Consider the following 213887-nt stretch of genomic DNA (forward strand, 5'->3'; position numbering starts at 1 on the left):
CAAAACATCATTCACCTGTAGTCTATAAGGTTTAGACATTACTTCGGAAATGGGCAGGTCTGTTGAACTTCCGTTTTTGTTTTGAAGATAGATAAGATCTTTAGTAGGAATACAAGAAGTAAAGAGAATACTAATTCCAAACAAGAGGTAGAATATGTTTTTGTTCATTTTTAAATATATAGGTAACAAATATAGTTTTTCATTTAATAATTTGAAAGTATCCTTTTCTATTAATATTTTAATTATTCTTAAATGACTTTTCAAAAGGCACACGATGCAAAATACTTCTTCCTAAAGTTACTTCATCGGCATATTCTAATTCATCTCCAACAGAAATCCCTCGGGCAATGGTAGAGCTAATCACTTCATAATCTTGTATTTGCTTATAAATATAAAAGTTAGTGGTATCTCCTTCTATAGTAGAACTTAAGGCAAAAATAATTTCGACAACCTCACCCGACTTAACTTTTTCGACCAGCGAACTAATATTCAATTGATTGGGACCAACACCGTCAATAGGAGAGATTTTACCTCCTAAAACGTGATAAATCCCTCTAAATTGTCCTGTGTTTTCAATAGCCATAACATCACGTATGTCTTCTACAACGCAAATAATTTGATGGTCTCTCTTTTCATTTGAACAAATAGCACAAAGATCTACATCCGAGATATTATGACAACTCACACAAAACCGCACTTCCTCTCGCATGCTTGTCAAAGCTTGCGACAAAAAACTGGTTTGTTCCTTAGGTTGTTTTAGCAAATGCAAAACCAATCGCAAGGCCGTACGCTTACCGATACCTGGCAACTGTGACATTTCATTAACGGCAGTCTCTAAAAGTTTTGATGAAAATTCCATAGTTGCAAAAGTACTGATTTGTTTGAGAAAAAGTAGAATCGGTTAGAAAAGGTTTAATGGTTTAAATGCTTAAAAAAAGTTGAATTGTTTCATTGTTTTTGGTCAGGTTGACCGCAATAGAAACCTTTTTACGGCACGCATTATCTCAACTTAAATTTATTTCAAATCAAATTCCAAACCAACAAAACGACCATGGATTAAACAAAAAAAAGAGGCTTTCGCCTCTCTTCTTCTTATTTCATAAAAATCCTTTTATACCAAGGCTTTTTCGCTACAACATTCCCATAACCGTAGCCATAGCCATAACCGCCATAACCATAGCCTTTGGTAACATCAGTATCATTAAGCAAGAAGGCCATATTGGGTAATTTCTTTTCTCTGTGCATACCATTTGGAACAACTAACATTCTTTTATCCAAATGATTTGCTCTAACTACATATACAAAAGTATCCGCATGTTTAGCAACTATCAACGTATCCGAAACTAAACTTACCGGAGCGGTATCTACCAATATATAATCATACTCTGTTTTCAATTGGCTAAACAATGCATCCAATTTTTTACTCATCAACATTTCTGTTGGATTTGGTGGAATACTTCCAGCCAACAACACATCAAAAGCTTCAAAATTATTCAATCGATTAATATAATCACCTATGGCAGCATTCTTAGTTGACAAATAATCTGTCAATCCTTTAAGACTAGGCAAACCTATATATTCATTGAGTTTTGGACTTCTGATATCCATTCCTATCAATAAAACTTTTTTTCCAGATAGGGCAAAAATACCCGCTAAATTAACCGAGATAAAAGTTTTCCCTTCTCCAGGAATAGTCGAAGTCATAAAGATGGTTTTAGCACTTCCATCAGGAACTTGATTCAACATAAAATCAAGATTCGTACGCACAATACGCAGAGCTTCGGCAGCACTGGTTCTACTAGTAGTGCTAATTATTTCATTTGGAGTATCTGAGCGAGGTACATCTCCCAAAAATGGAATGTTAAATTTATCAGTGATATCCAAACGATTTTTCACTTTCGTATCCAATAATTCTATAACATATAGAATCCCTAATGGAATTAACAACCCCAATAATAAGGCAGCCAAATAGATAATTCTTTTTTTAGGAGAAACAGGAACTTTAGCGGCTTTAGCGGCGTCAATCACTCTGGCATTGGGCTCTGTAGCTGCCAATGATATGGCGGTTTCTTCTCGTTTTTGTAATAAATACAAATACAATTCTTCTTTTACTTTTTGTTGGCGAGCAATCACTCTAAACTGACGCTCTTGTACTGGAATTGCACCTATTTTTCCATCAAGCAATCCTTCCTGACCCTTTAAATCTCTTTTTTGAATGTTAAGATTGGATTGCAATCGACCTAGGCTTTCGACAATATTCGATTTCAAAGAAGCTAATTGCTGATCCAATTTAATAACCGTTGGATTCGCCACAGTAGCTGATTTCAAGATTCGGTTGCGCTCTAATACCAATTCGTTATAAGAATCCATCAGTTTAGGAGCATCACCTTGGGCTGAAATCATATTGGTAGGCAATAAATCTGAATTCGTGCTCTTTTTTATAAAATCCAACATCGAAGCCACCATATTGAGTTGAATCTCAATTTCAACCCTTTTTTTATTGTACTCAGTCGAACCTTCTATAAAAAGTTTGGCTTCGGTTTCAATGTCTGTAAGTTTATTGTTAGTTTTAAAATGCTGCACATCTTGCTCAACACCATCCAACTCTTGAGTAATCAACAACAAACGATTGGCTACAAATTTAGAGGTGTTTTCCGAGATATAACTCTTATCAGCTGCCGCTTCTTCATTGTAGATTCTTATCAAATTATCTAGAAAAACTTCAGCCTTAGCAATTACAGGATCCACTACTGAAATCTCAACCACACTACTAGTTTTACTAATGGGATTTATATTCAAACGAGCCTGAAAACTTGCAACAACATTTTCAAGAGGAGTTACAATAATATTTATTGACCTTTCGGTATATCTGTTTAATGCTTTTTCTGTAATTCCTTTAGTAATAATTAAATCTCCGTTTTTAGTAGGAATAACTTCTCCATAGCGAAATTCTTTTTTAGAACTTAAGAGTTTCGAAGTCTCACCCTCAGTTTTGTTGGTCAATTCAAAACTATTGGCAGTCAATTTCACAAACTCAAATTGCATCAATTCAGTGTAGAAAGAGGGCTTTGTGTTCAAAAAATATACTCGAATAGGAGCCTCTTGATATAGTTCAGCATCAACAACATTCCCTTTTCTAGTCAAAGAAACGTTCAATTTCAGCTCCCTGACTGTTCTTTCAATCAAAGTACGAGATTTCAATATTTCGACTTCATTGTCCAAATTACTCTTCATGCCACCGCCCAATCCCATATCGGCAAAGGCAGACAATTCAGAAAGCATACCGCCTTTTTTATCATCTTTGACCAGTATAGTAGTGCTAGCCTGATATTGAGGAATGGTATATCTCAAATAAACATAAGCAACACTTAAACATAGTAAAGCCCCAAGCACAAACCAGTACCAATGAATCAGATATTTTTCTAATATAGCTCTTAAATGAATATCATCTTCTTGATATTCCTCGGACATAAAATGATCTTTCATAGAAAAATTTATTTGGTAGTAGTAACAATTAAAGTAATAACAGTAATCAATAAGGAAGTGATAGAAATAATTACCCCAGTATTGGCACCTACAGCAGCACCATTAATTCTCGTTTTATTGGGTTCAACATAAACCACATCATTTTGTGCCAAATAATAAAATGGGGAATTAATAAAATCAGCCTTAGTGATATCAACTCTAGTATAGCTTTTCACACCATTAACCTCTCTAATAACCAAAATATTGTCTCTTTTCCCGTAAATAGTCAAGTCTTTAGCCATACTAATGGCTTCTATTAAGGTCACTCGATCTGAATTTATAGAATAAGTACCTGGCACAGTTACCTCTCCTTGAACCGAAATCTTAAAATTAGTCAAACGAATATTGATAATTGGATTTTTGATGTAGCTAGAAATCTTGGTTTCCAACAATTTCATTAATTCCGATCGCGACAATCCTCCCACTTTCAATTTTCCTAAAACTGGAAAATCAATTGTACCACTGGCATCTACCAAATAAGACTGCATAGATTCCTCACCTCTGGCGTTCATCACATTGTTATTAGTTACTGAAGGAACGCTAATGGTACTCAAATTAAAAGGAATTGCTGTTTCAGGATCATCAGCCGAAACGATAATCATCAACAAATCATCGGGTTGAATCTTAATTTCATACGAATTTAATTGCTCTGACGATTTTAATGCATCAATATTTTGATAATAAACAAGCTCCTTTCGAGGTTTACACGAAAAAGCAAGTAGAACAAAAAGAAACAGAATTGTTTTTTTTAATAAAGAAATAATTTTCATCGAGATACTATTAGTTAGTAATGGATTCCATACTCCAAATAACAATCAAATACAAGGAGCAAATGGTTATAAAAAAAATCAGGAGTCTCCAAGAAACCTAATTGTAATAAATACTTTAAATATGAATTGACATTAAAACGCTTACCGCAAAGCAAATACTTTACATCAAACAAAAACTATAATTTTAAGTTGCAAATATAAGAATTATTGCTCAAAAAGAAAGGTTTAATTGTTTAACTTTTGAATCGTTTTTCGTCTACCGATATTCGTTTTTCGTCAATCGTACATCGTACATCGTACATCGATCAACGAACATTGATCAAAAAGCATTCTTCTCACCCTGGAAAATATTCATCACGGTCTTCCAAATAATTTTAATATCCAACAGAAAACTCCAGTTTTCTATATACCAGATATCGTGTTCAACCCTGCCTTCCATATCCGAAAGCTCTTTGGTTTCCCCTCGATAGCCGTTGACTTGTGCCCATCCAGTTATCCCAGGTTTTGCATAATGGCGCACCAAAAAATTATTGATTAATTCTGAATATTGTTCTGTATGCGACAACATATGAGGTCTTGGCCCTACTACTGACATATTTCCCAACAAGACATTGAAGAATTGAGGGAACTCATCCATACTGGTGCGTCTCAAAAAGGCACCTACTTTAGTAATTCGTGAATCGCCCTTAGTCGCTTGTACAGAATTGGCCTCATCATTCACATACATGGTCCTGAATTTAAAACAAGGAAACGATTGATTGTCTCTACCAGAACGATCTTGCACAAAAAATACAGGCCCTTTAGAATTTAATTTAATTAATATAATTAAGATTGGAAACAACCAAGAAAACACCAATACAATAACCAGTAACGAAAAGCAAAAATCAAAAACTTGTTTGATGATGCGGTTAAAATTAATTTCCAAAGGCTCTTTGCGCAACATCAAAACAGGGATATTGCCATTGCCATAAAAAACAACATGAACTCTATTGGTCTTGGTATATTGCTGAAAATCGGGAACGTATCGAATCCTGACCATATAGCGCTCGCAAAGCGAAGTCATCTGGTCGATGATTTCAATTTTGTCAATAGACAAAGCCACATACATCTCATCGACTGGATGGGAATCCAAATACTTTTCAACATCTGCAAACTGTCCCAAAACAGGTGCTTTCAACTCGGTTCCATCAGGTTCATCATCAAAAAAACCCAAAATCTTATACCCATAAGTAAGGTCTTTCGACAAAATTCTATTCATGCGCTCTCCTTTGGCATTAGCACCAACAATAAGCACTCTTCGGAAATTATACCCTTGTTTCCGAACGTATTTCAACATTTTCATGAATAGAATCCGAAAACCAACCAATAAAACAAAAAAAGTAAAATAAAAATAAATCATTCGACCACGAGAGACTTCATCATAATTCAAGGTCGCTATAAACAAAGCTATTATTGCTGTATGAATCATTAGCAATCGAATGGTTCTATAGAGTATCGATTCTATTCGTTCCGTTCGAACAATCCGAAACGAATCTTTATACAGCAAAAGCATAATCCAAAACACATTACACAATAAAGCCACAGCCTTATCGCCTTTTACAATAACTAAGTTATAATCTCCATATCGAAAGAAAAAAGAAAGAATTACAGCAACATTCAATAGCACTATGTCCCAAACTAGGAATCCAATCTTGTAATAACGCGAAAAATGATAATTAGAGAGAAATTTTAATATTGGCATAAAAAATTAAGATATATTACTAATAAACAAAGCGGTATGCGAATCAAAAACCAAAAAACTAAGTTTCTTTTTCTATCTAAATTTAAACAAAAATATTTTTTTAACAGTTGGGTGTAATTATTTAAAAACGTCAGTTCGAGTGTTTTTTGTGTAGAGAAACGGAACAAAAAATGTATCGAGAACCGTTTTTAATACTAATTTTTCTGCTCTCGATACGATTTTGTTCCCGAAGCGTCGGGAAAAAATCACTCGAACTGACGAAAAATTATCATCAAAAACTAATTACACCCAATGGTTTTTTTTTAATACAATTATGATAATTGCAACTCAAAATTTCTTCCCGCTATCACAACAGCATAGAAATTTTCTTTTTCAAAACGATTCCTACATACACGAAACCATAATACAAATAGCGTTTCCACATCCTTTTGGGTTCTTTGAGCAAACGAATAAACCATTCTAGTTTCAAATCTATCCAAAATGAACTAGGACGCTCAACGGTGCCGGCATAAAAATCGAAAACCGCACCAATAGAACAAATAATTTTAACATCCAAATACTCTTTATGAGAGTAAGCCCATTTTTCCTGTTTGGGAGCAGTCATCCCCACAAACAAAACATCGGGCTGAAAAGCATTAACAGCTTCTACTTTTTTAGACATTTTATCGTGTGGAAATTCAGGTCGATAGGGCGGAGAATAGGTCCCTACTCGTATATTAGGATATTCAATACTCACACGTTCCTTGATTTTCAACAAAGTACTTTCAGAAGAACCTAGATAAAAGCAACTTCCTCCTTTTTGATTGAGTTCCTTTAACAAATGAAGATGGATATCAGCTCCAGCTATTTTTTTAATTTTTTTATTATCTAACAATCGAATAGCCGCCACAACAGCCATTCCATCCGGCAATAAAACATCTGACCCTTGTAAGGCCGTTTTAAAGGCTGAATCCTTTTCGGCTATGCAAAAAGAATATTGGTTAATCGTATTGATTAGGGTTTTGTTATCAAAAGGCAAATCCTTTAAATGTCCGCTAAATACGGAATAGTCTAATAAAGGAACTGAGGGTAATGTTTTATTCATTCGTTACTATATGGGGCAAATTAATGTCATAAAAATATAAAATAAATTTAATTTTTATGATTAATAAAATTCGAACTAATTATTTTTTTAAAACTTTATTATAAATAACCTCAAAATAATCCATCTGCAATTCAGGAGAATAATGAGATTGGTAACTTTTAAAGGCATTTTGCCTCATTTGTTTTTTTTCGGTTTCAGAAAGAGAATTGAATTTAAGAACTACTTCTTTCAAATTTTTCTCATTTCCTGCTTCAAAATGATACCCATTGTAACCATCAATAATCAAAGATTGAGGAGCTCCAATTTTTGAAGCCAAAACAGGAGTTCCGATAGAAAAAGCTTCAATATTAACCAACCCAAAAGTTTCATAACATATTGAGGGGGAAATTAAAGCTTGACTTTTACACAATTCTAACTGAACTGCTTTATAATCTAAACTACCTAAATAACAGATATTACTAAATTCTTTTACTGCCTGAACAACACTATTTTTTAATGGACCATCTCCCGCAATTTTTAATACAAACGGCAATTCTTTGAAAGCATTTAATAATATTGCAATTCCTTTTTCTTCGGACAAACGACCTATGAATAAAAAATAATTTTCTTTTTCTATGCAAGATTCAGTTTCTACAGCAACACTAAAATTGGGTTTAACTGTAAATTGCCCTTTTGCCACACCAAAATTAGATTCTTGAAAAAGTTGCACTGCAAAAGGGGTCAAACACACATAGGAATCAATTTTCTTCCAAGTCCCTATTTTTTTATGTAACCAAACAACAAAAGCCAACCAAAAGGTTTGAATTGATGAAGTACGGTAAACTTTGTTGCAAACTGCTTTCCAAGGAAATGACTGTTTCAAACTATCTGTAAACAATTTGCCATTGTGTAATAAAATACCCGAAGGACACAACAGACGATAATTATGAACCGTATGTACTACCGGAATTCCTAAAGAGCTAATTACTCTAAAAACTAAAGGTCCTAAAGCAAAATGCCAATTGTGAATATGAACCACATCAGGCTTAAATTCTTGAATAGCAACTTTTACTTTATGGGCTGCTCTTCTATTCCAAATAGAAAACAGAAATTGCAAAGCCCCTTTCAAACCCCCTACATTTTGAAAAAACAAAACTTTTACTTCATGCCTTTCTTTTAGCAAAGCAATTTCCTGTTCGACTACGGTATCTTCTCCACCACGCAATTGATAATAGCTATGAATGATAAGAATTTTCATTTTTGAAGCTGTTTAAGAACAAGGAAAAAGTTAATCATAAATCGATTTTAAATGTCATTAAAATATATAAGTCTACTGGAAATATTGAAATTTATAAACGAATAAAATTTCAAGTCAAACGCAGTCTATACCCACTACTGGTCTCGATTACACTCGACTTACAGTCATTAAAATTGATTAATTAGAGTATTAAACATTGTATCAAATTCAATTGGCATTTTGCTTACCCTTAATTGCTCAATTTTATTTTCTAATACACTCGAATTATTCAAAGCTATCTCAAGTTTTTCAACCAAATCCATTTCATTAGTAGGGTCAAATAGCAAACCGTTTTCATTATTTATTAAGCTTGAAGCTCCTGCTAAAGAGGAACACAATACGAAACACCCCCCTATCAATGCTTCATTTACTACAGCTCCAAATCGTTCACTGGTACTTGGTAAAACAAAAATATTAGAAAAAGTGTACCAATTGTATAAAGATTCATTCTCCTGCTTACCAATAAAAATTACTTTATCTAGTAATGATAGTGATCTTGCTTGCTCTTCTAATTCAACCCTCAAAGGTCCATCTCCAACAATTATCAAACAAAAGTCATTTTGATTAATTTTAGAAACACAAGTCATCAAAAAATCTAAATTTTTCACTTCAACCAATCGTCCTACATACAAAATAATTTTTTTACCCAATAAATTATATCTCCCTATATTGTTATTAGCTAAATTAATGGACTGTTCTAAATTTTCTTTGTAAACCACTTCATTATGAATAATTGGTAAAATTAATATCTTAGGCTTTTTAGAAACATTCATTTTATACCAATTAGCCACTTCCTCATTCGTGAAAATAATTCCATCAATATATTTAGCAATAACTTTAGTTATATAAGAACGGATTCCTTTTCTTTCTTTTGAATTAGCTATACTATCATCACAAAGCGTATAAACTTTCGTTTTTTTTCTAAAAAAAGAAACATACAAAACAGTTAAACAAGTAATGGGACTGTATTCACTACATAAAATAACATCTGGATTCGTGGATTTTATTTTCCCAATACTATTAAACCGGAAAGAACGACCAAAAAACTCAAATCCTTTGTCTAAATAATTACATTGAAAGCTACATCTATTTCTTAAAGCCTTCTGATCAAAATCCTGCTCTATTGGATTAGGCAAACTAAAATAAAAAAAGGCATTAAAATACTTATCAATTGCATTAAAAAAGTCAACTCTGTAAGGAGCTAAAGCGGGATGAAATACTAATATATTTTTTTTTGCAGAATTGCTTAATGTCGATTTCTTGTCCATTCAATTGATGATTTAATTTTTTTTGCTGGTAATCCTACATAAATACTATTCGGATCATTTAGTGATCCAACAACTATTGATCCAGTACCGATAATTGAATTATCTGCTATTGTTGACCCCTTTAACACTTTCACATCAGCCGCTAACCAAACATGATTACCAATACTTACATTTTGCGCTATATTAATTCTATTTTGGGATTGAAGTTCAAAAATACCATGGCTATCTCCATTCCTAATTTCAATATCGTAAGAAAACATACAGTCTTTTCCAATGCTGATTTTCTTACCTTCTGTAGATGCAAAATGTCCTCCTTCAACGGTAGTATTGGCCCCAATATATACCGAACTATTATCATCTTCTAACCAAATTTCTAGATCAACAAGAATACAATGTTTATCTATATTCACTACACAATTATTACCCGAAATATGAATCAAACAATTCTTTAGACGGTTTTCTACATCAATAATAACCGTATTATTGACTCCTGAAATATTAATTTTTGTATTTTTTAAAAAAGAAGAGCTATACCTGATTTTATTATTTTTTCTTCCATTAATTAAAAAGAAGGAATTAATACTATATAACCAAGAAAGCCAAAACAAAAGCCTCGGTGATTTTTTTAAATACGTAATCAAAAGATTTTTCATTTTTTTAAATAAGAATAGCTATTTGGGAACAAAGTTTTAAGCCAAAGTTTCACAAAAGCCAAAAAATAATGTTTTGGAAAATGTCTTTTTATATAAAATAAATACTCATTATATCCTAAGCCTAATGGACTCTTAAGATAAGCTATTCGTTGTTTCAATGTTTTTGCTTTACTAATATTACCTCCATGATCATCTTCACAAAAACCACCTACACCAGGCGTTAAGTAAACTGGAAAATGGGCTTTAAATGCTCTTAGTGAATAATCATAATCAGCAATTCCATGAGTAAACTTTTGATCAAAAAAACCAATTTCATTCACAACATCTTGGGATACATACAATATATTTGCGTTTAATAAATGACAGGCTTGTGGATTATCCGTTGGCAATACTAATTCAAAATCGGGTTTATCTATCCCAGCGTTAAGTATATTCCCTCCATAAGAAATGGTTTTTGAAATTTTATCAATGGTTGAAACGGAATACATTCCTCCTTTATGGAAGTTATCCAAACAATACTGATGTGTCTCCAATATAAGAGAAAAAAAATGAGTTTGGAGAATCACATCATCGTTCAATAACAAATATGCTTCGTATTCACCAGTAACTACAGCTTCGTTAAAGGCAAGTTTCATTCCACCCGCCCAAAATAAATTACCGCTTCCTATAACAATTGTGACATTAGGAAACTGTTTTGCTACCAATTGTGCTGTACCATCAGTAGAACCATCATCTACTAAAAATATTTTAAAAGTATAATTTTGAGGCAAAGTAGCTTCATAAAAACTCGATAAACATTCTAAGGTTTTGTCCTTACGATTGTGACAAGTAAGCAAAACTGCTATTGAATTACTATTTTCCATTCAAACTTGTAGTATTAGATGGAATTTTATAGGAAATAAATGAGTGTTTTTTATTATTCCTTTTAAATATACCATTCATCCAAATTTTAAAATCTTGATCCGACATTTTTCTAAATTGCTTAGAATAACAAATCCCTACTACAATCCATATAAATAAATTCATAATATCAAATCGATTAAAATCTTCAATCCAAGAAGTTAGCCATCGAAAGGAAACATAAATCCCCAATATTTTCAAGAAATAACTATTTGAATAAACTATTGCAAGCCTAGCAGCTTTAAAAAAAATAAAAAAATACAGTATTACTCCAACAATACCAGTCCAAGTAAATACATTTAGAATACCCACTTCATTGTCATATCGCTCATATCTAAAAGTCCGAAGTTCTTCAGCTGCACCGGCTCCGAAAGAAGCAGAGTCATTACCACGAGCAAGAGTTCGACCAAATAAAACATAATCGTTTTTTATTGCCGATAAAATAACCTCTTGAAATAAAAAAGTACGACTATCCCCCAATAAATCTTCCTCCATACCTTGTGAATTTACACGTACAGTGTTGGATTTAGTTGAAATATACTCATCCATTTTAAAAATATTAAATATTCCAGTAGCAGCTAAAAAAAGAAGTACAAAGGGTAAAATAAAAACAAATAATTGAATTTTAGCAAGCAGTTTAGGCACTAACATTTTTCTAAAATAAAACAAAAAAGAAAAAAGTATGGGTACACTAAATTTAATAACATTTGTTCTAGCTTCTACACTTGCTATAATAACAAATAAAGAAACACTTACTATAATTAGCTTCCATTTTGAATTTATTATTGGCAAAAAAAGGGCCAAAAAACTAATTGGTATCAAATAAAACCCATATGCATCTATATCTACAACTAGGATAAATAAAATAAATAATGGAAAAGCGATTTGCAACCATTTTCTAAAAACAAGTTGCACTAAAATTGGATTTGTAAATGTATAAACCGAATATACCATGAGCAATGCAAATCCTCCATTAATTAAATTTTTAAAATCCCAATAAAATTCTGCCACAAAAACACCTCTAATGAAACAAATAATTACCCAAAATAAATATATTTTTAAAGCCCACAGATTATCCTTATTCGATTTATCATACCAATATTTATTTTGAAATAAAAAAGTTAGCATTATTGTCAAAAACAAAGTCCAATCTGTGAATGTATTTCCAATAGGAAAAGAAGACCACTGCGTTATTGAAGTCATGGTCAAAAAGACAAACAAAAAAGGTAAAATATTCTTTTTTAATGAATTCATTAAATGTTATTTTTATTCAAATCTTGGATTTATCGAAAACATATTAAATCCTCCAATTGTATATTTTCAAGTTATTTTATTATCAACATTGTAAAATTAGGTTATAATAATCCTGGTATTGTTCAACTACTTTTTTTGCAGAAAAACGATTTACCGTGTTTTTATATCCATTTATAACCACTTCAGAATATAGTGAAGAATCCGCCAATAATTGTAAAGCTTTGTTGCTAATTTCTTGGTAATTTTTCACATTTACCAAGAGTAACTCATTATCAATTACCCAAGGAACAGCTCCTGAAGTAGCTCCGCCAATAACAGGAACACCATTAGCCATTGCTTCAATCAAAACCACCCCAAAAGACTCTTCTAAAGCTGGATGTAACAACAAATGAGAATCTTTAAGAAAATTCAGCAATACATCATTAGGAACTACACCATGAAAAAAAACATTCTTTATATTTATTTTTTGGGCATCATCAAATGCCAATCCAGTTGGCTCTGAACCAAACCCAAAAAGATGTAATTCTGCATTTGGAATTACTTCAACTATTTTCTTAAAAGCCTGCAAACCATTTATCCCATTTTTACGCATATCCCATCCATTATTTATCATAATAAGCCTCGGATTTGAAATGGTAGCAATTTTCACTTGTAAAGCCTTTTCTATATCAGAAAAATCCATGTGAATTACTACAGGATTAGGTATTATTTTCACCCGCTCACAACTGCTTTTAACATAAGATAACATATAGGGAGAAACAGTTGAGGCGTACTTAATTCTTTTTAAATTAATTTGAGCCATTAGCAATCTCCCCAAACCAAATAAAAAACTAAAGCATTTACGAACTTTAAAAGCATTGTCGTGAACTGTTACCAGATAAGGAAAACCTGCTTTTATAGCTGCCGCTGCAAACTCATAAGACCAATGTGCATGTACAAAATCAGGTTTTATTAATTGAATTTGCTTGGTTAATTGTTTTATTTCATAAGCATATAAATCAACTATCCGGCCAATTTTATTCCCATTCACTCGCATTGATCTCGGTCTAGATGGAACAACAATCCATGTGAAATCACCATTTGTAAACTTCTTAGTGCTGTAATCATTACCTATTGCTACTGAGGTAGTAATAGCAGTTACTTTATGGTTATTACTCAGCAACTCTGATATAATTGTACCTATAAAAGGAGCACCTGAAAAACCATAGGGTAAATCCTTCTCTTTATAATTTGACAAAAATTTTGCAATAAAAGATTTATCCGATGGTGAAACAATAACAATATGCATTTTTATTAAATTTATTTCACTATATATAACTTCGTTAGCAGTTTTAAGGTCTATCTATTCCCTCTTTCAATTTAAAATAATTTAACCCCTTTTTCCATCGCTGGTACTCCAACTAAAACGGTGTTAATTACGTTACAACTTTTATTCACAACTGCATTAGCACCAATTGTACAACCATTAGCAATAAAAATACCTCCAAAGAGTTTTGCTCCGGGGCCAATATAAACATTATCACCAATTTGTGGAACAAGTTCAGGTGAACCCGGATTTGCTCCTATATTTACACAAGCATTAATAGTGCAATTTGCTCCAATGACACAACCTCCATTAACAACAATAGTACCTCTATGAGCTATTCTTAACCCTGGTCCAAAACAGTTTGGATTAATTGTAAAACCTAATTTACAAGACAACCTTTTAAATCTAGTAGCAGCAATAAATTTCCTCACTTTCCAAAAAAAAGAACTATTCTTTGAATTATATAAATATTCACATTTTCGAAGAGCTCTTTGAAATTTATATATTTCAAAATCAATTTCAAAAGGATTTAAGAACATTAAGAAAGTATTTTTTGTAATCCCTAAAGCTTTTCTATCTTCCTGCAAGTAATAGTTGTATTTTTCTATTGAGTCTATCATAACTAATTTGTTATTTTATTAAAAGTTACCATTAGTATTAACTAAAATAAAACCGTCAAAATATGCTTTTCAAATTCAAAAATCGATTGAATAAATTTAATACCATTTGACAATAAAGCAGGCTAATAAAAATTGATCTTTTATAGATATTAATAAATTGGAAGAAATCATTCGCAAAATATTATAAAATACAATTAAATTAATTTACTTTACCAATAACAAGCCCCTTCAATAGCATTGGCATTTTTAGGCCTACTTTTATCTCCAGGATAAATCCAGTGCTCATTGAATAATGCTGGATATTTACCCTTCTCCCCTAATTCATCTTTACCAAACAACTCATTTTCCCATCTTTTACCTTTTATTCCGAATAATAATTGTAGCGCACCTCCATAATGAAATCCCTTTTTGCCGCTTCGTTTTACATGTGCAGCCAAATGAAAACCATAAGCCCCACAACCAATTAAACAAATATCATAATCTACTTTATCTATTTCAGCTTTCATATAGTCTAAAGCCTCAAACCAATCTTTAAAACCTACCTTCTCTCCGGCCAAACTCTGCACAGATTTAATTGTGGTCAATTCAAATTGAGGCAAAATATTTTTCTTAAAAAGAAGGCCTCGTTTAAGATATTGCTGCTCAATATCCTCCGCAAATGGATGAACGACCAATACTTTTTTACCTTCTAAAACCCTTGACCAATGATTTTCAGCCCAATAAGGCTCTAACAATAAGAGGTTTATTTTATGGGCATTTTTTAGCTCTTTTTCTAATAATTTTTCTTCAGGTCGCCATGATCCCAAAATATCAACCGCTGGAATGTCCTGTAACATCAACTCACAAAATTGTTCTATTTTTTCAACCGTAGGCGGAAAAAATCCAGAATGAGTACTCATTTGACTAATTACTTTTGGATTCCACCACCAAGCTGTGGCATTTCCTTTTATGTAATCAAAATATTTTCCTTTATCGTTTACAATGCCTAAATAGTTAGTCAAACAGTTTAACTCTGTACTTCCAAAACGAGCAATCATACAGGGCTCATCAGCATTTAAAGCATTATAAATAAGCTTTGACGCTTCATCAGGGTCTATCACACATATTGGATTTTCCAAAACAGTCCCAAAAGATTTAGCATAGAGTTTTCTCAAAACCTTTAGAGAAAAATAAAAAATATTATTCATCACGTCTTTATTCAAATTTGTATTCATTTTTATACCAGATAATGAATCAAAATTTAATTCCTTTCAATAGTATAAATTTTATGCTTAAAAATTATTTCTTATTCAAACTAGATTTTATTTGATAAATATCTGTTAGATGGCGAATCCAAATTGGAAATTTATTTAATCTATATTTAATCCTATTTTTTAATGGTTTGGGTGGTTTATCCTTTACAAATCCTCTTTTGGTATAATCAACTTCTAAATTGTGTTTTTCAAATAAGGGCACTACTTCTTCAAACCATCTTCCTTGCATAATCCCTGTAAAAACATAAGGTATAATTTCAAAAACATTTAATTGAACCCAACTTTTATCTACTACATAGAAATTATGATTTAAAACTGCAGCCCTTTTAGATCCAAATTCTTCAAATTGCCAAGCATTTTCATAAATACGTAAATAGGATTGTAAAGTTTCTTTTTTCCATAAAGCAGCCTGACAACTAATTTGATATTTCTGGTTGTTTTGTACAGTATATAAACCCTCGTAATCTATAGATTTATTATTAGGTATTACAGCTTGGTCTGTCAAATGAATACAGTCGATATCATTATTTTCAACCATCATTTGAACGTATTTTTCTATGAGATCATTTTTAACAAAATCTTTTAGAAAATAATCCTCTTGCATATACAATACAACATCTGTATCAATAGCTTCCAAAGTCCAACTCAAACATTGGCTCCAAGTGGCACGAACAGAATGTGGTACTTTATTTACTTCACAGACTTTAGTACACACAATGTCAAGACCTGGATAACTGAAGTCTTTGTATTCGGTATTTAAATATATTTTACCATTAAAATCAGGCCAATAAATAGTAAACAGTTTAAAAAAAGGAATCCAGCAATCTTCAAAATTGTCGCAGGTATTTACTAGAATGGAGCTTTTATTTTTAATATTAATTGACATATATTTAATTGCATAATTTAAGTTGTAAATATTGACATTATTTCTTAAATGAAATCTCTCTAATAACTTTGCAAGGATTTCCTGCTGCAAACACACCAGAGGGAATACTTTTTGAAACAACACTTCCAGCACCAATAACAGTATTATCTCCGATTACAACCCCAGGTAATATTGTAACATTTGTTGTAATCCAAACATTATTCCCTATAATAATTGGTTGAGCTATGACAGTAGAAAAATCATTTAAATCGTGGGTTGAAGTAACAATCATATTTCTAAATGAAAATGAACAATTATCGCCTATAATTACTGGCGCATATGCTAATATATATGTGTCAGCTAAACCAACATTATTCCCTACTTGTAAAATCGGTGCTGAACAATAAAAACCTTCGTTGAAGGTTGTTGTTAAGGGTAAATTAAATAATTTACAAACTAATTGTTTTATAAAACCAAAATTACGTAGCAATGGGACTTTATTAAGTTTCAATACAAGCCTCTCGATTTTTGAATTTGAGGGTCGCTTTAATCCGCCAATTTTGTATACAATTTTTTCCATAAATTACAATTAAAATTTTATTGTCTTGAAAAAATCTTTTTCATAAATGGCTTAACAATCATTCTCTCCTCTATATTAAAACCAATAAACCAAAATACAATCAAAAAGGAGATTGAACTTATTGAAATCACAAATAATAATCTAAGACTTTGATTGAGATTAAAAAGGAAAGGTACTAAAGATAAAATCAAAATTAACACGAACGAAACCAAACAAGGCATAACGACATTCTTCAAATAGATTGGGATTGATAATTCACAGTCAGATTTTGCGAAGGAAAGTACAAGAATTCCTCCAATTAAAGAATAAATTATAAAGACTATATACAAGTAATAAACAGGAAAATGAAATGAAAATAAAACATAGGATATTAGTAATGGAAAAAAATTCAATACTGAATTATAAATTTGAAATTTTCTAATATTTCCAACGGCTGCAATTGCACTAGTTAATGTTACAAATAATTGATCAATTAAATTACGAATCAAACCTAATCTACAAAATAATACAGCATAGTCAGGAACATTTTTTAGCCATAAACTAAAAATATAAGGCATTTCAATAAGAACAGGTATATAAAAAAAAATTAAAAGAAAAAAAGAAATCTTACTTCCTGACATCGTTGCTTTCAGCATTAGTAACCTATTACCAGCACCTTCACTTTTATCAATGATGGGGTTCAAAGCTTTAAGCATTGTATTAGCAAAAGCACCCAATTGTCCGCTCACTTGTATAGCTATTCCTTGTGCAGCATTAACAATAGAACCATAGAATATATTAATAACAATTATCTGTCCATAATTAGCCAGCATACTACTTGCCGTTCCCAACAAAGACCAACCTGCAAAACTACTAATCTCTTTCATCAGACTTTTTTCGTAATATTTACGAAAATTCAACTCACATTCCTGATAATTACGATGGCAATAAATCCGTCGCAAAATCAATAAAAAAATAGCCAAAGCTGCCGTCAAAAAACCATAAGCAACCAAATGATCAAAGGCACTGTAAGCGAGATATAAGGCAATGCCTAATTTTAGTAAAGCTTCTACAATGCCTAAAATAGCATAGAATAGCATATTCTCGTGCGAAGTAATCACTGCTTCATAAGGCACCGACAAAACAGTAAAAAAAGTGCTAACTACCATAAAATGGTAAATAATTTTAGCCACTTCAACCCTTTCAGGAGCGATATTCAATATTCCATTAAAAAAAAAGTAACCCGCAATTTCCAAAATCAAGACCATCAGCACCGCAATTCCTGCGTGCAAAATAGTACTCATATTAAAGATACGTTTTACTTTCTCTAAGTCGCCCTCGCCTTGGGCATAGGACATAAACCGCTGGGTTGCCACTGCCATCGAACTGTTTAAAAAACCAAGCATGGCCACTACACCACCCACCACATTAAACAAACCAAAATCAGCTACACCTAAAGCAGCCAAAACCAATCTTGTAGCATACAGCGATATAAAAACGGTAATCGCCATCCGAGCATAAAGAATTCCAGTATTTTTAGCTACACGATGAGCTGCTTGCATTTATGTTTTGTTTTTTGGGGTTAATTCTTTAAGGTCAATTGATTCATTGGTGACCTGTTTTCTAACCGATAACCATTTCTTTTATTAATATCTTTTAGCAATCTCTAGATCACTTGCCACCATTTCCTTAACCAATCCGGCAAGGTCATATTGTGGTTTCTAACCTAACTTTTTAGATTTAGCAGGATTATCAATAAATCTATCTCCTTAGAAAAGGATAATTGGATTTACTTATATCCTAACTTTTTTCTGTTTTCCCAATTTTTTCGTTCTTCTTTTTCATCCATAAGTTCTTCGAGAGCATTGTAAATATCAATTATTTGTGTATCCTGCTCTCCTAAACGAATCTCCAATTCTTTTTTTAAATCTTGAAATTGTTGCGACAAATAATGCTGTTGTGTCATCACTTTGCGTATTTCAACAAAAGCTCGCATAATAGCAATATTTGCCAAAACTGCTTTTTCAGAACGCAAAACAGAACTTAACATTACTACACCTTGCTCAGTAAATGCGAAAGGCAAATAAACCTTTCCGCGATTTTTATTGGAACTGGTCACAATTTGTGACGAGTACTCTTCCCATTCGCTCAAGGTAATTTAAAACATAAAATCACTTGGAAACCGAATTGCATTTCGCTTAACAGCTTGGTTTAAAACTTTTGCTTCAACACCATATAATAATGCTAAATCAAAATCTAGAAGGACTTTTGTTCCTCGAATTTCAAAAATTTTAGATTGTAGCAAACTGATTTCCATCGGTTTTTTTATTGTATTAATAGGTGAATTGGTATTGGGTTAACTGGTAATTATTTATTAGATTAACCCGTTGGGTGTAATTAATTTTTAATACTAATTTTCGTCAGTTCGAGTGCTTTTCGATAGAAAAGTGTATCGAGAACAAAAAAATTAGGATTAAAAATGGTTCTCGATACATTTTTTGTTCCGTTTTACTCCACAAAAAACACTCGAACTGAAGATTTTAATAATTACACCCAACGGGTTAGATTAAACAATTAAACCTTTTCTAAACGATTAACCTCTTTTAGCAATCTCTAGATCACTTGCCACCATTTCCTTAACCAATCCTGCAAGGTCATATTGTGGTTTCCAACCCAATTTTTTAGATTTAGCAGGATCACCAATCAACAAATCTACTTCGGTAGGGCGGTAATATTGAGGATCTACTCTTACTACAACTGTACCAATTGGCAATTGATATTCAGGATTGTTGCAAGCTACTATTTTAGCTACTTCACTTTCTTGTTCGCCTTCAAAGGCCAATTCCATACCTACTTCAGCAAAAGAATAACGTACAAAATCACGAATATAAGTAGTAACTCCAGTGGCAATTACATAGTCTTCGGCTACATCTTGTTGCAAGATTCTCCACATCGCCTCTACATAATCTTTGGCGTGTCCCCAGTCTCTTTGTGAGTTCAAGTTCCCTAAATACAAACAATCTTGTTTGCCTAAGGCAATAGCTGCTGTAGCCATAGTAATTTTACGAGTTACAAAAGTTTCCCCTCTTCTTGGCGATTCGTGGTTGAATAAAATTCCGTTACAAGCATAGATATCATAAGCTTCGCGGTAGTTTTTCGTAATCCAAAAACCATATATCTTAGCAACACCATAAGGAGAACGGGGATAGAATGGCGAGTTTTCATCATAAAATCCTGCTGCATTTTTATTTTCAGCCAAACCGCCATACAATTCTGAAGTTGAGGCTTGATAGATTCTAGTTTTCTTCTCAAGACCCAAAATTCTCACGGCCTCCAATATTCTCAAAGTACCGATTCCATCAACATTGGCCACATATTCAGGAGAATCAAAAGAAACTTTTACATGGGACATTGCTCCAAGGTTATAGATTTCATCGGGTTGTACTTCCTGAATGATTCGAATAATATTAGTCGAATCGGTCAAATCACCATAATGCAATTTAAAATTCACATGATTCTCATGTTGATCCTGATAGATATGATCAATTCGTTGGGTATTAAAAGAAGAAGCACGTCTTTTTACTCCGTGAACATGATATCCTTTTTCTAATAATAATTCTGCAAGATAAGATCCATCTTGTCCTGTAATTCCTGTTATTAGTGCTACTTTTTGTTTTGTATCCATTGTCGTTGTTCGTTTTTCGTTGTTCGTTGTTCGTTGTTCGTTATTCGTTGTTCGTTGTTCGTTGTTCGTTGTTCGTTGTTTGAAACTAGAAAAACGGTCAACGATCATCGAAAAAAGATTATAGTTTTACATTTTCACTTGCTTAAAATCATTCACATGCTCCAAAAACCAATCATAAGTCAATTGAATTCCCTCTTCTAAATCTATCTTATGTTTCCAACCCAAATCATGCATTTTAGAAATATCCATTAATTTTCGTGGCGTTCCATCAGGCTTGCTGGAATCCCAGATGATTTCACCTTGATGCCCAGTAATTTTCTGAATGGTTTCTGCTAATTCTTTGATGGTCAAATCAACTCCTGTTCCTATATTATATAAATAATCTGGCAAAGTATTTTCTAACGCAAAAACGACTGCTTGAGCCATATCATCTACAAATAAAAATTCGCGCAAAGGAGTTCCGCTTCCCCATAGTGTTACAGGAGCATGATTATTCTCTTTGGCTTCGTGAAATTTCCGCATCATTGCAGGAAGTACATGAGAAGTATTCAAATCAAAATTATCATAGGTGCCATACAAATTGGTAGGCATTAAACTAACGTAATCCTTTCCAAATTGCTTGCGAATAGCTTGACAGGCTTTTACACCCGTAATTTTAGCAATAGCATACCATTCGTTAGTGGGTTCTAAATCGCTAGTTAGCAAATAGTCTTCCTTCAATGGCTGTGGAGCCAGTCGAGGGTAAATACAAGAACTCCCTAAGAAAATAAATTTTTCAATCCCCGATTGCAAAGCCGAATCTATCAAATTGTTCTGGATTTGCATGTTCTCCATAATAAACTGATAAGGATAATTATTGTTGGCCAAAATCCCTCCTACTTTTGCAGCAGCATCAATAACCACATCTGGTTTTTCTTTCGAAATAAAATCCCGAACTGCATCTTGATTTCGCAAATCTAGGTTGGCACTTGAAGCCCCAATCAAATTGGTATATCCTTTTGCAGTAAGCGTTCTCCAAATCGCAGAGCCCACCATACCTCGATGTCCAGCAATATAAATTTTAGTGTCTTTTTTCATAATACAATTCTAATTGAAAAACATTTATTTCTAAAAACCAAAACAACTAATCATAAGATTTTATAAAGTAGGATTACACTTTTTCTTTTCTTGATTCCATGGCTTCGCCGTTCTAACTCCCAAAAGAGAATTAGTCAAGGTAAAATAATTGACGACAAATATACAACAAAAGCAAGTTCCTATTTTTTTTCAACTCCCTACTTTTGAAATAAACAAATAAACAAAAAAAACAAAAAACCACTATAAATCAATCGATTAAGCTAAGAAAACTCTTCGTCTCAAAACAAAAAAACCGTTTATAGGTAAATTTAATCGATAAAAAACAAATATAATATTAATTCTGTATTTATAATTTGACTAAATATGGAATTTTAGAGTTAGTTGTTGCAGTACCTAATCATTTAAAAAAGACGTTAGATACAACTGCCTTAAAGAGCTGTACACTAACGTCATTGTAAAAACAATTTGAGGCATCAACAACTGCTACATACCTCATTAATATTGATTGGTAGTCAACAATACCAAAGTACAAGCCACTTCGGCCTTAATACCATTCAGTTCCAATAATTGATAGAACTCTGGATTCTCGGTCCCAGGATTGAAAATAACACGCTTGGGTTTAGATTCAACAATGTAATTGTAATAATCACGTTGACGAATTGGGTTGAGATACAAGCTGATGGTATCTATATTTTTTAAGGGAATAGCTTTAGTCTGGATTTTTATTCCTGCAACTTCACCAGCATTTTGACCAATGGCTAATACGGAATGTCCTTTTTGTACTAATAAAGTAATGGCTTTAAAGGAATATTTTTCTGGTTTGGCACTAGCACCGAGAACCAATGTTTTTTTATTTTTCATTTCTATACTTATAATACTGCAAAAGTAGGCAAAAAAGAGTCAAGAAATAGGCTTTTCAGCAAGCTAATAGGGCAATCACTTTTTACTTTTAAATTATTTCCCTTTACAATTAAATAGTATCTCAACCACAAATTACGCAAATTTTCGCAAATCTGAGTTAGCCCAACGCTAATTTACCTATTAATCAAAACGAAACAGATGTCTTAATTTGTGAAAATTTGCGTAATTTGTGGTAAAAAGAAAAACTAATTTTTAAATGCGATTGCTCTGAAACATCAAGCATCGAAAATCTCACAATAATAAAAAACACTACTTTTACACCCACAATTCAAAACAGTATGGATCTTTTTACCTATTTATTTGCTGCTTTATTTTCAGTACTAAACCCCATAGGAACAGTACCAATTTTTGTCGGGCTCACCCATTCCGATTCTAAAAAAGAGCGCTCTAGAATCTCATTATGGACCGCAATAAACGTCTTTATAATTCTTATTGTTTCCTTTTTTATTGGTCAATATGTGCTGACTTTTTTTGGAATTAGCATAGAAGCTCTAAGAATTGCGGGAGGAATCATCATTGTTAGTTCAGGTTTTTCATTACTTTCTGGAAAGTTTACTAAAAAGAGAGGAATTAACAAAAAAGCAGAGTCGGAAGCCCAAAAAAGAAACGACATTGCTTTGACCCCTCTAGCCATACCGATGCTTGCAGGACCTGGCTCTATATCTTTGTTAATTGCATTCTATCAAGAACACCACAAGCCAAACGAAATCATGATTTCATGTTTGGCCATTTTTGCCATTGCCATCGCTATTTTTGTGATTCTAAGAAGTGCCCATTATCTTTCAAAAATTCTTGGAGCATCTGGAATTGTAGCTATTTCTAGAATCGTTGGATTTATAGTTATTGCTATAGGAATTCAGTATATTGTTAGCGCACTACTAACAATCATAAAAGGAAATTTACTTTAGATTAATCGTTTTTCGATGTTCGTTTTTCAATAAACGGTAAACGAACATCGAAAAACGATTGACTATTTTACCCTCTCGGCAAGAAAATCTCAGCCATCATACAGCGTGCGCTTCCACCTCCACAAGCTTCGATAGTATCCAAATTAGAACTCAAGATAGTAACGTGCTCCTCGATTTGGGCGATTTGTTTTTTTGTCAAACTTTGGTATGCTGAGCTACTCATTACTAAATAGCGTCTATCATCGGCGCCTTTTACTTCTAGCATATTACCCGCAAAGGAATTGACTTGAGTTTCTGTGATTAGAATAACTTCCTTATCATCGCCTCTCAAACTGTCTAAAACCATTTTGCGTTCTTTTTTATCATCGATACAGTCGGCACAAATCACTGCAAAAGTATCGCCAATACACATCATCACATTGGTATGATAAATCAATTTTCGCTCGCCATCTACAGTTTGAAAAGCTTCGAAAATCACAGGAGAATATTCAAAATCTTCACAGAATTCAATAAACAACTCTTCGTCAGCCCGAGGCGATAAAGCACAATAGGCCTTTCCATTTTCTCTATCTAAAACCACACTCCCTGTACCTTCAAGATAAAAACCATCTTCTTCGGCCGAAGTGTAATCCATAATTTCGTTGATGACAAAACCTTGATCCTCTACAATATCCAGTATGTCGTCCCGACGCTCTTCTCTCCTGTTTTTAGCAAACATAGGATACAAAACTACATCGCCACTTTCGTGAAATGAAATCCAATTGTTTGGAAAAATACTATCAGGAGTATCTGGATTCAATGTATCTTCAACTACGATAACATCGACTCCTACCATTTTTAGTTTTTGCACCAAGCCATCAAACTCTTCTTGCGCTTTAGCATTTACTGTTTCTTTGGATAATCCATCCAAAACTTTTTGATAATAATTATTTACAGCCGTTTGTTCGTTCATTCGAAACGCTACTGGGCGAATCATTAGAATTGAATTTGTAGTTTGGTTCATGTTGTTTAGTTTTAAATTTCAAGTTTCAAGTTGAGCAACTTGAAACCTGAAACATTTTTTAATCTCTAATTAAAGGTAAAGTAGAGCATCTCAATAACCCTTCCTGTTTGGAAATTTCGGCATAAGGGATTTTTTCTACAATAAAACCCTGTTTTTTCAACCATTTGTTCAGTCTTGAAAACTTCTTTTCAGAAACTACAACATTAGTATCAATAGAAAAAACATTCGAACACATCGAATACATTTCTTTTCGGGTAATATGAAATAAATTTTCTTCGCCAAAGAGCTGAACCAGAAACAGATAATCAGCTTCTTCTCTGAACCCACGTTTATAAATAATTGCTTTATCTTTTCCAACAGGTTGAAAACAGCAATCCAAATGCAAAGCATTATCTCGAGCTTCAATTTTCGACTTTATCAAATCAAATTCTTTCACTTTTTTATTCGGAAATAACTCTTTTATGAACTGCACGCCTGCTCTATTGGTTCTTGCAGTAATATAATCTTTATAATCACTCCCTTTGTAGGTACCTATAAAAACATAATCATCCCACAACATAACATCTCCACCTTCGATATGAACTTCTTCGGGTGGAGTTACCACTTTCTCGGGTTGTATTTGATCAATCACATATTGAATAGCATCCAATTCCCGAACTCGTTCTGGTAATATATTCGATTTAATAAAAACATCGCCAATAACAAAACCAATATCTCTAGTAAATATTTGATTGTAGTTCTCTATGATTTCAGGGCGAAAAACGGTAACTTCATATTTCTCAAAAATCTGATTAAAAGCTTCCATTTCAACCACCATATCTTCTTCTTTTGGATAAGTTCCAGCCCGAATATGCTCTAATGATTTGGGATCATAAGCTTCCTGAATTGATGGGGTTGGTCCATTGCTATTGGCTACACCAAGAACGACAGTTCTTAGTCTTGAAGTTTCGTCATTTATGCTTAATTTCAACATAGTTGATTTTTTAGTAGCATCAAAGATAAAAAAGCTCCTCGATTAAGAGAAGCTTTATTGAAATCTATTTTCAATTTATCTCAAAAATCCTGTAGCAACAAAACCTAAGTATATAGAAGCAACTGTTTGTTTAGTGGATTTATCGCCTAAACAACTAACAAAAAAAACCACTCCGATTGAAGTGGTTTTAAATATTATTTTGGTTTTTATTATCTTTTATCCATTTCAACAAAAGATCTCAAAGGTGAACCTGTATAAACTTGTCTTGGTCTTCCTATTGGTTCTTTATTCAATCTCATTTCTTTCCATTGTGCTATCCAACCTGGCAATCTACCAATGGCAAACATAACGGTAAACATATCTGTTGGTATTCCTAAAGCACGGTAAATAATACCTGAATAGAAATCAACATTTGGATATAATTTTCTAGAAATGAAATACTCGTCTGTCAAAGCGGCTGCTTCTAATTTTTTGGCAATCTCCAAAATAGGATCTTCAACGCCTAATGTTCCTAATACTTCATCAGCTGCTTTTTTGATGATTTTGGCTCTTGGGTCGAAATTTTTATATACTCTATGTCCAAAGCCCATCAATCTAAATGGATCTTCTTTGTCTTTAGCTTTTGCAATATATTTATCAGCATCTCCACCATTCTTCTGAATTTCTTCTAGCATTTCAAGAACTGCTTGATTAGCTCCACCATGTAAAGGCCCCCAAAGCGCAGAAATACCAGCCGAAACTGATGCAAATAAACCTGCATGAGAAGATCCTACCATTCTTACTGTTGAAGTCGAACAGTTTTGTTCGTGATCAGCATGAAGAATAAACAATTTATCTAAAGCCTTAACAATTACTGGGTCAGTTTTATAAGGTTCTGTTGGTAATTTGAACATTAATTGCATGAAGTTTTCTACATATTCCAAAGTATTATCATAATAATTCAATGGATAGCCCAAACTTTTTCTATAGGTCCAAGAGGCAATTACAAGGAATTTACCCATCAATTTACAAACTGCTTCGTACAATTCGTCAGGGTGTTCTGGATTTACAGCTTTTGGATTAAAAGCAATCAAAGCACTGGTCAAAGCAGATAAAACTCCCATCGGGTGAGCTGTGGTAGGAAAACCATCAATGATGCTTTTCATCTCTTCATTTACCAATGTATATCTTCTGATATGAGTTTCAAATTCAAGCAATTGAGTTTTGGTAGGTAATTCTCCAAAAATCAACAAATAACAAACTTCAAGAAAATGGGCTTTCTCAGCTAGTTCTTCTATTGAATACCCTCTATAATGCAAAATCCCTTCTTCTCCATCCAGGAAAGTAATTTCACTTTTACAAGCACCTGTATTTTTATACCCTTGATCTAGCGTAATTGCTCCTGACAAATCACGTAATTTGCTAATATCAATGGACATCTCATTTTCAGTCCCAACAAATATTGGTAACTCATAAATTTTGCCGTCTATTTCTAATTTTGCTGTTTTTGACATAATATTTTTGGAATAAATCTTAATAAAATTATTTTCCAAAAATAGGTAATTTCAAGCAAACTAAAAAATGAAATTCCTAAGGAATATGTTAAAATTCAAAAAAAAAGCCATTTACTTTGCGTAAATGGCTTTTTAATAAAATCAGCACCTTTATTTTACTTTAAAAGCATTTTTACCCGGAAAATATGCAGTATTCGCTAATTCTTCTTCGATGCGAATTAACTGATTGTATTTTGCCATACGATCAGAACGTGAAGCCGAACCTGTTTTTATTTGTCCACAGTTCAAAGCTACTGCTAAATCAGCAATAGTATTGTCTTCTGTTTCTCCTGAACGGTGAGACATTACAGAAGTATATCCTGCGTTTTTAGCCATATTTACAGCTGCAATAGTTTCTGTTAAAGATCCAATTTGGTTTACTTTTACTAAAATTGAATTAGCAATACCTTTTTCAATTCCAGTAGAAAGACGCTCCACATTAGTAACGAATAAATCATCTCCTACTAATTGAACTTTGTCTCCAATTTTCTCGGTAAGCATTTTCCAACCATCCCAGTCATTTTCGTCCATACCATCTTCAATAGAAATAATTGGATATTTAGCTACTAATTCAGCCATATATTCCACTTGCTCTGCTGATGTTCTGATTTTTCCAGTTGGTCCTTCAAATTTAGTATAGTCGTAAACACCGTTTTCGTAGAATTCAGAAGAAGCACAATCTAAAGCAATCATTACTTCATCTCCAAAAGTATAACCTGCTTTTTCAACTGCCAATTTGATAGTATCTAAAGCATCTTCTGTTCCACCAGCTAAGTTTGGAGCAAATCCACCTTCGTCACCTACAGCAGTACTCAAACCTCTATCGTGCAATACTTTTTTAAGATTATGGAAAATCTCAGTTCCCATTTGCAATGCGTGAGTAAAAGAAGTTGCTTTTACTGGGAAAATCATAAACTCTTGAAATGCGATAGGCGCATCTGAGTGTGAACCACCATTGATGATATTCATCATTGGCACTGGTAATGTATTTGCAGAAACTCCACCAACATATCTGTATAAAGGCATTCCTAATTCGTTTGCTGCTGCTTTTGCCACTGCAAGCGAAACACCAAGAATTGCATTTGCACCAAGTTTAGCTTTATTAGGAGTTCCATCTAACTCAATCATAGTTTGGTCAATCAAGTTTTGTTCGAAAACTGATGTCCCAACTAATTCTTCAGCAATTATAGTATTTACATTTTCAACCGCTTTAAGAACGCCTCTTCCAAGAAAGTTTTTTCCTCCGTCGCGTAATTCCACAGCTTCGAACTTTCCAGTTGAAGCTCCAGATGGAACTGCTGCTCTTCCTAATATTCCGTTATCTGTAACTACATCTACTTCTACAGTAGGATTTCCTCTTGAATCGAAAATTTGTCTTGCGTGAATTTTGACAATAATACTCATTTTGTTTAATTTTAATGTTGAAATATAATTTATTTAGATACAAATATACACTATCCACAATTAACACTAAATGAAAAAATCGTAATGTTATTAACGAAAACGATATAATATTTTAAATATAAGGAGGTTGGACTATTTTGTTATTTTTTTGTTTAACATATTATTTGCTTAGTCAATAAACACCACTCCTTTTTCTTGATTCTCTATCTATTTTCGCATAAAGTATTTCTAACAAATTTATTTGCTTTTTGAATTCGCATTTATAAATAGTACTTTTGCAAACTATTTAAATAAATATGGGCTTTTTAGAAGAAATACAGCGAAGAAGAACTTTTGGAATTATTTCCCATCCCGATGCGGGAAAAACCACCTTAACCGAAAAATTACTCCTTTTTGGAGGTGCGATTCAAGAAGCGGGTGCAGTAAAAAACAACAAAATCAAAAAAGGAGCTACGAGTGACTTTATGGAAATTGAACGTCAGAGAGGAATTTCGGTTTCGACCTCGGTCTTAGCATTCAATTATCAAGACAAAAAAATAAACATTCTCGATACTCCGGGACACAAAGATTTTGCCGAAGACACTTTTAGAACACTAACTGCAGTTGATAGTGTGATTGTAGTGATTGACGTAGCCAAAGGTGTCGAAGAACAAACCGAAAAACTAGTCGCTGTGTGCCGACTGAGAAATATTCCTATCATTGTTTTTATCAACAAATTAGACCGCGAAGGAAAAGATGCTTTCGACCTAATGGACGAAGTGGAACAAAAACTGGGTTTAACAGTTACTCCATTGAGTTTTCCTATTGGAATGGGATATGATTTTCAAGGAATTTACAACTTATGGGAAGAAAACATTAATTTATTTAGTGGTGACAGTCGCAAAAACATTGAAGAAACCATTGCTTTCTCGGATGTAAAAAGTCCAGAATTAGAGAAGATTATTGGCGAGAAACCCGCACACAAACTACGAGAAGAATTAGAATTAATTGATGAAGTCTATCCTAAATTTGATCGTCAGGAATATTTAGACGGAAAACTGCAACCTGTGTTTTTTGGTTCAGCCTTAAATAATTTTGGTGTGCGCGAACTTTTGGATTGTTTTGTTCAAATTGCTCCATCGCCAAGAGCTAAAGATTCTGAAACGAGATTAGTTGATCCAAAAGAAGAAAAAATGTCTGGATTTGTATTTAAAATCCACGCCAATATGGATCCAAAACACAGAGACCGTTTGGCATTTATCAAAATTGTTTCGGGTACATTCGAAAGAAATAAACCTTACTATCACGTTCGCCAGAAAAAGAATTTAAAATTCTCTAGCCCAAATGCGTTCTTTGCTGAGAAAAAAGAAATCGTTGATATTTCCTTTCCAGGAGATATTGTAGGATTGCACGATACTGGAAACTTCAAGATTGGCGACACTTTGACCGAAGGCGAAATAATGAGTTTCAAAGGAATTCCGAGTTTCTCGCCAGAGCATTTCAGATACATTAACAATGCTGACCCGATGAAAGCCAAACAGCTTGATAAAGGAGTTGATCAGTTGATGGACGAAGGTGTGGCGCAGTTGTTTACACTAGAAATGAATAATAGAAAGATTATTGGAACCGTGGGAGCACTTCAATATGAAGTGATTCAATACCGATTAGAACATGAATATGGAGCAAAATGTACCTATGAAAATTTTCCAGTACACAAAGCATGTTGGGTTAAACCAAATGATCCAAAAAGTGAAGAATTTAAAGAATTTAGAAGAATTAAACAAAAATTCTTAGCACACGATAAATACAATCAATTGGTTTTTCTTGCCGATTCGGATTTTACAATCCAAATGACACAAAGCAAATTCCCTAATGTAAAATTGTTTTTTACTTCGGAATTTGAATAAAGCATTAGGCAGGACTTATATAAAATAAAAAAAAACGCTAATCATAAGATTAGCGTTTTTTATTGGTACTGAAAATATTTTTAGAATTTACGACAATGCTGCTTCGAAATTTACTGCTTTTTTCAAAAAAGCTTTTATCAGCAAACGATTAGGAGCCATTCCAGAAGTCATAAACTCTTTTTTTGTATTGACACCTTCTGTAGAAATTTTAACATTTGGATCTTGTTTTGAACCCATAAACCAAAGCACAAAATTCATATTTGAATTTGTATCATTACTTTCTTGTTTTGCAACTAATGTCTCAGAAGTAGTAGTTGTTATTGTATTATTAGAAACTACAGTGTTTTCAACTTCATTTTGAGCAAAAGCAGTTCCAATAGAAAATAAAATAAAAGCCAACACCATAAAAAATATGTTGTTATTGATTTTACCAGCTTTATTAGAAATTTGATTCATATCGTTTTTTTTATTATGACAAAAGATATATCTCTTATCTGAGGTCAAAACTAAGCGAATCCTTTTTTACCATAAAATATTTTCGATGAATCACTTCTAAACTCGTTAAAATTCACAAAACCAAGCTTTCAAAGCTATTAATCAGCTAAATAAATTAATTATCTAAAACAACAAAGCCCTGCTCCAAAAACTGGAACAGGGCCTGTAAAGCAAACCTTTATGCTTTTATTTAGCTATTCACTTTCTTATTTTGAATGGCTCTGAATGTCAAGAAAACAAGTACTAAGCCTGCCAAAGCCAAAACCCATAAATAATCTCCAATAGGTGCAGGTGCATCGGTTCCTTCTAAAGTACCCGTACCATCATCTGTCCCAGGTTGTGCAAACGTGACAAAACTTGCCAATAAAAAGAATAGGGTAATATATGATTTTGATAATATGTTTTTCATAATTGTATTTTTTTAATTTTCTAATTGCTTTTTAAACTACCTAATTCTCTAGTTTATTGCTTTTTTAGTCACTACTCTATTATCGTCGGATGTGATTTGAATTAGCANTCTACAAGATAAATGTCTTGACCTGTTGCAAACAATCCATCAACGTGGTCTTTTGCAATGGTATAAGTTCCTGCAACACTTGCTTTGAAGTTTAAATTCACAACATCGTTATCGCTAAATACTGGGCGTCCTTGAATAACATACTCTTCTCCAGCAATATCCGATGTTAAGGCTGTTGCAGCATCATTAATATATTTTCCATCAAATCCTGCATCAAATCCTGTAGTAGCTCCATCCATATATCCTACTAACATTTGGCTAAAAGCACCATCAGTATTGGTTAGATTGATCCAAACTCTGTCTATTTGAGCTGCAGCTTTTGTTCTTAAAAAAGTGGCTGTATTAGTAGTACGCATTCCATTATTAAATGCAATCGTACCTGAAGGTGGTACGGTTGTAATGAAACCTTGACCTACTGCAATGTATCCATTAGGAAAAATACCCCCATCTCCTGTACTAACTCCAACTGTAACTCCTGTTTTATTCATTGTTGCATATGCCGATGTGACTATAGCTTCTCCATTCTTTTTTCTCCATAAATATAAGGTTCCTCCATCTAGTGCATCTAAATTGGCATTTATAAAATCTAAAGCTTTAATATTTGAAGGATATGGGTTTCCTACTGCTACATATTGACCTGGAGTTAATCCTGTCAAATTAATATCACCATTATTAAGAACTCCTGTAAATACTCCTGGATAAGCCAAAGTTGCTGTTCCCGCATCATATCCTACTGTTGGATCTGTATTGGGCATACGAATTAAGAAACCTTTTCCTATTGTAAATGGTGTAGTTGAGGGATCTGCTTCAGCATTGTACAAATTAGTTGAACTATTATAGTTATAGAAACGTGTTGTAGTAGTAGCAGGTGAAAATGCTAATAAATTTTGGCTAGCCACTGGAGAGGACCACATAGTATAATCTAAACGATATAATGAATTACTATTTCGTTTTACTACTGCATTTCCGGTATTTGTAACATTGTTTACTTGAATCAAATTGGCGTCGTTCTCTACAATAAGACTACCATTATTGATTACTTCGTTTTGTACAGTAATATTTGTCCCTGAATTTACAGTAAATGACTTCCCTGAATTTACAGTCAGTTTTTTGGCAGAAATTGTTCCGTTGGTTGTAGTTGAATAAAAACCTGCAACATAAGCCGCAAGAGTTGTATCTGGAGTTCCATTATCCCAAACTGTTCCGTTCCAAGTAGTTGATTCATCCAAATATAAAGAAGTCGGAACGTTTTGACCCGTCAATATATAAGCGGCATTTCTCCAAACTGTTAACAATTCATTGGTAACATTTTTACCATAAGATTCACACATTGCTCCATAATTAAATCCAAAAGCAATCATTCTAGAAGGACATACATCTGTAACAGCTGTACCAAATTGTGTTCCTGAAGGAATATCATTGATTAAAATTGTCTTATCAGCATTAGTAACTTCTGGAATGCTAGCTAGCAAGGTTCCTGTTGCCGAAAGTTCTAAACTTTTGGCTATAGAAATAGCCTTAGTGTTACCAGTAGTAGTACCTGTATCATCTGAAAGCGTTTTAAAAAGAGGTAAACTCGTTGTTGCGAAAGTAATTCCACTAAAAAGCGGATTCGACTGATTACCTAAATCTACTGTTACTGATAAATTTGAAGTATCAGCAATTGTTGTTCCTCCTGTAGATGTAGTTGAACTAACTGCTCTAGCATTTTGCAAAGCAAATACTTTGTTATAAATAACAGGAATAGTAAGATTTTTAATTGCTAATTTTCCTGCAGGCTTCAAAACTGCATCTCCACCTCCAACTGATTCTTGTACAACAAGTAAATCATAAGCTGAAAATGAAGCTGGTAAATTTGCTCCATTAAGATCAGTAGCCACAACTGTAACATTAAAATTTTCATTCTTTAGCATTCTAATAACTGGATCATCAGCAAAAGTTGCAGCAGCTGCATCCATTGTTTTATTGTATGTGGCATAAAGTACATTTCTTTTCGGGTTTGTTGGATCAACAGTAAGTGTTTGTGTTACATCTACAGCTGGATTTGAATTAGCATTTCCTGCTTGTGAAGCTGTAATAGTAGTCGTTCCAGCTCCAACAAAATGAATTTTACCAGCAACAACAGATGCTACCCCTGTATTTGAACTTGCATAAGTGATTGGATTAATAGCCAAAGTTGCTGAGGTTGCAGGAGAATAATCTGCAAAATTACTATACTTGGTTGCGGTAGCCGCCATAATAATAGTTTGATTTACCTTGATAATATCAGCTGTTAAACCTGTTGGTTGTGTCAAAGTATAATTTGCTGCCTTTGCTCCTGTTAAAGTACAAGTAGAAGTAACTGCAATTCCTGTTGCAACATTAGCATCAGCGAAAGTACCTGTTCCGTTTAGGGTAACAGCATCACTATTAATGATCCCTGTAAGTGTTCCTGTAATTACTGCAGCGGTAGTTCCATTATATACTTTGTTTTGAGCCAAAGCATCTGGAAGTGTTAATGCTTTAGTATTTACAGTCAAAGACTGTATTACATTAGTTGCCGCAGCATAAGTTGCATCACCTACTTGAGAAGCTGTGATATTAGTTGTTCCCGCACCTACAATTGTAACAGTACTACCTGAAATAGTTGCTACTGCTGTATTAGAACTTGCGTAAGAAACAGTTAAACCAGAATCTGAAGATCCTGTCAAAGCAAAAGCGGTGTCTCCATAAGTGGCATCCGACAAGGCTCCGAAAGTAATCGCTTGTGGAGTTGTCCCGACTGATGCACCTGTTCCTGTAATTTCATTAGAATAATTAAATGCTTTGTCTACTGTATATACTTTATAATAAGAACCCGCAGCTGCCGTATCCGTAAATGAGGTTGCTGTACCAATATAAGCTACAGTACCAACCAAAGATCCTGTACCATTTGTTGTAGTATTCCCTACAGCATAAATACCATTTTGATTTGGGTCATTGTCTGCATTTGGATTTGTAGCGTAACGTACCACTACATAACCACCTCCATCAACTCCTCCTGCAGGAGCAGTCCAACTTACAAGCGGATTTGCACCAGTTGCAACTGTTAAATTTGTAGGCGAATCTGGAGCTGTAACATCGTCAACACCAGTATATACAACAAAGTCATCAACTAATGCCGAAAAGGGCAATGTAGTAACATTGTTACCAAATCCTGCCCAAGTACCAGTAGCTGCTACCACATTTACCACACCTGTATATCTGTAAGTAACTTTTACCCAACCATTTGCATCAGCTGTCCCCTGAGTACCTGCACCAGAGCCTCTTGCATTTGTATATATTGCTCCTTTTGTAGCAGTACCTGCCACTGAAGTTTTAACAAAATACTGCACCGTATAATTTTCTCCAAGGACAGATACCCCATCCCCACATACAAGAGCAGGAGAAAATTTAGGGCTCATAATATATTTCCCTGTAGCTGCAACAGTATTTACAATATTAAAAGCTTTTGTCCCTGAACGTGCACCACTAGAGACAATTGTCGAAGTAGATAAATTAGCACTATCATAAGACCACTTAGTAGTACTAACTGTTGTTTGAGACAAAGCAGCAGAATTTAAAGTTGCTCCCTCAAAGCCACCGTCATATTGACCTGTAGCAATAGGTTGTTGTCCCCAACTAGCCTGAGAACACATTAATACCAATAAAAAAAGCCAAGACAAAACAGGGTAGTTTTGTTGGCTTTTTAGCCGAGAAAAAAATTGAGTAAATTTTGTCATAAAAAATAATTTTGGTTAATCAATAAAGTTAGTTATTCAAGAAATTAATGCAATCGATTATCTTAAATAACGTAATCGATTGCGTAAAAATACATGTTTTTCATTAACTTTAACATAAAAAACACATGCTATAATTAAAAATGAATATTTTTTTTATATTCATAAAAAAATAGTTAATTTTTAATTATTACACAATACTTTCAACTAAAACGAAACCAAACTTTACTTATTTCAAAATAAAATCAGAATTAAATAATAAAATAATACAATATAAATTAAATTTTAAAGGTTAATTTGCTTTCAAACAAGCGATTAATCGTCGTTCGACTCTTGCAATTGACATTTTAAAGACAATTGAATTGTTAAACCCAATAAACAACAAGCCCTGTTCCAAAAACTGAAACAGGGCTTGTAAAAAACCTTTATGCTTTTATTTAGCTATTCACTTTCTTATTTTGAATGACTCTGAATGTCAAGAAAACAAGTACTAAGCCTGCCAAAGCCAGAACCCATAAATAATCACCAATCGGTGCTGGCGCATCAGTTCCTTCTAAAGTACCTGTACCGTCATCTGTCCCAGGTTGTGCAAACGTGACAAAACTTACCAATAAAAAGAATAGGGTGATATATGATTTTGATAATATGTTTTTCATAATTGTATTTTTTTTAATTTTCTAATTGCTTTTTAAACTACCTAATTCTCTAGTTTATTGCTTTTTTAGTCACTACTCTATTATCGTCGGATGTGATTTGAATTAGCAAAGCTTGTTTGCCTGCAGCAAGATTTTTTAAAGCTGTTGTTGTAGCATTTACCGATTTTTGCTCTAATACTAATCTTCCTGTTACATCAAATACTTTTACACTTTTCATTGTAGTATTTCCTGCATTGATATTCAATACTCCGTTTTGTTTGTAAACTGAAATTGAATTTTCATCAAATGCTAAATCGTTCACTTTCAAAGAAGCGCTAGTTTTATAAGTCAACTGAAAACGAGTATTATTTACTCCTGCTGCTGCTGTAAATGTATAAGCTTCTTTTTGCAAATTGGTTTCTACACCTGTTGTTTTATCTACAAGATAAATGTCTTGACCTGTTGCAAACAATCCATCAACGTGGTCTTTTGCAATGGTATAAGTTCCTGCAACACTTGCTTTGAAATTTAAATTAACAACATCTGTATCGCTAAATACTGGACGTCCTTGAATAACATATTCTTCTCCAGCAATATCAGATGTTAAGGCTGTTGCAGCATCATTAATATATTTTCCATCAAATCCTGCATCAAATCCTGTAGTAGCTCCATCCATATATCCTACTAACATTTGGCTAAAAGCACCGTCAGTGTTGGTTAGATTGATCCAAACTCTGTCTATTTGAGCTGCAGCTTTTGTTCTTAAAAAAGTGGCTGTATTAGTAGTACGCATTCCATTATTAAATGCAATCGTACCTGAAGGTGGTACGGTTGTAATGAAACCTTGACCTACTGCAATGTATCCATTAGGAAAAATACCTCCATCTCCTGTACTCACTCCAACTGCAACTCCTGTTTTATTCATTGTTGCATATGCCGATGTGACTATAGCTTCTCCATTCTTTTTTCTCCATAAATATAAGGTTCCTCCATCTAGTGCATCTAAATTGGCATTTATAAAATCTAAAGCTTTAATATTTGAAGGATATGGGTTTCCTACTGCTACATATTGACCTGGAGTTAATCCTGTCAAATTAATATCACCATTATTAAGAACTCCTGTAAATACTCCTGGATAAGCCAATGTTGCTGTGCCTGCATCATAATTTGATGTTGGGTCAGTATTAGGCATACGGATTAAGTATCCTTTTCCTACTGTAAATGGTGTAGTTGAGGGATCTGCTACTGCATTGTACAAATTAGTTGAACTATTATAGTTGTAAAAACGTGTTGTAGTAGTAGCAGGTGAAAATGCTAATAAATTTTGGCTAGCCACTGGAGAGGACCACATAGTATAATCTAAACGATATAATGGATTGCTATTGCGTTTTACTACTGCATTTCCAGTATTTACAACATTATTTACTTGAATCAAATTGGCGTCGTTTTCTACAATAAGACTACCATTATTGATTACTTCGTTTTGTACAGTAATATTTGTCCCTGTATTTACTGTAAATGACTTCCCTGAATTTACAGTCAGCTTTTTGGCAGAAATTGTTCCGTGGGTTGTAGTTGAATATGTTCCGTCGATAACAGCCTCTGTTGTACTATCTGGAGTACCAAATGACCAATTTGTATCCCAAACTGTAGGCATTCCTGTTACAAAGTTAGAAGTAGAACCAGTTAATGCAAACGAACCTTGAAAAGTTCCATTTAAGTTTGAGGTTGACGAATCTGTAAGTGAAACGATAGAAGTATTATTTGCTTCAGCAACACCTTGATTCATTTTGTAATATGCAATAAGTCCTGCTGAATTATCAGGCACTTGATTTTTATAATTTGCAAGAATTTCTGCTGCTGATCGAGTGGTATTCCAAATACGTACTTCATCCATTTTTCCACCGAAGGTTTCAGCCCCATCAGTTCTCTTACCTAATACCCAAAGACCGTTAACCGTAGGAAGTGATATTGACGTTGGTAGCACACCTACTTCAAGTCCGTTGTAATACAGACGCAAATTAGCTCCGTCGTAGGTTGAGGCAATGTGAACCCAGGTGTTGAGTGTAGGCATAGCAGCCCCAACTTGTTGGTAAATTCCTCCATTACCAATAATAGAATAAATACTATTATCACCTTGATTGTAGTAAATCGCAAATTTAATATCAGAATCACTACCATCATACCATTCTCCAATTAATTCTACTTGATCACCAATAGATTCAATGTTAAACCAGCCTTCAACAGTCACGTTATTTCCTAGAATTTGATTATTTATGGATGATGGAATTTCAACATAATCGTTGGTTCCATCAAAATGCAGGGCGTTATTCTGAGCATTAACTGTCGCGTTGGGAAACAGGAACACTCCCAGCAAAAAGATAAATACAGTCGTTCTATGCAAACAAAATGTTTTGCTTATTTTCATTTTAGAGTAATTTTTAATTTTCATATGGTATTTGTTTTAGAGACTATTTTAATGATTTTAATATTTAATAAATTATTTAGTTTCTTAAAAGTGATAGATTAAATGTAATAAAAACGCAAATAAAAAAGAAAATTCTTTAAAAAAACATTGCAATATTAAACAATATTAATGATAATATCAAATTTTTTTAGGGTAAACACTTACTTTTTCAAAACAAAAAAAGCAAATAACATTGATTTACTGTAGTTTAAGCATACACCAATCCCTATTTAATGCTACTAATCACAATTTAACCGCACAAATACACTTTGCAGGTTTGATTTTACAAAGTATCAAATACTATAAAAAAATTGTTCCGCATATCTATTTTCAAAACTAAGCGAATCTTTTTCTTGCAAAACACATTTGACCAATCGCTTCGAAACTCTTTTAATACTATAAATTAATTTCTTAAAAGAACTATATCTTAAACAAATAAGTAATTAAAAACAATAAGCCCTGTTCTAAAAACTAGAACAGGGCCTGTAAAGCAAACCTTTATGCTTTTATTTAGCTATTCACTTTCTTATTTTGAATGGCTCTGAATGTCAAGAAAACAAGTACTAAGCCTGCTAAAGCCAGAACCCATAAATAATCACCAATCGGTGCAGGGGCATCGGTTCCTTCTAAAGTACCTGTACCGTCATCTGTCCCAGGTTGTGCAAACGTGACAAAACTTACCAATAAAAAGAAAAGAGTGATATATGATTTTGACAATATGTTTTTCATAAATGTATTTTTTTAATTTTCTAATTGCTTTTTAAACTACCTAATTCTCTAGTTTATTGCTTTTTTAGTCACTACTCTATTATCGTCGGATGTGATTTGAATTAGCATGGCTTGTTTGCCTGCAGCAAGATTTTTTAAAGCTGTTGTTGTAGCATTTACCGCTTTTTGCTCTAATAGTAATCTTCCTGTTACATCAAATACTTTTACACTTTTCATTGTAGTATTTCCTGCATTGATATTCAATACTCCGTTTTGTTTGTAAACTGAAATTGAATTTTCATCAAATGCTAGATCGTTCACTTTCAAAGAACCACTAGTTTTATACGTCAACTGAAAACGAGTGTTATTTGCTCCTGCAGCTGCTGTAAATGTATAAGCTTCTTTTTGTAAATTGGTTTCTGTTCCAGTAACATTATCTACAAGATAAATGTCTTGACCTGTTGCAAACAATCCATCTACGTGATCTTTTGCAATGGTATAAGTTCCTGCTGCATCGGTTTTGAAATTTAAATTAACAACATCTGTATCGCTAAATACTGGACGTCCTTGAATAACATATTCTTCTCCAGCTATATCAGATGTTAAGGCTGTTGCAGCATCATTAATATATTTTCCATCATAGCTATCTACTCCTTTGCTTGCATCAGAGATGTACCCCACTAACATTTGGCTAAAAGCTCCGTCAGCATTGGTTAGATTGATCCAAACACGATCTGTTTGAGCTACTGCTTTTGTTCTTAAAAAATTTGCTGAATTGGTAACACGCATTGTATTATTAAATCTGATTGACCCAGTAGGTGGTACCTTCGTTATAAACCCTTGACCTACTGCAATGAAACCATTAAGACTAATTCCGCCACTTCCTGAATCAGAAGTTATAGTGCTTCCTGCTTTAGTATAAGTTGCATATGAGGTTGTTGGACTTGTAGCTTGATTTGGATTGTTAGTTTTTCTCCAAAAATATAAAGTTCCACTACTTGAGGCGTCTAAATTAGCATCTATAAAAGCATTAGCATTTATATTTGAAGGATATGGATTTCCTACTGCTACAAATTTTTCCGCAATTCCAGAAATATTCACATCACCATTATTAGGAATACCCGTGAATAAACCTGGGTAAACTAAAGTAGCTGTTCCAGCATCATAACCAGATTTTGGATCTGTATTAGGCATACGTATTAAAAAACCTTTTCCTTGACTAAAATTTGTAGCATCTGGAACTGCACTGTACTTATCTGTTCCTGAATTGTACTCATAAAAACGTCCTGTTGTAGTTAATGGCGAAAACTCATTTAATTTTTGAGTAGTTCCTGTTGGTGATGACCACATCGTGTAATCCGAACGATATAAAGGGTTACTTTCATGTTTGACAGTTATGACTCCTGAATTAATTGAATTTTTATTGGTTTGAATTAGATTGGCATTATTACTTAAAGTAAAACTACTTCCAATTTCCACCATAATTGGAGCATTTAAAGTAACACTAACCCCAGATGGAATAATAACCGTGGCATCATTTGTAATAGTCAAAGAGCAAGCATTGATAGGGTCGGTTTGACTATAATTCCCAGAAATAATTGCAGCATAAGTACCCGTTGTTGGCGCTCCATTATCCCAAGAGCTTCCGTTCCAAATCGTAGTCAAATCACAATCGCAATAAGAATAAGTAGCCGTTGCATCTTTAACCCAATTCCCCGAATCCTTTGCGGTATTAGCAGCTGTAACATCATCAACTAGAATACAAGACAAAGATGTATTGCCTGTACATTCAAAATTTGACAAATCAGATAATCCTCTAACATCTAAACCAGTTAATGAATTTCCACTACAGTAAAAATCATTCAATTTTGCCAACCCAACTACATTTATACTTGTGAAAAAATTATCATCGCAATCTAAATATTTTAAATCAGGATTTCCTGTTAAATCTATAGCAGAAGTCAAATTGTTATTCCAAACAATTAATGTCTGTAAATTTGTTAAACCAGATATGTTCAAACTAGTTAGCCCATTGTCTTGGCAAACCAAATAAAACAAACTAGAATTTAAATGAACATCAAGAGCTGTATTTAGTGGGTTATTACTTGTATCCAATGCTTGTAAACCTGTTAACCCAGTAATGTTCAAGTTGGCAATTTGATTGTTTTGACAATAAAAATACCTCAAATATGTCAAACCAGTAACATCTAAAGCAGAAATAGTATTATCATTACCACTATCACCGTCTTCATTTTGACAATATAATTTATCCAAACTTACAAAATCATTAATCCCGACAAGACTTGCAATGTTTTTATCACGTATATCCAAAATTGTGATACCACTAATATTACTAGTAATAACTTCTCCATCAATTACATCATCATATCCTAAATCAATCAGGGCTTGCTCGAAATTGACATCAGGAATTGCAGTAGTTGAAACAGTCAAACTATTATAAACAACAACATCATCAACTTCAAATTTCGATGTGGTTGTGAAAGTATTACCAGCTCCTTTAACATTTAGAATTGCATTTGCATCAAACAAACCGCTGCTTGCAAAACTACTAATCGAAAATCCAAGAATAAAAATCCAAGCAATAATAGATTTATTACTCCTATTTTTTTTTGATTTTGACAAAAGAGTTGAAAAAAAATAGGTAGGTAGAATTTGTTTCATAAAATAGTTATTTAGGAATTTAAGAATGCATTTTTAAAACACAAAAACAATGAATACAGTATTAAAACCTATCTTCAATAGTTAAAGCTTAATAGTATTGAGCTGTTGTTAAAACAAAGATTAATAGAAAATTTGTCAGAAAATTTATCATTACAAAATTAAAAAATAATAGTGATTAAAAAAAAGTTTTAGCATTATCTTTTTATAACCAGCTTAAAAATAACAAAGCCCTGCTCCAAAAACTGGAACAGGGCTTGTAAAGCAAACCTTTATGCTTTTATTAGCTATTCACTTTCTTATTTTGAATGGCTCTGAATGTCAAGAAAACAAGTACTAAGCCTGCCAAAGCCAGAACCCATAAATAATCACCAATCGGTGCTGGCGCATCAGTTCCTTCTAAAGTACCTGTACCGTCATCTGTCCCAGGTTGTGCAAACGTGACAAAACTTGCCAATAAAAAGAATAGGGTGATATATGATTTTGATAATATGTTTTTCATAATTGTATTTTTTTAATTTTCTAATTGCTTTTTAAACTACCTAATTCTCTAGTTTATTGCTTTTTTAGTCACTACTCTATTATCGTCGGATGTGATTTGAATTAGCAAAGCTTGTTTGCCTGCAGCAAGATTTTTTAAAGCTGTTGTTGTAGCATTCACCGATTTTTGCTCTAATACTAATCTTCCTGTAACGTCAAATACTTTTACACTTTTCATTGTAGTATTTCCTGCATTGATATTCAATACTCCGTTTTGTTTGTAAACTGAAATTGAATTTTCATCAAATGCTAAATCGTTCACTTTCAAAGAAGCGCTAGTTTTATACGTCAACTGAAAACGAGTGTTATTTACTCCTGCAGCTGCTGTAAATGTATAAGCTTCTTTTTGCAAATTAGTTTCAGTTCCTGTGGTTGTATCTACAAGATAAATGTCTTGACCTGTTGCAAACAATCCATCAACGTGGTCTTTTGCAATGGTATAAGTTCCTGCAACACTTGCTTTGAAGTTTAAATTCACAACATCGGTATCGCTAAATGTTGGACGTCCTTGAATAACATACTCTTCTCCAGCAATATCAGATGTTAAGGCTGTTGCAGCATCATTAATATATTTTCCATCAATTCCTGAATCAAATCCAGTCGTTGCTCCATCCATATAAGCCACCATCATTTGGTTAACAGGATTTGTTCCTTCTGAAAGATTCAACCAAACTCTACTTTTTTCAGCTAGTGCTTTTGTTCTTAAAAATTGAGCAGTTGTACTTGAACTACGCAAAGCATTCGTAAAAACAATAGTTCCTGATGTAGGCACAGTAGTAATAAATCCTTGACCTACCGCAATAGTTCCATTAGGAGTAAATCCTTCATTTGCAGTACCCGAACCTGCTGGTAGTCCAACTGGACCAGCTTTGGTGTATGTTGCATAAGATGTTGTTGGAGTAGTCGATTGATTCAAATTATTTGTTTTTCTCCAAAAATACAAAGTGCCAGAACCAGCACCAGTACTATTGACATCAATAAATGAATCAGCACTTATTACTGAAGGATATGGATTTCCAACAGCTACATATTGACCAGCTGTTAATCCTGTCAAATTAACATCTCCATTATTAAGAACTCCTGTAAATACGCCATTAAATGTTTCGGTTCCAGGGGCAGCTACTGCAGTATTTGGCATACGGATTAAATAACCCGTACCTTTAGCAAAAGCAGTCGTAGCGAAGGCAGGGTCAGGAATAGCTACATAAAAATTAGTAGCAGAGTCATAAGTATAAAAACGATTTACTGTCGTGATTGGTGTTGTTACTACACTTGTATTACTAGTAAGTGGAGAAAAAGCTAGTAAGTTTTGATTTGCTACTGGAGAAGACCACAACGTATAATCCAAACGAGATAGAGGATTACTATTGCGTTTTACTACCGCATTTCCTGTATTTGTAGTATTGTTAACTTGAATTAAATTAGCGTCGTTCTCAATTACAATACCTCCAGCTCCAGCATTATTTACTACCTCATTTGCAACATTTACATAACCTCCTGAATTAATAGTCAATGAACCTGAAGTTACAGTCAATTTTTTTGCAGTAATATCACCGTTTGTTCCTGTCGTATATATTCCAGTAATAACAGCTTCAAGGGTTGAATCTGGAGTACCATTTGACCAAGTAGAACCGTCCCAAATAGTGGTAGTTGCAGTAACAGTTGTTAAATTTGTAATCGCATTATAAGTATTTGAAATTGTTTTTCCAGCCGCTAATGCTGCTCCTGACACTTTTATTTTATTAGCAGTAATATAAGTAGTGATAGCTGCTGTTTGATTACCAGTCAATTCTATTTTACCTGCATCAATATTAACAGTACCAGCCGTTCCGATTACCAAACCATTTGTTGTTGGAACTTTAACGATTCCAGAATTAATATTCAAAATACCTAAACAGTTAACATAAGTTGCTTTATAATTTCCTACTGCAATAAATCCTGCAGCATCCGTAGACAAAATTCCTCCATTAACATTGACAGTACCTGGTTGTTTCTGACTAATAGCTAGAGTTGATTTTACATTTAAAGTTCCTCCTACTTCAACATTAGCAATAGCCAGAGCAGTTCCTGCAGTTCCACCAACATAATAATTATTTCTAACATTAAATAACCCCCCATTTACAGTTAATTGCCCATCATCATTACAAGCACCATTGACGTTAATGTTTCCAGATGAAGTTAGATTTCCTGCTGTAGTTATCGTAATTATTCCTGAAGTTGGCGCACCTGAAGTTTTAGGATAACCTGAACTACCTAGAACAGGATTATTTGGCGTTCCTGCACCAATAGTAAAAGTATTTGCCGCAAGAAAAGTAGCGGGGGGAGCGGCAGTAGTCCAGTTCGCTGCGTCTAAAAAATTAGAACTTGTTCCTCCTACCCATGTATTTAATTGAGCATGTGTAACATTGAAAGCTCCCAAGAAGAAGACTAAAATACTTAAAGATAAAATGCGTTTTTTTAGTAATGTTTGTTTCATAGTTTTTATTTATTTAATAATGCCAAACCTAAAACACTTTCAATAAATCAGTATCCTGTAGTATCCTGATATTTCTCAAAAATTAACATAATAAAAACAATATTCATTTTTTTTAAGAACTTATTTTTAACATATTGCCAATAAAATCGACAAACAACACAGTTTTTACATCCAAAAAAGTAGTGATTTTTTTTTTGCACTTTAAATAAAAAAAATGAAAATGATAAAAAAAGAGATGAAATTTAATGAATAATAATTCAAAATTATAAGATAATCCTCCGGATTATTTTATAAGTCTCAGTTTTTTCTATCAATATTGGCTGGATAAAATTCTTAATTTGACAGAAAGAAGAAAAAACTAATAATGCATTTTTTAACAAGCGCAGATATCTATAACAAAAAAAAAGGCTCCATTTCTGGAGCCTTCTATAATTATGCTTGTCCCGTGGGACCAAAATTAAGTGGTATTGGAGGTTGTTCAGAGTCCTTTATTTCGCCGTGAGCGATTTCAAAACGGTGAATATTTTCTCCAATAGCATGCAATAATCTTTTGGCATGCTGCGGTGTCAAGACAATTCTTGATTTAACTTTAGCCTTAGGAATACCAGGCATGATGCTAACAAAATCCAAAACAAACTCAGAAGAGGAATGATTGATTATTGCCAAATTAGAATAAATTCCTTCGGCAGTTTTTTCATCTAACTCAATGTCTAGTTGTCCTTGTTGTTGATTTGAATTGCTCATGTCTTAATAAATATATTCTTCTTTGCTTGCCATCATTTCATTGTAATCCTCATTCGAACCTACAATTGTATTGTCATATTCTCTCATACCGGTTCCGGCAGGAATTCTATGACCTACGATTACATTTTCTTTCAATCCTTCTAAGAAATCGATTTTACCTGCAACAGCAGCTTCGTTCAATACTTTAGTAGTTTCTTGGAAAGATGCAGCCGAAATAAATGATTTCGTTTGAAGCGATGCTCTTGTAATACCTTGTAAAACTGGAGTTGCAGTTGCTGTAATTACATCACGTGCTACAACTAAATTTTTATCCGTACGTTTCAATAGTGAGTTTTCGTCGCGCAATTCACGAGGAGAAATAATTTGTCCTGGTTTCAACACACTAGAATCTCCAGCATCTTCAACCACTTTCATACCATATAATTTATCATTTTCAACGATAAAATCTTTAGTATGAATCAATTGTTCTTCCAAGAACAATGTATCTCCTGGATCTTGAACTCTAACTTTACGCATCATTTGACGTATTACTACTTCAAAGTGTTTGTCGTTGATTTTTACCCCTTGCAAACGGTAAACCTCTTGAATTTCGTTCACCAAATACTGTTGAACAGCAGCTGGCCCTTGAATTCTCAAGATATCTTCTGGAGTAATCGCACCGTCAGACAATGGCACACCCGCTCTTACAAAGTCATTTTCTTGTACCAAAATTTGGCTAGAAAGTTTAACTAAATATTTCTTAACCTCTCCAAATTTAGATTCGATCACAATCTCACGGTTACCTCTTTTGATTTTTCCAAAAGAAACAACACCATCAATTTCAGAAACTACAGCTGGATTCGAAGGGTTACGAGCTTCAAGCAACTCAGTAATTCTTGGCAAACCTCCTGTAATATCTCCTGATTTAGAAGAACGACGTGGAATTTTAACCAATACTTTACCTGCCTTAATTTTCTCACCATTGTCAACCATCAAGTGGGCTCCAACTGGTAAGTTATATGAACGTATTAATTCGCCATCTTTACCGTAAACCAATAAAGTTGGGATTAATTTTTTAGATCTTGACTCAGAAATTACTTTTTCTTGGAAACCAGTTTGCTCATCAATTTCAACCATATATGATTGACCTTGTTCTAAATCTTCGTAGGCAATTTTACCAGTAAATTCAGAAACAATAACTCCATTATAAGGATCCCATTTACAAATTGTAGTTCCTTTTGCAACTGACTCTCCGTCTTTCACAAAAATACTAGAACCGTAAGGAATGTTGTTTGTACTTAATAAAATTCCTGTTTTTTCATCTACTAATTTCAACTCTGTAGAACGAGATACTACAATATCAACTGCATTACCTTCGTTATCTTCGCCTTTAACTGTTTTTAAATCTTCGATTTCAATTTTACCAGCAAATCTCGTAACAATACCTGATTCTTCAGAAATACCTCCTGCAACCCCACCCACGTGGAATGTACGAAGTGTCAACTGTGTTCCAGGCTCTCCAATAGATTGAGCGGCAATTACACCAACTGCTTCTCCTTTTTGGGTCATTTTTCCTGTTGCCAAGTTTCTACCGTAACATTTAGCACAAATACCTTTTGTAGCTTCACAAGTCAATGCAGAACGAACTTCTAATTTTTCAATTGGAGAAGCCTCGATTAACTTCATGTAAGGCTCTGTAATTTCCTCACCTGCTTCAATAATAAGTTCATTTGTCAAAGGATTGATCACATCTTGCAATGCTACACGTCCTAAGATTCTTTCGCCTAAAGTTTCCACAATTTCTTCGTTCTTTTTCAATGCTGAAACTTCAACACCTCTTAAAGTACCACAATCTACTGTATTTACAATTACATCTTGAGAAACGTCATGCAATCTTCTTGTCAAGTAACCCGCATCGGCCGTTTTCAATGCCGTATCCGCAAGACCTTTACGAGCACCGTGAGTAGAGATAAAGTACTCCAAAATCGAAAGACCTTCTTTAAAGTTAGAAAGAATCGGGTTTTCAATAATTTCTCCACCACCAGCAGTCGATTTTTTAGGCTTAGCCATCAAACCACGCATACCGGTTAACTGACGTATTTGTTCTTTGGAACCCCTTGCTCCAGAGTCAAGCATCATATACACCGAGTTGAAACCTTGTTGGTCTTCTCTAATGTTTTTCATTGCTGCTTCTGTAAGCTGTGCATTTGTTGAAGTCCATACGTCAATAACTTGGTTGTAACGTTCGTTATTGGTAATAAGACCCATATTATAGTTAGCAGAAATACCTTCAACTTGCTCTCTAGCATCTGCAATTAATTTTGGTTTTTGATCTGGGATTCTAATATCTCCCAATGAGAATGATAATCCACCTTTGAAGGCAAATTTGTACCCCATATCTTTCATACTATCCAAGAAAGCAGCTGTTGTAGGCACATTAGTAACACTTAAAATGTGACCAATAATATCTCTTAAGTTTTTCTTAGTCAACACTTCATTGATGTATCCAGCAGCAGGAGGCACAACTTCGTTAAACAAGATACGACCTGCAGTTGTTTGAATAATTTTGTAAACCAAGTCACCATTTTCATTAAAATCTTTAGCACGAATTTTAACTCGAGCATTCAATTCTAATTGACCTTCATTCAAGGCGATATTTACTTCTTCTGCAGAGTAAAAAGTTAGACCTTCACCTAAAATTTTATGATCTGGAGTTGACAAACGTTCTTTGGTCATATAATAAAGACCCAAAACCATGTCCTGAGAAGGTACCGTAATCGGAGCACCATTGGCAGGATTCAAGATATTGTGAGAAGCCAACATTAACAATTGTGCTTCCAAGATAGCTTCTGGTCCAAGTGGCAAGTGAACTGCCATCTGATCACCATCAAAATCCGCGTTAAACGCCGTACAAACTAAAGGGTGCAATTGGATTGCTTTTCCTTCAATTAATTTGGGTTGGAAAGCTTGAATACCTAGTCTGTGCAAAGTAGGAGCACGATTCAGCATTATTGGGTGTCCTTTTATTACATTTTCAAGGATGTCCCAAACTACTGGCTCTTTTTTGTCGATTATTTTCTTGGCCGATTTAACTGTTTTTACAATTCCTCTTTCTATCAATTTACGGATAACGAAAGGTTTGTATAATTCAGCTGCCATATCTTTTGGGATACCACATTCGAACAATTTCAATTCCGGTCCAACAACAATTACAGAACGAGCAGAATAATCCACACGTTTTCCAAGCAAGTTTTGACGGAAACGACCTTGTTTTCCTTTAAGGGAATCCGAAAGTGATTTCAATGGACGGTTGGATTCTGTTTTTACAGCAGATGCTTTACGAGTGTTGTCGAAAAGTGAATCTACTGATTCTTGCAACATACGTTTTTCGTTTCTCAAGATTACTTCAGGAGCTTTAATCTCCATTAATCTTTTCAAACGGTTGTTACGAATGATTACACGACGGTATAAATCATTCAAATCTGAAGTAGCGAAACGACCTCCATCAAGCGGCACCAACGGACGCAATTCTGGCGGAATAACTGGAACCACTTTCATAATCATCCACTCAGGACGGTTTTCGCGGTTCAAGTTAGACTCACGGAACGATTCAACAACTTGTAATCTTTTTAATGCCTCTGTTTTACGTTGTTTAGACGTTTCGTTATTGGCAGAGTGACGTAATTCATAAGACAAAGCATCTAAGTCAATACGAGCCAATAAATCCATAATACACTCTGCTCCCATTTTGGCAACAAATTTATTAGGATCAAAATCATCTAAATATTGGTTATCCTGTGGCAATGAATCTAAAATATTCAAATATTCTTCTTCTGTCAAGAAATCCAATCTTTCGATAGATTCTCCATCAGGACCTTTGGCAATACCTGGCTGAATTACAACGTATCTTTCATAATAGATAATCATATCTAATTTCTTAGAAGGAAGACCTAAAATGTAACCAATTTTGTTTGGAAGTGAACGGAAATACCAGATATGAGCAATTGGCACCACAAGATTGATGTGTCCTACTCTATCTCTACGTACTTTTTTCTCAGTAACTTCAACACCACAACGGTCACAAATGATTCCTTTGTAGCGAATTCTTTTATATTTACCACAAGCACATTCGAAATCTTTTACTGGTCCGAAGATTCTTTCGCAGAAAAGTCCGTCACGCTCTGGTTTGTGAGTTCTATAGTTGATAGTCTCTGGCTTCAATACTTCACCTCTTGATTCTTTCAAGATGGATTCAGGAGAAGCTAGTCCTATCGAAATTTTGTTGAATCTTTTTACAGGATTCTTGTCTTTATTATTTCTATTATTCATCATAGTTTTTACTATTGATTTATTTGCAATTAAAAATTGATTTTGATTCCACGAATTACTTCTCTAAACTTCAAACTTTTTTTGAAGTGCTAATTATACGGATGTATAAAAAATCGGAACGGGTTACGGGTATAAATCCTAAAACTATTATAAAAACCAACGTAGAGACGTTGCACTGCAACGTCTCTACAGATTGGAAATTTTTATTTACTCTTCTAAACGAATGTCTAATCCAAGACCTTTCAATTCGTGCATCAATACATTGAATGATTCAGGCAATCCTGGTTCTGGCATAGATTCTCCCTTAACGATAGCTTCGTAAGATTTGGCTCTACCGATTACGTCATCGGATTTGATGGTCAAGATTTCGCGCAATGTGCTTGATGCTCCATAAGCTTCAAGTGCCCAAACCTCCATCTCTCCAAAACGTTGACCTCCAAATTGAGCTTTACCACCCAATGGTTGTTGCGTAATCAATGAGTATGGTCCGATAGAACGTGCGTGCATTTTATCGTCAACCATGTGACCTAATTTCAACATATAGATAACTCCAACAGTTGCTTTTTGTGCAAAACGCTCACCAGTTCCACCGTCGAAAAGATAAGTATGTCCAAAACGCGGCACATTAGCTTCATCAGTCAAAGCATTGATTTCGTCTAGAGAAGCACCATCAAAAATTGGAGTAGCAAATTTTCTACCCAAGTTCATTCCAGCCCATCCAAGAACAGTTTCATAAATTTGACCAATGTTCATACGTGAAGGTACACCAAGTGGGTTCAACACAATATCAACAGGTGTTCCATCTTCAAGGAAAGGCATATCTTCGTGACGAACAATACGAGCAACGATACCTTTATTACCGTGACGTCCCGCCATTTTATCCCCAACTTTCAGTTTACGTTTTTTAGCAACATATACTTTGGCTAATTTCAAAATTCCAGATGGTAATTCATCACCAACAGTAATCGTGAATTTCTCTCTACGCAATGCTCCTTGTAAATCGTTCAACTTAATTTTATAGTTATGAATCAAATCATTCACCATAGTATTAGTTGTATCATCAGCAACCCATTGCCCTTTGCTTAAGTGAGCAAAATCTTCGACAGCATAAAGCATTTTTTGAGTATATTTTTTACCTTTTGGTAAAACTTCTTCACCCAAATCATTCATTACACCTTGCGAGGTTTTTCCGTTTACGATTAAGAACAATTTCTCTACTAATTTATCTTTCAATTCAACAAATTTAGTTTCGAATTCCATTTCCAGCGCCCCTAAAGCATCTTTGTCTTGGGTACGTTTGCGTTTGTCTTTTACTGCTCTTGCGAACAATTTTTTGTCCAAAACTACACCGTGTAAAGAAGGAGAAGCTTTCAAAGAAGCATCTTTAACATCACCTGCTTTATCCCCGAAGATGGCACGAAGCAATTTCTCTTCTGGAGTAGGATCTGATTCTCCTTTTGGAGTAATTTTTCCGATAAGAATATCTCCAGGTTTCACCTCGGCACCAATTCTAATCATTCCGTTTTCATCTAAATCTTTAGTAGCTTCTTCAGAAACGTTAGGAATATCATTTGTTAATTCTTCGTTACCTAATTTAGTATCTCTAACTTCTAATGAATAATCATCAACGTGAATAGAGGTAAAAATATCGTCACGAACTACTTTTTCAGAAATCACAATCGCATCCTCAAAGTTATATCCTTTCCAAGGCATGAACGCTACTTTTAGGTTACGACCTAAAGCTAATTCACCATTTTGAGTAGCATATCCTTCTGATAATACTTGTCCAAGAACCACTCTGTCTCCTTTTCTTACGATTGGTTTCAAGTTAATACTTGTACTTTGATTGGTTTTTCTAAATTTAATTAGATTATATGTTTTTTCATCTGGCTCAAAACTTACCATTCTTTCTTCTTCGGAACGATCGTATTTGATGGTGATGATATTTGCATCTACGTATTCAACAGTTCCAGGACCTTCAGCATTAATTAATACTCTAGAATCTGAAGCTACTTGACGCTCTAAACCTGTTCCAACAATAGGAGCTTCTGGACGCAACAATGGTACGGCTTGACGCATCATGTTAGATCCCATCAAGGCTCTATTCGCATCATCGTGTTCCAAGAAAGGAATCAATGAAGCTGAAATCGAAGCAATTTGGTTTGGAGCAACGTCAGCATAATCCACTTTTGACGGGTCAATAACTGGAAAATCCCCTTCTTGACGAGCAATTACGTTATCGGCAAGGATTTTTCCTGTAGCATCCATTTCAATGTTTGCCTGAGAAATCATCATTCCTTCTTCTTCTTCTGCGCTCAAGTAAACCGGAGTAGATTCTAAATCTACCACACCTTTAGTTACTTTACGGTAAGGTGTTTCAATGAAACCCATTCCGTTAACTTTAGCATAAACACCCAAAGATGAAATCAAACCAATGTTTGGTCCCTCAGGAGTTTCAATTGGACACAAACGTCCGTAGTGTGTATAGTGAACGTCACGAACCTCAAATCCAGCTCTTTCTCTCGAAAGTCCACCTGGTCCAAGTGCAGATAATCTTCTTTTGTGCGTAATCTCAGCCAATGGATTCGTTTGATCCATAAATTGAGACAACTGGTTGGTTCCAAAGAAAGAGTTGATAACCGACGACAATGTTTTAGCATTAATCAAATCGATTGGTGTAAACACCTCGTTATCTCTAACGTTCATTCTCTCACGAATGGTTCTTGCCATACGAGCCAAACCTACGCCAAATTGTTGAGACAATTGCTCACCAACTGTTCTTACACGACGGTTTGACAAGTGATCAATATCATCAATATCTGCTTTCGCATTAATCAACTCAATCAAATATTTCACGATGGTAATGATGTCTTCTTTGGTAAGCACTTGCTTTTCCATAGGAGTATCAAGACCCAGTTTTTTGTTTATTCTATAACGACCTACTTCACCCAAGTTGTAACGTTGATCAGAGAAGAACAATTTATCAATAATACCACGAGCAGTTTCTTCATCAGGCGGTTCAGCGTTACGCAATTGTCTGTAGATGTGCTCAACGGCTTCTTTTTCAGAGTTGGTTGGATCTTTTTGTAGCGTGTTGTGAATGATAGAATAGTCAACCGCATTGCTATCTTCTTTGTGCAACAAAATAGATTTAACGTTAGAATCGATGATTTCTTCCACATTATCTTTGTCGATAATGGTATCACGATCAAGGATAATCTCGTTACGTTCGATAGAAACAACTTCGCCGGTATCTTCATCCACGAAATCTTCGTGCCAAGTATTCAATACACGAGCGGCTAATTTTCTACCGATATATTTTTTAAGTCCTGTTTTAGACACTTTAATTTCTTCGGCTAGGTCGAAAATTTCCAAGATATCCTTGTCTCTTTCGAAACCGATGGCACGGAATAAAGTCGTTACAGGTAATTTTTTCTTTCTGTCGATATAGGCGTACATTACGCTGTTGATATCGGTTGAAAATTCTATCCAAGATCCTTTGAAAGGAATAACTCTGGCAGAATATAATTTTGTTCCATTGGCATGGAATGATTGTCCAAAGAAAACCCCTGGAGAACGGTGCAATTGCGATACAACAACACGCTCGGCACCATTGATTACAAAAGTACCCGAAGGAGTCATATAAGGAATTGTACCTAGATAAACATCCTGAACAATAGTTTCAAAATCTTCGTGCTCTGGGTCTGTACAGTATAGTTTTAACCTAGCTTTTAAAGGCACACTATACGTAAGTCCTCTTTCAATACATTCTTGAATGGTGTAACGTGGTGGATCTACAAAATAGTCGAGGAATTCTAATACAAAGTTATTTCTTGTATCAGTAATTGGAAAGTTTTCCATGAAGGTGTTGTATAAACCTTCGTCGCCTCTCTCGTCAGATTTAGTTTCCAATTGGAAGAAATCTTTAAACGATTTTACCTGAACATCTAGAAAATCTGGATATTGAGGTATGTTTTTTGTGGAGGCAAAATTCAATCTTTCAGTCTGATTTGTTATCATCAATGGACAAAATTTTGATTAAAAAAAAGTATTTTTTTTTTGTGCAAAAACACGGTGTAATCTCTACTTTCTTTTTACGATCAACACCTCTTAAAAATGAACCAAGTTCGCTCATTTCTTTCTTCGTATTGATCAAAAGTTTTATTTATTTTACGCTCTTTAAGATAAATTTTAGAGTGTAAATTTATTATACGAAAAATGGTTTAGGCCATTGGATTCGTATCCAAGACCTAAACCTAATTCTCTAAAGCGGAGTGAATTATTTTAATTCAACAACTGCTCCAGCTTCTTCTAAAGATTTTTTAAGACCTTCAGCCTCGTCTTTAGAAACACCTTCTTTAATGTTTGATGGTGCTGAATCCACTAAATCTTTAGCTTCTTTCAAACCTAAACCAGTTAATTCTTTAACTGCTTTTACAACTGCCAATTTAGAAGCACCAGCTTCTTTCAATACAACTGTAAATTCAGTTTGAGCTTCTTCTGCAGCAGCTTCTCCACCACCAGCAGCAACTACTACAGCTGCAGCAGCTGGTTCGATTCCGTACTCATCTTTTAATATTGTTGCTAATTCGTTAACTTCTTTTACTGTTAGGTTAACTAATTGTTCTGCGAATTGTTTCAAATCTGCCATTTTTTCTATCGTTTTAAAATGATTTGTAAAATATAATTTATTTATTGTGCGCGTTTTAATGCACTTAATTTGTTTTATTATTTAGAAATCTAAAATCAGAATTCTAAACTCTAAAATTGAATTAAGCAACCTCTTCCTCTGTATTAGCGAATTGGTTTTGAAGAGCAGAAATAACTCTTTGTGCTGGTGATTGAAGTAATCCAATGATTTCGCCAATAAGTTCTTCTTTAGATTTAATAGTTGCCAAGGCATCTAATTGATCATCTCCAATGTAAACTTCTGCATTGATGTAAGCTCCTTTCAAAATTGGCTTAGCATTCTTTTTGCGGAAATCTTTAATGATTTTTCCAGGTGCGTTAGCCACATCTGCAATAAAAATAGCGCTATTACCTGTCAATACAGATGGTAAATCACCATAATCATTAGCTGAAGCCTCCATTGCTTTTGCAAGCAAAGTATTCTTAACTACCTCTAATTTTATACCTGCTTTAAAGCAAGCTCTTCTCAAGTTTGAAGTTGTTTCTGCGTTTAGTCCAGAAATATCAGATACATAAATAATATTTGTACCAGCTAACTGTGCAGTTAAATCTTCAATCGCAATTGATTTTTCTTCTCTAGTCATACTAAAAATTTTTAACTACCAATTATACTGCTTTAGGATCCAATGCAATTGCAGGACTCATTGTGCTAGTTAGGTAAATACTTTTGATGTAAGTTCCTTTAGCCGCAGTTGGTTTAAGTTTGATTAATGTTTGAATAATTTCGTGAGCATTATCTACAATTTTGTCAGCATCGAAAGAAATTCTTCCAATTCCCGCATGGATAATACCTGTTTTATCAACTTTAAAGTCGATTTTACCAGCTTTAACTTCAGCTACTGCTTTAGCAATATCCATAGTTACAGTACCAGTCTTAGGGTTTGGCATTAAACCTCTAGGCCCTAGAACACGACCTAATGGACCTAATTTACCCATTACACTTGGCATAGTGATGATTACATCAACATCTGTCCAACCATCTTTAATTTTTTGTAAATAGTCATCAAGACCTACAAAGTCAGCTCCAGCTTCTTTAGCTTCTGCCTCTTTATCTGGAGTAACTAATGCTAATACTTTTACATCTTTACCTGTTCCGTGAGGCAATGTTACAACACCTCTAACCATTTGATTCGCTTTTCTTGGATCAACACCCAAACGTACTGCGATATCAACAGACTCATCAAATTTTGCTGAAGCAACATCTTTAATCAATGCAGCAGCATCTTTTAAAGTGTATAGTTTGTTCTTTTCAATTTTTGAAGCAGCCTCTTTTTGTTTCTTTGTCAATTTTGCCATGTCTTACGCTTGTTTTAGAGGAGAATCTCCAGTTACAGTTATACCCATAGATCTAGCCGTTCCTGCGATCATGCTCATAGCAGACTCGATTGTGAATGCATTTAAATCAACCATCTTATCTTCCGCAATTGCTTTAATAACATCCCAAGTAACGCTAGCTACTTTCTTACGATTTGGTTCTCCTGAACCAGATTTAAGCTTTGCTGCATCCATCAATTGAACAGCAGCAGGTGGTGTTTTAATAACAAAATCGAAAGATTTGTCTTTATACACTGTAATTTGCACTGGGCAAACTTTACCTGGTTTATCTTGTGTTCTAGCATTAAATTGCTTACAGAACTCCATGATATTAACACCAGCAGCACCTAAAGCAGGTCCAACCGGTGGCGACGGGTTCGCAGCACCTCCCTTAACTTGTAGTTTAACTACTTTACTAATCTCTTTAGCCATTTTTTTTAAATTTAACACATTAACATTGGAAGCGAAAATGTGGTTTATTATAGATGTAACAAAAATTATACTTTTTCAACTTGCAAAAACCCTAATTCTAAAGGTGTCTTTCTTCCGAAAATTTTCACCATTACTTCCAGTTTTCGCTTTTCTTCATTAATTTTCTCAACAGTTCCGTTAAAACCGTTAAAAGGACCATCAATAACCTTTATTGTTTCACCCAAGGTGAATGGAATTGCTCGCGTATCAGTATTTACAGCTAACTCATCTACTTTACCTAACATTCTGTTTACTTCAGAAAGTCTTAAAGGAACGGGTTCACCACCTTTTATCTCACCTAAAAAACCAATTACACTTGTTATTGACTTAATAATATGTGGAATTTCTCCAATTAGGTTTGCTTCAATCATTACATAACCTGGAAAATAAACTTTATCCTTGACTAATTTTTTTCCTTCTTTTACAGTAACTATTTTTTCAGTAGGAACAAGAACCTGCGAAACATAATCGCTCATCCCTAATCTTGCAATTTCGGTTTCGATATATGCTTTAACTTTGTTTTCTTGTCCACTTACTGCACGAACAACGTACCATTTTTTTAGATTATTATCTGCCATAACAAAAAAATTACGCTTTTATCCAGGTAAAAAATTTCTCTAAAATATTTGAAAACATTTCATCAACTCCCCAAGTCGCCAAAGCAAACAATACAGAGAATAGAGCAACAACAATCGTAAGACGTTGCACCTCAGCCCATTCAGGCCAAGTTACATTTGATTTTAATTCTTCAAATGCTTCGGATATATAATTAACAACTTTTGTCATTATGATTTATTTTTTTGCACGGGCGGAGGGATTCGAACCCCCATCAACGGTTTTGGAGACCGCTATTCTACCCTTGAACTACGCCCGTTCGTTAAAAACCAGTAACACCCATAGGTGTTACTGGTTTTATAAACATTATAAATATTACTATAGTATTTCAGTTACCTGACCAGCACCTACTGTTCTACCACCTTCACGGATAGCAAAACGTAAACCTACATTCATTGCGATTGGACTTAACAAAGTAACTTCAATTGTCAAGTTATCTCCAGGCATTACCATCTCTACTCCAGCAGGCAAAGTAATAACTCCAGTTACGTCAGTTGTACGTACGTAGAACTGTGGACGGTAGTTATTATGGAATGGTGTGTGACGACCACCTTCTTCTTTTTTCAAGATATAAACCTCAGCTTTAAAGTGATTGTGTGGTTTCACAGATCCTGGTTTAATAATAACCATACCTCTTTTGATATCAGCTTTATCAATACCTCTTAACAACAAACCAACGTTATCTCCAGCTTCACCTCTATCAAGGATTTTACGGAACATCTCAACTCCAGTAATAGTAGAAGTTAATTTTTCAGCTCCCATACCAATGATTTCAACTGGATCCCCTGTATTTGCAACTCCAGTTTCGATACGACCTGTAGCAACAGTTCCACGTCCTGTAATTGTAAACACATCTTCAACTGGCATCAAGAATGGTTTTGCTGTATCACGAAGCGGCTCTTCGATCCAAGCATCAACAGCTTCCATCAATTCAATAATTTTTGGTACCCAAGCTGGATCATTATTCAATCCACCAAGTGCAGAACCTTGAATTACTGGACAGTTGTCTCCATCATATTCGTAGAAAGATAACAAATCTCTAATTTCCATTTCTACAAGCTCTAACAATTCCTCATCATCAACCATATCCACTTTATTCATGAATACAACCATTCTAGGAATACCTACTTGACGACCCAAAAGGATATGCTCACGTGTTTGTGGCATTGGTCCGTCAGTTGCAGCTACAACAAGAATAGCACCATCCATTTGAGCAGCACCAGTAACCATGTTTTTTACGTAATCCGCGTGACCTGGACAGTCAACGTGTGCGTAGTGACGGTTAGAAGTTTCATACTCTACGTGAGATGTATTAATTGTAATACCTCTTTCTTTTTCTTCTGGAGCATTATCAATTTGATCAAATGATTTTGCTTGACAGTAACCAGCATCAGATAACACTTTAGTTATTGCTGCAGTTAAAGTTGTTTTTCCGTGATCCACGTGCCCAATTGTTCCAATGTTTAAGTGGGGCTTACTACGGTTAAAGGTTTCTTTTGCCATTTTACTTAGTTTTTAATCTTATTAATTTATTAGTGTTCAATTATATACTTTTTTGAGCCAACTACGGGAATTGAACCCGTGACCTCTTCCTTACCAAGGAAGCACTCTACCCCTGAGCTAAGTCGGCAGAATCCTTGATTTAAGAGTTTAGATTTTAGAGTTTAGATTTTTCAAATCTGCAATCTAAAATCTGCAATCTAAAATTCATTCTAGTGGGGAGAGCAGGATTCGAACCTGCGAAGTTCACACAGCAGATTTACAGTCTGCCCTCGTTGGCCGCTTGAGTATCTCCCCAGACAATTTATGATTTTAGATTCATGATTTTAGATTAATCCAAAACCATCACTACCAACCATAAATCAAAACTTTTTTATTATTTACCTTATACAGAAATCTAAAATCTAAATTCAGAAATCTACAATTTTTAGAGCCGGCGGAGGGACTCGAACCCACGACCTGCTGATTACAAATCAGCTGCTCTAGCCAACTGAGCTACGCTGGCAAATTCAATAAAAAAAGTCCGCTATTTCTAACGGACTGCAAATGTATATCTTTTTGTTTTTTAATCAAAACAATTTTGCGAAAATTTTAGATTAAATATGAGTATTGATTTTTTCTTTCCTTTTTACTAAAAGTCGTTCTATAGATTCCGAAGCAAGTTCTACTGCCTCTTCAAAAGTTTTGCATTGTTTTTTTACTAAAAAATCGTCTCCAGGGACAATAATTTTCATCTCTACGATTTTATTTTCCTTATCACTAGTCTTTTCAACCTTCAAATAAACGTCAGACGACACTACTTTGTCGTAATATTTTTCCAATTTGGCCATTCTTTCTTGAATGAAATCTACTAGCTTTCTGTCAACAGTAAAGTTAACTGCGTGAACATCTACCTTCATAATCTTATTTTTAGGGGTTAAACATTAGTCAAATTATTTTTGATTTCTTGGATGCGCATCTTCATAGACTTTTTTAAGTTCTGATAAACTACTATGTGTATAAATTTGTGTTGATGCCAAACTTGAATGTCCTAACAATTCTTTTACTGAATTTAAATCGGCTCCGTTGTTTAAAAGATGAGTCGCAAACGTATGTCTTAATATATGCGGACTTTTTTTTACTTTTTCGGAGACAGTACTAAAGTAGGTATTTATTAATCGATATACAAACGAATCATTCAACTTTAACCCTTTTTTTGTGAGAAAAAAAAAGTCCAAATTGATAACATTCTCTAAATGTGTTCTTTCGTTAATATAGCAACTAAATTGTTTCGACACAATTGGCAAAACTGGCAGAATTCTTTCTTTATTTCTTTTACCTAGAACTTTAATAGTACTATTTGAAATATTTACATTTTCAATTTTCAAATGAATTAATTCCGTTCTTCGGATTCCAGTAGTGTAAAACAAATCTATTATTAATCTATCTCGCACTTCATCAAAACCTACAGGATTTTGCATTTGATTCAAAACTTCATCAATTTCTTTTTCCGAAAACGGAATTTGAAGTGTTTTAGGAGTTTTTAATGCCTTGTGTTTTAGCAGCGGACTGACTTCTATTTGTTTAGTCTTTAATAGAAATTTATAATAAGCTTTCAAAGACTGCATCTTTCTATTAACAGAAACATTAGAAACATTGTCATCTACAAGCGAAACTATCCAACTCCTAATTTGACTATAATTTACCTTATCTATATTTTCTTGATCGAATTGATTTTTATTGAACGACTCGAAGTAGTTGATGTCATTCAAATACGCATTCACCGTATGTGGAGAATATTTTTTCTCCAATTGCAGATAATCCTTGAATGCGTTCTTATTATTAGTCATAAAAAAAACCGTTAGAATCAAAGATATAAAACTTTAATAACTAACGGTACTTTATTTAGACAGAAAATAATTAACTATTCTCTATGTTGTCTCTCAAATTTTGAATGTAAGCCGCTTTTTGAATTTTGGCTCTGTTGGTAACTGATGGTTTAATAAAAGCTTGACGCGCTCTTAGTTGACGAACAGTTCCAGTTTTATCAAATTTCCTTTTATAGCGCTTTAATGCTCTATCGATATTTTCTCCGTCTTTAATTGGTATAATTAACATAATATAGACACCTCCTCTCGTTAAGGGCGCAAAAGTAAAAAATAATTATGAATTATGAGTTAAGAATTGTGAATTATTTTAAGAAGAAAATAGAATACAGAAGAAAGAGAATAGATTGAATCAAAAAAGCCAAGTTACAATACTTGTCTCTTGGCTCTATTTTCTATGTTCAATTTATTATTAGTCTTTCAAAATATTCCTTGAAATGACTAACTTTTGAATCTCTGTAGTTCCTTCACCAATGGTGCACAATTTAGAATCTCTATAGAATTTCTCTACAGGGTAATCCTTCGTATATCCGTAACCGCCGTGAATTTGCAGAGCTTCGTTGGAAACTTTCACACAAACTTCCGAAGCATACATTTTACTCATTGCCCCCGAAACAGTCATATTATGGTTGTTATTTTTTAAGAAAGCAGCTTTGTGCAACAACAATTCTGAAGCTTCAATTTCAGTAGCCATATCAGCCAATTTAAAAGCTATGGCTTGGAATTCGCTTATTGCTTTACCAAACTGATGTCTTTCTTTTGAATATTTCAATGCGGCTTCATACGCTCCTTTAGCAATTCCTAATGACAAAGCTCCGATTGAAATTCTTCCACCATCTAATATTTTCATCGATTGAATAAAACCTTCACCTACTTCACCTAATCTATTGGCATCGGGAACTCGGCAATTATCAAAGAATAATTCAGCTGTTTCGCTGGCGCGCATTCCTAATTTATTTGCTTTTTTTCCTGAAGTAAATCCCGGCATTCCCTTTTCGAATACAAAAGCCGTCATTCCCCTTGAATCACCTTTTTCGCCAGTGCGAACAATAACTACTGCTATTTCGCCTGAAATTCCGTGAGTAATAAAATTTTTGGATCCGTTGACAATCCAATCATCACCATCTTTTACAGCGGTTGTATTCATACCACCTGCATCAGAACCAGTACTATGTTCGGTTAATCCCCATGCCCCAATGTGTTCTCCGGTAGCTAATTTAGGAATCCATTTTTTCTTTTGTTCTTCATTTCCAAAAGTCAAAATATGATTTGTACATAAAGAATTATGTGCCGCAATTGACAATCCTATGGATGGATCTACTTTTGAAATTTCTTCGACAACTGCAATATATTCGTGATATCCTAAACCTGAACCACCCAATTCTTCTGGAACTAAAACCCCCATAAAACCCATTTTACCCATTTTTTTGAATAAGGAAACTGGAAATTTTTGAGATTCGTCCCACTCCATTATGTGTGGTCTAATATATTTTTCGGCAAAATCTCTTGCAGATTCGGCTATCATGGCTTGCGTTTCGCTGTAATCAAAGTTCATTTTTTGTACTTTATTTTTAGAACGCCAAATATAAGGCTATAATATTTGCCTTATCAATAGACAATCCTTTAATTTTTGTTAAATCTTGAATATTTTTTATATCTCCATTCATACTCCGAAAAGTGACAATGTTTTTGGAAATCGGGTATTTAAAATAGGGGAAAAGCGAAAGTTCTTTGATAGATGCATTATTAATGTCTATTTTTTTAATATTAGGTAGTGTCGAAACCTTGAAATGAGTATTCAAATTCTGTATAACCTCTGGCGACAAACCCCATATATCATTCATTTGTTCCATAGAAACAAAACCGCCAAGACTTTCTTTGAATTTTAGAATCCGCATCGAAATGGCCTCTCCTATTCCATATATCTTAATCAAATCTTCTTGTGTAGCTTGATTGATATCGATTACTTCCATTTTTTCTTTTTTGGCGAAAGCCGTATAAGCAAATTTTTTATACGTATTAAATTCTTTTTTGTTATTGACCCAATCTGGAAATTTGAAATAAGGCGAAATGGCATTCAACAATGAATCAGAAACTTTAGTCACTGCTTGAAACTCTTTGGGCGAATTCACATATTTATTTTGTTTTCTAAAAGCCAATAATCTGTCGATTTCAGGAACCGACATTCCGAGTTTGTATCCCTTATAATCGGTTATAAAATTGGGATTGAAAGGATAAATCTTTGGAACATAATCCAATTTTTCTTGTTTCAAGGAGTCGATTTGAGATTGTAAAGAAAGCCATTTTTCTTTTTCAAGAGAATCTTTGGAAACAGAACTAAAATCTACTAAAAAATATAGTATTTGAAAGATAATAATGATGCCAAACAATAAAAAAACACCTGTACGCTGTTCTCTTGAAAACTTAAAAAAAGATTTAATTGTTTCGGAAATCATTAAAAGACATTTTACAAAGCCTAAAAATATGAAATATTTTACAATTAAATACTTTCTGAATAAGATAATATCAATTTATCAAAAAAGCACTCTTTTGAAAAAATACAGATTTCTATGTCTCTAAAACTTTAAAAAAAACAATATATTTGAGAACTAATAACGATAAACCGAAATACTATGTCTATTTGGAAAAGAAAACCATTAGAACAGCTTTTAAATGAGGCAGCTGATTCTGAAAAAGGATTAAAAAGAACATTAACCGCATGGTCTTTAATAGCCTTGGGAATTGGTGCCATCATTGGCGCTGGATTATTTGTAAGAACAGCTATGGCTGCTTCACAAAATGCTGGACCATCTGTAACAATTGCATTTGTTGTTGCTGCTATTGGATGTGCTTTAGCAGGATTGTGTTATGCCGAACTTTCTTCTTCTATTCCAATTTCTGGAAGTGCCTATACCTATACATACGCTACTATGGGTGAATTTGTGGCTTGGATTATAGGTTGGGATTTAATTCTTGAATATGCCGTAGGAGCTGCAACTGTTGGGATTGCCTGGAGTGAATATCTCAATAATTTCTTGGTAAATGTAGTACACATTAGCCCAATACCCTTTGAATTTTCTCATTCGCCCTTTCAAACAGATCCAATAACAGGAGTTAGCGGAATAATTAATTTACCTGCATTGTTTATTGTTGGAATCATTAGTTTGTTGCTTATAAAAGGGATTCAGGAATCGGCTTTTGTAAATGGAATAATAGTAATTGTAAAAGTTACTATTGTAATTTTGATAATTGTAATTGGCTGGAATTTTATTAATCCTGTAAATCATACTCCATATATTCCTGCACCTTCTGTATTTACTGACGAACACGGAATTGACCATAATTATGGTGGAATTATGGGGATTTTAGGCGCAGCAGGAACTGTTTTCTTTGCCTTTATCGGTTTTGATGCCGTAAGTACCGCAGCTCAAGAAACTAAAAACCCAAAACGATCAATGCCAATAGGAATTCTAGGTTCACTAGCAATTTGCACCTTATTGTATATTCTTTTTGCCCACGTACTTACAGGAGTTGCCACTGTAGAAGATTTTAGAACTGGAGGAAAAGAAGCTTCAGTAGCATTTGCAATTAACAAATATATGATTGGTTACTCTTGGCTTGGTCAATTAGTAACTGTTGCAATTTTATTTGGATTTACATCAGTAATTCTAGTGATGTTATTAGGGCAATCCCGAGTATTTTACTCAATGGGTAAAGATGGTTTACTTCCTAAAATGTTTAGCGATTTACATTCAAAATTCAAAACTCCTTATAAAGCAAATATTGTCATTTTCATAATAGTTGGTCTGTTCGCAGGCTTTGTCCCAGGTGATATTGTAGGTGATATGACAAGTATAGGAACATTGTTTGCCTTCGTTTTGGTCTGCATTTCTGTAATCATATTGCGAAAAAAAGAGCCAAATATGACAAGAGAATTTAGAACGCCTTGGGTTCCTTTTGTACCAATACTAGGTGTTTTAGTTTGTTTATCAATGATGTATGGCTTGGGTTGGCCAAACTGGCTGAGACTTTTCGCTTGGATGGGAATTGGAGTTGTAATTTATTTTATTTACGGTAGAAAAAACAGTGTATTAAATAATCCTAAAGAATAATTTTTACTTCATCAAAAAAAAGGGATTATAAAGCATCGTTACTTTATAATCCCTTTTTGTTTACAAACACTTTTCTACAAATCAAAAACCGAAGTGCGTTTGGCTCGAATTAAATCCTTCAAACGAATCCAAAAAGCTAATGTTAGATAAACGCCAAACCATAATCCAGCAGTTACAAACGAAATATAAATAAAAAACAAACGCACACTAGTCACTCTCATTCCTAATTTATCGGCAAGGCGTGACGAAACATTAAAACCGTGCTTTTCAAAAAAATATTTGAGTTGAAGTATGGCAGACATTTTGGATGTTTGATTTTGGGTAAAATTACAAATTTATTTGATTATCAAATTAGTTTTTCTTCAACAAATCCATTCCAATAGCACAATCTAAGCAACGACTTTTGTTGCAATATTCGTTTTTGAGTTGCAATAAAGATTGGGTTTCAAAAGCAGTTTTTGATGGTATTCCAAAGGAACTAAATTTGTCGATAATTGCATTTTTCTCGGCTGTAACTTCATTCAACAATAGAATTAAATTCTCTGAGACTTCTTTACCCAAACTTTTTGCATAAGCAAATTGAAGCGGAATTATAGTATTTATAACAATCAAATCGACAAATGATTTAGAAAGTTTTTTCTTTTTCTGCGGACTTTCTTTATCAAACTGATAATGGTTTTGCCAATAATTGGATACCGAAACATCAAAAGTTTCATATATACTTTTTAAAGAATTTGCCTTGCTGATTATTGAAAATAAATTTTGCTGACTGTGATATAAATTCGCTAATTGCGATAATCGAATGGTTGGAAAATTATCGGGTCGATGTTTGAAAAATTGAACGGGTTCTACATTTTTTTTCTCTATTTGATATTTGTGAAGCAAGTAGAAGTACCTAAATTTTAAATCTTTGAAAAAGGTATCCTCTTTTTCAGCATCTAATAAACCTGCATTTCCCAAAAGTAAAGCTTCTAAATTTTCGACCTCAAAACTTTCTTTTCTAATAATTGAAAACGGAATGGATTGAGCAATTTTCAAAAAGATTTCGCCATTGGTATTCAATCCAAAATTTTTAGCTAAAAGACAAAACAAAACCGATTCCCAATCGCCATTAGTTGCCTTTAATAATTCAAAAATGGGATTTGATTTTCTTTCTAATCGTTCAAAAAACAATCGTTCTTGCCAATTTTTAAAAGCAAATTCATTGATTTCTTTTAAATTTTTCTCACAATAAATCCAGGATTTTGGCGCCATTAAAGATTTATAATTGGCTATTGTGGCTGTATCAACATATTTTTTGAGTTCCAAAACTGGAATTTCGGTATTGTTGCTTCTATAAATTTCAGTGTCATGTTCCCAAACCACGTGTATAATCACATTTTCGTAGGCTTCATCTCGTTCGTGATGATGCACATACCAATCGGAAGATTTAAGATGAATTTCTACATTTCCTGCCCATTTTTGATTTCCAATGACAATTTGTGCATTGAAAAAATCAGGTCCTGCAAGTTCTAAATACTGTCCTACATTAATAATAGTAATATCTTCTCCATTGAAAGTTTTTAAATTCAAGGTATCGAATTTCTTGAATTTCCAGAGATAATGGAGAAAATCTTCTTTCATTTTTACGTTTTTAGATTAAACACTAAAGTAGTCAAAATAGGAATAAGTTGATATTAGATTACTACTATTTATAAAACTTGAGGGTTTTTACAAAAAAACCACTACCGCTTATCGCATCAAATACAATTTGGCACAAGCCCGAGCATCAGATAACGCTTCGTGATGATTGAGTTCTATATTCATTTGACGACAACAATCACTTAATTTTGTTGGTTTTAAACCTTTAGATTTATAAATTTTTACAGTGCATTCCCAACGCGAACCTATATTCAAGGATTCATAATCTAAGCCGTAAAGCGCCATCGATTTGGCCAAAACATTTCTATCAAAGCTTTCGTTATGAGCCACAACAATGCGGTTTTGCAATCGTTTTTGAATTTCGGGAAATACTTGTGCAAAAGTTTTAGCATTTACAGTATCCCGCGGATAAATACCGTGAACTGCAATTGTAAATGGTGAATATTCGTTTTTTGGAGGTTTGATTAAAGTAACATATTCATCAACAATAACCCCATTTTCGACAGTAACAATCCCTACTGAACAAGGATGAAAGGAAGTGGCTGTTTCAAAATCTATTGCGGTAAAAGTCATTTTAGATTGTATTTCTTTTGGTTGTTCTTTTTTTCTAAATTAAATTTTAATCATTGAATACAACAACAATTACATCATCGGGCTTGAATTGTTGTTGGAGTTGCAGCACTCCATTTAATACTGCACCAGATGATTTTCCTGCTACTATTCCTTCTTTGAGTGTTAATTCTTTAGAGCAAAGTAGAGCATCTTCTTCCGAAACTTGTATTAAACCATCTAGTGAATAAGGTTCATTTTCTTGAGTAGCATTCCTTTTCAAACTTTCGATTTCAATTCCCAAAATTTTAATATTTGGATTCTTTTCTTTTAAAAATTGGCCAACTCCTGAACTAATTTCAACTGCATTTATATCAAAAACCAAATGAGTGATTTTGCCTTTAGTTTGTTCCCAAATTTCGATATCTGATTGCTCATAATGAGTTCGATTCGACAGATAATCCATTGGGTTTACAGACCAACTATCTGTAATTTCTTCAGATAATTTTTTAGAAATAGAAAAACAAGAATCAGGATGAGTTGCTTCAGCGTCAGTTTTACAAACGATTACTTTTGCTCCAATAGCTCGAAGAATATCTGTTTTTTCTTTAGGCTGAGTATCTGAAATAATGCAAATCAACTGGTATCCTTTGACATTGGCGGCTAATGCAAGTCCAAGACCAATATCTTGCAAAGTACCGTCAATAATAGTTCCTCCGGGTTTTAAATTTCCATTGCTCTCCGCTTCTTCAACCATTTTTAAAATCATTCTGTCTTTAGCAAAATTGACTAGATTGAAGTTTTCTACTTTGGCAAACACTGCCCCAGAAATTTCAGCAACCACTTTATTGAGTTTTATCAATGGTGTTTGCCTTGCGGTATCTAATATGTTTTTCGAATATTGCATTTATAACTTTACTATAATTTGAAAAAACAAAAGAAAATACCTTAAAGTAGCATACTTAGTTTTTTTAGTGTTTTGGTAAAAATACAAAATAAAATTCTTCTTGATAACCCTTAATTAGAATTTTCAAAAAAACGCGAATTCAGTTATGCCACAGTACAAAAGATATAATGAGAATCCGTTTGATTAATTACACACAACCACATTTTAAAGACGAATCATTCCATTCTAAACCAATCAAAATCGGAGTAACCATTACTTTTTTGAATATTGGGATTTAGAGAAAACAAACCGACTTTGGCTCCAATCCATACTCCTTCTTGAGCCTTAAATTTCCTGCTAATCTTAACATATTGTTTGTCGTCTAGACTATAACTAAATTGAAAATCGTTGGTATCAAAAAACTCCACTTTCAAATAACAAGTATCTGAATTTAAAGAAAATGATTCTAGTTCTTGAGTAAGATCTTCGCATTTATCTTTTTCACCTTTATAGACAACCATTTTATTGCCTTGAGTCGTTTTCTGAAGCGCAATATATGCCCATTCTGCCCCCATTATCACTAATCCGCTTCTATCACCTGCCAAATCTCCTTTGAATGTAAGTTTTGTTTTTGCAGTAAATGAAGGGGAAGAAATTTTTTGAAGAAATAAATTAGGAACAAACCATAGGTTTCCATTTTGAGTAAAATTCTTTTCAGAAAACAACCTAAGACTCCCTTTATTTTCAGATAATGAAAACCAACTCTCTTTAGGATTGGCGTGCCATTGCCATTGTTTCCCGATAATCGTATCATTAAATTCATCACTGGTTTGCGGAATAGTTATGGGATAGTTTTTGCCAACATTGGGTTTTTTGTACACACTAACTGGCTCACCAATTCCATCATTATTAATATCAACTCCAAAAATAGGCCAACCTTTTGACCAAGAAACAGGTTGTAAATGAACAATTCTTCCGAAAGGTTTCTTACTTTGAAAATGCATAAACCACCACTCACCTGATTCTAATTCGACAAGACCTCCTTGATGTGGCCCATTTACAGTTGTATTTCCTTGGTGTAAAATTATTTTATCTTCATAGGGACCATATATATTTTTGGAGCGCAATGCTGTTTGCCATCCTTCAGGAACGCTACCTGCTGGAGCAAAAATATAATAGAAACCGTCTTTTTTTAAGAATTTTGGCCCTTCAATAATAGGTTGTTTTAGTAGATCTTTGTAAATTAATTTCCCGTTATCCAAGATTTTCATTCCATCAGGACTCATTTTATGAAGATACAATTCATTGGCGCAAACTTTTCCTCGAATCAAATAAGCAGTACCATCATCATCCCATAACGGACAAGGATCTTCCCATCTTTCGACTTTTTCTACAAGGTTTAGACTCCATTTTGTAGCTGGGTTTTTAGTTGATGCCATAAAGAGACCATCGTTTGGGGTACAGAAATACACATAAAAAACACCGTTGTGATACCGAATTGAAGGAGCCCAAGAGCCTTCGCCGTGTGCTGGTTTTTCATATTTTTGAAGAGGCAAACTAGTATAAATATGATTTATTATCGTCCAGTTGACTAAATCTTTAGAGTGCAAAATAGGAATTCCAGGCATTGCATTAAAGCTTGAAGCCACCATGTAGAAATCCTCTCCTACTCGAATTATATCTGGATCGGAATAATCTGCATAAAGTATTGGATTTTTATAAGTGTCGTTACCCAAATCAGGAATCCAATTTTGTGCATTAGCAGTACTACCAATAATTGAGAAAATAAAAATGAGTATTTGTATTTTTTTCATACTTATGTCAAATTTTAAAAACACTATTTTTTTCTCAAGGATTCTATTTTTCATTGTTCCAAACTAGTACAAATCTCAAATTCTCATTTGGTTTGATGTTTGAATTTCAACTTATAAATCGAATTATAAAAAATTATTTTCAACCTTATTGGAAAAAACTCCAAACCAATCCTAATCGAATGATAAAATCGCCTATTGGATTAGTCGGTGAAGCCAAATAATTGTATCCTGAAAGCGAAGAATTAAAATGTTCTAAAGTCACATAGATTCTAGTGCGCTGAATTCTAGCATTGAAGAAAAAATCGAAGTTGGTGTAATTCCCAATTTCTTTCTTGTTTTGAACAAAAAACTCCCCAATTACAGGATTATATTCATTTCCGTAATAGTTTGTAAAATAATTAAATGTCACCCCTGTTTGAAAAAACAAGGATTTATTAAACATCTCTTGAGAAAAGTACAAAGTGTTTCTGGTTAGAAATTCTGGGACATTAAGTATTAAATCTGACTGATCTACTTTTTGATATAAAATAGTATTGTCTAAAGCAAATTTCCAAAACTTGAATTCATTACTGGCTTTCACGGATAAATAGTTAATTGTATTTGCGTATTGAGCAGGTGCAACAATTTGTTGATGCAATTTAATTTGATCCTCAGTTGTACTATTGGCAAAATACAAATGATCATTGAATGTTGAATATTGTACTGAAAGATTCACCCAAGGTGAATTAGCATTGACCATGATCGAATTGATTTTCTCATTCTTAAAATCATTAGACCAATTGTAATTTACAAAGCTACTTTGATACAAATTATAGTTGTCATTAGGCAACTTATTTATGTTTTGGTACTGAAAAGAAAGCAAGGTTTCGTCGTTCAATTCATATTGCATCTTAGCATCCAAATTAGAAAGAGATTGATTGGTAAATGACCTAGAAAACAAAAACTTTCCAGTCCATTTATTTTTCTGGTAATCATATTGCCCTCCATAACTATCAATTCTTCGACTTAAAGAAGCTGGAATCGTTTGATCGTCCAAAATTAATATTTGATTGTAATAATAATTGCTAAAAAAATCATCTACAAAAAAATGGAATTTCCCTAAAGTGGAATTTTCATAAGCCAATCCCACTTTGTTATAGGTCTTATTATAATGGGTTTGATCGTTTATACCACTGGTTTTGTAAGAGTCACCAAATCGATATACAGTTGTTCCGCCAACAGTAGAAGTAACTGTGGGCTGATTGTATTCAAAAAATTTATTTTCGTAATTGAATTGATGAGAAACATACAAATTATTATTCCCTTTGACCGAATTGATTCTAAAAAAATGATCCAAAAACACTCGTTTTCCTTTTAGAAAAGACCGTGCATCTTTCAAATAGACTTCTAATCGTTCTCGTGTTAAATAATCGGGATTACCACTTTCAAAAGCTTCGACATCGGTAATTCCTCCATTTTCTTCATTCAAAATGTCTTGTCCAGTAAAATGTGTGTTTGCAAAATAGCGCTTGTTTTTGGTATTATAACTCGCTGTAAACCTAAAATTTCCAGTACTTGCCATTTGATTGATGTATTTCCCATCAGAGCGCAATCCTTTGTAGGCTAACGAAAAATTAAATCTTGGAGAAGTATTTACCGTAAAAAAAGCATCTACATTTTGCCCTTTTTGCATCACTGATTTAAAATAAAATTCGGTAACAGGAGTCGCTACTGAACAATACCGTATTTGATTGGCTTCAATAAAATTAAAATGCTTGGCTTTGAAACCAAATTCCGGAAGTGGCGAAAACGTATTCAAACTGTATTGCAAAGTATTATAAGTCTGCCCCTCGTTAGGAAAAGCCAAAAGTCCAAAAAGGTCTTTTCGCAAATAATTATGACTGTATTTCTTTTGAATTGTAAGCGAAGTATCGATGTAAGTCGTGTCGCGTTCCAAAGTAATCACTCGATACATGTCTATTGTAGCAACTGGCTCATTCTTTTTTACTGAATCTTTGCCAATCAGATTATCCAAAATATTGGGTTTTCTACTATTTTTCTCTTGAGAAAAAAGCAACGTCGAGCAAGACAACAAAACAACCAGAAAGAAAATTCTCATCGAGAAAGGGTATAATTATGAAAAACGATTTTTTTAATCAAGGCAAAGGTAAATGAAAAATCACATAAATAAAAAAAGGTGTTGATTTATAAGAATATTTTAGCAAATTGAAAATAGAAACATTTTTTGAAGAAATTTTTATAATATTTGTGTTCCAATACCATCTACTATGTTGCTCTCTAATTTTTCTAATTTTATTCTAGAATCTGGCACAGATGAAGCCGGTCGGGGTTGTCTGGCTGGTCCAGTAACTGCTGCGGCAGTAATCCTTCCAACCGATTTTGAAAACGCCATCCTAAACGATTCCAAACAATTATCTGAAAAAGTTCGAGAAAAATTAAAGCCGATTATTGAAGCCCAAGCCATTACATTTGCCGTAACCCATTTGCATCCGAAAGAAATTGATGAAATCAACATCTTGAACGCTTCGATGAAAGGAATGCAGGAATGCATTTTGAAATTATCCCAAACTCCCGAATTTATTATCGTAGATGGCAATCGAGCATTGAACGCCAAATTGGGTTTGAAAACCACTTTTGGAAAACGATTTACAAAAGAAGAAATCGAACTACTGAAATCAATCCCGAATCAAAGCATCATAAAAGGAGATTCGAAATACCTGAGCATTGCCGCCGCTTCCGTTTTGGCAAAAACCTATCGTGATGATTTTATGAATCAAATTCACAAAGAATTCCCAATGTACAACTGGAAAAAAAATAAAGGTTATCCAACCAAAGAACACCGCGAGGCCATTAGAAAATACGGCACTACCAAATACCATCGAATGAGTTTTAGGTTGTTGCCGGAACAGTTGGAACTGGAGTTTTAGGTTGTTTTTTTAATAAAAGTTTTTTGATTTTTTGTAAAGAATTATTTATATATTTGATATTAAATAATAGGTGACTTTTGTCACACATATTAACGAGTTGGCTGATATTTTATGAGAAAAATAACGTACCTATTTATCATTTCTATATTATTTAGTTGTGGAGGTGAAAATCCATATCCGAACAAAATTTCTGACTTTAGAAGTGAATTACAAATTCCTCTCAAAAAACTGGCTTCTGAAAAAAAACTTCCATCTAGTGATACGATTGCAAGAAATTACATAAAGGAGAATTGCACAAAAGAAGAATTGCTTAAATTACTTAAATGTGAAGACCCAATATTAAGAGTGATTGCTTACAGAACATTAGTAAATAAAAATGAAAAAGATTATTTTAAAATTCTTTTAGGGCATTTGAGCGATACAACTAAAGTTGAATGGTGGTATTACGAAGATGCGGCTGATAACTTTATGGTTTCAGATTTATTAATTAGAAAAGCAGAAGACAGCAGAAAACTAACACGAACTGAAAAAAACATTTTAGTTGATAGTGTTTTGTTGAAACATTCATATTTAGGTGTTTCAAATTGGATGTTACAAGACATTGAACCAAATGAAAAATATTATTCAATAATAAAACAAAAATCTAAAATGAAAACTGATAGATGTGGAGAACAATTAGGAGCTTGCTACGCATTATCAAAATTTAAGAAAAAAGAAGATTTAGAGTTTTTAAAAAACACATTTAATAATCTTGAAAATCCTTGTGAAGATTGGATTTTTAAATCAATAGAAGAGAATCCAAATGAAATTTATTTTCCAATATTAAAAAAGTATTTTGATAAAACTGTTAAAAAGAAAAAGCAATCCTCATATGATGACTTCAAGTACTATTGTCGTGCAATCGCAAAATATCAAAACAAAGAAAGTTTAGTATTATTAACAGAAATATTAGATAAAAAAAACTATCCTGATACTTGGTATTTTAAATACAACGAAGAAAATGTTTTTAGAGCAATTCACAAATATAAAGCGCCAATTTATGAAGATTTGTACAAAAAGTTGAAACCTAAAATGAGTGAATATGTAATGGAATATTTAGACAAGCCAGATTATAACGAAAGTAAGACTTGGTAAAAAAACAGCTACCAACAGCTAAAGTTTCGTTGCCTCAACACGAACAATGAATTATTAATCACCAAATAAAGTCCTTGACAATCTGTTCAATCCGTTTCATCCGTGGCCTATTTAGTCACAAACTCAGCTTCAAACAATTGAGTTAAATGTTTGATAATTTTTGCTTTCACTTCGGCTTCATCTACTTTTTCGACACCGAGTTCCACATTTAAGGAAGTCACCGCTTTTCCGCGAATGCCACAGGGAATAATGTTGTCGAAATAACCCAAATCGACATTGACATTTAAAGCAAAACCGTGCATCGTAACCCAACGAGAAGCACGAACACCCATCGCACAAATTTTACGGGCAAATGGTGTTCCCACTCCGAGCCAAACGCCTGTTTCGCCATCGCTTCGACCGCATTCCAATCCGTATTCCTGCAAAGTCAGGATGATGGATTCTTCTAGAAAACGCAGGTATTTATGGATATCGGTAAAGAAATTTTCCAAGTCTAAAATAGGATAACCCACAATTTGGCCAGGTCCGTGATACGTGATATCGCCACCACGATTGATTTTATAGAAAGTCGCACCCTTGGCTTCGAGTTGTTTTTCGGAAAGCAATAAGTTTTCTAGATCGCCGCTTTTCCCCAAAGTATAAACGTGCGGATGCTCGACAAAAAGAAAATAATTGGGTGTTGCAATAGTAGTTTCTTCTCTCCTATTCTGGATTTTCAAATCGACAACCTTCTTGAATATTTCTTCCTGATATTCCCAAGTAGTTTTATAATCTTGGAGTCCTAAATCTTGCAGTTGGATGGTTTTGTTCATTGCTGTTTTATTCAAACTCTACATTAAGATTCATTTTGTCTGGATTATCTGTGTAATCTGTAAAAGGATAGGTTACGGTTATCGTTTTTCTGTCATCGCTAAATAAAGCGTCTGGATTAGATACTTTTTTTACAGGTTTCGGAAAATGGTATTTCAAAATATATTTAGACGAAGCAAACATCATTTTCGCCATTCCCAAAGAGTCGTTTTCTGTTTTTTTTATGTCCGATTTTGCAACAATCGCTTTTCGAGTAAAACTTTTGGCATTATAACTAAAACTCAATTTAGCATTATTGATTCCCATTCCGCTCATCATAGCCGCTGGATTGTCTTTTTTATCAGCACTCCCTTTGAGATCTTTTAATGCTCCTAAAGTTTCGGTCAAATCATCCAATTCATTTATGCTTTTGAATGGCGTTTTCATAGCCAACAAAAACTGTTTGGCTTCAGGATCCATTTTGATATTGATTACAAAATTTTCCAGTTTTTTAATTGCCAATTGTTGTTCAAGAGACAACTTGGCAATACTATCTTTTTTGTCTTCAAAAATTTGCTTGAACGAAAAAGTAGAATCGATACTTTTTGTATTTTCTTTTGCATTCATCCCTTTTAATGCTTGGTCTCCAGCCATAGCCATAAAACCCGAACCATCCATTTCTAAAGAGAATTGTCCTGTTCCGTCTGGTTTAATTTCTATGTTTTCGGTAAAAGTGCAACTCGTCATCAGGAGAATTACAAACAGTAAAAGTGCTTTTTTGAATAACTGCATTGTTGTATTTTTTTTTCAAAGATACAAAGACTGCTTTAAATCTATTAGTTTTATGAAAAACAAAAGTTATTGCTTAGCCCCGATAGCCAATTGCTCTCGCAATTACCTTTTGTGCCGGTGTTCGGCACAAGAGATATAGTGAACAGCGGGACGACTGTTGTTGAAAAGCCCAATGTTTCAGCTCCTAAAAATTCTAAAATCCGCATTCTGAAATCTGCAATCTATTTGTTATCTTTGCACTCTTAAAAATCAGAACCTAATGGCATTATCAGAACAAGAAATCATCCGAAGAGAGAAACTTCAAGCCTTACGCAACCTAGGAATCAATCCTTATCCTGCCAATCTTTTTCCTGTAAATCATACTTCAAAGCAAATAAAGGAGTCTTTTGAAGAAGGCAAAAAGGTGATTGTGGCCGGGCGTTTGATGAGCGTGAGAGATCAGGGGAAAGCTTGTTTTTCGGAATTGCAGGATAGCGAAGGACGTATTCAATTGTACGTGAATCGTGATGTTTTGTGTTTAGAAGAAGATAAAACCTTGTACAATACCGTTTTCAAAAAATTAACCGATTTAGGCGATTTTATTGGTATTGAAGGCGAATTGTTTACGACTAAAGTGGGTGCACAATGTATCCGTGTAGATAAATTTACTTTTTTGAGTAAAACCTTGCGTCCGTTGCCATTGCCAAAAGTGGATGAAGACGGAAAAGTGCACGATGCCTTTAATGATGCCGAATTGCGCTACAGAATGCGTTATGTGGATTTGACGGTGAACCAAAACGTGAAAGACACTTTCGTTAAAAGAACCAAATTGTTCAACGCAATGCGTGGTTTCTTTAATGAAGCAGGTTATTTAGAAGTAGAAACTCCAGTGTTGCAATCGATTCCTGGTGGTGCGGCGGCGCGTCCGTTTATTACGCACCACAATTCGTTGGACATTCCGTTGTATATGCGTATTGCGAATGAATTGTATTTGAAAAGATTGATTGTGGGTGGTTTTGATGGTGTGTATGAGTTTTCGAAAAACTTCCGTAACGAAGGAATGGACAGAACGCACAACCCGGAATTTACCGCAATGGAAATATATGTAGCCTACAAAGACTACAACTGGATGATGGATTTTACCGAGCGTTTGTTAGAACATTGCGCGATTGGTGTAAATGGAACGAGTGAAGCGACTTTTGGCGAACACAAAATCAATTTCAAAGCGCCTTACGCTCGTGTAACGATGACAGATTCCATCAAACATTTTACCGGTTTTGATATTTCGGGCAAAAGCGAAGCGGAACTGTTTGAAGCTGCTCGTGGAATGGGGATTGATGTGGATAACACGATGGGGAAAGGGAAATTGATTGACGAAATTTTCGGTGCGAAATGTGAAGGAAATTATATTCAGCCGACTTTCATTACTGATTATCCAAAGGAAATGTCGCCGTTGTGTAAAGAACACCGCGACAATCCAGATTTGACGGAGCGTTTTGAATTGATGGTTTGTGGTAAAGAAGTTGCGAATGCATACTCGGAATTGAATGACCCAATTGACCAAAGAGAGCGTTTTGAAGACCAAATGCGTCTGGCTGCCAAAGGTGATGACGAAGCCAACGGAACGATTGACGAAGATTTCTTGAGAGCCTTGGAATACGGTATGCCACCAACGTCTGGTTTAGGAATTGGAATGGATCGTTTGATGATGTTTTTGACCAACAATGCGTCTATTCAAGAAGTGTTGTTCTTCCCTCAAATGCGTCCGGAGAAAAAGCAGACTATTGAATTATCAGACGAAGAGAAATTCATCGTAGATTTATTAAAAAAAAGTGAAAATAAAATGGATTTGACGCAATTAAAAATTGCTGCGAATTTAAGCGGTAAAAAATGGGATGCGTCTATGAAAAATTTATCGAAACACGGCTTGACTAAAGTAGCAGTTGATGGCGAAAGTAAAGTGGTGGAATTGGTGGAGTAGATTTCACAAACCTATTGACACAAAAGGAGTTTCTGTTTGGAAGCTCCTTTTTTCTATTCCAATAATAGCATTGCAGCAAAATTTGCACTACATCACCGTTTTTAGGATTGATCTGTTATTTACCCTCTGTGCAAACTAATTAATTATTAAATCACTAAAACAACGATTTTTTAGCAAGGTAAGCGTGAATCTCAATTAGTATTAGGATTGGAAGAGCCAAAGGGAATAGTAATGATGTCATAAATAGTTCGACATCCCAGCCGTCACCATTATTTGCTTTTTTATTGGCGATTTCAAATGATGCGATATATGTAATTGCGAGGTATAAGTTTATAAATAGCATTAGCGTTGCATTTTTAGTAGGTTTGGGTTGTTTGATTCCCGTTGGTTTTGAAGGGGGGACTTCGCTACGAGGGAGATCGATTATTTTATATTTGTTGCCATTTTTTGTCTTCTTTTATTTCGGCAAACTTTATTGACTTATGACTAAATTATATTGTTGTACTTTTTCTGTTTTGTGAAGCACGAAATCCTTTAGGCGAAACAGTTTCAAAATCTCTTTTACAGATTTTAATTCTGTTATCACTAGCAAATTTGCAGATTTCAAATAGCATTCTAAAAACAACGAAGTAATCTTCAAATCATAAAAAAAGAAAAGTAATCTACTTTTTTATTTATGCAATAGACTTCGTTAAATTAAATTAGGAATCTGTTTTTTATATATCTCTTTATGTAAATAATTTTTACGGTCAATTGACATAAATTCAGCAGTCAAACTCAATGAAACTAATTCTTAATCAAACATTTTTTGTTTCCGTCCGACAACAAACTTAAATTCTAATTCACAATTCAAAGGTAATTTAAAAAACCATAGGCTCATCACAAAAACACGATTAAATGCATAAATTAATAGTTTAAATGCATTAATTTAGTTTTTTTATAAGTATAATTTTATAAAAATAAATTAAATTACTTCTCGTTTATTGCATAAAATAATTTTCAAGAGTAGCAGAAAAATTATTTTTAAAAACTAAATTATTGTTCTTCCAACAAATGCGTCCGGAGAAAAAACAGACTATTGAATTATCAGACGAAGAAAAATTTATAGTAGATTTATTGAAGAAAAATGAAAATAGAATGGATCTTCAACAACTAAATGACTGCGGATTTGAGCGGTAAAAAATGGGATGCCGCCACCAAAGGTTTATCAAAAAACAACTTGATTAAAGTAAGTCTTGTTGGTGAAAGTAAAATTATGGAATTGGTGGAGTAAGGTTTATTCCAAAATGTATATAAAAAAGGAGTTTCAAATTTGAAGCTCCTTTTTTTATAGAAAAATTATCTTTATATTTGAGTAAAATTAAATGTTATGGAAAATCTAATTTCAAGAATAACAATAAATCCTGATGTTTGTCACGGCAAGGCAACTGTGAGAAACATGCGTTATCCTGTAGAAATGATTTTAGACTTACTTTCCTCTGGGATGGGGTTTCAAGAAATCATTGAAGATTACCCTGCCCTTGAAAACGAAGATATTTTAGCTTCAATATATTATGCTAAAAATAAATATAATGTGTGAATTTGATTGGGATATAATGTCTAAATATCTAGCCCCCTTCTTAGCCTTCTTGGGTGCATTTTTACCAATTTATTTTGCAGGAAATAAAAAAATAAAAGAAATAAAAGCCGATTTAAAACACATTAATACTTTTAAACAAGTTGAATTAGATTATAAAAGAGCTGAATTCTTATATGCCCAAAAACATAAAGGATACGAAGATTTATTAAAAATAATAAGTAAATATTCTACTGAAACTCGTGATTTAATTTTTGAAGATTTCTTGTTAGTTGTTTTTGAATTTAATTTTAAGAAAAATGAACTTGATTCGGATAATGATGATGAACTTAAATTATTTTATGAAGAATATCGCGAAAAATTTAGCTCAATTTCAAAAAAATACAATGATCTATATCAATTATTAAATATAGAAATTCAGCCTTCAATTTTAAATTCTTCTGATGAAGTATATGAACTAATTGAGAATGTAAAGAACAGTTACAATTTAATATTTAAAAAGTTTAACGATGATTATCTTCCCAAACTTACTACATTAACTATGGAAGAAATGGAAAAACATAATGATGAAATAAAAGCTTTTTCTCTAAAATATCAATTATCATTTGATCAACTAAAAATCCAAATGAGAAAGGAAATAAAAGAAGAAGAATCTAAAATCCATAAATAATTTTTTCCTTAACTTTGTTATTCTAAACCACATTAGTTATGAGTACTTTAGAATTAAAACTAGCCATATATGACAAACTAAAATCTGTAGAAGATGATAGCTTGTTAGAAAAAATAATGAATTTACTCAAAACTATTGATGAAAATAAAATTTACCGCCTGAATGAATATGAATTAAATATGGTAAAAGAAGGGGAAGAAGACATAAAAGCGGGGCGTTTATACACAAATGAAGAAGTAATGGCTGAAGAAAACAAATGGCTAAACGAGTAATCTGGACAGCCAAAGCGAAAGCTAGTAGAAAGTCAATTTTAACTTTTTTGGATAAACAATATGCCAAAAAACTTTCCGCCGAAATAAATAGTATTATTGATTGCTTTTCAAAATTTGAATTGATTGGAAAAGAATCAGATTATAAAACAATACGAGTGTTTGTCTTTAAAAACTATTCTGTTTATTACAAAGTCCAGCAGGATGAAATAGTTATTATTGGTATTTTGGATAATCGCAGAAATCCAAATGAAACCAACAAAAACATAGACTTATAAAAAAGGAGCTTCAAAATTGAAGCTCCTTTTTTGTTTATTACATTTTCTTAATTTTAATGTGTTTCGATTTCAATTTCTTATCATCGGCAAACTTCATTAATTGTATTCCCGCTTCGATGTGCCTGTCGGAGGAAAGAATATTGGCACCATTTTCTATTAATTTATAGTACAAATCATTGCCTTTTGCGGCAGCGCTTTTATCAATATTGCCCATCGTTCCAAGAATGCAAGCAATTTTTCGGCTGTGCAAATACTGATACACTTCTGGTTTAGGTTCAGAAGTTCCCACAAAAGCAATCATTTTATCGGCTTTGATCCCAAGGTTTTCCATACGTTCTACATCTTCTTTTCCTCTGGCAGAAACCGAAATCATTAAATCTGGAGCTAATTTAGCCACTTCAGCAGCCTGATTGGCATTGTAAGTAATAATCACAGAATAAGCTTCCGCTTTGTTTCTTCGAACGGCGTCAACAATCATCTGCATTGGAACTCCTTTCTTGACATCGAGATTATAAATCACTTTATCTTTTCCCCATTTCAAAACTTCGTCCAAGGTTTCAATTTTATAGGGCGTTTGATTGCCTTCATTATCTTCCAAAAATAATTGTTGCAATTCTTGATAACTGTAATCGTCAATTTTACCGGTTCCAGTTGTGGTTCTGTCCAAAGTATTATCGTGCATCATCACCAAAACCGAATCTTTACTCAAAGCAATATCAGTTTCCACGATGGTAGGATTATATTTTATGGAATTGCCAAATGTTGCCGTACAATTTTCTGGAAAACCAGTTACAGATCCACCTCGATGAGCGCTCACTAATGGAATATATTTATCGGAATAACTCAAAAATCGATGCAGCTGTTTAGTGGTTTTGAATTGCAACCGATATTCTTTTTGTTGGGCAAAGCTGTTTAAAAATACAAACAAAAATAAGCTAAGAAAGAACCTTTTTGATTTGATGAACATATCTTTTTGTTTTAGTGTACAAAAGTAGCCAATCCAAAAGTCAAAAATTAAAATTAGACTTTAAATTAATCTTAAGAATTAACTATCCAAATCAATTATTCCCAAAATGGATCCGTCAAGTTATCCACGAATTTTTCGTCGGAATGGTTGATTTCTATAGATTGCAATTGTTCTGCTGTGGCAAATTTTTGAATTTCGCCAAACAAAATACGTTCTTCAAAACGAATATGACTTTCTAATTCTTCTTCAATCAAACTAATGTTTTTTGAAATTTCAGTATTGGATTCAAAGAGTTGTTTTATCCTTTCGTGTTCCGAAACGGCTTTTCTAATTAATTCATTTTCGTTTCCCAGAATTGGAAAAACATATTTTTCTTCCACATCAAAATGAGGAATTAAATAATTTTGGTAAAACCAGTCCGCATACTTTTTTATGCGTGATATTTCGACGTTTTTTTCAAATCCAGCTCTTATTTTCCAACAAAACAACAAGCCGTGATGGTGCTCCCTGCTTAATGGCTTTAAAGATTCACTGCGCTTGATTGGCTTATCTGTTTCGTAATCGCTATTCTTTTTCATGATTTTTTCGATAAAACATTTCTCAAAATTATGAGCAATTTATTTTAGATTTAAGACAATTCCTTCTCCAACTCAATAGCTTTAGGGAATAGAATATTATTTTCTAAATGAATGTGCAAGTGCAAATCTTGTTCAAATTCTTTTAGCAAACCAAGAGTTACTCCATAAGTATTGCAAGCATCTTGTGGCGGTGTGTAATTATTGCTCAACTCTTCAATTTTTCTAAATCGATCTCCTTCGTTGGTGTGTTCTTGCATCATTGCTTCGATTGGATTTTGTACTGTTCCAAAAGGAGGCGCAATTACTTTTGAACCTTCTTGTTTTGCTTTGGCCAATTTTCTAACAAATGGAAATAAAATTAATTCTTCTTTTTTCATATGCATTGCCAATTCGCCTGCCGTTTTGTTGAAATGTTCATTGATTTCAAATAATTCGGGATGACGATCTCCGTGTACTCTGCAAATTTTATCCAAATAAGGTAAAATCTCCGCCGTTTTTTCTACTACATAACGATGGTGTTTTTTCTCAATATAATCTGCCAATAAATCCAAAGGCCAAGATTTATAGTCTGTAGAATTATCTCCTTGTGCTTGAATTATAGTGTCCAAATCATTTACTACTGATTTGGAATCAATGTTTTTCTTTTGACAAGCTTCGTCAATGGTTCTGTTGCCTTGACAACAAAAATCTATTCCATATTTTTTAAAAACTGAAGCTGTACGGTAGTCTTTTGCTACCAATTCTCCGATAATTTGATTTTCTTGAATGTTCATTGTATTATTATTTAAGTTTGTTATTATTGGACTAATTTGTCCACTATTAAATTAATTTTTTTTTATCGTTTCAAAAAGGTTAACCCCTCTTTAAAGTCCATTGTTAAGGATTTGACTAATGTTGTTTCAAGCATTTCTCTTAGCTCCTCTCTCACAACTTTAAATTGATTGTGTACGGGACAAGGCATTTTCTCGTTACAGTTTTTTAATCCTAAACCGCAACCTTTATAAATAGCATCACCGTCAATAGCGGTTACGACAGTACTTAGTTTTACCTCCTCCAATTCCTGTTGGCTCATAGAAAAACCACCTGTTGGCCCTTTATCTGAATTGATGATAAAGTTTCTAGAAAGTTGTTGCAATATTTTTGAAGTATAAGCCTCAGGTGAATCAATGGCTTTAGCAATATCCTTCAAACTCACCTTTTTATCCAAAAGAGACTGCTCAGCAATAAATATTGAAGCTCTTATACCGTATTCACACGCTTTTGAAAACATTTTTCTTTTATTTGATTACAAAGATAGTAATTAATTTTAATAGTGGACAAAAATATCCACTAATATTTAAAATAAGGTGAAATTATTTTTTATTATTACCCGAAGGCAAATAATATAACCATCCGAAGCCTATTAAAAACAAAATTAAAGAAGCAATAAAGGCTGGTATCAATATTTCGCGGTTGTTTTCTAAAGCGTTGTTCAACGAGGCATACAACAACCAAATCTGGATGGTAACATTCAAAATCAAAATGACTATCAAAGTCGAAAGAATATTGTTCAGCTTATTGGGATTCGCTTGATTTTGACTAGTTCTAAAGGTACTCATAGCTTTTTGTTTTAGTTTTTAAACAGCCTGTTCTTCTTTGTGAGAAGCTTTGACGTAAATATCATTTTCTTTGAAAAAAACTTCCAAACTCGGTAAAGCTCTGGGTGGTGGTCCAGCCAAAACATCTCCTGTTTTAGCATCGAATGAGCCTTCGTGACACGGACAATGAATGATTCCGGTGCCTGGTTTATAAAACACAGAACACGACAAATGAGTGCACTTTTGCTCATAAGCCTTGAATTCCCCACTTTCGAGGTGAATTAAAATATAAGGAATCGTACTTCCTTCAATTACAAAAGCACGGGTTCCTCCTACTGGAACCTCATCTTTTTTGCACACAAAATGCTCTCCTTCTACTTCTTCTTTGGGAATCAAATAGGCTTTCGCGGCTACTAATCCGCTACCTACCATCAATCCACCCGAAACCAAGGTGAGGAATTTGGCAAAATCACGACGGCTTACATTGGTCGCTTGCTGCTTGAGAATTGGAAAGTCTTTCTTCCAGTTTTTATTTAAATTATCTTCTTTTGACATTTCTTTATGTTGTAAAAAGTTTTTGGTTTATAGTTTATGGTACAAGTTGCTGATTCTAATATATAATCAGTTCCGTACTTCCTTTTGGCATCATAATATTGACTTTGGTGTTGACTACTTCTTGCCCAAATATAAAGGTGTTGATTGGCGTACTGTTCGGACGCATTTCTTGGATTTCGGCTCTTGTTCCAAAAAACAAAGCACCGCTTGGGCAAACCGTGGCACACATTGGTTTTTTTCCAACACTTGTTCGGTCAAAACACATTGTACACTTCATCATCAAATCGTATGACTCTTCTTTTTTAGGCACGCCAAACGGACAAGCCATTACACAATTCGAACAACCAATACATCTTTCGGTATTGGCGGTATGCACGATTCCGTTTTCGTCTTTCGATATCGCATCTGCGGGACATACATTCGCACATACAGGGTCGTCACAGTGCATACAAACTTGAACGGTGGTCTGCACAGTCGAAGCTCTATCCACATAATTCACGTGAATTAAGGATTCCTGACCGTTCGTCTCACATTCGGCGCAAGCCATTTCGCAGGCTTTACAGCCAATGCAACGTTGCATATCTACAAAAAATTCCTCGTTTTTATTGAAACTGGTGTAATTCATATTTACTTTTTATAGATTAAACACTTGCATACGCAGTTGATTCTTTGGAAGGTGGCGCAATTTCATTGAGCGGTTCCAAATGACAGGCACAAACTTTGAACTCCGGAATTTTTGAAATTGGGTCTAATGTTCCCGGCGTTAACTGATTGGCCGATTTTTTACCAGACCAGTGGTACGGTATAAAAACAGTATCCTCCCGAATGGTTTCCACAATATTCGCCGGAAAAATTCCTTCTCCACGTCGTGTCGAAACTTTTATTAATTCTCTTTGTTTGATTCCAAATTGTTGTGCCAATTTAGGATGAATTTCCAATAATGGCTCTGGATATTGATCGACTAATTTTCCAATTCTTCGGGTTTGTGTTCCGCTCAAATATTGAGACACCACACGACCTGTTGTCAAAATAACAGGATAATCCACATCGGTTACTTCGCCTGGAAGCTTGTACGGTGCGGGATTAAAATGTGCTTTACCATCAGGTGTTTTAAATTTTTTATCTTCCCATAATCTTGGTGTTCCGGGATGGTCTTCGGTTGGACAAGGCCAAAAGATTCCCATATTATCCTCAATTCGTTTATACGTAATTCCGTTGTAATCTGCCGTTCCTCCTTTGGAAGCGACACGTAATTCATTGAAAATGGCTTCGCTATCCTCATACGTGAATTTGTCTTCAACACCCAAACGTTTTGCTATTTCCAAGATAATAGAAGTGTCCGTTCTGGCATCGCCCGGAGGTGTTACCGCTTGTCGAATGCGAATTACTCTTCCTTCTGCAGACGTGGTGGTTCCTTCCTCCTCTTCCTGCAAAGAACCTGGCAACACAATATCGGCGTGGCGTGCGGTTTCATTCAAGAAAAAGTCAATACAAACATAATATTCCAGTTTTTCCAAGGCTTCGCGAACATAATTGCTGTTCGGTAAAGACACCAATGGATTGAAACAAATCGAAATCAGTCCTTTAATTTCCCCACGATGAATGGCTTCGATAATTTCGTAGGCCGAAAGTCCTTTTCCGGGCATATCTTTCTCGTTGATTCCCCAAACTTCCGAAATATACTTGCGGTGTTCTGGATTCTCGATATCCCTGTTTCCCGGCAATTGATCGCATTTGTGACCGTGTTCTCTACCGCCTTGACCGTTTCCTTGACCGGTAATCGTTCCGTAACCGCAATATGGTCTTCCTATTCTTCCTGTAGCCAGAACCAAGTTGATGCAACCCACAACATTATCCACCCCTTTTGAATGGTGTTCGATTCCACGAGCGTGAAGCAAGAAACTCGTTTTGGCTTTGCCCCATAATTCGGCGGCTTCGCGTATTTTATTTTTGTTAATTCCAGTTACTTCCTCTGCCCATTCTAAGGTGTAATCCTTTACGGCATCAATAGTTTCCTGAAAACCTGAAGTATAATTATCAATAAAATCGTGATCCAACATATCATTGTCCACCAAATATTTCAGCATCGCACCATACAAAGCCGAGTCGGTTCCCGGACGAACATCCAAATGTATGTCGGCAGTTCTCGCCAACGGAATCATCCTTGGATCAATCACTATAATTTTGGCACCGCGGTCACGGGCTTTCCAAATCCAGTGTGTCAATGTTGGGAATGTTTCACTAATATTGGCACCAGCCACAATAATCACTTCGGCATATTCCAAATCCGAATAATTATTTGAAGCTCTGTCTAGTCCAAACGCTTTTTTGTTTCCTGCACCTGCACTCACCATACACAAACGTCCGTTGTAATCCAAATTTTTGGTTTTCAAGGCCACACGGGCAAATTTTCCAACCAAATAACTTTTCTCATTCGTCAATGAAACTCCCGACAACATCGAGAATGCATCATTCCCGTATTTTTCTTGAATGCGTTTAATTTCCGAAACCGTTTTGGACATTGCTTCATCCCAAGAAGTAGGTACAAATCCTTGACCTTCCACTCTTTTCAACGGAGACAAAAGTCGGTCGGGATGGTTGTTTTGCAAATAACGTTGAACTCCTTTTGGACACAATCTCCCTTCATTAAACGGAAATTCCATCCAAGGTTCAAAACCCACTACTTTATTGTCTTTGACCGACAATTGAATGCCACATTGCATTCCGCAAAAACAACAATGTGTTTTTACCAACGCATCAGGTTCATCTCTTCCCGGATAGCCATCTTTCGGACTATAATTTTTGTGAGGTCCGAACTTCGTCACAATATTCTCCTCTGCTACTGGTAATTTTGCCATTTTATATTTTTTACAATTGTCTGTCTTGTATTTTTTCTTACTTCTAAAATCTAACCTCTAATTTCTTACTTACGAAATTATCCAAACAAATTCCCGCCTTCCAATCTCGCTTTCAAATGCGCTTGTGCCAATCGAGATCTTTTTCCTTCAGGACTTAAATCCAAATGTGACGTTCCGTCTTCGTGCGAAAAATCGAAACCCAATTGTTCTGTTACGGTTTTCAAATCCTGAATATGCAATTTTGTGGCAAACTCTTCTCCCGTATGCGGGCAAACCGCCATTCCCATTTTCATTCCTTCTTTCTTGTAAATATGCGCCCCGATTTGGGCAGGTCGTTGAATGATATGAAAGAACTTTCCGAACGGAATCCAAATCAAAAACATAATCACTGTAACGGCGTGTAAAACCGCCAAGAAATCAAACGCAAATCCTTTCATAAATTGGTACGAATAGGTCAACCCCAATCCAGTTACTGAAATGGCAATCAACAAAATAAGCGGTAATAAATCTCCTTCAAAAGATTGTGTGGCAATTAATCCAGGATTAGTCAAACGTCTTCTTAAATAATACAAGGAACCAAAAATAACCAAGTAAGAAGACCAATTCAAAGCGTGAAAAGTCAGAAAAGCAATTATTGAACCCAGTTCAAAATCCATTACTTTAAACCCAAAAAAGTAAGCTTCATAAGTAGAAATGGTGTTGGGAGCCATCGCAAAATGAATCCAACCAAAAGTCAACGGAATCGTAATCAAAAATGCTGAAGTACAACCCACCGCAATCATAAAATGTGCTACCCAACGGTATTTTCCTCTTGGATAAATAAATTTTTGAAACGCAATATTTTCCACAGATTCTTTGGTAGCAAACCAAAAATGCGAAAACACTTTTCCCGTTACCAAATACGTTATTCCTCTCTTGAAATAAATCCAAGTGGGCGGTCTTTGCAACCACACCGAATACCGATATACAATTCCGAAAAAGGCAAATACTGTCCCGAATAAATAAGTTACTAATGCCGCATCAAAATTTTGTAATTTTCTAGAACCAAAAAACACAAGGGCAATCATAAAAATCGAAAGTCCTGTTGCGATTAGTAGCGCTTTGGTGTTATACGTTTTGTTTTTCATAATTTAATATTATTTTTTTACGAAATTCGGCTTCTTCATTTTTGCACTAAATCTTGAAATCATTGAAATTTAGGTTATATCATTTTATATTCTCTGTTCCGCTAGGAACTAAATATTGGTAGAAAAAGAAATCATCGTCTCACCTTTGTCCAGTAGGGACTATACCCTACTCTATTAACTCTTTAAAAATATATCTTTCATCAAAATCGACTTCAAATTTCTCAAGAAACTCTTTGTATTCTTCTAAAAATGTTTTCTTTTTATGATGTTCTTCTTGATTCTGAATATAATTTACAACATTTTGAATCTGAGATCTACTATATGAAAATGCACCATATCCTTCCTGCCATTCAAAATGACATTTTGCAAGTTTATTTTCATTAATCCAAAGCGAAGAACCTTGCTTTACATCTTTCATTAAATCTGAAACAGATTGTACAGGCCTCATCCCAATTAAAATATGAATATGATCTGACATACCATTTATACACATAAGTTTGTGATTATCATTTTGAACAATACCAGTAATGTATTTATACAAATCATCTTTCCATTCTGTATGAATGATTCCTTTTCTGTATTTTACTGCAAAAACAAAATGAATATGAATCTGTGTATAAGTATTAGCCATAATTGTATAGTCCCTACGGGACATTTTTCTTTATTCACATTTTTTTTCTACCAATATACAGTGCCTAACGGCACATAAAAATAAACGTATTATTCTTTTAAAACCTATTTTTAATCGCCTCTGAGAGTGTCGAACTAACTCGGTTTTTCACATCCTTTACGGTTGTAAAACCACCAATTAATAACAGTTGCTAAGATAGTGAAAACAATCAAACCAATAAAAAATTGATTAACCGATCCATTTGCCGTAATGTTATTTCCAATTAATTTTGAAAAGATAAAAGGGCCAAAAGCTGCGATGGCTGCTGTCCAACCAATTACACCTGCCGCTTGTCTTTGATTCTCTGAAAAAATGATTGGAAACTGTCTAAAAGTGCCCGCATTACCAATTCCTGTGAAGAAAAACATCGTCAAAATCACCCCCACAAACAACGGAAACTGATCCATACTGGTTGGAGAAACCAATCCTTGTGTCACTAAAATTATAGCTCCAGTCAAAATTCCGATTCCGGTTATGGTCGTTAAAATTGCTCCACCAATTTTATCGGCTACAAAACCAAAAGCGACTCTGCTGGCAGAACCAATCAATGGGCCATAAAAAGCGTAAACCAATGGATCTGGCGCATTTGGAAAATCGCCATACAAATATTTTATCATCAAAGGAAAAGCTGCCGATAATCCTGCAAAAGTTCCAAAAGTCATCAGATAAGTAATGGTGCAATACCAAGTATGCTTGTTTTTAAAAATATCCATTTGCTCTTTTATCGAAGCTTGCATCGGAATGCTTTTCAAACTAAACCAACTGATAAATGCCAATACCAAAAGAAAACCAATGTACCAAAATGCAGCAGATTGAATATAGATGCTCCTGTTTGTAACCGCCTCATTTTCGGGACTAATTTTGTTTAATATTTTTTCGGCCAATTTAGGGTTTGCATTGGCAATCGCTTTAGATTTCTCATTGAGTGGCAATGCAGAAAAAATTTCGAAATTTTCATTTGATTTCGTTACCGCTTTAACCGAATCTAATACTGGTTTCTTTACAGTAGCCAGAATTTTATTTTGTGATTTTTCATCCAAGGCCGCAAAAACTTCTTTTTGTTTTTGAACTGTTGAATCTTTTAAAACATTCTTTGTTTCCTTAACATCGATGCTTGTAAATACCGAAGTAGTCCCATAAATACTAACACTCAAAATAATCGGGGTAATAAACTGAGCTAAACTAACTCCAAAATTCCCAATTCCCGCTTGGATTCCCAATGCAGTTCCTTTTAATCTTTTTGGAAAAAACAGACTTGTGCTAGGCATAAAGGATGAAAAGTCTCCACCACCAAAACCACTAGTAATAGCCAAAAGAACAAATACCCAAAATGGAGTATTGGTATCCATTACCGCAAACCCAATTCCAATTGCTGGAATTAACTTAAGTAAAGTTGCCACAGTAACTACATGCCTTGTTCCGAAAATAGGCAGAATAAAGGTGTGTATAATTCTTAAAAATCCTGCTGCCAAACCAGGTATAGCCACCAACCAAAAAAGCTGCTCTTTAGAAAAAGGGAAACCTAACCCTGGTAATTTCACTGCTATTACGCTCATCATAAACCAAGAGGCAAAAGACAATATCAATGACAAAGTTGTAATTGCCAATGTCTTCCAAGCAATTTTACTTCCTGTATTTTTCCAAAATTCTTCATCTTCCGGTTCCCATTTGTCTAGCCAAGTTTTCATACTATTTCTGTTTTAATTATTTTTTTATTGATATTGCAATTGATATTGATTTAATGATTGTGTTCGATATCCTTGGTAAAACTCGGTGATTTTACTCTTAAAATTTTTATAATCGTACGGTGCATCCAAAGCAGACAAAGCACGGATATTACAAAAATGAAAATCCAAGAACTCGTCCAAAGACCGCTAGAATTCAGTAAATATCCAAAGATAATTGGTCCCACAAATCCACCTAATCCACCGATTAATCCAACCATTCCACCTACAACTCCCACTTCATTAGGGAAATATTCTGGAATGTGTTTAAATACTGCCGCTTTACCAATTCCCCAAGAAATACCTATTAGAATTACTAGTACCAAATACACCCACATATTGGCTTCGAACTTAATTTGAGTGATTCCTTTGGCAAGCAATTCTTTCTTTTTCACTTCTTGATTTTGTTGTACCACTATTTCTTGCCACGACTCTCTAACGGGAAGCATTGAAGTGGTTTCTTTATCTAAAACTGCTTTTGCATTTAGCTTTTGTGCTTTTCCATCAATTTTTATTTCGGTAGCAGAAATTTCGGTAACCACGCCGTTTTTTGCAGCCAAAACTCCAGGTCCTGTTGTAAACACTTCCATTTTAGGGAACATCAATAAAAAGCTGATAACTATCGAAGAACCCAATACCCAATACATTACTTTTCGTGCACCATATTTATCCGATAAATAGCCTCCAAAAGCTCTAATGACACCCGATGGCAAACTGAACATTGTGGCAAACATTCCTCCCATAACAAGTGAGGTTTGATAGACATTCATAAAGTTTGGCAACAACCATTGCGAATAGGCTACAAAACAACCAAACACTAAGAAATAGTAGGCTCCAAAACGCCAAACCCTAACCGATTTCAGTGGCGTTAAAAGTGTTTTGATATTTTTGGAATCTCCAAGAGGTTTTTTATTTTTAGCAAAAACTATAAAGATAAGACCTATTATGACTAAAACAATGGCATAAGTTATGGGTAACATTTTCCAACCATTAATAGGATCATTTTTAGAGAAACTATTTAATAATGTTGGCGCTACAAAAGTGGTGATGGCAGCTCCTGCATTTCCCATTCCGAAAATCCCCAAAGCTCTTCCTTGCCAATTTTGAGGATACCAAACTGAGGTATATCCTATTCCAACTGCAAAACTGGTTCCTACCAATCCAAAAAGAAAACTCAACACGGCGAAACTCCAAAAAGTATCAGCGAAAGGCAACATAAAAAGGGGAATAGAGCAAAGTAATAACAGAGCCGAAAACACTATTTTACCTCCAAATTTGTCCGTGAAAATCCCTATGGGTAATCTGAAAATAGAACCAGATAAAATTGGAATTCCAAGCAACCATCCTACCTCAACTACAGTCCAATTGAAAATTCCTTTGTCAACCAAAAAAGTGACCAAAACTCCATTCAAAGTCCAACAAGCGAAACAAATAGAAAAAGCTAATGTATTAAGAAATAATATTTTATGGGATTGTGATAAACTACTCATACATGAAATTTTAAATTATATTTTTCTAATGGGACACTAATTTACTTTAAAAAGGGATGAAAATGTCTTTTTTTAAAAACTAAATAAAAAAAGGCTGCAGACCATCCTACCAAAGCCCTTTTCAGTTGAATTAGTACTATTTATTTTTTAGTTGAAAAAATTTGCGGATTGATGTTTACCATCAAATAAGCCCAATTGTTTGTCGTGTCGTTTAATCCTGTTCCTCCTTTTAACGCAACCATGGAATCTGTTGCAAACATTTGTGAATAACCAGCCGTTAGCATAATATCCTTATACAATTTGTAAGATGCAGTCAGATCGATTTCAGTTCCTAGGTAAGATTCTTGTTCTACTCCACCTGAAATGATTTTGTTTGGAGCAGAGAAAAAGTGAGGTGCTAGGGATGCATTTACTTTTTTGATTGGGAAATCCAATTTTAATGAAATATCATTCAAGCCCACAGAATTGGCGTGATTTCCAACATAGAAATAATCCATAAAACCATTGAAAGCGTGGTTCGTACCAAATATTGGAGCAAAAGATTTTACCATTGTAGAAGTAGATCCTTGATCTTTTCCAGATAAAAATTCATAACCTGCTGTAGCTTTAAATTTTGGAGAAAAAATATAGCCTACATTCAAAGCCGCTTCCCAAGCCGAAACAGTGTTGTTTCCTATTTTCCCAGTTTGACCATATAAACTGTAATCAACTCCCAATTTTGCGCCAGCGTATTTACCATAGGTTCCAAAAGTTTGGAAATAGCTTAACCCTACTTCAGTTGGTGTTTTTAAGTACTCTTTACCAACATTCATTGCTAATACACTAACACCAAGATTTTTGACAGTAGTATGATACCAAGCATATTGCATGTCTTTGAATACATCTGTTGAATAGGGTGTTGCTGGAGCTACTTTTGCTTCAGAATCTGCATTGAGAGCAAAACCTAAATCCAATTGGCTTTTTGCCCCTTTGTATTTTATCAAAGCGGCATCAAAACTACGACCTTGATTTGACCAATCCAACCCTCCTATAACCCTTTGATTGTCATAAGATAAAGACTGACGTCCAATTTTGGAACTCCATTTCTCAGTAAAACTATACTCCGCCCAAGCTTCGAATGCGGTTACCCCATTTTTGCTAGACACCGTTGCCGTTGCAGCATCACCCCAAGTGTGCACATTTTGTAATGAAAGTTTAATTTTTAATTTGTTGTCATTATAATTTAAGTTTAATCTGGTACGATTTCCAATAAAAGAAGTATGTTCGGTTGTTGGGGTCAAAAGGGTTCCAAAACCATTAGTATATTCATAACGGGGTCTAAGTTGAATATCGGAATTGAATTCCTGTGAATAAGTACTAAAAGTTATCATTGAGAACAATAACAAATTGATCGATTTTAGGGATTTCATAAATAAAATAGTATTTAAAATTTTCTTCTATAACTACTTTACGCTAATAAATACATAGTAAAATGTCTTCACTATCGTTCGTAATAGTTCTGCAAAAATAAAAGACTTAATTATCCATTATTATGACAAAAGTCATATTTTGATAAAAAAAAGAATAATAAAGCATAACAACTGTCAAAACAATAATCCCCAAAACAAGACTCAAACTAATTCTCCAAAAAGAATTTGCCTTTTTCAGCTCCATAAATTGAAAATCAACCAATAAGAATTTGATTGCCGAAATTCCCATAATTAGAAAAATCAGTTATAACGAATAATTTTTTTATGTTCGGAAAATAAAAATTCAAAAAGGATTGATTTTTGCTGAATAGCAAAAAAAGGTATATTGATGTAGTTTGCAAAAAAATAGCTCCAAAAGGAACCATTTTTATTAAAAGAATTAAACTCAGTATTTGAAAAAAATCAATCCTTTCTAGCTTCTTCGGTAATTTTATTGATTGTTGCATCAGAGTTTACACCCAATCCTTCTTGTTGAAATACCAATTCACCTTCCGTATTAAAAACACTTATAATATTGGAATGCGAGAAATCTATTGGTGAAACTTTTTTATAATTTACAGCCAAAACAGCCGCAAACTCTCGGGTATTTTCTTCGGTTGAACGCAAGAAAACCCATTGATTTCCTTCCATTTTATTTTCGATAGAGAAAGATTTCAATCGCTTGGGAGTGTCAACTTCGGGATCAATACTTACTAAAACGAGTTGAACTTTTTCCTTGATATCTTGAGGCAATCTACTTTCGATATTGCGCATATCGGCCACTAATCTTGGGCAAGCGGATTTGCAAGAAGTGTAAATCATAACCATTACCAGTACTTTTCCTTTCAAATCCTTCATCTCGATATTCTTGCCGTCTTGATTTGTCCATTTTGAAGGCAAATTGTAGATAGACAAATCCGAAATAGGTTTCTCTTTCACTGCCGTTTCTTTTTTGCCACAGCTATAAAACAGTGCAAAAAGCACTAAAAAAGGCAAAACAAATAGCAAATACCTTCTGTTATTTGAACTAATATTCGATTTTTGGGTTATGTCTGATTTCATTTTATTTGTTTTTTAAGTGTTACTTTAAAAGCAATTATTTGTTTTTTGCACATCGAAAACCTAAATTTTTTGTAGTGTAATTTGCTTTCAAACTGCCTCTAAAAGCATAGCGCATAAAAGCAGCATAATTCATCAAATCGGTCGCATTTACTGATCCGCTGCCGCAAAAGAGGTTCTTATCGGTAGCTTTATCTTTTCTAGATTCTCCCGAAAGAAAAATACTATTGAAATCTGATGTCCATTCCCAAACCAATCCGTGCATATCATACACACCCCAATAATTTTTGAAAGTTTGCCCAACAGGATTCAAATAGGTTTTGGGTTTTTCATACCAAGACATAATGTATTTATTGAAATTTTCTTTGGCACGGGCATCGATGCGTTTTTCATCGGCCATAGCCACATATTCCCATTCGTCCATAGTAGGCAATCGTTTTCCTTGACATTCGCAATATTTTTTGGCGGCAAACCAAGAAACATTGGTTACAGGCGCATCATTTAAATTATTTTTGCCAAAATTAAAATCACTTTCCCATTGAATTAAATAACTTTTGTCTGCAAACAATCCTTTTATTTTAGAACGACTGTACGCTGGATTTTTTTTTACAAAGTCCAAATATTGTGCATTGGTAACAGGAAATACATCAATAGAAAACGTATTGACTTTAACCGGTTTTTTGCTAGTAGCTCCATAAAGAGGGACAAAAAATCCCTCTCTTATAGATGCCATTTTTACTTCTTGGGCAAAAAGAGTGCTGCTTATAAAGCATAAAAAACCAGTTATTATTCTTTTTTGTAGCATCATCACACTCTTTTTAAACTGTTTTTATTTTCGTTGGGCTTTTACCATTGCTGGAGTAACTACTTTTTTGCTATTTCCCCAATTAGCATATACATAAGTCAATACATCTGCTATTTCTTGATCATTTAATACTTGGGCAGGCATAGGCGTTGTATATTTTTTTCCATTTACTACAATTGGGGCAGTAGATCCTTTGATTACTTGTTTAATGGCTCGATTTACATCCGCATTCAGATAATCGGATTTTGCCAATGGCGGAAAAGCTCCTGGTATTCCTGCTCCCGTTGGTTGATGACAAGCGATACAGGTTTTTGCATAAACTGCTTTTCCTTTGGCTGCATTTTGGCTGTAGCTACACAAACCTAATCCCATCATTACGATGCTTAAAACATACTTTTTCATTGATTTTTAATTTAAATTTATTGATTTATAACTTGTTTTTATATTAATGTGCAGATACTGGTTTTGGAGCTGGTTTTGCTCTAATTGCTTTTACTTTTGCTGGCGTAATCACAGTTTTGTTATTGCCCCAACTGTTGTACACATAGGTCAAAACATCGGCTACTTCTTCGTCAGTCAAATTTTGACTGGTCATTACATTGTTGAATTTCTTACCATTTACAGTAATTTCGCCACTCAATCCGTGCAATACTGCGCCAATGGCTCTATCCGGATTCGCATTTAAGAAATCGGATTTTGCCAATGGAGGAAACGCATTAGGAACTCCCTGTCCTTCGGGTTGGTGACAAGCAAAACAAGTTCTTCCAAACAATTCTTTCCCTGATTTGATTTGTTCAGGAACTGTTTTGGCAGTAGTACTTTTGGCAGCACCATTTTCTTTTGGCATGTTTTGAATTGTTCCTCCTTCAGGCAAATAAATTCCTTCCTGTGTGGTTCCTGAATATATTTTTTTATTCTCTACTCCTTCTACTTTAAGCATTCCCAAAGCTCCTTTATTGAATGCTCTAAAAATAGAGTGATCGACCAAAATGAAAGTTCCTGGAACATCAACTTTGAACTCAACAATTGCAGAACCTCCTGAGGGAATCAAAGTGGTTTGAACATTTTCATTAATCTTCTCTCCGCCTTCAATATGAACTTTATCAAAAATTTCCCCAATTACATGGAACGAAGAAACCAAATTTGGGCCTCCATTACCAATAAAAATACGTACTGTTTCTCCAACTTTGGCAGTTATGGCATTGTCCCCAGCAACCGCTCCAACTTTTCCGTTGAAAACTACATAATCTGGTTGCTCTTTTATGGCTTTATTCATATCAAACGGTTGAGAACCTTGCTCTCCGTAACTTCCTTTGGTATAAAAATCACCTTGCATAATGTAATATTCTTTGTCCACTGGAGGCAATCCTCCTTCTGGCTCAACCAATATTAAACCATACATTCCGTTGGCAATGTGCATTCCGACAGGTGCTGTAGCACAATGATAGACATACAAACCAGGGTTTAAAGTTTTAAAATTAAACACCTTTTCGTGTCCAGGAGCGACCAAAGAAGATGTTGCTCCTCCGCCTGGTCCAGTAACTGCATGCAAATCGATATTGTGCGGCATTTTGTTGTCAGGATGATTTTTTAAATGAAATTCAACCTCATCGCCTACTCTAGTTCTGATAAAACTACCTGGCACAGACCCTCCAAATGTCCAATAGTTGTATTTTACTCCATCAACCATCTCGCCTTCTATTTCTTTGATTTCCATGTTTACCACTAATTTTGTCGCTGCACGATCTCCTACTGGTTTCGGAACAAATGGTGGGGCAGTTAGTTCAGCCTCTTTTTGACCTTCGACTGTAATGTTTTCGTAATATTCAGCGTTATGCTTTTCATCTTTTTTATCGCAAGACAAAAAACTCGCGGATGCTATTAAAGCAAAAGCAATTACTTTGCAAGAATTAGTAAAATAAAATGGTTGTTTCATGATTTTTAGTTAAAAGAAATTTATATAAATGATTGTTAAAATTTTTATTATTACAAAATTAAAATATGAGTTTTTTATAAAAAATGATATTTATCATTTTTTATAACTTTTTGTTAATATTTTCACTTCAAACATACAATCAAAATTATAAGTAATCCTAAAGTTAGTATCAAACTAACTTTCCAAAAAGAATTCGCTTTTTTTAATTCCATAAATTGGAACGCAACCAACAAAAATTTGATTGCCGAAATCCCCATAATTAGAAAAACAAACCCTTTAGAAATTGTGCCCGAAGAAGCTATTAATGCAGTCGATACCGTAAGAAGCAACAGTAAAAAGTAGGTGAAAATGAAAGATTTTTTCATTGTTAGAAAATTAAATATAAAACGGGGAACAGCAACAGCCAAATCAAGTCGCACATATGCCAAAATGCGGCACAAGCCTCGACATCTTCGACAGAAGTGTCAGAATTTTGCTGGGTCATTCCTTTGTTAGTCCAAGCCAAAATCACCAATCCCACCAAAACGTGAATCAGGTGAAATGCGGTTAGCATCCAATAAAAACTGAAAAACATATTGGTTTCTAATGAAATTCCAGCTTCGATTTTGTGATAATATTCAATGCTTTTTAAAACAATGAATAACAATCCTCCTAACATCGCCAATTTGAAATAGAAAGACGATTTTTGAATATTTTTTTCCTTGAATTCGTGAACCGCAGCCGCCATAAACAATCCGCTAGTCAACAGAAAAACGGTGTTTATCGCTCCAAATGCGGTATTGAGTTGCAACCTAGATTGATGAAACAATTCGGGTTCTTGATTGCCGTAATACACGAAAGCCACAAGCGCCATCCCGAAAGTGAACAGTTCCAAGAAAATAATAATCCACATCAAAATTCCTCCCGGGGGATAGTAGATGCTTTTGTAATTGATTTTTAATGTGTTCATTTTTTGTTTATTCCCAATCCAACAATCGTTGTTCGCCTTCAATTTTCTTGATATCCGTGATGTCTTGCGATAGTTCTATCACGCCTTTATAATTTTTATCGGCATCGCGAACAGCAAAATAGCGGATGTAAATCAGTCTCTCCTTGAAATTAATCCAGAATGAAGCTTCGTTTTGAGTGCCGTTTTTAAAACTTTCAATGATTTTGAGAACCGTTCCAACACTTTTTGGCGGATGACAAAACTTCACTTCACGACCAATGATTCCAGCACTTCTAGGAAAAACTCGTTCTTCACCTCGATTGTAAAAAATCACTTTGTCGTTTTCATCCACAAAAGTTAAATCCAAAGGCATCGTTTTCAAAAGCAGATTCACTTGCTCCACCGTCATATAGCCTTCATCATAATGCGAAGTGTTTTCGAGGGAAAATGTCATTTCTCTTTTGGTAAAATCCTCGCTTGGGTGAATGTATTCCACGGCTGGGAAAGGCGCTGGAGTTTCCGCCAACATCCAACCTATTTCTTCTTCGCCTTTGCGCATCGAAATCCAGTCTTCTTCGGCAAGTAATTCCAAAGCATTGGGAAACAAAACATTTTCTTCGACTCCCATCAATCGATAAATACCTTCGACCAAAAATGGGGTGTTCGTTTTTATTTTGTCATACGCTGCGGCATCCATATTCTTGCGCAACAATCTAAATTGCTCTCTCAAATTATCGTGAAACGACCACATTCCTTGTGATGGGCCATTCCATCCTTTTTTTTCCAAAAAGGGAAAAAGTTGGTTTTCTTTTCGGGCAAATCGCTTTTCGATGGTTTGCAATTGGTTGAAAATATTCGTGTATTTCTGAAATTCCTCTTTTGGATCTACCGTTGCTATTTCCTCTAAAAGCCCAACTATTATTTCTCTTTCCTGGTAGTAAATACTCACCGGATGTCCTTCGGGAAGTGCTGTTGTATTTGCTTTATCGTACATTTTGTGTTTATTTTAGTTTTTTGAACCATTAAAAGTTTAAAGAATTTAGATTTCTGTGTCGTTCTTAATGAAACTTAATATCTTAATGGTTTAGAATAATTTATTTTTGATGTTTAATTTTCTCATATAATTTCACTAACGACTGCAACAATTCGACTGGTGTTGTCAGGATTTGATAGTGATTTTGCCCGAACATTTGAGGCAAATAATATTTGGCTTCTGCTTCAATAGCCAATGCGTAGGAATTGATATTTCTTCCGTTGAGTTCCCGAAGTGCCTGTTTCACGTCGTTTATGCCGTACTTGCCTTCGTATTTGTCATAATCGTTGGGTTTTCCGTCCGAAATCAGGATAACCCATTTGTTTTTAGTACTTCTTTTGTCCAATCTTGCTCCTGCGTGACGCAAAGCAGCTCCAATTCTGGTGTAGCCATTGGGTTCCACTGCTCCTATTTTATGCTTGGCAATAGACCAACTTTCGTCAAAATCTTTCAAGGTTAAATACGTAGAAAAATTTCTCGTTTTCGAATAAAAACTATCAATCGAAAAATCGATATTGAATTCATTCAAAATTTCTCCAAAGAGAATCGAAACGTCTTTTTCTACATCAATCACTCGGTTTCCAGCGGCATATCCATCACTGGAAAGACTAATGTCCAACAGAATTAAAATGGATAAATCTTTTTCTTTTTTTCGATTCGAAACATATATTTTTTCCGAAGGCGTACGTTGCGAATGCACATCGACATACAAATCCGTGATGGCGTCAATATCGAACTCATCGCCTTGTGTTTGGCGTCTTTGCTGTTGCATTTTGTTGTTTACATTGGTCAACATTTTGCGCAAACCCATCAGCGTTGAAGCATTTTTGGTTATCGTGTTTTTATAATAATTACTGTCTGTTTTTTGTTGTGATTTGGGATACACTTTACAAAAATTCTCTTTGTAAACTCGCTTGCTAAAATCCCATTCGTCATAAGTCAAATGAAACCCTTTGTCATCCAGTTCGGCACTTTCTGAAATGCTTGTATTTTCGATAAAATCGGCTTGATAAACCGAATGCGAAGTGTCATCGACCCGAACGGTGAATTTCATATTCAATGCTTCCAATGCTTCCTGATGGTCTTCAAGTTCGTCCGAACCATCAAAATCGCGCCAAGTTCCGTTGAACTCTTCGGCGGTTTCCGCTTTTTCGAAATTGTGCAACAAGACATAATCTTCCTGTTGTTTTTTATCTAATTCAACCGTAATCACTTCTTCCACTGCTTTTGCTTTTAGAGTGGTCAAAGCTTTATTTTCATTGACTTTTTTGGTTTTATCCGAGAAATTTTGAAGAACCGAATCTGTTTTTTGCTCTGTTTCATTTCGCATCCATTTTCCGTAAATCCACGAATAGTCAACGCCGATTTTTGAATCAATTTTTTGTTCAAAATGCCGTTTTGCTTTGTTGTAAATTTCTTTTGTAATCGGAAATTCTTCGAATAAAACAGATAAAATTTGATGGGATGTTTCTTCAGCTTTTTGCTGCGAAAGAGATAATGATTGCTCTGTTTCTGATGCTTTCCAATTCAAATCCAAACGTTGCTGAATAATTAAATATAAAATCCTGAAAAGGTAAAATTTTCGATTTTCTTCAATAGTTGAAAATTCGGCAAAGGAAATGGGAAGGAAAAAATTATTGTTTTTATAACCACCTTCTCGTTCTGCTGGGAAAATTTCGATAGGTTTTCCTGTAAATGCTCGTGCCAAAATAGTCAATCGTGGCTTAAGGTCATTCAAAGAAATAGTTCTGGCACTTATTTCAGGATTTATTTTTTTAATCCTTTTTAAATGCTTGAAAAATTTTCCAACTATATATTCATCAATTTCGAAACCCATTTTTAAAAAGTTTGTGGTTTTTAGTTTATGGTTTGTGGTTCTTAAAACAACAAACTATAAACACTTTTACTATATCATCAAATTACACAAATCTTTCAGTGCTTCCACGGTTTGCAAATCATCGGTCAAAGGTTCTACGATGGCGACGTGAACGGACAATCTTTTGGGTAATCCACTGTGAATTATTTTCGCAGCATCGACCAAAAGTCGTGTCGAAACCGTTTCGGTCAACCCTAATTCGGTCAAGTTTCTGATTTTGTTACCAATGGCAACCAGTTTTTTGGCAGTGTCTTGGTCAATATTGGTTTCATTAATCAAAATTTCAATCTCAATTTTTGGTTCGGGATAATCAAAAGAAACCGCAATAAATCGTTGCCGCGTTGAAGGTTTCAATTCCTTAAAACCTCTTTGGTAGCCCGGATTAAAGGAAGCAACCAACATAAAATCGTCGTGGGCTTTTACCGTTTCGCCTAATTTGTCGATGAAAAGTTCGCGTCTGTGATCCGTCAAGGAGTGAATGGCAACAATTACATCAGGACGCGCTTCGGCAATTTCATCTAAATAAATAATGGCACCTTCTTTTACCGCAGTTGTCAATGGCCCGTCGAGCCAAATCGTTTCAGCACCTTTGATGATGAATCGTCCAATCAAATCGGTCGATGACGTTTCTTCGTGACAGCTAATGGTGATAATATTTTTATTCAATTGGTGCGCCATATATTCAACAAAACGAGATTTTCCAGTACCTGTTGGGCCTTTTAACAGAAAAGGGATTTTGTTTTTATACGCTTGGTTAAAGACTTCAATTTCTTTTCCCACAGCGTGATAATAAGGTGTGTTTTCTAACATTTTATTTTATTTTAAAAAAACCAGAACCCATTAACCGTCTTTTCTTTGGAAATGCATTTCTAAAAAGGGAAATTAAAGGATTCTGGCGGGCAATTATTGAATTAATTAATGTCTGTTTTATTGGTTTTCATCCAAAGCTTCGTCTGTAGGTCGGCCGTATTTTATGAAATCGTAGATGAACATACTAATTCCCACTGTAAACAAGGTGGCACAAATAAGAAGCACCACAAAGTGAACGGCAATTTCATTTTGAACATCACCATACTCCATTTTCATTTTTCGTTCCAAATATACTTGGGCAACACCAGCAACACCAAAGGCTACCGTCATTCCCAAAATTCCAATATTGGACAACCAAAAAGCCAAATGACCTTGGGTACTATCGTAACGTTTTCGACCCGTTAGATTAGGAAGCGCATAACTAATTATGGCAAAAACGATCATTGCATAAGCACCCCAAAATGCGTAGTGACCGTGCATTGCCGTTACCAAGGTTCCGTGTGTGTAAATATTTACTTGTGGCAACGTGTGTGCAAAACCAAGTAATCCAGCTCCAATAAAAGAAACGATAGCTGAACCAATAGTCCAAAATAAAGCGATTTTGTTGGGATGACTTTTTTCGCCTTTTCGATACATATTCACGGCAAACAATGCCATTGCCAAGAAAGCCAAAGGTTCCAAAGCAGAGAAAATACCACCCACAATCAACCAAATTTTATTTACACCTATATAATAATAGTGATGCCCTGTTCCCAAAACTCCCGAAAGGAAGGTTAATCCAACGATGACATACAACCATTTTTCGATCACTTCTCTGTCGACTCCCGTCAATTTGATTAACAAGAACGAAAGAATTCCTCCCATAATCAATTCCCAAACACCTTCAACCCACAAGTGAACTACCCACCAACGGAAGAAGGAATCCATAACCTGACTGTCAAACCAAATCATTCCGGGTAAATAAAGTAATGCTGCAAACAACAATCCCATTGACAACACCAAAGCTGTCGTGGTTTGACGTTTTCCTTTGAATAGCGTTCCTAGAATTAACCCAAGAAAAAGCAATACATTTATTACTACTAAAAAGTCTAATTCTCTTGGGATTTCAAGAAATTTTCTTCCTTCCCAATGGTTTAGGTGAAAACCGACAACGGCTACAACACCAACAACCGCCAAGGAAATAAGCTGAACATAAGCCCATTTTACGCTAATTAATTCGCGTTGCGCTTCTTCGGGAATGATGTAATAAGCTGCTCCCATAAAACCAGTTAACAACCAAACAACTAATAAATTGGTATGCACCGCACGGGCGACATTAAAAGGAATAATTTCGTGCAATCCTTGAATTCCGATACGGTCGAAGCCCATAATAAAGCCGTAGATAATTTGCAAGGAGAACAAAAGCATACACAATGCAAAAAACCAATAGGCTACTTTTTGTGATTTATATTTCATAATACGATAATTTAATTTTTAACTTTAGATAAAGGAGAAACCACTCGATCGAAACCATTTAAGTCGATTTTGCCAATCCATTTGAAGTAAGCAACAACGGCATCAGCGTCGGCTTCGTTCATTCCGTAAGCCACCATTTTTCGTCCACGAGGTTGCCAAGGTTGTTTAGACATCAATACAATTTTTACATAAGCATCACCTCGACGGTCGATGACTTTGGTTAATTCCGGAGCATAATACCCTCCTTCTCCTAGGATGGTATGACAACCCATACAATTGTTGGATTCCCAGATTTCTTTTCCTCTCACAACATTCTTGTCGATTGAAGCGTAATTGGTTTGATCATTACTGGGCATAAACGAATAAATAGTCAACCCTATAAAAATTAAAAAGGTGACTAATGTTCCTCCCAGAAAAAATGCTCTTGCTTGTGATTTTGAAAGCATAATTATCAGTTTTTTGTTAGTTAATAAATTTACTTATTTAAATAGCGGACAAAATCATCCATTATTTATTTTATGCAAAGTAAGTATCGAAATATTTTGCGTCTTATGATTCCAATCATATTTATTGAGAATTTTATTTAGATAAAATTTTCAATAAAAAAATTTGAAAATTGATGCGGAGTAGGATTTAATTTTATCAACCTTGTGTTAATAAAAAAATGATAAATAAAAAGAAATATGATTTAAATCATATGAAATAATGCTTTTAATCTGTAACATTATAGTCGAAAAAAAGAGGTTATTTTTTTTCCTAATCCATTGAAATTAAATCCTCTATTAAATAAAAAATCATGAGTTTACAAGAAATAACTACTATTGGAGACTTTGTCGCCAAGGATTTTAGAACAGCTTCAATATTTACAAAATATGGAATTGATTTTTGCTGCAAAGGTCAAAAAACTATCGATGAAGTTTGCAAAAAAAAGGGAATAAATGAAGCTGTTTTATTAGATGAATTGAACGCAGTTTTTGCTAGTAAAAACGAATCAGGAATAGATTTTAACTCCTGGCCTTTAGATTTATTAGTAGATTATATAGAGAAAACGCATCACCGTTTTGTTGAAGAAAAAACCCAAGATTTGATTCCTTTTTTAGATAAATTATGCAATGTTCACGGAAGCAATCATCCCGAGTTATTAGAAATAAATGAACTCTTCAAAAGTAGTGCACATGAATTAGCATTACACATGAAAAAAGAAGAATTGATTTTGTTTCCCTTCGTAAAAGAAATGATAAATGGTACAAAAAATCATGGTTCTGTCTCCCAGCCTCAATTTGGAACAATAAAAAACCCAATCGCTGCTATGATGCAAGAACACGATTTTGAAGGCGAACGTTTTAGAAGAATTGCTGTCTTGACCAATAATTACACCCCACCAGAAGATGCTTGCAACACCTACCGTGTAACCTATGCTTTACTACAAGAATTTGAACAAGATTTACACAAACACATTCATTTAGAAAACAATATCCTGTTTCCAAAAGCCAAAGCTTTAGAAAAATTTTTCTCTACCGAAGAATAAAACAACAACCCAACCTATAACCAAAAAAATCAGTAATTACTATGGAAAAGTACGTTATCAAAAGGAACGGAGATTACAAACCGTTTGAAAGCTTCAAAATTGAAGATGCCATCGCAAAAAGTTTTAAAAGTGCTACCGTAGCATTTGATGAAAGTGTTTTTGAAAATGTAATCAAAGGATTGCAATACAAAGAAACTTGGGCAGTCGAAGAAATTCAGGATTTAATTGAGAAGTGCCTTTTTGAGAAACAGTATTTCGAAGTAATGCGCTCCTTTATGTTGTACCGTCACACCCGAAAATTACAACGGGAACACGTTGAAGGTCTCAATGAAGACACAACTTATGTTGACAGTTCACAAACTATCGCCGAATATATTGAGCAAACGGATTGGCGCATCAATGCAAATGCAAACACCTCTTATTCTAATGCGGGTTTGGTAAATAATGTAGCGGGAAAAATCATTGCCAATTATTGGTTAGACAAAGTATATACCAAAGAAGAGGGTTATGCTCATAGAAATGGCGATGTTCACATTCACGATTTAGATTGTTTGACGGGATATTGCGCAGGTTGGAGTTTACGAGTTTTGCTTAACGAAGGTTTCAACGGAGTTCGGGGTCGTGTCGAAAGCAAAGCACCTTCACATTTTAGAGAAGCCTTAGGACAAATGGCGAATTTTATGGGAATTTTGCAAAGCGAATGGGCTGGTGCTCAGGCATTCAGTTCGTTTGATACTTATTTAGCTCCTTATGTTTTCAAGGACGATTTATCTTTTGATGATGTGTTGAAAGCCATTCGTAGTTTTGTCTATAATTTGAATGTTCCGGCACGTTGGGGACAATCACCTTTTACCAATATCACTTTGGATTGGGTTGTTCCAGAAGATTTAAAAACTCAAATTCCAACAAAAAACGACTTCCATTTTTTCGAAAATAATTTCAATCATGATCTTTTGGTAAGAGCGCAAGAACGTGGCGTTACTAAAGTTACGGATTTACGTTATGAGCATTTTCAAAAGGAAATGAACCTCATCAACAAAGCGTATTATACCGTAATGACCGAAGGCGATGCTAACGGACAACCTTTCACTTTTCCAATTCCAACGGTAAATATCACCGAAGAATTTGATTGGGATGGCGAAAATACCGATTTACTTTTCGAAAATACCGCAAAAATTGGTTCGTCCTACTTTCAAAATTTCATCGGAAGCCAATACAAATTAGATGAAAATGGAGATAAAGTCGAAAATGAAAACGCCTATAAACCCAATGCTGTTCGCAGTATGTGTTGTCGTTTGCAACTCGATTTGCGTGAATTATTAAAACGCGGAAATGGTCTTTTTGGAAGTGCCGAAATGACTGGAAGTATTGGTGTTGTAACCATAAATATGGCACGATTGGGGTATTTGTACAGAGGAAACAAAGTCGAATTATTCAAACAATTAGACAAATTATTATACATTTCCAAATCGACTTTAGAGAAAAAACGTGTGTTCATTCAAGAAATGTACGATCGCGGACTATATCCTTATACCAAACGTTATTTGAAACATTTTAGAAATCACTTTTCAACCATTGGTGTTAACGGAATCAACGAAATGATTGTCAATTTTACTGGAAAACAAGACACCGTAACATCGACAACAGGAATTGATTTTGCATCAGAAATTTTGGATCATATTCGCAATCGAATGAAAGAATTTCAGGAAGAAACAGGCAATTTATACAACCTTGAAGCCACACCCGCCGAAGGAACAACTTATCGTTTTGCCAAAGAAGACAAAAAACGTTTTCCAAATATTATTCAAGCTGGGCAAAACGAAAATATTTATTACACTAACAGTTCACAAATTCCAGCAGATCATACTGACGATCCTTTTGAAGCTTTGCTTTTGCAAGATGAATTACAATGCAAATATACAGGAGGAACCGTCTTGCACTTGTATATGAGCGAAAAAATGAGTTCGCCCGAAGCTTGTAAACAGTTTGTCAAAAAAGTAGTTTCAAGCTTTAGATTGCCATATATCACAGTGACTCCTGTATTTAGCGTTTGTCCTGTTCACGGCTATTTGAATGGAGAACACGAATATTGCCCAAAATGTGATGATGCCCTAATTCAATATGACACCTTAAAAAAAGAAAAATCAAAACAACATTAAACCCAAAAACATATGAAAACAGAAACAAAAACCAATCCTATTTTAGAAGAAAATCAGCATTTGAGAACCAAATGTTTGGTTTACACACGCGTAATGGGCTATCACAGACCCGTAGAAAGTTTTAATATTGGCAAAAAAGGTGAACACAAACAACGAACTCATTTTACCGAAGGTAAGTGTTAGTACTCCTATTTACAGCTTAACATCTTTCACCTTATTAGATTATCCTCATAAATCGGCCTGCATTCTTTGGTTTGCAGGCTGCAATATGCGGTGTTTGTATTGCTATAATCCAGAAATTGTACTCGGAAAAGGAAGTCTTTCTTTCGAAAAAATACTTTCGTTCCTGCACACCAGAAAAAATTTATTAGACGCCGTTGTTTTCAGTGGAGGCGAATGTTTATTGCATAAAAAAATCATTTCCTTTATTACAGAAGTCAAAAAAATGGGTTTTTTGGTTAAAATCGACACCAATGGAAGTTCGCCCGAAGTTATGCAAGAACTGCTAAGCAAAAACCGTATTGATTACATCGCTTTAGATTTTAAGGCACCAAAATCAAAATTTAAAGCCATTACCAAATCTAATTTGTATGATACTTTCGAAAAAACATTTGACTTAATTCTACAAGCCAAAATTCCTTTTGAAGTCAGAACAACCTATCATTCAGAATTGCTGTTAGAGGAAGATTTAAAGGAAATGATTCGTTTTTTGGAAAGCAAAAACTATTCTGGCAATTATTATATTCAATACTTCAAAAACGATGTTGAAACACTTTCAAAATTGGAACGATCGAACAACAGAATTGATGCCGAAAAATTATCAACCAATACGATACAAATTGTTCTAAGAGAATAAAGTATTTAAATTAATTTAATACAAAAATTATGTTTTCAAAAACCTGTGAATACGCCATTCGTGCTTCTATTTTTATAGCCGCACAATCCTATCAAGACAAAAGAGTTACGATAAAAGACATTGCCGAAAATATCGATTCGCCAAAGTCTTTCACAGCAAAAATCTTGCAGATTTTGGCCAAAAAAGAAATTGTTCACTCTATCAAAGGAATTGGTGGCGGTTTTGAAATTCCAAAAGAAAATATCAAAAGAATCAATCTTGCTCAAATTGTAATTGCCATTGATGGGGATTCTATTTTTAAAAGTTGTGGGTTAAGTGTAAATCATTGTTGTGATCAACATCCTTGTCCTCTTAACAAAAAATTCAAGAGTATTAGAAATGATTTAGCCAAAATGCTCGATAGCACTTGCCTCGAAGAACTTGTGCTTGATGTGAATTCAGGCGAATCTTTTTTGATTTAAATCAAGTTTATAAACGAAATTAAAGCAAAAAAAACTCGCCTATAAATAAGCGAGTTTGATTTTATATAAAGAAACCTCTTTAAGCAACCACTAATTCTGGCACTTCTACTCCAAGCAATTCATTGGTATAAAACTCCAATTGGTTTTGAATTTCTTTGATACTATTTTCGAAATAATGGGTGTTTGCAAAAAAGTTTTGATAAAAAGCTATACCTTCTAACAAATTACTTTTAAAAGCTTTTAACTTTTTCACTTGCGAAGCATTAATCTCAGACGATATGTTTTTGATGTCATTTTTCAAATAATCGATATACATTTTCAATTCTTTGACAAATAAATTGGGGCGATTTAAATCGGTCATTACATTGAAATTGCCATAAATATGTCGAACCATTTCAGAAAGCGAAACTTCTTTGTCAAAATAAGCCATATTAGGACCTGGACAAACAATCACACCCTGAGCCTGACCTTTTATCTCAATATCATTTTCCAAATAAGAAGCATTGGCAAGACCTACGCAAAGACAAGCTTTTTCGGTAATATCGAACTTCTTTTTATCATAATCTTCTTGAGTTAAAGTTTCTTTTATTTCATTTAATTCATCCAATTTTACGTCTTGGTATTTCTTTGAAGAAGTACAAATTCCTTCGGGCCCAAATTCTTTGCTTAACGCCAAAAACTTTTTAGGGCAAGAACTTCCTGCTTTATCATCGTCAATACGCTTTTGTTTGAACATCTCGTTTGAGGTTCCTCTAACAGTATTGAATGGAACTCCCAAAGGCGAAATATGACTCAAATACAAATCATCCTCTTTGGCATTTCGCAATAATTCTCTTGTTTCTACATCTACTGAAGTGGCTTCTGGAACTAGCAAAAACGGTGTTCCCCAACCCACAGCATCAACATTATAATAATCCAACATAAAGTCGTGCTCTTCTGAAGTTCCTACACCACCTTGAACTGTAATTTTCAATTCCAAAGGAGTTTCAGGAGTGTGCATTCCTTTTTGCGCCAAGGCTTTCACCATAATATCGTGAGCCGATTGCACCAATTGGTCTTTTTTATGTTTAAATTCCTCCATAATTGGCCCTAATAAAATCCCATCTGTTGCAAAAGCGTGTCCGCCACAATTCAACCCTGATTCTATACGATATTCTGAAACCCAAAGCCCTTTTTTGGCCAAGAAATTCCCTTGAATCATTGCCGAACGATAATCACTCACTTTCAGAATAATTTTCTTTTTCAATTGATTGTTGGCATCTGGAAAAAAGCAAGGAAAACTTTCGAAATAAGCAAATAATCTAGGATTCATCCCTGCTGACAATACGATTGAAGAAGACAAATTACTATTAGCAAACCCGCGAAGAGCAGCATGCGCATCATTGAATTCTACTGGCAATTGCTCGTTATTGATAAAGTTATCTTTATCTAATTTGGTCATAATATTCACATCAATATCTCCAGGATAAAGATTTTCTTCCAGATATTTGAGAACATTTTCTTTCAAGGCGATTCCATCTTCCAAGAAGTGTTCTAACCCTTGTTTGATTTCGGATTTGTTGGGCAACATTGCTATGTAATTTTCTAATGCAAGTTTACTTTCTGACAATTCTGTCTTGAAATTCTCGAATTTTTCTTTTACGATTTTATCAACCAAGTTCAAATAAGAAGTAATCCTTTCGGCACGATAATCGTGAATTTTTTTTGTTATTTCTTGATAAGGAACGTCGAATTTTTCGCTGTAAAAAGCTCTCATTTTTTCAATAAGCTCATCATCTGCAAGTGCTATAACTGATGATATTCCGTATTTTGCTACTCGAATTGGGCTATCAATGGTGAAAGCCAATCCCATAACTGGAATATGAAAAGTATGTAACTGTTTATTTGTCATCATCTGCTTAACTATTTTTGTTATATGGTTTAAGCTGCAAATGTCGTAAATGTAATTAACACAAAAACTGATATTTATCATATGCGAAATTCTCAAATAATACATTATGCCTAAAATTTGTTAAATCCAATGAGAATGCAGAAAATACCGTACTTAAATTGAGTTTTTTGTCTTTCAAATAATTGTATCTTTGTAAAAATAATATCCATAAAACAGGATTACAAAATTGACTTAGGAATGAAAAATCTTAAAGAACGAATATTAGAACTTAAGAAAGAGAAAAATGCGGTTATTTTAGCGCACTATTATCAAGAAGCCGATATTCAGGATGTTGCTGATTATGTAGGAGATAGCTTAGGATTATCACAAGAAGCAACGAAAGTAGATGCTGATATTATCCTTTTTGCAGGAGTTCATTTTATGGCCGAAACCGCAAAAATTTTGAATCCTTCCAAAAAAGTAATCCTTCCCGATTTGAAAGCAGGTTGTTCTCTTGCAGAATCTTGTCCTGCGGATACTTTCGAAAAATTCACTAAGGCACATCCTGATCATATTGTGATTACTTATGTAAATTGTTCTGCCGAAGTTAAAGCCCTGACTGACATTGTTGTAACTTCTTCAAATGCAGTTAAAATTGTAAAATCTATTCCAAAAGACAAACCTATCATATTTGCTCCAGATAAAAATTTGGGAAAATATGTAATAGAACAAACAGGCAGAGAAATGCTACTTTGGGATGGCTCCTGTGTGGTTCACGAGGCTTTTTCTTTAGACAAATTAATTTCTCTATACAAAGAAAATCCCGACGCAAAAATCATAGCGCATCCAGAATCAGAAACCCATATTCTAAAAACGGCCAACTACATCGGTTCGACTGCTGGAATGATTGAATTTGTAAAGAAAGATCCAAGTCAGAAATTTATTGTTGCCACTGAAGCGGGAATTCTTCACAAAATGAAACAAGAAGTTCCTCATAAAATATTAATTCCTGCACCTTCAAACGAAGACAACACTTGTGCTTGCAGCGAATGTGGGTATATGAAAATGAACACTTTGCAAAAAGTATATGATTGCTTGTTAAACGAAACACCCGAAATTTCTGTTCCTGATGAAGTTATGAAAAAAGCATTAATTCCTATTGAACGAATGCTAGAATTATCTAAATAATGATCCAAACCAACTACTTGATTATAGGCTCTGGCGTTGCCGGACTGACCTTTGCACTGAAAATTGCAGAACAATTTCCAGACAAAAAAGTCACGATTGTAACCAAAGCCAATGCAGACGAATCCAACACTAAATATGCTCAAGGTGGCATTGCAATCGTGACGGACAAAATTGTCGATTCCTATGAAAAACACATCGAAGACACCCTAATTTGTGGTGATGGATTGTGTGACGAAGAAGTAGTAAGAATGGTGATTACCGAAGGTCCAAAACGATTAAAAGAATTAATTGAATGGGGAGCAAAGTTCGACAAAAATGCTGCAGGAACCTTAAATTTAGGAAAAGAAGGCGGCCATTCAGAAAATAGAGTGGTGCATCACAAGGATCAAACTGGCCAAGAAATTCAGCGTGCCATATCCTATCAAGTACATCAAAAAGAAAATATTCTCGTTTTAGATTACCATTTAGCCATTGATTTAATTACCGAAAACAATCGTTGTTTAGGAGCTTATGTTTTAGACGAAAAAACCAATGAAATCCTGACATTTAAATCCGATTTTACTCTACTTGCTACTGGCGGAATTGGGCATCTGTATGGTCATACCACCAATCCTGTCATTGCAACTGGCGATGGGATTGCAATGGCTTATCGAGCTAATGCAGTAATCAAAGAGATGGAATTCATACAATTTCACCCCACTGCTTTATACGATGCTTCGACTGGAACATCCTTTTTGATTTCGGAAGCCGTTCGTGGTTTTGGGGCTTATTTGCGTACCAAAAACGGTCATCGTTTTATGCCCGATTATGATTCTCGAGGCGATCTTGCTTCGCGTGATATTGTTTCTCAATGCATCGAAAAAGAACTTAAAAAATCGGGTGACGATTGTGTTTATCTCGATTGTTCACATTTGGATATGGATGGTTTCATCAAACATTTCCCAATGATTTATGAGCGTTGCAAAAGCATTGGAATCGATTTGTCTAAAGATTGGATTCCGGTGGTTCCAGCCCAACATTATCTTTGTGGCGGAATTGTGGTGGATAAAATGGGTAAAACTTCGGTCGAAAATTTATATGCCTGTGGCGAATGTTCCAGAACTGGCTTGCACGGAGCCAACAGATTAGCCTCCAATTCTTTGTTAGAAGCCCTAGTTTATTCGGATAAAATTTTTAATTATTTGGCTACTACTTCTTTCGAAAAAAACCAATTCGAAGGAAAAGTGACCGATTGGAAATTAATTGAAAAACCAGCCATCAATCCAGATTATGTTGCCAAAAGAAAAACAGAATTACAACTTTTGATGCGTCAAAATGCTGGAATTGTGCGCAATGACGCCGATTTGCTTCAAGCCAAAGAAGAACTAACCCTTTGGAAAACTGAAATCGAAGAAAAAATAAATAAATATCAAATTAATGCCGACTTGTGTGAATTGCAAAACTTGATCACCATTGGAACTTTAATCGTTCAGCAATCTATCGACCAAGTTGAAAATCGTGGCGGTTTTGTAAAAACAGACAACACAAATTCTTAGTTAAAAAAAAAGAAAAACCAGTAAACAGTATTTTTTATCTTACTTGTTTACTGGTTTTAATTTAAGTTGTTTCAAAAACTAAAACTCACATTCAAAAAGAAATTCCTTCCCTTTCTAGGAATGTTGTTCCAGTCTGAAAAAGTCGAATAATAGGTATCTAAAATGTTTTCGACTCCTGCTTTTAGACCACATTTCACTTTTTCAAAATCTAAAGAATATCCCGCATCAAAATTCAAAATAGCATATGATGGAGTTCTGTCTTCGCCATAAAATGGGCTGAATTGCGTTTGAGTTGCATTACCTTGAACAGCAATTGATGATAAAAATTTTTCTTTTTTGAAATTTAAAGAAGAAAAATACCTCAGCGGACTAATGAACGGCAAATTCTGGTTTTCAAAATCTTTTCCGTAGCTGTAAACCAATTGTCCCTTCCATTGTATAAAATCTGAAAATTGATACTCCAAATTTAAGTCAGTATTAAAAATAGTAGCATAATCCAAAGCGGTATAAATTTTAACTCCACTTGCTCCAATGGTCATTGGAACCAAACTCGCATCGGGTTTTCCAACAATATAATTGGAAATATGAAAATAGGAAGCCGACATTTTTGCACTCCATTTTTGGGTTTTATACCCCATAGAAACACTTGTTTCTAATGAATTTTCATTCTTCAATTCTGGATTTCCAATGTAATCATACGTATCAAAACTATTGAACAAATAGAAACCATATCCTTCAGAAACCGATGGAGCACGCTGACCGTAAGCCAATCCAAAACCATACGAAAAACCATTTTCATCAAACGAATAATTAGAAGAAACGCTTGGTAAAATTCGGTTTTTACTAGCTTTCATATTGGGATAAAAAATCCGTAAACTTTCTAAACCCAATTCACTAGCAACCTCGTTGAAATGATTACCCAAACTAGTTGAAAACTTCAAACTCGAATGACAATTTAACGCAATATTATCTTCTAAAAACAAAGCTGTATAAAGGGTTTTTACATCAGGCCAAGTGTACATAAACATTAATTTTTCGTTAGAATCGGCTGGATACATGGTCATTTCGGCAACAGAACGATTGTAAAACGAATTCAAATCGGCTATAAAATGATGGTTTCTAAGCGTTCCTTTTGTTTTAGAATAAAATCCAAACGTGTCGCTCCAACCAGGCATATCCATATGAATCGGAACCGAAGGTCGCTTGGTGTCATCCATTTTATGAGTGATGGTATTGTAGTAAATTTTGGTTTCCCAGTTTTCTATTGGGGACGACTCAGGAACATATTCAAACTTCAATGAAGTAATTAAGGCTTCGGCCAAAGAAACATCCATTGGCAAAGCAGGATAACCCACATCAGTCGCTTTGTCATAAATAATTGAACCTTCTAAGAGTTTGTTTTTATCAAAAGAAAAACCAGAAGTCGATGAAATATTGAATTTTCTAAACTGCGAAAACAAGACTTCCTGTCCATTTCCTGCTGTATAATTCTCGGCATCGCGAAACATAAAATCGGTATCTATATAGAACGAATTATTCGCATAATTGATAGCCGATCCTACTATTTTTTGTTTACTATTGGTTTCAAAACCTGTATTTACAGCCGCATTCCATCCTAAATTAGAAAATCCTGCACGATTTCTTTGTAAATCAACAGAACCCCCAATTGTTGCTCCGTGACAAGCGCCTTGTTGGCCTGATTTTAGGGTCGCTTCGGATAAATTGGAAACCTCAACATATGAAGTTATAGGATCCATTTTATCGGTACAAGCTCCAAAAATCCGCATACCATCAATGGTGACCAAAGTCCTTTCGGTAGGCATATTATTGATCATAGGCTCCCAAGCATAACTCCCTCGACGAATCATATCTATTTTGGTAGATTGCTGCAAATATTCGTCAATTGTAGCTAATGGTTTGGCTTGCTTTTGATACAGTTGTGCCTTTTTCCCAATTACAATTACTTCGGTTAAATCTTTTGGAGTTATTGTATCTGTTTCTTTTTCTTGGGCAAAAAGTATCTTGGGAAATAAAAAACACAATCCTATTATGATTATAAAGTTTTTCATCTTAAAAATTGTAAAATTATTTCTGCCAAAATGGTTCATTCTGGCAGAAAATAATTGTTTATTAAAACTCAATTTCGAAGTAAATACTACTTGCTGGAACAGCATCGGTAATGGTTTCTCCCTTCAAAACGGTTCCTGCTGCATTGAGTAATTGTAGATTAATTTTCCAATAACCTGTCATAGTAAGTGATAGTTTACCATTATATAAATCACCAGCAACAGTTTGAACTAAATCTACATTATTAGGCGAACTATGATTGCCCATGCTTGGCATTCTTGGGTCAATTTTCAATTTATAATTATCTACAACTGGAAAAGTCATCATGTCTTGCATTTTCCAAACTCCAGCTACCATATCGTTTACACCCACTTTTGGATGATGCGGATCAACATAGGCAGCTATATATCTAACCCCATCAGAACCTGTAAAAGTAGTCACTCTTTGTTTTGCCGATGCAGGAACATCGATTACAGAAGTCATGGTATAACTTGTTCCATTGATGGTGTAATCTATTTTTAAATCCCAATATTCAGTTGCATTTTGAGCCATTTGAAAAACAATATAACCTTCATAAACCAATCCATCGGTTGACACTTTTGTTACTGGCGATTTAGGACAAGAATGATTCATCGTGGCCATATGCATCACTGGTGTCCAAGTAAAGGTGGCATTTTTTATATATTGGTTTGTTGCATTGTCTTTAATTTTTAGTGCAATTTCGTTATAACCTTGCTCTAAACCTCCCATATGTTTGTATAATTCAATGGTGTGAGTGGTATTTGTAATTTCTTTAATCTTAGACAATCCATACAATTCATCAACTGCGGGTTCTTCATTATTTGAACAAGAAGCAAGAATGGTTAATAAAACCAATGGTAGTATTCTTAAAAATTTCATTTTTATATTTTTTAAAATTTGATAATAAACATCCTCTCGATATGTTTCTATATCGAAAATAGTATTTGTGTAAACTTGAAAAATTAAGAAATAAAAATGGGCGGTCTAAAAACGGAATCACTATTCAAAAAGTAGTATAAGTCAGAATAGCCACTGTTTGTTTTTGGGCAATCATCAAAACAAATTGATGCTAATTGAAATGTTTTTATTTTTTCAAAAAACAGAATTTCTGATTCTTGAGAGGTGTTTTTTTTATCGGACGAAATGGGTTTATCGTCTTCAGATGCTTTGGCAAGTTCTTTCATTAAATGGCATTTACCATTACAATGCATTTTGGGTTTGTCTTTATTAACGCAAAGCACTTTCGAAATATACTCATAATTAACAGCATAGTCTATCACCGGAAGTACCGGTTTTACTAAAATGAATAGCGCCAAAAGGTATATTATCTTTTTCACGTTGCAAATATAGAGCTTCAATTAAATTTTTTCTTATGATTGTGGTCATATTTTTTTTAACTTTATAAAAATTAAATTTGCGGTTCTAACTTGTTTTTACCCATTTAATTTAAAATAAACAAAAAAATTAACTTTCGAAATTAGATGCAGATAGATTTAGATTTACTATATTCTTGGGGAGCAGTTGCCAAAAAATACAAAAAAAATGAAGTCATTTTTGAAGAAGACGAAGCAGCTCATTTCTACTTTCAAATACTGGAAGGAAGCGTCCGAATGTTTAATTCTAATGAGGAAGGAAAAGAATTTACTCAAGGATTATTTTGTGATGGAGATGGTTTTGGTGAACCTCCTTTGTTTATTAACGAAACCTATCCTTCCAATGCTGTAACCATTCAGGACAGCACCATTATCAAATTATCGAAAGATAAGTTTCTGAAAATTTTAGACGAATATCCCAACATACAAAAAGACTTTTTATTAATATTTGCCCAGAAAATACATTCTAAATCAAGGACTTCAAAAGAAATCATCAATCAAAAACCTGAATTTAGAATAACTTCTTTTTTAAATTCTTACAAAAGAAAATCTGGAAATTCTACCGAAAGACTCCTAATTCCATTTACTCGTCAGGAAATTGCCAATTACACTGGACTTCGGGTCGAAACTGTCATCCGTGTTTTTAGCAAAATGAACGAAGCCAAAAAGGTAGAAATCATCCATCACAAAATCTATTATTAATGCAATTGAAAACTAAATTTTGGCTTAAAATTTCGCTACTTAACCTTTGTATTGTTGCTACTCTTGGTGTTTTGATGCGATACAAAATAGGATTTGAATTTCCTTTTTTTGACCAAAAACATTTGCAACATTCTCATTCTCATTTTGCTTTTTCAGGTTGGATTAGCCATACATTAATGACATTGATGGTTTATTATCTTCAAACCAAAACACTGAATTTACAAATCATCAAATACAATAAAATAATTATTACTAACTTGATTTGTGCCTACGGAATGCTCATTTGCTTTATTATTCAAGGGTATGGTTTCTTTTCTATAACTTTCTCTACAGCTTCAGTTTTAGTTTCTTATGTGTTTTGCTATCAATATTTCAAGGATTTAAAATTAATTGAAGATGATTTACTGGTAAAAAATTGGTTGAAAGCAGCTCTGTTTTTTAATATACTCTCTTCTTTGGGCACCTTTTATTTGGCCTATATGATGGCATCCAAAAACGTTGTACAGGATTTATATTTGTCATCAATCTATTTTTATTTGCATTTTCAATACAATGGATGGTTTTTCTTCGCCAGCATGGGATTGTTTTTGGGATTTTTAAACCTTCGAAAATCAGAACATCCGTTTTATGAAACTTTCTTCAAATTATTCGTCTTTGCATGCATTCCGGCCTATCTTCTATCCATTTTATGGTTAGATTTACCTTTCTGGCTTTATGTGATTACGATAATTGCTGCCATAATTCAGGTTTTTGCTTGGTTCAAATTCCTTCTTGTTTTATTAAAATCTAAAATAAATTCTTTAGAACAGTACTCTCCTTTGTTAAGATACATTTTAGTGTTTGTGGGTTTTGCTTTAAGTGTAAAATTAATACTTCAATTGGGCTCAACAGTTCCTATCATTAGCCAGCTGGCATTTGGCTTTAGACCTATTGTAATAGCCTATTTACATCTTGTTTTATTGGCAATCATTTCTTTGTTTTTATTGTTTTATATTTATTCCAACCATTTGATTATCCTAAACAAGAACATAAAATACGGAATACTATTGTTTTCGACTGCAGTGATTCTAAACGAAATTGTTTTGGCAATTCAAGGTCTTGCAGCCTTCAGTTACATCCCGATTCCTTATGTAAACGAAATCCTTTTTGGAATTGCTATTGTTTTATTGATTGGCATTGGATGTGTTGCTTATTTTTCTATTAAAAAAGCAAAAAACAAACCTCTTTTATGATTGCACTCATAAAATGATGGTTTAAAAATTAAGTGCTTTGCTTTATAAAAAAACTTAAGCACTTACATTATGAAAAAATTAATTTACCTATCCCTAGCTACTTTTATGTTTGCCGCTTTTGGATGCAAGCAAAACAGTGAAACCACCCCCGAAACAACAACAGAACCGACAGAAACTCCTGGAATGGGACAATCTGGTGTTAAAGATGAAACTTCTGCGCCAAATATCGTTCAAGTAGCTGTAGGAAGCAAAGACCACACCACTTTGGTCGCTGCTGTCAAAGCTGCCGGACTTGTTGATGCCTTGAGCAATGCTGGCCCTTTTACCGTTTTTGCCCCAACCAATGCAGCTTTTGATAAACTTCCTGCCGGAACTGTTGAAGGCTTATTGAAACCAGAGAAAAAAGGCGATTTAGAAAATATATTAGGCTATCATACCTATGTTGGCTCTTTGAAAACCGAGTATATGCAAGACGGTCAAGAATTTGATATGGTCTTTGGTGGAAAAGTAAAAATAACCAAAAAAGGAGACAAAACCTTTGTCAATGGTTCCGAAATTGTGGCTTCCATTCCTACATCAAACGGAATTATTCACGTGATTGGCGATGTATTGCTTCCAAAATAAAATTATTAATTCGCTTCTATATATTAACCAAAAAAGCGTGAGTTACTGCAACTCACGCTTTTTTTATTGGAATAAATCACTATGGACTTAAAGTCTGCAAGGTTAAAGTATTTGTGTAATTTGTGGTTAAACTATTTTAGAAACTAACGCAAAATGCACTAAAGTACATAGTTTTAAACTATATCTGAGGCCTATAAACCCAGTTATTATCGATGTGCCTTCTGCATCATTGCAGCGGCAATATTAACAGATCTTTGTTTAATTTCCTCTGCTTTTTTCCCTTCAAATAATTCATCTACTGTAGCATCAAATAAAGCATTCCAGTGATTAAAATGTTCGCCTTTAACCTCACTTTTTTTATGTAAATCTTCGTGTGCCACCATTGGATTACCGTCATAATTTCCCGAAAAGAACAATATGTTTTCAAAAAAATCACACATTTTAGGCAAATGTTCATCCCAATTGACTTTGGCAACCTCATTAAAAAAATAACTAATTGACGCATCCTCTTTTATTTTACCATAAAAAATCGCTACCAATTGCTCTATATCAGCTCTATCTTTGATATCTGTTTTCATTCTTTACCTTTTTTATAAATCTTTATTTTTAAACTTTTCTAGTGAAACCCAAAACGGGATAATTACCCACAAACATAACAACAAAAACGAAACTGACAACCCTATTGCCGTGCCAAAAAAATCTTTGAAAATAGCCCCCGTATAACCCATCATTGCTGAAACATCAAGTTGCAACAATATTTGAATTCGAGCTAAATCTATTGGACTAAAAGCCGTAACAGCCACCATAGCTTTTTCGATCGGATAATCTGAAAATTGAAATAATAGAAACAAAACCAATCCATCAAAAAGCAGGGCAAAAAACAACCAACTCATTATAGAAATCCCTATTCCTTTGGCCTTATCTCGAGTAAGAATTGAACTCAAAAAAGCCAAAGCAACAAAAACTAAGGAAATCAAGCATCCTACAATAACCATCATTAAACCGACACTATCGGGCGCATTTATCAAAAGAGGGATTCCAGCACCAATAAAAAAAGCAGCCACCATTGACAGCGATAATCCCAAAAACAAACTCAACCAAATCTTTTTTCGCTTGATAGGCTGGCTTAACAAAAGCTCGATAAATTCGGAACTGTTGTACAAATAAATTGTTGCAAAAAGGATGGAAACTAATGGAACCGTGAATAAAATGACGTTCAAAATAGTAAGTAATCCTTTGGCAGAATTGTCTTCCAATCCGAAAGAACTCCAAGAAAGCAGGGCCAAAATCAAGGTGTACCCCAATACAATCTTGTTTTTTAGAATGTCGAGAAATATGATTTTAATGATTCTGTTCATGGCTTTCACTTTTTAGAATTTTGGCAATAGCTTTTGAAATTTTTTGTTCGTTGGTAGATTCTAACAAATCGGAGATTGATTTATGAAAATGAACTTTGCCGTCTTGCATAAAAATAATTTGGCTAATCATATCGTCGAGTTCACTCAAAAGATGGGAAGTGATCAAGATGAGTTTCCCTTTTTCTCTCTCTTTGATAATTTTTTCTTTCAAAATTTCGGAAGCCAATGGATCTAAACCTGCTGTGGGTTCGTCTAAAATCAAAACCTGTGGATTGAACAAAAAAGCTAAAATGGCACTTACTTTTTGGGTTGTTCCACCTGAAAGAGTCCGCATTTGTTTGTCGAATATTTTTTCGAGTTCGAAAGCTTTTATTAAATCTTCGTCCAAAACTTCATCAGAATTTCGAATTTTTTTGATCATTTCGATAATTTGCACGACGGTCATATAATCAGGATAACGCCCTATTTGAGGCATATACCCAATTTGATCTCGATATTTATACTTATTCAATATCGATTTTTTATCAAATAAAATATCGCCTTTAGTCGGAATAACCATTCCCAAAATACTTTTTATCAAAGTGGTTTTTCCGCAACCGTTTGGACCAATTAGTGCAATGCATTCTCCTTTACTGAAAGTAAGATTAACATCGTTCAAAACTTCTAATTTTCCGAATTTTTTAAATATATTTTTAATTTCAATCATAAAGGCAAAGAATGCATTAATGGTTTTTTATCTATAAAATTATCAGGAGTTATGCTGGGCAAAATTTTCTCGGATTTGTCCAAAAGCGTAATCATAAAACTCCTGAAAAGCAACATCGCCGATGGATTATTTTCGGTAATTACAGAGAACAAACTCAGGGGATGAAATGGCACGTCACCCACTCCATTTTTGTCTAAATCATAACCTTCGTATTTGTCCCAATAATTGCCGTTGAAAGTATTGAGAACCAAACTTCCGTTAGTACTAATATCAAAAGTGTTACCCACGAAATTATTGTTTTGTATTTCATTATCCATACAACTGGCCTGAATTTTCATTCCCCAACCATTGGCTTCGAAACTATTTTTTTGAACCAAAATTCGGCTAGTGCCTTCCATATGAATTCCCGAAGTGTTTTTGGCAAATTTGTTTCCGATGATAAAACTATCAGAGATTTCTTTGAGGAACAATCCATAAGCGGCATCACCCCAATTTTCTTCAAAATGATTATTGACCATCTTGACTCTTCGGGTAAACATCACGGCCACTCCGGCACCATTGTTTTTGAAAACATTCGAAATATAGGCATCATCATTAGAGAACATAAAATGCAATCCGTAACGAATATTCTTGGTAGAAAAATTACCTTTAATTGTCGAATTGGTTACAAATTCAAAATAAATACCATCGCGATGCCCCGAAATAGTGTTGGAAATAATTTGGAGTCGGTCGCTTTTCCAGCAATGAATTCCATTGCCGATGCGTTGTTCTTCTTTGCCATAAGCCGAAACTTTGTTGTTTTTGACAATGCAATTGGCACCGTTTTGAATGTAGATTCCAAAGAAATTATCGTCGAGAATATTGTTCTGAATGACCACGTTATTTTTATTGTACACCTTGATTCCACAAGGATCTTCGAGCGTGGCATAACCCGATTTTATGACTTTAAAACCTCGCACAATTACGCCATCGGCTTTGATGGACAAGACTTCATATTTTTTTTGTCCGTCTAGAATTGGGTAATTTTTACCAATAAAAACTATTCTTTTATTGATGATGATATTACCTTCTTTATAATGTCCTTTGTGAACCAAAACCGTATCACCCACTTTGGCCAATACAATGGCTTTTTGGATTGATTTAATAGGTTTATTTGTCCCAACTTCAATCACTTTTGCTTGAAGAATGGAAGAAAACAAAAGCAGTATGTAGAAGATTTTTTTCATTATTTTTTTATAATTGCTGCCCAATTCATTGGTTTTGCATTCGATTTCGTTGCAAATTCTTTAGCTTCTTTTTCAGACGAAAAAGCAATAATTCCACCGTGCATTGGACTTTGAATCGTTCCACCTGAAAGGAAAAAAGCGGTTTCGGCTGGAATTAAAACATTGTCTTGAGCAAAGTTGCTTACAAAATAAGCTCCTATTTTTGTGTTGGTATTCTCTTTGCAATAATTAACCATACAACCAATGTCGTCAAATTTATAAATTCTCCCTTTTTGGGTAATTATTTCGGCTGCATATTTCCCGTCGGCGATGCTCATTTTACAAAAATCGCAATTGTCTTTATTTAATTTGATGGGTTCTTCTTTAAAATCGCCACAGGACATAAAAGAAAAAGACAATAGTAAAACCAAAACAGGATTGATTTTAGGTTTTCTAATAATTTTACTTATCAAACGGGTTTCTTTTGCCACAATAATAAAAAGCAAAATTCCAGCAGCAATCAATAGCCATCCCCCAATATCTGGAATGGAATAAGCCCCAAAATTAAGCAGTTGTTTATACCCAATCAATGGTGGTTGATAGGCCATTCCGGGCACCACAATGGCTGCATTGGGATTCAAATTGTGTCCGTATTCGTAGTTCCATCGGTAAAAATCCACACCGGCCAAAACTCCGAAAAGTAAAAAAGACAAGAATAATAAAACTACTCCTTTCCGTTTGTTTACAAAAACCATTGCCAAAGCAAATAATCCAAAAAAACCAACTATATAAGGGATGATTTGAAACTCTGGAAAATCTTCCGTATGCAAGGTTTTCATTCCGATATAATGATTTAATCCGTTGATAATATCCACATCGCCACCAATTTTGTTGGCGTGCAATTGCAACACCAAACCTTCTGGATATTGAGGCGCTTCGAGTTCAATTCGCCACATTGGAAACAATAGTGATGCAAAAAACAAAGCACTCACTGCCAAAAGAAATACTTTTGAAAATACAGTTATTTTTGAAGTGTTCATACTAATTGTTGTTATAAAAAAAAGGGAACAAAGAGACTTTGTTCCCTTTATAATAAAGAAATTAATTATTTAACAGCTGGAAGATTTGTTCCCAAGCTAAAAGTTAATGGAATAGCACTTCCTGCGGGGGAAACCCTCACATAACCTTGCATTTCTTGGTGCAAAGCACTACAAAAATCGGTGCAATAGAAAGGGACTATACCTACTTTTTTAGGCAACCATTTTAGGGTGCAAGTTTCTCCTGGCATAATAAGTAACTCTCCGTTATCGGCACCTTTTATAGCAAATCCGTGAGGCACATCCCAATCTTGTTCCAAGTTAGTTACGTGAAAATATACTTCGTCACCCACTTTTATCCCTTCGATGTTATCTGATGCAAAGTGTGAACGAATAGAAGTCATATAAACATCGACTCTATTTCCTTTTCGAACCACTTTGGCTTCTTTTTCTCCTTTGGTTACGAAAGGATGATTATTTTCTTCAATTTTATAGAATTTTAATTGTCCATTATTTCGAATCAAATCGGCTGGTGCAGCTTGTGCATAATGAGGTTCTCCAATGGTTGGAAAATCTAAAACCAATTGCATTTTATCGCCACTAATGTCGAATATTTGAGCACTTTGGGCCAATTCTGGACCAGTTGGCAAAAATCTATCCTTGGTGATTTTGTTGTAAGCAATCAGGTATTTTCCGAATGGCTTTCTACTGTCTCCTCCTGGAATACACAAGTGACCTACAGAATAATAAGTTGGCACTCTATCCAAAACTTTCAATGATTTGATGTCCCATTTCACCACTTCTGAAGAAACGAAGAATGTGGTATAGGCATTTCCTTTTCCGTCAAATTCGGTATGCAATGGACCAAGACCTGGTTTTTGAACTTCACCATGAAGAGCTGCTTCATATTTTACGACTGGAATTCCGTCATATTCTCCGTCAAATTGTTTGTTTTTGATGGCATTTTGCAATTTATCAAAACTAAATACAGGAATTAATGCGGCTAATTTTCCTGAACCAACGATATATTCTCCCGTTGGATCCACATCACAACCGTGAGGCGATTTTGGACAAGGAATCATATAACAGATGTCTTTCAATTCTTTGGCACTCAAAACCAAAACTTCGGTTCTGATTTCAGATTTTGCAGAATGTGTTTTTTCGTCATAGACATTATGAGCATATTTTGTTGCTACTTTTTTACCTTTTCCTGCTTTAACATATTCTTCGGCTTTTTTCCAGTTAACTGCCATAATAAAATCTTTGTCTTTTTGGGAAGCATTAACCTCTAACAAAGTATTCGCTTGTTCGGTATTGTAACAAGAGAAGAAAAACCAACCGTGAGATTTGCCTTTACCGGCGTGACTCAAATCGAAATTTACTCCAGGTGCTTCAATTTGGAATGCAATATCCAATTGACCTTCTTTACCTACTTTTACAAAACTTAAATAACCTTTAAAGTTTTTCTTATAGGTATTGATAGGCACATCTCCATTGGCATTATCTGGTGGAACGCTAAAACGAGTTCCAGCTACCACATATTCGGTGTTTTCAGTAATAAATGGAGAGGAATGATTTCCTGCACTATTTGGTAATTCGATAATTTCTTTGGTAGTAAACGTTTTCAAATCTACCCGAGCAATACGAGGAGTGTTATTGGCATTGGCAAAAAGCCATCGACCATCTACTTCTCCATTGGTTTGAGACAACTCAGTGTGGTGCTGATCGTCCCAAGGAATAAATCCGTGAGAAGTATTTAGCATAGGTTTGGTCTCTTCGCTATAACCATAACCACTTTGAGGGTCGGCAGAAAAGACAGGAATAACTCTAAAAAGTCTTCCGCTTGGAAGGCCGTAAACACTTACTTGACCGCTAAAACCTCCGGAAACGAAATTATAAAATTCGTCATACTTACCAGGAGCAACGTATGCTTTCTGAGCTGCGTCTCCACTTACAACATCTCCTGAATTTTTGGGTTTGCAAGAACTGAAAAAAGCGGCAACCATAACAATGGCCAAACTCGCTTTCAAAAATGTATTGTTCATATTATTTTGGTTTTAAATTAGTTGCAAATTTCTTATTTCACTCCGTCGTTTTGACGCATAAACTCCAATAAATTTCTAGCATCTTCATCTGTAAGAGATTGATTTGGCATTCGCACTAAACAAATTTCCAATTGAGCTTGAAGTTTAGGATCTTTGTCAATCATAGGGTCAGGATTAGTAATAAAGTTCATAATCCATGCAGGTTTAAATCTAGAAGTTACCCCTTTCCAGCCTGGGCCTACTAATTTTTCGTCTGTTAGTTTGTGACAAGCAGAACATTTAACCACTTGAATTTTTTCGCCTTCAGCAGCCATAGTCGCATCTAATGTAGCCCCTAATTCTACTGTTGTATGTTTACCAATTCCTCGATTTGGGTCATAAGAAGAGGCATCACTTGCAGCATCAGAAGTTTTTGCTCCAGTTGAAAAATCTTCAGTTGAGGCTTCCTTTTTACCACATGAAATAAACAAAGCTACAGCAACAATAAATAATGATAATTTGTACATATAAATAGTTTTTAAATTTAATAATACAAATTTGCAATTAGTTTAATCGATTGATTATGATTGTAATCATACTTAAAAAAGTATTTTGGGTGCATTGCTAACCATAAAATATAATTATTTGTTAAAGATTAAACCTTTAAACCTTTTTAATGTCCTAATACTATAACTTCAAAAAAACACAATACATATGAAAACGAATGCCCAAGAATTATCGAAAAACATTTTAAAAATTGTGAGCAAAAATTTATTGATTTTGGCATTATTATTGGTAGGTACAACTATGCTTGCACAACCAAAGAATGGAAGGCCTCACAGAAATCAAATGGATCAATTTACTCCAGAACAACAAAGTCAATTAATTCTAAAAAAGATGACTTTAGAATTGGATTTGAATGATTCGCAACAAAAAGAAATGAGCGCAATTATTTCTGAAAAAATGACTAAAAAAGAAGCTCATAAAGCTGAAATGAAAGCCAATAAAGAAAAAGGAGTTAAGCCTAGTAATGATGAAAGATTTGCTATGAAAATGAAAATGCTTGATGAACAAATCGCAACTAAAAAAAGAATGGAGAAAATTTTGAATGCGAAACAATTCGAAAAATGGACTTCTATGAAAGAAGATTTTAAAGAAAATCGTCAAGAAAGATTTAAAGAAAATCGTCATGGAAACCGACAAGGAAGAAATCAAGAAAAAAGACAAGGTTAATTAAAAATAGTTAGTGTAATTTGTTTGTCTAAAAACTTCCGGCTGGTTACCGGAAGTTTTTTTTATATTTTTAATTAAAAAATCAATAGAATAAATAGCCTCCTTAAATTCTAAAAAAGTTATGAAAAAATTAATTATAGCTGCATTATTGTGCATTGGAATAACAAGCTTTGCACAAGAAAAGAAAAACAACCCTAATCAAGGGCAATTTCGAACTAGCTCTCCGCAACAAAAAAACGAGAACCGCGTAAAAAGAATGGTCGAAGAACTGAATTTAGACTCCAGTCAAGAACAGCAATTAGTGAGCCTTTTCAAAAATTATCCAACAAATGGGACTAACAAACTTACTCCTGACGAACGAAAAGAATACAACAAAAAGCTAAAAGAAATCCTAACACCCGATCAAATGGCGTTATTGAAATCGAAAAGAAAACAATAAAATGAAATGAAAAAGCTTCGGACAAAACCCGAAGCTTTTTTATATAAACTAAAACGTTCTTGAAACTTTATCGATAGCTTGAATGGTAAAATCTAAATCTTCATAGGTAAGCGCATCGGTGATAAACCAAGTTTCATAGGCCGATGGTGCAATATAAATTCCTTCTTTCAACAAGCCGTGGAAGAATTTTTTGAAGGTTTCGTTATCTCCTTTTGCTGCAGTTTGAAAATCGAATACTGGCGTTTCGGCAAAATGTACTGAAATCATCGAGCCTGCTCTATTTATGGTAAAATCTACTTTATTTGCTTTTAGAACTTTATCAATGCCTGCGGCCAAATAAGCTGTTTTTTCCTCTAATCTTTTGTAAATTTCTCTATCCGAATCCAAAGCTTGCAACATCGCTAATCCTGCTGCCATTGCCAACGGATTTCCAGATAATGTTCCCGCTTGATACACTGGACCAAGTGGAGCCAAATAATTCATAATCTCGTTTCTGGCAGCAAATGCACCTACTGGCAAACCGCCACCAATCACTTTGCCGAAGCAAACAATATCGGCTTTGATGTTGAATAATTCTTGAACTCCACCTGCCGCCAATCGAAAGCCAGTCATCACCTCATCAAAAATCAATAGAATTCCATTGTCTGTACACAATCGGCGTAAACCTTCCAGAAAGCCTTTGTTTGGAGGAATACAACCCATATTTCCTGCAACTGGCTCTACAATTATGGCAGCAATTTCATCTTTATTAGCTTCGATTAAAGCCGAAACATTTTCTAAATCATTGTAATTGGCAAGCAATGTATCTTTGGCTGTTCCTGTTGTTACGCCAGGACTATTTGGCGAACCAAAAGTAATGGCCCCACTTCCAGCTTGTATCAAAAACGAATCGGAATGACCGTGATAACAACCAGCAAATTTGATAATTTTATCTCTTTTAGTATATCCACGAGCCAGTCTGATGGCACTCATACAAGCTTCTGTTCCTGAATTTACAAATCTTATTTTGTCAATATTTGGAACCATTTTCACAGCCAAAGCTGCGATTTGAGTTTCTAATTCGGTTGGCATTCCGAAGGAAGTTCCCGATTTTGCTTTTTCGATTACAGCATCTACTACGGGTTGAAAAGCGTGACCCAAAATCATGGGTCCCCAAGAATTGATATAATCTATTAATTGGTTTCCGTCTTCGTCTAACAAATAGGCTCCTTTGGCACTTTTTACAAATATTGGAGTTCCTCCAACTGCTTTGAACGCACGAACAGGCGAATTTACACCACCCGGAATTACTTTTTCTGCTTCAGCAAAAAGCTGACTGCTTCTTTGATATAACATTTGTTTTATTTTTGAATTAGTATGGATTGTCCAATTGAAATGGCATTGTCATTCAAATTATTCTGCCTTTTTAAATCTTCAATTGCGATATTAAATTTTTTAGAAATCGAATATAAGGTATCGCCTTTGGCAACTATATATTGATTTGAATTTGTATTTGATACAACTTTCGGTTTTGGCTTTACATATTGATTTTCATCCAAAACATAGTCTTTGCCCAAAACCATATTATCATATTGATCCAAATGAAAGCGTTCAATGTAACCAATTAATTTCTCTGGATAATTAGGATCTGTTGCATAACCTGCTGCTTTTAAACCTCTCGCCCAAGCCTTATAATCTCCTTTTTTCAAGTTAAATAAGGAAGCATAACGGTTTCTTTTAGAAAGAATATCGGCGTGATCCTGAAATGATTCTTCTGGATTTTTATATTTCCTGAAACATTCTTGGGCAGAATCGTCATCTTGATGGATTGTTTCGCCTTTCCAATCGGTGTAGCATTTTATTCCAAAATGATTGTTTGCTGTCACCGCTAAATTGCTTTGACCTGAACCCGATTCAAGAATTCCTTGAGCTAAAATGATACTGGCAGGAATGCCATATTTTTTCATATTGCTCATTGCAATGTCTTTGTAATGAAACACATATCCGTTTACCAAATCAGAAGTTACAAGTGCTCTTGAATTGGATTGTGAGTTTTTATTTGGGGTGGAATTTGTTTTATTATACTTCGAATTTCCTGATTTTGTAGTTCCGCTCACAGATTTAGAAGAGGAACAACCCACTAAAATTAGAATAAAGGCGATAAGTACTATCTTTTTACACATCTATGTTTATTATTGGTAAATGCTTGTTTTTTAAATTAATGTTCATCCCTTTTATTCCCTGTAGTCCTCCAGTGTGAATGAGTAAAATTTTGGAATATTCTGGGAAATAATTTTTATTGATTAGATCCATAACGCCAAAAACCATCTTTCCTGTATAAATGGGATCCAAAGGAACTTGATTTACAACATAAAACTGATTGATGAATTCGATTAATTCGGAACTGACTTTTCCGTAGCCACCAAAATGATAGTCTGTAATTAATTCCCAATTGTCCTTGTGGGCAAATTTACGAATTTCATCGTTTAAAAAATCACCTTTCAGGGCAGGAAAGCCCAAAACTTTTTGATGTGGCAAACTGCTGTTTATTATCCCTGAAATAGTTCCGCCTGTTCCAACGGCTGTACACACAAAATCATATTTCGAATCTTCTTTAGTTAGAATTTCTTCGCATCCTTTGACTGCAAATTCATTGGTTCCACCTTCTGGAACTAGATAAAAGTCACCATATTTTTGCTTTAAATTTTCTAAAAAAAAGACTTCGGTTTTATGACGATATTCTTCTCGGGTGACAAACTCAAATTGCATTCCGCATTCCTTAGCAAACTTTAGGGTTGGATTTTCTAACACTTTACTTTCTAATTCATCACCTCGAATGACTCCTATAGTTTTGAAACCGTATTCTTTTCCAGCATAAGCGGCGGCGGCAATATGATTTGAATAAGCGCCCCCAAAAGTAATAAGTGTGTCTTGATTTTCTTTTTTTGCCTGAACCAAATTGTATTTGAGTTTGCGGAATTTATTTCCCGAAATAAAAGGATGAATCAAGTCTTCGCGCTTAATATCGACTGAAATGAAGTGGGGAAATTCTATGTCTATTTTTTGATTCAAACCTAATAATTTTCACAAAGGTAAAATATATAAACAACAAAAAAGCAACCTTTTTAGAGATTGCTTTTGTAGTATTATCTGTTTTTTGAAATTTAATTTTTAACGATAATTTTGGTTCCCATTTCTATTTTGTCACTAGAAGTCAACTTAACGATGTAAATACCATCTCGTAGATTGGCTGTTGAAAATTCGTATGACAAATCGGTTCCTAACTGTGTTTTACTTGATATTAATCTTCCCACTACATCATACAAATTGTAAGTAGCAATTTCTTTTTGCATTGGATTTTCAACAGTTACATTTTTACTGGTATTGTTTTGATACACTTCGAAGTTATTTTCTACAAATTTATCGGTTCCTAAAGTAGTTCCGTTTTTAAAAGTAATTTCATATTGCGTATTGTTTGTTCCTGCTGGCAAAGTTAAATCATAGAAACAATTTTTAATATCATAATATTGATTAGTGATTTTATCGTGTAAATAAACATTTGTAACTTCGGGAATGTTCAACATTTCGTTTACCATAATTTTATAATTGGCTTGAGCGCAATTTCTAAATCCAACGGCAATTTTTTTATCGATGTCAAAAGGTACAACTTCAATAACATATTCATTATTGTTAATTACAAAGTAGCTGTTTGCGGGTCCATCATTTGGTGATAATGCATCCATTGCACGATCTACACCTTCTGTTGACAATGGACTAAACGCCAAAACCATTTGACTAATCGGCCCGTTATCCAACGTTGTATTAAACCTGATTTGCGGAATTATAGCCGTTGGTGCAACTGTTTTGGTATTAGTCCTTTTCTCAAACTGAGAATTATTGGCAACCCCTTCTTTCACAAAAACTCTATAACTATTTTTCATTTGAACATTACCATTATTTTCCCCTTCAATCATAAAACCCTGACCAATTGGAGAATATCTTCTTTTGTAATTGTTTGACGAACTAGTTCCTGGAATTACTTCTCCTCCAGATCCATTATAGGAATAAAAAACTGCAGGGATATAAATATCGGTATCCCCTGAGTAACTACCATATCCTCCTTTATAATCTGCTATATAATGTGAATTTACAGTTTTGTCTTGTTCCCAAAAATACGCTACTCCTGTGCAGTTTGATTCGTTGAGTAAAAATGCTTGTAAATCTATTGCCGATGGATAAGGATTTCCTGTAAATGTTAATTCACCTTCTAAAACAGGGATGTCGATGGTTCCATCATTTGGTTTTCCTCTAAAATCATAACGTTGATGTTTTCCGTCAGGGTTATTTTGAACTTCATCTCCATGAATATCAATATTATCTGTTCCAGAAGTTCCTTTCATTGTAAACCCTTCGCCAGGATTTATTGTAGCATTTGACCCCACATAAACCCAATCAGAATAAGAACTTTTGATTATAAATTTATATATCCAGTAGGACGAAATTGCCAATGGATTTGCAATTCCATCATATTTATTTGTTGCCAAAATAGATGCAGGTGTCGTTACTGTTGTTGTTATAGGTCTTCCTAGTTGGGAAATTCCGAAAGCAGTATTTATTGCATTTGATGTCGCAGTATTTCCTACTGGAGAACACCAATAATTGTATTGAAAATTATTCACGGTTCCTTCTTGAAAAACAGATAATTTTCCAGTTCCTTTATTTGCCCCTGAGCCTGTAGTTCCTTGTAGCAACTGCCCTTCTTTTCTTAAAAAAAAGTTGCTATTTGAACCGTTTAACTCTAAATCATTTTTTATGAAAACATATTGATTGCTAACATATACATAAACACTTGCATTGTCTTTAACAAACATATCTTGAGCATTTATTTGAGGTTGCATTAAAATATATGCAACTAATAACAATTGATTTTTAAGTATATTTTTCATAATCGTAAGGATTAAATTGTTTTATAATGCTTGATATAGTGTTGCTAAATACATTGTATTTCTTAAGCTAACTAATTACATTCCATTCATATACATTCATAATGCAGAAAGGGTTAAAGATTTTACTTTGGCATTATCCGCTGAGGTGTAATCTCCCATATAAAGTTCTAAATAATCATTTGTAGCAAGAGTAGCCAATACGTGTAAGGTTGTACTTTGCGTGTCATTTCCATTTCCAAGTTTTTGAATTACTTTAGAGGAAGGAATTACCACCCCATTTTTGGCTATTCCAAAAATAAATTGATCTGTGCTACTGCTTGCTGCTACAACAGAAATCGTACAAGTAACGTGGAAGGATTTAGTAATCGATCCTGTATATCTCAATCTTCCATTGTTACTACCTCCATTGTCAAATTCCATTGCACCAGCAGAAAGAGTTGTTGCAGGTTCACATTTAACCAAATTAGTAGATCCATCAGAAACAGAAGATATGGTTACGGTAGTTCCAGTTCCTGGGTCAAAATAATTTATCTCTCCCATTGGATATTGAACATTATTACTATCATTACTACTCAATTTTTTCCAATCTGCACCATTACTAATTAGGGTTACGGCTTCTTTAGAATTGGTCAATAACAATGTAGCCATCCCATCAATCATTTGTGATGACGTCGTAGCTATTGTAACATTTTTTGTGCTTGAATCATCTCTTTTAATGGTATAAATACGACCATCAATCCCAACTGCTGTTGGTAATGTAATAGTAATTGGAGTTGAGCCATTATTACAAATAATGACGCTTTCGGTTTCATCTAATGTTGCATTCGACGTCACAGTGGTTACTGATTGACTCATTGAACCATTTACTTCAAAAGTTGAATTTGGAGTTGTTGTACCAATTCCTACTTGTGCACAAATATTGTAATTATTGAGAAGTAAAAATGAAACTACAAAAACACATAAAATTATGTTTTTGCTTTTTGTAATAATTTTTTTCATAACAATAAATATTAGTAAGTTAATATTGAGATTTGATTTATTTAAAAAAAAGGTTTATTCTTATTAAATAAATAAAATACTGTATTTCATCGAATAAATTTACCTATTATCTTTGATTCAAAGTATGATTTAAATCATAATTTGAAAAAAAATACCAATAAATTAATGATTTTATGATTTTTTCTAATAGAAAATAGGAAAAGGAAAAAGAAAAAAATAGCAATAAGTTGAATTTTCTTAAAAAAATATTTATTTAAGAAAAGAAGAGTTTAAAATATGAATATTAATCAATAAAACATCCATAAATTAAAAATTATAAGAATTTTACATGTTTAAATATACTTCAAAAAAGCCCAAAATTTTCTTTTTTTTAAATAATCGAGGTCTTTTTCATTCGCGTAAGCCTCACGTTCAAAACTGATATTTTTGTAAGCTAAATCTCTATTCTTGAATTGAATTAAGCGCAAAAGAAACTCAACAAAATACCAAACCAAGAAAGGGAATACTAATAGCTCTAATTGCTGACGCAAATGAATTCGCTCGTGATTCACAAAAACAGAATTCCTTTTATCTTTTCGCTCTTTTACAAAAACAAAAGGAAACAAAGCCAATCCACGGTAGCCTCTAGGAATTAAATATTTGGTAACAATTAGAAACATTCGTTTTAAAGTGTATAAATTTGTAGTATGAACGAACAAAGTAATGAAAATAAATTAATAGAAGGTGAAGATTTTTATTATACGCCCGAAGGCTATAAATGTTTTACCGAAAAGTACCACCTAAAAAAAGGCTATTGCTGCAAAAACGGCTGTCGCCATTGTCCTTATGGTTTTAATAAAAAAACGGGAACTATTAAAAAGTAGGCAGTACTCAGCACGCAGATAAAAAATTACACCTTATAAAATGACTTTCAAAGAACAAATTCAACAGGGAATTCCAACTATATTGCCTCATTCTAAGCCGTTTGAAGTCAACATCAATCACGCCCCAAAACGAAAAGAAATTCTTTCTACAGAAGAAAAAAAATTGGCTTTGTGCAATGCCCTTCGCTATTTTGAACCGCAGCATCATGCCGAATTAATCAAGGAATTTACCGAAGAATTAAAAACCTACGGTCGAATTTATATGTACCGTTTTCGTCCCGATTATAAAATGTATGCTCGTCCCATTACTGAATACCCTGGAAAATGTGACCAAGCCAAAGCCATAATGCTGATGATTCAGAACAATCTGGATTTTGCTGTGGCACAACATCCTCACGAATTGATTACCTATGGTGGAAACGGAGCTGTTTTTCAAAACTGGGCTCAATATTTATTGACAATGCAGTATTTATCTGAAATGACCAACGAGCAAACTCTCGCCATATATTCTGGTCACCCAATGGGATTATTCCCTTCTCACAAAGAAGCACCACGAGTTGTAGTAACAAACGGAATGGTTATTCCAAATTATTCCAAACCCGACGATTGGGAAAGAATGAATGCACTTGGCGTTTCGCAATACGGGCAAATGACCGCTGGAAGTTATATGTACATTGGTCCACAAGGTATTGTTCACGGAACAACAATTACAGTTTTGAATGGTTTTCGAAAAATAAAAAAAACTCCAAAAGGAGGATTATTTGTTACTTCAGGATTGGGCGGAATGAGTGGAGCACAACCCAAAGCAGGAAATATTGCAGGTTGCATCACAGTTTGCGCCGAAGTCAATCCAAAAATCACACACATTCGACACAGTCAAGGTTGGATTAACGAAATTATTGAAAATCTTGATGAATTGGTAAAAAGAATCACTTTGGCCAAAGCCAATAAAGAAATTGTTTCCATCGCCTATTTAGGAAATGTGGTCGAAGTTTGGGAAAAATTTGACCAAGAAAATATTTTTATCGATTTGGGTTCCGATCAAACTTCGTTGCACAATCCTTGGGCAGGAGGGTATTATCCCGTGGGAATTTCATTTGAAGAATCCAATGAAATGATGGCCAATAATCCTGATTTATTCAAAGAAAAAGTACAAGAAAGTTTGCGAAGACATGCTAAAGCCATCAACAAACATACATCAAAAGGAACTTATTTTTTCGATTACGGAAATGCTTTTCTGCTGGAAGCTTCCCGAGCTGGAGCCGATGTTATGAACGAACATCCAACATTAGGAAGAGAATTCAAATACCCAAGTTACGTTCAAGACATTATGGGGCCAATGTGTTTTGATTACGGTTTTGGTCCTTTCCGATGGGTTTGTGCCTCTGGAAAGCCAGAAGATTTAGAAAAAACAGATGCAATTGCTTGCAAAATTTTGGAAGAAATGATTAAAAATTCGCCAAATGAAATCCAACAGCAAATGGCAGATAATATCCATTGGATAAAAGGCGCACAGGAAAATAAATTGGTGGTAGGTTCGCAAGCCCGAATTTTATATGCTGATGCCGAAGGTAGAATGAAAATTGCCGAAGCTTTTAACCAAGCTATTGCCAAAGGCGAAATTGGAACTGTCGTTTTAGGACGTGATCATCACGATGTTTCGGGCACAGATTCTCCTTATAGAGAAACTTCAAATATTTATGATGGTTCTCGTTTTACTGCCGATATGGCGATTCAGAACGTGATTGGCGACAGTTTTCGCGGAGCCACTTGGGTTTCTATCCATAATGGCGGCGGTGTAGGTTGGGGCGAAGTCATAAATGGCGGATTCGGGATGGTTCTTGATGGTTCAAAAGAAGCTTCCAAACGAATAGAATCTATGCTTTTTTGGGATGTCAACAACGGAATTTCCAGAAGAAGTTGGGCTCGAAACAAAGGGGCAATTTTCGCCATAAAAAGAGCCATGGAAACACAACCTTTACTGAAAGTTACGCTACCTAATCTAGTAAACGATAATTTATTTGAAAGTTAGGAATCCTATTACCCTTTTATTTTTTGATTAAAATCAGCTTCTTTTTCGATTAGGTTTCCTTTATTTTGTAGTTTCCAACACTTAACAAGGACATGAAATTCTTAAAATTTTAAATGAAAAAAGTAATACCACTAATTATAGCAATAGGACTAGTCATTTTTGCATTTTTGTATTATTCAAAAATGCAAAAAGAGAAATGGGCGAAGGAATCTCCCGAAACCAAATACTCCGAACAAAGAGAAAACGAGGTTTGGGGAAAAATATTAAGAGGCCATAACGCCGGTTTATTTTACGGTACACCTTTGTATGAAGTAGCCGATGCTATGTCAGGTTTGCCCTATTTTAGAAATGAGAAAAAAATAGCAAAACTTATTGACGAAATACCAAAAGAGTATGTTAACTATCAAGAAGGTAAATTTGGAACAACCATTGGTCATTTTGCCTTGATAACATATAATTTTGTTGCCATTCGCAAGTTGTTAGACAAAGGACTAGATCCCAACTTAATGGATAAAAATGGTAATGCCATTATTATTGACATTAATAGCTCTGCTTACTCATATAAATCTCCAGAGAGTCTAAAAACATTGAAGTATATGATTCAAAAAGGAGCCAATGTAAATTTATATTCCAAAAATGCATCATTAAGCACACCTTTGATTGAAGCTGCAAATAGTAATCTTGAAAATGTAAAAGTGTTGGTTGAAGCAGGAGCAAATCCGCATTTTATAGATGAATCACTCGCTAAACCTTTTCAATCTCCATTGGGAGCTGCATTGGTTAACAGACGAATGGAAGTTATCAATTATCTAATATTTGATCAAAAGGTTGATTTCAGAACACTAAAACATCCTATGGATTCAAAATTTCATCCTGGAGAGTATGAAATATTATATGATCTTAGGGAGTTAAGATTTGATCTAAACACAAAAGATTACAAAGAAAAAATGAAACTGGTAGCTTATTTAAAAACGCAAGGCTTGGATTACTGGAAAACACCTATTCCAGAACGTTATAAGAGTAATCCTAATTACACCTCAGACTATTTGAGTAAGTATTAATTTTAAAAACAATAGTAAAGACCTGAAAAAGACAGCTTGATTGCGGAATTTTTTAGGTTTTTATTTAGGCTGTGTTTCTATTCCAAGAAGTCTGCTCTAAAACGAGAATATTATCACATCCTAGGATACTATGTGAATGTCTCCGACTTCTCCCCCACAATATCGAGCTCATTATTATCAAAATTAATTATAAATTTGTCTAAACTTTTGGGGGCAGTCTAAAAAGGTGTAGCTTTTTGTATTAAAAGAAGATTATTATCCCTTAATTTTTTGATTAAAATCAGCTTCTTTTTCGATTAGGTTTCCTTCGTATTGCAGTTTCCAACCCATTGTATTGGTCAGAATTAGCATTTTCGAAAGTTCCGAAATCAATCGGTTTTGGGCGTTGGTTTTCAAAGATGATTTTTCGATTTTCTTTGCCAAATTGGCTCGAACTATTTTGTTTATTTTGTTATAATCATCGCCCGTAAAAGGATTCATTTGGCTTTGTTGCACATCATAATATTTAATGTCCGGACTGATTTTGATTTCTTCTTTTGGAATATTTTTGATGGTAATGGTTTTATTTTTTTCGTCGATATCGTATTTCATTTGATGCAAATCATAAGCAACAGTCACATCGGCATTGACAATGACTATGGCTTTCTTTTCGAAAGAAACCATATCCATCAGGTATTTATCTTGGTCTTTATACGTAATCACTTCGGCAAAATGCCCTTCGGTAACGACCAGCTTTCCTACGTTGACAATTTGCTGTTGAATGAGATTGGTATTGTAATCTACGGTGGAATCATCTTCTTTTTTGAAATCACAGAATTTGAAAAGTAAAATGATTGCCACAATAATTCCCGCACCTATTAAGATTCTTCTTTGCATTTATATTTTTTTTATAAAAGTAATAAAAAAGCCGTTTGATAAAAAACGGCTTAGCTAATTATTTTTGAAGATTCCAGATTACTTCATAATCTCCTTTCTCTAACTCTTTTTGTTTCAAACTGCTTAAAGTTTCTTTATAAATTTGATTCAAAAGAGCTACTTGGGTTATTTTTACGTATTCGTCTGGAGTTATGACTTTCCCTTTTTTGATTTCATAAGGCTCCCCTTTTATTTTTATTGTAAAATAATTTGTGTTGCCTGATGCCGATCGGAATGCTCCGTTTGAAGCGCCATCCATTGTAACATACAGGAATGGTGTCATCAAAGGCTTGCTGTCCCAAGACAATTCTAAAACCATTTTTATTTTCAACAAAGCATCCGATTTTGTTTCTGATAAAAGTGCATTTTCGCCATACATTTTTAAACTGGATGTGCTTAATGGCTTAATAGGATTCAAACCTTTGTATGCTCTCAAGAAATTTGAACTCGTATTCGTTTCTTCTCTAAAAAAGTTTTGGACTTCATTATAAGATGGGGCTTGCGTAACAATTTCAACAGGCAAGATTGTTCCTCCGAGGATTTGACCGGTGGTTGCAGTAATATTTTTGTGCATTTCTACCAATGTGGCCTCTTGCCAAGCATCGGGAATTTGGGGAAATTCGATCGTTTTTGTGGTTTCTGTTTGCTGGAAAGCATTGACTTTTGACGATTCGGAATAGGTGGTTCCTTCAATACTAAGCGATGCGACAGTAATTTTTTGGGCTTTGCTCAAAGGCATACTGTAGGCTGCATTTTTCTTTTGGGCCGTCACTTCTGTTGTTTTGGTTTTGTTTTCGATGGATATTCCATAAAACTGCTCTGGTTTTTGGGTTACATTGATCCACATCCCATCATTCGACCCCGTAAGAGCATCGATTGGAGACTTAAAAAATCCAGTATTATTTATGGTTTTCACTGCCAATTGATCGCTTACCGAAAGGTAACAATTAGAAAACCCAAGTCCTTTGCTCATTGTTTCAATATTTCTGAAAGCTTGAAAAGGGATGACCACTTTTGCTGCAGGTTTGACATAAGTTACCAAATACAAGGATCGAATTCCTATGACCGAAGCAATAATATCTATGCGCAAAAGCGATTCTTTTGTAGTCGAATAGTTTGAAAATTCCAAGACAACATCTTTAGTCAAATCGATATTTACATTGTCTTTTTGCCCGTTTATTGTCAATAATTTTATATTGTTTTTGGGTGCTGGAACTTCAAAAGAACCTTCTACAATACCATTTTTCTCAAAAGAGATTTTTTTATTTCCTGAATTTGGATTCTCACAAACGGTATGAACTCCGTAGGAAGAGTGTTTCAACTCTTTGTTGTTGACTTTTATGCTTCCCGCATATTTATTGAGCTGAAAACTATTCTTTGACGACAACATTATCATCGTAAAATCGCCATTATCAATCCAATCGTCTCCTAAAAAATCATTGACAACCAAACCCAATTTTTTAGAATAAATATTGGTTCCTATCGAAGCTAAAATATCGACATTTTCTAAATTATCAACTGTACTGACCATTCCGGCCATTCCTCCAGCCGCATTTCCAGCAACTTTTGCCACTTTTGCCACAATATTCTGAAAAAGACCACCTCCTACTTTCTTTTCCACTTTGGTGGTGTCAGTTTCTTTTTTGCCAGTGATTTTTTTTAAAAACTGGCCTTGAGATGTGGTTATCACGCAAAATAAGATTGCACTAAAAACAAGTTTCTTTTTCATATCTTCTTAATTTACGATTATTTTTTTGATGGTTTTTTTACCGTTATTTTCAATTTCGATGATATAAACTCCCGAGGTTAAATTGCTGTTTGTTTTGTTAGAATTCAGAACAAAGGTTTTTATTTTTTGACCAAGAATAGAATACACATTCGCTTTTGAGCCCATCATTTCGTTCGTGATTTCAATACTAAAATCGCCATTGGAAGGATTTGGACAAACGGCCACTTTGCCAATACCAAATTCCGATGTGGAAAGAGCCGAGAAATTCATTACCGAAAAGGGCGAAAAACTGCTAATTCCTGTTCCCGAAAGCGTGTAAGGATTGCTTCCCAAAACGGTTCCAGAAGTTTCCTGCATCCAGTTTCCTGCTGTAAAATGCCCAATTTTTGCAGCATTTCTGTCAAAAGTGCCGTTTTCTTGAGCTTGATTCCAGCCCAAACTCAAATTGACATTGCTTCCGCCAACAACCGCTTCAGCTATATCCCAAGTAGCATTGACGGCTCCGTTTGTTGCACCTGAAATCCCATCAGAAACTCGGGCAGAAAATGTGTCGCTAGTTCCTGAATTGGAAAGTGAAACGGGATTGTAATTTGTAGCGGTTCCAATAGGCAAAGAAATCGTTCCTCTAGTCGCATCCAGATTTTCAACGTTTATGGTTCCTGTTCCATTGGTTATCACATAACTGGTATTTGTTCCTGTCAATGACGATACTGCCCCTTTTAGGTTTAGCATATTGTTGTTCAAAGTAATTTTTGCCGAATTGGCTAATGTTATCATCCCAGAGAAGTCTAAATTTCCGGAAACTAAATTTAGATTGCCATTGATGACCACATTTTTAGCATAAGCGTTTGCGGTTACTTCAATATTTTGTCCGGCTGGAATTGTTACCACATCTGTCATACCAGGTTTCAACAAACTATTCCAATTGCTCTTATTGTTCCAATCGTTACTTATACTTCCGTTAAAAGTAAAATCACCAGTGTATTGATACAAATAATGCGAATTGTTGTTATTGCCTTTTCCAAAAAAGTACAATTTATCATTTAATTCAAAAAACGCATTGGGATTACTACTCATAGGAATGCCAGAAACAATGGTAGGTTCTATATCTAAAGCTAATGCAGTGTTTACTGATAATCCATCACTTCTCCACACTTCGGCATTAGCTGGTGTTCCGCTATTGGCGGCTCTAAACCACAAAGCGCCTTTATAGGTAGTCAGGTTTTGAGCAAAATTTAATGTTGAATAAACTTGAGAACTTCCTGCAACCGTTCCATTGGATTTATACAATTGCTGAACCGCATTTGTGCCATTGTAATTTACAAACCATAAGTTTTCGGCATCAGTTGTAGAATAGCCCGCATCGCTAATGCCGTTGGTAACATTAGGAATCACTTCGATTGTACCGTCCACTGTTCCATCGGTTCTCCACAAAGCGTTTGTAGTTCCATTATTGGCAATAAAAAAGCAATACCTGTCGGTCATTTTTAGGTGTAAACCCATAGCTTGTGTTGTTAATGAGTTACCCGTTGGATTGATATTTTTCAGCATAAAAGTTCCTGCTGCCGTACCGTCACTCACATAAGGTTCATAGCCATCGACCGTGTTGTGGGCAAAGAAAATAACTTTATTCCCCAATCTTGCCATATCTTGATTGACGATATAAAACGGTTCTGCCACAGGAATTTGTTCGGTACCCGAAGTAGTTCCATCGGTTTTCCACAATTTGCTTTCTAGACCTACACTTTGAGCAATAAATAAAGTAGTACTTGGAATTTTACAAAAGCCCGATGATTGGCTACTTCCTGTTCCGGGTTTTATATCTTTAACCAATATGGTTCCAGCGGCAGTTCCGTCGGTTTTCCAAAGTTCTTTCCCGTTGGTTGCATCAAAAGCCGAAAAATAAAGTTTGTTTCCATCGACAGAATAGTTTTTTCTGTGTGCTGGAACGCTGTAATAAACTCCCACATTGGTTAATCCTGTAGCTGTTTCAAAAGCATAAACCAAAGATGTTCCTGCTACCGTTCCATCAGTTTTCCAGATTTTGTCTGTTGAGGCTGTTGAGGGCGAAAAAGTGATATCGCTGGTAATTACATACACAAAATCTTGAGCGGGAATTATTGCTGAAATATTAGTAGTTCCTCCTAAAGCAGAAAGTCCAATTGTTCCAGCGGTTGTTCCATCGGTAACGCAAAGCATAGTACTGCCACTACCAGCGTAAAATAGTTTACCGTTCCATTTGGCATAATTCAAATCTGCTTTGTCAGAATTACCCGTGGGTTTTAATGATGATGTTACGTCTTTGACTACAAGCGGATTTTGAGCATTTACTATCGCTGAAAACAATAAAATGAATAGGGTAATTTTTTTCATAATCTTTGATTTTTGGTTCCATACAAAGATTATGATTCCTACAAAAGCAATCAATTAGCCGTTCGGCTAATATTTACAACAACTTGTTTTGTTTAGCTTTTTGAATCAATTCAATTCTATTGTGTGCCTGAAGTTTTTTGTAAATATTTTCGATATGTTTTTTTACAGTCGAAAATGAAATAAACAAATTATCGGCTATAGCTTGATTTTTCAATCCTTGGCTCAATTGTTCCAAAACTTCTATTTCGCGGTCAGAAAGCGCTATTTGTTCTGGTGTTTCCAAGTCTTCAAAAACAACAGGATTTTTTAAAAACTTCAAGGTTTTCATTGCAATGGATGGCGACATTGCTGCACCACCCGACAGTGTTTCGCCAATGGCTTCGTATATTTTTTCGGCTTTGGTTTCTTTGAGTAAATATCCATCAGCACCGGCTTTTATCGCATTAAAAATATTTTCGTCATTATCAAAAACGGTAATGATCACAATTTTGATTTGTGGATATTTCGATTTAATAATTTCCGTGGCTTTAATTCCATTCATTTTTGGCATTTCGATATCCATCAGAATCAAATCGACCACGTGATTTTTTTCTAATATCACCAAGGCTTCTTCTCCGTTTTGGGCTATGTCTTTTATGATGATATCTGAAAAATTAGACAGTTTTTCTTCCAATGCTTTTTGCAAAAAGAAATTATCTTCGACTATTAGAATTTTTATCATCGTTACAACTGTATATTAATGGTGTAAATGGTTCCGTTTTTGCTACTGGACTGCACCTTCATATCCCCTTTTATTTCCTGAATTCTATTTTGAATATTGGTCAACCCAAATGATTTTTTCTTTTTTGCTTCGTAATCAAACCCAATTCCATTGTCTGAAATTTGAATTTCCAATTGCTTTTGATTTTGGTTAATTGCGACAGAAACAGCCGTTGCATTGGCGTGTTTGATGGCATTATTGACGATTTCCTGCAATATTCGGTAAGTATTAATAGCTTGTTTTGACGACAATTGAACATCATTCTTGACTTCAAAATCAAAATGAAATTGAGTACCATCAACTGATTCGCCTGCATCTTTGATGAAATTCAACATTCGGGATTTCAATTCGGCCAAGCTCAATTTTTTGGAATTCAGTACCCAAATTGTGTCTCGCAACTCGGCAATGGATTTACCGGCAAAGTTGGACAAGGTGTCTATTTTTTTGTCAATCGCTTGCTCGAATTGAACTGGCGAACTTTTCAAATTATCTAAAATGGAAATGATGAATGTAAGTTGCGACCCCACATTATCGTGCAATTCTCTAGAAATTTCCAAGCGTTGTTCTTGCATTTTATAGTTGGATTGTTCTTCCAATAATTTGTTTTCCAATTCCAATTGTTCTTTTTGTAATTTGGATTTAATTCTAAAATTTCTAAACAAGATCCCTACAATTAGCAAGATGCTTGTTGCAAAAAGCAACCAAATATTTTTTTTCCTGGATTCGGCTTGTTGTTGTAGTATCTGATTTTCTTTCTTCTCGGTTTGGTATTTTGCTTCTAATTCGGCCGCTGTTTTATTCCTTTCAGAAGTATAAACCGAATCTCGAAAGGCAATATAATCTTCTTGCTCTTTAATGGTAGCCTCAAGGTTATTGTACTTTTTATTGAATAATGCCTTTTGATAAAAATAGTCTCTAATTTTTTCGGCAACCTGTGATTTTTTGGAATATTTTAAAGCCAAATCAAAATAGTTTTGTGCCTCTTGATACTGGTTTAATTCGGATGCAATTGTTGCTAAATTAGTATAACAGGTCGCATAATTATAATCTATATATACCAAATCATTGTGTTTTACTTTGTAATCAAGAATCGCAACCGATCGTAAAATCCACTTTTTGGCCTCTTCAAATTTTTTCTGTTTTAACAAAGTATTCCCAATATTATTGTAGGTATGATTCAATAATAAGGTATCTTTTCCTTTCAGATAAATTAGATTTTGCTTGTGGTAATAAAGAGCCATTTCAGGCTTATTCCAATCATCATAATTGATTGCAGTTGCATTAAATGCCGACCTAATGTCTTTAGGTTTAGCATTTTTTAAGGTTGTGAAAATTTGTATAGCTCTTTTGCCAAATGCAATTCCTTTAGAATAATTTTCGAAATCGTGGTAATCATAAGACAGATTCACACAGAAGGTTCCTTCCCAATATTTAAGCCCCGTTTTTTCGGCTATTTTCAATCCAGAAATATTATAATCTATCGATTTTTCGTATTGTCCTTTGTTATTATAAACATTGGCAATCCTATAATAAAGATTCAAAATAGAATTATAATTCTTTGAGTTTTCAAATTTTTTTAAAGCTATTTTTCCATAATAAATAGCGCTATCTTGAATCTCTAATTCGGTACATAAAGCGTTTTTATAATAAAAAAATGCCGCTTCGTCGTCTTTGCTTTTTATTTGATTTTTAGCTTTTTGAAAATAAAAATCAGAGGAATCTTTTGAAACTATTGCTTTTTCTAAAAACTCCTTGTTACTTTGAGCTCCACTCAAAAAAGCAGAAAAAACGAACAAGATTAAAAGTATTTTTTTATTCATAAAATTTACAGGATAAATTCGTATAACATCAAAAATAAATAAATTTTATTTAAGATATTTAGTAATAATCAACTTATGCAAATCCGAAACTTGTTCTAGCATTTTATAAAAATCGATTGTTATTAAATGATTTGCATCACTCCTTTCTTCAATCAAAGCTCTTTTTAATTTTAGCGCTTTGATTTCAGCTTTGATTTTTTTTGACTTTATTTTATACTTTTTTCTAATCTTTCTAGATTTAAAAATTAAATATAACAAACCTAAAATCAAACCTAAATAGACTAAAATTTCCATTTCATTTATTTTTCAACAAAAGTGAAATATAAAATTTCCGGACACAATTAGTAAAACGGCTTATTTTTCAAATCAACTTATTATTCTTAGCTTTTTGAATAGCTTCTAATTTATTATGCACTTGGAGTTTGGCATAAATATTTTCGACATGTTTGCGAATGGTTCCAGCCGAGAGAAACAGGTTTTCAGCAATAGCATTGTATTTTAATCCTTTGCTCAATTGTTCTAAAACTTCGATCTCTCGGGAAGTTAAATTGTATTCTTCTTTGTCTGAAATGGTTTCGAAAGCTATTGGGTTTCTGAATAATTTCAGGGTTTTCATAGCTATTGAAGGCGTCATTGTTGCTCCTCCGTTCATCGTTTCTATAATTCCTTGATTCAAATCTTTGGGGTTGACTTCTTTAAGCAAATAGCCATCGGCACCAGCTTTGATGGCGTTAAAAATATTTTCATCGTTGTCAAAAACGGTGAGCATAATGATTTTTATTTGCGGATATTTTTGTTTGACCAAACAAGTGGCTTCGATTCCGTTCATTTTTGGCATTTCGATATCCATCAAAATCAAATCGACATTGTGGTTTTTTTCTAATTTTTCAATTAAATCCAAACCATTTACAGCAGTAAATTTCAAAGAGAAATCTTCAAAAAAAGACAATTTTTCTTGTACCGTTTTTATCAAAAACGAATTATCATCAACAATGGCTATTTTTATCATAATCAGTTCTTTTTTAATAAAACAGTAATAGAAGTTCCTTCGCTTGAAGAGTCTAAACCAAATTTTCCTCCTATTTCCTCGATTCTCTTTTGCATGTTTTGCAAACCATTCCCTTTTTCGACAGTAGCCAAATCAAAACCAATTCCGTTGTCCTGAACACTGATTTTTATTCGGTTTTCGATTTTTTTTGCGTTGATGGCAATAATGCTGGCGTTAGCATATTTTATGGAATTATTAACCGCTTCCTGAATGGTTCTATAAATATTCATTCCTTGAACCGAGGTCAATTTTTGGGTTTTCAATTCTGGGTCAATGGCAAAGGAAAAACTGATTTGATCTTTGGCTTCTTTGGCCTTTTCGATATAATTATTGATTCTGATTTCTAAATCTTCGAAGGTAATTTCGTTGCTGTTCATTGCCCAAATCGTATCGCGAAGTTCTAAGATGGTTTCTTTGGCAAAACTGGAAATATTGGTGAGTTTGCTGTCTAATTTTTCGTTTGTGATGTCGAAAGCATATTTTATATTATCAACTGACGAAATGATGAAAGTCAGTTGTGCTCCAATATTATCGTGTAAATCTCTGGATATATTCAAGCGCTGCTCTTGCAATTTGTTTTGGTTTTCAATTTTAATGATCGCCTTTTTGAGCTTGTATTCTTGAGCTTGTTGGATATTTTTTTGTTTTTGTTGGCGGTAAATCAAGTAACCAATTAGGGCAATGAAAAAAGCTAAAACCGAAATCCCAAGTATGAGTGTGTTTTTTTGTTTGGCTTCGACTTCTTTTTCGAGTAAGAGTTTTTCTTTTTTCGTGGTTTGGTATTTGGTTTCAAGCTCTATAGTTTGATTTTTTGCGTCTTTTTGCAAAAGTTCTTCAAAAAGATTTGAATATTTGTCTGTATAATAACTAACACTATCCTTTTTATCTAATTGTGCACAAATAGGAATCATATATTTGTAGGTATATAACAAATCTTCTTTTGAATTTGCCTTTTCAAATATTTTTTTGATTTCAAGAAGAATAGTATTTGCCTCAACAAACTTTCCCTTTTTGATTAAATTTCTAACCAAACTTAATTTGACATTAGCCAAATTTAAAGTTGAATTATACTCTTTGCCTATCTTTTCAGATTTCTGCAATTGAACTTTAGAAAGCGAATCTTTACTAATCTTTGCATTGATTACGCCTAAACTTTGATAAGCAATACCTGTTGCTATTTTATTACCTATTTCAATACAATTCTTTAAACTTTTATTGTTATAGAGAATCGCACTCTTATAATTTCCAATCAATTCAAATGCTTTGGCTAAATTTAGGTAGTTTTCACAAAGACGTTCTTTTAAATTTTCTTTTTCAGCATATTCTGTCGATTCTTTAAGATATTTAATTGCTTTTGGATAATCCCTTAAATTGGTAAACAACTGACCAATATTGGCTTTTGTAACAGCAATATTTTTCTTATCATTAAGACTTTCAAAATATTCTAACGATTCCAAATAGCTTTTCATTGCTGCTTTATACTGCTGTGTATGAGTATAAACACTTGCTAAATTATTGTTGATTTTAGCAAGTCCTGAATAATCTTTTCTAATTTTTCTAATTTTATATGCTTTGAGATAATTTTCCTTTGAATTTTGAAAATCTTCTTTTCTAAAATATACTGCACCTACATCGCTATAGACTTGTGCAATCAACGTTGAGTCTCCTAGTTTTTTAGATTCCTGAATGGCTTTATTTCCGTAGCTTAATGCCGAATCTATTGAAACGTTTGAGTAATACCAAGTCAAATCCGAATAAATTGTGGCCGTTTTTTTTGCATCAGGGCTGTTTTTCAAATCTTTCTTTAGTCCATCAATAATTTCTTGAGCATTTTGAGAAAAAGCTGTTGTAGTAATTAAGAGAAGTAGCAGTAATTTTTTTTTCATTGTTTATAATATTACTTCAATTAGTGTTCCTTCATTAGAGGAAGAAAGATGAAACTCTCCTCCAATTTCTTCGATTCGCTTTTGCATGTTTTTCAAACCATTCCCTTTTTCGACAGTAACCAAATCAAAACCAATTCCGTTGTCCTGAATACTGATTTTTATTCGGTTTTCAATTTTTTTTGCATTAATGGAAATAATACTTGCGTTGGCATATTTTATGGAATTATTAACCGCCTCTTGAATGGTCCTGTAAATATTCATTCCTTGAACCGAGGTCAATTTTTGGGTTTTCAATTCTGGATCAATGGCAAACGAAAAACTGATTTGGTCTTTGGCTTCTTTGGCCTTTTCAATATAATTATTGATTCTGATTTCTAAATCTTCAAAGGTGATTTCGTTGCTATTCATTGCCCAAATCGTGTCCCGAAGTTCCAAAATGGTTTCTTTGGCAAAATTAGAAATATGAGAAAGTTTATGGTCTAATTTTTCGTTGGTAATGTCAAAAGCATACTTGATATTATCGACCGATGATATTATGAAAGTCAATTGTGCTCCAATATTATCGTGCAAATCTCTTGAAATACTAAGTCGCTGCTCTTGCAATTTGTTATGAGTTTCTATTTTAGAAATTTCTTTTTTGAGTTTGTATTCTTGCTTTTGTTGTACATTTTTTTGTTTTTGTTGGCGGTAGATTAAAAAACCTATAAGTGCTATAAAAAAAGCTAAAAGCGAAATTCCTATGAGCATTGTATTTTTTTGTTTGGCTTCGGCTTCTTTTTCTATTAATAGTTTTTCTTTTTTGGCGGTTTGGTATTTCGTTTCGAGTTCGGTAAAGGTTTTTGCTCTTTCTAATTCAAAAACTGAATCTCTGAGTTTAATATAATTTTCTTGAAATTCGACCGTTTTTTCGAGGTTTTTTCGTTTTTTATTGAACAAATATCTTTGCTGAAAATAATCCCGAAATTTTTCGGCTGATTTGCTGTTTTTTACAAAAAAATAAGCTTTATCAAACAAAGTTTCAGCTTTGGCAAAATCATCTAAATTGTATGCTATTGTTGCTAAATTGGTGTAATGAGTTGCGTTTTCATAATAATATCTAGCGTCTTTTATTCCGTTTGAATTCAAGTCTCCAATAATCATTGCTCTTTTAATCCAACTTTCGGCTTCTTTATACTTTTTTTGTTTCATATAAGTATTGCCAATATTGTTGTAAGTATGACTGTAATCAAGAGTGTCTTTGCCTTTTACATAGTTAAAAACTTTTTTGTGATAATATAATGCACTATCAGGCTTATTCCAATCATCAAAATTTATTGCAATAGCATTTAAAGCAAAAGTGATTGATTTTTTATCTCTATTTTTGGCTTTTAAACCATAATTCAAAGCTTTTTTTCCATACAAAATCCCTTTTTGATAACTTTCGAAATCGTGATAATTTAAGGAAATATTTGAGTTGTAATTTGCGAGCCAATATTCTTTATTTTCAGTTTCGGCAAGTTTCAATCCATCCAGAATATAACTAATGGCTTTTTCGTACTGTCCTTGTTTCCTATAACTTGCTGCAATATTATTATAGACATAATACAGAGAATTGCTATTTCCAATTTTTTTAAATTTCTGAATCGCAATTAGTCCATAAAAAACACAGCTATCGGGTTGATTATAATCATTGCATCGGCCATTTTTACCAAAGTAGTATTCAGCTTCATCTGCGGGAGTTTTGATGTTTTTTTTAGCCAATTTAAAATAATAATCCGAAGAATCTTTTGACCCAAAAGCTTTATAAATTAACTTTTTGGCCTCTTGGGAATACGAAAACTGAACTAAACAAAGTAGTAAAAAAAGAAAAAGTCTAGCTATTTTCATAGGCCTATTAATTTTATTAGCTGCCAGAAACAGACAGTATTCTCTATACCAATTTGGATGCCAAGAATTGTAATAGCCACATTACCTTTTTTACTATGAAGGCATCGATTCAACTATCTTAATCTTGGTTATCTTCAATTGGAAAAGGTATTAGTAGATTGAAAAATAAATGTAATAAAAAAAATTTAGCTACAACAAAAAAAAACAACTACCCAACTTAATAATAAATCAATTACAGCATTTTTAAGCCAAATTGTTTTTGGACAAAATTTCGAATAATTCTTTATTGAGTTCGAAAATATCAGACCCTAAAGCGCTATTGAATGCCTTTAATTTACTATTCAATTCGTCTGAAAGCCTGATTTGATTGCCTTTCCCTGATTTATCTCTACTAATTTGAACGATAATCTCCCCCAAAACTTTCATTTTTTTTTTGAAGCTTTTTTTTTCTCTATAAAACTGAATGTTCAATTTTATGATTACAAAAATAAGTACCAAAATCAGGGTCGTCAGAATTACAATTATTGCATTTGAAATTTCTATTGGCATAGCCTTACTGAATTTTAATTAACAATCAGTTTTTGGGTGGTTTTATTTCCGTCTTTTTCGATTTCCAAAAGATAAATTCCTTTATTTAAAACCTCGGTTGTAGTGGTGGTTTTCAAATCTAAAGTTTTTATTTTTTGTCCTAAAAGATTGTAAATGTTCGCTTTAGCACCTATTAAATTTTCATCAATTTCAATGTTGAAATTTCCTGAAGTTGGGTTGGGATAAATTTTTATGGTTTGACTTTCAAAGCCATTTTCCAGACCCGAAACACCTAAATTATTCAAACTTTTTTTCCAAATTTTTGCTTCTTGAATGACATACAAATCCGTTGAACTTTTGCTAAGAAATTTGGCAGGACTGGCATTTGTAAATCCTGAAATATCAACCCAATTCGTTCCTTGATTAGTAGTTTTATAAACCCCATAATCATTTCCTAAATACACCTCTGTTCCAATGCCAAGAAGCGAATAAACCCCTACACTAGGAAGACCATTCTTAACGACACTCCAACTATCGCCTTTATTTGTTGATATTGTGACATCATTGGTATTGACGGTCGATTCGAAAAGGCTTATGTTTTGCAGATTGTCTTTTGTGTAAGTCAAGGAGGTAACGGTATTGTTTGGAATTCCAACACTTTTACTAATCCAATTTTGATTTACACTATCGTATTTGTACACCTTTTGATTTACTCCTACAAATAAATCCGTATCCACTACTAGCAATGGTTCGGCTACCAAACCTACAAGCCCAGTATTGTGTTGTGTCCAAGAACTTCCGTTGTCAGAAGAGATATAAACCCCTTTATTGGTTGAAGTGGCAAATATCTTATTGTTGAAAAAGGCAAAATTCCTAATTATTGTGGTCGTGCTAATTCCGGTATTAGACAAAACCCAACTATCTCCACCATTTGTTGACTTGAAAACCGTTCCGTTAGTAGAACTGGCAAAAAGGGAGCCATTGACATAGGCTATATTCCAAATTTGCATACTTGTAATACCGTTGTTTATTTGTGTCCAACTGAACCCTCCATTTGTTGAACGATAAATACCATTGCTTAAAGTTCCTAGATACAGGGTATCATTCTGAATTGTTAATGAAAAAGGTAGCGCACCACTTGGATTATTACACAATGTCCATTGCGCATTTGTAATTGTGGTAAAAAACACAATTAATAGTATAGTAATTATTCTTTTCATCTTTGTAGTTTTAAAAATTATTCTTCAAAAATAAGAAGGGTGTATTAACAAAAAAATACGAAAAATGTCGTATTTTTTTGTTTTTAAAATCCGAGATCAACCCTTATTAACAATCAGTTTTTGGGTGGTTTTATTTCCGTCTTTTTCGATTTCCAGAAGATAAATTCCTTTGTTTAAAAACTCGGTTGTAGTGGTAGAATTCAAAGAAAAATCTTTTATTTTTTGACCTAAAAGATTGAAAATTGTAGCTTTTGAGCCTATTAAATTTTCGTCAATCTCAATATTAAAATTTCCATTGGAAGGATTTGGATAAATTTTGAAATCATCTGGCTTTTGATTTTTGGCAACACTTAAAGTTGAAATTCCGTATTTAAAAAGTACTCCCGATAAAGCCGTACCACCTCCAGCAGTCATTCCATAAAGTGATGAGCCTACAGCAATAAGCGAACCCCAAGGAATTTGACCGTTTGTGATGTTAAAATCTATTAATTTTGTAAACCCTGTTCCATTAAGCATAATTTTATACAGCGTTCCAAAATTGTCAATACCACCATTGTAGCTCATTCCGTATAGATAGGTTCCGTCTGATAGTAACGACCCATAAGGATATCTCCCTTTTGTGACATCATCAAATTCCAGCAATTTTACATATCCTGTTCCATTTGGCATTATTTTGAAAATAGTTCCAAAATTTGTAGATGAGTTTGTTCCACTACCCGAAGTAGTTCCATAAAGATAAGTGCCATCGAAAATTAGGTTACCACGTGGATTTCTTCCATTGGTAACACTGTCAAAGTTTAGGAGCTTAGTATATCCAGTTCCATTGGGCAGCATTTTGAACAGGACTCCGAAATTATCCGAACCACCAACACTAGTCATTCCATAAAGGTAAGTTCCGTCATAAAAGAGATCTCCCCGAGGATTTCTTCCGTTAGATAATCCCGCAAAATCTAATAATTTTGTGAATCCAGTTCCGTCAAACTTTATTTTAAAAACGGTTCCCATACTGTTTGAACCTCCCACAAAGGTCATTCCGTAAAGATAAGTTCCATCAGAAATAAGCGAACCCCAAGGATTGCCACCATTAGATGTTCCTGCAAAGTCCAACAGTTTTGCGTAGCCTGTCCCATCGGGCATTATTTTGAAAATGGTTCCCAAATTATTAGCGCCACCATTGACCGTCATTCCGTAAAGAAAAGTCCCGTCCGAAATAAGATTGCCGTAAGGATTGCTTCCGTTTGTGGTTCCTGCAAAATCCAATAGTTTTGAAAACCCTGTTCCATCAGGTTTAATTTTGAACACTGTTCCCAAATCGTTTGTTCCGCCAATGCTTGTCGTTCCATACAGAAAAATGCCATCGGAATACAATGTCCCGTAAGGATATTTGCCTTTGGCAGTACCGTCAAAATCTAATAGTTTGGTGTATTGGGCAAATGAACTTTTGCCAATGCATAAAAAGAATACAAAAAAGAGTAGTTGTTTTTTCATTTTGAATGATTTTATAAATTGTTAAATCAAAAATAAGCAGTGGCCATAACCAAAAAAATACGAAGTTTTTCGTATTTTTAAAGTATTAAAAATCAATTTTTCACCAGTTCTTTTTTCGGAATTTTCACCCGACTAATAGACGATTTACCTTCAACAACTCTGGTAAAATAAAGCATTTCAGTAGTTTCGTCATAAAATGGGGAACCCTCGAAACTGTCGCTGTTTATTTTATTTCCAAGATTAATGGGTTCCGACCATTTTTTCCAACTGTCGTCCAATCTATATGACACGTAAATATCATAATTGCCGTAACTGCTGAAACCAATGCTGCTAAAAAGCAGGGTTTTGTTATCCGAGAGCAACTGTGGCATTCCCTCATCGGCAGCTGAATTGATGATTTTACCCATATTTTGCAACAAACCATAAGTGCCATCTTCTTTTCTGTCGGCAAAATACAAATCGGTTCCGCCTTGGGTAAAGTCTGTTTCGATTCCCATAATCAAGATTTTGCCGTCGTTGGTCATCGTCAGGTCGGCAGTTTTATCATAGTTGTTGTAAGCGGCAATTTTCAGTGGTTTCAGGCTTTGGAAACTCCCGTTTTTGTTTTCGAGAAATTCAAATCCGGTTTCGGTAGTGTTTTTTGTGTATTCCACGCCACCTTTCAGAATGAATTTATCACTGTAAAACTCCAGATAATTGTATTCGTCGTTCAAACTCAAACTGGGTTCTGCCAAGGCTGGTTTTGCCCACTTTCCGTCGGCTTGTTTATGGCTCGAAAAAACTACATCTTTATTTTCGGCAAAAGCGGAATAGAAAATTTTTTGTCCGTCTTGCGAAACTATCACATTAGAAACTTCGCTGTTATCGAACTCCAAAGATTCTGGATTGGGCAAATTTTCGAAAGCAGAATTAGAATTGATTTTTATTTCGATAGGTTTCTCTGAATCGGAAATACCGATGGCGTCAATTTGTTTTGGACCTGGAAGCAAAGCAAAATTGAATTCCACTTTTATTGCAACTACGTTGGCAACGGCATTTTCCAAAACCGCATATTCAATTCCGGGATTGAAAACATTGGGCACTTCTTGCACTTTTCGTCTTTTTCGACCAAAATAATAAGCGTGATCTGCTGTTGCGGTCGATTTGAAAGTGGGTGTTCTCCAATCTCTTTTTCGGGCCCAAACCGTTTCATAATTTCCAGAACCATTATCCACTGAAATCTTCACCACGCAACCTGCATTCAGATTTTCGCAAACGGCAATCTGTTTTACCAATTGTGGTTTTTCGAAACCTACTTCTATCACTTCTTTGCCGTCGAGTGCATTTTTGGGCATCCAAGCATTGGCAGAACTGCCTCCTTGCGGAAAAGAATCGGGTTTACCAAGAATTCTTTTGATGCCGTTTTGTTTACCTCCTAAATCGGTGGAGAATTTGATTAATTTGCTAGCCCATTGAATTTGTTGGGCTTGCACAGAACAAAGAGAAAAGAATAGAGAATAGAGAAGTAAAAATGTAGATTTTTTCATAAAATTTTTTTTAAACCATTAAGAAAATTAAGCGTATTAAGAGTTTTATTTTTAGTAGAATTTAATTAGAAAAGGGCCATGAAAATCAATTCACAACCCTTTTCATTACAACTAAAAACGCTTAATTGTTTACTTTAATTTTTTCTACTTTTCTACCTTTGAAAGCAAAAATATATTCTCCATCTGAAGTAATATCGATTCCATCTCCATATTGTGGACTACCACCTTTCCCTTTAGATTGCACCGACCCTTTGGTTTCGCCATTGGTCATATCGATTCCGTAAATGATGTTTTTGCTATTTCTTTGATCTCTCAAGAAATAATTATTACCTATGTGATAAAAATAATCCACTCCTTTGATTTTTTCGGTGGCATAGGCTCTTGAACCGTCTTTCTTGTTGTAAGCCGCTAGACCTTTTTCAGAAAGCACCACTACTTTGTCATCAAAATCGATAACGTCGGTCGCTTTTCCCACTCCCGCATCGTCGTGTTTTACATCGAATAATTGTTTGCCCGAAGCAATGTCGTAGCAATAAAACTGGTCGCCATCACCAGCAAAAACGGTTTTATCTTCGTTCAAAATCATATCGGTAATGCGTTTGTCGAATTTATCGGAACGCCAAGCCAATTTTCCGTTGCTATCGTCCAAACAAACCAAGCCGTTTTTCTGTGCTTTGTAATCCCAATAGATATAAGGCACTCGCTGTTTGTAAGTTCCCCCCATTCCATCAGATCTGCTTTCCATTCTATACTCCTGAACTTGTACTTTTCCGCCTATTTGTATCAATACTTTATTGCCTGTTTTGTAAATATTGGGTACACAAAATGACCCAGTTACTTTCTCGGTAGCCCACAATAATTTACCCGAAGCTAAATCGTGTTTTTCGACATATTTCGTTCTATCTCTGGTTCCTAACATCACGATATAAACCGCATTATCGGTAAATAAAGGTTCGGCAATGGTTCTATAATACTTTTTGCTTTGAGTATTCGAAAACATTCCACCTCCGCCGCCGTCCATATCATTTTCATAAATGGCTTCCCACAGTTTTTGTCCGTTATTGTAGTCATAAACCGTAAGTCCGTTGAGATACAAGAACACTTTGTTGTCTTTAATCCACATATCCAAAATGGCTCTTCGGGTAACCAATTCTTTTTCTACAGTTCCCACAAAAGTGGCGTCCCACAAAATTTCACCGTTCGAAGCATTGATTCTTACCAATTGGTTTTTGAAACCTGCAAACAAAGCTCCCAAAGCCGTAGGTTTGAAATTGGCCAAAATGATTTCGTTTTTTTCTTTGTTGTAAATATATTTTCCAACTCCTCCTTTGAATCTATTGGTTTCCCAAATTTTTTCTCCTGTTTTGGCTTTCACCAAAATAATGGAGCCTTTTTGCGAAATCATAAAAGCATCCAACTCTGAAATGTATTTCACGGTTTCCAATTCGCCTTGATCGGCACCTTCTTCGGCTTTAGTTCCTTTTGGAATCAAGTTTTGATACGATTCTGAATTCCACAATTCTTTTCCGGTTTGAATGTCTAAACAGGCCACTCTGTCTGTTCCCAATTTGCGTTCATCGAAAAGAAAAAGATATCCTCCTTTATCAGCTCTCCATTGTGTATATTGATACTCCGATTTATTAGTACCGTTAGTGGTTAATTTTTTATAATCTCCATTCCACATTGCTTTTCCTGATGCGTCTAATACCGATGCTGAATTATCGTCGGTACCAATAACAATTTCGCCATCGTATCCACAAACTGCTAATCGGGTAGCTTTGTTTTCAAATTCTGATTCCCAAACTGTGGCAAAGCTTCCTGTTTTTTTTCCGGCACCGCTGCCAGAAACTGCATTTTTGGCTTTATCCAAAAGTTTGCCGAATTGTGCCGAAGTTGGCGCTGTTGCCATCATACAGATGCTCAACATCAAAAGTGTTAGTTTCTTCATTTTTTTGCGTTTTTAGTTAATTATTTAAAAAGTTACAGTGTATCGAATTTTATAACGTTGTTGTTTTTGTAGTTTGAATTTGAATTTATAATTGATGATATAATCTAAAAGAAAATTAGTAAACGAAGGATTGTTGATATCGCTATCGACCTTGAAAAGTGTGGACACTTTTCCGCTTTGAATCACGCTAATGTCTGAGACAATTGTTCCTTTGACATCCTTAAATTTTTTGTCTTTTTGTTTAAGGAAATCCTTGTCTTTGAAAAGTTCATCCATTTCCTTGGTCACCATTTCGGTCACTTCTTCTTCGTCGGTCAACACTTTTTTCTGTGCAAAAACTGGTTCAGAAAATAGTAAGAGAAAAAGCCCAAGAAATAATATAAGTTGGTTTTTTTTCATAATGATTTGATTTGTTGGTTAGTACTTTACAAATCTGCATCAATTATGTAATAGAATCAATACGAAGAATTACGTATTTTTTAAAACTGAATTTGAGGAAACTGTTTTTGAATTTGCATCATTTTATCTTGAAGTTTGGATAAAAATTGCTGATGACTTTCGGAATTGGGATTGAATGGTCGGTGCTGCAATCCTTTTTGAATGGTTTCGACTTCTTTCATAACAGAAAGACTTTCCTCAGAAATGGAAGTTTCTGAAAACCGTTGCCAAATATAATCAATCGCCACCTGACTCGGATGAATCATATCTTCGGCATAAAAACGATAATCACGAAGTTCGTCCATCATTATTTCGTAAGAAGGGAAATAGTTGTTAGTTGATAGTTGTTGGTTGATGGCTGTATGGATTGCTGTAATCAAATGCGCTTTACTTTGTTGGTTTTCTACAAAACCGTCTTTGAGGTGACGAACTGGCGAAACCGTGAAAATAATCGTCGCTTTTGGGTTCACTTTCTGGATTAAATCTAAAGTGTTTTGGATGGATTTTTCAATAGCACCAACCGATAAAAGCTCCTTTCCAAATTGCTTTTGCGGCACTTTATGGCAATTCGCCACAATTTCTTTGGTTGCTATATTTCGATACACCCACGAAGTTCCGTAGGTAATTATAACGTGTGTGGATTCGGTTATTTGTAGCCTTGTCGATTCGAGAATTGTGTTTAAATTCAGCAATAATTCATCTTTATTTGAATGACTGCAATCGGAATGCACATCGAAACAATGCCAACGTTCATTATGAAAAAAAACGTCTTCCGCGCAAAATTGTTTTCCAGAAACGGCAAAATCTATTAGTTTTTCGATTGCTAATGGGTGAAATAAAATCCCAACAGGATTACAGGTGTTTTCGAACTTAAAATAATCGAATTTCTCCGCCATATTCACTGCAAAACAAGAACCCAAAGACAGAATTTTAGAATCGTAATCTATTGGAAAATCGCTTTGAGGAATAGAAATTTTAGTTCTGAATTGCATCTATTATTTTTTACAAAAATAGAACTAATTATAGAATAATTGCGACTTTAAATGGTTGGAATCAGAACCACCAAATAGTATTTTTTCAGAGACAATTTCGGTTGGATACCCATTTGAATTGTATTGGCATTGGCTATCGATTCGTTTTATGGAAGAAGTAATTTGGTCGTTATCAACATCCTTAACCGAGTAAACCTCTGTACTAACAACCTCATTATTAGTAGAAACTAATCTCGAGTAATCTAATAATTTAGTAAAACCCAAAATATTTTTCAATGCATTATTTTTGTAATCATATTGAATGTTGATTGTGTTTTTAATCAAAATCCCTGATCCTGCATCATCCTGAGTTTTATCGTCTTTCACTAGATTTCCGTTTTGAAAATACAAAATTCCGTGATAATTTTTAATTTCAGGCTTAGTAGCATCTTTGGTCAATTTCTCATAAGAAACTGAACCATCACTATTGTGAACATAATTTATTAGGTAATTATCTGAGGAAATTATTTTAGTCAATTGACCCTCCACAGAATAAGAATAGTCTAATGTATTGGTGTGTTGCGTAGTTTTATCTAATTCCACAACTTTTGTAATGAAATTGCCAGTATAATAAAATTTCAAAAGTTGGTCCACTTTGTCAATAGTTAGAATTTTATTTCCGTCGTAAATAAGATTTGTGGTGTTTGAAGTGCCATCAACTGAAACTTCAACTATCTTTTTTAAGAATGATGTTTGTTCAACAGTTTCTGTTGTGCAAGAACAAAGCGTCATTAAAACAACAACTAGAACACCAACTATTTTTTTTGCTTTATTCATATAAACTTTTAAATCCTTTTGTCTTTCAAAAAACCAAGACTCTAATTTGGAATGCAAATCAACTTTATAAGTAGAATGCCTCCAAAATTCTCCGTTACAAACCTAATATTTCGGTTAAACTACTTTCAAAAATCGAAAGTTAAGACAATTTTCGCTCCATTTCATTGGATAATTAGACATCAATATTAAAAAATAGAGCCATTTATTCGAGCTTTATTTCCTTTCGAATATTAAAAATATTGAGTTAAAAATCATAATTTCAGCCATTGACTTACATTAATATTTATATTTGCAACTTAGTTTTTTAAAATTAATTTTAGTAATCCCCAAACCTAAAAAAATGAAACACTTATTAACAACATTGTTCGCAGTATGCCTCTCCTACACGGCGGCTGTAGCACAAGAAAAAGAGGCAGAAAAAGCCCCTCAAGAAAAAACCGTATCCAAAGAAGAAAAAGAAACTGCCAAAGCCAAAAAAGAAGCCAATCTTTTAGAAGTTTTCAAAATAATTCAGGCTACACCCGAAGAACAAGCCAAAATGAGAGAATTCATAAAAGAGAGTGGCGAATACGGAAAAGAATTAAGAGCTGATCCTGATTTTACCGAAGAGGAAAAAATTATGAAATTAAAGGTATATGCTAAAATCAAAAATGCAAGACTAAGAGAATTATTAGGTGATGACAGATATAAACTCTATCGAGATGCCGTAAATGCTCAAAAAGGTAGGGCTCCTAAAAAATAATTTGATTTCAAAATAAAAAAGGGTTTGATTTAAAAGTCAAACCCTTTTTTTAGAACTATTTCAAATACTACTTCACAAAGTCAACTGCCTTTGCCAAAGCCTCTGGAATTCCATCAACATTTTTCCCTCCTGCAGTGGCAAAGAAAGGTTGTCCTCCGCCTCCACCTTGTATAAATTTACCTAATTCACGAACAACTTGACCTGCGTTTAGGTTTTTCTCAGCAACCAATTCTTTGGAAATATAACAGCTTAGCATTGGTTTACCTTCTTCGGCTGTAGCCAAAACTAGGAAAATATTTTTGCCTAAAGTTCCTAATTCGTAAGCCAAATCTTTTGCTCCTTCTGGACTTAAATCAACTTGTTTTGCTAAGAATTGTACTCCGTTTATTTCTTGCAGTTCTTGTGCTAATTCGCCTTTCATATTTTTGGCCTTATCTTTCAATAAAACTTCCAATTGTTTTTTTAATTTGGCATTCTCGTCTTGCAACGAATGAACTGATTTGATAACATCTTGTGGATTTTTCAAAATGGTTTTAACCTCTTCTAGAATTTTTTCTTGGGTTTCGAAATAGGTTTGCACCGCATCGCTAGTAATCGCTTCAATACGACGAATTCCTGCTGCAACTGCTCCTTCTGAAACAATTTTGAAATACCAAATATCAGCTGTGTTACCTACGTGAATTCCACCACACAATTCCATACTTTCGCCAAATTTGATGGCACGAACAGCATCCCCATATTTTTCGCCAAACAAGGCCATCGCTCCTTCGTCAACCGCTTGCTGAAAAGGAATATTTCTTCTTTCAATCAAAGGCAATTGCTCTTGGATTCTAGCATTTACAAAGTCTTCTACTTGTTTCAATTCATCGTCTGTCATTTTCGAGAAATGCGAGAAATCGAAACGCAAATTATTAGAATTTACTAAGGATCCTTTTTGCTCTACGTGAGTTCCAAGAATAGAACGCAAAGCTTGGTGCATCAAATGCGTCGCCGAGTGATTGGCAGCCGATTTTCTTCTGCGATCTGGAGCTACAATTACTTTAAAAATTTCTGTAAGATTTGCTGGCAATTCTTTCGTAAAATGAATAATTTGGTTGTTTTCTTTTTTGGTATCAAGGATATAAATCACATCGCCATTAGCCGTTTCCAAAACTCCCGCATCGCCAACTTGACCACCACCTTCTGGATAAAAAGGCGTCATATTGAAAACCAATTGGAAAATTTCGCCATCTTTTACACTTTCTACTTTTCTGTAACGAGTGATTTTTACTTTGGCTTCGGTGTAATCGTAACCAATAAACTCTTGCTCTTCGTCATCAATTAAATCTTGCCAATCTCCCGCTTTCACTTTGGATGCCGCACGAGAACGTTCTTTTTGTTTTTGCAATTCCGATTCAAAAGCCGCTTCGTCTAAACTCAATCCTTTTTCCGAAAGAATCAAAGCCGTTAAATCAATTGGAAAACCATAAGTATCAAACAATTCAAAAGCTTTTTTACCTGAAATAACAGTATCTTTTGAATTGGTAATTATATTTTCTAATAGCACCAAACCTTGATCCAGTGTTCTTAAAAAAGAATTTTCTTCTTCACGAATCACGTTGCTACAAAGTGTTTTTTGTGATTTTATTTCTGGGAAAGAATCCCCCATTTGAGCACTCAAAGTCTCTACTAATTTGTAAATAAAAGGCTCTTTGGTATTTAAAAAAGTAAAGCCATAACGAATTGCACGACGCAAAATTCTACGAATCACATAACCCGCTCCAGTATTCGATGGCAATTGACCATCTGCAATAGAGAAAGCTACTGCACGAACGTGATCGGCAATGACACGAATAGCAATATTTATTTTTTCTTCCTCTTCGTTAGAAGCTTTGATGGTGTATTTAGCTCCTGTAATTAATTCGATTTCTCTAATTAATGGTGTAAAAACATCGGTATCATAATTCGATTGAACACCTTGCAAAACCATACACAATCTTTCGAATCCCATTCCAGTATCGACGTGTTGTGCTGGTAATTTTTCTAGAGAACCATCGGCTTTACGGTTGAATTCCATAAATACATTGTTCCAAATCTCCACCACGTGAGGATGGTCATTATTCACTAAAGATTTTCCTGAAACCAAAGCTTTTTCTTCGGCAGAACGAATGTCCACGTGAATTTCTGAACAAGGTCCACAAGGTCCTTGATCTCCCATTTCCCAGAAATTGTCTTTTTTATTTCCAAGAATAATTCGGTCTTCATCGATTAAAGTTTTCCAAATATCATAGGCTTCTTGATCGAAAGGCACGTTTTCTTCGGCATTTCCTTCAAAAACAGAAACGTAAAGAATGTCTTTTGGTATTTTATACACTTCGGTCAACAATTCCCACGCCCAGTTGATAGCTTCTTTTTTGAAATAATCGCCAAAGGACCAGTTGCCCAGCATTTCGAACATCGTATGATGATAGGTATCGATTCCTACTTCTTCAAGGTCATTATGCTTTCCTGAAACACGAAGACATTTTTGCGTATCGGCAATTCTTTTGCTTTTTGGTGTGGCGTTGCCCAAAAAATATTCTTTGAATTGCGCCATTCCTGAGTTGTTGAACATCAGAGTTGGGTCGTTCTTAAGAACAATTGGAGCTGAAGGAACTATTAAATGGCCTTTGCTTTCGAAAAAATCTAAAAATTGTTTGCGTACGTCTTGTGATTTCATTTTTATAATTTAAAAATTAAAAGATTTAAAAATTAAAAGATTAAGTAAGCTTTTGGCAAATTTTAAGTTATCTGCTCTAAGGCTAAATTAAATCTCTTGCAAAATTCATAATTCAACAATTCTTCAATCATTAAATTTTTAAATCTTTCAATCAGCTTTATATTTATTTATTATCGAAAAAAGGGTTGAAAAAATGAAACATTTATTAAATTTGTTCGACTAACCTTTTTACGATGTGCAAAAATAGGGTATTTTAAAATATGGCGAAAGTAAAATATTATTACGATTCCGAAAATCTAGCCTATCGAAAGATAATAACCAAAACCAGGAAGAAAATTGGCGTTGTTTTATTGTTTTTAGTAGCCTCGGGATTGTTTGGTGTTTTAAGTTTCATTATTTTATTGAATACACCTTATTTTGAAACTCCAAAAAATAAAAAGCAGGCTCGCGAAATCGAGAATTTGAAATTGCGATATGCTATTTTGAACAAAAAAATGGAGGAAGTCGAGGATGTAATTGAGATTATAGAAGAAAGAGACAACAATTTATATAGGGTTTATTTTAATGCGTCACCTATTTCAGAAGAAGAAAGGAAATCGGGATTTAAAGAGGTTAATCGCTATAAAGATTTAGAAGGTTATGACAATTCGCAGTTGGTAACCAATACGACAAAAAGAATTGATGTGTTGCGAAAAGAGCTAGCCATTCAGTCAAAATCATTGGATGACATTTTGAAAATGGCCAAGGCAAAAGATAAATTATTAGCAGCCATTCCAGCAATTCAACCGGTGAAGAATGAAAATTTAAAAAGTATGGTTTCGGGTTTTGGATATCGAACTGACCCTTTTACCAAAGCCAGAAAAATGCACGAAGGAATGGATTTTACGGCTAAAACGGGAACTCCTATTTATGCCACAGGTGATGGCGTTGTTGCTAAAGCTGATAATACAGCTTCGGGATATGGAAATCATATTGTAATTAGACACGGATTTGGTTATGAAACTTTATATGGTCATCTTAGCAAATACAAATGCAGGGCAGGACAAAGTATTAAACGTGGCGACGTGATAGGTTATGTAGGAAGCACCGGAAGATCAGAAGGACCACATTTGCATTATGAAGTGCATAAAAATGGTAAAGTTGTGAATCCGCTGAACTTTTATTACGGAAACATTTCGGCTGTAGAATATGTGGCCATTGCACAAGCAGCGAATCAGGAGAATCAGTCGTTTGATTAAGTCGAAAAGAGAGAAAAGAATATAGAAAAGAACATAGAAAAAGCTATAAAATATGCACATAGAATTATCGGCAGACAAAAGATATTACAGCATTGGCGAAGTAGCCAAAGCTTTTGATGTGAATGCCTCGCTCATTCGTTTTTGGGATAGTGAATTTGACATTCTCAAACCCAAGAAAAACGCAAAGGGCAACAGGATGTTTACACCAGAAGATGTAAAAAACCTGCAATTGATTTATCATTTAGTCAAAGAAAGAGGTTTTACGCTCGAAGGCGCCCGAACACATTTGAAGGAAGGCCAAAAGAAAACTTTGGATAAATTTGATATTATCAGTAAATTGGAAGCAATTAAAGTACAATTAACTAATATTAAGAATGAATTGTAGAATTTAGAAAGCAGAATTTAAAAACAATAAATAAAAACTAAACCTTAAATTAAACAAAAATGGATTTTAAAAAATTTTTACCTTGGATTGTTGGAATTGGATTTATCTTAATCATTGCTTTTTGGGTAATGGGAATTATGAACACAGGCTTGCAAAAAGATCAGGCTGTCAATAAAGAATGGGGAAATGTAAACACAGCCTACCAAAGACGAAATGACCTTATTGGAAATTTAGTAAACACCGTTAAAGGTGCTGCCGATTTCGAAAAAAGTACTTTGACTGCCGTAATCGAAGCGAGAGCAAAAGCAACTTCAGTAACTATTGACCCTGCAAACGTTACTCCAGAACAATTGGCAGCTTTTAATTCTGCTCAATCTGGAGTTTCTTCTTCTTTATCTAGATTATTAGTTAGTGTGGAGCAATATCCAACTTTGAAAGCCAATGAAAACTTCTTGAAATTACAAGACGAATTGGCAAGTACCGAAAATCAAATTCTTACTGCAAGAACTCGTTTTAACGAATCAGTTCAAGATTACAATGGTTATGTATTGGCAATGCCACAAAGTATCTTCTTAGGAAAATATAAAGAAAAACCATATTTCAAAGCAGTTGAAGGTGCTGATAAACCAGTTGAAGTAAAATTCTAATTCAAAACTAAATGTCAAAAGTAGAAGATTTTTTAACCAAAGAAGAAGAACAAGCGATTGTTGAAGCTATTCGTATGGCTGAAAAGGAAACTTCTGGCGAGATTAGAGTACATATAGAAAAAACGACTTCCAAGGCTCCTTATGACCGGGCTTTGGAAGTTTTTCACGAATTGGGAATGGATGCCACCGAGCTCCAAAATGGAGTTTTGTTTTACTTTGCCGTAGCCGATAAATCATTTGCCATTTGTGGCGACAAAGGAATAAATGATAAAGTGGAAACCGATTTTTGGGATAGTACCAAAGATAAAATGGTAGTCGAATTCAAATCAGGAAACTTCAAACAAGGCATTGTTGATGGCATTTTAAGTGCCGGCGAACAACTGAAAAAATATTTCCCTTATCAAAACGGTGACACGAACGAATTATCAAACGAAATATCAAAAGGATAATGCTATTACAAAAAAATATTACTTCACTTTTCCTGAAACTACTCGTTTGTTTCCTGTTTACACAAATTGGTTTTGCTCAATTTACAATTCCCAAAAAGCCAGATTTTCAAACTTCGGTTTATGATTATGCCAAAGTTTTGAGTGCTGATGAAAAAGCACAACTAGAAGAAAAACTCATTCGGTATTCGGATTCTACCTCAACCCAAATAGTGGTTATCACTATCGAAAGCTTGAAAGGCGAAGATATTGGCATTTTGACTCCAAAATGGGGACAAGAATGGGGAATTGGCGGAAGCAAAGAAAATGACAATGGCGTTATTATTCTATTAGCAAAAACCGAAAGAAAAATTTGGATTTCACCAGGTTACGGCCTTGAAGACAAATTAACTGCTGGAATTGGCGGAGAAATTACCAGAAATATCATCATTCCCGAATTCAAGGCGGGAAGTTATTACAGAGGATTGGACAAAGGTGCCGATGCTCTTTTTGACGTTTTCAAGGGCAAATACAAAGGCGAACGAAAACAATCCAAAGGGAAAAATTTTCCGTTTGTACCTTTTATCATCATTCTCATAATTATCATTGCACTCGCTTCTAGAAACAAAGGTGGTGGAAGTGGAAATTCAGGCAATTCAGGTGGTGGACCAAGTTTGTTGGATGTCATTATCTTAAGTAATCTAGGACGTGGAGGCGGCGGAAGCTTTGGTGGCGGATTTGGAGGAGGTTCATCTGGCGGTGGCGGATTCGGTGGTGGATTTGGCGGCGGAGGTTTCTCTGGTGGTGGATCTGGCGGAAGTTGGTAATTAGTGTTCAGTTTTTAGTGCTCGTTTAGTTTTAATAAACAAATCTAGAATTCATTTATGAAAATTAGCCTCTATTTCTTTCTATTATGTTCTTATTTTACAACTTATGCTCAACAATCTTTTGATGATGAATTAGAAATAGAGATTACAAAAGATATTGAAGAGTTAAATGCTTTAATTATTAAAGAACCCAAAAATGTAGAAAACTATTATTTTAGAGGGTATCGTTATTATGAATCCAAGCAATATCTTGATGCTATTTCTAACTATGACACAGCCATTTCATTAAATCCAAAGGACGCCAAAATTTATTTTAGTAGAGGTATCTCGAATATTAAACTAAAAAGATTCAAAAATGCCATTGAAGATTTTACAAAAAGTATTTCTTTGAATGGAAATTTAAAAAAATCCTATTTTAATAGAGCGTATTCCAAATCAAAAATCAATGATTTGAACGGAGCAATTTCTGATTATTCAAAAAGCATTGAACTTAATCCTGAATATCTCGCAGCTTATGAAAACAGGGGGGTTTTAAAAAAGGAATTGCATTTACATAAAGAAGCAATATTAGATTTTGACAAAGCAATAAAAATCAATCCAAAATTTGCAGAAGCCTATCAAAATAGAGCTATTTCAAAAGCTATGCTCAATCTAAAAGATGCCATAAATGATTTTGACCAAGTCGTGATTTTAAGCCCCAATGACCCCGAAGGATATTACAACAGAGCACTTTATTATATTAATTTTAAAATCAAAAAAGACTATTGCTCCGATTTAAAAAAAGCACTTAGTCTTGGCTATTTAGAATCCAAAAATATTATTAACGAAAAGTGTAAAAAATAGCGCAAGCTTCACTTCCAACCAGACAAACAAAACCAAATAATGGCATCAAACCCTCCAATTATTAAGCAAGTTGCTTGGATTTCATTAGTTCCCCAGATTCCTTTTATATTTTTATTAATAGCTATTTATCATTATTTGGGTTTTAAAGATCCTGCATTTTACGGTGCTTTGACCTATTTGACTCTATCTATGGGTTTACGCTATTTTATACCCAAAAATCATAGAAGAGGAATACAATTATTCAAAACCAATCAATACGAAAAGGCCATTTCTGAATATGAAAAAAGCTATGAATTCTTTACCAGAAATGAATGGATTGACAAATACAGATTTATCACTCTTTTGAGTTCTTCCAAGATGAATTATAGAGAAATGGCATTATGCAATATCGCTTTTTGTTACAGCCAAATTGGAAATGGAACAAAAGCCATTGAATTTTACAAAAAAACTCTTGAAGAATTCCCTGAAAACCCAATTGCAGAAAGCGCTTTAAAAATGTTAAACTCAACTAAAGAGGTTCAATGAAAAAATACATTCTCTTTTTACTTTTCCCTTTATCTTTATTAGGCTCGAATACGACGAGAAAAAATACAATCTACAACGTTTATGAATACGGTGCAAAAGGTGATGGCGTATCGAATGACCAAGATGCGATTCAAAAAGCCATAAACAAATGTAAAGGAACTGGAGGAACAGTACTTTTTCCGAAAGGAAAATTCTTAACAGGTCAACTGCAATTAGGTAGCGATATGACTTTGCAAATAGATTCATTGGCAACCATTTTGGGCATACAATCTGATGAAGAAAAAGATTATCCACATCACAAAATCAACACTTTATTTCCAAACCGAATGCTCGAAGACTGCCAACGCCGGTTATTCTATGGCGATCATATCCAAAATGTAACGATAACTGGCAAAGGTACAATTGATGGGCAAGGTGATTACAACAAATGGATGTATGTTAAAGATTTAGGGACAGAAAAAGACCGCCCTTCTATCTTAGCTTTTGTAGCTTCCAAAAACATAACCGTAAGCCAAATCACTTTGATTGACCCAGCTTGTTGGACACAGGTTTATATAGAATCAGACCATATCAAGATTCAAAACATCAAGGTCGATTCTGGTAAATTAACCCCAAATAGAGACGGAATAGACATTGTAGATTGCCACGATGTGCTTATAGAAAATTGTGACATCAAATCAGAAGATGATGGCATTTGTTTTAAAAGCGGTAGCGAATATGGATGCAAAGACATTGTTGTAAAAAATTGCGTTATAGACAAACTGAATGTAAATGCTGGAAACGCATTTAAGTTAGGCACCGATGGACTTGGGAGTTTTACAAACTTTGACGTTTCAGGTTTGATAATCAAAAATGTAAAACAAAATTCTGCCATAGCCATTGAATCAATGGATGGAGCAGTTATTGATAACATTAGCATTTCAGATTGTACAATTACCAATTCAGGTCAAGCAATTTTTATACTTTTGGCCAATAGAAACAGAACTGTACCTGGCAGAAAACCTAGGATTGGCAGTATTTCCAACATTTATTTTAAAAACATAACCGGTACAGATTTTACCCAACAATATCCTTCAATAATTACGGGTATAAAAGGGCACCACATTCAAAATATCACATTCGAAAACCTAAATTTTATGATGAAAGGCGGAATAAACACAACTGACCAAACCGTTATGGAATATGATGGCAAATATCCTGAAGGAAGTAAATTTGGCAACACCAATGCCTTTGGTTTTTATATTCGTCATACTGATAGTGCTAGCTTCCTTAATTGCAATATTAAAACACAACTCCCCGATTCTCGAGAATGGTTAGTTCAAAATAATGTTGGACAGATTGCAATTAAATAAAGATATCAGCTCTCCTGAATTATCTAACTTCAATTTGTTTCAAAATTGATGTAAATAAAATTGTAAATTCGATTGAAAATTTTCATCGTAGCAAATACAATAAAAATCATTATTTTTACACAAATAAACCTATATTAAAATGCTATCACATAAAACCAAATACGCACTTAAAGCTTTACTCTATTTAGCTCAGCAAGAAGAAGGTCACATTGCTAGGACTATCGAAATTGCAGAAGGTGCCAATATTCCCAAAAAGTTTTTGGAACAGATTTTATTGGAGCTAAAAAGAGGTCATTTTGTGAGTAGCAAGCAAGGAAAACTAGGCGGATATTACCTCATAAAATCAAAAAACACAATAACATTGGCCGATATTCACCGATTATTTGATGGCGCAATTGCACTTCTTCCTTGTGCTTCATTAAATTTTTACGAGCCTTGTTCGGACTGTACTACCGAGTCAGAATGCTCGCTAAGACACGGTTTACTAACTATTAGAGACGAAACTCTGAAAGCAATGCAAGGCATTACTATTGGTACCTTGATAAAAAATTAAAAAAATATTTCATTAACTCTACTAATTATATAGAATTAATTATATATTTGCCCCAGAATTAAAACAATAATAACTAGAAAATTTAAACCTATGAAAACGAATCAAAACAAATTCGCTTTTTTGAAAGAACAAAACCCCAAAAAAAAACTGATAAGAATTGCAAAACAAGACTATAAAATGATGTGTATGTGTTGGCTTTAAAAAATTTGATTTTAAACTCTACTAATTACATATAAGATATATAACAATGAAAACAATTTATACAAAAACAATTTCGACCTTAATTTTACTTTTAATTTTCTCAACATCCTATGGTCAAACTCTTTTAGAAGGAGTAGTGAAAGACGAACAAGAATCACCTGTAGAAGGTGTTAACATAGTGGTGAAAGGAACTGTCAATACAACAACTACAGATGCTAATGGTAACTTTAGCATTGCTGCCAAAGCACTTCCGTTTACCATCATTGTACAATATGCAGGTTATAACACCAAAGAACTTAAAATAACCGAACTACCAACTACTACTAAACCCTTACAAATAACTATTGCTACCGGTGAAGAAAAAGTACTTTCGGAAGTAGTAGTTACCTCAAGAAGAAGGATCGAAAAAGCACAAGATATTCCGATTGCTGTATCAGTAGTAACAGGTAAGCAAGCAGAACAAGCTGGCGCTTTCAACGTAAATCGCATCAAAGAATTGGTTCCATCTGTTCAATTATATTCCTCCAATCCGAGAAATACAGGAATTAACATTCGTGGTTTAGGTTCTCCTTATGGATTGACCAATGACGGTATTGACCCTGGAGTTGGTTTCTATGTGGACGGAGTTTATTATGCTCGTCCAGCAGCTACGACTTTAGATTTTATTGATGTAGAGCGAATTGAAGTTTTGCGTGGGCCGCAAGGTTCTTTGTTTGGAAAAAATACGACTTCGGGTGCTTTTAACATTACTACTCGCAAACCTAGTTTCACTTCGGGAGCGAATTTTGAAGTGAGTTATGGAAATTTTGCCTACCTACAAGCAAAGGCTTCGGTTACTGGAGCTTTAGCTAAAAATGTCGCTGGTCGCCTTTCATTTTCGGGTACACAACGTGATGGTATTATCGATAATATTAGAACCGGAAAACCAACAAACACACTGAACAATCAAGGTATTAGAGGTCAATTGCTTTTTACTCCAACTGAAAACACTAATATCACATTAGCAGCAGATATTACTACTCAACACAATGACGGATATGCTCAAGTAGTTGCAGGTGTTGCTCCAACAAAAAGAGTTCCACAACGCCAATTTAACGCCATTATTGCTGATTTGAATTACCAACTTCCTAGTTTAAATGCTTTTGACCGTAAAATCGATCACGACACTCCTTGGCGTTCAGGACAAGATTTAGGTGGAGCTTCTTTGAATGTTGAATCAAAAATTGGCGGAGGAACATTGACTTCAACCACAGCTTGGCGTTTTTGGACTTGGGATCCATCCAATGATAGAGATTTTACCGGTTTGCAAGTATTGGCAAAATCACAAAATCCTTCTAGACAAACACAATTTACACAAGAAGTTCGTTATGCTGGAAAAATTACCTCAAAATTAAATGGTGTTGTAGGTGTATTTTTTATTGACCAAACCTCAAAAACAAAAGGAACGGAAGAATCTGGTACCGCACAATGGAGATTTTCACAAGACTCATTTACACCCGCAAATACTGCATTATGGAAAACCCCAGGTCTTTTTGAAGGATATGGAATAAAAACCAATGCCCAAATACATTCAACTAGTGCTGCAGTATTCGGTCAATTGGACTGGGCTGTAACAGATAGACTGCATGTTTTACTAGGTTTAAGATACAACTACGACAAGAAAGATGCAGATTATGACCGTAAAACATACGGAGGACTTCAAACTACTGATCCTGCATTAATTGCGTTAAAAAAGAAAGTTTATACCGATCAAAACTTCTCATCAGATAATGATGATACGGACTTTTCTGGAAACATAACGGTATCCTACAAAGCATCCGCTAAAATCAATGCTTATGGAACTTTTGCAAAAAGCTACAAACCTATTGGAGTAAATGTGGCAGGTCTTCCTACTCCGCCTGCTGGTCAAACTTTAAGTGATCTTGCAACTGTTAAGCCAGAAGATGTTACTCATTATGAATTTGGAATTAAAACCTCGCCTTTTAAAAATTCTATTTTGAACTTGACTTTCTTTAATACTGATATTAAAGATTTCCAAACCAATGTTCAAGCCGCTGAATTAGGTGTGAATCGAGGGTATCTTGCCAATGCAGATCAAGTACGTGTAAAAGGGGCAGAATTAGATGCTAGTTTTGTAATTAACAACCATTTCTCTGTAAATGGAGCTGCCTCTTATACTGACGGAAAATATGTGAAATTCACTAATGCTCCACTCCCATTAGAAGAAACTGGATCTGCTGTATCTTTCAAAGATGTATCAGGAACCGACTTGCCAGGAACTTCAAAATGGGCAGGAAGCTTAGGTACTGAATATACTAAAAACGCAAAATTCTTCGGAAACCTAGGTAAATTTTTCATAGCTCTTGATGGTTACGCTCGTTCTGAATTCTCATCAAGCCCTTCTGCATCGAAATATTTAGTAGTTCCTGGTTACGCTATTTTCAATGGTCGTTTAGGTTTCCGTGTAGCCGATGGTTTGTCTGCTAGCATCTGGGGGCGCAACCTTTTGGACAAAGATTATTACGAACAATTACTTCCTGCAGGAGGAAATTCTGGTCAATATGCAGCAGTTTTGGGAGACCAAAGAACTTATGGAGTGACTTTGAAATATTCTTTATAAACTCAAATTCTACAAGTTAGAACAAACAATAATCAATCTGAAAACCATCAAATTAATTTTTGATGGTTTTTTTAGTTTTTTCCTATCATAAATAGATTTAAAAAATTAAATTCTCCTTAAATTAAGTTTGTTTAAATTTGCCGAAATTTGAATTGAACTTGATGAAATTTACACATACCCTTTTTTTATTTCTGACTTGTAGTTTTTTATACGCCCAAACCGAAAAAAATGTAGATCATCAAAGTTTGCTTTGGACACGTTACTACAACATTTTAACTTTATCCGACAAATGGTCCATACACAGTGAATTTGACAATCGAATTTTTATAAATCCTGTGGAACAAAATCTTTATGAAATGCGATTTCAAGGACGTTACAAAATCAACAAGGATATAGAAGTAGGCGCTGGATTTGCTTATTTCTCGGTAGCTACACAAATACCAGAAATCGCTTTTGATTTTAGACTACCCGAATACCGAGGACAACAAGACATTAGTTGGAAGCAAGATTTCAAGAAGTTTGCATTGCTTCAACGGTTTCAGGTCGAGGAACGTTTTTTTCACAATGCCAACAAAGACGGTTTACTCTCGGGAACCACTTTTTTTTGGCGATTTAGATACCGCCTCCAAGGTGAATATTCGTTTTGGAAAAAAGAAAATCAATTTTTAAAAGCTATTGTCTATGACGAATTGATGATTAATGGCGGAAAAAATGTAGTCAAAAACACTTTTGATCAAAACCGAATTTATGCAGGTTTACAATATGGCGTCAATAAAAATATTGCTTTAGAATTGGGGTATTTGAATAGTTTTCAGCAACGTGCTAGCGGTGTCGATTACTTCAATCGAGATATTATTCGGTTTACTTTATATCACAAAATCAATCTTCAGAAAAAGAAGATGTAATGAATTAGCATAATTGTATTGAATCTGTCAGTATAAATTCAAATACATAATTTAATATCTTTGAAAAGAAATTTAACTTCGTTTGTTCAAAAAAATATTTATGTATTTTAAATCCAATCCAAAAAAAATCAAATACTTCACTTTATCTACAATAAAGCTTTTAGTATTGTTTTTTTTTACTTTCAATACTGGCTTTTCACAAACCGACACTGAAAATCAATTTTCGAATGAATTTCAAACCAATAGTAATCTTGGAAAAAAGGTAGCTATTGAGAATGATTTTGGACAAGTTTTTACGAGTGGAACTGTAGAATCGAATCCTTTTTATAAAAACTCACAATTGTATTTAAGGAGTTGGCTTCATTATTATGCCTCCGAAAAATGGAAATTATCGGGTTTTGTAGCTTACTTTTTCAACAAAGATGTTCCAGAGATTTCTCAAAACAGATTGCCTGAAATTCGATTTGCTGCTCAAGGAATATACTATTTTTCAAAAGGCGGAGATTATACACTTAGCAATAGAATTAGGGTTGAAAATCGTATTTTTATAGAAGACACTATTGAAGTGGTTTGCCGATTTAGAGATGCTGTAAAATTCGTTTTTCCAATATCTAAAATAAAATCGGGTAATGGATATACCTATGGAATTGTTGCTGACGAAGTTTTTTTTAAAACTAACGGAAATGCTACTGGTAGGCAATTTTTTGATAGAAACCGCTTCACTTTAGGTTTGGGATACAATTTATCAGACACAGTTCAATTCGAAGTTGGGTATCAAAATGAATACTTACCTCGTCCTAGCGGTGACCAAATGTTTCACGTTATATCGACAACGATTATTTTTAATGACTTGATTTCCTCGATTAAAAAACAAACTGGAATTTTTCAGAAACATTAATCAATCTGAAATAAAAATCTACCAACCGTTTTTGACCATATTACCATAATAAAAAAGGAGATCTATAAAGACCTCCTTTCTTATCAATAAAAAAACGATTTTATTTATCAGCTTCTACGTCAACAACTTCATATTTGTTTTTGCCGTTATCCTGAAAAGGTTGGTAATACGTATCGCCTACTTTTACATAAGTAATATCGCCCATTTTCACTTCTTCACCACCTTCCGGAAGATTTTCTACAATAGTTCCGGCTGTTGGTGGAACTACGGTATATCCTTTATCTGATTTCTCATAGTAAGTACCTCCGTAATAATAATTATTGGTTGTTTCGTTGACAACTACTGTTTGGGCATTGCTTGGCAAAGTAGTAACTGTTGCCCCAACTGGTGCTGCAACCACAGTATACCCTCCATTTCCTTGAGTATAATATACTCCGTTATCATAATGATAATGCTGGCTATTTACTTCAACAACAATAGCTGTTACAGCCAAAGTTGTAATAAAGAATCCCCACGGATGCCATACTGGTCCCCAATAAAATGGACGATAAGGATGGTAGTAATAAGGATGATAGCAGTTGTAACGGTATCCACCATATACATAAGGAGGGCGAGTGTAAGGGCGGTAGTTATTACTTCTTCTTACCGTTGTATTATGACTATTGTTTATTCTGGTGTTGTGGTGGCTGTTATCAACATTAATGTTTACATTATTACCACCTCTATTGTTACTGTTGTTGCCTCTATTATTGCTACCCACTTTGTTGTTGCCACCAATAGAGTTGTTATTGCCAATCTTGTTATTACCGTTTCCAATTTTATTATTACTTCCTTGGCTTGGACGACTCATCTGGCTTGGACGACTCGTTTGACTGGGGCGACTCATTTGACTGGGGCGACTTTGCATATGGCTTCCACCGCCGCCTCGTCTTTGCGCGTGCATTTCATTTGGTGATAAAACCAAAGTGGTTGTAGCCAAGGCTAAAGCTCCTAAAAATGTTTTATTGATTAATTTCATCTTTTATATATTTAATTTTAATACTCCTTTAGAATAGGTTTTATTGAAATAGTTTAAAAATCATTCGAATTATAAAGTCTTTTTTATCACAAAACCCAAATTAGATTTTGTTTCGATTATTTGGCTAATTCCCAAATTCTAGAAAGCTCTGGATTGATGATAATTTCAATTCTTCTGTTTTTCTTTCTGCCTTCTTCCGAAGTATTGCTTGCTTTTGGGTTGTATTCCGCTCTTCCTGCTGCTGTCAAACGAGCGGGATTAATGTTATAAGTGTTGTGTAAGATTCTAACAACCGCATTGGCTCTTTCTGTACTCAATGACCAATTATCATTAGTTCCTTTTGCAACAACTGAATCGGTGTTTCCTACAATAGTTGCAGTTACTCCAGGATTGTCTCGCATCACTTCAGCTATGGTATTCAAGGCCTCTCTTCCTTTGGCAGCAATTACTGAACTATTTGGACTAAAGAAAAAATCATTTTCATAATTGATATATACCAATCCATCTTTATAGGTTACTGTTGCGCCAGCTTCTTCTAGTTTTGTTACAGCATTTTGTGCTTTTTCTTGAATTTTTTGCATCGAAGTACCTCTCTCTGCTAGACCTTTGTTGATATTGTCTATTTTTTCAGACAAAACTGCTTTTAATTTATTACAATCTTCAGCATCTTTAGTTAATGATTTAATAGTGCTTTCATTTGCTGTTACCACAGAATTTAATCGTTCGTTTTCTGCTTTCAATTCTTTACTTGCTCCGCAAGAAAATAATAATGAGCTACTTATCGCAACTCCAATAATCATTGTAATCTGTTTCATTTGCTTATTGTTTTAAATTAGTATTTTTAATGAATTTCATAATTTATAAACAGGACTTCTAACTGTCAGATTTTATTTAATTACAAACTTAACACTAAAAGTTAACTGTTTTTAGTTTTCAAAAAATATTTTTTCAGAATTGATTACTCTTAAAGCTGTTTGCTTTTATTTCATCTCGAATACATATATGATTCCAAAAAAAATAAAACGCCTAAAAAGAAATTAACGATGGTGTTGATTAATAAATCCACTGCAACCTAAATTGCATACTATTGGTAATTCCAGTTACTCCGTTTTTATCTAAATTACTAACTCCATACACCATACCTGCTTTCCAATATTGAGTTGCCCACCAGTTAAGCCCCAAATTATAGCGATTGTTAATACCACCGTGAATATTTCTTGAATCTAAATCTTTTTACCAAAACGAGTAAAAACTTCCCAAGCCCCATATTTTCCTGTAGGTTTTATTCTTCGGGCATAGGCTGCTCTTTTGTCATAAGGGCGTTGCTCTCCGCTCAAAACATAACTTCCTGTTACATAATAACCATTAAATTGTTCGAGTCCAAAATCGGTTGTTGTGGTCCAGTTATGAACGTATTCCATCAAGACAGAAAAATTTTCCAAGCTCCATAATTGTTACATATTTACATTCCATTGATGGTCAGCATTCATATTTCCGGTGTCAACACAATTGTCTGAGACATTCGATTCGTTTTTTCCTTTAAGGCGAATTACACCATTTTCGGCTTCAACGTAGCGAACACCAATTCCGGTATGCATAAATGTTTTTCCTTCGTTTTCCCATTTGGGTAAACCTGTAATTCTAGCCGTAAATGTTGTAGCTCCGTCACCAAGATTTTTTCTGTTTCCTGGCCATTGATTAAAAACTCCAGCCGAAATGGTCATTCTATCTTTCAATAAAAAATGACGATAGATAATTCCATTGTTTCTACTATTGAAAAACGGACTCATCAATCGTTCGAAATGCGGTAAATTGGCAGCATCACCTACCATTTCATAACAAAAAGTTTCTTTTTGTTTTCCGACTTGAAGTTCCGAATTTGATCCAATTGGAATAATAAGTTTAATATCGGTAAATCCAAAAGCCGCTTGATCTCCTTTTCGATCCAATCCTCGGTATTCATAGCTTAACAAATAGCTCTATTTGGTTTTAAAGTTAATTTTTCCGCGAACCATCACTCTGGCACTTCGAATATCCCAACGACTTTCTTGATTGCCTACTTGATCTTTACTATCATTATCTTGAATAACGGCATTGTAATCTAAAATGGGAGCAAAACCCAGTTTGGCCGAAAACCATTTGCTTCGGGTTTTAGAGCAATTCATAATTTTATGCGAAACATCTGGAATAAAATACGATCGAGTCGAATCGGCTAATACTTGTGTTTGGGTATCATCTACATAATCGGTATGTTGTGCTATTGCAGTGTAGTTGCAAAACAAAAAAAGACGATTAGGATAAGGAAAAAACTGAATTTATAATGGATTGATTGTTTCATATTTTGGTATTTTATTTAAAAAAAAACGAATTATTCCCCAAATGATTTAGAAATTCCTGCTCCAAGTGCCCAGCTATCATAGGCATTCCATTTGATATCATAAACTACATTGGCTATAAATTCCCAGCCATTGCGAATTTCTAAACCGTATTCTACTCCCAAACGGGTTAAAGCAAAGTTTTCTTCTTTTGCAAATTCGCCTCCAAGACCTGCTTGAAAAGTAAAATGTTTTCCTGGTTTATAACCACCAACAATTGCACTTGCAAAAGGAGATGATCTTTCTAAAATTTCACCATCCGACGTTTCGACTTTGAAGGATTCGATAATTAAATCGTTGTGCAAACCAATACTCCAATTGGGAGAAAAAACATAGTTATAATCTAACGCAAAGGAAGGAAAAGTGAGCCATTTTCTATCCCCATCTTTACTCCCTTCGCTTATATGGGTATGACCAACAACAAAGCCTAAAGTATGATGCGGTTTGAAAGTTTCATTTTCTTGCTCTTGAGCAAAAGCATTATTCATCAAAAATAATACTAAAATTAAGAAGTGTTTTTTTCATTGTAAATGTTTTTAAATGCAAATTTGATTCTGAATAATTAGTCTCTAAAAACCTTTTTCCAATCGGTCTTCATATCGATTACATGCCATTTATTAGCTTTGGCAGCAGTCAAAGAAACGCTATCTTTTTCGACCACCGCTTTAAAAGGTTGCTTGCTGGCTAAAGCAGGATTAGCAGCCATCATTTTTTTAACCTGATAAAAAGCAAACAACTCTTGCACCAACGGTTTTTCGGTCCAAAGCGTTCCGTCATTATCAAAAGTAGCGATACGATCGGCTTGTGGAATAAAATTCTTGGAGGTAGAATCTACTGCTTCTTTCACAAAACTAATAATTGAATTTTTTAATGCTCCTTCATTCCAAGAAGGTAATGGATCGGCATTAGTCCCTGAAACCTCAATAGCTGTTTGTTTAGATTCTGGACTGTTTTCGCCTTTTTTACAACTGATAAATATTGCAATTGAAACCAAACAAAGTAATTTTGGGAGTGCTTTTTTCATTATTTTTTGGATTTTAAGTTTGGAAAAATAAAATTTAGATATGTAAATCACTCTTAATCAATCAAATATAATAAATAACTAATTTTTTATCATTTATTTCAACAGATGATACGTTTTTTTATTTATACCAAATTCTAATAAAATTTAATACAAACGCACTACAAGCAAACTATTTTCAAGTTTACATTCGAACCTTTTTTTTAAAATTGAAATAATATCCAATTCAAATCACTAAAGTAATAATTTTATTACTTAAAAAAACTTTCATTTAAAAATTGCTGTAATAGTATTTTTTGAAATAGTGTCTAAATAAAAATTCCCAAACACAATCAAATTGTATTTGGGAATTTTATTTAAGACTTTCAAATCTTTAAATCAGATAAAAATTAGGGATTAGTTTTCGCTTCCATTTCCACCATTTCCACCGTCTCCACCTCTATTACCACCATTATCTCTATTTCCTCTGGCTTCTCTCATTTTTTCTCTTGCTGCCTCTTCATTTTCTTTCATTTTTTTGAATTGTTCTGGAGTCAAGATGGCTTTTAATTTATTTTCTGTAATAGTGCGCTCTTCTTGTCTTTTTTGTTGCATTGCTTTTCGTTCGTCGGCTGTCATTTCTTTTGCGCCACCATTCATTCGTTGGTCTCTCATTGCCTGAAGTTTGGCAGTTTGTTCAGCAAGAATTGGTTTGATTTGTTCTTGCTGCTTAGCATCTAATTTCAGTTCGGTTGTCATTCTATCCAACGAAGCTTGATTCCTTTGCTCAGGAGTCATTCGCTCTCTTTGTTGCCCGTTATTCCCTTTTTTTTCTGGTTGGTTTTCTTGTGCAAAAGACGAAATACCAATAACCAATAATGCTGCGATAATTAATTTTTTCATTTTTATTTTTTTTTAAGTTTAGATTTATATGACTATATAATTACAGAATGGTTTAATTGATTAATTATAAATTATTTAAAACAATTAATCCATATTATCCATTCCTCTTCCGCTTCCATTTCCTTCGCCTCCATTACCGCCACCGCCTCTAGCATTTCTAGAACGACCTTCTCTCCCACCAAAATTCCCTAATTTATAAGCCAAAGAAAACATTGCATATCGCTTTAAAACCGTGTTTTCTTCATCACGAATTGTGGTTGGCGATATGGTTCTAGTAGCGCTTTGATTTTGATTTAAGACGTCATAAACTTTTACTTTCAATGTCATTTTTTTAGCCAAAAAAGCATAGGACAAACTCGTATTCCATAAATAAAAATCTTTTTTGAAATTATTTGAGATATTCGAATTGTAAGTATATCCAAAATCATTTCCAAAGACCCAATTTTTAGGCCAATAGTTGGTCGTTTGAATATTAATTCTATGAACAACATTTGAACTCGCTTTTAAAGATGAGTTGGTATATTTAGAGTCGTTATACGACAAACTATAGGAAGGTGAAATGGTAAACAACTCACCGTAATCATAAGCAAAATAAACTCTCGGTGTAGCCCCTAGTCTTTTTGAGGTGTACAAAACGGTATTTGTAAATCCTTTGTCCAAAGAATAACTCCCATTTATACTTAGTCCGTATCGCAAAACGTGAGCTTCCCTTTTTATAGTTTGATTCCAGTTTCCGCCAACTGAAGTGGTATAGGTTCCAGAAATGTTTCTATAAGTGGTGGTCCTTTTACCACTTTGATCATAAACCGAAGTTGAAACTATTTCGTTGTTGAAAAAATCTCCTCTCATAAACAAGGTGTAACCTGAACGAGTTCGCACATCGAAATTCCTATAATTCATATTGAAACTATTTTTTTCGGTTGGATTCAAGTTTGGATTTCCTATTATGGTGCTCAACGGATTAGACAAATTCGCAACAGGCATCAATTGAGTAGATGAAGGAAGACTGCTAGAATAATCATACCTTAACGTAAAAAATTTAGAGCGATCTACCCTATATCTGATTTGTGCTCTTCCAAAAGGTAAAACATATTTCTGGTTCAAATCGGTAATTTTATTAAGGTATAAAGAGTGATTGTCAAAATCTATAATAGAAGTACTCGAATTCAAGTTAAATGTAAAATTATTTTTTTCGAAACTAAGTCCCACTTTTGGTGTAATGGAATTTCGTGTATAGGAAGTATAATTTGTTTGCAAATCATTTAGAGTAGAATATGTTTGAGAAGCAGCATCAAAATCATAAGTTTTGCTGTCGTTCATGGCGTTCTGCCAATCAAAATCAGCACCAATTCGAACACGCAACGAATCTGTAATAGGCTCTGTATATTCAATATCGGCCGAATAAGCACCATAATTATTATTTCCTTTGCTATTTTGATTTCGTTCATCGTTAGGTTTAGACCCTTGATAAAAAATAGTTTTAGAAATATTGAGCGCATCCGATTCGTTATCAGAATTATTATTGCTAAAGACAAAACTTAAATTACGAGATCTCTTTTCGAAAGTTTTATTGAAATTTATTGTGTTTGCAAAATTTGTGGCCGTACTTTCTCTCTGCGATATTCCAGCACTTTCGTTCAATAAAGCGTCATTCTCATCTTTTGAAGAACTAGAAGATGCCGAATTACTATTAGAACGGGTTTGATCTACTCTTGGAGTTACAACCAGCCTCATAGTTGGATTAATTTTATATTCAAATTCAAAATTGGCTTTATTCCCAGTGTTTTCGCTTCTTGCTTTCGAATTAGATTCTGTAAAAAAAGTACTTGTAGGCAAGAAATTGGCCTGATTGGATTTACTTTCATTTTTATTTACCGCATTATCAAAATTATAACTCCCTGATGCTTCAAATTTTTTCGACCATTCATCGTTATAATTAAATCCAATCATATTAGACTCGGTAATTCCCCTTCCTGTTCCCGTTGCTCGGGCATTCCCATTAGCATTTCTTCCTCCTCCCATACTATCAAAAACTTCGTCTTGGGTAAATCCAGTTGAATTGATATTATTGGCTGAAGCCAAAATGCTTATTTTTTGTTTATCCTTAAAGAAATTCAAAATCATACTTGTTTCATAGCGATCATCAGTTCCGTATCCCGCTAAGAATTTCCCAAAATAGCCTTTGTTTTTCTTTTCGTCAATGGTCAAATTGATGCTGGAATAATCTGAACTAGATTCTTGTTTAGACAATTCCTCTTTTTTGGTTTTGTAATCTGATACTTGCACTTTGTTAATAATATCCGCAGGTAGATTTTTCAAAGCGATGGCTCCATCTTTATCAAAAAAAGCTTTACCATTTACTAAAAACTGGTTGACTTCTTTTCCGTTGACAGTTATTTTTCCGTCACTATCTACTTCGAATCCTGGCAATTGTTTCAACAAAACTTCTAAATTGGCATCAGGACGCACCTTGAAAGAAGCCGCATTAAACTCTAAAGTGTCTTTTTTTATTCGAATTGGCGGTGCACTGTTGATTACAACTTCTTTCAATTCGCTTGTATTGTGTAACAAATATATTTTTCCAAAATCCTTGCTTTCCAAAAGCCCATTTTGCTCTTCAGTATATGTCTGATAGCCCATGTAATTGACCTTCAAAAGAATGGCTTTATCATATTTTTTGGTGGCAATTTTAAAAGCTCCATTTTTATCAGTATTGGCATACTCAATAATGGTTGAATCTTTGGCATTCGAAAAATAGACCGTCGCTAACTCTAGCGGAACTTGGGTATTGATGTCATAAACTGTTCCCTTGATGATTACTTCGTTTTGCGCATTGGCAGCATAAACAAATAGAAAGAGAATTAAAAAAGAATAGATTTTAGCCATTGAATAATTTTTATAAAGTATTTAGACTAAATAAATTTCTAAAGGTTTAATTGTAATTTCTACATTTATTTCCAAAATCTAAAAAAGGGATAAAAAAATCCCGATTGCTCGGGATTTAAATTGTTTAAATAAATAAAAAAATGGGGTTAATCACGCTCTTTCCCATTTCCTGGTCCTAAATTAGTTTTATAAAAATTATCATAAAATCCTTTATGATCATGCACATTATTGCTTTTAGCATAATCTTGCCATCTTTTTATTAAATCAGCTTTTATTTCAGGATACAACTTAGATATATCCTTGGATTCGATTGGGTCTTTATCAATATCATATAATTCCCATTCACCAGTTCCAAAAGGGACTGGAAGCCTTAAAATTTTATAGTTTCCTTTTCTGTAGGCTTTCATTTCAAAAAGTTCCCAACCTATTCCGTTTTCATGCAAAACACTAGGATTACCATTCAAAACTGGAACTATAGATTTTCCTATAAATTTGTTAATGACTTTTTTTCCGTTGAATTCGGTAGGTAATTTAGTTTTTGTTAATTCGAGGATAGTCGGAAAAATATCTGTAACATGTATTAATGTATTATTCCACTTGGCTTGACTTTCGGTTTTTGAAGGCATTTTAACAATCAAAGGCGCTTTAATTCCTCCTTCAGAAGTAAATCCTTTGAAGAATCTAAAAGGTGAAGATGAAGCTTTTGCCCAAGCAGGTCCCATTTCAACAAAAGACCCTTTGAGTCCTTTGTTTTTCATAGAATTATCAAAAGTGCTTAAATATTTACCATCAGCATTACCAGGATACGAAGTTGCCATAGCGCCATTGGCTCCATTATCTGACATAAAAATTATCATTGTATTGTCGTATTTTCCTTCTTTCTTCAAATAGTCAAATATTCGTCCAATGCTCATATCCATATAGTCAAGCATGGCGGCATATACCTCCATATCACGAGCAAATTCTTCTCTCTTTTCTTTTGGTAATTTATCCCATTTGGGGATGCTTGGATTAGAAAAAATATCTTTTAAATCTTTTGGAACTATACCCAATTTCTTTAAGTTATTGAAACGCATTAAATTTAAAACATCCCAGCCAGAGTCAAATTTGCCTTTGTATTTATCAAGATAATCTTGGGGAGCCTGCAATGGGTCATGCACTGCTGTAAAGGATTGAAATGCAAAAAAGGGTTTCTTATCATTCTTGTTACGATCAATGAATTTTATAATTGAATCTGTATAATTTCGTGTAGAATAGAAATCCTCTGGCAATTTTACCTCTTTACCATTTCGAGTATAGGTCATAGATTGTGGTGGTGCTAAGGATCTTTGATCATTTGCATGACTTCCTCCTCCTGTTCCAAGTATAAAAGTTTCCTCAAACCCACGTTCATAAGGATTTTGACCTACTCCTTCTCCTAAATGCCATTTCCCAACCATATAAGTATGATATCCGTTTTTATTCAAGATTTCAGGCAGTGTTATTAAATCATTTCGTAAACTTCCTGCATATTCTGGAAGGTTTAATTTATGAAGTTCAGGATAATCCATTTCATGCATAATTCCCAAACCAGCAAAATGATTATCACAACCTGTTAATAATGAAGATCGTGTTGGTGAACAAGTAGGTTGTACATAAAAATTTGAAAAAAGTTGACTTTCCTTAGAAAGACCGTCTATAACTGGAGTACTTATATTACCTCCATAACAACCTATATCACTAAAACCTAAGTCGTCTGCAACAATTAAAAGTACATTGGGTTTTTCTGAAATAGAATCATTATTTTCTTGATTTTTTTTACAAGAAACTAAAGTAAAAATGGCAAAAACAGCAACAGCAATTTTATTAAACTTCATAATTCACTACTAATTTAAATTACACAATACATAAAAACGAGGTAAAAGTAAATATAAATAAGAAACTAAAAAAAATGGATGCAAAAAAAATCCCGATTGCTCGGGATTTTTTTTTATTTCTCTCTGATGTAAATATCGATTGGCACTCCTGAAAAATCCCAATTTTCTCTAATCTTATTTTCAAGATATCTTTTGTATTGCTCTTTAACATATTGCGGCATATTGGCAAAAAACACAAACTGTGGTGTCGCGGTTGGCAACTGCATACAATATTTAATTTTTACATATTTCCCTTTGGTCGCTGGCGGCGGATAAGCTTCAATTACCTTCAACATATATTCGTTGAACTTTGATGTGGCAATGCGCTGTTGTCTGTTTTCATAAACTTTAACAGTTGCTTCCAGTGCTTTCAACAAACGTTGTTTGGTCAATGCCGAAACAAAAAGAATGGGCACATCGGTAAATGGCATCAATTCTTTTCGGATTTTTTCTTCGTAATCTCGGGTTGACATCGTGTCTTTTTCGACCAAATCCCATTTGTTGACCAAAATCACGACTCCTTTACGGTTTTTTTCGGCCAACCAAAAAATACTTTGATCTTGTCCTTCGAATCCACGGGTGGCATCGATGACCAAAATACAAATATCCGCGTGTTCAATGGCACGAACGGAACGCATTACAGAGTAAAACTCCAAGTCTTCCTTCACTTTGGCTTTACGGCGAATTCCAGCCGTATCGACCAAGTTGAATTCGAAACCAAAACGGTCGAATTTGGTATCAATCGCATCACGAGTCGTTCCCGCAATATCTGTAACCATAAAACGATCCTTACCAATCAAGGCGTTGATGAAACTAGATTTTCCAGCATTTGGACGACCTACAACCGCAAAACGTGGCAAAACCACTTCTTCTTTTGCGGGTTCTGGTTTTACTGGGAATGCCTCAATCAAAGCATCCAACAAATCGCCTGTCCCACTTCCTGAAATACTGGCAAAGGTGAAATAATCACCCAAACCTAGATTATAAAATTCGATGGCGTCTTTTTCACGCATCGCATTATCTACTTTGTTTACGGCCAACAAAACGGGTTTTGTCACTTTGCGTAACAATCGGGCAACGGTCTCATCCATTGGCGTGATGCCTTCTTCCACATCTACCACAAAGATAATTACGTCGGCTTCGTCGATGGCCAATTCTACTTGTTTGCGGATTTCACCTTCGAATACGTCGTCACTTCCGCGAACGTATCCTCCCGTATCAATCACGGAAAACTCTTTTCCGTTCCACTCGCTTTTACCATAGTTTCTGTCTCGGGTCACCCCAGATACTGAATCTACAATAGCTTCTCTTCTTTGTATCAGCCTATTAAAAAGGGTCGATTTCCCCACATTAGGTCTTCCTACTATCGCAACAATATTATTCATAATATAAATTCAAATATTTTGCAAAGGTAGTGTTAAATACCATACTATCCATTTTTTTACTATTTTGCATCGTTATTAATCTTTTCGAACCAAAAAAATTACCATTATGGATGCCAATAATGAAATAAGACTTCGCTTGCGTTTTTACAAAGACGTTCCTGGAAACATAGAATCCATTCGTCAAAAATTTGAAAATTATAAAGTAAATTGCACCGAAGATTGCCATCTAAAAATCAAGCACAATCATATTTGGATGAATATGCCTGATGCCAAACGCGAATATTGGTCACCCCATTTGCATTTGGAATTAGAGTCAAAAGACAATAACGAAACTCATATTCGGGGATTGTTTGGTCCAGAGCCCACTTTATGGACGCTTTTTATGTTCCTGCATTTTATGGTGGCGGGAATTTTTGTGATTTTTAGCGCCATCGCCTACTCCAACTATGTCTTGAAACAGCCGACCGCAATGGATTTAATCGTGATGTTGCTGATGGTTTGCGTCTGGTTTTTACTCTATTTCATCGCCAAGCAAATCCGTTTCAAAGGCAACGGACAAATGAATGAATTGGAAAGTAAGTTTTTGGAGATTTTGGAATCCTAAACTACTGATTATACCCAAATCACTTCAAAATTTTTCGTTAAAATATTTTTTTTGGAAAAATACGGAATCTGATTCCATATTTTTCCGTATTTTTACAAAATGATAGTAAGAGACGCAAAACCAAAATTAGAAAGTTTAGCCAAATCGTTCAAAGCCATTGCTGTAATTGGTCCACGGCAAGCTGGAAAAACGACATTGGTTAAAAGTACATTTCCAAATAAACCCTATATTTCTTTGGAAAATCCTGATATCAGAAATTTTGCTTTAGAAGACCCAAGAGGCTTTTTACAAAACATTCCTAATGGAGCAATTTTAGATGAAGTACAGCGCGTACCTTCATTGTTTTCCTACTTACAAGAAATTTTAGATAATAGTAATGAGAAAGGATTGTTTATTCTAACTGGTTCTAACAACTTCCTTTTACAGGAAAACATTTCACAATCATTAGCCGGAAGAGTAGCTTATTTGAATTTATTACCTTTTTCTGTAAATGAATTAGCTTCTGAAAATTTAGTTCCTAAAACTGACGAAGATATATTATTCAAAGGCTTTTATCCTCCTATTTATGACCAAGAAATCAGTCCATTGGACTGGATTCCAAATTATATAAAAACCTACATTGAACGAGATGTTAGACAAATTAAAAATGTAACGGATTTATTAATTTTCGAAAAATTTATGCGTGTTCTCGCAGGCAGAACTGGACAGGAACTCAATTTGACTACTATTAGCAATGAAGTCGGAGTAGATTTAAAAACAATTCAATCTTGGATAGGGATTTTAGAAAGTAGTTTTATTATTTACTTACTAAAACCACATTTCCAAAATTTCAACAAAACAATAGTCAAAAGACCCAAAATTTATTTTTATGACACTGGATTAGTTTGCTCTTTTTTAAGAATTTCAGACCCAATACAATTAGAAAGTCACCCATTAAAAGGAGCTATTTTTGAAACAATGGTTGTAATTGAAATGGTTAAAAAATTCACAAATAAAGGTTTATTCGTTAACCTTTATTTCTGGAGAGACAAAACAGGACACGAAGTAGATATAATTATTGATGATGCTGGAAAATTAATTCCAGTAGAAATAAAATCATCTAAAACAATTAATACTGATTATTTTAAAAACTTAAAATACTGGAATAACCTAAGTAAATTAAACAATTCTATTCTAATTTACTCAGGGGATCAAGAACAAAAACGAAGCGACGGCACATTAATCACTAATTGGAAAAATATAAACCAACTCGATTTTTAATGCCTCTTAGTGATTATATCCTAAACACTTTCGCTTTTTTACCGTTTGGTTTTTGCTCTATTTCATCGCCAAACAAATCCGTTTCAAAGGCAATGGACAAATGAATGAATTGGAAGGGAAGTTTTTGGAGATATTGGAATCGTAAATTATTGATTATACCCAAATCTCTTCAACATATTGGCGTTGCTTCGCCAGTTTTTGTTCACTTTTACATACAATTCGAGGTGAATTTGTTTGCCAAAAAACTTTTCCAAATCGGCACGAGCATCCATTCCAACTTTTTTCAAAGCAGCTCCTTTGTGACCAATGATGATTCCTTTTTGAGTATCGCGCTCCACCATAATTAGGGAACGGATTCGGATGATATTTTCGTTTTCGAAGAATTCTTCGGTTACGATTTCGACAGCGTATGGAATTTCTTTGCTGTAATTCAACAAGATTTTTTCACGAATAGTTTCATTCACAAAGAAACGTTCTGGTTTATCCGTTAATTGGTCTTTTGGATAATAGGCTGGAGATTCGGGTAACAAGGCAATGATTCTTTGAAAAACTTCAGGAACATTAAAATTTTGCAAGGCTGATATAGGATAAATCTCGGCATTGGGAACTTTCTCTTTCCAGAAAGCGACTTGAGACTCTAATTGCTCTTGATTGGAATTATCAATTTTGTTCAATAACAACAAAACCGGGATTTTGGAATGAATAATTTTATTGAAAAAAGCTTCGTCTTTCAGTTCTTGTTCGCCAATTTCGACCATATAAATCAAAATATCGGCATCTTCAAAAGCGGATTTCACGAAGTTCATCATCGATTCCTGCATTTCATAAGCGGGTTTGATAATTCCTGGTGTATCAGACAAAATCAATTGAAAATCTTCGCCGTTTACGATTCCTAGAATTCTGTGACGGGTAGTTTGTGCTTTTGACGTGATGATGGATAATCTTTCGCCAACAAAGGCATTCATTAGGGTTGATTTCCCCACGTTTGGATTTCCGATGATATTTACAAAACCTGCTTTATGCGACATAACATTGTTTTTTATACTAGTAAAAAACCATTCTAGCCGAATGATTTCTTTTGATGTTTCGGTCACAAAGGTACAATCTAAACGACTGATTTCAATAAATAATTTTATTTGAATCAAACGCTCTTCATTGTTTTTTAAAATCTTTAAATCATTTTGACACTACTTTTGAAATTTATTCCGAATTTTACAACACAGTACCTACCAGTTAAATTATAGCTATTCATTTTCATGAAAATAATATCCATCCATAAAAATCGGGGTTTGCCTATTTACAAGCAAATTATTTTTTCTATTGAAAAAGCAATTGAGGAGAAAAGCATCAAAATAAACGATAAACTCCCCTCGATAAACAAAGTTTGTTTAGAGTTTTCATTATCACGCGATACTGTTTTACTGGCCTATGATGAGTTAAAAAAAAGAGGCATTCTGTATGCCATTCCGGGAAAAGGATATTATGTAAAAAGTATTGGTATTACTATAAAAAACAAAGTGTTTTTACTTTTTGATGAGTTGAATGTTTTTAAAGAAGACCTTTATAACTCCTTTATAAAAAATATGGGAACTGATGTTCAGGTTGATATTTATTTTCATCATTTTAATATAAAAGTGTTTCAAAAATTGATTCAAGAAAACAACGGAAACTACACCAAGTATGTCATTATGCCTACCAATCTCAAGAAAATTGCACCAATATTAAACACCTTACCCATTCAAGATGTTTATATTTTGGACCAAACCAATCCTGAATTAGAAAAATTCCCTTCTATTTCGCAAAATTTTGTAAAAGACATTTATGCTGCTTTGCTTGAGGGCAAATCAAGACTAGACAATTATCAAAAATTAATTCTGATTTTCCCTGGATTCCGAGAACCCATCGGCATGAAAATTGGGTTCGAAAAATTCTGCATCGATCATCATTTTGATTATGAAATTATATCCGAATTCAATAAATTAAAAATTAATATTGGAGAAGTTTTCATTATTCCGAACGATAGAGATTTGGTACAAGTTATCGAACAATCAGAAATTGATAATTTAAAAATTGGTCAAGATTTTGGAATAATATCTTATAATGAAACACCGCTTAAAAAAGTTGTTGCCAACGGAATTACCACTATTTCAACCAATTTTGAAAAGATGGGAGAAATTCTTGCTCAAATGATTCTAGAAAACAAAAAGGACCAATTGGAAAACAAATGCCAATTGATCCTTAGAAATTCTTTATAAAAAATACTATCTGTTTTTATAGTGAATATCCGAGCAATCTCTTAGTGTTTCAGCACTTTTTTCGGGAGTAATGTCACGTTGAGACTCTCCCATCATTTCATAACCAACCATAAACTTTTTCACTGTTGCAGAACGAAGCAAAGGCGGATAAAAATGCACATGAAACTGCCATTCAGGATGCTCGTTCCCATCGGTAGGAGCTTGATGAATTCCTGACGAATAAGGAAAAGACGTGTTGAAAAGATTGTCGTATTTTGTTGTCAATTGCTTCAAGATCGTGGCAAAAGCCGTTTTTTCAACAGCTTCAAAATTGGTAATTTTTGTAACATGTCTTTTGGCAACAATCATAGTTTCGAAAGGCCAAATTGCCCAAAAAGGAACCAAAGCCACAAAATGGTCATTTTCAATTACAATTCTTTCTTTTAGTTCTAATTCTTGTTTCAAATAATCTAAAAGCAAATTGCTTTTGTTTTTCTCAAAATACTCACTTAGGCTATTTTGTGTTTTCTCTACTTGTGTTGGCAACGAAGATTGCGCCCAAATTTGTCCGTGTGGATGTGGATTGCTACATCCCATAACACTTCCTTTATTCTCGAAAATTTGAACATGATTGATGTAATCTATTGCCCCTAAATTGGTATATTCTCTTTGCCAAGCTGTGATAACATTTTCGATATCAGAAACTTCTAATTCAGGTAAAGTCAAATTATGATTCGGAGAAAAACAAACTACTCTTGAGATTCCACGTTCCGATTTTGCTCTAAAAAAAGTATTTTCCTCAACCACTTCTTGGTCGATTTCCTCTTGTTTTAAAGCTGCAAAATCATTTTCGAACACAAAAGAATTCTCATATTGGTCGTTTATCGCACCATTTGCCCGAACATTTCCAGGACATAAATAACATTCTGGATCGTATGCTGGCAACGTGTTTGTTGCTACAACTTCATTTTGCCCTTGCCAAGGTCTTTTAGAACGATGAGGAGAAACCAATACCCATTCTTTAATTAATGGATTGAATCTTCTGTGTGGATCTTCGTATATATCAAATTTTTTCATAACCTTATAAAGTGTAAACTGTTGTTCCGTTTCCTATTTTAACATCGTAATTTTTTAATTCTATCTGGAATTTATCGTAATATAATTTCTTGATTTTATCTTTGATTACTTCTTCCTGACCTTTCTTAACCAAATTAATGGTACAACCACCAAAACCACCTCCCATTAAACGGGAACCAATTATAGCAGGTTCACTCTTAGCAAAATCAACCAGAAAATCCAATTCTTCACAGCTCACTTCATATTCTACAGACAATCCGTGATGTGTTTCAAAAAGAAGTTGACCTAAAGCCTCAATATTTCCGTTATCTAACGCTTCGCATGCTTTGGCAACTCTAGCAATTTCATTGATTACAAAATGACATCTGGTATAAACTTCTTCTCCAAGTTGGTCCTTCAAAGCTAGAAGTTGCTCTTCAGTACAATCTCTAAAACTTTTTACTTCTGCGAAATTTTTCTTCACCAAAGCAATTCCGTTTTCGCAATCTTGTCTTCGCTTGTTATAGGCTGATGTAACCAAAGAATGTTTGACATTGCTATCTAATAAAATCAATGAATAATCCCCAAAATTGGCATTGTGATATTCATATTCTAATGTTTTACAATCAATTTTAATTACTTTGTTTTCTAATCCTAAAACACTGGAAAACTGATCCATAATTCCACAATTTATCCCTACCCAATGTTCTGCTTTTTGCCCCATCAAAGCAATATCAATTGGCTTTATATCCAGTTGATACAATTCTTTGACCCCTTTTATGAAACCACATTCTAAAGCTGCAGATGAAGAAAGTCCAGACCCAGTTGGGATATTGCTACTAAAAACACAATTAAGACCTTCAAATTGAAAGCCATTCAATTGCAATTGGTTGACAACTCCACGAATGTAATTAGTCCAAGTGACATCACTCAAACTAATTTTTTCTGAGAAATCAACACTAAATTCTTCGTTTAAATCTAAAGCGATTATTCGGGAAGTATTGGTTTTGCTCTTTTCGAATGCAAAACATATTATTTTATCTATGGCAGCAGGCAACACAAATCCATCGTTATAATCGATGTGCTCGCCTATTATATTGATTCTACCTGGAGATAAAATTACTTTTTCTGGTTCTTGACCAAAATATTTTTGAAATGATTGAATGGTTTTTGCAATTAACGCTGTATTCATGATATTAATTTTTCACTTGAATTATACTCACAAAAATAAACTTTTTTATAGCTAATGCCTAACCAGTACCTACCAGTTTATTTATTTTTTACAACCACTTCTAACTTTTAAAATAGCACTCTTAAAAACAAAAAACGCCGTTATAAAAATACAACAGCGTTTTAGAAAAAAAATTAATATTCTTTTTTATTACAAAAAATTCAATGTTCGCTCTAAAGCCATTCCTCTAGAACCTTTTATAAGAATGGATCTGTTTTCCATTTTTGTAGTTTGTAAATATTCTGAAAAAGCGTCAAAAGTTTCAAAAAAGTAAAAATCATTTTTATCTGTTTTATGGGCATAAAACTCTTTTCCAACAAAGTATAAAGTAACATTTTGGGTGTCTAAAAGCGAATTAACAATAACTTTGTGCTCTTCTTGACTTTCTTGTCCCAACTCAAACATATCGCCCAAAATCATAATCTTATTCGAATTATCTAATTGCAAAAAATTCTCGATTGCAACAGCCATACTACTTGGATTGGCATTATACGCATCCAGAATAATCTGATTAGTTCCTTTGGTAATCAACTGAGAGCGATTATTTTCGGGAATATAACTTTCTAGAGCTTCCTTAATAGCAATTTCTTCAACACCAAAGTATTTACCGATTGTTAAAGCTGCATTGATATTATTGGCATTGTACAAACCAATCAAATGGGTTTGAATAATATGGTTTGAATATTGAATTTCTACAAAAGGATTTGCAGCAATAGCACTAATATTTACATTCGCATTTTCCTTATTTATACCAAAAGAATACGATTTTAATGTCTTGGATTTTTCGACTTGGATTTTATCTTCTAAATTAATGAAAGCCAATTTGCCGTTGCTTGAAAGATAGTGATACATTTCACTTTTACCTTTAATAACTCCTTCAACACCGCCAAAACCTTCTAAATGTGCTTTTCCAAAATTAGTAATATACCCAAAATCGGGTGTTGCAATTTCGCATAGAAATTCAATTTCTTTTTGATGATTGGCGCCCATTTCTACAATTCCAATTTCGGTTTCAGAAGTAAACGACAATACTGTCAACGGCACTCCAATATGATTGTTTAAATTGCCTACGGTTGCTTTGGTTTTGAACTTTTTAGAAAGAACAACGTTTATTAATTCCTTTGTTGTGGTTTTTCCGTTGCTTCCTGTTAGCGCAATTATAGGTAATTTCAAATATTGACGGTGAAATTTTGCTAATTCTTGCAAAGCAATTAAGCTGTTTTCAACCAAAATAGTTCTTTCATCAATACAATAATTTTCATTATCAATTAACACATAGGAAGCACCTTTTCCGAGTGCTTCTTTGGCAAAAGTATTGGCATCAAAATTATCGCCTTTGATAGCAACAAATAAAGAATTCGATTCAATTTTACGAGTATCAATCGAAACCGAATTGCATTTTAAAAATAAACTATGAATGTATTTTATATCCATCCTAAACCGATTTTAAAAAATAAAAGCCCTAATCAAAGGGCTTTTACTACTATTATATATAAAAAATTAATTTCTGGCAGATTTTCTTTTGTCTGATTTTGCACCAACTCTAGACATTGCGCATCTAAATCCGATATAATCTGTTGCCATATCTTGTGGAAAATATCTTCTTTGTGCAGGATCTAACCAATAAGCTCTATCTCTCCAAGAACCTCCTTTATAAACTCTTACATTATCGTTTATTAGAGTAGTTCTTTTATTGTTTTTATCATATTTTCTAACCATTTTACCAAGACTATCAACGCTCACAGTGTGGTTAGGAGAATTATACATTTTTTTATCGTCTTTTTCTTTCTTAGCATCAGACTCTGAATCTCCAAAATTAAAATATCTTGTCGATTGTTTATCACCATCTCTATAATTGGTATTGTCACTCTTGTCAAAATTTTGCCTCAAATAGGTTTCGTTTTCATCAACTGGAACTTGAGCTATTTGACCTGGTAAAGCAGTTGCTACTTTTTTACCATTGCTTAAAGTGGTATATTGAATACTATCGGATTTAATGATAACAATTTTTCCGTCTTTACCAATTTTATTTTTGGTGTATTGGTTTCCTCTAAAATAATTAAAGTCATTAGCTTCGTTATCTACAATTGGTCTGTAAACGTCCATAACCCATTCGGCTACGTTTCCTGCCATATCATATAAACCAAAATCATTGGCTGGATATTTTTTAACTTCATTTGTAATATCAGCACCATCATCAGACCATCCTGCTATACCACCATAATCTCCATTTCCTTGTTTGAAATTGGCCAATTGATCGCCTTTACTTTGTCTTTTTCCTGATCGAGTATAACTTCCAGACCAAGGATATTTTTTCTGACCTTTGTAAATATTATATTCTCTTTGTCCCACATCGGCGGCAGCTGCATATTCCCACTCAGCTTCAGTAGGCAATCTGTATTCTGGAAGCACAATTCCTGATGAACGTTGTGCATAAATATTTGTTGGCGGAACAACTTTCCCATTTTTTGGTGCTTTTGGTTGCTTTACGCCTCCTTTTTTGTTAGCATATTTTCCAGGTAAAACAATATCTTGATTCCCGCCATAAACCGATGTTGGTGAATTTAAATAGGTTTCGGTATTAAAATTGGCATCTGCTGTTACATCATTTGTCTTAGCTCCTTTTTTAAGATAGCCATTTTTTTCTAACAAGGCTTCGTTTACACGTTCTGTTCTCCATTTACTAAATTCAACGGCTTGAACCCAATTTACTCCTACTACAGGATATTTAGCATATGAAGGATGTCTTAAATAATTATTAGTCATTGTTTCGTTATAACCCAATCTATTTCTCCAAACCAATGTGTCTGGAACAGCACCTTCATATATGTCTTTATAACTCTCTTCTGTAGGAGGAAATACTTTTTTGGTCCAATCCAAATATTCTAAATACATTGCATTGGTAACTTCTGTTTCATCCATATAAAAAGACTGCACATGCTGTTGAACTGGAGTATTATTCCAATCATGCATTACATCATCTTCTACTTTACCCATTGTAAAGGTTCCTCCTTCTACAAATACCAATCCAGGGCCAGCTTCTTGCTTTTTTGAAGTGCCTTTTTTACTATCTACATTCCATCCTGTGCCTTGTGAAGTATTTTTTGAGCTAGATTTTTTACTGCAACTAGCAAAACCAACAATCAAAATCATTGATAACATCAAACGTAAGGCCATAATTTTGTTTACTTTCATACTCTTTAGTAGGTGATAATTTCTGAGGTGCAATATAATAATTAACCATTAAACCGCAACAACATTTTTTATTTTATAAATTGATTCTTGAATTCTTAGGTAAAACTCACAATCCAAACGCAAATTTATACTATTTATTATTAGAATTACATGAAATGATATATTTTTACTCGCCGTAATATTTTACAAATTATTGCGTTAAACAAAACAATGAGAAAAACACTTTTGGTTTATTTAATCCTAATTCCTTTTGTTTCTTTTGCGCAAATAAAAGGAAACATAACCATTGAATGGCTTGAAAAAAAAGAAATGTTTGTAGGCAACTCTAAAATTATTATACCAAAATTTATTGGAAATAGTTATCATTACGACCCTTCAAAAAAATCACTTTTTTTTATTCTAAGCCTATCTGAATCAAACTATTCAAACGAAAACAACATTCAACTATCAAATATTGTTTATGAGTCTTTATCTGCTTCTCAACTTGGAGATTTAGACCCTGAAAACATTACAAAAAACCCATCAGCCGCATTAAAAATCAACAAATCTAGAGACCTTACACAAGGTTTTTTAGTTTTATCCCCTATTATCAAAGATGAATTTGGGTACAAACGAATTAAATCTTTCTCTTATTCTATAAGTGGCAATAACTCTTCAAGAATTGCACAAACTACAAAAACAAGTGCCTTAACTAACTCTATATTATCTTCTGGAGATTGGTACCAATTTTATGTTGAAAAATCGGGAGTTTATAAAATTTCAAAATACTTTTTACAGCAATTAGGACTTAATGTAAGCGGAATCGACCCTAAAAAAATAAAAATTTACGGAAATGGCGGCAGAATGTTACCCCTATCGAATGCGATATTTTATCCAACGGATTTAACCGAAAATGCTATTCAAGTAATTGGAGAAAGTGATGGCGTTTTTAACTCTGAAGATTACATTTTATTTTATGCCGAAGGTGTCGATACTTGGAACGAAGAAAGCCAAACCAATGTTAACTTATTCGACACAAAATCCTATTATTATGTAACTGTTCAAGGAAATGAAGGAAAAAGAATCTCAAATATGAATCAACCAACAGGAAATAGCACGTTGAGTTTGAACACTTTTGACGACCATCAATTTCACGAATTAGACCTAGTAAACATTGGAAAATTGGGCAGACAATGGTTTGGAGAAGTTTTTGATGTCAATCAGGACCAAGAATTTTCGTTTAATTTTCCAAATATTGATACAGCAACGCCCATAAAAATGAGTGTAAACACAGCTTCTGTAGCATACACCAATACATCTTTCAAGGTATCGGCAAACGGGCAAGACCTAGGAACAATGTCCTTTCCTCCGCTTGTTCAATATTCAGGAATTCAATTTAATAACAACTCATTATCAAATATTTCATTCCCAAGTTCGGAAAGCGTAAAAATTAAATTATCCTACAATAATAATGCTGTTCCAGGTTCAAAAGGGTATTTAGACAAAATTATGCTTACCGCCAAGAGGAAACTGCAAGGCTACGGAAAACAATTTCAATTTCAATACGATTTATCGAAGTCGAGTTTAGGAATAGTAAATTATGACATTTCGAATGCAAATGGAATTTCACAAATTTGGGATGTTACAGACCTATATAATGTAACCAAGATTGAAAACACAAATCAAGCTTCAATTTCTTTCAAAGCAAATTTAGGTGAGATCCGAAAATATGTAGCCATTGATGCCCTGGATTATTACACCCCTTTAAAAACTAGCAAAACCAAAATTGCGAATCAAAACTTAAAAGGAACTCTTTTCAAGAATGCTCAAGGTCAGATTCAAGATATTGATTATGTGATAATAACTCCAGCATTCTTAGCATCACAAGCCGAAAAATTGGCCAATTTTCATCGTTCTTATTCTAAATTGAATGTCAAAGTAATACAACTGGAATCAATTTATCAAGAATTCTCCTCGGGCAAGCAAGATATTGCCGCTATTAGAAATTGTATTAAATACATTTATGACAATGCTTCGACATCTGAAAAAAGAATAAAATATGTCAATCTTTTTGGAGACGCTTCCTATGATTATAAAAACCGAACTTCAAACAATACTAATATTGTACCTATATATCATGCATTAAATAGTAATACTACCGGAGAATCCTCCTATGCATCGGATGATTTTTATGGTTTAATGGATGCTAGCGAAGGAAATATTGGTTCTTTCTTTGGCGGAATAGACATTGCTGTTGGAAGAATGCTTAATAATGACGCTTCTCAAGCAGAAGAAATGGTAAACAAAGTAATTGAATACCACGATGTAAAATCATACGGAAGTTGGAGAAATAATTTTGTTATGATAGCCGATGATTCCGATAAATCCTCAGATGCTAGCTTGCAATACAGACAAAACAATTTGGCCGATAAAATCACTTTTGAAAAACCTTTTCTTAATGCTAATAAAATATTACTAGATTCTTATACACAAGAGGCATCAGCTGGAGGATCCAGATACACAAAAGCTCGTACTGATTTGTTTAGCGCATTCGAAAAAGGGGCTTTGGTTTTTAATTATTTAGGCCACGGTGGCGAAGATGGTTTGGCTAGCGAACGACTTTGGGAAAAATCAGACGGACAAAACTTAAACAACCAATACAAATACCCATTATTCATAACCATAACTTGCGATTTTTCGAGATTTGATAATCCTTCACGACCAACAGCAGGCGAATATACTTATTGGAATCCAAAGGGAGGAGCAATATCAATGATCACTACTATCCGAGAAATAGGACAGTTTAGTGCCGAAAACTTCAATGATGTTTTGGCTCAAAATTTATATTCCTACGGCTCTAACCAATACACTTCGATAGCCGATGCATTACGAATTTCAAAAAACAGCAACCCAAATTCATCTACCAATGTAGTGTTTTACATTGGCGACCCAGCAATAATGCTTGCCATTGCTAAACCAAAAATAAGACTTACAAAAGTAAATGATGTTCCTGTTTCACAACCCATTGATGATTTCAAGTCATTAGCAAAAATGAAAATATCGGGTGAAATAACCGATGAAAATAATATTCCACTAACCAATTATAATGGAGAACTATTCACAGCAATATTTGATAAATTCATAACTAGATCCACCTTAAACAATGATGGAAACAGCCCTGTAATTCCATTTACAACACTTGGAGAAACCATCTTTAGAGGGAATGCTTCGGTGGCAAACGGTCAATTTGAATTTAGTTTTATTGTGCCAAGAGACATCCGAATCCCATTAAACAATGGAAAAATTAGTTTCTATGCTAAAAAAAATCAACAATTCGAAAATCAAACAGGTTATGACACCAGCATAAAAATAGGTGGAATAAATGAAAATGCGGTTGCAGACAATATTAGTCCAAGAGTGAAGTTATATATGAACGATGAAACTTTTGTTTCAGGTGGAACAACAAATGAATCTCCGTTCTTAGTTGCAAATCTTGAAGACGAAAGCGGCATCAATACTGCTAGCGGAATTGGTCACGATATAATTGCCATTTTAGACGGAGATGTTGACAATCCGTATATCTTAAACGATTACTACCAAACCGATTTGAATGATTTCACAAAAGGAACTTTGCTGTTTCCACTGCGAAATTTAGCCGTAGGCTTACACACCATAACTTTCAAGGCTTGGGATGTTTACAATAATCCAATTACTGCCGAGATTCAATTTGTGGTAGCAGGAAACGATTCGATAACCTTAACTCATGTGTTAAATTATCCTAATCCTTTTGTAAATTATACTGAATTTTGGTTTTCACACAACAAACCTTTTGAACCTTTAGAAGTTCAAGTTCAAGTAATGACCATTACTGGAAAAGTGGTTTGGACACGTAATCAAATCGTTACTAATGAAGGTTTTCTATCAAAAGACATCACTTGGGACGGCAAAGATGACTTTGGAAACAAAATAGGAAAAGGAGTTTACGTGTATAAACTCACCGTTAAATCGAACATAACAAACACGAAGACCGAAAAATTTGAAAAACTTGTAATACTTTAATTAAATACTATATTTGTCCAATTATTATTTTAAACCAATGAGAAAAATATCTTTACTTTTTGTGTGCTTATTTATTGCAATCTATGCAAAAGCTCAGGAAAATGTTATTACCACAGCAGTTCCGTTTCTATTAGTTAGTGCCGATGCCCGATCAGCGGGTATGGCAGATAATGGAGTAGCTTCTTCTGCTGATTCCTATTCACAACAATGGAATCCGGCGAAATATGCATTTGCAATAGAAAAAACAGGTTTCTCTATAAGCTACACCCCATATCTTACTGATTTAGTAAATGATATTTCTTTAGGACAACTTAACTATTACAATAGAGTCAATGAAAGAAGTGCTTTTGCAGGAAGTTTTCGCTTTTTTGGACTTGGTGATATCGAATTACGTGAAAACGCTGACGACCAACCCAGAGTGGTTTCTCCAAGTGAATTTGCATTTGACGGATCGTATTCCTTGAAATTAAGTGATAAATTCTCGATGGCCGTTGGAGCAAGATACATTAATTCTAATTTAAAAGTAGCCTCAGATGTAGGTGACGCATCCTCAGCAAGTGCATTTGCTATTGATGTTGCAGGTTTTTTCCAAACCGAAGAATTACCATTCAGCGATTTCAACGGAAGATGGAGAGCTGGATTCAATATTCAAAATTTAGGACCAAAACTAAGCTATGATAATACTGAATTTAGCAGCAACTTTTTACCCGCTAATTTAAAATTGGGTGGTGGATTCGATTTTATATTGGATGATTACAACAAAGTAGCCGTAAATTTAGAAATAAGTAAGCTATTGGTACCAACACCACAAGACCCAGATTTAAACGGAGATGGAACAATTACACCCGATGAAAGAAATCAAAACAATCAAGATTACCAATCTATCGGATGGCTTCAAGGTGCTTTACAATCTTTCTCTGATGCACCAGGTGGTTTCAGTGAAGAGTTAAAAGAAATTACCTATTCATTAGGAACTGAATATCTATACCAAGATTCATTTGCTTTAAGAGCAGGTTATTTTCACGAAAATAAAGATAAAGGTGCAAGACAATTTTTCACTCTTGGTGCAGGTTTTAGATACAATGTTGTAAAAGTCGATGTTTCTTACTTATTTTCTACATCTAAAGTTAAAAACCCTTTAGAAAACACCTTAAGATTCTCACTTACATTTAATATTGGTGACAAATACGATGAATATTAGCCAATAAATAAAACAACTATAAATCCAAATTTCTCCTGAACCCTCTGGAAAAATTTGGATTTTTTTTCCAATAATACGTATGAAACGCGCATACAGAATAATTTATTTTAAAACTGAATAGTTATTTGCGAGTTCCATCTGACCGTTGAAAATCAATATAAACAAACAGATGAAAGACATTATTATTTCAACCCGATTTTCAGTCTTTGAAACCGTTCAGGAATTACCTAGCGACATTCAGAACCTAATGAAACAAGCCATCGAAGTAAGAAAAAATGCCTATGCTCCTTATTCAAAATTTAGAGTTGGTGCTGCACTTTTATTAGATAATGGACAAATAGTTTTAGGTTCAAACCAAGAAAATGCAGCCTATCCATCTGGACTTTGTGCAGAACGTGTTGCCGTTTTTCAGGCAGGTGCCGTTTATCCTGACGCAAAAATATTGAAAATGGCCATAACAGCGGCTTCCGATACCAATCAAACAACCGATCCAATTCCACCTTGTGGTTCCTGCAGACAATCTATAGCCGAATACGAAATCAAACAAAACACTCCAATAGAAATTTATTTTATGGGCGAAATTGGTGTTATTTACAAATCAGATTCGCTTAAAAACCTGCTGCCGCTTCTATTTGACAAAAGCTTCTTGTAAAAAAAACTTAAAAATTAGGTTTTAAATTTTACTTCTTCCGTATAATGTCCTATTTTTGCAGCTTGTAATTTTGGAGAAGCAAACCCGTTGCGTTATCGATTACATTTTTTAATAAAACAAAATAACTAGCAAAATAAACAATTCAAATGAAAGAAGTTACAAAAGAAGTTTATTTAAAGTGGTACGAAGACATGCTACTTTGGAGAAAGTTTGAAGACAAACTTGCAGCATTGTACATTCAACAAAAAATTAGAGGATTTCTACATTTATATAATGGTCAAGAAGCCGTATTAGCTGGTGCCTTACACGCTATGGACTTGACAAAAGACAAAATGATTACTGCATACAGAAACCACGTTCAGCCAATCGGAATGGGTGTTGACCCAAGAAGAGTAATGGCAGAATTGATGGGAAAAGCTACAGGAACTTCCAAAGGAATGGGTGGCTCTATGCACATTTTCTCTAAAGAACACGGTTTTTATGGTGGACACGGAATCGTTGGAGGGCAAATACCTCTAGGAGCTGGAATTGCATTTGGAGACAAATACAACAATACAGGCGGAGTTACATTGACTTACTTTGGTGATGGTGCCTCCCGTCAAGGTTCACTTCACGAAGCCTTCAATATGGCAATGCTTTGGAATCTTCCAGTGGTATTTATCGTTGAAAACAACGGTTATGCTATGGGGACTTCTGTAGAAAGAACTGCAAACCATCCAGATATTTGGAAATTGGGTTTAGGTTACGAAATGCCGTGTGGACCAGTTGATGGAATGAACCCAGTGAAAGTTGCAGAAGCTATGAGCGAAGCCATTGAAAGAGCAAGAAACAACGGAGGACCAACTTTCCTTGAAATGAAAACATACCGTTACAGAGGCCACTCTATGTCTGACGCACAATTGTACCGTTCGAAAGAGGAAGTGGAAGAATACAAAAAAATTGACCCGATTACTCAAGTTTTGGATGTAATCAAAGATCAAAAATATGCTACCGATGCCGAAATCGAGGTTATCGACCAAAGAGTGAAAGATTTAGTTGAAGAATGCGTGAAATTCTCCGAAGAATCTCCTTTCCCAGAAATTCAACAATTATACGACGTAGTTTACGCTCAAGAAAACTACCCATTCACACCTCATAAATTATAAATCAATTATGGCAACAATAATTACAATGCCCCGTTTGAGCGATACAATGACAGAAGGAACGGTAGCAACTTGGTTAAAAAAAGTAGGAGACAAAGTAAGCGAAGGCGATATGCTAGCTGAAATTGAAACCGACAAAGCAACAATGGAATTTGAATCTTTCAACGAAGGAACTCTTTTATACATTGGAATTAAAGAAGGAGAAACCGCTCCAATTGACTCTTTATTAGCTATTATCGGAAACGAAGGCGAAGATATTTCTGCTTTAATTAGCGGAGCAGCAGCTCCAAAAGCCGAAGCTCCAGTTGAAGCTAAAAAAGAAGAAGCAGCTGCTCCTGCAGCAGCAACTACAGCAGCTTTACCAGCAGGAGTTGTGGTAGTAACAATGCCTCGTTTGAGCGACACCATGACCGAAGGAACAGTAGCTACTTGGTTGAAAAAAGTAGGCGACAAAGTATCTGAAGGTGATATGCTTGCCGAAATCGAAACCGACAAAGCAACAATGGAATTTGAATCCTTCAACGAAGGAACTTTATTATACATCGGAATTAAAGAAGGTGAATCAGCACCAATCGATAGTTTATTAGCAATTATAGGACCAGCAGGAACAGACGTTAGTAGTATTGTTGCTAGCGGAGGAACCGCTCCTGTAGCCGCTCCAGTTGAAGAAACGAAAGCTGCTCCAGCCGCACAAACCGCAGCACCAGTTGTTCAAGAAGCAGCTGCTAACGGACAAAGAATTTTGGCTTCGCCATTAGCAAAGAAAATTGCCAGCGAAAAAGGAATTCAATTACACCAAGTAAAAGGTTCTGGAGAAAACGGACGCATCACCAAAAGTGATGTGGAGAACTTTACGCCTCAAGCTACTGCTGCTCCAGCCGCTACCACAAGCGCTGCTCCAGCTAAATCAGAAGCCGCTGCACCTGTTGCAAAACCTTACGTTCCAGCAGGACAAATTGCTACAGAAGAGATTAAAAACTCTACAATGCGTAAAATCATTGCCAAACGTTTGGCTGAATCTTTGTTTACTGCACCACATTACAATTTGGTAATCGAGGTAACTATGGACGAAGCAATGAAATCAAGAGCAGTCATTAACAGCGTTCCAGATACCAAAGTATCTTTCAACGATATGGTGATTAAAGCTTCTGCATTGGCTTTGAAAAAACATCCAAAAATCAATTCACAATGGTCTGCTGATGCAATAACCATCAACTATCACGTGAATATTGGTGTTGCCGTTGCTGTCGAAGATGGATTGGTAGTTCCAGTATTGCCATTTACTGATGGTATGAGTTTATCTCAAATTGGAACAAGCGTAAGAGACCTTGCAGGAAGAGCCAAAAACAAAAAATTATTGCCTACCGAAATGGAAGGAAGCACTTTCACGATTTCAAACCTTGGAATGTTTGGAATTACCGAATTCAACTCCATCATCAACCAACCCAATTCTGCCATCCTATCCGTAGGAGCGATTGTGGAAAAACCAGTGGTAAAAAATGGACAAATCGTGGTAGGAAACACAATGATGCTTTCATTGGCTTGCGATCACAGAACTATCGACGGTGCAACCGGAGCACAGTTCTTGCAAACTTTGAAACAATACATCGAAAACCCAGTGACGATGTTAGCGTAATAGATTTTTACTTTATCATAATAAGAATCCCGTTTTGAAGTATCAAAACGGGATTTTTTTTAATTCAAAACTTGCTCCAACGATTTTTTAAATTCGTTTTCGTTCTCATTATTATAAAAGGGAACACCCGTAATTAGGTATTTATCTGTATTAATTTTTATAGTTTTTTCTTCAGATTTTATTTCCTTTAAAAAATCTTCTTTCCATTTATCGTGACTTAACAAATGATTCCCTTTAGGTTCAATGAAAACTTGATAGATCATTTCCTTTTCTTTTTTCTGTTTGCAGAATAAAATAAAATCAGGCTCAAATGCTCTTCCGAGTTTATCAATAATTTTAATTTCTCTTTCGTTACGGATTAAATAAATGTCTTTAAATTTCTGTCCAATATTTTCAAATCGAGTAGCGAACATTTTTACAAATGCTTTCTCTTCACTTGTTCCATAGTTAGCATTGTAAACATACCAAGGCTCATTTACCACAAGCGCTTCTTGTCCGTCACTTCGTTCACTGTCTTTGTAAACTTTGATCTCCTTATCTTTGAAAACCTTGTGAACGTACTCTTTTATGTAGCTAGAGCCTTCAAATTCAGTTAAATTCGTTTTTATTTCCGATTCAATGTTTTGCAAAAGTCCCTGAATAGCAAGCAAATAATCATTATTAGTTATGTCTGCAAGTCTTGACGTCGAACCATTAAAAGTAATTTCTAAACTTCCTAAATAGTCAGTACTTTCAACGAAGCTGGAAAGAGAACCAACATTTGGAAAATACCTTTCCAAACTATCAAAATAAAAGAATGGATTTTGCGCCAAAGCATAACGAATAATATGTTTTGGAATAATGGAAAGTTTGATGTCTCGACTTTCAATTTTGTCGACTATCGTTTCCTCTTCTACTCTAAAAACACCTGACATTTTGCCAATTCCAGAAGACAAAGTAAAAACAAAGTTTTTCCTTGAAACTCCAAAGTCAGCAAAAGATTTTACGTTATCATAACTTTTTTCAACTCTTTTATTGAAAACAACTTGACCTGTTTTGTAAAATTCTGTTTCCTTAAAATCTAATTTTAATGTAAGTTGTTTTGTGACCAACTTATCTTCATCCTCATAAATTCCAGATTCAACAAGTGCTTTCTTCAACTCCGAAATATATCGGCTATCCTCTTTGGTGTGATAATACAATTCCTCCAATATTTTCAAATCGTTGGCTTGATCATCATCATATTTTCTTGTGTATTTGTCTTGTCCTGATTCTAAGGCAAAAGGGAAATATCTTGCACCTCTACCAATTAATTGAGCTTCTGAAAGTGTAGTTGCTCCAACGGTTGTATTTGTTCCTCCTGTATTTTGTCCTTCGTATAAACGAACAATATCAAACAAATTCAAAACGTCCCAACCTTCGTTTAATTTTTGAACAGCAAAAACGGCTCGGATTGGATTATTTTCATCTTCCAATGTATTTAAAAGCAATTGATTTTTCTCTGCTTCATCATCATTGTTAGCACTAATACAATTTTCAAAACGAAAGTTAGATTTTATTCTTCTTGCAATTTCTGCTGATAAAATATTTTTTGAGTCAAAGAAATTAAATGCTTTTTGAACAACCGAAACCGTTGCAGTATTTCTTATTTGGTCAACCAATTGAGCTGACATTAAATCAATAAGGTTGTGGAAGTTTACTTTATTTTGTTCAGATTCCTTGATTGTCTTTTTAGCCTTGAATAGAATTACAGGCTTCAAATTAATATTATGAGCTGTTGCCAACTCTTGACGGTATAAATTTAAAATCAAGGCTTGTAAGATGCGCTCTTTTTCATCATACAAAGACCGCACAAGATTGATTTCTTTGGAGTATTTGTCAATCCTGAATTGGGTAAGGTCATATTTGAATAGTACTTTGTCTTGATACTTCTTTAAAATTTCGGCATTGTCGTAGTCAAGCGTAGCGGTAAATTCTAAAAGTATATTGTCGAAATTCTGTTTTAGAATTTCGATAACAGTTCCCTCCCAACTACCAAATAAATCGCCTTTGCTTTTTGTTGCTGAACTTAAATGATGTGCTTCATCAGCAATTAACACCATTTTTTTATCTATAAAATCTTCATAAGTAACACTATTTTCTTTAGTGTTATTTAAATCAATGTGCAACTGCTGAATAGTTGTAAATTTGATATTGATGTTCTTATCATCCGCACTTTCAAAAGTGTCCGTTTCCTTAATGTAAACCTCTTTTCCGTCAATAACTATTTTGTCGTTGAACAAGTATTTTGAAGCTTGAGGATTCAAAAAATTGTCTTTCGTTTTCTTGATAATGTTGTTTGAGTTTACGAAAAACAAAAAATTGCGATATCCTTTTTCATATAAGTAAAGCATCAAACCTGCCATTACTAATGTTTTTCCGCTTCCTGTTGCCATATTATACAACAAGTGAAAAGGCTTTTTAGGTTTGGCTTCAAAATCTTCAGTGTGGCAAAGAATGTAACGCTGAAACGATTCTATTTGATAAGGTCGCTGACCAAATCCAGGTTTAAGATTGTCGGTTATGTAATTTGGAACAGGAACACGGGCAATTTCTCTCTTACCAAACTCCTGTACCAATGTGTCGTATAAAAAACCCATTGTGCTTATTTTTTAAGTTGGTAAAAATCTTGTGTTATTTTCTTTTCTTCTGCTGAAACCGCAAAGTCTTTATCATTCAATGAAGAAAGGTTTACATACAATTGGTTTTTGTCTAATAACTCAATTAGATGTTCTTTTTGCTCGGATAATGTTAACGCCTTAAAATCTTCAATGTGTTGTTCTTGCTTTTGCAAATCCACATTGTAATTGAGGAAAGATTTTAATTTCATCTCTTCCCAAATTTTCAATACTGATTTTGTGTCTTTAGCAGATTCTATTTGCTCAATAAAGTTCTGGTTGTATTTCTTTAGTTCCAGGTAAATAAATTCACCACCACCTTTCCAGTTAACAGATTTTGATATACCGCCTTGTTCACCCCCAATTACTTTTTTCAACCTTTCAACGGCTACATCTTCAATGTAGTCCATTTGTTCAATTCCAATGTATTGCCTGTTTAATTTGTGAGCAGTAGCAGCGGTTGTTCCACTTCCTAAATGATAATCAAGAACAATATCATTTTCTTTAGTTACAGCTTTGATAAGAAACGCAATAAGCGTTTCAGGTTTTGGATATGAATTGAATTTAAGTTTTAATGCATCAATATGTTTTTTAGAATCTTCATTTGTTTCAATCCCAATAGCCTTAGATAAATATACATCATCAATCAATTTATCAGGAGCCATATTAGAGGCAATTTCTCTCTGGTACCTAATTGAAAATTTGTTTGACTTAATTAAAAAATATGTTCCATTTTTTACTTCGTTATCCAAGAAAGATTGTTGCCACTTGAAACGTCCTTTGAGTTTTATAGAATTCTTGTTTTTACCATTTTCAACTGTTAACTCGTTTAGTAATTCAACTTTATCATAGTTGTCTTTTTCATAAACTCCGTCTGCAATTCTAAATTCAATTATACTAGGTTTGAACTCTAAAGTAGTTATTGGGTTTCCGCTATTTAACAAAGGTGCATCATCATTATCACTGTCTCTGCCAACATAGCCTTTTGTAGTATCAATTATCTTTTCGTAACAGTGGATAAACTCTATATTCTTCCTTGTCTTTTTTGATAAAGCGGGAGCATTATCGGTATTCTTCCAAATAAATGTTTCAACAAAATTTTGAGAATTGAATACATCATCCATCAAGATTTTCAAATAGGCTTGCTCGTGGTCATCACATTGAATGAAAATTGTTCCGTTGTTTGCCAATAAATCTCTTGCAACAACTAACCTGTTACGCATAAACGTAAGCCAAGTGCTTTCATTGAATCTGTCATTGTATTGAAAACTGTCGCTTCCAGTGTTATATGGTGGGTCTAAATAAATGAAATTTACTTTACCCAAAAACTCTTCTTTTAATGTGTGTAACGCCAAAAGGTTATTCCCTTTTACTATTAAGTTGTCTGTAATTAAACCTTCTTCGTTTCTATTGAACTTATCAAGTGGTTTTTCTCCTTTTCCAGTTATACGTTTGGCATTGGTTAAAACTTTTGGTTCAAGTAATTGGGTAATTTCGTCTTGTGCCAGAGTTTCATTAAAAAATATTTCTTCTCGTTTGTCTTCTTCTCGGCTTTGTCCACCTTCTAAAACGCAGTCCTTAAAAGGCCAGACTAGCACCACTTCGTTTCGTTGCTTCAAATATTTACCGTCAATGTTTAAACCTACTTTGTTTTTGTACGCTGTATAGCTGTCGTTCAAATAGTTCTTTTGTTCCAAAAACTGCACAAATAAAGATTGGTTGAAAACCAAAACACCCGCAACTGGCTTAAAATATCTTTTTTTAAGTTCTTCGTTTTCAAGTAAAAGTTCTAATAATTCGGCATCGTAGTTTTGTGCCTTACTAATAACAACCCATTTTTTAAGATTACCTTCATCAGTAACAAAATTAGGCTCAGTTTTCAATACTGTTTCGAGCGTAGTGTAAAGTTTCATTTAATTAATTTTTTCAAATATAATTAAATAATCAGTTGTAAACAATCTGATTTATACAATCCTATTTATTTAATCAGACGAAAGTAACTTTCCAAGTATGGAAAAAAGAGTTCGGAAATCGGAAATGAGTCAAGAAATTATCCTTTTAGGGAAACGTATTGAGGGAATTATCAAAGAAAAAGGATTAAAAACCAGAGAAGTAGCTCACGATGCTAATATGGATGTAGAAAATCTAAGAAAATATATTAAAGGAAAACAAGAAATGAAGGTTAGTACTATGCTTAAAATTGCTTCTGCATTGGATATAGAAGCATCAGAATTAATCAAAGATTTAAAAATAAATAAATAAGTCATACATTTACAATCCTTTAACAAATAATATTCAACTATTTCTTTATATTTACCTATGTTTAGACGAATAAATAACGACAAAATTAGAAATCCTTTTTTTGTATATTTGTTTTGTAATACTTATTCTTATGACAACAATCACTTTAAAAATAGACGAGAGAACCAAAAAAGGCAAAGCATTTTTAGCACTTGCTAAAGTTTTTTATGACGAAAAAAATGAGATTGAACTTGTTGACGAAAAAAACAAAAGCCCCTATAATCCTGAATTTGTTGCTAAAATAAATAAAGCAAGAAATGAAAAAGGTCGTGTTATGAATTCTGCTGAGGAGTTATGGAAAAGTATAAAGTAATTATCAATCCAACAGCTGAAAAGGATTTTTCAAAACACAAAAAAGCAGGAAATGCTGCAACAATAAAAAAGATTTTGACAATTCTTAACGAATTAAAAGAACATCCTTACACTGGCGAAGGTCAGCCAGAAGAATTAAAATTTGATTTAAAAGGACTTTGGTCAAGACGAATAAACAAAAAAGACCGACTTATTTACGAAGTAAAAGAAGAGATTGTAACCGTGTTCGTAATTTCTGCAATGGGACATTATTTCGATAAATAATTTTCCTATTCACCTTTCCTATTCTTCTCCTCAATCCATCGCGACATATATTTAGTGCTGGTCAAAGTGTGATGTTGCAATAGTGAACCCATAAAATTATGCAATCGGTGTTGTTTTAAATGAGTTTGAATTTTTAAAATATGCTTAACAAAATCATCTTTAAACAAGGATATTAAATAACGTTTTTCTATAATTTCAAAACCGTTTTCTTGGGCTTTTAGCCAAAGGGTTTTGTCTTGATACAATTCCACCGCTTTAGCGGCAAAAACTTGGACATCATCAGCAATAAATCCATTCCAAAGTAATTCGCCACACATTGATTCGGCTCCAATAGTTGTCGTTATGCTTGGTGTTCCGCATTGCATTGCTTCTACCAATTTTCCTTTTATACCTGCGCCAAAACGTAACGGAGCTAAAACTATTCGAGCATTTTTCACCACTTCTTGAGCATTTTCGGCACGTCCTTTTACTAAAAAACCTTCCTTGACATTATTCAATTGCACTACTTTTTGCGAAGGATAAGCACCATAAACATTCAAAACAGCTTCCGGCATTTGCTTTCTGATGAGTGGCCAAATCGTTTCTTTCAGGTATTGAACCGCATTCCAATTGGGTTCGTGAAGAAAGTTTCCAATGAAAACAAAGTCATTTCGTTCTTCGAAAGTTGGCAAATTTTGGATAGTTGAATCTTCAATAGGCTCCAACAGCAAAGGTAAATAATACAACAAATTGGAATCGATTTTGAAAACCGTTTGCAACAATTCCATTTCATATTCGGCAATCATCAAGGACATATCACAACGCAAAATGCTGGCAATTTCTCTTTTGGCAACGTCTTCCACCAATAAATCGTCTGTTGAAAACGATCGCTTTTCCTTGAATGCTTTTTGACGAGCCAAACGCAAACAATGCAAATCTTCAGTATCCAATAATCTTAAAGCATTGGGACAATTTTCGGCAACACGCCAGCCAAATTGTTCTTCGATCATAAAACGATCAAACAAGACAATAGTTGGATTTAATTTCTTTACAAAAACATCAAAACTGGAACAATTCAAAGCAATCGATTTTTTGGTAACGCCAAGCGATTCCAAGTCCACCATAAAATCGCTATCCATTGCAGGACTGGCAAAAGTAACTTCAAAACCTTGCTTTTTAAAAATGGAAATCAACTGCACCATCCTTCCTCCTGCTGCCGAAGAATTGGGCTCTGGCCAAACAAAACCAATAATTAAAACGTGCTGATTTGCATTCATATATTTTATTTATAATAGGTATTTTCGCTTAGCTGACTAAACTAAAAATGGCACACGGATAACGCAGATGGAACGGATAAAAACGGATTTTTTTAATTTTATCAGTGATAATCTGCTAGAATCCGTTTCATCTGTGTTCCAATTTTAGCATTTAGATAGTCCTTTTTACGACACAAAATAAGGGAAATAATCCCAAAATCAATCCGTTATAGCATAAATAAAAACTGTATTTTTGTAAATAATTTTCATAAGCAGAAAAAATGTTAGGATTAAAATTAGTTACCGACCCAAAATGGGTAAACATCGTAGAATCGAACATCGAAGAAATCTTGACCGATCACGCTTGGTGCGAACAAAAAGCAGCAACCAACATCATCACTATAATTACTTACAATTCGGAACACGAAGAATTGGTTACGGATTTATTGGAAATTGCCAAAGAAGAAATCGAGCATTTTCAGTTGGTACACAACATCATCAAAGAACGTGGACTAAAATTGGGAAGAGAAAGAAAAGATCATTATGTGAACGAACTTTTCAAATTTATGAAAAAAGATGGCAGCCGTAACGATGCTTTTGTGGATAGATTGCTTTTCTCGGCAATGATTGAAGCCAGAAGCTGCGAGCGTTTCAAGGTATTATCTCAAAATATTGAAGATAAAGAATTGGCCGAATTTTACCGAAAATTAATGATTAGCGAAGCAGGACATTACACCACTTTTCTAGCATTCGCCAGAAAATATTCAGAGAAAGCTGACGTTGATAAACGCTGGGCAGAATGGTTAGATTTTGAAGGCAAACTAATTACAAACTACGGAAAAAGCGAAACCGTTCACGGATAAAATCTCAGCATATAAAGACACTGTAAATAGTTATAACATCAGAAAATTAAAATATGGATGCTACAAAAGTAAAATCAATTTTGGTTAAAACGGCAAAATATATCGGGATAAGTCTTGCGGTAGTTTTGGCTCTGATGTTTGTCACTCCTTTAATTTTTTCAGACAAAATAAAAGATGAAATCAAAAAAACGGCTAATGAAAGACTAGCTGGAGAAATGAATTATTCGGATGTTAATGTTTCATTTTTCAAACATTTTCCGTCATTGACCTTAACTTTAAATGATTTTAAACTCAATGGTTCGGCTCCATTTCAAAAAGAACATTTAATAAATTCAAAAGAAGTTTCTTTTGGGATTAATGTGTACAGTTTAGTTTTTGGGAAATCCATAAAAATTGATGAAATTTATTTATCTAATGCAGCAATAAACATCAAAGTTAACAAAGAAGGATTAGCCAATTACAACGTTTACATCGCCGAAAAAGATGAGGAAGTCAATAAAGAAGACGAGGAATCGGCAGCTATAAAATTGGATCATATCGAAATCATAAACAGTCAAATGACTTATGACGATCAATCGACTCAAGTTCATTTTGATGCATTTGGTTTTAATTATCTCGGAAAAGGAGATTTGAGTGAAGACATTTTCGATTTATATTCAAAAGCAAAAATTGACAAACTCAATGTACTCTATGCCAATGAGCAGTATTTAATGAACAAAAAAGTAGATGCGGATTTAATTACCAAAATAAACGTCAACTCACTTTCTTTTGTTTTCGAACAAAATGATTTGATGATTAACCAACTTCCGGTAGATTTCAAAGGAAAATTCGACTTCATCAAAGACGGTTACAATATGGATTTCATCCTAAAAACAACCAATAGCAATCTGAAAGATTTATTCACGGCATTCCCGCCAAAATACATTACTTGGCTTAGTAAAACCGAATTGAATGGCAAAACAGATTTTCTTCTTACCTTAAAAGGAAAATACATTGAATCGAAAGCAATTGCGCCAGACTTGAATTTGGATTTAAAAATAAGAGATGGATTTGTCAATTATAACAAAAGTGCTTTTCCGGTTTCGAACCTGAATTTGGATTTGTCAACAAGCTTGCCTTCATTAAAACCAGAACTTTTAATTGTCAATGCTAAAAATCTTGCCTTAAATATAAATCAGGATTATATCAAATCTAAATTTCTTGTAAAAGGAATGGAAACGCCTGAAATAGATGCAACTTTCAATTCCAAAATCGATTTAGAAAAACTCAATAAAGCACTAGGAATTCCAGATTTAGAACTCAAAGGAGTGCTTGTTGGGAATGGAAATGCCAAAGGAAAATATGATACGAAGAATAAAATTTTCCCGATTACGGATGCCAATATCAACCTGAAAAGTGGTTATATCAAAACCCAATATTACCCCAATCCAATTACCAATATCAACATTCTCACCACAATAAAAAACCAAAAAGGAACATTCAACGATTTGAAAATAACCCTAAAACCTGCTGAATTTACCTTTGAAGGGAAACCTGTTTTTGTAGAAGCTAATTTAGAAAATTTTGATGATCTCAACTATGATGTGAAAGCAAAAGGAACGCTTGACATCAGCAAAATATACAAAGTTTTCTCCCAAAAAGGACTCGATGTAGATGGTTCAATAAAAGCCGATTTAGCTTTGAAAGGAAAACAAAGCGATGCCGAAAAAGGAAATTATAGCAAACTGAACAACAAAGGAACATTAGAATTAAGAAACATTTTAATCGCTTCAGAATACCTCCCAAAGAAATTCCTCATCAAAGAAGGCATCTTCAAAATCAATCAGGACAAAATGACTTTCAATAATTTCTTGGCAGCCTATGGACAATCTGATTTTAGAATGAATGGTTATTTGCAAAATGTAATCAACTTTGCTACCACGAATACTGGAGTATTGCGAGGTTCATTCAAGCTAAATTCCACCTACATCAATGCCGATGAATTTATGTCGGAAACTGAAGTTGCTTCAACAAATACAACAAATTCAGAAACAAAACCAGCAGCAACAAAAGTAGAAACGGGAGTCATTATAATTCCATCTAACTTGGATTTAAAATTTCAAGCCAATGCCAATAAAATCAACTTCAACGAATTGGCACTTAAAGATGCTAAAGGAAATATGATTGTAAAAAAAGGCATCTTGACAATGCAAAATACTGGCTTCAATTTGATAGGTTGTACAGTCAATATGAATGCAAAATACCAAGCAAGCACTCCTAAAAAAGCAAATTTTGAATACGATATAAAAGCTTCTGATTTTGACATCAAAAAGGCATACAACGAAATAAAAATGTTCAGAGAAATGGCAAGTGCTGCCGAAAAAGCATCAGGAACAGTTTCGTTAGAATACAAACTCAAAGGAAGATTGAATGCTAATATGGAACCCGTTTATCCTTCATTAGTTGGAAATGGCGTTGTATCAGTTAAAGACATTAAATTACACGGAATGAAAATGTTTAGTGCTGTAGCCAAAAAAACCAATAACGACGGCATTAAAAATCCTGAACTATCTAAAGTTGAAGTCAAGAGTTCTATTAAAAACAACATCATTACTTTGGAAAGATTCAAGTTTAAATTTGCAGGATTTCGACCAAGAATTGAAGGAACAACAAGTTTGGATGGAAAATTAAACATCAAAATGAGATTGGGTTTACCTCCATTAGGAATCCTTGGAATTCCGATGGTAATCACAGGAAATAAGGATAATCCAAAAGTAAAAATAGGTCGAAAATCAGATGATTTAGAAGAAACGAAAGATTCGGAAGAGTAATTATAACTTTACCTTTTTCCACGTTTTAGTCAAAACTGGAATTTGATAGCCTAACATAAAAATCCAACCTATCAAACACGCCAAGGCAATTCCTTTGACCCCAAAATAAGAAGCGATTAAATAAGCGGCTGACACCCTAACAACAATTTGCACCAAAGTGGCATTGAGCGTTATTTTCATTTTGCCAAGGCCTCGAAAGTACCCTTGAAATATATTGGTTATTCCTGGTAATAAATAAAGAAAAGCCATTAGCTGCAAATACTGAATTCCTGCTTCAACCACTTCGGATGCTCCATTTCCCATAAATAAAATCATTATTTCTTTGGCAAATACAAATACAATAACGGTCATAATCAAACTGTAAATTACCTCAAGCTTAACACCAACCCAAAATCCTTTTCGAATACGACTAAAATTTCCTTTTCCTTTATTCTGTGCCAAGAATCCAGTAATCCCGTGGCTGATATTTTGCTGAACAATCATCACAAAGTCGTCCACTCTGGTAACGGCATTAAAAGCTGCAATAGCAAAAACTCCTAGGGGATTCACTGCACCTTGAACCAGAAGTTTACCCAAATGCAAAGTGATTTGTTGGGTAGCGGTTACAAAACTATATCCTACTATAACACGTAGCAAATCACGATCCAAAATAAACTCATTATTCTTAAATCGTAAAAAAGGGACTTTAAATCGAACATACAATACACAGAAAAGAGCCGCTGCTGCTTCTGCAATAACGGTTGCCCAAGCAGCGCCTTCGATACCTTGTTCCCAAACGGCAACAAAAAGTAAATCCAACACAATATTAAGAACTGCAGATGCACCTAAAAAATAAAGAGAAACTTTAGAATTGCCCATACTCCGAAGCGTAGAGGCGTAAATATTGTAGATGAAAGTAAAAACAAGACCAATAAAAATGATTTGCAAATAAGACGTAGCATCATCAATAATTTCAGACGGCGTATTCATCAAAGTAAGTATTGAATGAGAAAAAAAGAATCCTAAAATCACGATAAATAGTGTAAAGAGACCTCCCGAAATTAGAGAAGTAGAAATCACTTTTTTCAAGCTCGCTAAATCGCTATTGCCAAAAAAGTTGCCCATCAATACAGACATTCCCAAACAAATCCCAACAATCAAAAAGAGCATAATATTCATCACCGGACTTGCTGCTCCCAAGGCAGCCAAAGCGTGAGCACCTATAAAACGTCCAACAATTACGGAATCAGCGGCATTGTAAGTGAGAAGAAAAAAATTACCAATAATCAGTGGCAAGGTAAAATGAATAATCTGAGGAGTAATCACTCCTCTAGTCAAATCTACAACATTTTTATTATTCATTTTGCCTATAAACTAAATTAAAATAGTCAACAATTATATCAATAAATTTAATCCTATTTTTTTATTTTAAACTTGTTTTGCATAAAAAAACAAGAATTATTTCAAAACCATTATAAAACAAAAAACCCTTCATCGATAGATGAAGGGTTTTAAAAGAATCTGAAACAAGTTCAGATTAAAGAAAGGCG

The 213887-nt window shown here is 34.2% G+C and carries 187 protein-coding genes, 4 tRNA genes and 4 pseudogenes (1 of these 195 only partly in view); 51 read left to right on the plus strand and 144 right to left on the minus strand.

Going from position 1 to position 213887, the window contains the following annotated elements; all coding sequences use genetic code 11:
- The 21 genes and pseudogenes from C3L50_RS12585 to C3L50_RS12700 all read right to left on the minus strand — a co-directional run.
- On the minus strand, nucleotides 1-168 hold the start of the coding sequence (locus C3L50_RS12585) for a polysaccharide biosynthesis/export family protein (protein WP_103806715.1). The gene continues 621 nt to the left of window position 1, outside the view; only the first 168 of its 789 coding nucleotides appear in the window; it begins with the start codon at nucleotides 166-168; the stop codon falls past the left edge of the window.
- A 70-nt stretch (nucleotides 169-238) separates the two neighbouring features.
- Nucleotides 239-859 carry a recombination mediator RecR gene (recR, locus tag C3L50_RS12590; protein WP_103806539.1) on the minus strand — a complete coding sequence of 207 codons (621 nt, stop codon included), beginning with the start codon at nucleotides 857-859 and terminating at the stop codon, nucleotides 239-241.
- Nucleotides 860-1092: 233 nt separating this feature from the next.
- Entirely contained in the window at nucleotides 1093-3486 is a 2394-nt protein-coding gene (locus C3L50_RS12595; RefSeq protein ID WP_103806540.1) for a GumC family protein, read from the minus strand.
- A gap of 8 nt (nucleotides 3487-3494) precedes the next feature.
- Entirely contained in the window at nucleotides 3495-4295 is an 801-nt protein-coding gene (locus C3L50_RS12600) for a polysaccharide biosynthesis/export family protein (RefSeq protein ID WP_103806541.1), read from the minus strand.
- 319 nt (nucleotides 4296-4614) lie between these two features.
- Nucleotides 4615-6036, minus strand: coding sequence for an undecaprenyl-phosphate glucose phosphotransferase (locus C3L50_RS12605; RefSeq protein WP_103806542.1), 1422 nt, complete (start codon nucleotides 6034-6036; stop codon nucleotides 4615-4617).
- Nucleotides 6037-6382: 346 nt separating this feature from the next.
- Nucleotides 6383-7120, minus strand: a complete 738-nt coding sequence (locus C3L50_RS12610) for a WecB/TagA/CpsF family glycosyltransferase (RefSeq protein ID WP_103806543.1) — start codon at nucleotides 7118-7120, stop codon at nucleotides 6383-6385.
- A 79-nt stretch (nucleotides 7121-7199) separates the two neighbouring features.
- Nucleotides 7200-8357: a glycosyltransferase gene (locus C3L50_RS12615; protein WP_103806544.1), complete on the minus strand. Its 1158-nt coding sequence runs from the start codon at nucleotides 8355-8357 to the stop codon at nucleotides 7200-7202.
- Nucleotides 8358-8524: 167 nt separating this feature from the next.
- Nucleotides 8525-9664, minus strand: a complete 1140-nt coding sequence (locus C3L50_RS12625) for a glycosyltransferase (RefSeq protein ID WP_103806546.1) — start codon at nucleotides 9662-9664, stop codon at nucleotides 8525-8527.
- On the minus strand, nucleotides 9643-10317 hold the full coding sequence (locus C3L50_RS12630) for an acyltransferase (RefSeq protein ID WP_103806547.1): 675 nt from the start codon (nucleotides 10315-10317) through the stop codon (nucleotides 9643-9645). Before C3L50_RS12630 ends, C3L50_RS12625 begins: the two co-directional genes overlap by 22 nt.
- Nucleotides 10314-11180, minus strand: a complete 867-nt coding sequence (locus C3L50_RS12635) for a glycosyltransferase family 2 protein (protein WP_103806548.1) — start codon at nucleotides 11178-11180, stop codon at nucleotides 10314-10316. The genes C3L50_RS12630 and C3L50_RS12635 overlap by 4 nt, the downstream gene beginning before the upstream one ends.
- Complete coding sequence (locus C3L50_RS12640; protein ID WP_103806549.1) at nucleotides 11170-12471, minus strand: LTA synthase family protein; 1302 nt, start codon at nucleotides 12469-12471, stop codon at nucleotides 11170-11172. The genes C3L50_RS12635 and C3L50_RS12640 overlap by 11 nt, the downstream gene beginning before the upstream one ends.
- 82 nt (nucleotides 12472-12553) lie before the next feature.
- Nucleotides 12554-13759: a glycosyltransferase family 4 protein gene (locus C3L50_RS12645; RefSeq protein ID WP_103806550.1), complete on the minus strand. Its 1206-nt coding sequence runs from the start codon at nucleotides 13757-13759 to the stop codon at nucleotides 12554-12556.
- A 71-nt stretch (nucleotides 13760-13830) separates the two neighbouring features.
- The gene (locus tag C3L50_RS12650) at nucleotides 13831-14397 is read right to left on the minus strand and encodes a serine O-acetyltransferase (RefSeq protein WP_103806551.1); all 567 of its coding nucleotides are present in this window, start codon (nucleotides 14395-14397) and stop codon (nucleotides 13831-13833) included.
- A gap of 209 nt (nucleotides 14398-14606) precedes the next feature.
- Nucleotides 14607-15611 (minus strand): hypothetical protein, encoded by a 1005-nt coding sequence (locus C3L50_RS12655; protein ID WP_243400380.1) that lies wholly within the window; start codon nucleotides 15609-15611, stop codon nucleotides 14607-14609.
- Nucleotides 15612-15675: 64 nt separating this feature from the next.
- Nucleotides 15676-16536, minus strand: coding sequence for a hypothetical protein (locus C3L50_RS12660; protein WP_103806552.1), 861 nt, complete (start codon nucleotides 16534-16536; stop codon nucleotides 15676-15678).
- A 37-nt stretch (nucleotides 16537-16573) separates the two neighbouring features.
- Complete coding sequence (locus tag C3L50_RS12665) at nucleotides 16574-17095, minus strand: acyltransferase (protein ID WP_103806553.1); 522 nt, start codon at nucleotides 17093-17095, stop codon at nucleotides 16574-16576.
- 17 nt (nucleotides 17096-17112) lie between these two features.
- Entirely contained in the window at nucleotides 17113-18636 is a 1524-nt protein-coding gene (locus C3L50_RS12670) for an MATE family efflux transporter (RefSeq protein ID WP_103806554.1), read from the minus strand.
- Between the two features lie 227 nt (nucleotides 18637-18863).
- Nucleotides 18864-19391: pseudogene (locus tag C3L50_RS16420) on the minus strand (ORF6N domain-containing protein).
- 276 nt (nucleotides 19392-19667) lie between these two features.
- Nucleotides 19668-20759, minus strand: coding sequence for a GDP-mannose 4,6-dehydratase (gene gmd, locus C3L50_RS12685; protein WP_103806717.1), 1092 nt, complete (start codon nucleotides 20757-20759; stop codon nucleotides 19668-19670).
- A gap of 126 nt (nucleotides 20760-20885) precedes the next feature.
- Nucleotides 20886-21836, minus strand: coding sequence for a GDP-L-fucose synthase family protein (locus C3L50_RS12695; protein WP_207764334.1), 951 nt, complete (start codon nucleotides 21834-21836; stop codon nucleotides 20886-20888).
- A 495-nt stretch (nucleotides 21837-22331) separates the two neighbouring features.
- Nucleotides 22332-22697 (minus strand): CoA-binding protein, encoded by a 366-nt coding sequence (locus C3L50_RS12700; protein ID WP_103806557.1) that lies wholly within the window; start codon nucleotides 22695-22697, stop codon nucleotides 22332-22334.
- A gap of 338 nt (nucleotides 22698-23035) precedes the next feature.
- Between C3L50_RS12700 and C3L50_RS12705 the strand changes: the two genes are divergently transcribed.
- Entirely contained in the window at nucleotides 23036-23665 is a 630-nt protein-coding gene (locus C3L50_RS12705; protein ID WP_103806558.1) for a MarC family NAAT transporter, read from the plus strand.
- Nucleotides 23666-23732: 67 nt separating this feature from the next.
- On the opposite strand, the gene ctlX is transcribed toward C3L50_RS12705, so the two are convergent.
- From ctlX to eno, 4 genes are all read right to left on the minus strand, one after another.
- On the minus strand, nucleotides 23733-24668 hold the full coding sequence (gene ctlX / locus C3L50_RS12710; protein ID WP_103806559.1) for a citrulline utilization hydrolase CtlX: 936 nt from the start codon (nucleotides 24666-24668) through the stop codon (nucleotides 23733-23735).
- 58 nt (nucleotides 24669-24726) lie between these two features.
- On the minus strand, nucleotides 24727-25641 hold the full coding sequence (locus tag C3L50_RS12715; protein WP_103806560.1) for a dimethylarginine dimethylaminohydrolase family protein: 915 nt from the start codon (nucleotides 25639-25641) through the stop codon (nucleotides 24727-24729).
- 209 nt (nucleotides 25642-25850) lie between these two features.
- Entirely contained in the window at nucleotides 25851-27134 is a 1284-nt protein-coding gene (locus C3L50_RS12720) for a citrate synthase (protein ID WP_103806561.1), read from the minus strand.
- A 150-nt stretch (nucleotides 27135-27284) separates the two neighbouring features.
- Nucleotides 27285-28577, minus strand: a complete 1293-nt coding sequence (gene eno, locus C3L50_RS12725; protein ID WP_103806562.1) for a phosphopyruvate hydratase — start codon at nucleotides 28575-28577, stop codon at nucleotides 27285-27287.
- Between the two features lie 296 nt (nucleotides 28578-28873).
- Between eno and C3L50_RS12730 the strand changes: the two genes are divergently transcribed.
- Nucleotides 28874-30463 (plus strand): peptide chain release factor 3, encoded by a 1590-nt coding sequence (locus tag C3L50_RS12730; protein ID WP_103806563.1) that lies wholly within the window; start codon nucleotides 28874-28876, stop codon nucleotides 30461-30463.
- A gap of 87 nt (nucleotides 30464-30550) precedes the next feature.
- On the opposite strand, the gene C3L50_RS12735 is transcribed toward C3L50_RS12730, so the two are convergent.
- The 28 genes from C3L50_RS12735 to C3L50_RS12870 form a co-directional block, all read right to left on the minus strand.
- Nucleotides 30551-30919, minus strand: coding sequence for a hypothetical protein (locus tag C3L50_RS12735; protein WP_103806564.1), 369 nt, complete (start codon nucleotides 30917-30919; stop codon nucleotides 30551-30553).
- 229 nt (nucleotides 30920-31148) lie between these two features.
- Entirely contained in the window at nucleotides 31149-31367 is a 219-nt protein-coding gene (locus tag C3L50_RS12740; RefSeq protein ID WP_103806565.1) for a hypothetical protein, read from the minus strand.
- Nucleotides 31368-31468: 101 nt separating this feature from the next.
- Entirely contained in the window at nucleotides 31469-35215 is a 3747-nt protein-coding gene (locus C3L50_RS12745) for a beta strand repeat-containing protein (RefSeq protein ID WP_133158884.1), read from the minus strand.
- Nucleotides 35216-35649: 434 nt separating this feature from the next.
- On the minus strand, nucleotides 35650-35868 hold the full coding sequence (locus C3L50_RS12750) for a hypothetical protein (RefSeq protein WP_103806567.1): 219 nt from the start codon (nucleotides 35866-35868) through the stop codon (nucleotides 35650-35652).
- 49 nt (nucleotides 35869-35917) lie between these two features.
- On the minus strand, nucleotides 35918-38275 hold the full coding sequence (locus C3L50_RS12755) for a LamG-like jellyroll fold domain-containing protein (protein ID WP_165784013.1): 2358 nt from the start codon (nucleotides 38273-38275) through the stop codon (nucleotides 35918-35920).
- Between the two features lie 549 nt (nucleotides 38276-38824).
- Complete coding sequence (locus C3L50_RS12760) at nucleotides 38825-39043, minus strand: hypothetical protein (RefSeq protein ID WP_103806569.1); 219 nt, start codon at nucleotides 39041-39043, stop codon at nucleotides 38825-38827.
- A 48-nt stretch (nucleotides 39044-39091) separates the two neighbouring features.
- On the minus strand, nucleotides 39092-41704 hold the full coding sequence (locus C3L50_RS12765; protein ID WP_103806570.1) for a T9SS sorting signal type C domain-containing protein: 2613 nt from the start codon (nucleotides 41702-41704) through the stop codon (nucleotides 39092-39094).
- Between the two features lie 280 nt (nucleotides 41705-41984).
- On the minus strand, nucleotides 41985-42203 hold the full coding sequence (locus C3L50_RS12770) for a hypothetical protein (protein ID WP_103806565.1): 219 nt from the start codon (nucleotides 42201-42203) through the stop codon (nucleotides 41985-41987).
- A 48-nt stretch (nucleotides 42204-42251) separates the two neighbouring features.
- Nucleotides 42252-44717, minus strand: a complete 2466-nt coding sequence (locus C3L50_RS12775) for a beta strand repeat-containing protein (RefSeq protein ID WP_103806571.1) — start codon at nucleotides 44715-44717, stop codon at nucleotides 42252-42254.
- A gap of 432 nt (nucleotides 44718-45149) precedes the next feature.
- Nucleotides 45150-45461 (minus strand): DUF3467 domain-containing protein, encoded by a 312-nt coding sequence (locus C3L50_RS12780; protein ID WP_103806572.1) that lies wholly within the window; start codon nucleotides 45459-45461, stop codon nucleotides 45150-45152.
- Nucleotides 45462-45464: 3 nt separating this feature from the next.
- Nucleotides 45465-49772 carry a DNA-directed RNA polymerase subunit beta' gene (rpoC, locus tag C3L50_RS12785; RefSeq protein WP_103806573.1) on the minus strand — a complete coding sequence of 1436 codons (4308 nt, stop codon included), beginning with the start codon at nucleotides 49770-49772 and terminating at the stop codon, nucleotides 45465-45467.
- A 204-nt stretch (nucleotides 49773-49976) separates the two neighbouring features.
- Entirely contained in the window at nucleotides 49977-53789 is a 3813-nt protein-coding gene (rpoB, locus tag C3L50_RS12790; protein WP_103806574.1) for a DNA-directed RNA polymerase subunit beta, read from the minus strand.
- A gap of 259 nt (nucleotides 53790-54048) precedes the next feature.
- A complete protein-coding gene (rplL, locus tag C3L50_RS12795; protein ID WP_103806575.1) occupies nucleotides 54049-54420 on the minus strand; it encodes a 50S ribosomal protein L7/L12 in 372 nt (123 codons plus the stop codon).
- A 121-nt stretch (nucleotides 54421-54541) separates the two neighbouring features.
- A complete protein-coding gene (gene rplJ / locus C3L50_RS12800) occupies nucleotides 54542-55042 on the minus strand; it encodes a 50S ribosomal protein L10 (protein ID WP_103806576.1) in 501 nt (166 codons plus the stop codon).
- A gap of 22 nt (nucleotides 55043-55064) precedes the next feature.
- Entirely contained in the window at nucleotides 55065-55754 is a 690-nt protein-coding gene (gene rplA, locus C3L50_RS12805; RefSeq protein ID WP_103806577.1) for a 50S ribosomal protein L1, read from the minus strand.
- A gap of 3 nt (nucleotides 55755-55757) precedes the next feature.
- Entirely contained in the window at nucleotides 55758-56204 is a 447-nt protein-coding gene (rplK, locus tag C3L50_RS12810; protein ID WP_103806578.1) for a 50S ribosomal protein L11, read from the minus strand.
- A 65-nt stretch (nucleotides 56205-56269) separates the two neighbouring features.
- Nucleotides 56270-56821: a transcription termination/antitermination protein NusG gene (gene nusG, locus C3L50_RS12815; protein ID WP_103806579.1), complete on the minus strand. Its 552-nt coding sequence runs from the start codon at nucleotides 56819-56821 to the stop codon at nucleotides 56270-56272.
- 10 nt (nucleotides 56822-56831) lie between these two features.
- Entirely contained in the window at nucleotides 56832-57029 is a 198-nt protein-coding gene (gene secE / locus C3L50_RS12820) for a preprotein translocase subunit SecE (RefSeq protein WP_103806580.1), read from the minus strand.
- Between the two features lie 17 nt (nucleotides 57030-57046).
- A tRNA-Trp gene (locus C3L50_RS12825) sits at nucleotides 57047-57117 on the minus strand.
- A 59-nt stretch (nucleotides 57118-57176) separates the two neighbouring features.
- A complete protein-coding gene (tuf, locus tag C3L50_RS12830; RefSeq protein ID WP_103806581.1) occupies nucleotides 57177-58361 on the minus strand; it encodes an elongation factor Tu in 1185 nt (394 codons plus the stop codon).
- A gap of 55 nt (nucleotides 58362-58416) precedes the next feature.
- A tRNA-Thr gene (locus C3L50_RS12835) sits at nucleotides 58417-58488 on the minus strand.
- Between the two features lie 86 nt (nucleotides 58489-58574).
- Nucleotides 58575-58655 (minus strand) — tRNA-Tyr (locus C3L50_RS12840).
- A gap of 134 nt (nucleotides 58656-58789) precedes the next feature.
- Nucleotides 58790-58863, minus strand: a tRNA-Thr gene (locus C3L50_RS12845).
- A gap of 91 nt (nucleotides 58864-58954) precedes the next feature.
- Complete coding sequence (gene hpf / locus C3L50_RS12850; RefSeq protein WP_103806582.1) at nucleotides 58955-59257, minus strand: ribosome hibernation-promoting factor, HPF/YfiA family; 303 nt, start codon at nucleotides 59255-59257, stop codon at nucleotides 58955-58957.
- Between the two features lie 33 nt (nucleotides 59258-59290).
- Nucleotides 59291-60187, minus strand: a complete 897-nt coding sequence (locus tag C3L50_RS12855; protein WP_103806583.1) for a tyrosine-type recombinase/integrase — start codon at nucleotides 60185-60187, stop codon at nucleotides 59291-59293.
- A 70-nt stretch (nucleotides 60188-60257) separates the two neighbouring features.
- On the minus strand, nucleotides 60258-60455 hold the full coding sequence (rpsU, locus tag C3L50_RS12860) for a 30S ribosomal protein S21 (RefSeq protein WP_103806584.1): 198 nt from the start codon (nucleotides 60453-60455) through the stop codon (nucleotides 60258-60260).
- A 180-nt stretch (nucleotides 60456-60635) separates the two neighbouring features.
- Complete coding sequence (locus C3L50_RS12865) at nucleotides 60636-61778, minus strand: acyl-CoA dehydrogenase family protein (RefSeq protein WP_103806585.1); 1143 nt, start codon at nucleotides 61776-61778, stop codon at nucleotides 60636-60638.
- Nucleotides 61779-61794: 16 nt separating this feature from the next.
- Nucleotides 61795-62679, minus strand: coding sequence for a ComEA family DNA-binding protein (locus tag C3L50_RS12870; protein WP_103806586.1), 885 nt, complete (start codon nucleotides 62677-62679; stop codon nucleotides 61795-61797).
- Nucleotides 62680-62856: 177 nt separating this feature from the next.
- Here C3L50_RS12870 and C3L50_RS12875 point away from each other — a divergent pair, with 177 nt between their 5' ends.
- Nucleotides 62857-64335 carry an amino acid permease gene (locus C3L50_RS12875; RefSeq protein ID WP_103806587.1) on the plus strand — a complete coding sequence of 493 codons (1479 nt, stop codon included), beginning with the start codon at nucleotides 62857-62859 and terminating at the stop codon, nucleotides 64333-64335.
- A 74-nt stretch (nucleotides 64336-64409) separates the two neighbouring features.
- Here C3L50_RS12875 and C3L50_RS12880 read toward each other — a convergent pair whose 3' ends face one another.
- The 6 genes from C3L50_RS12880 to C3L50_RS12905 all read right to left on the minus strand — a co-directional run bounded on the left by C3L50_RS12880 (nucleotide 64410) and on the right by C3L50_RS12905 (nucleotide 71323).
- Entirely contained in the window at nucleotides 64410-64637 is a 228-nt protein-coding gene (locus tag C3L50_RS12880) for a PspC family transcriptional regulator (RefSeq protein WP_103806588.1), read from the minus strand.
- A gap of 49 nt (nucleotides 64638-64686) precedes the next feature.
- Nucleotides 64687-65958 carry a DUF2851 family protein gene (locus tag C3L50_RS12885; RefSeq protein ID WP_103806589.1) on the minus strand — a complete coding sequence of 424 codons (1272 nt, stop codon included), beginning with the start codon at nucleotides 65956-65958 and terminating at the stop codon, nucleotides 64687-64689.
- Nucleotides 65959-66066: 108 nt separating this feature from the next.
- Nucleotides 66067-66549: a 3'-5' exonuclease gene (locus tag C3L50_RS12890; protein ID WP_103806590.1), complete on the minus strand. Its 483-nt coding sequence runs from the start codon at nucleotides 66547-66549 to the stop codon at nucleotides 66067-66069.
- Between the two features lie 46 nt (nucleotides 66550-66595).
- Nucleotides 66596-67432, minus strand: coding sequence for a PLP-dependent cysteine synthase family protein (locus C3L50_RS12895; RefSeq protein WP_103806591.1), 837 nt, complete (start codon nucleotides 67430-67432; stop codon nucleotides 66596-66598).
- Between the two features lie 215 nt (nucleotides 67433-67647).
- The gene (locus C3L50_RS12900; protein ID WP_103806718.1) at nucleotides 67648-69225 is read right to left on the minus strand and encodes a glycoside hydrolase family 43 protein; all 1578 of its coding nucleotides are present in this window, start codon (nucleotides 69223-69225) and stop codon (nucleotides 67648-67650) included.
- A gap of 145 nt (nucleotides 69226-69370) precedes the next feature.
- The gene (locus C3L50_RS12905) at nucleotides 69371-71323 is read right to left on the minus strand and encodes a putative porin (protein ID WP_103806592.1); all 1953 of its coding nucleotides are present in this window, start codon (nucleotides 71321-71323) and stop codon (nucleotides 69371-69373) included.
- Between the two features lie 169 nt (nucleotides 71324-71492).
- On the opposite strand from C3L50_RS12905, the gene C3L50_RS12910 reads away from it, so the two are divergent.
- Complete coding sequence (locus C3L50_RS12910; protein ID WP_103806593.1) at nucleotides 71493-72152, plus strand: ribonuclease HII; 660 nt, start codon at nucleotides 71493-71495, stop codon at nucleotides 72150-72152.
- A gap of 111 nt (nucleotides 72153-72263) precedes the next feature.
- Complete coding sequence (locus C3L50_RS12915) at nucleotides 72264-73286, plus strand: hypothetical protein (RefSeq protein WP_103806594.1); 1023 nt, start codon at nucleotides 72264-72266, stop codon at nucleotides 73284-73286.
- Between the two features lie 107 nt (nucleotides 73287-73393).
- Here the strand turns inward: C3L50_RS12915 and lipB are convergent, their stop codons facing one another.
- Together lipB and C3L50_RS12925 are read right to left on the minus strand one after the other, a co-directional pair.
- Nucleotides 73394-74098 carry a lipoyl(octanoyl) transferase LipB gene (lipB, locus tag C3L50_RS12920; RefSeq protein WP_103806595.1) on the minus strand — a complete coding sequence of 235 codons (705 nt, stop codon included), beginning with the start codon at nucleotides 74096-74098 and terminating at the stop codon, nucleotides 73394-73396.
- Nucleotides 74099-74105: 7 nt separating this feature from the next.
- Nucleotides 74106-74867 (minus strand): hypothetical protein, encoded by a 762-nt coding sequence (locus tag C3L50_RS12925; protein ID WP_103806596.1) that lies wholly within the window; start codon nucleotides 74865-74867, stop codon nucleotides 74106-74108.
- A gap of 259 nt (nucleotides 74868-75126) precedes the next feature.
- On the opposite strand from C3L50_RS12925, the gene lysS reads away from it, so the two are divergent.
- Complete coding sequence (lysS, locus tag C3L50_RS12930; RefSeq protein ID WP_103806597.1) at nucleotides 75127-76827, plus strand: lysine--tRNA ligase; 1701 nt, start codon at nucleotides 75127-75129, stop codon at nucleotides 76825-76827.
- Nucleotides 76828-76981: 154 nt separating this feature from the next.
- Here lysS and C3L50_RS16230 read toward each other — a convergent pair whose 3' ends face one another.
- The 3 genes and pseudogenes from C3L50_RS16230 to C3L50_RS16620 form a co-directional block, all read right to left on the minus strand.
- Complete coding sequence (locus tag C3L50_RS16230; protein ID WP_133158885.1) at nucleotides 76982-77170, minus strand: hypothetical protein; 189 nt, start codon at nucleotides 77168-77170, stop codon at nucleotides 76982-76984.
- A 169-nt stretch (nucleotides 77171-77339) separates the two neighbouring features.
- Nucleotides 77340-77475: pseudogene (locus tag C3L50_RS16615) on the minus strand (IS982 family transposase); the annotation flags it as partial.
- A gap of 42 nt (nucleotides 77476-77517) precedes the next feature.
- A pseudogene (locus C3L50_RS16620) lies at nucleotides 77518-77707 on the minus strand (hypothetical protein); the annotation flags it as partial.
- A 489-nt stretch (nucleotides 77708-78196) separates the two neighbouring features.
- Between C3L50_RS16620 and C3L50_RS12940 the strand changes: the two are divergent.
- Genes C3L50_RS12940 through C3L50_RS12955 form a run of 4 tightly spaced genes read left to right on the plus strand, consistent with a single transcriptional unit; the run spans nucleotide 78197 to nucleotide 79620 of the window.
- A complete protein-coding gene (locus C3L50_RS12940) occupies nucleotides 78197-78406 on the plus strand; it encodes a DUF433 domain-containing protein (protein WP_103806598.1) in 210 nt (69 codons plus the stop codon).
- Nucleotides 78399-79073: a hypothetical protein gene (locus C3L50_RS12945; RefSeq protein WP_133158886.1), complete on the plus strand. Its 675-nt coding sequence runs from the start codon at nucleotides 78399-78401 to the stop codon at nucleotides 79071-79073. The genes C3L50_RS12940 and C3L50_RS12945 overlap by 8 nt, the downstream gene beginning before the upstream one ends.
- 38 nt (nucleotides 79074-79111) lie before the next feature.
- Nucleotides 79112-79345, plus strand: a complete 234-nt coding sequence (locus C3L50_RS12950; RefSeq protein WP_103806600.1) for a hypothetical protein — start codon at nucleotides 79112-79114, stop codon at nucleotides 79343-79345.
- Complete coding sequence (locus tag C3L50_RS12955; protein ID WP_103806601.1) at nucleotides 79330-79620, plus strand: type II toxin-antitoxin system RelE/ParE family toxin; 291 nt, start codon at nucleotides 79330-79332, stop codon at nucleotides 79618-79620. The genes C3L50_RS12950 and C3L50_RS12955 overlap by 16 nt, the downstream gene beginning before the upstream one ends.
- A 37-nt stretch (nucleotides 79621-79657) precedes the next feature.
- Here C3L50_RS12955 and C3L50_RS12960 read toward each other — a convergent pair whose 3' ends face one another.
- The 24 genes and pseudogenes from C3L50_RS12960 to C3L50_RS13075 all read right to left on the minus strand — a co-directional run bounded on the left by C3L50_RS12960 (nucleotide 79658) and on the right by C3L50_RS13075 (nucleotide 102962).
- The gene (locus C3L50_RS12960) at nucleotides 79658-80587 is read right to left on the minus strand and encodes a glycerophosphodiester phosphodiesterase family protein (protein ID WP_103806602.1); all 930 of its coding nucleotides are present in this window, start codon (nucleotides 80585-80587) and stop codon (nucleotides 79658-79660) included.
- A gap of 95 nt (nucleotides 80588-80682) precedes the next feature.
- Entirely contained in the window at nucleotides 80683-81165 is a 483-nt protein-coding gene (locus C3L50_RS12965; protein WP_103806603.1) for a hemerythrin domain-containing protein, read from the minus strand.
- Nucleotides 81166-81215: 50 nt separating this feature from the next.
- Nucleotides 81216-81938 (minus strand): iron-sulfur cluster repair di-iron protein, encoded by a 723-nt coding sequence (ric, locus tag C3L50_RS12970; protein WP_103806604.1) that lies wholly within the window; start codon nucleotides 81936-81938, stop codon nucleotides 81216-81218.
- A gap of 62 nt (nucleotides 81939-82000) precedes the next feature.
- On the minus strand, nucleotides 82001-82435 hold the full coding sequence (locus tag C3L50_RS12975) for an RrF2 family transcriptional regulator (protein ID WP_103806605.1): 435 nt from the start codon (nucleotides 82433-82435) through the stop codon (nucleotides 82001-82003).
- 82 nt (nucleotides 82436-82517) lie between these two features.
- A complete protein-coding gene (locus C3L50_RS12980) occupies nucleotides 82518-82763 on the minus strand; it encodes a DUF6755 family protein (RefSeq protein WP_103806606.1) in 246 nt (81 codons plus the stop codon).
- Between the two features lie 18 nt (nucleotides 82764-82781).
- Nucleotides 82782-83297 carry a Rieske (2Fe-2S) protein gene (locus tag C3L50_RS12985; RefSeq protein WP_103806607.1) on the minus strand — a complete coding sequence of 172 codons (516 nt, stop codon included), beginning with the start codon at nucleotides 83295-83297 and terminating at the stop codon, nucleotides 82782-82784.
- A gap of 55 nt (nucleotides 83298-83352) precedes the next feature.
- The gene (locus tag C3L50_RS12990; RefSeq protein ID WP_103806608.1) at nucleotides 83353-83922 is read right to left on the minus strand and encodes a 4Fe-4S dicluster domain-containing protein; all 570 of its coding nucleotides are present in this window, start codon (nucleotides 83920-83922) and stop codon (nucleotides 83353-83355) included.
- Between the two features lie 16 nt (nucleotides 83923-83938).
- Nucleotides 83939-86155 carry a molybdopterin oxidoreductase family protein gene (locus tag C3L50_RS12995; RefSeq protein WP_103806609.1) on the minus strand — a complete coding sequence of 739 codons (2217 nt, stop codon included), beginning with the start codon at nucleotides 86153-86155 and terminating at the stop codon, nucleotides 83939-83941.
- 77 nt (nucleotides 86156-86232) lie between these two features.
- Entirely contained in the window at nucleotides 86233-87282 is a 1050-nt protein-coding gene (locus tag C3L50_RS13000; RefSeq protein ID WP_207764335.1) for an MFS transporter, read from the minus strand.
- A 166-nt stretch (nucleotides 87283-87448) separates the two neighbouring features.
- Nucleotides 87449-87913, minus strand: coding sequence for an IS200/IS605 family transposase (tnpA, locus tag C3L50_RS13005; RefSeq protein WP_103806719.1), 465 nt, complete (start codon nucleotides 87911-87913; stop codon nucleotides 87449-87451).
- A gap of 134 nt (nucleotides 87914-88047) precedes the next feature.
- Entirely contained in the window at nucleotides 88048-89640 is a 1593-nt protein-coding gene (locus C3L50_RS13010) for a NarK/NasA family nitrate transporter (protein WP_103806611.1), read from the minus strand.
- 50 nt (nucleotides 89641-89690) lie between these two features.
- Nucleotides 89691-91166, minus strand: a complete 1476-nt coding sequence (locus tag C3L50_RS13015) for an MFS transporter (protein WP_103806612.1) — start codon at nucleotides 91164-91166, stop codon at nucleotides 89691-89693.
- Nucleotides 91167-91306: 140 nt separating this feature from the next.
- Nucleotides 91307-92575: an alginate export family protein gene (locus C3L50_RS13020; protein ID WP_103806613.1), complete on the minus strand. Its 1269-nt coding sequence runs from the start codon at nucleotides 92573-92575 to the stop codon at nucleotides 91307-91309.
- Between the two features lie 462 nt (nucleotides 92576-93037).
- Nucleotides 93038-93676, minus strand: a complete 639-nt coding sequence (locus tag C3L50_RS13025) for an SCO family protein (protein WP_103806614.1) — start codon at nucleotides 93674-93676, stop codon at nucleotides 93038-93040.
- 34 nt (nucleotides 93677-93710) lie between these two features.
- Nucleotides 93711-94406 carry a formylglycine-generating enzyme family protein gene (locus tag C3L50_RS13030; protein WP_243400381.1) on the minus strand — a complete coding sequence of 232 codons (696 nt, stop codon included), beginning with the start codon at nucleotides 94404-94406 and terminating at the stop codon, nucleotides 93711-93713.
- 96 nt (nucleotides 94407-94502) lie between these two features.
- A pseudogene (locus C3L50_RS13035) lies at nucleotides 94503-94823 on the minus strand (c-type cytochrome); the annotation flags it as partial.
- Nucleotides 94824-94923: 100 nt separating this feature from the next.
- A complete protein-coding gene (nirK, locus tag C3L50_RS13040) occupies nucleotides 94924-96414 on the minus strand; it encodes a copper-containing nitrite reductase (RefSeq protein WP_103806617.1) in 1491 nt (496 codons plus the stop codon).
- Nucleotides 96415-96536: 122 nt separating this feature from the next.
- The gene (locus C3L50_RS16625) at nucleotides 96537-96779 is read right to left on the minus strand and encodes a cytochrome C oxidase subunit IV family protein (RefSeq protein ID WP_103806618.1); all 243 of its coding nucleotides are present in this window, start codon (nucleotides 96777-96779) and stop codon (nucleotides 96537-96539) included.
- A 2-nt stretch (nucleotides 96780-96781) separates the two neighbouring features.
- Nucleotides 96782-97363 (minus strand): cytochrome c oxidase subunit 3, encoded by a 582-nt coding sequence (locus tag C3L50_RS13050; protein ID WP_103806619.1) that lies wholly within the window; start codon nucleotides 97361-97363, stop codon nucleotides 96782-96784.
- A 7-nt stretch (nucleotides 97364-97370) separates the two neighbouring features.
- A complete protein-coding gene (locus tag C3L50_RS13055) occupies nucleotides 97371-98336 on the minus strand; it encodes a DUF438 domain-containing protein (RefSeq protein WP_103806620.1) in 966 nt (321 codons plus the stop codon).
- Nucleotides 98337-98436: 100 nt separating this feature from the next.
- Nucleotides 98437-100212, minus strand: a complete 1776-nt coding sequence (locus C3L50_RS13060; RefSeq protein WP_103806621.1) for a nitric oxide reductase activation protein NorD — start codon at nucleotides 100210-100212, stop codon at nucleotides 98437-98439.
- A 69-nt stretch (nucleotides 100213-100281) separates the two neighbouring features.
- A complete protein-coding gene (locus C3L50_RS13065) occupies nucleotides 100282-101061 on the minus strand; it encodes a CbbQ/NirQ/NorQ/GpvN family protein (protein WP_103806622.1) in 780 nt (259 codons plus the stop codon).
- Nucleotides 101062-101178: 117 nt separating this feature from the next.
- The gene (locus C3L50_RS13070) at nucleotides 101179-102516 is read right to left on the minus strand and encodes a cbb3-type cytochrome c oxidase subunit I (protein WP_103806623.1); all 1338 of its coding nucleotides are present in this window, start codon (nucleotides 102514-102516) and stop codon (nucleotides 101179-101181) included.
- 11 nt (nucleotides 102517-102527) lie between these two features.
- Complete coding sequence (locus tag C3L50_RS13075) at nucleotides 102528-102962, minus strand: c-type cytochrome (protein ID WP_103806624.1); 435 nt, start codon at nucleotides 102960-102962, stop codon at nucleotides 102528-102530.
- A 350-nt stretch (nucleotides 102963-103312) separates the two neighbouring features.
- Here C3L50_RS13075 and ric (C3L50_RS13080) point away from each other — a divergent pair, with 350 nt between their 5' ends.
- From ric (C3L50_RS13080) to C3L50_RS13095, 5 genes are read left to right on the plus strand one after another with little or no spacing between them, the layout of a single operon-like run.
- On the plus strand, nucleotides 103313-104044 hold the full coding sequence (gene ric / locus C3L50_RS13080; protein WP_103806625.1) for an iron-sulfur cluster repair di-iron protein: 732 nt from the start codon (nucleotides 103313-103315) through the stop codon (nucleotides 104042-104044).
- A 41-nt stretch (nucleotides 104045-104085) separates the two neighbouring features.
- Nucleotides 104086-106203, plus strand: a complete 2118-nt coding sequence (locus C3L50_RS13085; RefSeq protein ID WP_103806626.1) for a ribonucleoside triphosphate reductase — start codon at nucleotides 104086-104088, stop codon at nucleotides 106201-106203.
- Between the two features lie 12 nt (nucleotides 106204-106215).
- The gene (gene nrdD / locus C3L50_RS16630; RefSeq protein ID WP_108723451.1) at nucleotides 106216-106386 is read left to right on the plus strand and encodes an anaerobic ribonucleoside-triphosphate reductase; all 171 of its coding nucleotides are present in this window, start codon (nucleotides 106216-106218) and stop codon (nucleotides 106384-106386) included.
- The gene (locus C3L50_RS13090) at nucleotides 106343-107059 is read left to right on the plus strand and encodes an anaerobic ribonucleoside-triphosphate reductase activating protein (protein WP_103806627.1); all 717 of its coding nucleotides are present in this window, start codon (nucleotides 106343-106345) and stop codon (nucleotides 107057-107059) included. The genes nrdD and C3L50_RS13090 overlap by 44 nt, the downstream gene beginning before the upstream one ends.
- Before the next feature lie 29 nt (nucleotides 107060-107088).
- Nucleotides 107089-107520 carry an RrF2 family transcriptional regulator gene (locus tag C3L50_RS13095; protein WP_103806628.1) on the plus strand — a complete coding sequence of 144 codons (432 nt, stop codon included), beginning with the start codon at nucleotides 107089-107091 and terminating at the stop codon, nucleotides 107518-107520.
- Between the two features lie 79 nt (nucleotides 107521-107599).
- Here the strand turns inward: C3L50_RS13095 and C3L50_RS13100 are convergent, their stop codons facing one another.
- Nucleotides 107600-109411: a hypothetical protein gene (locus C3L50_RS13100; RefSeq protein WP_165784018.1), complete on the minus strand. Its 1812-nt coding sequence runs from the start codon at nucleotides 109409-109411 to the stop codon at nucleotides 107600-107602.
- Between the two features lie 237 nt (nucleotides 109412-109648).
- On the opposite strand from C3L50_RS13100, the gene nadA reads away from it, so the two are divergent.
- Both nadA and nadB read left to right on the plus strand, forming a co-directional pair.
- Nucleotides 109649-110578 (plus strand): quinolinate synthase NadA, encoded by a 930-nt coding sequence (gene nadA, locus C3L50_RS13105; RefSeq protein WP_103806630.1) that lies wholly within the window; start codon nucleotides 109649-109651, stop codon nucleotides 110576-110578.
- Nucleotides 110578-112113 carry an L-aspartate oxidase gene (gene nadB / locus C3L50_RS13110; protein WP_103806631.1) on the plus strand — a complete coding sequence of 512 codons (1536 nt, stop codon included), beginning with the start codon at nucleotides 110578-110580 and terminating at the stop codon, nucleotides 112111-112113. The genes nadA and nadB overlap by 1 nt, the downstream gene beginning before the upstream one ends.
- Nucleotides 112114-112184: 71 nt before the next feature.
- On the opposite strand, the gene C3L50_RS13115 is transcribed toward nadB, so the two are convergent.
- From C3L50_RS13115 to C3L50_RS13125, 3 genes are all read right to left on the minus strand, one after another.
- On the minus strand, nucleotides 112185-114182 hold the full coding sequence (locus C3L50_RS13115; protein WP_103806720.1) for a TonB-copper family protein: 1998 nt from the start codon (nucleotides 114180-114182) through the stop codon (nucleotides 112185-112187).
- Nucleotides 114183-114243: 61 nt separating this feature from the next.
- On the minus strand, nucleotides 114244-115080 hold the full coding sequence (locus C3L50_RS13120) for a hypothetical protein (protein ID WP_103806632.1): 837 nt from the start codon (nucleotides 115078-115080) through the stop codon (nucleotides 114244-114246).
- An 83-nt stretch (nucleotides 115081-115163) separates the two neighbouring features.
- Nucleotides 115164-115538 carry a hypothetical protein gene (locus tag C3L50_RS13125; protein ID WP_243400382.1) on the minus strand — a complete coding sequence of 125 codons (375 nt, stop codon included), beginning with the start codon at nucleotides 115536-115538 and terminating at the stop codon, nucleotides 115164-115166.
- Nucleotides 115539-115682: 144 nt separating this feature from the next.
- On the opposite strand from C3L50_RS13125, the gene C3L50_RS13130 reads away from it, so the two are divergent.
- The 3 genes from C3L50_RS13130 to C3L50_RS13140 all read left to right on the plus strand — a co-directional run bounded on the left by C3L50_RS13130 (nucleotide 115683) and on the right by C3L50_RS13140 (nucleotide 118132).
- A complete protein-coding gene (locus C3L50_RS13130) occupies nucleotides 115683-116276 on the plus strand; it encodes a Crp/Fnr family transcriptional regulator (protein WP_103806633.1) in 594 nt (197 codons plus the stop codon).
- Nucleotides 116276-117508, plus strand: coding sequence for a hypothetical protein (locus C3L50_RS13135; protein ID WP_103806634.1), 1233 nt, complete (start codon nucleotides 116276-116278; stop codon nucleotides 117506-117508). The genes C3L50_RS13130 and C3L50_RS13135 overlap by 1 nt, the downstream gene beginning before the upstream one ends.
- A 69-nt stretch (nucleotides 117509-117577) precedes the next feature.
- Nucleotides 117578-118132 carry a fasciclin domain-containing protein gene (locus C3L50_RS13140; RefSeq protein ID WP_103806635.1) on the plus strand — a complete coding sequence of 185 codons (555 nt, stop codon included), beginning with the start codon at nucleotides 117578-117580 and terminating at the stop codon, nucleotides 118130-118132.
- A gap of 206 nt (nucleotides 118133-118338) precedes the next feature.
- Here C3L50_RS13140 and C3L50_RS13145 read toward each other — a convergent pair whose 3' ends face one another.
- From C3L50_RS13145 to C3L50_RS13175, 7 genes are all read right to left on the minus strand, one after another.
- On the minus strand, nucleotides 118339-118710 hold the full coding sequence (locus tag C3L50_RS13145; protein WP_103806636.1) for a group III truncated hemoglobin: 372 nt from the start codon (nucleotides 118708-118710) through the stop codon (nucleotides 118339-118341).
- 12 nt (nucleotides 118711-118722) lie between these two features.
- Complete coding sequence (locus tag C3L50_RS13150; RefSeq protein ID WP_103806637.1) at nucleotides 118723-119490, minus strand: ABC transporter permease subunit; 768 nt, start codon at nucleotides 119488-119490, stop codon at nucleotides 118723-118725.
- Nucleotides 119474-120196: an ABC transporter ATP-binding protein gene (locus C3L50_RS13155; RefSeq protein WP_103806638.1), complete on the minus strand. Its 723-nt coding sequence runs from the start codon at nucleotides 120194-120196 to the stop codon at nucleotides 119474-119476. Before C3L50_RS13155 ends, C3L50_RS13150 begins: the two co-directional genes overlap by 17 nt.
- Complete coding sequence (locus tag C3L50_RS13160; protein WP_103806722.1) at nucleotides 120193-121422, minus strand: nitrous oxide reductase family maturation protein NosD; 1230 nt, start codon at nucleotides 121420-121422, stop codon at nucleotides 120193-120195. Before C3L50_RS13160 ends, C3L50_RS13155 begins: the two co-directional genes overlap by 4 nt.
- Nucleotides 121422-122441: a nitrous oxide reductase accessory protein NosL gene (locus C3L50_RS13165; protein ID WP_103806639.1), complete on the minus strand. Its 1020-nt coding sequence runs from the start codon at nucleotides 122439-122441 to the stop codon at nucleotides 121422-121424. Before C3L50_RS13165 ends, C3L50_RS13160 begins: the two co-directional genes overlap by 1 nt.
- Nucleotides 122442-122506: 65 nt before the next feature.
- The gene (gene nosZ, locus C3L50_RS13170) at nucleotides 122507-124483 is read right to left on the minus strand and encodes a Sec-dependent nitrous-oxide reductase (RefSeq protein ID WP_103806640.1); all 1977 of its coding nucleotides are present in this window, start codon (nucleotides 124481-124483) and stop codon (nucleotides 122507-122509) included.
- A 32-nt stretch (nucleotides 124484-124515) separates the two neighbouring features.
- Entirely contained in the window at nucleotides 124516-124989 is a 474-nt protein-coding gene (locus C3L50_RS13175; protein ID WP_103806641.1) for a c-type cytochrome, read from the minus strand.
- Between the two features lie 187 nt (nucleotides 124990-125176).
- Here C3L50_RS13175 and C3L50_RS13180 point away from each other — a divergent pair, with 187 nt between their 5' ends.
- Nucleotides 125177-125695, plus strand: coding sequence for a hypothetical protein (locus C3L50_RS13180; protein ID WP_103806642.1), 519 nt, complete (start codon nucleotides 125177-125179; stop codon nucleotides 125693-125695).
- A gap of 121 nt (nucleotides 125696-125816) precedes the next feature.
- Nucleotides 125817-126134 (plus strand): hypothetical protein, encoded by a 318-nt coding sequence (locus tag C3L50_RS13185; RefSeq protein ID WP_103806643.1) that lies wholly within the window; start codon nucleotides 125817-125819, stop codon nucleotides 126132-126134.
- 48 nt (nucleotides 126135-126182) lie between these two features.
- On the opposite strand, the gene hemL is transcribed toward C3L50_RS13185, so the two are convergent.
- The 6 genes from hemL to C3L50_RS13215 form a co-directional block, all read right to left on the minus strand.
- Nucleotides 126183-127469: a glutamate-1-semialdehyde 2,1-aminomutase gene (hemL, locus tag C3L50_RS13190; protein WP_103806644.1), complete on the minus strand. Its 1287-nt coding sequence runs from the start codon at nucleotides 127467-127469 to the stop codon at nucleotides 126183-126185.
- Nucleotides 127470-127474: 5 nt separating this feature from the next.
- Nucleotides 127475-128296, minus strand: coding sequence for a glucosaminidase domain-containing protein (locus C3L50_RS13195; protein ID WP_103806645.1), 822 nt, complete (start codon nucleotides 128294-128296; stop codon nucleotides 127475-127477).
- Nucleotides 128289-129185: a 1-aminocyclopropane-1-carboxylate deaminase/D-cysteine desulfhydrase gene (locus C3L50_RS13200; RefSeq protein WP_103806646.1), complete on the minus strand. Its 897-nt coding sequence runs from the start codon at nucleotides 129183-129185 to the stop codon at nucleotides 128289-128291. The genes C3L50_RS13195 and C3L50_RS13200 overlap by 8 nt, the downstream gene beginning before the upstream one ends.
- Nucleotides 129186-129277: 92 nt before the next feature.
- Nucleotides 129278-131059 carry a T9SS type A sorting domain-containing protein gene (locus C3L50_RS13205; protein WP_103806647.1) on the minus strand — a complete coding sequence of 594 codons (1782 nt, stop codon included), beginning with the start codon at nucleotides 131057-131059 and terminating at the stop codon, nucleotides 129278-129280.
- A 96-nt stretch (nucleotides 131060-131155) separates the two neighbouring features.
- Nucleotides 131156-132058 carry a hypothetical protein gene (locus C3L50_RS13210; RefSeq protein ID WP_103806648.1) on the minus strand — a complete coding sequence of 301 codons (903 nt, stop codon included), beginning with the start codon at nucleotides 132056-132058 and terminating at the stop codon, nucleotides 131156-131158.
- Between the two features lie 332 nt (nucleotides 132059-132390).
- Nucleotides 132391-132717, minus strand: coding sequence for a hypothetical protein (locus tag C3L50_RS13215; protein WP_103806649.1), 327 nt, complete (start codon nucleotides 132715-132717; stop codon nucleotides 132391-132393).
- 27 nt (nucleotides 132718-132744) lie between these two features.
- Between C3L50_RS13215 and C3L50_RS16360 the strand changes: the two genes are divergently transcribed.
- The 3 genes from C3L50_RS16360 to C3L50_RS13225 all read left to right on the plus strand — a co-directional run bounded on the left by C3L50_RS16360 (nucleotide 132745) and on the right by C3L50_RS13225 (nucleotide 136014).
- Nucleotides 132745-132921, plus strand: coding sequence for a DUF5522 domain-containing protein (locus C3L50_RS16360; RefSeq protein ID WP_165784014.1), 177 nt, complete (start codon nucleotides 132745-132747; stop codon nucleotides 132919-132921).
- 40 nt (nucleotides 132922-132961) lie between these two features.
- Nucleotides 132962-134953, plus strand: a complete 1992-nt coding sequence (locus tag C3L50_RS13220) for a urocanate hydratase (protein ID WP_103806650.1) — start codon at nucleotides 132962-132964, stop codon at nucleotides 134951-134953.
- A 113-nt stretch (nucleotides 134954-135066) separates the two neighbouring features.
- Complete coding sequence (locus C3L50_RS13225) at nucleotides 135067-136014, plus strand: ankyrin repeat domain-containing protein (RefSeq protein WP_133158887.1); 948 nt, start codon at nucleotides 135067-135069, stop codon at nucleotides 136012-136014.
- A gap of 255 nt (nucleotides 136015-136269) precedes the next feature.
- Here C3L50_RS13225 and C3L50_RS13230 read toward each other — a convergent pair whose 3' ends face one another.
- From C3L50_RS13230 to C3L50_RS13310, 17 genes are all read right to left on the minus strand, one after another.
- Nucleotides 136270-136890, minus strand: a complete 621-nt coding sequence (locus C3L50_RS13230; RefSeq protein ID WP_103806652.1) for a DUF4230 domain-containing protein — start codon at nucleotides 136888-136890, stop codon at nucleotides 136270-136272.
- A 58-nt stretch (nucleotides 136891-136948) separates the two neighbouring features.
- Nucleotides 136949-138658: a hypothetical protein gene (locus tag C3L50_RS13235; RefSeq protein ID WP_133158888.1), complete on the minus strand. Its 1710-nt coding sequence runs from the start codon at nucleotides 138656-138658 to the stop codon at nucleotides 136949-136951.
- A 6-nt stretch (nucleotides 138659-138664) separates the two neighbouring features.
- Complete coding sequence (locus C3L50_RS13240; RefSeq protein WP_103806654.1) at nucleotides 138665-141031, minus strand: ELWxxDGT repeat protein; 2367 nt, start codon at nucleotides 141029-141031, stop codon at nucleotides 138665-138667.
- Nucleotides 141032-141104: 73 nt separating this feature from the next.
- Nucleotides 141105-141752 (minus strand): response regulator, encoded by a 648-nt coding sequence (locus C3L50_RS13245; RefSeq protein ID WP_103806655.1) that lies wholly within the window; start codon nucleotides 141750-141752, stop codon nucleotides 141105-141107.
- Between the two features lie 2 nt (nucleotides 141753-141754).
- A complete protein-coding gene (locus C3L50_RS13250; protein WP_103806656.1) occupies nucleotides 141755-143611 on the minus strand; it encodes a tetratricopeptide repeat-containing sensor histidine kinase in 1857 nt (618 codons plus the stop codon).
- Nucleotides 143612-143656: 45 nt separating this feature from the next.
- Complete coding sequence (locus C3L50_RS13255; protein WP_103806657.1) at nucleotides 143657-143905, minus strand: hypothetical protein; 249 nt, start codon at nucleotides 143903-143905, stop codon at nucleotides 143657-143659.
- Nucleotides 143906-143972: 67 nt separating this feature from the next.
- Entirely contained in the window at nucleotides 143973-144623 is a 651-nt protein-coding gene (locus C3L50_RS13260) for a response regulator (protein WP_103806658.1), read from the minus strand.
- On the minus strand, nucleotides 144623-146545 hold the full coding sequence (locus tag C3L50_RS13265) for a tetratricopeptide repeat-containing sensor histidine kinase (protein ID WP_103806659.1): 1923 nt from the start codon (nucleotides 146543-146545) through the stop codon (nucleotides 144623-144625). Before C3L50_RS13265 ends, C3L50_RS13260 begins: the two co-directional genes overlap by 1 nt.
- 3 nt (nucleotides 146546-146548) lie before the next feature.
- The gene (locus C3L50_RS13270) at nucleotides 146549-148411 is read right to left on the minus strand and encodes a tetratricopeptide repeat-containing sensor histidine kinase (RefSeq protein WP_103806660.1); all 1863 of its coding nucleotides are present in this window, start codon (nucleotides 148409-148411) and stop codon (nucleotides 146549-146551) included.
- Between the two features lie 243 nt (nucleotides 148412-148654).
- The gene (locus tag C3L50_RS13275) at nucleotides 148655-148960 is read right to left on the minus strand and encodes a hypothetical protein (protein WP_103806661.1); all 306 of its coding nucleotides are present in this window, start codon (nucleotides 148958-148960) and stop codon (nucleotides 148655-148657) included.
- 14 nt (nucleotides 148961-148974) lie between these two features.
- Nucleotides 148975-150159, minus strand: coding sequence for a T9SS type A sorting domain-containing protein (locus tag C3L50_RS13280; RefSeq protein WP_103806662.1), 1185 nt, complete (start codon nucleotides 150157-150159; stop codon nucleotides 148975-148977).
- Between the two features lie 96 nt (nucleotides 150160-150255).
- Nucleotides 150256-151647, minus strand: coding sequence for a choice-of-anchor tandem repeat GloVer-containing protein (locus C3L50_RS13285; RefSeq protein ID WP_103806663.1), 1392 nt, complete (start codon nucleotides 151645-151647; stop codon nucleotides 150256-150258).
- A 92-nt stretch (nucleotides 151648-151739) separates the two neighbouring features.
- On the minus strand, nucleotides 151740-153173 hold the full coding sequence (locus C3L50_RS13290; protein ID WP_103806664.1) for a TolB-like translocation protein: 1434 nt from the start codon (nucleotides 153171-153173) through the stop codon (nucleotides 151740-151742).
- Between the two features lie 121 nt (nucleotides 153174-153294).
- Nucleotides 153295-155121 (minus strand): outer membrane protein assembly factor BamB family protein, encoded by a 1827-nt coding sequence (locus tag C3L50_RS13295; protein ID WP_103806665.1) that lies wholly within the window; start codon nucleotides 155119-155121, stop codon nucleotides 153295-153297.
- A gap of 24 nt (nucleotides 155122-155145) precedes the next feature.
- Entirely contained in the window at nucleotides 155146-155520 is a 375-nt protein-coding gene (locus C3L50_RS13300; RefSeq protein ID WP_103806666.1) for a hypothetical protein, read from the minus strand.
- A gap of 80 nt (nucleotides 155521-155600) precedes the next feature.
- A complete protein-coding gene (locus C3L50_RS13305; protein ID WP_103806667.1) occupies nucleotides 155601-156551 on the minus strand; it encodes a GSCFA domain-containing protein in 951 nt (316 codons plus the stop codon).
- A gap of 24 nt (nucleotides 156552-156575) precedes the next feature.
- Nucleotides 156576-157367, minus strand: a complete 792-nt coding sequence (locus C3L50_RS13310; RefSeq protein ID WP_133158889.1) for a hypothetical protein — start codon at nucleotides 157365-157367, stop codon at nucleotides 156576-156578.
- Nucleotides 157368-157707: 340 nt separating this feature from the next.
- Between C3L50_RS13310 and C3L50_RS13315 the strand changes: the two genes are divergently transcribed.
- Complete coding sequence (locus C3L50_RS13315) at nucleotides 157708-158109, plus strand: hypothetical protein (RefSeq protein ID WP_103806669.1); 402 nt, start codon at nucleotides 157708-157710, stop codon at nucleotides 158107-158109.
- Nucleotides 158110-158176: 67 nt separating this feature from the next.
- Here C3L50_RS13315 and alaS read toward each other — a convergent pair whose 3' ends face one another.
- Complete coding sequence (gene alaS, locus C3L50_RS13320; protein ID WP_103806670.1) at nucleotides 158177-160807, minus strand: alanine--tRNA ligase; 2631 nt, start codon at nucleotides 160805-160807, stop codon at nucleotides 158177-158179.
- Between the two features lie 260 nt (nucleotides 160808-161067).
- On the opposite strand from alaS, the gene C3L50_RS13325 reads away from it, so the two are divergent.
- From C3L50_RS13325 to C3L50_RS13380, 12 genes are all read left to right on the plus strand, one after another.
- Nucleotides 161068-162045: a peptidoglycan DD-metalloendopeptidase family protein gene (locus tag C3L50_RS13325; RefSeq protein WP_103806671.1), complete on the plus strand. Its 978-nt coding sequence runs from the start codon at nucleotides 161068-161070 to the stop codon at nucleotides 162043-162045.
- Between the two features lie 52 nt (nucleotides 162046-162097).
- The gene (locus C3L50_RS13330) at nucleotides 162098-162430 is read left to right on the plus strand and encodes a MerR family transcriptional regulator (protein WP_103806672.1); all 333 of its coding nucleotides are present in this window, start codon (nucleotides 162098-162100) and stop codon (nucleotides 162428-162430) included.
- 59 nt (nucleotides 162431-162489) lie between these two features.
- Nucleotides 162490-163077 (plus strand): LemA family protein, encoded by a 588-nt coding sequence (locus C3L50_RS13335; protein WP_103806673.1) that lies wholly within the window; start codon nucleotides 162490-162492, stop codon nucleotides 163075-163077.
- An 11-nt stretch (nucleotides 163078-163088) separates the two neighbouring features.
- Nucleotides 163089-163526, plus strand: a complete 438-nt coding sequence (locus tag C3L50_RS13340) for a TPM domain-containing protein (protein WP_103806674.1) — start codon at nucleotides 163089-163091, stop codon at nucleotides 163524-163526.
- Entirely contained in the window at nucleotides 163526-164329 is an 804-nt protein-coding gene (locus C3L50_RS13345) for a TPM domain-containing protein (protein WP_103806675.1), read from the plus strand. Before C3L50_RS13340 ends, C3L50_RS13345 begins: the two co-directional genes overlap by 1 nt.
- A 57-nt stretch (nucleotides 164330-164386) precedes the next feature.
- Nucleotides 164387-165172 carry a tetratricopeptide repeat protein gene (locus C3L50_RS13350; protein ID WP_103806676.1) on the plus strand — a complete coding sequence of 262 codons (786 nt, stop codon included), beginning with the start codon at nucleotides 164387-164389 and terminating at the stop codon, nucleotides 165170-165172.
- 39 nt (nucleotides 165173-165211) lie between these two features.
- A complete protein-coding gene (locus C3L50_RS13355) occupies nucleotides 165212-165697 on the plus strand; it encodes a tetratricopeptide repeat protein (RefSeq protein ID WP_103806677.1) in 486 nt (161 codons plus the stop codon).
- The gene (locus C3L50_RS13360; protein ID WP_103806678.1) at nucleotides 165694-167049 is read left to right on the plus strand and encodes a glycoside hydrolase family 28 protein; all 1356 of its coding nucleotides are present in this window, start codon (nucleotides 165694-165696) and stop codon (nucleotides 167047-167049) included. The genes C3L50_RS13355 and C3L50_RS13360 overlap by 4 nt, the downstream gene beginning before the upstream one ends.
- 139 nt (nucleotides 167050-167188) lie before the next feature.
- Nucleotides 167189-167602, plus strand: a complete 414-nt coding sequence (locus C3L50_RS13365) for an RrF2 family transcriptional regulator (protein WP_103806679.1) — start codon at nucleotides 167189-167191, stop codon at nucleotides 167600-167602.
- Nucleotides 167603-167849: 247 nt separating this feature from the next.
- The gene (locus tag C3L50_RS13370; RefSeq protein WP_103806680.1) at nucleotides 167850-170423 is read left to right on the plus strand and encodes a TonB-dependent receptor; all 2574 of its coding nucleotides are present in this window, start codon (nucleotides 167850-167852) and stop codon (nucleotides 170421-170423) included.
- Between the two features lie 161 nt (nucleotides 170424-170584).
- Nucleotides 170585-171328: a DUF2490 domain-containing protein gene (locus C3L50_RS13375; RefSeq protein WP_103806681.1), complete on the plus strand. Its 744-nt coding sequence runs from the start codon at nucleotides 170585-170587 to the stop codon at nucleotides 171326-171328.
- A gap of 100 nt (nucleotides 171329-171428) precedes the next feature.
- The gene (locus C3L50_RS13380; RefSeq protein ID WP_103806682.1) at nucleotides 171429-172226 is read left to right on the plus strand and encodes a DUF2490 domain-containing protein; all 798 of its coding nucleotides are present in this window, start codon (nucleotides 171429-171431) and stop codon (nucleotides 172224-172226) included.
- Between the two features lie 100 nt (nucleotides 172227-172326).
- On the opposite strand, the gene C3L50_RS16235 is transcribed toward C3L50_RS13380, so the two are convergent.
- The 12 genes from C3L50_RS16235 to der form a co-directional block, all read right to left on the minus strand.
- Entirely contained in the window at nucleotides 172327-173244 is a 918-nt protein-coding gene (locus C3L50_RS16235) for a DUF6515 family protein (RefSeq protein ID WP_165784015.1), read from the minus strand.
- Nucleotides 173245-173360: 116 nt separating this feature from the next.
- Nucleotides 173361-174059, minus strand: coding sequence for an OmpA family protein (locus tag C3L50_RS13390; RefSeq protein WP_103806684.1), 699 nt, complete (start codon nucleotides 174057-174059; stop codon nucleotides 173361-173363).
- A 238-nt stretch (nucleotides 174060-174297) separates the two neighbouring features.
- On the minus strand, nucleotides 174298-174426 hold the full coding sequence (locus C3L50_RS16560; protein ID WP_262496695.1) for a hypothetical protein: 129 nt from the start codon (nucleotides 174424-174426) through the stop codon (nucleotides 174298-174300).
- Between the two features lie 41 nt (nucleotides 174427-174467).
- Nucleotides 174468-174686 (minus strand): porin, encoded by a 219-nt coding sequence (locus C3L50_RS13395; protein ID WP_165784016.1) that lies wholly within the window; start codon nucleotides 174684-174686, stop codon nucleotides 174468-174470.
- Between the two features lie 12 nt (nucleotides 174687-174698).
- A complete protein-coding gene (locus C3L50_RS13400) occupies nucleotides 174699-175217 on the minus strand; it encodes a hypothetical protein (RefSeq protein WP_103806686.1) in 519 nt (172 codons plus the stop codon).
- A 6-nt stretch (nucleotides 175218-175223) separates the two neighbouring features.
- Entirely contained in the window at nucleotides 175224-175526 is a 303-nt protein-coding gene (locus C3L50_RS13405) for a hypothetical protein (RefSeq protein WP_103806687.1), read from the minus strand.
- A gap of 86 nt (nucleotides 175527-175612) precedes the next feature.
- Nucleotides 175613-176107 (minus strand): hypothetical protein, encoded by a 495-nt coding sequence (locus tag C3L50_RS13410; RefSeq protein ID WP_103806688.1) that lies wholly within the window; start codon nucleotides 176105-176107, stop codon nucleotides 175613-175615.
- Nucleotides 176108-176181: 74 nt separating this feature from the next.
- Nucleotides 176182-176643 (minus strand): hypothetical protein, encoded by a 462-nt coding sequence (locus C3L50_RS13415; protein WP_103806689.1) that lies wholly within the window; start codon nucleotides 176641-176643, stop codon nucleotides 176182-176184.
- A 393-nt stretch (nucleotides 176644-177036) separates the two neighbouring features.
- Complete coding sequence (locus C3L50_RS13420) at nucleotides 177037-177522, minus strand: hypothetical protein (protein ID WP_103806690.1); 486 nt, start codon at nucleotides 177520-177522, stop codon at nucleotides 177037-177039.
- An 84-nt stretch (nucleotides 177523-177606) separates the two neighbouring features.
- Nucleotides 177607-180408, minus strand: a complete 2802-nt coding sequence (locus C3L50_RS13425; RefSeq protein ID WP_103806691.1) for an outer membrane beta-barrel protein — start codon at nucleotides 180406-180408, stop codon at nucleotides 177607-177609.
- Nucleotides 180409-180554: 146 nt separating this feature from the next.
- The gene (locus C3L50_RS13430; RefSeq protein WP_103806692.1) at nucleotides 180555-182264 is read right to left on the minus strand and encodes an arylsulfatase; all 1710 of its coding nucleotides are present in this window, start codon (nucleotides 182262-182264) and stop codon (nucleotides 180555-180557) included.
- Between the two features lie 113 nt (nucleotides 182265-182377).
- Complete coding sequence (gene der / locus C3L50_RS13435) at nucleotides 182378-183688, minus strand: ribosome biogenesis GTPase Der (RefSeq protein ID WP_103806693.1); 1311 nt, start codon at nucleotides 183686-183688, stop codon at nucleotides 182378-182380.
- Between the two features lie 106 nt (nucleotides 183689-183794).
- Here der and C3L50_RS13440 point away from each other — a divergent pair, with 106 nt between their 5' ends.
- Both C3L50_RS13440 and C3L50_RS13445 read left to right on the plus strand, forming a co-directional pair.
- Nucleotides 183795-184292, plus strand: a complete 498-nt coding sequence (locus tag C3L50_RS13440) for a hypothetical protein (protein WP_103806694.1) — start codon at nucleotides 183795-183797, stop codon at nucleotides 184290-184292.
- A gap of 99 nt (nucleotides 184293-184391) precedes the next feature.
- Nucleotides 184392-185552 (plus strand): ATP-binding protein, encoded by a 1161-nt coding sequence (locus C3L50_RS13445; RefSeq protein ID WP_103806695.1) that lies wholly within the window; start codon nucleotides 184392-184394, stop codon nucleotides 185550-185552.
- Nucleotides 185553-185698: 146 nt separating this feature from the next.
- Here the strand turns inward: C3L50_RS13445 and era are convergent, their stop codons facing one another.
- Nucleotides 185699-186580, minus strand: coding sequence for a GTPase Era (era, locus tag C3L50_RS13450; RefSeq protein WP_103806723.1), 882 nt, complete (start codon nucleotides 186578-186580; stop codon nucleotides 185699-185701).
- A 228-nt stretch (nucleotides 186581-186808) separates the two neighbouring features.
- On the opposite strand from era, the gene C3L50_RS13455 reads away from it, so the two are divergent.
- Nucleotides 186809-187807 carry a GntR family transcriptional regulator gene (locus C3L50_RS13455; RefSeq protein ID WP_103806696.1) on the plus strand — a complete coding sequence of 333 codons (999 nt, stop codon included), beginning with the start codon at nucleotides 186809-186811 and terminating at the stop codon, nucleotides 187805-187807.
- 6 nt (nucleotides 187808-187813) lie between these two features.
- On the opposite strand, the gene C3L50_RS13460 is transcribed toward C3L50_RS13455, so the two are convergent.
- The 4 genes from C3L50_RS13460 to gldJ all read right to left on the minus strand — a co-directional run bounded on the left by C3L50_RS13460 (nucleotide 187814) and on the right by gldJ (nucleotide 193268).
- Nucleotides 187814-188863, minus strand: coding sequence for a UDP-glucose--hexose-1-phosphate uridylyltransferase (locus C3L50_RS13460; RefSeq protein WP_103806697.1), 1050 nt, complete (start codon nucleotides 188861-188863; stop codon nucleotides 187814-187816).
- Nucleotides 188864-188867: 4 nt separating this feature from the next.
- Nucleotides 188868-190034, minus strand: coding sequence for a galactokinase (galK, locus tag C3L50_RS13465; RefSeq protein ID WP_103806698.1), 1167 nt, complete (start codon nucleotides 190032-190034; stop codon nucleotides 188868-188870).
- 189 nt (nucleotides 190035-190223) lie between these two features.
- On the minus strand, nucleotides 190224-191507 hold the full coding sequence (locus C3L50_RS13470) for a UDP-N-acetylmuramoyl-tripeptide--D-alanyl-D-alanine ligase (RefSeq protein WP_103806699.1): 1284 nt from the start codon (nucleotides 191505-191507) through the stop codon (nucleotides 190224-190226).
- Between the two features lie 66 nt (nucleotides 191508-191573).
- Nucleotides 191574-193268 carry a gliding motility lipoprotein GldJ gene (gldJ, locus tag C3L50_RS13475; protein ID WP_103806700.1) on the minus strand — a complete coding sequence of 565 codons (1695 nt, stop codon included), beginning with the start codon at nucleotides 193266-193268 and terminating at the stop codon, nucleotides 191574-191576.
- A 210-nt stretch (nucleotides 193269-193478) separates the two neighbouring features.
- On the opposite strand from gldJ, the gene porU reads away from it, so the two are divergent.
- From porU to C3L50_RS13500, 5 genes are all read left to right on the plus strand, one after another.
- Nucleotides 193479-197306 carry a type IX secretion system sortase PorU gene (gene porU / locus C3L50_RS13480; protein ID WP_103806701.1) on the plus strand — a complete coding sequence of 1276 codons (3828 nt, stop codon included), beginning with the start codon at nucleotides 193479-193481 and terminating at the stop codon, nucleotides 197304-197306.
- A gap of 37 nt (nucleotides 197307-197343) precedes the next feature.
- The gene (gene porV, locus C3L50_RS13485; RefSeq protein WP_103806702.1) at nucleotides 197344-198507 is read left to right on the plus strand and encodes a type IX secretion system outer membrane channel protein PorV; all 1164 of its coding nucleotides are present in this window, start codon (nucleotides 197344-197346) and stop codon (nucleotides 198505-198507) included.
- A 169-nt stretch (nucleotides 198508-198676) separates the two neighbouring features.
- Nucleotides 198677-199159, plus strand: coding sequence for a cytidine deaminase (gene cdd, locus C3L50_RS13490; RefSeq protein WP_103806724.1), 483 nt, complete (start codon nucleotides 198677-198679; stop codon nucleotides 199157-199159).
- 146 nt (nucleotides 199160-199305) lie between these two features.
- Nucleotides 199306-200304 carry a pyruvate dehydrogenase (acetyl-transferring) E1 component subunit alpha gene (pdhA, locus tag C3L50_RS13495; protein ID WP_103806703.1) on the plus strand — a complete coding sequence of 333 codons (999 nt, stop codon included), beginning with the start codon at nucleotides 199306-199308 and terminating at the stop codon, nucleotides 200302-200304.
- A 7-nt stretch (nucleotides 200305-200311) separates the two neighbouring features.
- Nucleotides 200312-201937, plus strand: coding sequence for a dihydrolipoamide acetyltransferase family protein (locus tag C3L50_RS13500; RefSeq protein ID WP_103806704.1), 1626 nt, complete (start codon nucleotides 200312-200314; stop codon nucleotides 201935-201937).
- A gap of 59 nt (nucleotides 201938-201996) precedes the next feature.
- Here the strand turns inward: C3L50_RS13500 and C3L50_RS13505 are convergent, their stop codons facing one another.
- Nucleotides 201997-204555, minus strand: a complete 2559-nt coding sequence (locus C3L50_RS13505) for a DEAD/DEAH box helicase family protein (protein ID WP_103806705.1) — start codon at nucleotides 204553-204555, stop codon at nucleotides 201997-201999.
- A gap of 5 nt (nucleotides 204556-204560) precedes the next feature.
- Nucleotides 204561-206486, minus strand: coding sequence for a site-specific DNA-methyltransferase (locus C3L50_RS13510; protein WP_103806706.1), 1926 nt, complete (start codon nucleotides 206484-206486; stop codon nucleotides 204561-204563).
- Between the two features lie 97 nt (nucleotides 206487-206583).
- Between C3L50_RS13510 and C3L50_RS13515 the strand changes: the two genes are divergently transcribed.
- The 3 genes from C3L50_RS13515 (at nucleotide 206584) to C3L50_RS13525 (ending at nucleotide 207450) form a co-directional block, all read left to right on the plus strand.
- Nucleotides 206584-206835 (plus strand): helix-turn-helix domain-containing protein, encoded by a 252-nt coding sequence (locus C3L50_RS13515; protein ID WP_103806707.1) that lies wholly within the window; start codon nucleotides 206584-206586, stop codon nucleotides 206833-206835.
- Between the two features lie 130 nt (nucleotides 206836-206965).
- A complete protein-coding gene (locus C3L50_RS13520; protein ID WP_103806708.1) occupies nucleotides 206966-207187 on the plus strand; it encodes a DUF2683 family protein in 222 nt (73 codons plus the stop codon).
- Complete coding sequence (locus C3L50_RS13525) at nucleotides 207169-207450, plus strand: Txe/YoeB family addiction module toxin (RefSeq protein ID WP_103806709.1); 282 nt, start codon at nucleotides 207169-207171, stop codon at nucleotides 207448-207450. The genes C3L50_RS13520 and C3L50_RS13525 overlap by 19 nt, the downstream gene beginning before the upstream one ends.
- A 5-nt stretch (nucleotides 207451-207455) precedes the next feature.
- Here C3L50_RS13525 and C3L50_RS13530 read toward each other — a convergent pair whose 3' ends face one another.
- Nucleotides 207456-208706, minus strand: a complete 1251-nt coding sequence (locus C3L50_RS13530; protein WP_103806710.1) for a glycosyltransferase — start codon at nucleotides 208704-208706, stop codon at nucleotides 207456-207458.
- Nucleotides 208707-208966: 260 nt separating this feature from the next.
- Between C3L50_RS13530 and miaE the strand changes: the two genes are divergently transcribed.
- Both miaE and C3L50_RS13540 read left to right on the plus strand, forming a co-directional pair.
- On the plus strand, nucleotides 208967-209548 hold the full coding sequence (gene miaE / locus C3L50_RS13535; protein WP_103806711.1) for a tRNA-(ms[2]io[6]A)-hydroxylase: 582 nt from the start codon (nucleotides 208967-208969) through the stop codon (nucleotides 209546-209548).
- A 53-nt stretch (nucleotides 209549-209601) separates the two neighbouring features.
- On the plus strand, nucleotides 209602-212358 hold the full coding sequence (locus C3L50_RS13540; RefSeq protein ID WP_103806712.1) for an AsmA family protein: 2757 nt from the start codon (nucleotides 209602-209604) through the stop codon (nucleotides 212356-212358).
- Here C3L50_RS13540 and C3L50_RS13545 read toward each other — a convergent pair whose 3' ends face one another.
- Nucleotides 212359-213699, minus strand: coding sequence for an MATE family efflux transporter (locus tag C3L50_RS13545; RefSeq protein WP_103806713.1), 1341 nt, complete (start codon nucleotides 213697-213699; stop codon nucleotides 212359-212361).
- Nucleotides 213700-213887: the final 188 nt, after the last annotated feature.

Origin of the sequence: Flavobacterium alvei, assembly GCF_002920895.1 — a bacterium.
In the GTDB taxonomy this organism is placed as follows: Bacteria; Bacteroidota; Bacteroidia; order Flavobacteriales; family Flavobacteriaceae; genus Flavobacterium; species Flavobacterium alvei.

Coding starts and splice junctions, on each gene's coding strand:
- C3L50_RS12700 (WP_103806557.1), bottom strand. CDS start 22,697: ATGAAAAATAAAAAAACATTGGTTCTCGGTGCTAGTGCCAAACCAGAA.
- C3L50_RS13060 (WP_103806621.1), bottom strand. CDS start 100,212: ATGGGTTTCGAAATTGATGAATATATAGTTGGAAAATTTTTCAAGCAT.
- C3L50_RS13015 (WP_103806612.1), bottom strand. CDS start 91,166: ATGAGTAGTTTATCACAATCCCATAAAATATTATTTCTTAATACATTA.
- C3L50_RS12955 (WP_103806601.1), top strand. CDS start 79,330: ATGGCTAAACGAGTAATCTGGACAGCCAAAGCGAAAGCTAGTAGAAAG.
- gldJ (WP_103806700.1), bottom strand. CDS start 193,268: ATGAAAGTAAACAAAATTATGGCCTTACGTTTGATGTTATCAATGATT.
- cdd (WP_103806724.1), top strand. CDS start 198,677: ATGAAAGACATTATTATTTCAACCCGATTTTCAGTCTTTGAAACCGTT.
- nrdD (WP_108723451.1), top strand. CDS start 106,216: ATGAAAACAGAAACAAAAACCAATCCTATTTTAGAAGAAAATCAGCAT.
- C3L50_RS13165 (WP_103806639.1), bottom strand. CDS start 122,441: ATGAACACTTCAAAAATAACTGTATTTTCAAAAGTATTTCTTTTGGCA.
- C3L50_RS12730 (WP_103806563.1), top strand. CDS start 28,874: ATGGGCTTTTTAGAAGAAATACAGCGAAGAAGAACTTTTGGAATTATT.
- C3L50_RS13140 (WP_103806635.1), top strand. CDS start 117,578: ATGAAAAAATTAATTTACCTATCCCTAGCTACTTTTATGTTTGCCGCT.
- C3L50_RS12615 (WP_103806544.1), bottom strand. CDS start 8,357: ATGAAAATTCTTATCATTCATAGCTATTATCAATTGCGTGGTGGAGAA.
- C3L50_RS12960 (WP_103806602.1), bottom strand. CDS start 80,587: ATGTTCATCAAATCAAAAAGGTTCTTTCTTAGCTTATTTTTGTTTGTA.
- C3L50_RS12995 (WP_103806609.1), bottom strand. CDS start 86,155: ATGGCAAAATTACCAGTAGCAGAGGAGAATATTGTGACGAAGTTCGGA.
- C3L50_RS12630 (WP_103806547.1), bottom strand. CDS start 10,317: ATGAAAAATCTTTTGATTACGTATTTAAAAAAATCACCGAGGCTTTTG.
- C3L50_RS12985 (WP_103806607.1), bottom strand. CDS start 83,297: ATGTCAAAAGAAGATAATTTAAATAAAAACTGGAAGAAAGACTTTCCA.
- C3L50_RS13185 (WP_103806643.1), top strand. CDS start 125,817: ATGAAAAAATTAATTATAGCTGCATTATTGTGCATTGGAATAACAAGC.
- C3L50_RS13325 (WP_103806671.1), top strand. CDS start 161,068: ATGGCGAAAGTAAAATATTATTACGATTCCGAAAATCTAGCCTATCGA.
- C3L50_RS13520 (WP_103806708.1), top strand. CDS start 206,966: ATGACAACAATCACTTTAAAAATAGACGAGAGAACCAAAAAAGGCAAA.
- eno (WP_103806562.1), bottom strand. CDS start 28,577: ATGAGTATTATTGTCAAAATTCACGCAAGACAAATTTTCGATTCAAGA.
- C3L50_RS13215 (WP_103806649.1), bottom strand. CDS start 132,717: ATGTTTCTAATTGTTACCAAATATTTAATTCCTAGAGGCTACCGTGGA.
- C3L50_RS12880 (WP_103806588.1), bottom strand. CDS start 64,637: ATGTCTGCCATACTTCAACTCAAATATTTTTTTGAAAAGCACGGTTTT.
- C3L50_RS12715 (WP_103806560.1), bottom strand. CDS start 25,641: ATGTTGAAATTAAGCATAAATGACGAAACTTCAAGACTAAGAACTGTC.
- lipB (WP_103806595.1), bottom strand. CDS start 74,098: ATGAACAAAACCATCCAACTGCAAGATTTAGGACTCCAAGATTATAAA.
- C3L50_RS12885 (WP_103806589.1), bottom strand. CDS start 65,958: ATGAAAGAAGATTTTCTCCATTATCTCTGGAAATTCAAGAAATTCGAT.
- C3L50_RS12670 (WP_103806554.1), bottom strand. CDS start 18,636: ATGCAAGCAGCTCATCGTGTAGCTAAAAATACTGGAATTCTTTATGCT.
- C3L50_RS13050 (WP_103806619.1), bottom strand. CDS start 97,363: ATGAACACATTAAAAATCAATTACAAAAGCATCTACTATCCCCCGGGA.
- C3L50_RS13545 (WP_103806713.1), bottom strand. CDS start 213,699: ATGAATAATAAAAATGTTGTAGATTTGACTAGAGGAGTGATTACTCCT.
- alaS (WP_103806670.1), bottom strand. CDS start 160,807: ATGAAATCACAAGACGTACGCAAACAATTTTTAGATTTTTTCGAAAGC.
- C3L50_RS13000 (WP_207764335.1), bottom strand. CDS start 87,282: ATGAAAAACAAAACGTATAACACCAAAGCGCTACTAATCGCAACAGGA.
- C3L50_RS13365 (WP_103806679.1), top strand. CDS start 167,189: ATGCTATCACATAAAACCAAATACGCACTTAAAGCTTTACTCTATTTA.
- C3L50_RS13315 (WP_103806669.1), top strand. CDS start 157,708: ATGAAACACTTATTAACAACATTGTTCGCAGTATGCCTCTCCTACACG.
- C3L50_RS12735 (WP_103806564.1), bottom strand. CDS start 30,919: ATGAATCAAATTTCTAATAAAGCTGGTAAAATCAATAACAACATATTT.
- C3L50_RS12640 (WP_103806549.1), bottom strand. CDS start 12,471: ATGAATTCATTAAAAAAGAATATTTTACCTTTTTTGTTTGTCTTTTTG.
- C3L50_RS13410 (WP_103806688.1), bottom strand. CDS start 176,107: ATGAATAATGCTTTTGCTCAAGAGCAAGAAAATGAAACTTTCAAACCG.
- C3L50_RS13345 (WP_103806675.1), top strand. CDS start 163,526: ATGCTATTACAAAAAAATATTACTTCACTTTTCCTGAAACTACTCGTT.
- C3L50_RS13310 (WP_133158889.1), bottom strand. CDS start 157,367: ATGAATAAAGCAAAAAAAATAGTTGGTGTTCTAGTTGTTGTTTTAATG.
- C3L50_RS13355 (WP_103806677.1), top strand. CDS start 165,212: ATGGCATCAAACCCTCCAATTATTAAGCAAGTTGCTTGGATTTCATTA.
- C3L50_RS13120 (WP_103806632.1), bottom strand. CDS start 115,080: ATGAAATTTTTAAGAATACTACCATTGGTTTTATTAACCATTCTTGCT.
- C3L50_RS13440 (WP_103806694.1), top strand. CDS start 183,795: ATGGATGCCAATAATGAAATAAGACTTCGCTTGCGTTTTTACAAAGAC.
- C3L50_RS12660 (WP_103806552.1), bottom strand. CDS start 16,536: ATGTCAATTAATATTAAAAATAAAAGCTCCATTCTAGTAAATACCTGC.
- C3L50_RS13425 (WP_103806691.1), bottom strand. CDS start 180,408: ATGGCTAAAATCTATTCTTTTTTAATTCTCTTTCTATTTGTTTATGCT.
- C3L50_RS12895 (WP_103806591.1), bottom strand. CDS start 67,432: ATGCAATATTCGAAAAACATATTAGATACCGCAAGGCAAACACCATTG.
- nadB (WP_103806631.1), top strand. CDS start 110,578: ATGATCCAAACCAACTACTTGATTATAGGCTCTGGCGTTGCCGGACTG.
- C3L50_RS13225 (WP_133158887.1), top strand. CDS start 135,067: ATGAAAAAAGTAATACCACTAATTATAGCAATAGGACTAGTCATTTTT.
- C3L50_RS13380 (WP_103806682.1), top strand. CDS start 171,429: ATGTATTTTAAATCCAATCCAAAAAAAATCAAATACTTCACTTTATCT.
- C3L50_RS16360 (WP_165784014.1), top strand. CDS start 132,745: ATGAACGAACAAAGTAATGAAAATAAATTAATAGAAGGTGAAGATTTT.
- C3L50_RS13205 (WP_103806647.1), bottom strand. CDS start 131,059: ATGAAAAATATACTTAAAAATCAATTGTTATTAGTTGCATATATTTTA.
- C3L50_RS12770 (WP_103806565.1), bottom strand. CDS start 42,203: ATGAAAAACATATTATCAAAATCATATATCACCCTATTCTTTTTATTG.
- ric (WP_103806625.1), top strand. CDS start 103,313: ATGAGTTTACAAGAAATAACTACTATTGGAGACTTTGTCGCCAAGGAT.
- C3L50_RS13375 (WP_103806681.1), top strand. CDS start 170,585: ATGAAATTTACACATACCCTTTTTTTATTTCTGACTTGTAGTTTTTTA.
- C3L50_RS13030 (WP_243400381.1), bottom strand. CDS start 94,406: ATGGCATCTATAAGAGAGGGATTTTTTGTCCCTCTTTATGGAGCTACT.
- C3L50_RS13175 (WP_103806641.1), bottom strand. CDS start 124,989: ATGTACAAATTATCATTATTTATTGTTGCTGTAGCTTTGTTTATTTCA.
- nosZ (WP_103806640.1), bottom strand. CDS start 124,483: ATGAACAATACATTTTTGAAAGCGAGTTTGGCCATTGTTATGGTTGCC.
- C3L50_RS12605 (WP_103806542.1), bottom strand. CDS start 6,036: ATGCCAATATTAAAATTTCTCTCTAATTATCATTTTTCGCGTTATTAC.
- C3L50_RS13145 (WP_103806636.1), bottom strand. CDS start 118,710: ATGAAAACAGATATCAAAGATAGAGCTGATATAGAGCAATTGGTAGCG.
- rpoC (WP_103806573.1), bottom strand. CDS start 49,772: ATGATGAATAATAGAAATAATAAAGACAAGAATCCTGTAAAAAGATTC.
- C3L50_RS16625 (WP_103806618.1), bottom strand. CDS start 96,779: ATGAAAAAATCTTTCATTTTCACCTACTTTTTACTGTTGCTTCTTACG.
- C3L50_RS12775 (WP_103806571.1), bottom strand. CDS start 44,717: ATGAAACAAACATTACTAAAAAAACGCATTTTATCTTTAAGTATTTTA.
- C3L50_RS12875 (WP_103806587.1), top strand. CDS start 62,857: ATGTCTATTTGGAAAAGAAAACCATTAGAACAGCTTTTAAATGAGGCA.
- C3L50_RS12610 (WP_103806543.1), bottom strand. CDS start 7,120: ATGAATAAAACATTACCCTCAGTTCCTTTATTAGACTATTCCGTATTT.
- C3L50_RS12765 (WP_103806570.1), bottom strand. CDS start 41,704: ATGAAACAAATTCTACCTACCTATTTTTTTTCAACTCTTTTGTCAAAA.
- C3L50_RS12890 (WP_103806590.1), bottom strand. CDS start 66,549: ATGACTTTTACCGCAATAGATTTTGAAACAGCCACTTCCTTTCATCCT.
- porV (WP_103806702.1), top strand. CDS start 197,344: ATGAGAAAAATATCTTTACTTTTTGTGTGCTTATTTATTGCAATCTAT.
- C3L50_RS12950 (WP_103806600.1), top strand. CDS start 79,112: ATGAGTACTTTAGAATTAAAACTAGCCATATATGACAAACTAAAATCT.
- C3L50_RS13180 (WP_103806642.1), top strand. CDS start 125,177: ATGAAAACGAATGCCCAAGAATTATCGAAAAACATTTTAAAAATTGTG.
- C3L50_RS12915 (WP_103806594.1), top strand. CDS start 72,264: ATGAGAAAAATAACGTACCTATTTATCATTTCTATATTATTTAGTTGT.
- C3L50_RS13305 (WP_103806667.1), bottom strand. CDS start 156,551: ATGCAATTCAGAACTAAAATTTCTATTCCTCAAAGCGATTTTCCAATA.
- C3L50_RS12990 (WP_103806608.1), bottom strand. CDS start 83,922: ATGAATTACACCAGTTTCAATAAAAACGAGGAATTTTTTGTAGATATG.
- C3L50_RS12940 (WP_103806598.1), top strand. CDS start 78,197: ATGGAAAATCTAATTTCAAGAATAACAATAAATCCTGATGTTTGTCAC.
- C3L50_RS13130 (WP_103806633.1), top strand. CDS start 115,683: ATGCAGATAGATTTAGATTTACTATATTCTTGGGGAGCAGTTGCCAAA.
- secE (WP_103806580.1), bottom strand. CDS start 57,029: ATGACAAAAGTTGTTAATTATATATCCGAAGCATTTGAAGAATTAAAA.
- C3L50_RS13470 (WP_103806699.1), bottom strand. CDS start 191,507: ATGGATATAAAATACATTCATAGTTTATTTTTAAAATGCAATTCGGTT.
- C3L50_RS13335 (WP_103806673.1), top strand. CDS start 162,490: ATGGATTTTAAAAAATTTTTACCTTGGATTGTTGGAATTGGATTTATC.
- rplL (WP_103806575.1), bottom strand. CDS start 54,420: ATGGCAGATTTGAAACAATTCGCAGAACAATTAGTTAACCTAACAGTA.
- C3L50_RS13515 (WP_103806707.1), top strand. CDS start 206,584: ATGGAAAAAAGAGTTCGGAAATCGGAAATGAGTCAAGAAATTATCCTT.
- C3L50_RS13010 (WP_103806611.1), bottom strand. CDS start 89,640: ATGAAAACTTGGCTAGACAAATGGGAACCGGAAGATGAAGAATTTTGG.
- C3L50_RS13195 (WP_103806645.1), bottom strand. CDS start 128,296: ATGTGTAAAAAGATAGTACTTATCGCCTTTATTCTAATTTTAGTGGGT.
- lysS (WP_103806597.1), top strand. CDS start 75,127: ATGGCATTATCAGAACAAGAAATCATCCGAAGAGAGAAACTTCAAGCC.
- C3L50_RS13095 (WP_103806628.1), top strand. CDS start 107,089: ATGTTTTCAAAAACCTGTGAATACGCCATTCGTGCTTCTATTTTTATA.
- C3L50_RS12705 (WP_103806558.1), top strand. CDS start 23,036: ATGGATCTTTTTACCTATTTATTTGCTGCTTTATTTTCAGTACTAAAC.
- C3L50_RS12865 (WP_103806585.1), bottom strand. CDS start 61,778: ATGAACTTTGATTACAGCGAAACGCAAGCCATGATAGCCGAATCTGCA.
- miaE (WP_103806711.1), top strand. CDS start 208,967: ATGTTAGGATTAAAATTAGTTACCGACCCAAAATGGGTAAACATCGTA.
- C3L50_RS13155 (WP_103806638.1), bottom strand. CDS start 120,196: ATGATTGAAATTAAAAATATATTTAAAAAATTCGGAAAATTAGAAGTT.
- C3L50_RS13340 (WP_103806674.1), top strand. CDS start 163,089: ATGTCAAAAGTAGAAGATTTTTTAACCAAAGAAGAAGAACAAGCGATT.
- C3L50_RS13230 (WP_103806652.1), bottom strand. CDS start 136,890: ATGCAAAGAAGAATCTTAATAGGTGCGGGAATTATTGTGGCAATCATT.
- C3L50_RS13115 (WP_103806720.1), bottom strand. CDS start 114,182: ATGAAAAACTTTATAATCATAATAGGATTGTGTTTTTTATTTCCCAAG.
- C3L50_RS12965 (WP_103806603.1), bottom strand. CDS start 81,165: ATGAAAAAGAATAGCGATTACGAAACAGATAAGCCAATCAAGCGCAGT.
- C3L50_RS13235 (WP_133158888.1), bottom strand. CDS start 138,658: ATGAAAAAGAAACTTGTTTTTAGTGCAATCTTATTTTGCGTGATAACC.
- C3L50_RS13055 (WP_103806620.1), bottom strand. CDS start 98,336: ATGTACGATAAAGCAAATACAACAGCACTTCCCGAAGGACATCCGGTG.
- C3L50_RS13135 (WP_103806634.1), top strand. CDS start 116,276: ATGCAATTGAAAACTAAATTTTGGCTTAAAATTTCGCTACTTAACCTT.
- C3L50_RS12645 (WP_103806550.1), bottom strand. CDS start 13,759: ATGCATATTGTTATTGTTTCACCATCGGATAAATCTTTTATTGCAAAA.
- C3L50_RS13160 (WP_103806722.1), bottom strand. CDS start 121,422: ATGAAAAAAATCTTCTACATACTGCTTTTGTTTTCTTCCATTCTTCAA.
- rplA (WP_103806577.1), bottom strand. CDS start 55,754: ATGGCAAAATTGACAAAGAAACAAAAAGAGGCTGCTTCAAAAATTGAA.
- ric (WP_103806604.1), bottom strand. CDS start 81,938: ATGAACATTCAAGAAAATCAAATTATCGGAGAATTGGTAGCAAAAGAC.
- C3L50_RS12750 (WP_103806567.1), bottom strand. CDS start 35,868: ATGAAAAACATATTATCAAAATCATATATCACCCTATTCTTTTTATTG.
- C3L50_RS12900 (WP_103806718.1), bottom strand. CDS start 69,225: ATGAAAAAAATACAAATACTCATTTTTATTTTCTCAATTATTGGTAGT.
- C3L50_RS12945 (WP_133158886.1), top strand. CDS start 78,399: ATGTGTGAATTTGATTGGGATATAATGTCTAAATATCTAGCCCCCTTC.
- C3L50_RS13415 (WP_103806689.1), bottom strand. CDS start 176,643: ATGAAAAAAGCACTCCCAAAATTACTTTGTTTGGTTTCAATTGCAATA.
- C3L50_RS13270 (WP_103806660.1), bottom strand. CDS start 148,411: ATGAAAATAGCTAGACTTTTTCTTTTTTTACTACTTTGTTTAGTTCAG.
- C3L50_RS13530 (WP_103806710.1), bottom strand. CDS start 208,706: ATGAATGCAAATCAGCACGTTTTAATTATTGGTTTTGTTTGGCCAGAG.
- C3L50_RS12780 (WP_103806572.1), bottom strand. CDS start 45,461: ATGAGCAATTCAAATCAACAACAAGGACAACTAGACATTGAGTTAGAT.
- C3L50_RS13255 (WP_103806657.1), bottom strand. CDS start 143,905: ATGGAAATTTTAGTCTATTTAGGTTTGATTTTAGGTTTGTTATATTTA.
- C3L50_RS13020 (WP_103806613.1), bottom strand. CDS start 92,575: ATGAAATCCCTAAAATCGATCAATTTGTTATTGTTCTCAATGATAACT.
- C3L50_RS12650 (WP_103806551.1), bottom strand. CDS start 14,397: ATGATAGACTCAATAGAAAAATACAACTATTACTTGCAGGAAGATAGA.
- C3L50_RS13075 (WP_103806624.1), bottom strand. CDS start 102,962: ATGCTTTCAAAATCACAAGCAAGAGCATTTTTTCTGGGAGGAACATTA.
- C3L50_RS13220 (WP_103806650.1), top strand. CDS start 132,962: ATGACTTTCAAAGAACAAATTCAACAGGGAATTCCAACTATATTGCCT.
- recR (WP_103806539.1), bottom strand. CDS start 859: ATGGAATTTTCATCAAAACTTTTAGAGACTGCCGTTAATGAAATGTCA.
- C3L50_RS13525 (WP_103806709.1), top strand. CDS start 207,169: ATGGAAAAGTATAAAGTAATTATCAATCCAACAGCTGAAAAGGATTTT.
- C3L50_RS13085 (WP_103806626.1), top strand. CDS start 104,086: ATGGAAAAGTACGTTATCAAAAGGAACGGAGATTACAAACCGTTTGAA.
- C3L50_RS12695 (WP_207764334.1), bottom strand. CDS start 21,836: ATGAAAAAAGACACTAAAATTTATATTGCTGGACATCGAGGTATGGTG.
- hpf (WP_103806582.1), bottom strand. CDS start 59,257: ATGAAGGTAGATGTTCACGCAGTTAACTTTACTGTTGACAGAAAGCTA.
- nusG (WP_103806579.1), bottom strand. CDS start 56,821: ATGGCAGATAATAATCTAAAAAAATGGTACGTTGTTCGTGCAGTAAGT.
- C3L50_RS13505 (WP_103806705.1), bottom strand. CDS start 204,555: ATGGGTTTTTTATACGACACATTGGTACAGGAGTTTGGTAAGAGAGAA.
- C3L50_RS12720 (WP_103806561.1), bottom strand. CDS start 27,134: ATGTCAAAAACAGCAAAATTAGAAATAGACGGCAAAATTTATGAGTTA.
- ctlX (WP_103806559.1), bottom strand. CDS start 24,668: ATGAACCAAACTACAAATTCAATTCTAATGATTCGCCCAGTAGCGTTT.
- rpoB (WP_103806574.1), bottom strand. CDS start 53,789: ATGATAACAAATCAGACTGAAAGATTGAATTTTGCCTCCACAAAAAAC.
- C3L50_RS13330 (WP_103806672.1), top strand. CDS start 162,098: ATGCACATAGAATTATCGGCAGACAAAAGATATTACAGCATTGGCGAA.
- C3L50_RS12975 (WP_103806605.1), bottom strand. CDS start 82,435: ATGTTTTCAAAAGCGTGTGAATACGGTATAAGAGCTTCAATATTTATT.
- C3L50_RS12655 (WP_243400380.1), bottom strand. CDS start 15,611: ATGAATACAAATTTGAATAAAGACGTGATGAATAATATTTTTTATTTT.
- C3L50_RS12905 (WP_103806592.1), bottom strand. CDS start 71,323: ATGAGAATTTTCTTTCTGGTTGTTTTGTTGTCTTGCTCGACGTTGCTT.
- pdhA (WP_103806703.1), top strand. CDS start 199,306: ATGAAAGAAGTTACAAAAGAAGTTTATTTAAAGTGGTACGAAGACATG.
- C3L50_RS16230 (WP_133158885.1), bottom strand. CDS start 77,170: ATGCTATTTATAAACTTATACCTCGCAATTACATATATCGCATCATTT.
- C3L50_RS12635 (WP_103806548.1), bottom strand. CDS start 11,180: ATGGAAAATAGTAATTCAATAGCAGTTTTGCTTACTTGTCACAATCGT.
- C3L50_RS13070 (WP_103806623.1), bottom strand. CDS start 102,516: ATGAAATATAAATCACAAAAAGTAGCCTATTGGTTTTTTGCATTGTGT.
- tnpA (WP_103806719.1), bottom strand. CDS start 87,913: ATGGCTAATACTTATACACAGATTCATATTCATTTTGTTTTTGCAGTA.
- C3L50_RS13500 (WP_103806704.1), top strand. CDS start 200,312: ATGGCAACAATAATTACAATGCCCCGTTTGAGCGATACAATGACAGAA.
- C3L50_RS13290 (WP_103806664.1), bottom strand. CDS start 153,173: ATGAAAAAATCTACATTTTTACTTCTCTATTCTCTATTCTTTTCTCTT.
- C3L50_RS12755 (WP_165784013.1), bottom strand. CDS start 38,275: ATGAAAATAAGCAAAACATTTTGTTTGCATAGAACGACTGTATTTATC.
- C3L50_RS13150 (WP_103806637.1), bottom strand. CDS start 119,490: ATGAACAGAATCATTAAAATCATATTTCTCGACATTCTAAAAAACAAG.
- C3L50_RS12980 (WP_103806606.1), bottom strand. CDS start 82,763: ATGAGTACCTTTAGAACTAGTCAAAATCAAGCGAATCCCAATAAGCTG.
- C3L50_RS12595 (WP_103806540.1), bottom strand. CDS start 3,486: ATGAAAGATCATTTTATGTCCGAGGAATATCAAGAAGATGATATTCAT.
- nirK (WP_103806617.1), bottom strand. CDS start 96,414: ATGAAACAACCATTTTATTTTACTAATTCTTGCAAAGTAATTGCTTTT.
- era (WP_103806723.1), bottom strand. CDS start 186,580: ATGTCGCATAAAGCAGGTTTTGTAAATATCATCGGAAATCCAAACGTG.
- C3L50_RS13025 (WP_103806614.1), bottom strand. CDS start 93,676: ATGAAATCAGACATAACCCAAAAATCGAATATTAGTTCAAATAACAGA.
- C3L50_RS13390 (WP_103806684.1), bottom strand. CDS start 174,059: ATGAAACAGATTACAATGATTATTGGAGTTGCGATAAGTAGCTCATTA.
- C3L50_RS13300 (WP_103806666.1), bottom strand. CDS start 155,520: ATGAAAAAAAACCAACTTATATTATTTCTTGGGCTTTTTCTCTTACTA.
- gmd (WP_103806717.1), bottom strand. CDS start 20,759: ATGGATACAAAACAAAAAGTAGCACTAATAACAGGAATTACAGGACAA.
- C3L50_RS13510 (WP_103806706.1), bottom strand. CDS start 206,486: ATGAAACTTTACACTACGCTCGAAACAGTATTGAAAACTGAGCCTAAT.
- rpsU (WP_103806584.1), bottom strand. CDS start 60,455: ATGTTAATTATACCAATTAAAGACGGAGAAAATATCGATAGAGCATTA.
- C3L50_RS13445 (WP_103806695.1), top strand. CDS start 184,392: ATGATAGTAAGAGACGCAAAACCAAAATTAGAAAGTTTAGCCAAATCG.
- C3L50_RS13350 (WP_103806676.1), top strand. CDS start 164,387: ATGAAAATTAGCCTCTATTTCTTTCTATTATGTTCTTATTTTACAACT.
- C3L50_RS13430 (WP_103806692.1), bottom strand. CDS start 182,264: ATGAAGTTTAATAAAATTGCTGTTGCTGTTTTTGCCATTTTTACTTTA.
- C3L50_RS13280 (WP_103806662.1), bottom strand. CDS start 150,159: ATGAAAAGAATAATTACTATACTATTAATTGTGTTTTTTACCACAATT.
- rplJ (WP_103806576.1), bottom strand. CDS start 55,042: ATGACTAGAGAAGAAAAATCAATTGCGATTGAAGATTTAACTGCACAG.
- C3L50_RS12760 (WP_103806569.1), bottom strand. CDS start 39,043: ATGAAAAACATATTGTCAAAATCATATATCACTCTTTTCTTTTTATTG.
- C3L50_RS12910 (WP_103806593.1), top strand. CDS start 71,493: ATGTTGCTCTCTAATTTTTCTAATTTTATTCTAGAATCTGGCACAGAT.
- C3L50_RS13100 (WP_165784018.1), bottom strand. CDS start 109,411: ATGACAAATAAACAGTTACATACTTTTCATATTCCAGTTATGGGATTG.
- C3L50_RS12740 (WP_103806565.1), bottom strand. CDS start 31,367: ATGAAAAACATATTATCAAAATCATATATTACCCTATTCTTTTTATTG.
- nadA (WP_103806630.1), top strand. CDS start 109,649: ATGAAAAATCTTAAAGAACGAATATTAGAACTTAAGAAAGAGAAAAAT.
- der (WP_103806693.1), bottom strand. CDS start 183,688: ATGAATAATATTGTTGCGATAGTAGGAAGACCTAATGTGGGGAAATCG.
- C3L50_RS13360 (WP_103806678.1), top strand. CDS start 165,694: ATGAAAAAATACATTCTCTTTTTACTTTTCCCTTTATCTTTATTAGGC.
- C3L50_RS13455 (WP_103806696.1), top strand. CDS start 186,809: ATGAAAATAATATCCATCCATAAAAATCGGGGTTTGCCTATTTACAAG.
- C3L50_RS12870 (WP_103806586.1), bottom strand. CDS start 62,679: ATGATTTCCGAAACAATTAAATCTTTTTTTAAGTTTTCAAGAGAACAG.
- C3L50_RS12625 (WP_103806546.1), bottom strand. CDS start 9,664: ATGGACAAGAAATCGACATTAAGCAATTCTGCAAAAAAAAATATATTA.
- C3L50_RS13295 (WP_103806665.1), bottom strand. CDS start 155,121: ATGAAGAAACTAACACTTTTGATGTTGAGCATCTGTATGATGGCAACA.
- C3L50_RS12665 (WP_103806553.1), bottom strand. CDS start 17,095: ATGGAAAAAATTGTATACAAAATTGGCGGATTAAAGCGACCCTCAAAT.
- C3L50_RS13275 (WP_103806661.1), bottom strand. CDS start 148,960: ATGCCAATAGAAATTTCAAATGCAATAATTGTAATTCTGACGACCCTG.
- C3L50_RS13540 (WP_103806712.1), top strand. CDS start 209,602: ATGGATGCTACAAAAGTAAAATCAATTTTGGTTAAAACGGCAAAATAT.
- C3L50_RS13370 (WP_103806680.1), top strand. CDS start 167,850: ATGAAAACAATTTATACAAAAACAATTTCGACCTTAATTTTACTTTTA.
- tuf (WP_103806581.1), bottom strand. CDS start 58,361: ATGGCAAAAGAAACCTTTAACCGTAGTAAGCCCCACTTAAACATTGGA.
- hemL (WP_103806644.1), bottom strand. CDS start 127,469: ATGTTATATCAAAGAAGCAGTCAGCTTTTTGCTGAAGCAGAAAAAGTA.
- C3L50_RS13285 (WP_103806663.1), bottom strand. CDS start 151,647: ATGAAAAAACAACTACTCTTTTTTGTATTCTTTTTATGCATTGGCAAA.
- C3L50_RS13265 (WP_103806659.1), bottom strand. CDS start 146,545: ATGAAAAAAAAATTACTGCTACTTCTCTTAATTACTACAACAGCTTTT.
- C3L50_RS12855 (WP_103806583.1), bottom strand. CDS start 60,187: ATGACTAATAATAAGAACGCATTCAAGGATTATCTGCAATTGGAGAAA.
- C3L50_RS16235 (WP_165784015.1), bottom strand. CDS start 173,244: ATGAAATTAATCAATAAAACATTTTTAGGAGCTTTAGCCTTGGCTACA.
- C3L50_RS13420 (WP_103806690.1), bottom strand. CDS start 177,522: ATGAAAAAATTAATTATCGCAGCATTATTGGTTATTGGTATTTCGTCT.
- C3L50_RS12600 (WP_103806541.1), bottom strand. CDS start 4,295: ATGAAAATTATTTCTTTATTAAAAAAAACAATTCTGTTTCTTTTTGTT.
- C3L50_RS13065 (WP_103806622.1), bottom strand. CDS start 101,061: ATGTTAGAAAACACACCTTATTATCACGCTGTGGGAAAAGAAATTGAA.
- C3L50_RS12925 (WP_103806596.1), bottom strand. CDS start 74,867: ATGCAGTTATTCAAAAAAGCACTTTTACTGTTTGTAATTCTCCTGATG.
- galK (WP_103806698.1), bottom strand. CDS start 190,034: ATGAATACAGCGTTAATTGCAAAAACCATTCAATCATTTCAAAAATAT.
- C3L50_RS13210 (WP_103806648.1), bottom strand. CDS start 132,058: ATGAAAAAAATTATTACAAAAAGCAAAAACATAATTTTATGTGTTTTT.
- C3L50_RS13245 (WP_103806655.1), bottom strand. CDS start 141,752: ATGATAAAAATTCTAATAGTCGAAGATAATTTCTTTTTGCAAAAAGCA.
- C3L50_RS13240 (WP_103806654.1), bottom strand. CDS start 141,031: ATGAAAAAAATTACCCTATTCATTTTATTGTTTTCAGCGATAGTAAAT.
- porU (WP_103806701.1), top strand. CDS start 193,479: ATGAGAAAAACACTTTTGGTTTATTTAATCCTAATTCCTTTTGTTTCT.
- rplK (WP_103806578.1), bottom strand. CDS start 56,204: ATGGCTAAAGAGATTAGTAAAGTAGTTAAACTACAAGTTAAGGGAGGT.
- C3L50_RS13460 (WP_103806697.1), bottom strand. CDS start 188,863: ATGAAAAAATTTGATATATACGAAGATCCACACAGAAGATTCAATCCA.
- C3L50_RS13250 (WP_103806656.1), bottom strand. CDS start 143,611: ATGAATAAAAAAATACTTTTAATCTTGTTCGTTTTTTCTGCTTTTTTG.